At 53.1% G+C, this 230,686-nt stretch carries 166 protein-coding genes and 7 tRNA genes (2 of these 173 cut by a window edge); 90 read left to right on the top strand and 83 right to left on the bottom strand.

Annotation, left to right across the window (positions count from 1 at the left end):
- Positions 1 to 218 carry the 5' end (the start) of a hypothetical protein gene (locus Q31b_RS13665; protein WP_146600240.1) on the bottom strand. 841 nt of this gene lie to the left of the window's left edge, so the window shows 218 of its 1,059 coding nt (coding positions 1-218); it begins with the start codon at positions 216 to 218; the stop codon falls past the left edge of the window.
- Between the two features lie 607 nt (positions 219 to 825).
- Here Q31b_RS13665 and Q31b_RS13660 point away from each other — a divergent pair.
- A tRNA-Leu gene (locus tag Q31b_RS13660) sits at positions 826 to 910 on the top strand.
- A gap of 481 nt (positions 911 to 1,391) precedes the next feature.
- Here Q31b_RS13660 and Q31b_RS13655 read toward each other — a convergent pair.
- A tRNA-Arg gene (locus Q31b_RS13655) sits at positions 1,392 to 1,465 on the bottom strand.
- Positions 1,466 to 1,893: 428 nt separating this feature from the next.
- Positions 1,894 to 3,309, bottom strand: a complete 1,416-nt coding sequence (locus tag Q31b_RS13650; RefSeq protein WP_146600239.1) for a trypsin-like peptidase domain-containing protein — start codon at positions 3,307 to 3,309, stop codon at positions 1,894 to 1,896.
- A 557-nt stretch (positions 3,310 to 3,866) separates the two neighbouring features.
- Between Q31b_RS13650 and Q31b_RS13645 the strand changes: the two genes are divergently transcribed.
- On the top strand, positions 3,867 to 4,886 hold the full coding sequence (locus Q31b_RS13645; protein ID WP_146600238.1) for a hypothetical protein: 1,020 nt from the start codon (positions 3,867 to 3,869) through the stop codon (positions 4,884 to 4,886).
- A gap of 165 nt (positions 4,887 to 5,051) precedes the next feature.
- Here Q31b_RS13645 and Q31b_RS13640 read toward each other — a convergent pair whose 3' ends face one another.
- Positions 5,052 to 5,831 carry an SGNH/GDSL hydrolase family protein gene (locus Q31b_RS13640; RefSeq protein WP_146600237.1) on the bottom strand — a complete coding sequence of 260 codons (780 nt, stop codon included), beginning with the start codon at positions 5,829 to 5,831 and terminating at the stop codon, positions 5,052 to 5,054.
- A gap of 556 nt (positions 5,832 to 6,387) precedes the next feature.
- Between Q31b_RS13640 and Q31b_RS13635 the strand changes: the two genes are divergently transcribed.
- Complete coding sequence (locus Q31b_RS13635; protein ID WP_146600236.1) at positions 6,388 to 7,824, top strand: sigma-54-dependent transcriptional regulator; 1,437 nt, start codon at positions 6,388 to 6,390, stop codon at positions 7,822 to 7,824.
- 199 nt (positions 7,825 to 8,023) lie between these two features.
- On the opposite strand, the gene Q31b_RS13630 is transcribed toward Q31b_RS13635, so the two are convergent.
- Complete coding sequence (locus Q31b_RS13630) at positions 8,024 to 9,211, bottom strand: GTPase (protein ID WP_146600235.1); 1,188 nt, start codon at positions 9,209 to 9,211, stop codon at positions 8,024 to 8,026.
- A 102-nt stretch (positions 9,212 to 9,313) separates the two neighbouring features.
- Here Q31b_RS13630 and Q31b_RS13625 point away from each other — a divergent pair, with 102 nt between their 5' ends.
- The 3 genes from Q31b_RS13625 (at position 9,314) to Q31b_RS13615 (ending at position 12,239) form a co-directional block, all read left to right on the top strand.
- Positions 9,314 to 10,357: a putative zinc-binding metallopeptidase gene (locus tag Q31b_RS13625; RefSeq protein ID WP_146600234.1), complete on the top strand. Its 1,044-nt coding sequence runs from the start codon at positions 9,314 to 9,316 to the stop codon at positions 10,355 to 10,357.
- The gene (locus tag Q31b_RS13620; protein ID WP_146600233.1) at positions 10,344 to 11,381 is read left to right on the top strand and encodes a D-alanine--D-alanine ligase family protein; all 1,038 of its coding nucleotides are present in this window, start codon (positions 10,344 to 10,346) and stop codon (positions 11,379 to 11,381) included. Before Q31b_RS13625 ends, Q31b_RS13620 begins: the two co-directional genes overlap by 14 nt.
- Positions 11,382 to 11,462: 81 nt before the next feature.
- A complete protein-coding gene (locus tag Q31b_RS13615) occupies positions 11,463 to 12,239 on the top strand; it encodes a 3-keto-disaccharide hydrolase (RefSeq protein ID WP_231617557.1) in 777 nt (258 codons plus the stop codon).
- Positions 12,240 to 12,275: 36 nt separating this feature from the next.
- On the opposite strand, the gene Q31b_RS13610 is transcribed toward Q31b_RS13615, so the two are convergent.
- Complete coding sequence (locus Q31b_RS13610; protein WP_146600232.1) at positions 12,276 to 13,718, bottom strand: PAS domain-containing sensor histidine kinase; 1,443 nt, start codon at positions 13,716 to 13,718, stop codon at positions 12,276 to 12,278.
- 175 nt (positions 13,719 to 13,893) lie between these two features.
- On the opposite strand from Q31b_RS13610, the gene Q31b_RS13605 reads away from it, so the two are divergent.
- Together Q31b_RS13605 and Q31b_RS13600 are read left to right on the top strand one after the other, a co-directional pair.
- Complete coding sequence (locus Q31b_RS13605; protein WP_231617556.1) at positions 13,894 to 14,433, top strand: DinB family protein; 540 nt, start codon at positions 13,894 to 13,896, stop codon at positions 14,431 to 14,433.
- Between the two features lie 752 nt (positions 14,434 to 15,185).
- Positions 15,186 to 15,971 (top strand): class I SAM-dependent methyltransferase, encoded by a 786-nt coding sequence (locus tag Q31b_RS13600; RefSeq protein ID WP_146600231.1) that lies wholly within the window; start codon positions 15,186 to 15,188, stop codon positions 15,969 to 15,971.
- A 17-nt stretch (positions 15,972 to 15,988) separates the two neighbouring features.
- Here Q31b_RS13600 and Q31b_RS13595 read toward each other — a convergent pair whose 3' ends face one another.
- On the bottom strand, positions 15,989 to 16,552 hold the full coding sequence (locus tag Q31b_RS13595; protein ID WP_146600230.1) for a hypothetical protein: 564 nt from the start codon (positions 16,550 to 16,552) through the stop codon (positions 15,989 to 15,991).
- A 699-nt stretch (positions 16,553 to 17,251) separates the two neighbouring features.
- On the opposite strand from Q31b_RS13595, the gene Q31b_RS13590 reads away from it, so the two are divergent.
- Complete coding sequence (locus tag Q31b_RS13590; RefSeq protein WP_146600229.1) at positions 17,252 to 18,814, top strand: sigma-70 family RNA polymerase sigma factor; 1,563 nt, start codon at positions 17,252 to 17,254, stop codon at positions 18,812 to 18,814.
- A gap of 80 nt (positions 18,815 to 18,894) precedes the next feature.
- Here Q31b_RS13590 and Q31b_RS13585 read toward each other — a convergent pair whose 3' ends face one another.
- Together Q31b_RS13585 and Q31b_RS13580 are read right to left on the bottom strand one after the other, a co-directional pair.
- Entirely contained in the window at positions 18,895 to 19,626 is a 732-nt protein-coding gene (locus Q31b_RS13585) for a zinc ribbon domain-containing protein (protein ID WP_146600228.1), read from the bottom strand.
- A 147-nt stretch (positions 19,627 to 19,773) separates the two neighbouring features.
- Positions 19,774 to 20,724: a CBS domain-containing protein gene (locus tag Q31b_RS13580; RefSeq protein ID WP_197171505.1), complete on the bottom strand. Its 951-nt coding sequence runs from the start codon at positions 20,722 to 20,724 to the stop codon at positions 19,774 to 19,776.
- A 472-nt stretch (positions 20,725 to 21,196) separates the two neighbouring features.
- On the opposite strand from Q31b_RS13580, the gene Q31b_RS28235 reads away from it, so the two are divergent.
- Positions 21,197 to 21,334: a hypothetical protein gene (locus tag Q31b_RS28235; protein ID WP_197171503.1), complete on the top strand. Its 138-nt coding sequence runs from the start codon at positions 21,197 to 21,199 to the stop codon at positions 21,332 to 21,334.
- Here the strand turns inward: Q31b_RS28235 and Q31b_RS13575 are convergent.
- Positions 21,317 to 23,305 (bottom strand): TolC family protein, encoded by a 1,989-nt coding sequence (locus Q31b_RS13575; RefSeq protein ID WP_146600226.1) that lies wholly within the window; start codon positions 23,303 to 23,305, stop codon positions 21,317 to 21,319. The genes Q31b_RS28235 and Q31b_RS13575 overlap by 18 nt on opposite strands.
- Positions 23,306 to 23,846: 541 nt before the next feature.
- Here Q31b_RS13575 and hrpA point away from each other — a divergent pair.
- The gene (gene hrpA / locus Q31b_RS13570; protein ID WP_231617555.1) at positions 23,847 to 27,950 is read left to right on the top strand and encodes an ATP-dependent RNA helicase HrpA; all 4,104 of its coding nucleotides are present in this window, start codon (positions 23,847 to 23,849) and stop codon (positions 27,948 to 27,950) included.
- A 121-nt stretch (positions 27,951 to 28,071) separates the two neighbouring features.
- On the opposite strand, the gene Q31b_RS13565 is transcribed toward hrpA, so the two are convergent.
- Together Q31b_RS13565 and Q31b_RS28225 are read right to left on the bottom strand one after the other, a co-directional pair.
- Positions 28,072 to 28,824 carry a PEP-CTERM sorting domain-containing protein gene (locus tag Q31b_RS13565; protein ID WP_146600224.1) on the bottom strand — a complete coding sequence of 251 codons (753 nt, stop codon included), beginning with the start codon at positions 28,822 to 28,824 and terminating at the stop codon, positions 28,072 to 28,074.
- A 560-nt stretch (positions 28,825 to 29,384) separates the two neighbouring features.
- The gene (locus Q31b_RS28225; protein ID WP_197171499.1) at positions 29,385 to 33,341 is read right to left on the bottom strand and encodes a protein kinase domain-containing protein; all 3,957 of its coding nucleotides are present in this window, start codon (positions 33,339 to 33,341) and stop codon (positions 29,385 to 29,387) included.
- Positions 33,342 to 33,563: 222 nt separating this feature from the next.
- Between Q31b_RS28225 and Q31b_RS13555 the strand changes: the two genes are divergently transcribed.
- A complete protein-coding gene (locus tag Q31b_RS13555; protein ID WP_146600223.1) occupies positions 33,564 to 34,889 on the top strand; it encodes a tetratricopeptide repeat protein in 1,326 nt (441 codons plus the stop codon).
- A gap of 14 nt (positions 34,890 to 34,903) precedes the next feature.
- Here the strand turns inward: Q31b_RS13555 and lhgO are convergent, their stop codons facing one another.
- Both lhgO and Q31b_RS13545 read right to left on the bottom strand, forming a co-directional pair.
- Positions 34,904 to 36,136: an L-2-hydroxyglutarate oxidase gene (gene lhgO / locus Q31b_RS13550; RefSeq protein ID WP_146600222.1), complete on the bottom strand. Its 1,233-nt coding sequence runs from the start codon at positions 36,134 to 36,136 to the stop codon at positions 34,904 to 34,906.
- A 4-nt stretch (positions 36,137 to 36,140) separates the two neighbouring features.
- Positions 36,141 to 36,332: a hypothetical protein gene (locus Q31b_RS13545; RefSeq protein ID WP_146600221.1), complete on the bottom strand. Its 192-nt coding sequence runs from the start codon at positions 36,330 to 36,332 to the stop codon at positions 36,141 to 36,143.
- A gap of 1,076 nt (positions 36,333 to 37,408) precedes the next feature.
- Here Q31b_RS13545 and Q31b_RS13540 point away from each other — a divergent pair.
- Positions 37,409 to 37,735, top strand: a complete 327-nt coding sequence (locus tag Q31b_RS13540; RefSeq protein ID WP_146600220.1) for a hypothetical protein — start codon at positions 37,409 to 37,411, stop codon at positions 37,733 to 37,735.
- Between the two features lie 7 nt (positions 37,736 to 37,742).
- Positions 37,743 to 38,528, top strand: a complete 786-nt coding sequence (locus tag Q31b_RS13535) for a class I SAM-dependent methyltransferase (RefSeq protein WP_231617554.1) — start codon at positions 37,743 to 37,745, stop codon at positions 38,526 to 38,528.
- A gap of 103 nt (positions 38,529 to 38,631) precedes the next feature.
- Here the strand turns inward: Q31b_RS13535 and Q31b_RS13530 are convergent, their stop codons facing one another.
- Positions 38,632 to 42,219 carry a mechanosensitive ion channel domain-containing protein gene (locus Q31b_RS13530; RefSeq protein ID WP_231617553.1) on the bottom strand — a complete coding sequence of 1,196 codons (3,588 nt, stop codon included), beginning with the start codon at positions 42,217 to 42,219 and terminating at the stop codon, positions 38,632 to 38,634.
- 287 nt (positions 42,220 to 42,506) lie between these two features.
- On the opposite strand from Q31b_RS13530, the gene Q31b_RS13525 reads away from it, so the two are divergent.
- Positions 42,507 to 44,321 carry an ATP-binding cassette domain-containing protein gene (locus Q31b_RS13525; RefSeq protein WP_146600219.1) on the top strand — a complete coding sequence of 605 codons (1,815 nt, stop codon included), beginning with the start codon at positions 42,507 to 42,509 and terminating at the stop codon, positions 44,319 to 44,321.
- Positions 44,322 to 44,626: 305 nt separating this feature from the next.
- Here Q31b_RS13525 and Q31b_RS13520 read toward each other — a convergent pair whose 3' ends face one another.
- The 4 genes from Q31b_RS13520 to Q31b_RS13510 form a co-directional block, all read right to left on the bottom strand.
- The gene (locus Q31b_RS13520; RefSeq protein WP_146600218.1) at positions 44,627 to 45,478 is read right to left on the bottom strand and encodes a DUF4405 domain-containing protein; all 852 of its coding nucleotides are present in this window, start codon (positions 45,476 to 45,478) and stop codon (positions 44,627 to 44,629) included.
- A gap of 214 nt (positions 45,479 to 45,692) precedes the next feature.
- Positions 45,693 to 45,863 (bottom strand): hypothetical protein, encoded by a 171-nt coding sequence (locus Q31b_RS28220; RefSeq protein ID WP_197171496.1) that lies wholly within the window; start codon positions 45,861 to 45,863, stop codon positions 45,693 to 45,695.
- A 46-nt stretch (positions 45,864 to 45,909) separates the two neighbouring features.
- Positions 45,910 to 47,520: an ABC transporter permease gene (locus Q31b_RS13515; protein ID WP_231617552.1), complete on the bottom strand. Its 1,611-nt coding sequence runs from the start codon at positions 47,518 to 47,520 to the stop codon at positions 45,910 to 45,912.
- On the bottom strand, positions 47,517 to 48,812 hold the full coding sequence (locus tag Q31b_RS13510; protein WP_146600216.1) for a hypothetical protein: 1,296 nt from the start codon (positions 48,810 to 48,812) through the stop codon (positions 47,517 to 47,519). The genes Q31b_RS13515 and Q31b_RS13510 overlap by 4 nt, the downstream gene beginning before the upstream one ends.
- 264 nt (positions 48,813 to 49,076) lie before the next feature.
- On the opposite strand from Q31b_RS13510, the gene nrfH reads away from it, so the two are divergent.
- Entirely contained in the window at positions 49,077 to 49,619 is a 543-nt protein-coding gene (nrfH, locus tag Q31b_RS13505; RefSeq protein WP_197171494.1) for a cytochrome c nitrite reductase small subunit, read from the top strand.
- Between the two features lie 38 nt (positions 49,620 to 49,657).
- On the top strand, positions 49,658 to 51,217 hold the full coding sequence (locus Q31b_RS13500) for an ammonia-forming cytochrome c nitrite reductase subunit c552 (RefSeq protein WP_146600215.1): 1,560 nt from the start codon (positions 49,658 to 49,660) through the stop codon (positions 51,215 to 51,217).
- Between the two features lie 177 nt (positions 51,218 to 51,394).
- On the opposite strand, the gene Q31b_RS13495 is transcribed toward Q31b_RS13500, so the two are convergent.
- Positions 51,395 to 52,177 (bottom strand): CPBP family glutamic-type intramembrane protease, encoded by a 783-nt coding sequence (locus Q31b_RS13495; RefSeq protein WP_146600214.1) that lies wholly within the window; start codon positions 52,175 to 52,177, stop codon positions 51,395 to 51,397.
- A gap of 781 nt (positions 52,178 to 52,958) precedes the next feature.
- Between Q31b_RS13495 and Q31b_RS13490 the strand changes: the two genes are divergently transcribed.
- The 3 genes from Q31b_RS13490 (at position 52,959) to pyrE (ending at position 56,730) form a co-directional block, all read left to right on the top strand.
- A complete protein-coding gene (locus Q31b_RS13490; protein ID WP_146600213.1) occupies positions 52,959 to 54,590 on the top strand; it encodes a fumarate hydratase in 1,632 nt (543 codons plus the stop codon).
- Positions 54,591 to 54,728: 138 nt separating this feature from the next.
- On the top strand, positions 54,729 to 56,075 hold the full coding sequence (locus Q31b_RS13485) for a L,D-transpeptidase family protein (protein ID WP_231617551.1): 1,347 nt from the start codon (positions 54,729 to 54,731) through the stop codon (positions 56,073 to 56,075).
- Between the two features lie 97 nt (positions 56,076 to 56,172).
- Entirely contained in the window at positions 56,173 to 56,730 is a 558-nt protein-coding gene (gene pyrE / locus Q31b_RS13480) for an orotate phosphoribosyltransferase (RefSeq protein WP_146600212.1), read from the top strand.
- A 596-nt stretch (positions 56,731 to 57,326) separates the two neighbouring features.
- Here the strand turns inward: pyrE and Q31b_RS13475 are convergent.
- Positions 57,327 to 58,679 carry a Gfo/Idh/MocA family oxidoreductase gene (locus tag Q31b_RS13475; protein ID WP_231617550.1) on the bottom strand — a complete coding sequence of 451 codons (1,353 nt, stop codon included), beginning with the start codon at positions 58,677 to 58,679 and terminating at the stop codon, positions 57,327 to 57,329.
- A gap of 249 nt (positions 58,680 to 58,928) precedes the next feature.
- Between Q31b_RS13475 and Q31b_RS13470 the strand changes: the two genes are divergently transcribed.
- Complete coding sequence (locus Q31b_RS13470) at positions 58,929 to 59,798, top strand: RAD55 family ATPase (RefSeq protein WP_146600210.1); 870 nt, start codon at positions 58,929 to 58,931, stop codon at positions 59,796 to 59,798.
- 56 nt (positions 59,799 to 59,854) lie between these two features.
- Here Q31b_RS13470 and Q31b_RS13465 read toward each other — a convergent pair whose 3' ends face one another.
- On the bottom strand, positions 59,855 to 61,408 hold the full coding sequence (locus Q31b_RS13465; RefSeq protein WP_146600209.1) for a divalent metal cation transporter: 1,554 nt from the start codon (positions 61,406 to 61,408) through the stop codon (positions 59,855 to 59,857).
- Positions 61,409 to 61,922: 514 nt separating this feature from the next.
- Here Q31b_RS13465 and Q31b_RS13460 point away from each other — a divergent pair.
- Both Q31b_RS13460 and Q31b_RS13455 read left to right on the top strand, forming a co-directional pair.
- On the top strand, positions 61,923 to 63,641 hold the full coding sequence (locus Q31b_RS13460) for a BBP7 family outer membrane beta-barrel protein (protein ID WP_146600208.1): 1,719 nt from the start codon (positions 61,923 to 61,925) through the stop codon (positions 63,639 to 63,641).
- Between the two features lie 155 nt (positions 63,642 to 63,796).
- A complete protein-coding gene (locus Q31b_RS13455; protein ID WP_146600207.1) occupies positions 63,797 to 68,131 on the top strand; it encodes an SdrD B-like domain-containing protein in 4,335 nt (1,444 codons plus the stop codon).
- A gap of 407 nt (positions 68,132 to 68,538) precedes the next feature.
- On the opposite strand, the gene Q31b_RS13450 is transcribed toward Q31b_RS13455, so the two are convergent.
- Positions 68,539 to 69,210, bottom strand: a complete 672-nt coding sequence (locus tag Q31b_RS13450) for an ankyrin repeat domain-containing protein (RefSeq protein ID WP_197171491.1) — start codon at positions 69,208 to 69,210, stop codon at positions 68,539 to 68,541.
- Between the two features lie 219 nt (positions 69,211 to 69,429).
- Here Q31b_RS13450 and Q31b_RS13445 point away from each other — a divergent pair, with 219 nt between their 5' ends.
- Positions 69,430 to 69,861, top strand: coding sequence for a peptidylprolyl isomerase (locus Q31b_RS13445; RefSeq protein ID WP_146600205.1), 432 nt, complete (start codon positions 69,430 to 69,432; stop codon positions 69,859 to 69,861).
- Between the two features lie 493 nt (positions 69,862 to 70,354).
- On the opposite strand, the gene Q31b_RS13440 is transcribed toward Q31b_RS13445, so the two are convergent.
- The 3 genes from Q31b_RS13440 to Q31b_RS13430 form a co-directional block, all read right to left on the bottom strand.
- Positions 70,355 to 70,732: a diacylglycerol kinase gene (locus Q31b_RS13440; RefSeq protein ID WP_146600204.1), complete on the bottom strand. Its 378-nt coding sequence runs from the start codon at positions 70,730 to 70,732 to the stop codon at positions 70,355 to 70,357.
- Complete coding sequence (locus Q31b_RS13435; RefSeq protein ID WP_231617549.1) at positions 70,732 to 74,079, bottom strand: organic solvent tolerance protein OstA; 3,348 nt, start codon at positions 74,077 to 74,079, stop codon at positions 70,732 to 70,734. Before Q31b_RS13435 ends, Q31b_RS13440 begins: the two co-directional genes overlap by 1 nt.
- 347 nt (positions 74,080 to 74,426) lie before the next feature.
- A complete protein-coding gene (locus Q31b_RS13430) occupies positions 74,427 to 78,161 on the bottom strand; it encodes an efflux RND transporter permease subunit (RefSeq protein ID WP_146600203.1) in 3,735 nt (1,244 codons plus the stop codon).
- Positions 78,162 to 78,395: 234 nt separating this feature from the next.
- Between Q31b_RS13430 and Q31b_RS13425 the strand changes: the two genes are divergently transcribed.
- Positions 78,396 to 78,872: a GNAT family N-acetyltransferase gene (locus Q31b_RS13425; RefSeq protein ID WP_197171486.1), complete on the top strand. Its 477-nt coding sequence runs from the start codon at positions 78,396 to 78,398 to the stop codon at positions 78,870 to 78,872.
- A 318-nt stretch (positions 78,873 to 79,190) separates the two neighbouring features.
- Here the strand turns inward: Q31b_RS13425 and Q31b_RS13420 are convergent, their stop codons facing one another.
- The gene (locus tag Q31b_RS13420; protein ID WP_231617548.1) at positions 79,191 to 79,577 is read right to left on the bottom strand and encodes a hypothetical protein; all 387 of its coding nucleotides are present in this window, start codon (positions 79,575 to 79,577) and stop codon (positions 79,191 to 79,193) included.
- 289 nt (positions 79,578 to 79,866) lie between these two features.
- Here Q31b_RS13420 and arfB point away from each other — a divergent pair, with 289 nt between their 5' ends.
- The 3 genes from arfB to Q31b_RS13405 all read left to right on the top strand — a co-directional run bounded on the left by arfB (position 79,867) and on the right by Q31b_RS13405 (position 82,655).
- Positions 79,867 to 80,295, top strand: a complete 429-nt coding sequence (arfB, locus tag Q31b_RS13415; protein WP_146600201.1) for an alternative ribosome rescue aminoacyl-tRNA hydrolase ArfB — start codon at positions 79,867 to 79,869, stop codon at positions 80,293 to 80,295.
- A 122-nt stretch (positions 80,296 to 80,417) separates the two neighbouring features.
- The gene (locus Q31b_RS13410) at positions 80,418 to 81,152 is read left to right on the top strand and encodes a UvrB/UvrC motif-containing protein (RefSeq protein WP_146600200.1); all 735 of its coding nucleotides are present in this window, start codon (positions 80,418 to 80,420) and stop codon (positions 81,150 to 81,152) included.
- A gap of 111 nt (positions 81,153 to 81,263) precedes the next feature.
- Positions 81,264 to 82,655, top strand: coding sequence for a sensor histidine kinase (locus Q31b_RS13405; protein WP_146600199.1), 1,392 nt, complete (start codon positions 81,264 to 81,266; stop codon positions 82,653 to 82,655).
- On the opposite strand, the gene Q31b_RS13400 is transcribed toward Q31b_RS13405, so the two are convergent.
- Entirely contained in the window at positions 82,652 to 82,852 is a 201-nt protein-coding gene (locus Q31b_RS13400; protein WP_146600198.1) for a hypothetical protein, read from the bottom strand. The genes Q31b_RS13405 and Q31b_RS13400 overlap by 4 nt on opposite strands.
- 24 nt (positions 82,853 to 82,876) lie before the next feature.
- Between Q31b_RS13400 and Q31b_RS13395 the strand changes: the two genes are divergently transcribed.
- From Q31b_RS13395 to Q31b_RS13380, 4 genes are all read left to right on the top strand, one after another.
- On the top strand, positions 82,877 to 83,509 hold the full coding sequence (locus Q31b_RS13395; RefSeq protein WP_146600197.1) for a response regulator transcription factor: 633 nt from the start codon (positions 82,877 to 82,879) through the stop codon (positions 83,507 to 83,509).
- Between the two features lie 320 nt (positions 83,510 to 83,829).
- The gene (locus Q31b_RS13390) at positions 83,830 to 84,669 is read left to right on the top strand and encodes a phosphoadenylyl-sulfate reductase (protein ID WP_146600196.1); all 840 of its coding nucleotides are present in this window, start codon (positions 83,830 to 83,832) and stop codon (positions 84,667 to 84,669) included.
- A gap of 67 nt (positions 84,670 to 84,736) precedes the next feature.
- Entirely contained in the window at positions 84,737 to 85,162 is a 426-nt protein-coding gene (locus Q31b_RS13385; RefSeq protein ID WP_146600195.1) for an Rrf2 family transcriptional regulator, read from the top strand.
- A gap of 34 nt (positions 85,163 to 85,196) precedes the next feature.
- Positions 85,197 to 86,615 (top strand): EF-hand domain-containing protein, encoded by a 1,419-nt coding sequence (locus Q31b_RS13380; RefSeq protein WP_146600194.1) that lies wholly within the window; start codon positions 85,197 to 85,199, stop codon positions 86,613 to 86,615.
- A 19-nt stretch (positions 86,616 to 86,634) separates the two neighbouring features.
- Here Q31b_RS13380 and Q31b_RS13375 read toward each other — a convergent pair whose 3' ends face one another.
- From Q31b_RS13375 to Q31b_RS13365, 3 genes are all read right to left on the bottom strand, one after another.
- Complete coding sequence (locus Q31b_RS13375; RefSeq protein WP_146600193.1) at positions 86,635 to 87,645, bottom strand: helix-turn-helix transcriptional regulator; 1,011 nt, start codon at positions 87,643 to 87,645, stop codon at positions 86,635 to 86,637.
- 78 nt (positions 87,646 to 87,723) lie between these two features.
- Entirely contained in the window at positions 87,724 to 88,782 is a 1,059-nt protein-coding gene (locus tag Q31b_RS13370; protein ID WP_146600192.1) for a GGDEF domain-containing protein, read from the bottom strand.
- A 254-nt stretch (positions 88,783 to 89,036) separates the two neighbouring features.
- Positions 89,037 to 90,104 (bottom strand): GGDEF domain-containing protein, encoded by a 1,068-nt coding sequence (locus Q31b_RS13365; RefSeq protein ID WP_146600191.1) that lies wholly within the window; start codon positions 90,102 to 90,104, stop codon positions 89,037 to 89,039.
- A 452-nt stretch (positions 90,105 to 90,556) separates the two neighbouring features.
- Here Q31b_RS13365 and fliP point away from each other — a divergent pair, with 452 nt between their 5' ends.
- The 5 genes from fliP (at position 90,557) to Q31b_RS13340 (ending at position 94,799) form a co-directional block, all read left to right on the top strand.
- Positions 90,557 to 91,381: a flagellar type III secretion system pore protein FliP gene (fliP, locus tag Q31b_RS13360; RefSeq protein ID WP_390622328.1), complete on the top strand. Its 825-nt coding sequence runs from the start codon at positions 90,557 to 90,559 to the stop codon at positions 91,379 to 91,381.
- Positions 91,382 to 91,485: 104 nt separating this feature from the next.
- Complete coding sequence (locus Q31b_RS13355) at positions 91,486 to 91,752, top strand: flagellar biosynthetic protein FliQ (protein ID WP_146600190.1); 267 nt, start codon at positions 91,486 to 91,488, stop codon at positions 91,750 to 91,752.
- Positions 91,752 to 92,546, top strand: coding sequence for a flagellar biosynthetic protein FliR (locus tag Q31b_RS13350; protein WP_146600189.1), 795 nt, complete (start codon positions 91,752 to 91,754; stop codon positions 92,544 to 92,546). Before Q31b_RS13355 ends, Q31b_RS13350 begins: the two co-directional genes overlap by 1 nt.
- A gap of 7 nt (positions 92,547 to 92,553) precedes the next feature.
- Positions 92,554 to 93,630 carry a flagellar biosynthesis protein FlhB gene (gene flhB, locus Q31b_RS13345; protein ID WP_146600188.1) on the top strand — a complete coding sequence of 359 codons (1,077 nt, stop codon included), beginning with the start codon at positions 92,554 to 92,556 and terminating at the stop codon, positions 93,628 to 93,630.
- A gap of 254 nt (positions 93,631 to 93,884) precedes the next feature.
- Positions 93,885 to 94,799 (top strand): DNA integrity scanning protein DisA nucleotide-binding domain protein, encoded by a 915-nt coding sequence (locus tag Q31b_RS13340; RefSeq protein ID WP_146600187.1) that lies wholly within the window; start codon positions 93,885 to 93,887, stop codon positions 94,797 to 94,799.
- Positions 94,800 to 95,150: 351 nt separating this feature from the next.
- On the opposite strand, the gene Q31b_RS13335 is transcribed toward Q31b_RS13340, so the two are convergent.
- The 3 genes from Q31b_RS13335 to Q31b_RS13325 form a co-directional block, all read right to left on the bottom strand.
- Complete coding sequence (locus Q31b_RS13335) at positions 95,151 to 108,851, bottom strand: FG-GAP-like repeat-containing protein (protein ID WP_146600186.1); 13,701 nt, start codon at positions 108,849 to 108,851, stop codon at positions 95,151 to 95,153.
- 265 nt (positions 108,852 to 109,116) lie between these two features.
- Positions 109,117 to 110,301: a hypothetical protein gene (locus Q31b_RS13330; RefSeq protein ID WP_146600185.1), complete on the bottom strand. Its 1,185-nt coding sequence runs from the start codon at positions 110,299 to 110,301 to the stop codon at positions 109,117 to 109,119.
- A gap of 134 nt (positions 110,302 to 110,435) precedes the next feature.
- A complete protein-coding gene (locus tag Q31b_RS13325; protein WP_146600184.1) occupies positions 110,436 to 111,764 on the bottom strand; it encodes a rhomboid family intramembrane serine protease in 1,329 nt (442 codons plus the stop codon).
- A 256-nt stretch (positions 111,765 to 112,020) separates the two neighbouring features.
- Between Q31b_RS13325 and Q31b_RS13320 the strand changes: the two genes are divergently transcribed.
- Positions 112,021 to 112,314 carry a hypothetical protein gene (locus Q31b_RS13320; protein ID WP_146600183.1) on the top strand — a complete coding sequence of 98 codons (294 nt, stop codon included), beginning with the start codon at positions 112,021 to 112,023 and terminating at the stop codon, positions 112,312 to 112,314.
- 68 nt (positions 112,315 to 112,382) lie between these two features.
- Here the strand turns inward: Q31b_RS13320 and Q31b_RS13315 are convergent, their stop codons facing one another.
- The gene (locus Q31b_RS13315; protein ID WP_197171484.1) at positions 112,383 to 112,688 is read right to left on the bottom strand and encodes a hypothetical protein; all 306 of its coding nucleotides are present in this window, start codon (positions 112,686 to 112,688) and stop codon (positions 112,383 to 112,385) included.
- Here Q31b_RS13315 and Q31b_RS13310 point away from each other — a divergent pair.
- Positions 112,593 to 112,889, top strand: a complete 297-nt coding sequence (locus Q31b_RS13310) for a GxxExxY protein (RefSeq protein WP_231617547.1) — start codon at positions 112,593 to 112,595, stop codon at positions 112,887 to 112,889. The genes Q31b_RS13315 and Q31b_RS13310 overlap by 96 nt on opposite strands.
- Positions 112,890 to 112,932: 43 nt before the next feature.
- On the opposite strand, the gene Q31b_RS13305 is transcribed toward Q31b_RS13310, so the two are convergent.
- The 3 genes from Q31b_RS13305 to Q31b_RS13295 form a co-directional block, all read right to left on the bottom strand.
- Positions 112,933 to 113,169: a hypothetical protein gene (locus Q31b_RS13305; protein WP_197171482.1), complete on the bottom strand. Its 237-nt coding sequence runs from the start codon at positions 113,167 to 113,169 to the stop codon at positions 112,933 to 112,935.
- Between the two features lie 482 nt (positions 113,170 to 113,651).
- Positions 113,652 to 114,392, bottom strand: coding sequence for an ABC transporter ATP-binding protein (locus Q31b_RS13300; RefSeq protein ID WP_231617546.1), 741 nt, complete (start codon positions 114,390 to 114,392; stop codon positions 113,652 to 113,654).
- A 1-nt stretch (position 114,393) separates the two neighbouring features.
- Positions 114,394 to 116,007, bottom strand: coding sequence for an ABC transporter permease (locus Q31b_RS13295; RefSeq protein WP_146600181.1), 1,614 nt, complete (start codon positions 116,005 to 116,007; stop codon positions 114,394 to 114,396).
- 367 nt (positions 116,008 to 116,374) lie between these two features.
- Between Q31b_RS13295 and Q31b_RS13290 the strand changes: the two genes are divergently transcribed.
- Positions 116,375 to 119,404: a dockerin type I domain-containing protein gene (locus Q31b_RS13290; RefSeq protein ID WP_197171480.1), complete on the top strand. Its 3,030-nt coding sequence runs from the start codon at positions 116,375 to 116,377 to the stop codon at positions 119,402 to 119,404.
- Between the two features lie 44 nt (positions 119,405 to 119,448).
- Here Q31b_RS13290 and Q31b_RS13285 read toward each other — a convergent pair whose 3' ends face one another.
- The 10 genes from Q31b_RS13285 to Q31b_RS13240 form a co-directional block, all read right to left on the bottom strand.
- A complete protein-coding gene (locus tag Q31b_RS13285) occupies positions 119,449 to 119,682 on the bottom strand; it encodes an alpha-L-arabinofuranosidase C-terminal domain-containing protein (protein ID WP_261343859.1) in 234 nt (77 codons plus the stop codon).
- A gap of 329 nt (positions 119,683 to 120,011) precedes the next feature.
- The gene (rplK, locus tag Q31b_RS13280; RefSeq protein WP_146600178.1) at positions 120,012 to 120,437 is read right to left on the bottom strand and encodes a 50S ribosomal protein L11; all 426 of its coding nucleotides are present in this window, start codon (positions 120,435 to 120,437) and stop codon (positions 120,012 to 120,014) included.
- A gap of 95 nt (positions 120,438 to 120,532) precedes the next feature.
- Entirely contained in the window at positions 120,533 to 121,285 is a 753-nt protein-coding gene (gene nusG, locus Q31b_RS13275) for a transcription termination/antitermination protein NusG (protein WP_231617545.1), read from the bottom strand.
- A gap of 162 nt (positions 121,286 to 121,447) precedes the next feature.
- Positions 121,448 to 121,891, bottom strand: coding sequence for a preprotein translocase subunit SecE (gene secE, locus Q31b_RS13270; protein WP_146600177.1), 444 nt, complete (start codon positions 121,889 to 121,891; stop codon positions 121,448 to 121,450).
- 110 nt (positions 121,892 to 122,001) lie between these two features.
- A tRNA-Trp gene (locus Q31b_RS13265) sits at positions 122,002 to 122,074 on the bottom strand.
- A gap of 102 nt (positions 122,075 to 122,176) precedes the next feature.
- On the bottom strand, positions 122,177 to 123,373 hold the full coding sequence (tuf, locus tag Q31b_RS13260) for an elongation factor Tu (protein WP_146600176.1): 1,197 nt from the start codon (positions 123,371 to 123,373) through the stop codon (positions 122,177 to 122,179).
- Positions 123,374 to 123,805: 432 nt separating this feature from the next.
- Positions 123,806 to 123,877 (bottom strand) — tRNA-Thr (locus tag Q31b_RS13255).
- Between the two features lie 88 nt (positions 123,878 to 123,965).
- Positions 123,966 to 124,036, bottom strand: a tRNA-Gly gene (locus Q31b_RS13250).
- A gap of 77 nt (positions 124,037 to 124,113) precedes the next feature.
- Positions 124,114 to 124,196 (bottom strand) — tRNA-Tyr (locus Q31b_RS13245).
- A 121-nt stretch (positions 124,197 to 124,317) separates the two neighbouring features.
- A tRNA-Thr gene (locus tag Q31b_RS13240) sits at positions 124,318 to 124,390 on the bottom strand.
- A 282-nt stretch (positions 124,391 to 124,672) separates the two neighbouring features.
- Between Q31b_RS13240 and Q31b_RS13235 the strand changes: the two genes are divergently transcribed.
- Positions 124,673 to 125,038: a hypothetical protein gene (locus Q31b_RS13235; RefSeq protein WP_146600175.1), complete on the top strand. Its 366-nt coding sequence runs from the start codon at positions 124,673 to 124,675 to the stop codon at positions 125,036 to 125,038.
- A 408-nt stretch (positions 125,039 to 125,446) separates the two neighbouring features.
- Here the strand turns inward: Q31b_RS13235 and Q31b_RS13230 are convergent, their stop codons facing one another.
- The 3 genes from Q31b_RS13230 to Q31b_RS13220 all read right to left on the bottom strand — a co-directional run bounded on the left by Q31b_RS13230 (position 125,447) and on the right by Q31b_RS13220 (position 129,959).
- Positions 125,447 to 126,817, bottom strand: coding sequence for a hypothetical protein (locus Q31b_RS13230; RefSeq protein ID WP_146600174.1), 1,371 nt, complete (start codon positions 126,815 to 126,817; stop codon positions 125,447 to 125,449).
- A gap of 102 nt (positions 126,818 to 126,919) precedes the next feature.
- On the bottom strand, positions 126,920 to 128,623 hold the full coding sequence (locus Q31b_RS13225) for a pilus assembly protein N-terminal domain-containing protein (RefSeq protein WP_197171477.1): 1,704 nt from the start codon (positions 128,621 to 128,623) through the stop codon (positions 126,920 to 126,922).
- A gap of 502 nt (positions 128,624 to 129,125) precedes the next feature.
- Entirely contained in the window at positions 129,126 to 129,959 is an 834-nt protein-coding gene (locus Q31b_RS13220) for a TrmH family RNA methyltransferase (RefSeq protein ID WP_146600172.1), read from the bottom strand.
- 94 nt (positions 129,960 to 130,053) lie between these two features.
- Between Q31b_RS13220 and Q31b_RS13215 the strand changes: the two genes are divergently transcribed.
- Together Q31b_RS13215 and Q31b_RS13210 are read left to right on the top strand one after the other, a co-directional pair.
- Positions 130,054 to 131,202, top strand: coding sequence for an N-acetyltransferase (locus Q31b_RS13215; RefSeq protein ID WP_146600171.1), 1,149 nt, complete (start codon positions 130,054 to 130,056; stop codon positions 131,200 to 131,202).
- Between the two features lie 86 nt (positions 131,203 to 131,288).
- Entirely contained in the window at positions 131,289 to 132,716 is a 1,428-nt protein-coding gene (locus tag Q31b_RS13210; protein WP_146600170.1) for a beta-ketoacyl-[acyl-carrier-protein] synthase family protein, read from the top strand.
- Between the two features lie 87 nt (positions 132,717 to 132,803).
- Here the strand turns inward: Q31b_RS13210 and Q31b_RS13205 are convergent, their stop codons facing one another.
- Complete coding sequence (locus Q31b_RS13205) at positions 132,804 to 133,106, bottom strand: P-II family nitrogen regulator (protein ID WP_146600169.1); 303 nt, start codon at positions 133,104 to 133,106, stop codon at positions 132,804 to 132,806.
- A gap of 44 nt (positions 133,107 to 133,150) precedes the next feature.
- Positions 133,151 to 133,759, bottom strand: coding sequence for a nicotinate (nicotinamide) nucleotide adenylyltransferase (nadD, locus tag Q31b_RS13200; RefSeq protein WP_146600168.1), 609 nt, complete (start codon positions 133,757 to 133,759; stop codon positions 133,151 to 133,153).
- A 231-nt stretch (positions 133,760 to 133,990) separates the two neighbouring features.
- Here nadD and priA point away from each other — a divergent pair, with 231 nt between their 5' ends.
- Entirely contained in the window at positions 133,991 to 136,417 is a 2,427-nt protein-coding gene (priA, locus tag Q31b_RS13195) for a replication restart helicase PriA (protein ID WP_146600167.1), read from the top strand.
- 291 nt (positions 136,418 to 136,708) lie between these two features.
- Here the strand turns inward: priA and Q31b_RS13190 are convergent, their stop codons facing one another.
- The 4 genes from Q31b_RS13190 to msrA form a co-directional block, all read right to left on the bottom strand.
- On the bottom strand, positions 136,709 to 137,494 hold the full coding sequence (locus tag Q31b_RS13190) for a response regulator (RefSeq protein ID WP_146600166.1): 786 nt from the start codon (positions 137,492 to 137,494) through the stop codon (positions 136,709 to 136,711).
- Positions 137,495 to 137,998: 504 nt separating this feature from the next.
- Positions 137,999 to 141,100, bottom strand: coding sequence for an error-prone DNA polymerase (locus tag Q31b_RS13185; protein WP_146600165.1), 3,102 nt, complete (start codon positions 141,098 to 141,100; stop codon positions 137,999 to 138,001).
- Between the two features lie 15 nt (positions 141,101 to 141,115).
- Positions 141,116 to 141,859 (bottom strand): putative signal transducing protein, encoded by a 744-nt coding sequence (locus Q31b_RS13180; RefSeq protein WP_146600164.1) that lies wholly within the window; start codon positions 141,857 to 141,859, stop codon positions 141,116 to 141,118.
- A gap of 157 nt (positions 141,860 to 142,016) precedes the next feature.
- A complete protein-coding gene (gene msrA, locus Q31b_RS13175) occupies positions 142,017 to 142,706 on the bottom strand; it encodes a peptide-methionine (S)-S-oxide reductase MsrA (RefSeq protein ID WP_146600163.1) in 690 nt (229 codons plus the stop codon).
- Positions 142,707 to 142,809: 103 nt separating this feature from the next.
- Between msrA and Q31b_RS13170 the strand changes: the two genes are divergently transcribed.
- Positions 142,810 to 143,256: an acyl-CoA thioesterase gene (locus tag Q31b_RS13170; protein ID WP_146600162.1), complete on the top strand. Its 447-nt coding sequence runs from the start codon at positions 142,810 to 142,812 to the stop codon at positions 143,254 to 143,256.
- A 111-nt stretch (positions 143,257 to 143,367) separates the two neighbouring features.
- Here the strand turns inward: Q31b_RS13170 and Q31b_RS13165 are convergent, their stop codons facing one another.
- From Q31b_RS13165 to Q31b_RS13135, 6 genes are all read right to left on the bottom strand, one after another.
- Positions 143,368 to 145,293, bottom strand: a complete 1,926-nt coding sequence (locus Q31b_RS13165) for a hybrid sensor histidine kinase/response regulator (protein WP_231617544.1) — start codon at positions 145,291 to 145,293, stop codon at positions 143,368 to 143,370.
- Positions 145,294 to 145,646: 353 nt separating this feature from the next.
- Positions 145,647 to 146,813 (bottom strand): iron-containing alcohol dehydrogenase, encoded by a 1,167-nt coding sequence (locus Q31b_RS13160; protein ID WP_231617543.1) that lies wholly within the window; start codon positions 146,811 to 146,813, stop codon positions 145,647 to 145,649.
- A gap of 79 nt (positions 146,814 to 146,892) precedes the next feature.
- Positions 146,893 to 147,597 (bottom strand): class I SAM-dependent methyltransferase, encoded by a 705-nt coding sequence (locus Q31b_RS13155; protein WP_231617542.1) that lies wholly within the window; start codon positions 147,595 to 147,597, stop codon positions 146,893 to 146,895.
- A 215-nt stretch (positions 147,598 to 147,812) separates the two neighbouring features.
- Positions 147,813 to 149,135, bottom strand: coding sequence for a hypothetical protein (locus tag Q31b_RS13150; protein WP_146600159.1), 1,323 nt, complete (start codon positions 149,133 to 149,135; stop codon positions 147,813 to 147,815).
- A gap of 405 nt (positions 149,136 to 149,540) precedes the next feature.
- On the bottom strand, positions 149,541 to 150,284 hold the full coding sequence (locus Q31b_RS13140; protein WP_146600157.1) for an apolipoprotein acyltransferase: 744 nt from the start codon (positions 150,282 to 150,284) through the stop codon (positions 149,541 to 149,543).
- 64 nt (positions 150,285 to 150,348) lie between these two features.
- Complete coding sequence (locus Q31b_RS13135) at positions 150,349 to 151,386, bottom strand: acyl-CoA dehydrogenase family protein (protein WP_231617541.1); 1,038 nt, start codon at positions 151,384 to 151,386, stop codon at positions 150,349 to 150,351.
- 66 nt (positions 151,387 to 151,452) lie between these two features.
- Here Q31b_RS13135 and Q31b_RS13130 point away from each other — a divergent pair, with 66 nt between their 5' ends.
- The 23 genes from Q31b_RS13130 to Q31b_RS13020 all read left to right on the top strand — a co-directional run bounded on the left by Q31b_RS13130 (position 151,453) and on the right by Q31b_RS13020 (position 175,885).
- Positions 151,453 to 151,749 carry a hypothetical protein gene (locus Q31b_RS13130; RefSeq protein ID WP_146600155.1) on the top strand — a complete coding sequence of 99 codons (297 nt, stop codon included), beginning with the start codon at positions 151,453 to 151,455 and terminating at the stop codon, positions 151,747 to 151,749.
- Positions 151,750 to 151,887: 138 nt separating this feature from the next.
- Positions 151,888 to 152,163: a YecH family metal-binding protein gene (locus Q31b_RS13125; protein WP_146600154.1), complete on the top strand. Its 276-nt coding sequence runs from the start codon at positions 151,888 to 151,890 to the stop codon at positions 152,161 to 152,163.
- Between the two features lie 11 nt (positions 152,164 to 152,174).
- Positions 152,175 to 152,849 carry a MotA/TolQ/ExbB proton channel family protein gene (locus Q31b_RS13120; protein WP_231617587.1) on the top strand — a complete coding sequence of 225 codons (675 nt, stop codon included), beginning with the start codon at positions 152,175 to 152,177 and terminating at the stop codon, positions 152,847 to 152,849.
- Positions 152,846 to 153,751 carry a hypothetical protein gene (locus Q31b_RS13115; RefSeq protein WP_146600152.1) on the top strand — a complete coding sequence of 302 codons (906 nt, stop codon included), beginning with the start codon at positions 152,846 to 152,848 and terminating at the stop codon, positions 153,749 to 153,751. Before Q31b_RS13120 ends, Q31b_RS13115 begins: the two co-directional genes overlap by 4 nt.
- Positions 153,741 to 154,280: a hypothetical protein gene (locus tag Q31b_RS13110; protein ID WP_146600151.1), complete on the top strand. Its 540-nt coding sequence runs from the start codon at positions 153,741 to 153,743 to the stop codon at positions 154,278 to 154,280. The genes Q31b_RS13115 and Q31b_RS13110 overlap by 11 nt, the downstream gene beginning before the upstream one ends.
- 483 nt (positions 154,281 to 154,763) lie before the next feature.
- Positions 154,764 to 155,690: an exosortase/archaeosortase family protein gene (locus Q31b_RS13105; RefSeq protein WP_146600150.1), complete on the top strand. Its 927-nt coding sequence runs from the start codon at positions 154,764 to 154,766 to the stop codon at positions 155,688 to 155,690.
- 39 nt (positions 155,691 to 155,729) lie between these two features.
- Positions 155,730 to 157,991 (top strand): exopolysaccharide transport family protein, encoded by a 2,262-nt coding sequence (locus Q31b_RS13100; protein ID WP_146600149.1) that lies wholly within the window; start codon positions 155,730 to 155,732, stop codon positions 157,989 to 157,991.
- Between the two features lie 10 nt (positions 157,992 to 158,001).
- Positions 158,002 to 158,667: an exosortase C-terminal domain/associated protein EpsI gene (locus tag Q31b_RS13095; RefSeq protein ID WP_146600148.1), complete on the top strand. Its 666-nt coding sequence runs from the start codon at positions 158,002 to 158,004 to the stop codon at positions 158,665 to 158,667.
- 40 nt (positions 158,668 to 158,707) lie between these two features.
- Positions 158,708 to 160,639 carry a polysaccharide biosynthesis protein gene (locus Q31b_RS13090; RefSeq protein WP_146600147.1) on the top strand — a complete coding sequence of 644 codons (1,932 nt, stop codon included), beginning with the start codon at positions 158,708 to 158,710 and terminating at the stop codon, positions 160,637 to 160,639.
- Entirely contained in the window at positions 160,636 to 161,367 is a 732-nt protein-coding gene (locus tag Q31b_RS13085) for an FkbM family methyltransferase (RefSeq protein ID WP_146600146.1), read from the top strand. The genes Q31b_RS13090 and Q31b_RS13085 overlap by 4 nt, the downstream gene beginning before the upstream one ends.
- Complete coding sequence (locus Q31b_RS13080; RefSeq protein WP_146600145.1) at positions 161,364 to 162,953, top strand: lipopolysaccharide biosynthesis protein; 1,590 nt, start codon at positions 161,364 to 161,366, stop codon at positions 162,951 to 162,953. The genes Q31b_RS13085 and Q31b_RS13080 overlap by 4 nt, the downstream gene beginning before the upstream one ends.
- A 193-nt stretch (positions 162,954 to 163,146) precedes the next feature.
- Positions 163,147 to 164,100, top strand: coding sequence for a glycosyltransferase (locus tag Q31b_RS13075; protein ID WP_197171473.1), 954 nt, complete (start codon positions 163,147 to 163,149; stop codon positions 164,098 to 164,100).
- An 18-nt stretch (positions 164,101 to 164,118) separates the two neighbouring features.
- The gene (locus Q31b_RS13070) at positions 164,119 to 165,123 is read left to right on the top strand and encodes a glycosyltransferase family 2 protein (protein ID WP_146600143.1); all 1,005 of its coding nucleotides are present in this window, start codon (positions 164,119 to 164,121) and stop codon (positions 165,121 to 165,123) included.
- The gene (locus Q31b_RS13065) at positions 165,120 to 166,169 is read left to right on the top strand and encodes a glycosyltransferase family 2 protein (RefSeq protein ID WP_197171471.1); all 1,050 of its coding nucleotides are present in this window, start codon (positions 165,120 to 165,122) and stop codon (positions 166,167 to 166,169) included. Before Q31b_RS13070 ends, Q31b_RS13065 begins: the two co-directional genes overlap by 4 nt.
- On the top strand, positions 166,166 to 167,206 hold the full coding sequence (locus tag Q31b_RS13060) for a glycosyltransferase family 2 protein (protein WP_146600141.1): 1,041 nt from the start codon (positions 166,166 to 166,168) through the stop codon (positions 167,204 to 167,206). Before Q31b_RS13065 ends, Q31b_RS13060 begins: the two co-directional genes overlap by 4 nt.
- On the top strand, positions 167,203 to 167,730 hold the full coding sequence (locus tag Q31b_RS29495) for a serine O-acetyltransferase (RefSeq protein ID WP_146600140.1): 528 nt from the start codon (positions 167,203 to 167,205) through the stop codon (positions 167,728 to 167,730). Before Q31b_RS13060 ends, Q31b_RS29495 begins: the two co-directional genes overlap by 4 nt.
- A 4-nt stretch (positions 167,731 to 167,734) precedes the next feature.
- Positions 167,735 to 168,928, top strand: a complete 1,194-nt coding sequence (locus tag Q31b_RS13050) for a glycosyltransferase family 4 protein (protein ID WP_197171469.1) — start codon at positions 167,735 to 167,737, stop codon at positions 168,926 to 168,928.
- Positions 168,929 to 168,935: 7 nt separating this feature from the next.
- The gene (locus Q31b_RS13045; protein WP_146600138.1) at positions 168,936 to 170,171 is read left to right on the top strand and encodes a glycosyltransferase family 4 protein; all 1,236 of its coding nucleotides are present in this window, start codon (positions 168,936 to 168,938) and stop codon (positions 170,169 to 170,171) included.
- A complete protein-coding gene (locus Q31b_RS13040) occupies positions 170,132 to 171,523 on the top strand; it encodes an O-antigen ligase family protein (protein ID WP_197171466.1) in 1,392 nt (463 codons plus the stop codon). Before Q31b_RS13045 ends, Q31b_RS13040 begins: the two co-directional genes overlap by 40 nt.
- The gene (locus tag Q31b_RS13035; protein WP_146600136.1) at positions 171,439 to 172,725 is read left to right on the top strand and encodes a glycosyltransferase; all 1,287 of its coding nucleotides are present in this window, start codon (positions 171,439 to 171,441) and stop codon (positions 172,723 to 172,725) included. The genes Q31b_RS13040 and Q31b_RS13035 overlap by 85 nt, the downstream gene beginning before the upstream one ends.
- Positions 172,722 to 173,963: a glycosyltransferase family 4 protein gene (locus Q31b_RS13030; RefSeq protein WP_146600135.1), complete on the top strand. Its 1,242-nt coding sequence runs from the start codon at positions 172,722 to 172,724 to the stop codon at positions 173,961 to 173,963. The genes Q31b_RS13035 and Q31b_RS13030 overlap by 4 nt, the downstream gene beginning before the upstream one ends.
- The gene (locus Q31b_RS13025) at positions 173,960 to 174,643 is read left to right on the top strand and encodes a sugar transferase (protein ID WP_146600134.1); all 684 of its coding nucleotides are present in this window, start codon (positions 173,960 to 173,962) and stop codon (positions 174,641 to 174,643) included. Before Q31b_RS13030 ends, Q31b_RS13025 begins: the two co-directional genes overlap by 4 nt.
- A 45-nt stretch (positions 174,644 to 174,688) precedes the next feature.
- Positions 174,689 to 175,885 carry a DegT/DnrJ/EryC1/StrS family aminotransferase gene (locus Q31b_RS13020; RefSeq protein WP_146600133.1) on the top strand — a complete coding sequence of 399 codons (1,197 nt, stop codon included), beginning with the start codon at positions 174,689 to 174,691 and terminating at the stop codon, positions 175,883 to 175,885.
- A 76-nt stretch (positions 175,886 to 175,961) separates the two neighbouring features.
- On the opposite strand, the gene Q31b_RS13015 is transcribed toward Q31b_RS13020, so the two are convergent.
- On the bottom strand, positions 175,962 to 176,396 hold the full coding sequence (locus tag Q31b_RS13015) for a hypothetical protein (RefSeq protein WP_146600132.1): 435 nt from the start codon (positions 176,394 to 176,396) through the stop codon (positions 175,962 to 175,964).
- Positions 176,397 to 176,583: 187 nt separating this feature from the next.
- On the opposite strand from Q31b_RS13015, the gene Q31b_RS13010 reads away from it, so the two are divergent.
- The 3 genes from Q31b_RS13010 to Q31b_RS13000 are packed head-to-tail and all read left to right on the top strand — an operon-like array spanning position 176,584 to position 179,005.
- Positions 176,584 to 176,841, top strand: a complete 258-nt coding sequence (locus Q31b_RS13010) for a phosphopantetheine-binding protein (protein ID WP_146600131.1) — start codon at positions 176,584 to 176,586, stop codon at positions 176,839 to 176,841.
- 20 nt (positions 176,842 to 176,861) lie between these two features.
- Positions 176,862 to 178,265 carry a class I adenylate-forming enzyme family protein gene (locus Q31b_RS13005; protein WP_146600130.1) on the top strand — a complete coding sequence of 468 codons (1,404 nt, stop codon included), beginning with the start codon at positions 176,862 to 176,864 and terminating at the stop codon, positions 178,263 to 178,265.
- Positions 178,262 to 179,005, top strand: a complete 744-nt coding sequence (locus tag Q31b_RS13000; RefSeq protein WP_146600129.1) for an SDR family NAD(P)-dependent oxidoreductase — start codon at positions 178,262 to 178,264, stop codon at positions 179,003 to 179,005. Before Q31b_RS13005 ends, Q31b_RS13000 begins: the two co-directional genes overlap by 4 nt.
- A gap of 8 nt (positions 179,006 to 179,013) precedes the next feature.
- Here Q31b_RS13000 and Q31b_RS12995 read toward each other — a convergent pair whose 3' ends face one another.
- Positions 179,014 to 179,721: a hypothetical protein gene (locus tag Q31b_RS12995; RefSeq protein ID WP_146600128.1), complete on the bottom strand. Its 708-nt coding sequence runs from the start codon at positions 179,719 to 179,721 to the stop codon at positions 179,014 to 179,016.
- Between the two features lie 217 nt (positions 179,722 to 179,938).
- Between Q31b_RS12995 and Q31b_RS12990 the strand changes: the two genes are divergently transcribed.
- The 5 genes from Q31b_RS12990 (at position 179,939) to Q31b_RS12970 (ending at position 186,960) form a co-directional block, all read left to right on the top strand.
- Complete coding sequence (locus tag Q31b_RS12990) at positions 179,939 to 180,328, top strand: hypothetical protein (RefSeq protein ID WP_146600127.1); 390 nt, start codon at positions 179,939 to 179,941, stop codon at positions 180,326 to 180,328.
- A 260-nt stretch (positions 180,329 to 180,588) separates the two neighbouring features.
- Positions 180,589 to 184,887, top strand: a complete 4,299-nt coding sequence (locus tag Q31b_RS12985; RefSeq protein WP_146600126.1) for a tetratricopeptide repeat protein — start codon at positions 180,589 to 180,591, stop codon at positions 184,885 to 184,887.
- Complete coding sequence (locus Q31b_RS12980) at positions 184,888 to 185,142, top strand: hypothetical protein (protein WP_146600125.1); 255 nt, start codon at positions 184,888 to 184,890, stop codon at positions 185,140 to 185,142.
- A gap of 70 nt (positions 185,143 to 185,212) precedes the next feature.
- Positions 185,213 to 186,499 carry a polysaccharide biosynthesis/export family protein gene (locus Q31b_RS12975; RefSeq protein WP_146600124.1) on the top strand — a complete coding sequence of 429 codons (1,287 nt, stop codon included), beginning with the start codon at positions 185,213 to 185,215 and terminating at the stop codon, positions 186,497 to 186,499.
- Positions 186,500 to 186,555: 56 nt separating this feature from the next.
- On the top strand, positions 186,556 to 186,960 hold the full coding sequence (locus tag Q31b_RS12970; RefSeq protein ID WP_146600123.1) for a hypothetical protein: 405 nt from the start codon (positions 186,556 to 186,558) through the stop codon (positions 186,958 to 186,960).
- A gap of 117 nt (positions 186,961 to 187,077) precedes the next feature.
- Here Q31b_RS12970 and Q31b_RS12965 read toward each other — a convergent pair whose 3' ends face one another.
- Positions 187,078 to 187,416: an antibiotic biosynthesis monooxygenase family protein gene (locus Q31b_RS12965; RefSeq protein WP_146600122.1), complete on the bottom strand. Its 339-nt coding sequence runs from the start codon at positions 187,414 to 187,416 to the stop codon at positions 187,078 to 187,080.
- 505 nt (positions 187,417 to 187,921) lie between these two features.
- On the opposite strand from Q31b_RS12965, the gene Q31b_RS12960 reads away from it, so the two are divergent.
- The 6 genes from Q31b_RS12960 (at position 187,922) to Q31b_RS12935 (ending at position 202,767) form a co-directional block, all read left to right on the top strand.
- Positions 187,922 to 194,461 (top strand): choice-of-anchor D domain-containing protein, encoded by a 6,540-nt coding sequence (locus tag Q31b_RS12960; RefSeq protein WP_146600121.1) that lies wholly within the window; start codon positions 187,922 to 187,924, stop codon positions 194,459 to 194,461.
- A gap of 107 nt (positions 194,462 to 194,568) precedes the next feature.
- A complete protein-coding gene (locus tag Q31b_RS12955; protein WP_146600120.1) occupies positions 194,569 to 195,210 on the top strand; it encodes a hypothetical protein in 642 nt (213 codons plus the stop codon).
- A gap of 188 nt (positions 195,211 to 195,398) precedes the next feature.
- A complete protein-coding gene (locus tag Q31b_RS12950) occupies positions 195,399 to 200,189 on the top strand; it encodes a lamin tail domain-containing protein (protein WP_146600119.1) in 4,791 nt (1,596 codons plus the stop codon).
- A gap of 77 nt (positions 200,190 to 200,266) precedes the next feature.
- Positions 200,267 to 200,935 carry a hypothetical protein gene (locus Q31b_RS12945; protein WP_146600118.1) on the top strand — a complete coding sequence of 223 codons (669 nt, stop codon included), beginning with the start codon at positions 200,267 to 200,269 and terminating at the stop codon, positions 200,933 to 200,935.
- A gap of 296 nt (positions 200,936 to 201,231) precedes the next feature.
- On the top strand, positions 201,232 to 201,951 hold the full coding sequence (locus Q31b_RS12940; protein WP_146600117.1) for a PEP-CTERM sorting domain-containing protein: 720 nt from the start codon (positions 201,232 to 201,234) through the stop codon (positions 201,949 to 201,951).
- Between the two features lie 72 nt (positions 201,952 to 202,023).
- A complete protein-coding gene (locus tag Q31b_RS12935; protein WP_146600116.1) occupies positions 202,024 to 202,767 on the top strand; it encodes a SapC family protein in 744 nt (247 codons plus the stop codon).
- A gap of 25 nt (positions 202,768 to 202,792) precedes the next feature.
- Here Q31b_RS12935 and Q31b_RS12930 read toward each other — a convergent pair whose 3' ends face one another.
- Positions 202,793 to 202,993, bottom strand: coding sequence for a hypothetical protein (locus Q31b_RS12930; RefSeq protein ID WP_146600115.1), 201 nt, complete (start codon positions 202,991 to 202,993; stop codon positions 202,793 to 202,795).
- Positions 202,994 to 203,435: 442 nt separating this feature from the next.
- Here Q31b_RS12930 and Q31b_RS12925 point away from each other — a divergent pair, with 442 nt between their 5' ends.
- The 3 genes from Q31b_RS12925 (at position 203,436) to Q31b_RS12915 (ending at position 205,400) form a co-directional block, all read left to right on the top strand.
- Positions 203,436 to 204,488: a DUF1559 family PulG-like putative transporter gene (locus tag Q31b_RS12925; RefSeq protein ID WP_146600114.1), complete on the top strand. Its 1,053-nt coding sequence runs from the start codon at positions 203,436 to 203,438 to the stop codon at positions 204,486 to 204,488.
- 33 nt (positions 204,489 to 204,521) lie between these two features.
- On the top strand, positions 204,522 to 204,959 hold the full coding sequence (locus Q31b_RS12920; RefSeq protein WP_231617540.1) for a carboxypeptidase-like regulatory domain-containing protein: 438 nt from the start codon (positions 204,522 to 204,524) through the stop codon (positions 204,957 to 204,959).
- 153 nt (positions 204,960 to 205,112) lie between these two features.
- Positions 205,113 to 205,400, top strand: coding sequence for a hypothetical protein (locus tag Q31b_RS12915; protein ID WP_146600113.1), 288 nt, complete (start codon positions 205,113 to 205,115; stop codon positions 205,398 to 205,400).
- 77 nt (positions 205,401 to 205,477) lie between these two features.
- Here Q31b_RS12915 and Q31b_RS12910 read toward each other — a convergent pair whose 3' ends face one another.
- The gene (locus Q31b_RS12910) at positions 205,478 to 205,693 is read right to left on the bottom strand and encodes a hypothetical protein (RefSeq protein WP_146600112.1); all 216 of its coding nucleotides are present in this window, start codon (positions 205,691 to 205,693) and stop codon (positions 205,478 to 205,480) included.
- Positions 205,694 to 205,802: 109 nt separating this feature from the next.
- Positions 205,803 to 206,543: a lamin tail domain-containing protein gene (locus Q31b_RS12905; protein WP_146600111.1), complete on the bottom strand. Its 741-nt coding sequence runs from the start codon at positions 206,541 to 206,543 to the stop codon at positions 205,803 to 205,805.
- A gap of 981 nt (positions 206,544 to 207,524) precedes the next feature.
- On the opposite strand from Q31b_RS12905, the gene Q31b_RS12900 reads away from it, so the two are divergent.
- The gene (locus Q31b_RS12900) at positions 207,525 to 209,354 is read left to right on the top strand and encodes an endonuclease/exonuclease/phosphatase family protein (RefSeq protein WP_146600110.1); all 1,830 of its coding nucleotides are present in this window, start codon (positions 207,525 to 207,527) and stop codon (positions 209,352 to 209,354) included.
- Here the strand turns inward: Q31b_RS12900 and Q31b_RS12895 are convergent.
- From Q31b_RS12895 to Q31b_RS12880, 4 genes are all read right to left on the bottom strand, one after another.
- Complete coding sequence (locus Q31b_RS12895) at positions 209,351 to 210,742, bottom strand: endonuclease/exonuclease/phosphatase family protein (protein WP_146600109.1); 1,392 nt, start codon at positions 210,740 to 210,742, stop codon at positions 209,351 to 209,353. The genes Q31b_RS12900 and Q31b_RS12895 overlap by 4 nt on opposite strands.
- Positions 210,743 to 210,815: 73 nt before the next feature.
- Positions 210,816 to 211,610 (bottom strand): SDR family NAD(P)-dependent oxidoreductase, encoded by a 795-nt coding sequence (locus Q31b_RS12890; RefSeq protein WP_146600108.1) that lies wholly within the window; start codon positions 211,608 to 211,610, stop codon positions 210,816 to 210,818.
- A gap of 4 nt (positions 211,611 to 211,614) precedes the next feature.
- Positions 211,615 to 212,985 (bottom strand): GTPase HflX, encoded by a 1,371-nt coding sequence (gene hflX, locus Q31b_RS12885; RefSeq protein WP_146600107.1) that lies wholly within the window; start codon positions 212,983 to 212,985, stop codon positions 211,615 to 211,617.
- A gap of 150 nt (positions 212,986 to 213,135) precedes the next feature.
- A complete protein-coding gene (locus tag Q31b_RS12880) occupies positions 213,136 to 214,503 on the bottom strand; it encodes an excinuclease ABC subunit UvrC (RefSeq protein WP_146600106.1) in 1,368 nt (455 codons plus the stop codon).
- A 295-nt stretch (positions 214,504 to 214,798) separates the two neighbouring features.
- Here Q31b_RS12880 and Q31b_RS12875 point away from each other — a divergent pair, with 295 nt between their 5' ends.
- Positions 214,799 to 215,941 carry a 3-keto-disaccharide hydrolase gene (locus tag Q31b_RS12875; protein ID WP_146600105.1) on the top strand — a complete coding sequence of 381 codons (1,143 nt, stop codon included), beginning with the start codon at positions 214,799 to 214,801 and terminating at the stop codon, positions 215,939 to 215,941.
- Positions 215,942 to 215,983: 42 nt separating this feature from the next.
- Here the strand turns inward: Q31b_RS12875 and Q31b_RS12870 are convergent, their stop codons facing one another.
- The 3 genes from Q31b_RS12870 to Q31b_RS12860 all read right to left on the bottom strand — a co-directional run bounded on the left by Q31b_RS12870 (position 215,984) and on the right by Q31b_RS12860 (position 220,539).
- Entirely contained in the window at positions 215,984 to 218,737 is a 2,754-nt protein-coding gene (locus Q31b_RS12870; protein ID WP_197171462.1) for a serine/threonine-protein kinase, read from the bottom strand.
- 394 nt (positions 218,738 to 219,131) lie between these two features.
- The gene (locus Q31b_RS12865; protein ID WP_146600104.1) at positions 219,132 to 219,725 is read right to left on the bottom strand and encodes a hypothetical protein; all 594 of its coding nucleotides are present in this window, start codon (positions 219,723 to 219,725) and stop codon (positions 219,132 to 219,134) included.
- Between the two features lie 10 nt (positions 219,726 to 219,735).
- Positions 219,736 to 220,539 carry a hypothetical protein gene (locus tag Q31b_RS12860; RefSeq protein WP_146600103.1) on the bottom strand — a complete coding sequence of 268 codons (804 nt, stop codon included), beginning with the start codon at positions 220,537 to 220,539 and terminating at the stop codon, positions 219,736 to 219,738.
- 243 nt (positions 220,540 to 220,782) lie between these two features.
- Here Q31b_RS12860 and Q31b_RS12855 point away from each other — a divergent pair, with 243 nt between their 5' ends.
- From Q31b_RS12855 to Q31b_RS12845, 3 genes are all read left to right on the top strand, one after another.
- The gene (locus Q31b_RS12855; protein ID WP_146600102.1) at positions 220,783 to 221,397 is read left to right on the top strand and encodes a sigma-70 family RNA polymerase sigma factor; all 615 of its coding nucleotides are present in this window, start codon (positions 220,783 to 220,785) and stop codon (positions 221,395 to 221,397) included.
- Positions 221,397 to 223,895, top strand: a complete 2,499-nt coding sequence (locus tag Q31b_RS12850) for a serine/threonine protein kinase (RefSeq protein ID WP_146600101.1) — start codon at positions 221,397 to 221,399, stop codon at positions 223,893 to 223,895. The genes Q31b_RS12855 and Q31b_RS12850 overlap by 1 nt, the downstream gene beginning before the upstream one ends.
- Before the next feature lie 517 nt (positions 223,896 to 224,412).
- Positions 224,413 to 226,248, top strand: a complete 1,836-nt coding sequence (locus tag Q31b_RS12845; RefSeq protein WP_146600100.1) for a hypothetical protein — start codon at positions 224,413 to 224,415, stop codon at positions 226,246 to 226,248.
- Here the strand turns inward: Q31b_RS12845 and Q31b_RS12840 are convergent.
- From Q31b_RS12840 to Q31b_RS12810, 7 genes are all read right to left on the bottom strand, one after another.
- Positions 226,215 to 226,712, bottom strand: coding sequence for a hypothetical protein (locus Q31b_RS12840; protein ID WP_231617538.1), 498 nt, complete (start codon positions 226,710 to 226,712; stop codon positions 226,215 to 226,217). The two genes, Q31b_RS12845 and Q31b_RS12840, sit on opposite strands and share 34 nt — an antisense overlap.
- A 171-nt stretch (positions 226,713 to 226,883) precedes the next feature.
- A complete protein-coding gene (cutA, locus tag Q31b_RS12835) occupies positions 226,884 to 227,216 on the bottom strand; it encodes a divalent-cation tolerance protein CutA (protein ID WP_146600099.1) in 333 nt (110 codons plus the stop codon).
- An 81-nt stretch (positions 227,217 to 227,297) separates the two neighbouring features.
- Positions 227,298 to 228,113 carry a TatD family hydrolase gene (locus tag Q31b_RS12830; RefSeq protein ID WP_146600098.1) on the bottom strand — a complete coding sequence of 272 codons (816 nt, stop codon included), beginning with the start codon at positions 228,111 to 228,113 and terminating at the stop codon, positions 227,298 to 227,300.
- Between the two features lie 124 nt (positions 228,114 to 228,237).
- Positions 228,238 to 228,510 (bottom strand): hypothetical protein, encoded by a 273-nt coding sequence (locus tag Q31b_RS12825; protein WP_146600097.1) that lies wholly within the window; start codon positions 228,508 to 228,510, stop codon positions 228,238 to 228,240.
- An 88-nt stretch (positions 228,511 to 228,598) separates the two neighbouring features.
- The gene (locus Q31b_RS12820) at positions 228,599 to 229,276 is read right to left on the bottom strand and encodes an ABC transporter ATP-binding protein (RefSeq protein ID WP_146600096.1); all 678 of its coding nucleotides are present in this window, start codon (positions 229,274 to 229,276) and stop codon (positions 228,599 to 228,601) included.
- Positions 229,277 to 229,280: 4 nt separating this feature from the next.
- Complete coding sequence (locus Q31b_RS12815) at positions 229,281 to 229,874, bottom strand: thioredoxin family protein (protein WP_146600095.1); 594 nt, start codon at positions 229,872 to 229,874, stop codon at positions 229,281 to 229,283.
- Between the two features lie 139 nt (positions 229,875 to 230,013).
- Positions 230,014 to 230,686, bottom strand: the 3' portion of a protein-coding gene (locus Q31b_RS12810) for an enoyl-ACP reductase FabI (protein ID WP_146600094.1). Its footprint extends 140 nt past the window's final position; the window shows 673 of its 813 coding nt (coding positions 141-813); its start codon lies beyond the right edge, outside the window — the gene reads right to left on this strand; the stop codon is at positions 230,014 to 230,016.

Below are 230,686 nucleotides of genomic sequence, written 5' to 3'. Positions count from 1 at the left end.
TGTTTTTCGATGGGATCGAAGTTGAATTGGCCAGGCTTTGGTTCCATTTCGCTCCAGGTAACTCGGACGAGTCCACCTTGCATCTGTTTGTTTTGGACGGCGGCGGCCGTGATCCTGCTAGCGTAGGTGCCGGTCGGTTTTTCAACGTCCTTTCCGATTGCATTCGAAACGAGCAAGAGAGGCAACAACAGTTGTGAGAACGTGTACGGAGTTTTCATGGCGATTTAGTTCCCTGAGATGAGCAAAAGGTTACTACACCCATTCTATTTCAATTGACAATACGAAATCGCGAGCGTTGCGATCATTCGATATTTTCTTGCCAACTGCCATTGCTGCCCCAGGCTAGCCCGGATGATTCATTAGCCGTATTGGCGATAGCGGCCTGCTGATTTAATCGTTTAACGCTTAGCCGAAGGCGTCAGCTTTTCCATAAGCGGTCGCCTATGGCTTGGCGTTAAACAATAAGTCGAGTCAAACCAATTAAATCGACAGCCCGCTAACGCCAAAACGGCTAAGACGCAGACTGTTTTTCGAGCAATGAACGTAAACGCTTGAAGGCGTAGACGTTAGCAAAACAATTTGCAAGCCCCATGAATCATCCAGGCTAGCCACCGAAATCGACCAGCCGCCACCTATTTTTTTCGCCCATTGTCCTGAACCATCGGCGAACAAAGGGAAGTCCTAATCGGTCTTGGCTCGTTTTGTTTTCTTGGATCGAGTGGACATGGAAGCGGCCTTGATTCTGGGTTACAGGTGTACCATCGGGTGTACCCAGAAATACGAGACATTGCAGCGAGAAAGAAAAGGCCGTAAACTACGGCTCACGCCCAGGTGGTGGAATTGGCAGACACAAGGGACTTAAAATCCCTCGAGCGTTAAGCTTGTGCGGGTTCGAGTCCCGCCCTGGGCATCCTGATTGATTGCTGTTGACGGATGCGTGCCACAAACTTGCGTTTCGCGGTGTCTTTTCGCAATCACCTACGTCGCCTGATTGCTGCTGATTGCCAGAAGATGCTGCTTGGTGGGGTGTAATGGGGGGGCTTTCGGATAGGTCAAATCTTGCCCCTACTCGTGTCGACCTTTCAAGCGAGGTCTTCGTCGTCAAGGGCGTCGTGCTTGATCGCGAGTCGTGCTTGATCGCGAGTCGTGCTTGATCGCGAGTCGTGCTTGATCGCGATGGGGGCGGAGTTGCGAGTCACGATGAAACCTCTTTGATCGCCTACAGGTCCGTCCTTTGCGTTTCTCGTGTTGCCCATACCCGAATCGAGATCATGCGTTAGGCATCGTGCGTTAGGCATCGTTACGCGGTTTGTTCTGCCGCAGTCATCGCGATTCGTGGCGGCAAGATTTCGCCATTAGCCTTCTTCACCATTCGGTAGCACCACCGCAGGCACGCCCAGTAGGATTCGAACCTACGACCTACAGATTAGAAGTCTGTTGCTCTATCCAGCTGAGCTATGGGCGCGAGAGTGACTCACCATGCTTCCACCAGATGCAAACTCAGGCTTGGCGACATTCGCCGTTTACGTTAGCCCTGTTTTTCTCAAGGGAACCGTGGCTAGCGGGCTGTCGATTTAATCGTTTAACGCTTAGCCGAAGGCGTCAGTTTTTCCGTAAGCGGTCGCCTATGGCTTGTCGTTAAACAATAAGTCGAGTCAAACCGATTAAATCGACAGCCCGCTAGCGTCAAAACGGCAAACCCCAAAATCAAAGAGGGTGAAGCACTCGAAGACGCATTCTAGTCGGTTTTCTCGCTGTGTCACATGCCCAAAGCGCGGAAAAAGCCACTTCCGCACTCGTCCCGGCTGGGTCAGCGGACTCGACGGCGATTGCGGGTCGCAGCAAAATCGAGTTCGCCCCGGGACGTGTACGGCAAGGGCTTTATCGGCTCTTCTAGCGGCGGGCCGAATCCCGCTGAGATGCGATTTGCAGATGTCCGAACAACGTTTGCTCTTTGCGAACGATGTAAAACTTCGCTTTGGGTGCTTGCTGCATGTCAGGATGCTCCAAAATACCCGCCAAATCGGACATCGAATTGGTTTGCCAGCCGTGGATACCAATCAGAATGTCACCCGCGGCCAAACCTTGCTGGTCGGCTGGCGAGCCAGCACGAACCGAGGTGATATACAAGCCGCCTCGATTTGACGTTCTCATCCGGGCGTTCAAGCGGCGGATGGTCGATTCGGCCACCGGACGAGCCTGGATGCCGATGACCGACCATGCCAAACTTTCGACCGACTCGCTGCGGCGGTCGGTTGCCGATTCCAAACTAACCGCAACTTCCATCGACTGCCCGTCACGCTGAAGTCCAAAAGGGATAGATTCACCAGGCGTTTTGCCGAGCAGAGCGAGTGCGAAATCGAGCCGGTCGTCGACATCCTGCGAACCAACGCGGACCACACGGTCTCCTGGCTTCAGCCCGCCACTCGCTGCGGTGCTGCTGGCGGAGACATGGGCGAGCGTAACGCCGTCGCCATCGCGGGGGCCGCCGTTGGTTCGCAGACCTGTCGCTAATCGTCGTTCGTTCTGATCCTCAATCATCTCGGTAACTATCTCGATCACCTGATCGATCGGAATCGCAAAGGCAATCTGCTGAGCCCCTACCCGAACGGCCACATTGATCCCAATGATTTCACCATCAATGTTGAGCAGTGGACCACCCGAATTGCCGGGGTTGATTCCTGCACTGACTTGAATCAGGTCACGATATTCCTGGGTCTCGTTGACCGGCACGTCACGGTGCAGGGCACTGATGATCCCCTTCGTACTGGTGTGCACATAACCGTATGCATTGCCGATCGCGATCACACTTTCGCCCACCATCAAATCGCTACTGGTGCCGCGTGGGATCGTTGGCAAAGGGGAGTTCGATTTGACCTTAATTAATGCTAAATCGTCGCGAACCCGAGCGGTCACTAAATCAGCGGTGGTGGTTTCACCATTACTAAGCGTCACCAAAATGTCATCGACATCCTCGACAACGTGGTAGTTCGTGATCACATAACCGCGTGGATCGATAATGACCCCTGTCCCCATCCCGTTGACTTGCCGGAACGAATCGGGGCCGTTCGCCCCGGCCATTCCGGCCGCCGTCGCGCGGATCGTTTTTTGGCCGTGTATGTTCACGACGGCTGGTGATGCTCGGCGAATCGCCATCACGGTCGGCGTTAGCCGATGATCCGATTGCGTTCTTGAAGCCTGTGGCGATTGAGCGGCGAGCGACTGTGTGAAACTTGCTAGTGCTACGACTGCAACACCAGAAAAAATCAAACGGCCAAGCGCCGGGCAATGGAGGATAGTGGGTCGCATATATCCCTATACCCGAATCGGTCGGATCACGAAATTGGCGAACGCTACAATGGAAACGCCAAGCAATAGCCGCATGATCGGCATGACGTTTTGATTCGGTCCAATCGCGACGATTGCTTGACAAGTCAAAATCAGCGCCGCAAGGTTTACCAGGCTTAACGCTCGCTAGCCCACCAGCGACATCGAATCGTTCCCTTCACCCTTCAACTTCAGCAAAAAATCGGAGCAAATGCCAACTCTTTGCAAAAAATAAGCCCCGTGTGAAACTAGCTAGCTATCCTAAAGAAAACCTGTCACAATCAATTGCAGAATCGACTTTCGCTACATTGGAGCCGAAAGTCTTGACGACTTTCGCTACGACGATGACGGGGGTTCAGACAGAGTCGGGACGAATTTCTTCTTGAAGGACAATGATAGCAATGACCTGTATTCATTTGAGAAAACTCTATCAACGGTGTTCGAGCGAAGGAGTCAAAATTGGCGGTTCCGACTTGAGTCCGAATCGCCTGCCCCTGCAAGTGTCTCCAATCTGCTTCCTCTAAACACCCCATGATGCTGTGACAGAGTCAATCATCCGGCCTTTCCGCAACGTCGACCTGCCTCGCTTGGTCGACGTATGGATCCAGCACTGGTCCTGTATCGGTATCTCGCCTCCCGTTTCAATGGCTACGATTGAGCAGGCGATATTGGCGAGAATTTTCTTTCATCGCTCGAACCTGCTGGTCGCCGAGAGCGGTGGCGAGGTCCGAGCATGGTGCCATTTTGGAATCAACCCGGTCAGCGAAGCGTCGCCGAGTGTTGGCGAAAAGTCAGCCGAGCTCGTCGAGGAACAGCCACCCGCTGAGCCACCCGAACAACCGCCGGAGCTCGAGGGTCAGATTCGAGCGATCTGCTTTTCTGCCGATGGTGGACTCGACGTATGCGAACCGCTGCTGGAAGCATCCGAGCAAGCGATTCTGGCGCAGGGAGCCCGTCGTATCAAGGTGGGCGTGGTCCGCGATCGTGGCGAAGGGTACGCTGGATTGCCTCCGGTCGGGCATGGCATTGGTGTTCCCGCCGTTGATTCGCGAACTTCGTCGCTGTTATCTCGAAAAGGCTACAACCGCGGAAAATCAATCTTTCGCTTCGTTGTCTCGACCAGTTCCTACCGGCCGCCGGTCAGCCGCGAAGCGTTGCAGTTCCGCCGCACCACTCGTCTTGAGCACGTGTTGAGAATTCCTTGCGAGCCAGCTCTAGCATCCTCCTTGTCCCATTTTGATATTGAACGGTTTTCGCTGTTAGACCATCGCAGCGCCGAAATCTTGGCTCAAATGGACCTCTGGTCGAGCGATGTGGAAGCCCAGGTGATGAACTGCGACAACGCGATCTTAGATCTGTCGCAGCGAAAGGATCCCGAGCGTTTGGACAGCGCCGAGACGTTCATGATTGGAAACCTGATTCAGAGGCTTGGGGACCGCCGAATCTACACGGTCGAAACAGCGGTCGATGGCACCCAAAATGAACTCGTCAAGCAACTCGAAGCGTTACAATTCAAGAACGTCGAGCAAGGCTATTTGTGGACGAAACAAATTCGTTAGTGCTTTTATCGTTTAGAGAGCGTTCAGGTCTCGGCGATCGCCGCTCTCGATTCGCCGCTTTCATCGCCTCTTCAAACGGCTGCAATCCGTCACCCTGCTTCGAACCCTTCGCCACCCGCTACGGTAGGAGCCGCGATTTCGCCCCGTTTGTAAGTTTGTAAGAAACTAGACGCCGGATGGGACTTCCTCAACCACCTCACGCCAAGTCTTGGTCATTAGGCTGTGACCTGCTAATGTTGGGTGGACCCCGTCGGCGGCCCAGTACTTTGGTGGTGCTTCTTTGACCGCTTCGTCAAACATCTCTTGGAAGGGAACTCGCGTCAGAGAGAGTTCCTCGCCCACGCTACGAGCCACCTCAAGTCGCTCGGTGAACTCGGGGAACCAGTCATCGGTTACCGCACCACATCGTAAAACGAAGGGCTCGCAAAGAATGATCCGTACTTGCGGCAGCGCCTCTTGCGTCTGTTGCAACAAGGTGGTCAATCCAGATCGATAATCTTCCACCGTGCCGTCGTAGCGTCCGTTCAGCTTATGCCAAATATCGTTAACACCCACCAAAACGCTCAAAATACTCGGCTTTAGATCCAAACAATCGGTTTGCCATCGCGCTTGCAGATTGGGAACTCGGTGTCCGCTGATACCGCGATTGTAGATCGTCAACTGTTTTTCAGGATAATCCCGCAACAATTCGCTGGCGATCATAAACGGGTAGCCATCACCCAGGCTTTTGGCTTGGTTGGCTTGTTGTTGGCTGCGATCACGGTGGGAATCGGTAATCGAGTCCCCTTGGAATAGGATGACCCCATTTTTTGTGTACGGCTCGGATGCCGTCTCTTCGCTGGCACGCGTACGCGAAGAACGGTCGGCCAGACCACTGCCAAGCCCGAAGGCGGCGATTGCAGCAGCGGAAGAGCGAAACAGATCGCGGCGGTCAATGGGTGTCATGGTCGTTGTCCAAGCCTTGGCGGTTGATAGATGATGGAAGGGCAATAGGTTACCTCTGCCTGCAACCGCATTCTAACCTCCTCGGTATCGGCAGGCAACTTCGCAGAATTCAGGCGGAGCGAGACCGTTATTTAGATTGGATGGCAGGGAATTGAAGGCAGTAAAGAGCAGGATCCGAAAAGTTTAGCCGCTAATCGCCTCCCCCGAGCGCAGAGGTCGTGCCGCTTTTCAGTGCAACATGGCGAACAACATACAACCTCCCCCAACTGCGTCGGGGGAGGGGGGATACCGCGTAAACGCTGTTAAACAAACGCTTCAATGTGGAACGACCTGCACAGCATAAGGTGGCGTGAGCCACCGGAACGAGTTTGCTGGTCGTAAATCGCTCAAAACGACTAGATCGACGATTTTCGGGGGCTGAATTGACGGTTCGTGGCAGATTTCGGCAGGATTCTTTTGCTTGGCCGCATTCTGTGACCTAAATACCTATGACCTGAATAATCGTGTGTTTTTACCAAATACTGATTCGCAACCCGCCAAGCCCCCCAAAGCAACTATGACCAGTGCCGCATCGATCCTGCTTGTCGACGACGACTACCGCCTCGCGGAATCGATGGCCTTATGGCTACGAGAGCTGGACCACGAAGTCATCACCGCTGGCAATCTCGATTCGGCCAAAACGGCGTTACGAAAACACGCCTTCGACTTGGTGATCACCGATTTGCATCTCGGCGACGAAGATGGTTTTGATCTGATCACCTACACGCGGCAAAAACATCCCGAGACCTCGGTGGTCGTTGTGACTGGCTATGCCACACCGAACACGGCCGTCGAGGCGGTTCGCGCTGGCGCCTATGACCTGCTCACCAAGCCGCTTATTGATGACGAATTAGCGCTTGCGATCGACCGATCGATCCAACAACGAAAGATTCGGAACGAAAACGATTCCCTTCGCAAGCAGCTCGACCGTCGCAGCGGGATGGAGAACATTCTTAGCCACGACTATCGCATGTTGAAAATTTTTGACGTTGTCGACTCAATCGCCGATGCGCGCGCTTCGGTTTTGATCACGGGTGAAAATGGAACGGGAAAGAGTATGATCGCCCGCGCCATTCATTCCCGCAGCTCTCGCCGTGGTGGCCCGTTTATCGAAGTCGCTTGCGGAGCACTTCCCGACACCCTTTTAGAAAGCGAATTGTTCGGGCATGTCCAGGGCGCTTTTACGGGCGCGACCAATGACCGGGCGGGGAAGTTCCAGCTCGCCGACGGCGGTACGTTGTTCTTAGACGAAATCGCAACCGCGACGCCCGCGATGCAGGTAAAACTGCTTCGCGTCCTTCAAGAGTTTCAATTCGAACCACTCGGTGGGTCGGAGACCGCAAGTGTCGACACTCGAGTGATTCTGGCGACCAACGAAGATCTCGCTCGCGCGGTTTCCAGTGGGGAGTTTCGCCAAGACTTGTACTACCGTGTCAATGTTGTCAATATCGTGATTCCTCCATTGAGAGAACGGGTTGGTGACATCCCGTTACTCGTCGATCACTTTCTACGCGAAGCCTGCGAAGCAGCGGATCGGGATATTGAAGGGTTCGATCGTGAAGCGGTCGCGGCATTGCAAGCTTACGGATGGCCAGGCAACGTTCGTCAACTCGAAAATGTCGTCGAACGCGCCGTTTTACTGAGCCGCCATTCCACCTTGACGATAGACGATCTGCCACCTGAATTAACAGGCCGGACATCGGACGTTTCGTTTGCGAGTCACTCGGCGGCGGGAGCAGCCAATGCACCGTTGTTGACTTCCGCGAATCTGAGCGGCAAAAGCCTTCGCGAAGCGTTGGAGGCCCCCGAGCGGACGATCATTTTGCAATCGTTACGCGACCATCATTGGAACCGAGCTGCAACCGCCGACGCGCTCGATATCAACCGCACGACCCTCTATAAAAAGATGAAGCGTTTGGGTCTCGATGACCCCCGGCTCCAGTACGCTCAGTAAAGCGGATCCTGGCGGTCCAATGTCGCCTGCTCTAAGAGCGAAAAATGCCCAGCAGTAGGCCCCGTCAGTAGGCCCCGTCAGTAGGGCCCGTCAGTAGGTTCCGTCTGGGGTGCTCGAAACCTTGGTTTGTAACGGTAGCGGTGAGCATCTTTTTTGTTCCACCGTTGCCTCTCTCCCGATCCTAGAATTCGTGCAACGTTCACGCATCCGACAACAACAATGCCTTGATTGCTTGGATGGCAGAGTCGGTTCGGTTGGCTTTCGAGATGGCGGAGAGACATGCCGTTTGTCTGGCGTTGATCGGCGCAGGAGCCCCACGTGGCGGGAACGAGCGTCCCAGTGCTCCTGCAATCTTGTCCAGTAGTTCATCGATGCCTTGGCCTGTCGTCGCTGTCGTGCAGACCGTGTCATCGGTTGGCAACGAATCAACCAAATCACTTTTGTTGAGCACATCGATGCGAGGAACGCCCAATTCGCCAAAGTCGATTGCAGGGTTGTCCGGTGCGGCAATCGCTAGAACCAGGTCAGCCTTTAGAATCTCTTGTCTAGCTCGCTCGATTCCTTCGCGTTCGATCGCTTCTGCGGACGCATGAATCCCGGCGGTATCGCTTAGCCGCACGGCAATCCCATCGATCACGGTATCGGCATGTAGAATATCGCGGGTTGTCCCAGCGATCGGCGTTGTGATGCTGCGATCGTAACCCAAAATGGCATTGATCAGACTACTTTTGCCGACATTGGGAAGTCCCGCCAAGACGATTCGAAATGGTTGATCAAGCCGCGTTGTCACGGCTGCATACGACAAGATTTCTTTCGTCGCAGCATGAAGTTCCTGCAAAACGTCATCGCCCGACGGGGGAGCACCCGACGGGGAAGTAACAGACGTCCGGTCGAGTCGGTCGAGCCGATCGAGCCAACCGTCGGCCCAATCGGACAACTTGCCGCGAACTTGATCGAGCGCGATTGCTGCCGTTCGTGCGGTTTGGCAGCGAGACAAGATGATTTCGGCCTCGGCGCAGAGGCTTGTTGGCTGACTCGATTGATACTGCACTCCGCATTGGCAAAGATCGTCAAGGATTCGCTTGATCGCGGCGCTGCCACCGTGGCAATGAATCTCGATTTTGGAGCCGTCATTGGATTGATGTTTTAGCAACACGACGACCGCTTCACCCGGCCGGTTGTCATCCGCAGGGGTGCCTTCGGCAGTAGGTCCGATCCAATTGCCAAAGCGTATTACCTGTGGCACAAATGGGCGTTGGGAAGCAGGATCGAAACATCGCTGAATCGTTTCGATCGCCGAGGGGCCTTGGCAGCCAATCACGGCTACCGCCGAACGTCCCACGCCGGTCAACAGGGCACAAGTATTAAAGTTTTTTGAAGAACACATTTTTTAAGGGGTAGTAAAACAGTCAAATTAAATACACTAAGCTTTGTATCATTCATCCTTGCCAAATTTTTTTCATACGACAAACCCCTGGTAACTTCGAACATGGCAAAGCGAAAGTCGAAAGCAATCGCAAGGCCAACGGATATTTCCAAATTATCGGATGATCTGCTTCTCGAGATGCGGATGTGCGATCTTGATTTATCGGTCCATTCGGCAGCACTCGAAAAACGAGTGGAGCAGCTTTACGAGGAATTGGCGAGCCGAGGGCTCAAATTTCGTCCCCACTGTTGGTTGAGCGATGATTGGTATTCGCCTGACGATATACCGGGCATCGCGATCCCATTCTACTTGGCTCACTCACGTTTGAAGAGGCTTGAACGCAAACAGTTGATGGACGTCGAGGGGGGAACTCGTGAAGGGTTCATGAAAATTCTCCGCCACGAAGCCGGGCATGCGATTGACACCGCTTATCGAATCCGCCGCCGGCCTGACTTTCGCCGGCTGTTTGGTCGTCCCTCCGAGCCTTATCGCAAGTACTATCAACCGATTCCGTCGAGCCGCGACTATGTCCTGCACCTCGATATGTGGTACGCTCAGGCGCATCCGTTGGAGGATTTTGCCGAAACCTTTGCTGTTTGGCTTCGCCCTGGATCGCGATGGCGGGTTCGGTACAAGGCATGGCCAGCAATTGAAAAACTTGAGTATGTGGATGAATTGATGACGTCTCTTGAAGGCAAACGTCCGCTGGTATCAAGTCGGCGAACGATCGACCCGATACACCGAATCCGCAAAACGCTGCGCACCCATTACGAACAAAAACGCGAACATTACGGCGTGGAGTATCCCAGTATTTACGACTCGGATTTACGAAAATTGTTTTCCCTCGAACCCGAGCATCGCCGCAACCCGACCGCCGCCGCATTTTTGAGTCGAGTTCGTAATGAACTTCGGACGGCTGTCGCCCGTTGGACGGGCGAGTACACCTATTTGATCGACCAAGTGATCCAAGAGATGATCGAACGTTGTCGTGAATTGAACTTGCGTTTGAAATCATCGGTAGAAGAAACGCGGCGTGATGCGATGATTTTGGTTGCCGTTCGGACCACGAACTTTATGCAGGAGGGAAAGCATCGTGTCGCGATCTAAGCTTCGCGTCCTCGTCCTCGTTCGCGAAGGCCACGTCCCTCCATTAACGCTTGAGAATGTTGACGAGAAGGCTCTCGACAACTGGAAAGCGGAATTTGATGTCTGCGACACCCTTCGGCATCTCGGACACGAAGTTTTACCGCTTGGTGTCTATGATGACCTGGCCCCGATCCGAGCGGCACTTCATGAATTCGAGCCAGATATCACCTTTATGATGCTCGAAGAATTTCATGGTGTCGTGACATACGACTTTGCGGTCATCAGCTATTTGGAACTGATGCAGCAACCGTATACCGGTTGCAATCCACGCGGTTTACTGCTCAGTAAAGACAAAGCACTCTCAAAGAAAGTACTCACCTATCATCGCATTCCCACCCCCCGTTTCGCCGTTTTCCCGAGCAACAAAACAACGCATCGGCCAAAGAAACTTTCATTTCCGCTGTTCGTCAAATCGGTGGTCGAAGATGCCTCGTTCGGTATCGCCCAAGCATCGATTGTGCATGACGACGAAGCCTTAGCCGAGCGTGTCCACTACCTGCACGAATTGACGGGCGACGACGTGATTGCGGAACAGTACATCGAGGGGCGAGAACTGTACGTGGGCGTGATCGGAAACAAACGGCTGCAAACCTTCCCCGCTTGGGAGATGGACTTTGGAAGTTTGCCTGATGACATCGCCCGCATTGCCACTCGCCAAGTCAAATGGAACCACAAGTATCAAGACAAGTATGGCATCACGACTCGGTTGGCGACCGATCTAGGAGAAGGTGCCGAACAACAGATCTCGAAGTTATGCAAACGAGTCTATCGGTCGCTCAACATGAGCGGATACGCTCGAATGGATTTACGGATGACCGAGGCAGGCGAGATTTTCGTGATTGAAGCCAATGCGAATCCAAACATCGAGTATGGCGAAGACTTTGCAGAATCAGCCGAAACGATTGGAATTTCTTACGAGACACTACTACAACGAATCTTGAATCATGGTCTAAAATACAAAGCCGCCTGGATGCGACATCTTTAACGTCACGGCGTCTCTCCGAGACGCCAAGCTTCACGCGTCTCCGAGAGACGCGTCTACATGCTTCCCCTCAAGAGTATTAAAATGAAAAACAGAAATGGGTTCGGACTCGTCGTCTCCACGTTTGCTTGGCTGATGGTTGCCTACGGGTTTACCGCTTCTGGCGGCGAAATTGATCCTCAGCAGAAAGATTGGTACGGAAGATACAAGTCACAAGAGAATGTCCCCGAACCGGAAAAAATGTTGCTCAATGAAGACCCCGAACCCGATCTGACAGAAGGCTTCAAACCGCTTTTCAATGGACACGACCTGGACGGCTGGGAGCGACGAGGAGGAAAATGTCACTTTGAGGTCAACGATGGAACGATTGTTGGTACCGCTGCACCAGGCGCGGATAGCACTTATTTGTCGACCAAGCGAGATGATTTTCGAGATTTTATTTTCACTTGCGAAATCAAATGGGAGGTCGATGGAAACTCGGGCGTCATGTTTCGTGCCCAAACCCGTCAAGAGGGCGATCGGGTCATCGTTTTCGGCCCGCAGGCGGAGATGGAAGGCATAAGCGGTGACCGAGGTTGGTCAGGCGGAATCTACGGACAAAGCTGTGGTGGCTACTTTTATCCGCTCTGGTTGAAAGATCACCAAGCGGTTCGCGGAGCCATTAAAAAAGACGATTGGAACCGCATAACGATCGAAGCAAAAGGAAAGGTTATCAAAACTTGGGTGAATGGCATTCCAGCTGCGCATTGGATTGGCGACGGAACCTACGCCGAAGGTTTCTTCGGGCTACAGTCCCACAAGGGCCAAAAGGGGACGGTTCTTTTTCGAAAGATTCAGGTCAAAGAGATCAACGAATCCTAAAGTTGAGCATCCTATCGCTGAGCTCTGGGTCGATCACTAGGTCATGGGGAGTGCCATCACCAAGGTTGTTCCCGTTGACGGAAAGCTTTCAATTGAAATGGTGCCGCCATGAGCATCAAGGATACGCTGGCAAATCGCCAGCCCCAAACCGGTTCCGGCTTGCTTGGTCGTAAAAAACGGCTCGAACGCTTTTGAAAGCGTCGCTCCGGACATTCCTGCCCCATCGTCAGACATCTCGATACGGCGCATTGTCGGCGTGGAATCCTTTGAATCCGATGCTGTGGCATCGGTAATGGACACGCGAATGGTAACGCCGCTCGGCTTGGCAGCCATGGCGTTTTCGATCACGTTGCGAAAGACGTGTGTCATGCGATGGGCATCGCAGACGATATCCTGCTCATCTCGTTGCTCAAAGATCAGTCGGTGTTTTCCAGTCGCGAATTCGCATAGCAAGTTGTCGAATGACAGTTCGATCAAATTGGATAAATGACAAACATCTCGGCGAAGGATGATTGGGGCAGCGTACTGACGGACTTCTTCGTAATTTTGCTGCAAATCCCCGAGCGAGCGACGGATGCGGACGATCAGATCAAGTTGTTCTTCTTTGTTTTCAAGATCGAGTTCGAGCAGATCGAGACAGCCACGAGCTCGCTGTAACGCATTTCGGCTTTCATGAGCCAAGCCTGTGACCATTTGGCCGATCGCTGCTAAGCGTTCAGCTTGAACCAGTTTTGCTTGTGCGTCGTGCAGTTCCGTGATGTCGGCAACCAACCAAACCTCGTGGCAATCGTATTGATGACCAGCGATTCGTAGCTCACGTCGAATCGTGTTTTTGCAAGCGATCGACTGGACCCATTCCTTATGGAACCCCTCTTCCTTTGCCGCTTTGTATTCTGCCATTGCTTCGGCTTGGTTACCGCAGCAAAGGACATCGAACCATTCTTGAACGGACCGAATTTCGTGTGACTTGTAGCCAATCAATGCCTCGACTGCCGGATTGAAGTACAAGGATTCGTGGTCCAAATAGACGGCACCCACAGGTAAGTTCTCGACTAAAAACCTGATCCGATTTTCGCTTTTTGTTAATTGCTTGCGACGCTCGGTGACGTCGATCACATTGGCCAACACAAACCGTTTGCCATCAAGATGGATCGGATGCAAACTAATGTCAGCAGGAAAAACCGAACCGTCTTTGCGACATCCAAAAAGGTCGTGTCCGCTGCCCATCGTCCGTGTTTTGGGATGGCTTAGAAAATCTTGTACATGTTGGGCATGTTGAGTTCGATAGTCATTTGGCAGCAGGCATTCGATGGGGTGGCCGACAAGCTCGTCGCTTTCGTAGCCGAACATCCTTGACGCAGCAGGATTTACAAACTGGATATCTCCTTGTGAACCTGCGATGATCAACCCAGCGGGCGAAGCATCGACGATCAGTTGCAACAAATCCTTGTTTCGACAGAGTTCTTTGGGGAATGACATGATTCTCAAATAGTAACGGCAATGCGAGGAACTCAGAGAAAGTCATTGTAGCGAAAGTATCGGTAACTTTCGCGGACTTCTGCAGCAACGAAAGGCTCTGCCCTCAGCACTTGTTCCCAGGCCCCGGCCTTGTAACGAGTTGCTACACAACTTTTACCTGCTATCATTTTCCTCTATGAACACTTCCTCAAACCTTCCAACGCAATCCGACGCCACCGTGATGTTGCGGTCTGCGATTGGTCAAATTCAATTCGCCCGAAACTATACGCTGGAACTTCTCGACTCGATTCCTCGAGAAATGTGGTTTGCAATCCCCAACGGCTTGCCGACAAATGTTGCGTGGCAGTTGGGGCATTTGACCGTTAGCGAGTATGGGTTATTAATGTTTCGGTTACGAGGCCGCGAGCCTGAGGACCTGGAACTGATTCCCGGTCGCTTCCGCAAAGCCTATGGTCGCGAATCGGTCCCCAGCGCTGACTCAACCAAACAGCCAAGCGCCGACGAATTGCTTGAGCGGCTAGCGACCGTGCATGAGCGTTCGCTGGCCGGTCTTGAGGGTATCGATCCGGCAGTATTGCTGGAACCGATCGAGATGCCCTATGCGGCCTACCCAATTAAACTTGGTGGCATTTTGTTCTGCCCCATCCATGAGGGAATTCACGCGGGCCAACTTGGCGTTCTACGCCGCGCTCATGGCCTGCCACCTGTCCGCTGACCGTAGCGGCGTATCTCCGAGACGCCAAACCGCTCACCTTCCGTAGCGGCGTATCTCCGAGACGCCAAACCGCTCACCTTCCGTAGCGGCGTATCTCCGAGACGCCAAACCGTCCACCTTCCGTAGCGGCGTATCTCCGAGACGCCAAACCGTTCACCTTCCGTAGCGGCGTATCTCCGAGACGCCAAACCGCTCACCTACCGTAGTGGCGTATCTCCGAGACGCCGAACCGTTCACCTACCGTAGCGGCGTATCTCCGAGACGCCGAACCGTTCACCTTCCGTAGCGGCGTATCTCCGAGACGCCAAACCGTTCACCTTCCGTAGCGGCGTATCTCCGAGACGCCAAACCGCTCACCTTCCGTAGCGGCGTATCTCCGAGACGCCAAACCGCTCACCTACCGTAGTGGCGTATCTCCGAGACGCCAAACCGCTCACCTTCCGTAGCGGCGTATCTCCGAGACGCCGAACCGTTCACCTACCGTAGCGGCGTATCTCCGAGACGCCGAACCGTTCACCTTCCGTAGCGGCGTATCTCCGAGACGCCAAACCGTTCACAATATCAGCGAGCCGAAAAGAAGGCAAGATTTGCAAGCTGGACAGGGTGGTAGCCTGTCGAACGGAAACGATTTCGCGTCTCGGAGAGACGCGGCTACTATTAACCATTGCACTTCGCGTCTCGGAGAGACGCGGCTACTATTAACCGTTACACTTCGCGTCTCGGAGTGACGCGGCTACTATCAGGATTCTTTTGTGACTGAAATTTTAAACGAGTCAATTTACGATCACCCCAAGTACTATGACTTGGTTTTCGGCGCCGATTGTGCGGCGGAAGTCAAGTTCATTCAAGCTTGTGGTAAACAGTGGATGAACCGGCAGCCGAAAAAGTTGTTCGAGCCAGCTTGTGGGACCGGACGGCTTCTCAATGCTTTGGCGAAGAAAGGTTTCGAAGTCGCGGGACTCGACTTGAACCCCAAAGCGGTTGCATTTTGCAATGAGCGATTCAAGCGTCATGGACTTCAAGAGAGCGTCTTCGTTGCTGACATGGCTGATTTCACCACGAAAAAGACTTTCGATTTAGCGTTTAACACCATCAATAGTTTTCGGCATCTTGCGACGGAGCGATCGGCTCGGGCCCATTTACAATGCTTGGGCAAAACGATCCGAAAGGGCGGTCTTTACCTTTTGGGGATCCATTTGACGCCGACCGCTGTGACCCCAAGTGAAACGGAATCCTGGTCCGCTCGCCGTGGCCACCTGTCCATCAACACTCACATGTGGACCAATGACCGTAACACAAAGACGCGAATGGAGCGTTTTGGCATCCGTTTTGATGTGCATCGACCATCCGGAAGCATTCGGATTGAAGATGAATTGGTATTGAGGAGTTACACGCCGAAGCAGATGGACCGGCTGATCGCTTCATCGGGTTGCTGGGAAACGATTGCGACGTATGATTTTGGATATGACATCGACGAGCCCATTGATGTTGACTCGACGACCGAGGACGTCATCTACGTGCTGCGGCGGACGGGCTGAGAGAGTGAGTTGTCGATTCACCCAAGTGTCTCTTCGGCGTTTTTTGGTTTCGAACGACCAGAATTTCCGAGAAAAAAAGCACCGATGGCTGCTATCAAAGCGACGCTTCCTGCGACCGCTCCATTGCGTCCCCAGGCTCGTTTGCGGTTTTCGATGACCTTGTAATTGTAGGGCTGCGGAAGCTCTAAACTTTTCTCTTGCATCTGTTCAAATTCACGGATCAATTCGGCGGGTTTTGCCGTTTCGTAGGCGTCTCGCAATTCGGCAAGATGTATTTCGGTGGAAACGGACGCATCGATCATCGCCCAGCGAATGCCGCAGTATCCGGCAATCAAGAGGGCTGCGGTCGCAATCAGCCCCAAAGTGGCAATTCCGATCCGCGGCGCGGAACCGGTTTCTTGATAGCTGATTTTTGCCTCATTTTCCGGCCCCGAGGACTCCCGTTTGGGCAATTGTTTCAAAACCCCCAATTTGGGAACATCAACCGATTGCTGGCAAGCGGAGCATCGGATTTGGTCGCCTGCTTGTGACGGAGCGACGGAAAGCGGAGCTTCGCAGTGGGGGCAAATTAATTCGTACATAACGGCCAAATCATAAAGTTTTCGTTAAGAAGCGGGTGGACCAACGATGGCATGTGATTAAAATCTATTTGTGCAAAAGGCACCACTACCAACCCGACTGCCGCGTCATTTCATGAACTGCGGCACCAACAGCGAACTGTTTCGTTCGTGCAAAGGTGAACCGAAGGATCGGAAACCATCGCCTATCAAGTGGTATCGCCCTTCGCAGCCATGATGGCAGAACGAATTTAGCTTGACCTCGCTTCGCAACCCAAATCGTAAAATCGGTGTTTTGCCAAATCATGTGGAACATCGAAAGGTGATTTCGTTTAGCATTTTATTGGCGGTACACGATCGTCAATCAAAAAAAACTGGGCAAGCAAATGGGTTCGAACAAACCGGGGACTTCTTGATTACGGCATGACGGGTGTGTTGGTTCACAATCGCTATAGGCTGGTGAGCGTCAGGACGACATTAAGCACCATTAAGAGGCTCGCTCGAACAAAGAAGAGGCTCGCTCGAACAAAACGAACAGGCTCCGTAGGGCGTAATTGCCCACCAAAAGAAATAATCGGCTCATGTAGAAACTCTTTCCAATTAGACTGTAGTTAGCAAAAACAGTTCAATATGGTGTAGAGTTAAGCGAGCCAACAACGAGTTTTTCGCACACATAGATTTTCAATCCAAGACACTTATAACGCTTCCGCCAGGAGTACCATTTTGTTCGATACACTATTGGACGAATTCGACGACGTTACCGTCCAAAGCACCGAGGCCGTCACCGGAGGTTTCCGCAAATTGCCGGTTGAGGACAACGACGACAACGACGCCGCTGTCGCGATGGCTTCCGCTGCAGAGGGAGACGTTCAATTAGAAAGCCCTGATGAATTGCTCGCTGGTGACGAGTCCGAAACATGGTCTGACGATCCGGTTCGCATGTATTTGACCCAGATGGGTGAAATACCGCTCTTGACTCGCAAGCAAGAAATTGAACTCGCCAAGCGCATTGAAGAGACTCGCCGTCGATTTCGCACCAAGCTACTCGAAAACCACTACGTACTGATCGAAGCGTACAAAACGCTAAAGAAAGTTTACCGTGGCCAATTGCCGTTCGATCGTACGGTTCAAGTTTCCGTCACCGATTGTCTCGAGAAAGAGCAGATCGTTGGGCGTTTACCGCATAACCTGCGCACCCTGCAAACCCTGCTACGACGTAACCGACATGATTGGAAAGTCGCCCTCAGCAAGAGCAGCTCTCAACGTCGGCGGGCCGAAGCTTGGCGAGCACTTGCTCGGCGCAGACGCCGTGCGGTTCGGTTGATTGAAGAACTCGGCTTGCGGACCCAGCGAATCGAAACACGAATCGACCTGCTTGAGAAGTTCTCGTTCCGCTTGAGTGAAATCGATGATCTAATCAATGAGCAAAAACGGACCAAACATGGTCGCGAAGTTCGCGAGCGTCTGCTGCACGAACGTCGGCAAATCTTGACCGCTTGCCAGGAAACGCCGACCTCCCTGCGCAACCGTGTCGTAATGCTCAACAAGGTCTACGCCGAGTACCAACAAGCCAAGCGGGAACTAAGTGAAGGCAACCTCCGATTGGTTGTTTCGATCGCTAAAAAGTATCGTAACCGCGGCTTGTCCTTCTTGGATTTGATCCAAGAGGGTAATGCTGGGTTAATGCGTGCCGTCGACAAGTTCGAGTATCGTCGAGGCTTTAAATTCTGTACCTATGCAACATGGTGGATTCGCCAAGCAATCACGCGAGCGGTCGCCGACCAAAGCCGTACGATTCGAATCCCCGTCCACATGGTGGAAACGATGAGTCGGGTGCGCAATGTCGCGCGTCAATTGCTGCAAGAACTCGGTCGTGAACCTTCGATCGAAGAAACCGCACGACGGGCCGATGTGACCGTTGAAGAAGCTCGTCGTGTTTTGACGATGAGTCGTTTCCCGATTTCTCTCGACCGCCCCGTCGGCAATAGCGAGGACAGCCAATTCGGTGACCTGCTTCCCGATGGAACCGCTGAAAGTCCGCAAATCGGTGCGGCTCAAGAGATGTTGCGTGATCGAATTACGAATGTTTTACGCTCTTTGTCGTATCGCGAACGTGAAATCATCAAACTCCGGTATGGACTCGGTGACGGCTACAGCTATACGCTCGAAGAAGTCGGGCATATCTTCAAGGTGACCCGCGAGCGGATTCGGCAAATCGAAGCCAAAGCCGTTCGCAAGCTACAACAGCCGAGCCGTAGCCAAGACCTCGTTGGCTTTCTCGATTAGTTCCCCGATTCGTTCATTGATCGAACAGGATTACAGAGGCGATGTGATTTCAGCACATCGCCTTTTTTGTTGGCTCCACATCAGGGGCGGCGATTTTCGGGCAGGTACAAGAAGGCATTGCAATTGGGACAGCGGACGAGCTGGGACAATTGGACCGTGCTAATCAGCTGTGTGGTCAATGTTTGATTGCATCCACCACACGATCCGCCGTCGGTAGGCGCGAGAGCTTCTTCCCCCTTAGCTCGGACCATTCTTTGATAGTCTGCCTTGACAGCCGCCGGAATCTGCTTCTCGGACTCTTCCAATTCCGCTTCGACACGATGCAATTCAACGGTCAGCGTTTTCATTTTCGCGTCGACGTCGGCGACACGCTGTTGTTGGTCCGCTTGTTGTTCTTGCCATTCGGCTTGTGCTTTGGCCAGCTCTTGATCGATCGAATCGATCCTTTCGAGACCCTCAAAAATCTCGTCGCTGAGAACCAAATTAGCCTGTTCATCGGCGGCAATTTGATCCTTCAAGAGCGAGAACTCACGATTGCTGCCAGCGATATTGAGTTTCGCCTTCAACTCCTCGATATGCAATTCGCGAGTTTGCAATTGCAATTGTTTTTCATCCGAAGCAAGGATCGCTTTTTTTCGTCGCTCCTCGATTTCGGCTATCGCGGCGGCGGATCGGACGACCATCGCCTCGCCCGCTTTGATTTGTCGCGGCCCGCGATCGAGTTGACTGCGCAGGTCAGTCAATTGTCGATGAATTCGATGCAGCGTTCGTAGCAGTTCGGTACTAATTTCAATCGAGGTGCGGTTCAACATGGCGTAATACTTGGAGGATTCCGTATGGCTTTAACAGGAAAGTACTTGGGAAACCCTCTTATCATATCGCCCATCAAGCGAATTCGACACCGTGCGATGTTGGAGACATTGAAACGATCTATCTAAACGCACCGCTGCCGCTCCGGTCTATTTGATCGACTCGGGGACGCCCCCGCCGATACCGCTTAGATAGAGTGTATCGGGACCACGCTTGCGAGGTTTCGGCCTGAGGATTTCAGCGGCGGCCTCAAGTAGGTCACGGCGACTTACTTGTCCAACCAATTTGCCTTGATCGATCACAGGCAAACGGCGATAGGGCGAACGGAGGAATAACTGGGCGATGCTCAGCATATCGGTTTCCGGCCTTGTCGTCATCGCATCGCAGTCCATGTAGGGACCAACTTGCTTCGCTGCTGCAGCTGATTGAATGCGATCATTTCCCTTGGTTTTCTTGGCGACCGTCGCCAAATCCAAAGCCAAACGATGCTCGGCTCGCAGAACGTCTCGACGACTTACTTGCCCGGCCAACTTCTCACCTTTCAGCGCAGGCAAACGCCGATACGGCGTATCCTGAAACCGATGGGCAACTTCGTAAAGCGTATCTTCTTCATCAATGATGCGTTTCGTATCGGTGTTCATGTAAGAGCGGACATGAGTACCCGGTAAATGATCGTGTAGTGCCGAAACCAAAACTTGCATCGCAGTCTTTTCAGAAAAGATGCCCAAAAAACGACCCTGGTCGTCGACGACAGGGGCACCGGAAATGTGCCGCTTCAGAATGTGGTCGATCGCTTCAAAGACATCCACTTCCGGAGTGAGCGTCACCAGACTCTTGGTCATGAATTCGCGAACACGTACCAGATGTAAACCGGCTTCCTCGGCCACTTGAACCGCTTCGACCAATGCGTTCATGCAACACTTCTCGCTGAACACGCCGAGAAAATTACCGTCGGGATCGACAACGGGGGCGCCCGAAATATTGCCCTTGAGTAGCTTGGCAACACTCTCAATGACATCAGACTCCGGCGCAAGCGTAATCAACTTTTTACGCATAAAGTCGGCGGCGCTTTTCACAGCAAACATAGACAAGCCTTTCATTGGAGGTTGAAGCTGAAGGAACTTGCATCGGCACGACCAATGCATCCACGCTTCTACCCTAAGACCTCTCCATAGCTCCGTCAAACGACTTTCGGGGTTTCTGCTTGTGAAAGATTGCGCAAGGTGCCAGTCGCCGCGCCTCTCCGAGACGCATGATTTCACACAGTAGCCGCGTCTCTCCGAGACGCGGGATTTCATAACAGCAACCACGTCTCTCCGAGACGCGGGATTTCGTAACAGTAGCCGCGTCTCTCCGAGACGCGGGATTGAAGCTTGTCGCGCAACTCGCTCGAGGCAGTAGGAGGGAACGAGTCGTTGATTGATCCGAAAGAACTCGGTGACAACCCGGTGCCTCGGAGATGCACCGCTACTCGGTGAAGAACTCGGTGCCTCGGAGATGCACCGCTACTCGGTGAAGAACCCACTGCCTCGGAGATGCACCGCTACTCGGTGACAACTCACTGCCTCGGAGATGCACCGCTACTCGGTGACAACTCGGTGCCTCGGAGATGCACCGCTACTCGGTGACGAACTCGGTGCCTCGGAGATGCACCGCTACTCGGTGACAACTCGGTGCCTCGGAGATGCACCGCTACTCTGCCAAGGGTAGATCCGATTCGTAGATCATACCTTCGTCGGAAAACATGGACGCTTGAGGGGCTGATGGATTGAATGGCCCGCTCGTGAGCGGTCGGGGCATACAAACCTCTTCTGGTTGAAGCCGCGGCGTCAAACAGCGTCCGACGTCGTAGGCATCCCGCAGTGCACCAGCGGCCCATTGACCTTCGCTCAACTGGACTTGGTTGTAGGCCAGAAGTGATCCCTTTTGTCGATGGAAATCACGTATCGCAATATTGTAATTTGAGAGAGCTCGATAAAACTCTGATTCACTGGCGACAACCTGGCGTTGTGCTTGCAGCAGGAAGTTGATGTTATCGGTACCATCCTTGTAGCGACGACGCAGTACATCCACTTGTCGGAGATCGGCTTGATAGCGATCAAAATTGGTCTCGACCAACTGATAGGTCAGGGCGATCTGACGCCCCGCATCGGACAAGTCATGGCTGACCTTTAGTTCCGTTTCGGCCAACAATGCTCGTTCACGTTGTAAGTTCAAGCGAGCATGAGCGACCGCGACACTTGCCGCTCGCAGCCCGACCGGCATAGCGAATTCAAGTCCGGCTTGCCATTCTTGGTAATCACCGCTGGTAATACTGTCGTAGAGATTGTCGAGTTGGCCATTGTCACCATCTCCAAGCAAATCGTCTCCAAGGCCACGCCAGCGGTATTGTCCGAGGAAATCGAGTGTGGGACGGCGGTTCAAACGTGCGGCAGTGAGTTCCATTTCGCGACGTTGTAGATTGAAGCGTTGGCGGCGAACTTCGACGCGGCGATCGAGCGCTTGTCCGAGAGCACTTTGCCAATCAAAGACCACCCGGACATCGGTTGGTTCCGTCGTCGGTTTGATCAAACGTCCGTCGGTTGCCGCCAATCCGATCAAGTACCGAAGCCGTTGCTCGCGAGCGTAAAGACCCGTTACACCACCGAGTGCTTGTTCAACTTGAGCCCGGAATTGGTAGTACTGGGATTGTGCTTGAGCTTCTTCATCGCTGCGGCCCGCACCCGCTTCAAGCCGAACCTGTTGGTACTGGAAAGTCTGCAATGCCGCATCGCGTCCTTTGACATTGGCTTCCAAAATGCGATAGCCAACCACCAACTCCCAATACGCTAGTTCCACATCCGCAACCAAATTGATCACCGCTGATTCAAAATCAGCGAGTGCGACATCTTCGTTCACACGAGCGATCAAGACACCGTTGTACTGGCCGATCGATGAATTGGGACCTGCGATTCGATTGAAGGTGGTTCCCGATCCTTGCAACAGAGGTTGCCGCCATTCCGCCTCCAAATATCCGACGTAGTCACTTGGGAATTGACGAATGGGGTTATTGCTGTCGACATAGTTTATGACGTGGCGAAGTGCGAAGCTAGCACCTTGCGCCGTCTGTTTCGACAAACTGCTGTTGAAGGTCGCTTGAGTTTGTTGCGACACACGCGGGGTAAACGCCCCCACAATGCCACCGCCGAAGTTGGCATTTTGCGGTTGGTCAACGGTGTTCCAAAAGAGTTGCTGTGTCCATTGTGCATCGAATGCTGACAATGCCGCTTCGGTACCGCTAAACGGATTTGCGTGCGCCAAAGCGGGATCGTAAATGGTGCTGACCGTTTGTGGAGCGGTCACGATCGCGCCACCAATCGAACGTAGCACTGGGCTTTGCTGAACCGCCAAACGAATCGCTTCGTCAAGCGATAATTCGAGAGCAGGGATCTTCGATGGATCTTCGAGCGTCATCGGTTCCATCGTTTGCTGGGCAGCTAGCGAGGGTGCGGTCGAACACGTCTTGACCTCTGGATACTCGATCCGCAGCGCGTAATCATCGTGATAAGATGCGACGGTATCATGAGGCCCCGGTTTGATTCGGTCAAAAATCCCGCATCCCGACGTGGCTGCAACCAGAACCGACAACAGAAGTCGACGGGCTCGCAGAGTACTAGTGTTTCGAGTTAGAGCGGCTCGCATGGCAGTGCATCATTTAGGTCGACTCGCCGTCTTTCGTCCCCCCTACAGTAAGGGCGATCGCGCGAAAGATCATCGGCTGTACGATCGGTATCGACCGTAGGGCTCGTACAACTAGAATGATCGGGCACTGAAATGCAGCGGCAAATTGGGAGCAACCGCTATAGCCCGCAAAGTCTGACACGACTTTAACGCTTGTAGTGAAAGCAACGGACGGAACCGAACACTCTGCCATCGGCGGTAACATTAACCGCCCCGTTGTAGGTCTTGATTCCCGAAAACAAACTGGTGCATCCGATCAATCGATGAAAGGCTTTTCGCACCTGCATCGTTTGCGATCATCGCTCCGCTCTCCGAGCGGAAAGCGTTTACGGCAGCGGGACGGATGTTAGCCCCGAGCCAATCGGTGGTCGCTGTCAGCGCAGAGTGCTAAGCGGGATCGCGGCAAAGACGCGCTACGAGATTGAAGGGATTACTGTAAACTATCCATCAACCAAGCTTTCTCGTCCACTACGCCCCATCGCCGATCCCCCCCTTTTCGCGAATGACTTTCAAGCCAAGCAGCCCCGAATTCACCCCCTCTGACGAAGTTGCCCCGCCGAAAAACAGCAATGTTAGTGCAAAACCGTCCTCCGGGGGGGGCGAATCGAATTTATCCACCATCTCGATCGATCGGGCGATGCGAATCGATCGATACCGGCTTAAGCAATCGAAAAAACGACTTAGCGACCAGGAGTTCACAAAGCGATTGTCTGATTCCGTTGAGCTTTGCAACCGTCGCAAAGCCGCGCAGCCACACATCGAGTATCCCGCCGAACTGCCAATCACGGCATACCGCCGACAACTACTCGACCTAATCGCTGAGCATCAAGTGATTATCGTTTGTGGAGAAACGGGTAGTGGTAAGAGCACCCAATTACCCAAGATGTTACTTGAGGCTGGACTGGGCCGCGAAGCGATGATTGGACACACGCAGCCGCGCCGGTTGGCAGCTCGGAGTATCGCGGCCCGCTTAGCGGACGAACTCGGTTGCCCGATCGGAAAATCCGTTGGTTTCCAAATTCGATTCGGTGATGCTAGCGGTCCCGAAACCTTAGTCAAATTGATGACCGACGGGATTTTGTTGGCCGAAACCCAATCGGATCGATTTCTCGACGGTTACGATGCGATCATCATTGACGAAGCTCACGAGCGGTCACTCAATATCGACTTTTTGCTCGCCTACTTGCGGCGTCTACAAAGCAAACGCCCCGACCTAAAAATCATCATCACCTCAGCCACGATCGATGCCGATCGATTTGCCGAACATTTTGGAAGCGAATCAGGTCCGGCACCGATTGTCAATGTCGAAGGCCGAGGCTATCCCGTCGAACTTCGGTACTTACCTTGGGAAGAGGTTAGCGACGATCCGAACCGATCGTATGATTTGTCTCAGCATGTCATCGCTGCCATCGAATCGCTATCGCACTCGCGCGCGGGCGACACGTTGGTTTTCCTGCCGACCGAACGGGACATTCGGGAAGTGGCTCATCGTGTGGCAGGTCATTACAAACGATTGGGACTGAGTGGACGAGTTGATTTGCTACCACTTTACGCTCGTTTGCCGACCAAGGAACAGCAGCGAATCTTTAGTCCTGACGGTGGCAAGCGGCGAATCATCTTTGCCACGAACGTAGCCGAAAGTTCTCTAACGGTCCCTGGAATTCATAGCGTCATCGATTCGGGTACCGCCCGGATTAGCCGCTACAGTCCGAGAAGCAAGGTCCAGCGATTGCCGATCGAATCGATTAGCCGCGCGAGTGCGAACCAGCGTGCCGGTCGCTGTGGACGAATCGGACCGGGAATTTGCATCCGGCTCTACTCCGCCGAGGATTTTGATTCGCGTGATGCCTTTACGACGCCTGAAATTCGCCGTACGAATCTGGCATCCGTAATCTTACAAACGAAAACGCTTCGTCTCGGCCGCATCGAAGATTTTCCGCTACTCGATCCGCCACGGCCCGAATCGATTCGCGAAGGATTACGGACATTGACGGAACTCGGTGCGATCGATGAGCGGCATGAATTGACGTTCATCGGCAGGGCATTGGGCCGTTTGCCTGTCGACCCGCGAGTCGGGCGAATGATCTTGGCAGCTGAACAATTCGGTGTCTTGGCGGAGGTGTTGCCGATCGCTGCCGCATTGGAAATCCAAGATCCCCGCGATCGACCTCAAGACAAACAGCAAGCTGCCGACGAAGCTCACTCCAAGTTTCGACACCCGCAAAGCGACTTTTTGTCCTACCTAAAACTGTGGAAATACTACGAACATGCACGCTCGGATTATTCTCGCAACAAGCTAACGCGAGTGCTTCGCCAGCAATTTCTGTCTCCCAATCGGATGCGTGAATGGTCAGACGTCTATCGGCAATTGAAGGAAATGGTGGCCAACTCGTTAAGTGATCGGTCGCAAAAACGAAAGAAGATCGGAGCGATCCGCTATGCCGACGATCCCGACAAACTGATCGAAGACGACATCAGTGATTTGGTCCATCAGGCACTGCTAAGCGGACTGCTTTCCAGTGTCGCGATGTGGAAGGAAAAAAATGAGTACACCGGTGCGGGCTCCTTGAGTTTGTCCCTGTGGCCCGGTAGCGGCTTGGCCGACGCCAAACCGAAGTGGATCGTTGCTGCCGAATTGGTGGAAACCGCAAAACGGTACGCACGGACGGTCGCTCGTATTGATCCACGGTGGATCGAACAGATCGGCAACCATCTTCTCAAACGATCGCACAGCGACCCGCACTGGAGTGCCAAGACGAGTGGAGCCTATTGTTTCGAGCGAGTTTCATTGTTCGGGTTGCCGGTTGTTGCTCGCCGACGGGTCCCCTTGGCCCCCATCGATCGATCGACCGCACGCGATTTGATGATTGAGCACGGATTGGTGGAAGAACAAATGCGTACGACGGCGAAATCGGTTCGCCACAACCGCCAATTGCAACAATCGATCACTTCACTCGCTGCCAAAACACGTCGCCGCGATTTAGTGGTTGACCCCTATTTGGTCGAGCGGTTCTATCAAGCTCACATGCCCGAGGATGTGTTCGATCGTGCTACGTTGGAAAAGTATGATCGAACGATCGAAACGCCGACGTGGGCGAAGTCGCTCCGCGATGCTGCTGATGTCTCCGCTTGGCTTCAAACACCACCACCCTCCACGCTGGAATCATCGAATTCGATCTACATGCGGCCCGAAGATTTAATCGAAGCCGAGAGCAATCGAATTAGCAAAGAAGCATTCCCCGATGAATTGGAAATCGGCAGTTCCCGATTGCCGCTTCAATATCGTTTTGAACCGGGCAGTGAAAAGGATGGGGTTGAACTAAAAATTCATCAAGCGGCCCTGGAGCAAGTCAGTGACGAACGACTAGGCTGGTTGGTGCCTGGACTACTCGAAACAAAATTGATCGCCATGATCAAATCATTGCCCAAACGAATTCGCCGCAACTTGGTCCCTGCGGCGGACGTAGCGGCCAAGGTTCGTGTTGAACTGGAAGCCGAGTATGGCCAAAAACCGTTCATGAGCATGGTCTGCGCTGCCTTCTCTCGTCATGCGGAAATGCCGATCACGGCAGACGATTTCCAGCAGGACAAGCTTGGCGACTACTTGCAGTTTCTGGTCACCGTGGTCGACGACGATGGGAAAACGGTCGCGACAGGACGGCAAGTCGAGCCGCTGAAGGAAAAACTAGGGAAACCCACGTCGGCAGAAGAGCCAATCGGCGCCGAACCCATCGATGAGTCATGGGCTCGTGACCGAATGACGACGTTTGATATCGAGCAATTACCAAAGGAGGTCGTGCGAAACCGTGGCGGTGTCAAAGTGGCACAGTATCCTGCGATCATTGACCTTGGCGACGCCGCCGCGACCCGTTTGGTTTCGGACGCACAATCCGCGGAAGCAATCTCCCAGCGAGGCGCAACGCGGCTCTTTGCGATCACGGAAAGAAAAGAACTTCGCGCCCAAGTGCGTTGGCTTCCAACGCTTGAAGCGGCGAAGATTAAACTGGGGGTTCTGATTTCCGCTGCCTCGATCGAAACCCAATTGATCGATTTGCTAGCCCGAATTGCGTTCGTCGAAAACGAACCCGTCGTCCGCTCAAACGAAGTGTTCGCGAATCGGCGAAAAGAACGAGCGCGACGGATTGCCGAAGCGACGCAGGAGGTCGCGGGATGGCTGCCAGCGATGGCCGACGCCTACTTCGATGTTCGGCGAGAATTGGAATCGATCCGGGGTAGTCGATTCGGGGAAGTCATCGCCGATGTTCAGAACCAGATCGATTGGTTGGCTTTCGAGGGATTCTTGGCGCAAACCTCGTGGGGCTGGCTCAAACATTATCCGCGTTACTTTTCCGCCATCACCTATCGTCTCGATCGAGTCCGCTCGGGTGCAGCCAATCGTGACCGAGAAGGAATGGAAACGGTTTGGAATCTTCAGCAGCAATGGCTCGACTCGATCGCGGAAAACCAACGAAACGCGATCGACCAATCGGCCTCCGAGGTTCGCTGGATGCTCGAAGAGTTGCGAGTCAGTTTGTTTGCTCAACCGCTGGGAACGTCAATCAAAATATCGCCGCAGCGATGTGAAAAGAAAATCGGTGGCGTGTAGCCCTCGGGTGTCGTTAGCGACACCAAGTTGCTAACAATCATGCCGATCCTGAAAGGTTCGCATAAGTTAGCCCCATGACACCCGATTTTGGAAAGCATCCATTGCACCGATCCATTCGTTGCTAGGATCGGCTACCCCAAAATCCAACCTGGTTGATGCAATCGTCAACTTCGATCCGCCGCCGACGAAAACGTCCTGTCGCGCCCGCGATTCCACCCACGACAGCCAACATGGCACACGAACTCGGCTCGGGAACGGCGGCAATCGTAAAGCTAAGGTTGGCTCGAGTTGGAACCGGCATGTTGTCAACATCACGAAACGCGGTGTCGGGATTTTCGAGCGAAATCGCGTAATCTCCGGGTGCTAAACCCGACGTATCGAGATTTAGTGTGAACCATCGCTCGGGAGACGTAAAATCATTCAACGGCTGAGATGAAAAATCAGGAAATGCTTGGTTGATGGCAAAATACAAATCGGATTGCTTGAAGATGGTGGAGGTAACCAAGCTCCCCGCTCCAAAGTACCCCGGTGTCCCCGTAAAACCCGTTGCGCTGACCCTGCCGGTCGCGTTGTCTGCTGTCTCATCGCCCGGCACGACTTCAGTCCCTCCGACAATACCAGCTTGAATCATGAAGATAGCAGTCGTTCCCGACATTGGGAGACTTGATCCTGCACCAACGTCCTCACCAATAAAGAAGTCGATCGTTCGATTGGCCCCCGGCAAGCCCAGATTAACGTTCGTGCCCCCGGTACTGTCAACCGAAATCACATAGTCCGCCGATGCGGAAACCGAGAAAGTCAGGACGAGAAGCAAGGCACCGCAACCTCTTCGCAATAGCCAAGAGGGCTGTTTCCATTTAATTGGAGATCTCACAATAGAATGCCTTGAATCGTTGGGGTTCGAATGAAAAGAAAGTTGGAATCAAGTTTATTATCTCGATCCTTGTCGGCGGATTCCCAATCCGTAGGCGCGAATTCAACCGTATTTTCCTGCTGCGCACAACTCATCACCGATCCAATCTAATTAGGCATTCTTATTCGTCAACACCTCTTATGGGAGAATGCCGACGAATCTCAGCTCCGGAATCTTCTGTCTGATCGAGGTAGTTGACGACACTCGCAACATCGACACCTGTCCACATCTGGTAACGTCGTCAACGTACGGGCGGCCCCTCGTACCTATCGATTGCAGACGTATCGAGTGACGTCCTTATCAAGTGACGTCTTGTCATCACGGTAGATGCAATGGTGTAGGTGCAATGGAGAAAATTGGACATTGCAGAGGTTTCCGGCACGAATGCATTGTCACCGCTTGATTTTAGGCTTGGCAAAAGAGTGGCTGGGGCATCGCCCCGTAAGCTGCGACTCGAAGCGACCATCACGAAAGAGGCTTACCCACATTCTTCGTTCTGACGAAGCACTACCGACCCATACTCAATAATTCTGGAGCGCGTCCACAAACAACTGTTTTTTCTCAAGGATTTCAGGGCGTGGGTTTTGGATCTGGTTCAAAATATTTTTCAGTTCTTCGACGAGAACACGATTGGACGAGTTCATAGCGTGAGGACGATTGCCATTTTCGAGCAATTCACTTTTTAGGATCACGTACTCCAGTGACGTGATGTGCCTTTGCGGATCTTCCACATCAAGTGATTTTGACGCAATTTCATACCCCTTTTCACTGTGTCCAATCGCCCTCTGTTTATCGCCGCTCATATCGTAGATTCGCGCGGCGCGGCTATGCCATTGGCACAACAATCGAACGGAATCGGCTCGGATCGTCAGACTCGCCAATTGACCGTTTCGTTCCGCTTGGGCACGATCGCTGATTTCGTCCATCCACTTGATAGCCGCCTGTTTCGCCCGTTCCGCCCGCGGCGTACTGTCGTTCCTCAACATGTCGATCCACAATCCATTGAGCTTTTTGAGCGCTAAAGCGGTGTAATCGAGCGAATGCCGGCGTCGAATTTCGATCGCTTGATCGATCGCGACAGCTGCCTCATCGAAGAGTTGGTTTCTTTCCACCATCGGTAGCGAGGTCGCCTTGTTTGCGATTGCCCAAGCGACCTCCGCCAACGTTTCGAGCCGATCGTCGTTGTCGGCGTGCCAGAACGGATGCAGACCCGTCGCCTCGCGTGCATCAGCGAGTGCTTTTTGTTGAAGCGATTCTCGTTGTGCAGAGTCTTTTAATTGGGCCGCATGACGCTGCCGAACGCTGGCTCGGCAACGCAGAACGCTTCCACGAAATCCCTCATCGTCTTCGTTGATCGAGTCCAGGAGGCGATCGTAACGGCGGATGGCGTCTTGATAGAAAGAAGCGCTGCGGCCAATGTCCGATTCAGCGAACCCTTTTTGATCGTAGATTCTGGCCAGCAAGAAATCGCTGCGAGATGTGTTGCCCCGTAGCGTGGCTTGATGATGATACTGCTGCATCGTTTGAATGATCTCATCAATGCCGATATCATCTTGCTGTTCATATCGCGACTGCATAAAGGCTTCACAAGCCATGCAGAACAAATTGGCGCGGTTTACAGGATCGCTCGAAGCTTGACCTGCAATCGCAGCGGCAATTTCAACATCGCCGAGCCAAGCCAGGATATCTTGATAGATTTCTCGCCCATCCGGGTTGCCAGCCAGTTTCACAAAAACATCACAAAACTCGACAAAAATGGTCGCGTCAACGTCGTCGTTGATCGCAGGGATCGCGAGTTCCGAGGCGTGTAGCCGCGATCGTTGGTTTGCAATGACGGGCCGATAGCAGCGTACAAACAAGTCGCGGCGTTTCCGCTTCGATGCTTCGGTCTCCAAAAAAAGGTCATCGGTTGTCTGGGCAAGACAGCCGGTACACAACCAATCGATCCATTTGGTGCTTGCCGTTTTACTCTCCGCAGCGGAACCATGCGCTGCCAGATCAAAAACAGCTCGGCCGAGTTGCGGACTCAGTCCATCCAAGAGCCGCTCATCAACGCTTTTCTGAAGCCGAGTCAACGAGTCTTCCGCCGCTTCAAAATCTCCAGCAGCGAGATAGCAGAGCAATCGTTCGGCTGCCAAAGCCTGTTGCATTTCGTCCGAGTCGGTCGCAAGTTTTTCCACCACGTCTAGGACCTCACCAACACTTTGGTGAATACGCGAATAGCGTAGCGAGTCAATTTCGTCATCGTTCGTTTTCGAAGATTGAATCAGCCAATCGAGCAGGTGCCTCGCCGCACGCTCTCTCTCGTCCGCGGCGATCATGTTGTTCAAGCCAGTCGTCTCTGCGAGCGTTTTCCAAGCTTCAAAAGCAAGCCTCGGTTCACCACGCTGCCATAGCGCCCAACCAGCTTGCAACTGGTATTGCCCGTCCAACTTCATTAATTTCACAAAATGCTTCGAAGTCTCGCCTGATCGCTCAATCGCCCGCTCGAGATCGGACTTCGCAAGAAGCACATCCCAGTCGTTTTGGTCCCATCTTCGCGGCCAGCTAAAAGCAACCGCCAAGGCTGCGTCCGAGGTCGAGTCCAAATCCACGAAGCGACCGCTAGCATCGAACCGTTGACGCACTTCATCCACTTGCGATACGATCGCATCAAGATTTCCCGATGGTTTGCTCGCCAATTGTCGTTGCAACTGAGCGAGTGCAAGCCGTGCCAGTCGCCGTTCGTTGGCAACGGATTCCGACACGATCGGTCCCAAAAAACGAATCGTCTCGTCGACTTGATCGAGCCACCCTTGATCGAGCGGCTCCTCTTCGATGAAGGCATCAAATGGAACCTGCATCGATGCACAGATGTCATGCACCAAGGCGTCCAGTAGGTCGGGATCCAATCCTTTCAGCTCTTCTGGTTCGGCGTCTTGAAGCAATCGGTATTGCTCCACAATCCGCTCTTTGACTGGGGAATGAGACGCTATCGCTTGTTTTAACTTAAAATTCAAATCGGGTGGTTGTTCGGCAAGCGGCCCGGTTGATGGCCCGGTTGATGGCCCGGTTGATGGCCCGGTTGATGGCCCGGTTGATGGCTCGCGTGATGGCTCGCGTGATGGCTCGGTGGGCTGTGAAACGGTCATTTCGGTTGGTTCGCCGTTGGCCGACTCCGACTCAAGCTCCATCAACTCGTCCTCGTCGACAACGCCAGGGGCTGGTTCGGACTGCGATGCGATTTCGACGGGAGGTGTCTCAAGCGGAAGTCGGTTCGGCTCGCCTCCTTCTTCTTCCTTGACGACAACATCGGGTATCGTTTCGATCCCATTCCTTGGAATGGGTTGCCCCTGATCTTTGTCCATCAAAATCCAGGCAGCAAACCCCAAGCTGGTGATCAGAAACAGAACACTGGCAAAAATCCCCGTTAGCTTGACGATCCGAGAGGAGGTTTGTGGATGGTCAACGGCTGCCTTTAGCTCGGCGACAAACGATTGACAATCTTGGTAACGTTTGGTGGGGTCCAATCGGGTTGCTTTGGCGATCACCTTTCGTTCTTTGGGCGAGACCAATGCAAGGTTTAACTTCCCACTTGCCTTGGCCTGTAACAGCGATGACTGGGTCATTCGATCGAACGGCAACGAACCTGTGCGGAGTTCGTAGTAGGTGATCGCCAAAGAGTATTGATCGATCGTCTTGCTATAGGTTCGATCAAACAACATTTCCGGGGCACCGTAGGCAGGCGTACCGAATGCCATTTGCGTCTGTCGACTCTTTACGACTTGGCGGGCGAGTCCGAAATCGCAAACTTGAGCTTGCCCACCGACGACCAGAATATTTTGCGGCTTGATATCGCAGTGATAGATACGATATCGCTTATTCAATTCATCAATCGCGGACGCGGACGCATGCAAATATCGAAGCAATTCATGAACTTCGATACCGCCGGACTCCGCCCCATTGCTTTGCTGTTTTTCGACAAGGACTTCCTGCAAGCGATCGAAGAGCGTTTTTTCTCCCAACCCCATTGCGACAACCATCCGAGCGGGGACGGGATGACCGGGCCGGTCGGAGGCTTGCGAAGGAGGCGGAATCGGTGCCGAAGTACCAATCGCTTGTGGTGTGATAAAGCTATCGTCGCCTGATTCGGTGTCGCCCGCCCCTTCGCCGCCGATCGCTTTGGTCTCGACCATTGACGGATCACGATAGAAAACCGCTTCGGTTTCCGTCGCATCGAGCAGGTTGCCCTGAGTATCGAAAAACCAAACACCGAATAGCGGGCAGAGATTGGGATGTTTGACCTCACGAACGATCCGCAGAGCACCAAGTTCACGCTGACTGCCAAGTAGCTCCATGTCATGGATGATCTTCATGGCGACCTGGACGCCGCCTGAGGCTCTAGCCACCCATACCTCACCGGCCATTCCCGACCCGAGACGTCGAACAAGTGTAAATCCAGGGACGATTTCGTCGCCAGCGTTAGCGGATAACGACATCAGTACAATTGGTCTCAAAGGGTTTGGAAGGCGAAAGGCTACCGGGCTATTGTAGCGAATGGTTTGCGAATCCCCCCATCATGCTGCGATCCAATCACCAATTTCCTTGCGATATTTGCCCAGAACGATCATTTTTTGGTTCACGATACCTGCGTTCGATCGATAACGCTTACCGTAGCAAAGCTCCACTCCCAACGCACACGCTTTTTAAGAACACTTCCAATGAGCAACTGTCAAACAAACCTCCGTGAAAAGACGGTCGAGTACATCAACTCCAATGATTTCGCTGCTGCCCGGGCCAACTGCGACGAGTGGCTTCGGGAGGAGCCGATGAATGCACAGGCGTGGCATTTGCTCGGTGTTTGCCACGCACGCGAAGGCGAACTCCATGAAGCAATCGAATGCTTTGCCAAAGCGACCGAGTTCGATCTCGGAAACTCCCTCTATCCCTACAACCTCGCCGTTGCGCAAAAATCCGTCGGCAAATTGGATCAGGCCATTGCCAACTATGAGCTCGCCATCGATCGGCGATCCGACTTCTTCGCGGCAAGGATTAATCTTGGGGTGGCCCTTTTGGAAGCCGAGCGAAACAAAGAGGCGCTCGAGTGCTTTCAAGCAACCGTCGATCAGTTCCCCGATTCTCCAGATGCGAACTTCAATCTTGCCAACTCGTTGGCCGAAGCTGGACGCATCGACGAGGCCGCCCTGCATTATCGACGAACGATCGAACGGGACCCGAGTTCTTCAGCGGCCTACGAGAATCTGGGACGAGCATTCGTGGATGCGGAGCGTTTCGATGACGCGAAAGAGGTGTGGCAGCAGTGGTTGTTGGCTGATCCGAATAACGCGACCGCCAACCACATGCTCGCTTCGATCTCGGATGCACCGCCACCACCCCGCTGCCTCGACCAATGCATTCAAGAGACTTTTGACGAAAGCTTTGCGGCGACCTTCGATCGACAACTCGCTCGATTGGACTACCAAAGCCCTCAATGCATTGCCGATGCTTTCGGTAAATTCGAACTTCCCAAGAACCACGTCGATGTTCTTGACTGTGGCTGCGGGACGGGATTATGCGGTCCGCACCTCCGGCCATCCGCTACCAAAATGATCGGAGTGGATTTATCCAAAGCGATGCTTGACCAAGCGGCAAAACGAAATCTGTATGACGAGTTGCACGAGGACGAAATCACACGGTTCATGGCGTCTCATCCATCGACATTCGATTTCATCGTCGCTGCCGATACACTTTGTTACTTTGGTGTCCTCCACGATGTCCTTGGTGCCGCATTCGATTGCTTGAAGCCGTCCGGTAGGATCCTTTTTACTTTGGAATCGATGGAGGATTCACGCCACAAAACCGTCGGCCCGAACACTGGTTACGGATTGTGTCCTCACGGACGCTACGTGCACCAACGCGACTACATTGCCGAAGCGGCGACAATGGCTGGCCTTGAAATTTTGGAGATCCGCAAAATGGTTCAGCGAAACGAAGCCGGTCGCCCCGTGCAAGGTTGGCTCGTCACGGCTCAGAAAATTGCGACCTAACCCAGAGGAATCCCTTAGCCGGTTTGCCCAGACAAAAGGAAGAAACGATCGACAATCTGTTTTGCGATGGCCAAGGACGCCGTCGCTGCGGGTGAAGGTGCGTTGAGCACGTGAATGGCACCGGCGGTTTCTTCAATCAGAAAATCGTCAACCAAGGTTCCATCGGCCGCAACAGCTTGAGCACGCACTCCTGAACGTCTCTGCTTCAAATCATTGATTGTGATCGCTGGAACGAGCTTCTGAAGCGCTCTGACAAATGCCCGTTTTGATAGTGAGCGATGTATTTCCCCAAGTCCCATCCGCCAATTCGAAAGAGCCAGCTTTCGAAAGCCGGCGTAGCTCAGCGTTTCGACGAGGTCTTTCGCATTGATCGATCTCCAATCATAACCGTGCCGTGACAATGCCAAGACCGCATTGGGCCCACACTCAACCCCACCACCAATCATTCTTGTAAAGTGGACGCCCAGAAATGGGAACGCTGGATCGGGGACGGGGTAGATAAGATTGCGAACGAGTGATTCGCTTTGCGATTCGAGTTCGTAATACTCTCCTCGAAATGGCACGATTTTCACTTGCGGTGTTTTCCCCGCCAGCTTCAAAATTCGATCACTCTGCAATCCCGCACAATTGATAAATTGCCGGCACTCGACCGTCGCCCCTAATTCGCTTTTGATCGCAATGGATCCATCGGCACAATCGATTTGGTCAACCCGAAAACCGAGTCGCACAATCCCTCCTCGAGCGATGATGCGTTTTTGCATCGCTCGGCAAACCGTGGCGTAGTCGACAATCCCGGTTTCAGGGACGTGCAGCCCCGCGATGCCTGCGACGGCAGGCTCCAACTTGCGGAGCTGATCGGAATCGATTCGCTCATACTCAACGCCATTTTGCGTTGCTCGCCTAGCAATTTTGTCGAGGGAAGTGATTTCCTTTTCGCAGGTCGCGACGACGACCTTCCCACATCGATCGAGTGGGATATTCTCTTCCTCGCAGAACGCTGTTAAGAGTTTTTTTCCGCTACGGCATGTCAAAGCCTTATGGCTTCCCGGTTTGTAGTAGATGCCCGAATGCACGACACCTGAATTGTGTCCGCTCTGGTGAACCGCGACCCGGTCCTCCGCCTCGACAAGGCTTACCGAAAGTGACGGATCGCGAGATTGCAGCTCGGTCGCGGTCGCTAACCCAACGATGCCAGCACCGATAATGACGACGTCTGCGGATTTGCTCCCTGTGGATCTACCTACCACCGAATCAGCGGAGACTCTTCTTGATTGCCTGGGCAGAGGAAAATTCGCGTAGGCGATCTTCGAGTTTACTGAGCCGCCGGTCCATCCATTGGTCAAAACACTCGGTCGATTCCAACGAAAGCGTCATCGTCAATTCCTGCCAATGGGCATCATTGATCTTGATCGTTGCAGTTCGAGTTTGGCTTGAAGTCGTCATTGGAGGAAACTCCTTGGGTCGCGGTCCGTCGCATGGGGATAAGGTAAGCAAACCGCTGATTTGATGATAGGCGAAGCCCCAAAAGATGCCTGAGGTCATTCGACAATACTCAGACGCTTTGAGCAACGATTTAGTTCACAGCAAGCGGTATGCCTCAACTCATACATTCTTCGGGGTGTTTTTCGTAAAGTTTTTCATGGAAATGACTTACGACACGAGAAAAAAATTTCATCTGCATAAAGCATGTTGTCAAAAGGACAAACCGTGTCGCATTTTGCCAACAAGACAGTCATCTACGCCACATTATCGGCCAATTCGGCTCGATAGGAACATAATAATCCACTAAGGTTTGATAGGGAATGACAATCCGCCACTAAATACATTACTTTTTCTGAAATAGTTTATTTGCAGTGGTTGGGGCGAGTTGCTGCTGAAAAAGATTGTATTTCTTGCAAGGCACTGCCTGTTTTCGCGGCAAGACGCGCGCCGGTTCCCGAGCTCCTATCCACACCAGGTGAACCCGAGCGGGCATCGCCCCCACACGTCTCACAATGAGAACACGTAGCCCACGAGTGTTTTGTCATCGCTTGATTTTAGGCTTGGCAAAAGAGTGGCTGGGGCATCTTGCCCCGTAAGCTGCGGCTGGAGGCCGAAGCCACGAAAGAGGCTTACCCTCATGCTTCGTTGTGGCGACGCACGCCCCCCATGCTGAAAGAATTGCCGAGTCGGGTACTGATGATCGTACCCAATAATCTCATCATCCGCTTCGCAGCAGATAATTCTCGTGAGCACGGCTGCGACACCCATTTCGTTTTGTACCCATTGAAACCACTGTTCCCAGTGCGCGGGCGAGAACTTCTTTCATCTATTTTTCATCCGAGCCAAGACGATGAAGTTTCCAGACATGACGCCCTCGATGTTGTCGGCGAGCGTCGATGTGGATCCGTCCTGAAGACATGTTTTAAGTGGTGCCCTCCCTTTATCACTTAGGACTCTCTGGATCTCCATCGACGCTCTTGTGTCAGGCATTTGTCAGCAAGCGGTTTGCTCGTCCCTCCTTTCCGAAAAGAGACACCATGGCCAAGAAAGATACGTTCCGCGTCGTTTCACGCGGCAAAGATGGATCATTGTTAATTCGTGACTACGCTTCCTGTGACCCGATCATCAATGTGCATGCACAAGTCGGAACGGACGATTGCAGCACCGATTTGGATCTGCGTGGAATGCCAATTTTACGGGGATTGATCGGGCCGATGCCTGAGGGCAAGACGATCGTTCGATACGAAACGCCCGAGGTCTTCGAAGCGTTAACGAAGGAATGGATGGCTGCCAAAACGAAACGGCGAACGCGTCGTAGCAGTGCCGCGGTGGCTGCAGAAGCCGCTCAATCCGCAGCCTCGTAAGGGCATCATGGCAACGATCGAGAATTGGTACGATTACCCTCAGTATTTCGACATGGTTTTCCGTGACGAAACGGCAGCGGAGATCGAGTTTTTTGAAGCAGCATTCGACCGTTTTCTACCCAACAAACCGGTTCGACTACTCGAACCTGGATGCGGCAGCGGTCGGCTGGTTGTGGCGCTGGCGCGTCGTGGATATTCGGTTACCGGCGTCGACCTTAGCCAGCCGATGCTCGACTACCTTCGCAAACGGTTAGCTCGGCAAAAATTGACGGCGCAGGTGGTCCTCGGTGATATGAGGAAAATGAGTTTTCGCAGCAGGTTTGATGCTGCGTTTTGTACCTTCAACACCTTTCGCCATCTGACCACCGAAGCGGATGCGATCGCACACCTAAATAACGTTGCCGATCAATTGCACGCTGGCGGCATCTATATCCTCGGTCTGCACTGTATCCCGCTGGATGCGGAAGAGGAGAGCACGGAGCGATGGACCGCCGCACATGGTGGGACCAAGGTACATGTAACCTTGAGAGTGATCGAATTTAATCGCAAGAAGCGAATCGAAACGCTCAGAGCAAGTATCAAAGCAGAAACGCGAAGTGGGAAGGTTCACCGAGTGCGCAGTGAATTCCCACTTCGGTTGTACACGATTCGCCAATTCAAAAGTTTGATAAAAAAGGTAGCGAATCGACTAGAGTTGCTGCAAGCATTTGACTTCGATTACGACATTGACCACCCGCGGACGTTGGACGATGACCTGACCGACGCCGTGTTCGTTCTCAGAAAACGAGCCTGATCGCAGGTTGAACCGCGTGCTCGAGCGGGCCGCGGCCGCTCGATAGCTCACGGCCATCGGGGCCCGCGATTTGTGCGAATACGATTCATGCCGTTTCCCGGGCTCACGCCGCTTCTCGGGCTTGCTCGACTTCTTGGGCTCGCTCGACTTCTTGGGCTTCGACGATCTGCTCGCTGCGGAGAGCGACGTCTTGAGCCATCGGGAAACTTCGAACGTGCAGGTCGCATTGTGGGAATGCGATCTCGATCCCTTCGGCTTGGAATGCTTTGTTGATTTCGGTATGCAATTGATGGATCGTTTCCACGCGATGATCGAACGAAGCCAGGTAGGTTTTCAACACCATCTTGAGCGTGCTGTCACCAAACCCTTCAAAGGTTGCCACGGACGCGGGATCGTCGAGCGTTAACGGATGGCTATTTGCCGTTTGCAGCAAAATTTGACGAGCTCGCTCCGTGTCCGAACCGTAGGCGACCCCCACTTCGATGACAATCCGGTTGACCTTGTCGGAAAGCGTCCAATTTAACAAACGACCTGTGATAAATTCTTTGTTTGGAACGACATATTCTTTACGGTCCCAATTCGTGATCGACGTCGCTCGGATACGGATTCGCGATACCACCCCGGTTACTTCATCGACCGTGACGATGTCACCGACTCGAATGGGACGTTCAATCAAGATGATCAATCCGGCTACAAAGTTTGCAAAAATCTCTTGGAGCCCAAACGCCAACCCGAAGGTTAACGCCGTCGCCAACCATTGAATCTGCGACCACTGTAGGCCAATCGTTGAACAGGCAGCGATCGTGCCGACCAGTACGATTGCATAGCTGACCAACGTCGTGATCGCGTATCTTACGGATGCATCAAGGGGCAACTGCTGCAAGACAGACATTTCTAAAAGGCCAGGGCCATTTCGGAACAATACAAAGCAAACGATAACGATCAGAATTGCGAGTGCTAGATCCGAGATGGTGACGACATTAGAGACCATTTGTTCCCGGTCGAGTCTATCAGGCGATTTCTCATCCTCGCTTTCTTGTGAATCACGGTCTGGCGTCATTGACATGGGAGAGGCAGAAAGTGACGGAACGTGCGCTGCATATCCCGTTGCCGTGCCTCCCCAAACACAATAGTTGTCCAGCATACTGAGCGCCGGTAGCACTCCGACCCATATCAACCACAATCCGACCATCGACGCAGAGAACAAACCGGTCGTAATCAGACGCTGGGCTTGTTGACTTTGCGCCGAAATGTCTGCTTTGGGGTCCTCGGTTGTGATCCCCGAAACACTTTGCAGTGTGTGTTCGTCAGTCGATGGAGTCGTTGCGGCTGCCGCGGCGGCCCGTTGACGCAATTGTTCCATGCTGAGATAGCGGCGTCGGAGCAGCAGCATTCGGAAACAGAATGCCCGTAGCATGTAGACCGTTGCGATGAAGGCCCAGGTTGCAAAAAGTCGCCAAAAAAGGATCTGTGCCGTGTAATAAAACCCTGCGATCGCAAGTCCCGCTAACGCCATCGGCACGCAGATCCCCAGCAGCCCCCAAACGTATTTGAATCGGTCGACCCAACCGCGTGGATTGCTCGCCAAGTAGCTTCGCAACAATCCGCCGGGCATCAGCAAGCGGAAGAGAACGACCGATGCGGTGAGCATGCCTAAGACGAAAAAGATTCGTTCGAGCGAATCACGGCCATGAGACGATTCACAGCACGCCAATGTCGTCGTCACCATTGTCAGCGGGAATGCAAAAGTGGCGAAGGTGCGAAGTCCTCGCCGCAGCGTTCGCGTCGAATGCTCGGACCATCCAAAGTGCGATTCACCAAGCCCCATCGGTCGACAAGCTTGACGCAGAATTTCGGTGGCGAACCAAAGCAAGCTCACACACAGTAACCCGCTACCGATCGCCGACGCAAACTCGCTCTGCAGGGGATTTTCGAAAAGCCTCCAACCAAAGAATCCCAACAAAGCAGACCATTCAAGGGACACCAGGTTCGTCAAAAAGATCGTTTGGATCGTCGGTGTGATCGACTTGCAATTCGCTCGCTCGGTCGTCTCACCAAGCGAACGAATTCGGCTACGGATCGACCGACGCTTGAAGAACAATAACGCAATGGGAATGAGACAAATCAGATACAAGCCCATTCGTTTCTGGATATCGACGACCAACGCGGTTCCCACTTCCGACCACTTCTTGGGACTGATCAACCACGCGTCCGATGGATTGAACTGCAGCCCCGATAACAAGCTACGACCGCTACGAATCCACAACACTCGCTCATCGATGTAATTTTCATATTCAGCAGCCTGTTTAATGATTTGCTGATCGGTCAAGTCGAGTTCAATCATAGCATGAAAGTATTGGCTGCTATTTCGGATCAACGTATCGAGGTACTCGCCTTTGCGACTCAATAATTCTTGAGCCGCAGATTCGAGCAAGGCTTGATCGAGTGAACCAATCGATCCAGAATCTTCGACGATGGTTGCCAGTAATTTTTGCGGCTCGGCGACTTCACTGCGTAGGTCCTCGTATTCGAGTAGCTCATACTGAATGTCGTTTATCAGTGGCTGCCGCATCGCAACCGCTTCACGCCGCTCGGACACGTCAGGTAGACTCGTTCGTTGTTTTCGAAGCAGCGTACCGACAGAGCTAGTGAGCCCCACCAGATCGACCTTGTTGCGAGTCACTCGAAATTGGTTGACGAGTGCTTCGTGAACCTCAACCGCCGATTTCAAATCGCGCTGGGCCGCCGCTAAATCCTCGGTGACTCGTTTCGCTTTTTCGGCGAGTTCTTGGTTCTGTTCGGCATAGGCTTGCAACGCAGGGGCCGCTGCAATCGCTTCATACCTGGCTTTGCGTACCGATTCTTCGGCCGCCAACTCGCGAGCCTCATTGATTCGGGCTTGCAAGCTTGCGATTGTTTTTTCGGTGTAACCGATTTCAGCATTCGCCAAGTCGATTTTCGAACGAATCAGGTCGGCGGATTCTTCGGCATCGTATTTGGCAAGCTCAGCTTCGAGAGCGGGTAGTTCTTTGACGAGAGTCAGTCGGCGGGTCACCAATCTCGTTGCGAATGAGGCTGATCCCGCGTCAGCGTCTGCTGATGCGAGTATCTGTAACTGAGATTCGGTGTTCGTGACTCGTTCGCCAATCGCGACGATGCGAGCAGGAATGTCTTTCCGCCGTTGAGCCCGAAGTTGAAGTTCGGATTCAGCGGCTTGCCGAGCCTTCTTCTGAGAAGACAATTGCAATTCGGTTTGCGGAAGCAATTGCTCGAGTTCTGCTAAGGTCAGCTTTGGATCGACGGCAGGTTGTTTGTCCTTCAGTTCGCTGCGCCGCTTTTTGAGTTGCTCCAAGCGGGCTGCGACCGTTTGGGTTTCCGCAATCAACGTCGCCTCCTTCGCCTCATGCTCGGCAGCCGACTTCAAATTGTTGAGCGCAGCGGTGAAGTTGTCGAGCATCTGGCTACGAGTTGCCTCGTCGATATCCTTCGATTCCTTCGTTTTCGCAATCGCCCGTTCAACCTGCTCAATCGAGAGGCTTTGAGCGTCCGAGACAGCCTGCAAAGTGGGGCCTTCCCCCCACGCCGAAGAAGCTACAAAAAAACCAACAAACAGCGCAAACGCCAACGAAAGCCTATCCGAGCAAGAGCTGCCAAAACAATGTTCTTTGCACATCAACAATTTATTTAGCATGATCTACCGCAGAAGGTCCGTGAGAGCTGAAAAGGTCTGGCGGATCGTAGAAGAAGCCACTCTCGCAGGTCAACAGATCTAATTGTCCAAAAACCAACCCAAAGGAACAGAAGAATCCACTAAGGGGGCGCAAAGGCCGTCCGTTTCCACATAGATTGGAGTGCAGGCTTTAGCCGATTGCAGGGAGGCTGCTGTATGTTTGTTAAGTTGCGGAGATCGGCCAAAGCCGACACTCCAACCCAACCCCATCTGGACGAATTTCCCTTCGGCGATTCAACTTTGTCAGTATGAACCTTCTATCTCTTGATGATTTGACAATTGGCTTTCGCGGGCCATCTTTACTCGACTCGGTTTCTGCAAAAATTGATTCCGGGCAACGCATCGGCTTGCTTGGACGCAATGGAGCTGGCAAAACGACGTTGATGCGCATGCTGACGGGCGACGTCGTGCCCGACCATGGGTCGATTACAATCCGTCCGGGAACGGTCATTACTCGACTTTCTCAGAACGTCCCTCGCGGTTGGACGGGCACCGTACGAACGATTGTGCTCGGCGACGATTACGATCCGCACGATCATGACGAGGCTTGGAAACTAGAACACGCCGTCGATTCGACGTTGTCGCGAATGGAGCTAGATCCCGATATCGAGTTTGAGACGCTCTCGAGTGGAATGAAACGGCGAGTCTTGCTCGCCAAGGCAATTTCTCGCAGCCCCGACCTTCTGCTTCTGGATGAGCCCACCAACCATTTGGATATCGAATCGATTGTTTGGCTCGAGAATTTTCTCAGCCGCTGGGAAAAAACACTACTCTTCGTCACTCACGATCGCTCGTTTTTGCAGAATCTGGCCAAACGGATTTGGGAGATTGATCGAGGACGGTTGTTCGATTGGTCATGCGACTACAAAACGTTTCTCGAACGAAAAGAACAACTGCTTGCTGCTGAGGAGAAGCAGAACGCACTGTTCGATAAGAAACTCGCGGAAGAAGAGGCCTGGATTCGCCAAGGAATCAAGGCCCGACGAACACGAAACGAGGGCCGTGTTCGAGCGCTCGAAGCGATGCGTCTGGTTCGAGGCGAACGACGAAAAAACGAGGGAAAAGCAAAACTCAATCTGCAAGATGCCCAGCGAAGTGGCGCCTTAGTTGCCGAGCTAAAGCATGTCTCGTTCGCCTACGGCGAGCGTCCGATCATGAACGACTTCTCGACCACGATCATGCGCGGCGACAAATTGGGAATCATCGGCCCGAACGGTGTCGGAAAGTCGACGCTGCTGAAATTGTTGCTCGGTAAACTGGAACCGAACGAAGGCAAAGTCCGCCTGGGAACCAACTTGTCAATCGCCTATTTTGACCAACTCCGCGATACGCTTGATCCCGAAAAAACCGTCGAAGAAAATGTCGGCGATGGGAGCGACCGAATCCAAATCGGGGACAAGACCAAACACATCATCGGCTATCTACAAGACTTCTTGTTCACACCCGAACGCGTTCGAACCCAAGTCAAGTTTTTGTCGGGTGGGGAACGCAATCGTGTGCTGCTAGCAAAACTGATGACTCAGCCAGCCAACGTGATCGTGCTCGACGAACCGACGAACGATCTTGATGCGGAAACACTCGAAATGCTGGAAGACGAATTGGTCGAGTTCGCAGGAACGGTGTTGATGGTTAGCCACGATCGAACGTTCCTGAATAACGTCGTCAGTAGTACAATTGTGTTTGAAGAAGATGGAGTCAACGAATACGTTGGCGGTTACGACGATTGGCGTGCAACCATCGAACGACGCAAAGCAAGCGAATCGGAGCCCGAAGCGAAAAAGAACAAGCCAAAATTGGCATCGAAATCGAACAACGACAAGGCGGCGGATTCAGTGAAGCCGCCAGCGAAGAAACTGTCGTTTAAAGAAAAATTCGAGTTGGAAAAACTGCCAGCAAAGATCGAGACACTCGAGCAAGAGATCGAAAGCCTCCACCAAACGATGGCTGACCCCACATTTTATCAGCAAGCAGGACCCGAGATTGCAGTCGTGAATTCAAAGTTGTCACGCGCAGAGGACGAGTTAGCCAAGGCATTTGCCCGTTGGGAAGAGTTAGAGGGTTGATCCGCTCGATCACGGAACCGTGGCCAACGCCAAAACGGCTAACGAACAATCAGGGGCAACGTTTTGTCAGAACGCAGTAGGAGGGTTAGAATCTTTCGTGGCTGTGGATCCCGGCCGCAGCTTACGGGGACAAGATGTCCCCAGCCACTCTTTTGCAAGCCTAAAATCAAGCCGTGACAAAGCACGAGGCACCCCACCTGAGAATTGGCAGGGGAATGAAAACCAAACTCATTGCTCCCAGCAGTCCCCTTGCCATCGATTCCCCTGTTAAGACGCATCGAAGACGCATCGCTCAATGCCCTCCCTTACGGCGCTGACGGCTCGTTGAGTTCACGCCCTTGTCCCATGCCGCGTCCTTGCCCCGCACCCTGACCTTGCCCCATGCCTCGTCCTTGCCCCATGCCTCGTCCTTGCCCCGTACCCTGACCTTGCCCCATGCCTTGTCCCATACCGCGTCCTTGTCCCATACCGCGTCCTTGTCCCATGCCCTGACCTTGTCCCATGCCCTGACCTTGTCCGGTTGATGGCTCATTACCGATCGAGTCTGCGATCTCGGGATAATGCATTTGCAGGGTCGAAAAAATTTGTTTTGGGACCATGTTATTTTGCTCCGCCAAGTCAGCAATCGTTGAATCTCGGCTTGTCACAACGATCCCTTCATCGCTGAGTGCCGTCTCGACCTCGTCGACCGACAACCCAATACGGGTGGCAAATTGGGATACGGTAAATTCCTCCGCATGGGGTGCGGGTCCACTCTCTGATCGGCCTTCCCAATAATCCTTGATCCATTCATTCCAATTCGCGGTCGCAGTTAGGATGGGGGCATGCATAATTGTTCCTGCCGTAACCAAGACCGTGAGTAGCATCGCAGTAATCATTTCGAGCTTAAGATTCATCCCTGCGCTTCGTTTCTTGACGTAACTCCAAAGCACTTTCCAGTTGAAAACGAGGTGCAACCCAACACCCACAACGAAGAACAGGCAAACGTTGATGTGCAGCGAACCCCAGGTATGCTTGTCGAGCCCAAGCATTGTCCATCCCGTCCAATTCGCCGTTCGACCTCGAGGCGCCACATAGAGCACGACCCCAGAAACAGCGACAACCGTGAACAGCATCGACAAAAGAATCGACGTAAACCCTTTTGTTTTGAACTTCATGAGTGGATTCCATTTACTTGTCGATGCGGGGTAGAACAATAGGATTTAACCATGATGCATCGTATTAGTTCTGTGTCCTCGCAACCAGTGCGACAAAATGCCAGCAGGCGTATTGTCGCGCATGAAATCATTGGATGCATCACCACCGCAAACCGCGACGACCGTTGCAATTGGGTCAACTGCGGATGCGGGGTCTCCGGCTGATCGACTCAGTCTACGATTCCTTTAGCTTCTTGGCTTCAGCTTCCAACGCCGCGACCTCATCTTCTAGCTCCTTTAACTCTTGCGGATCGTCTGCCTGTTGGCGGGAACCAGCCAACCGGGGACGAAGGGTTGTTAATTTTTTGTTGATGACATCGAGACGTTTTTTTGACTTTTTGTCCATCTTTTGTACCTTTTTTAGGAAGTGCTGTTTCACAGCGACATTTCTATCAAAACTCGAATAACGCTACGATAAAATGTACGACCAATACATACAAGGTCGTCCATAAGACGGTTGAAGTAATCGCTCGGCTCACCTCGCTGGCGGAATCCTTTTTTGACATGCCTCGGTAATAAGCGATTGCCGCGGTCCCGAAGCCACAAAGCACGTTTTTCCCGAGCACCCATCCCCAACCGATAAACAAACGGCTTTGCGTACTTGTCAGGTTTCGAAAGAAATGCTGCTGCCAATAATACGGCCCGATCTCGGGATGATTCGACACGAACGTAAACAAACTCATCATGGTTGCCGCACGGTACGCCATCCACTCTAGCATCGGCGTGGCGACCACAAACGCAATCACGATCGGCAACAGCAAATAGGCTCGCGGCGGCACGCCCAATGTTTTCAGCGCATCGACCTGTCCGCCGTAACGCTTTACCCCCACGTCCGCTGACACGGCCGCACCACAACGTGCCGCTATCAAAATCGTAGCCAAAATTGGCACCAAAATCCGGTACAACGCGAAACCGATCGAGGCCAACAATTCGTCGATCAATAACGGCTGAGTGTAAGATCGAAATGGCAAAAAACGAAAGGTGAAATAGGTACTGGTAAACCCGATGATCAACCCGGCCAAGATCACATAGACCCACGCAGACGGTCCACCGACGAGCCGAAAATAGTGCAACACAAACCGTAGTCCCCAGCGTAAATTGGGAACCGCTGGCCACAACTGCGCTGGTAACCGCACCGCCGCTACGATTGCCGATCCGGTCACAACGAAAAAGCTATCGACGTACTGCTTCGTCGTCTCAATCACTCGAGTCACGATCGTATTCTTGGCATCGTCCGAGCGATCTCGACCGCCAACTTGCACCGGCTGCATCCGCTCGGGGATTTTTCCCCATTCCTGTTGGGGAACAGCGATCAAGCGTTGCTCGATGGAATCGAGCAGCAGCACTTCATCAGCGATGGGTAGTAGCGTGTCGTAGTCATGCGTCACGACGATACTTGTTCGGCGATGTGACGTTTGGGTTTGCCGAATCAGTTCCGCCACTTTACGTCCACTTGCCGCATCGAGCCCGCTAGTAGGCTCATCGTAGAGCAGCACATCGGGATCGGCAGCAAGCGTGCGCGCGATCGCAAGTCTTTGTTTTTGGCCACCACTCAAACCTGACACCGGTGCCCATTTAGGAACGCCCAGCTCATCCAGCCACTCGCCCGCCGATTGCAACTTCGGTTTCTTCCGATCCGTGCGATGATCGATTGCAAATTGAACATTTTCGATCGGTGTCAATTCGTCAAAGAGTGCGAACTGCTGAAACACGATCCCCACGCGGTGGTTGGCGAACGAATTCGTTTGCCTGGAATGGTGATCCGACCCGAATTCGATTCGACCGGTCCAGCGAATGGTGTCACCAGCGGACGGTAGCAATCCGGCCAACGTCCGAAGCAGCACCGACTTTCCGGCACCACTTCCACCGACGATGACCGTGATTTTCCCCGCCGCAATCTCGACGTTCGTTTGAGCAATCAGCGTCCGATCACTGACGTGAATCTCCAGGTCGACGATCTTCAGCGATGTCGTCGATCGCTGTGGGTTTGGTTCGTCACTCACGGCAGGTTCTTTGCCATATGGATAACCGGATAAACCATTGGTTCGGCTGCGATCCGAACTCGTCGCCCTGCATCGTCGACGGGTTGATCGGTTGGGCGAGCGACCAACCATCGGCGGTCTTTTCCAAATACTTGGTTTCGCAGAACCAGAGCGAACATGGGATCAATTCCCGTTTCGCGGGTCCCGAACAACTCATCCCCGATTTGGCGGATGACCGGTTCCATCTTCTGCCCCGCCCTATCGATTGCCTGCTGCGCTTCATCACTTTGCCAAACGTCTTGCCAAACTCGATGCAAGTGCTTGTTGTCGACCAGCGTATCTTTGAGTATTTCTTTTGCCAAAGCTTTCGCATCGGCGTCCGACGCGATTTGCTCGGCAACCCGTTTCAACTCGGAGCGAACCTGTTCGTTGGTAGCGATTTCAACAAGCGTGTCTTGGATCGATTCGACGATCTCGTCGATGTGAGATTCGAAGACGGGAACCGCTTCTTGTTCAACAAACCGACGCCATTCCTCTTGTACCATATTGCGGCTCGTTAACGGAGCCTTGTCGTAGACGGCTCGCCAACCGAAACGCCATAGCGAGGCTCGTTCCCACACATCGCGTCCGATCGCCTCGGCGGTTGGTTGGCCATTGCGTCGCACGATCGGTAGTATTTCGGACTTTGCCAGCGGGACAAGTTTTTTGCGAATCACTTCTTGCTGCCAACGTTCAGCCAGTCCATCAAATTCGCTACGGTGACGCTCGAGCGAAGCTTGTAGTTCCAACTCCATGATTGGCATCGATTGCTCGATGCTTTTTTGGACCAGCGGCACGAAGGCGTGTAAAAATTCTTTGCCGTGTTCATCAAACGCTGCCGCCAACCGTTCTTGGATGCGTCGTCGTTTTTCGGGCGGCAACATCATCCGCAGTACCTCCTCGATACTTCCACGACTGTAGTGGTACTCGAACTCGACCTGTGAAGGATCAAATTGTGGATCGTACCAAGTGATGAGGACGGATGTCGCGGAATGCTCCGACGGAAAAACTCGGTCCACGTAGCCGACTTGTTTCCAATCGCCACTGCCAAGCGGAATGAAAACCGGATCATGCTCCTGGAGACGGTTGCTGGTATCGATGACTCTTAAATGTTCCGACGACCCTGTCAAATAGGAAACCAGCGAGGGAGAAGAGTATTGGTTGGCGATCGAGTTGTGACGATCCTTCACGTTTCGACTCAGCGCGTACACGACCGATACAGACGCGGTCGCCCAGAAAAGAAGTCCCAGATATCGGCATGCTTTTTGTCTCATAGGCCTTGTCTTGTTGATTGTTTACGTACCATGGCGAAGCAACGATTCACTGCGCCTAGGGCAACGCCAATGTCGCTTCATTTTCAGACCAAGCTAAGTATAACATCGCGACACGATGTCGCAGCCACCCTGAAATCCACATTTAGGTGTAGATTCTGCTGGCAAGTTATTGTGATCGCCAAGGGAGTGTGCTAGTTTCGTTACAGCGGAGTACGGATTGTTTGACCTTTCGAATTCTTTGGCACGCGATGATTGGACAAGAGGATGGCGGATCCCATTGCAGAACACAAGCTTGATCCCAGCAACGATGGCTCCGAGTCGAGTTCGCCAGAGTCTAAGCGATCAACTGGGCGGCTTCGGCTCGGCTGGGGAATGCTCACGTTCGCAGTCCTACTTGGGCTTCTTGCCGGGATCGGGACGTTTACGTTTGGCTATGGAAAAGGTGCCAGCTATCTAAGTAACAATCCTGAGACATGTGTCAATTGCCATGTGATGCAGGGGCACATGGATTCGTGGCAAAACAGTAGTCATCATCATGTTGCTGTTTGCAACGATTGCCATCTGCCACACGACTTTGTTGGCAAGTGGGTGACGAAAGCGGACAATGGATTCTTCCATTCGTTAGCGTTTACTCTGCAAAATTACCGCGACCCGATTCAAATCAAACCGCGAAACAAAGAGGTTGCACAAGGTTCGTGCATCCATTGTCACAAAGAAGTTGTCCATTCGTTATTGCCCGCATCCTCGCAGCAAGACATGCAATCGTGTGTCCATTGTCATTCCGATGTGGGGCATGCATTTCGTTAACCTCCTCTTTACTCTTTCCTTTTGAAGAAGTTTGAAACATGGCATCATCCGACAAACGAAGCTTCGGAATCCTCGCGTTGTTAGCGGGCGTGGTTGCGTTGGCGACATTCGGCGTCGTCGCTTTGCTGGTCAATATTTTTGAACGCAAACAAGAGGCGAGGACGCCGTTCGTCCGATTGGTGGAAGTCAACGAGGTCAGCACGGACCCGGCGCCTTGGGGAATCAATTTCCCGCTGCAATACGAAAGCTATTTGCTTACCGCCGACACCGAGCGAACCGAACACGGCGGAAATAACGCGATGCCACCAAGCAAACTCGAGAGCGATCCTTGGCTCAAACGTCTTTACGCCGGCTATGCCTTTAGCATCGATTACCGCGAAGCAAGAGGTCATGCTTATATGCTTGGCGACCAAGCGGCTACCAAACGGGTCACCGACGTGCAACAAGCGGGAGCGTGCTTGCACTGTCACGCGTCGATCATACCGACCTATCGCCGAATCGGTTTAGAAGAACTGGGCAAAGAGGCGAGCGAGGACGTGCTTGCGAAATCATTCAACCAAGAAGCGGTGATGGCCGGTTTCCGCGCCGTTAGCCAAAAGAACTACGAAGAGGTCGCTGCTGAACTAAAGAAAACGCCCGATGGAGTCATTGAGGCAACCGAAGAAGGTGACCCGCATCTCGGAGACGCTCATCCCGTATCGTGCATCGATTGCCACGACCCTGAAACGATGGCGATCCGAGTCACACGACCTGGCTTTATCGAAGGAATCGCGAAATTGGCAAACAGTGAGGATCCGGTCCCACACCTACCAAGTATTCAAAAATGGAGAAATTCGGGCGCACCAGGTGACTACGATCCGAACGTTCACGCAACTCGCCAAGAGATGCGTTCGTTTGTCTGTGGCCAATGCCATGTCGAGTATTACTGTGCGAATAAAATGACGCTGACATTCCCTTGGAGCCATGGCTTGAAGATAGAGAATCTCGAACAGGAATGGGATGAAACCGAATTCCCGGACGGAGCGGGTAAGTTCTTCGATTATGTTCACAAAGAAACTGGCACGAAGGTCTTTAAGGCCCAACACCCTGAATTCGAATTGTGGAGCCAAGGTATTCACGCACGTGCCGGGGTGAGTTGTGCCGATTGCCACATGCCCTATGAAAAACAGGGTGCAACCAAGGTCAGCAGCCATTGGGTCCGTAGCCCAATGCTAAATGTCAACCGCGCTTGCCAAACGTGTCACAACGTACCTGAGCAAGAGCTAAAAGATCGCGTTGACATGATTCAAGATCGGACACGAGCCTTGATAGACCGGGCCGCCGTCGCAATGACCGATATGCTCGATGCCATCATTGCCGCACAAGAAGCCGGGGCCACGGAAGAACAGCTCGCACCGATCCGCGATCTACAACGCAAAGGAATGTGGCGTCTCGATTATATCAGTAGCGAGAATTCAAAAGGTTTCCATGCTGATCAAGAAGCAGCAAGAATCTTGGGAGAGTCAATCGATTACAGCCGACAAGCTCAAGCAGCAGCTTACAAATTGCTGCAGTCCAGTGAAGAAGCGGACCCCAGTGAAGTGGCAGCCAACGAGTGACAGCCATGCTCGGGTGAGTTCAAGGCCGAAGAAAGAACCGAGCATAAAGCTGAATCAACCGGCACTTCCAAAGAATGAGTGGTTGAAGAAAGTGCCGAACAAGGTTTTTCCTGACATGCTTTGCACCTCAAGCGAGCTGGCTGGCCGTTTGGTCGCAGACACCATCTGCCGCTCGTATTAGACGAAATACCACAATGACATTCTTTCGCTAAGACAGATTGCCGCGATCAAGATCGCGGCGTTGGTTGCTGCGTGAACGACGATCAACGCGAACAGATCTTTGCGGTAGTAGAACCACAGCATCGTTAAGACCGCCCATGGAAGCATCACCCACCATTCCCATGGCAAATGCGTCGCTAAAAAGACAAGGACAACGACGGCAAAACTCTTCCAAGTGAACTTCGCAATGGGGACCGATCGAAAGTCATCACCGCTTTCGTACTCCTCAACATATCGGGGCAGAAAACTTCGCATGAACAATTCTTCCATCCACGGCGTTGTGATCGCGTAGCCAAGCATTCGCAAAGTCAACACCAACGGAACCAACGCCTTGCCAGCCATCTCAGGATTGAACGCGCCATCGGTACCGGGACGAAGGTTCGGAAATAGCAAGTAAGGCACCATCCACATTGCCGCCAGAAGAACGCCAATCGCAATGTCGACAATCGTCATCGCACTCAAGGAAACCCGGAGTTCGGGATAACTGCCTTTCCACCTAAAGTAAACCAGGATCGAAAGCGGGACAAAGACGCGAGCACAAAGCATTGCCAAGCCGAGCGAATGACTCGACGCGTCGCTAATTCGAGCTGAGACTTCCGAGAGTATCAAGAACGAGAACATTGGCAACAGATAGGGCCAATAACCCGACCCCGTGTCGGTAGGATTCTCCTTGATAGGATTCGTGGCTGGATTGGGTGAAGACTGCAATTCATTTGCCTGATAAGAGTCGTAGTGGGTCATAAGTATAATCGAAAAAGAGCTTGCACGTCGTTCGGTAAGGGGCCCACTCGCTGCATCATGCGAGCTGTGTCACATCGACGGCCCGTTAGCCACGGTTCACACGACAAATCACGCAGCCGTGGCTATCGGCCTGCTGATTTAATCGGTTTGACTCGACTTATCGTTTAACGCCAAGCCGTAGGCGACCGCTTATAGAAAAGCTGACGCCTTCGGCTAAGCGTTAAACGATTAAATCAGCAGGCCGCTATCGGCAAAACGGCTAATGAATCATCCGGGATAGCGCTCTCAAGCTGCGTTTGGAAGAAGCCATTAAGTCTTTGACTCAGCTGAACTTAATAACGGCAGGACCGGTTTGCCGGGATGGCAAAGAAAAAGCCTTCGACTTGGGTTGATACGCATGTGGCCCGAACGCAGCGAGATCACCCGATGGCGAACCTGATTCTCGCCACGACTCGGCAAGGGTCACAAACATCCGTTGTCTTCGCCCCTTCTAGGATCGGTGCTTTTTGTTCTTTCGAGTACCGGGGTTCTAGTACCAGGGTACGTTGCTGCCAGGGTACGCTGCTTGGCAGCACCTCCCGCTACCATTTGCGACCTTTTCAGGATCATTGCGACGAAGACGAAGGGGGGCGCAACGACGGTTTTAGCAAAGCCGACAACTGGCAGGTCATCACGAACAACTTGTCGCACCTTAACGCCCCTTGCTGCAAACCTCTCGATTCTCGACAATTGCAAATCAACCGTTTTCTATCGCAAATCCTAAATCTCAATAGAATCAGTCATGTCCAATCCTGAATTCGTTTATCAAGAGCTCTTCGAGTTTTCCGCTGACAAAACCGAGTACCGGAAGTTGACGAGTGAGCATGTCAGCGTCAAGGAATTTGACGGCAAATCGATGCTTTGCTTGGAACCGGAAGCGTTGACGCTCTTGAGCCAGCAGGCGTTCCATGACATTAATTTCTTCCTTCGTCCCGCTCATCTAAAGCAAGTCGCTGCGATATTAGACGACAAAGAAGCGTCCGAAAATGACCGCATGGTCGCGCTCACGATGCTGAAAAACGCGGACGTTGCTAGTGCGGGGGTGTTACCGTTTTGCCAAGATACAGGCACGGCCATCGTCATGGGCAAGAAAGGGCATCAAGTTTGGTCACAGGGTGACGAGCAGGCTTTATCGCGAGGGGTTTTCGAGGCATACACCGAAAACAATCTTCGCTATTCGCAAAACGCTCCGCTGACAATGTGGGATGAAAAGAACACTGGCACCAATTTGCCCGCCCAGATTGATTTGGGAGCCTGCGACGGCGATGCCTACAAGTTTCTGTTCGTTGCGAAGGGTGGTGGATCGGCGAACAAGACGTTCTTGTATCAAGAGACGCGTGCGATTTTGAACCCCAAAACGCTGGTCGGCTATTTGACCGAAAAAATGGAAACACTCGGCACGGCAGCTTGCCCGCCTTACCACTTGGCCTTTGTCATCGGCGGAACGTCTGCCGAAACCAACTTAAAAACGGTCAAATTGGCATCGACAAAGTATCTCGACAATCTCCCCACGAGCGGAAATGCTCAGGGCCGCGCTTTCCGAGACGTTGAATTGGAAGCGGAACTGCTCGAAGCGGCACAGAAGTGCGGCATCGGTGCTCAATTCGGTGGTAAGTATTTCGCCATTGATGTTCGCGTTATCCGGCTCCCACGGCACGGTGCGTCGTTGCCCGTCGGGATCGGTGTCTCCTGTAGTGCCGATCGCCAAGCAAAAGGAAAAATCACAGCTGAAGGAGTCTTCTTGGAGCAATTGGAATTTGAACCACTGAAGTACATCCCCGAAGAACTTCGGCATCGCAAAGATGAGGGAGCCGTTCGCTTGGATCTCGATCGACCAATGTCCGAGATTTTGGCGGACTTGAAAAAATACCCGATTCAAACACGGTTGATGCTTTCAGGACCGATCATTGTCGCTCGGGACATCGCCCATGCGAAGCTGAAAGAGCGGCTCGATTCGGGTCAACCGTTGCCCGATTACTTGAAGCAACACCCCGTGTATTACGCTGGCCCCGCTAAAACCCCCACCGGAATGCCAAGCGGATCGTTCGGGCCGACGACTGCGGGACGGATGGACGCCTACGTCGATCTGTTTCAAAGCAATGGAGGCAGCATGGTCATGATTGCAAAAGGGAACCGAGGACGCCAAGTCACCGAAGCGTGCCACAAGCATGGCGGATTCTATCTGGGCAGTATCGGTGGCCCTGCTGCGATTCTAGCAAAAGAAAATATTCGCAAAGTCGAAGTGGTTGAATTTTCCGAACTTGGCATGGAAGCCGTATGGAAGATCGAAGTCGAAGATTTCCCTGCCTTTATCCTCGTCGATGACAAAGGCAACGACTTCTTCGAAAGCGTCGGTTCAGGGTGTGCTCATTAGGAAACTGCTATAGCTTTCGCTTGACAAAATGAGCTACGGTGCGAATTGAACCGTCGCAGCCGTTATGCGACGACCCCCATTTCGCTTCATTTTGCCCATTGTCGGCTTGCTTTTCGAGCCGGATCATGGAGGAAAGCTGTGCAAACCGTCAAAACCGCTGCCATCGTCGTTCTACTGATGACAGTCATGTACGCTGCCTACACCTCGTTGACGACCCCACCCGATTCGTTGCCACCTGAGATTTCAAAATTGGTGATTGATGAAGGAGGTTTCGATATCGAAAGCGGGCTACCCGATTCACTTGCAGCCCTCGATGTCGATCCTGGCACTCCCCAGCCATCAACGTTCGCTGACTCGGAAGAGATTCCAACATTTGGTGCATCTTTTGACGATAGCATTGAATCATCAACCGAGACGTACACGTTCGACGAAGGCGTTTCGGCGCAGCTTTCGGATGCCGAGCAGGGCTCCGACCTAACGGTACGCCAACCAGGCGAAGAGGAGAATCGACCGCGAGCCTCCGTTCAAGCAAGCTTGGCTTCTGCGACGAGCCGTAGTGGGTCGACACCAACGGGAACTTCGACTCCCATCGAATATCCGTCGACCGGCATGTCATTTGAGTTGCCGATGCCTGACGCTCCGGATGGTTCCAATGGGGACCCCATCGGTATCGATTCAACACCGATGGCGAATCTTCCCCCTGTCGATATTGAACAAGAACAATCGTCCGTTGAACGATCGAATCCGAGCGACTCCGCCTTGGCTGAGCAGGTTTCGGCTAAACCGAATCGCGGGCTGGCGAACGCCATTCAAACCGCCGACGCTCAATATGCTGCGGATCAACGCAAAGAAGCTCTGGCGACTCTCAGCCTGTTCTACAACACACCGAACCTGAGCCAAACGGAACGCTCCGAGATGCTGGGCCGACTTGACGCCTTGGCAGCGGAGGTTATCTATTCCAAGCAGCATTTGCTCGAACAACCCTATCGCGTCGGGCACCACGAAACCCTGATGCAAATTGCGGTTCGTTACGAAGTTCCTTGGCAATTACTCGCCAACATCAACGGTGTCGACGACCCGATCACCGTGCTGCCAGGTACCGAATTAAAAGTCGTTCGCGGCCCGTTTCGTGCGGAAGTCAATTTATCGACACAAGAGTTGACTCTGTTTCTGGGCGACCTGTATGCCGGCCGATTCCCGATTGCCGTCGGTAACGATCCGACACCGAAAGCGGGCACATTCACGATTCAGGACAAGCAAGCCGAACGAACGTTCTACGATGCGAACGGCAATTCCGTGCCTGCAGGGGATCCCAACAACCCCTACGGGACCCTGTGGCTCGATCTCGGCAGTCAATTGTGTATCCACGGCAGTCCCTATGCGACGAAGCCGACTCCGCACGGTTGTATCAGCGTTGCATCAGACTATGCCGACGACTTGTACGGTATTTTGACACAAGGCTCATCGGTGACGATTCGCCGATAGTAGTTTGAGGGTCTTGTCGGGCCGCTTGCAATGGGCAATAAATGACATTGCTTAACCACAACCGATTCTATCGGGATCCGACTCCACTGAGACCCTCATGAAATACGACCGCAGTGCATTAATTGATCTCCTCCGCCGCGAAGCTCTTAGCCGAGGCGACTTCACGTTGGCGAGCGGCAAGAAAGCGAGCTACTATCTCGATTGCCGAAAAATCACGTTGCATCCCCAGGGAGCCAATCTGATCGGTTCGGGAATGCTGCAGGTGATTCAAGATTCTGAAACAATGCCGGACGCGGTCGGCGGAATGGCAATCGGTGCGGACCCGATTACCGCTTCCATCGTGACAATCGCAGGCCAACAAAACTTGCCGTTAAAAGGTTTCATGGTCCGCAAAGAAGCCAAAGGGCACGGGACCGGGAAACAGGTTGAAGGCCCGGTCGAGCCTGGACAATCCGTCGTCATTGTCGAAGACGTCATCACAAGTGGTGGAAGTGCGATTCAAGCGGCCGAAGCTGCCGAAGCGTTTGGGTTAAAAGTGCTCTACGTCATCGGTATTATCGATCGGCTCGCAGGCGGTGCGGAAGCATTCGCGGCGAAAGGTCTTGAACTGAAAGTCTTGACGACGATTCGGGATTTCGGGATTGAACCGGAATAGTGCCGCTTGGCCAGACGATAGCTTTCCTGGTCGATTGGTTTGATACACTTATTTTGCCGCGATGACCCGCCAAAAATGCGGTTTGCAGCAAAGGTTTGTATAGCTTTCAAGCTTCGTTTGCCGATAAGTTAGATTAAGGTGCATCGATGCATCTCCCACCTGACTTCCCGACCTTAGTTAACCACCATGATCTGCGAATCTAGAACGGCTTCGTTTTCAAAATTAAGATGGCGAACCTCCGCCTCGATCCTATTTCTTTCGACACTCCTTACTTGCTCGACCGGTTGCCGATCCACAATCGGAGAATTGCCGGGTTGGGCAAAACCGGGGATTCATCTTGGAAAACTTCACGACAGCCCCGTTAAGCTGGTGCCGTCTTCCTACGCTTTCCTGCCGTGGTCGAAGTCAAAACCAGCTCAATTACCCTTTAGCAAATCGAACGATCAGCTTGCTGCCAACTCCATCGAAGCGGATTCGAATTCCGCAAGCAAGCAATCGTAGGGCGTGCCGCAGAGGATCTTGTAAAGATCCGCTACGATGCAAGGACCAGGATCTTTAACAAGATCCACTACGATACAAAGTCACCTTGTGGCCAACTATGCGAACGGGTTGTATTCGCCAGGCACAGGGATCGGGTACTTTCCATCCGCATCTGGGGTTGCGGAAGGGGGCACAGGCGAATCGATAGTGTATTCGTCAATTCCGGGTGCCAAGTCGCGTCCTTTTTCAAACAGTTCGTCCCACTTGAGCACCTTTCCACTGTAGCAAGCTTCGCGACCGAGAATGGCGCAGAATGTTGAATGAGCGCCGTACTCACCCTCGTTATAAATCTCACCACGCATGAGCGCCTCGATCAAATCGTGCTGCTCCTGTTGGTGGCCGCCAAGTTTCTTGCCCGAGAACGCCCAAGCGTTTTCGCCATCGATCATGCCAGCAGGATTTGCGGTCCCTTTTGAGCCATGAGCAAACTCGGAAACCTCCGTCCATGCACCTTTCAAATGACGTCCTTGACTGAACATCTTGGTGCCATCGGCGAACGTGTACTCGCAAAACGTGTGATCGAAAATCTGTGACTTGGTCGGATCGCCGCCAACACGTTGCTCGCGTCCGCCCATGCCGTTGCACTCAACCGGATACGCACCCTTGACCCAACATCCGACATCCAGATTGTGGATATGCTGTTCGACAATCTGATCGCCACAAACCCAATTGAAGTGATACCAATTGTTGCACTGGAACGCCATTTCCGATTGGTTTTCCTGGCGGTTGCGATACCAAATCCCCCCACCGTTCCAATAGACACGCTGGGCTATCACGTCGCCAATCGCACCATCATGGATTCGCTTGACGGTTTCGATGTATTGAGGCTCATGGCGTCGTTGCAGTCCAATGCCAACCATCAAATTCTTTCGCTTCGATTCTTCGACCGCTGCTAAAAAACGGCGGACCCCAGGTGCATCCGTTGCGACCGGTTTCTCCGAGAAAATGTGCTTGCCCTTTTCAACGGCATACTCAAACTGCTGAGGCTTGAAACCGGGTGGGGTCGCAATCACGACTAAGTCACAATCCACATCGATCGCCTTCTTGTATGCATCAAGACCTGAAAAGGTTTGCTCAGGCGAAACGGCCACCTTCTCACCATGCTTCCGGGCGAGTCCGCTGACCATGCGATCGGCATTGCCCTGAAAGGCATCGGCGACGGCCACCATTTTGACGTTGCCTTTCGTGTTCATAATATTGTTGGCTGCACCACTACCGCGTCCGCCACAGCCGACAACGACAAACTTGATTTGGTCGCTGCCGCCCGCGTGAGCCGTTTGGGCAATCGAAGGCTGCACAATGTTTGTCGCGATGCCGACACCCGCTGCAACGGCAGTGCTCTGCTTCAAAAAATTCCGTCGCGACGGTTTCGTCGTCGTGGGCTGGCTCTTCATGGGCTGACTCTTCATGGGCTGGCTCGTTGTAGGCTGGCTTGTTGTAGGCTCGTGTGTCGTGGCACGGCTTGAGGACGATGGGGAGAATGAACTATTCTGCATCGGTGGGTTCCTATTTGTCGATGGGTTAGGCGGGAAGGTTCAAATGGTTGTGCAGCCATTCGCTTAGTATAAGCACCGTCGCATAGCGTGTCTTGTCACCTTTATCCGTTCTCCTCATTATTTTCCTCCTCATTATTTTCAAAGGGTGTAAAAAACAATCGAATGAAAAAACGCTTAAAAACCGGAATTGATCGGCTCGATACGATGCTTGGTGGTGGTCTAATTCCAGGCACTCTGACAGTCGTCATGGGCGCTTCGGGGATAGGAAAGACGCAGCTTGGCATTGCTTTCGCCAACCAGGGTGGGCATCAGGAGCAACATCGTGGAATCTTTTTTGATATGACCGCACGCGGCGATTCCCAAAACCATGCCGAATATGCCCGTCGGCTTTTCGATTGGGAGCTACGGTCGGCATCGAGCGGCGACACCCGCCCAGACGAGCTGTTCGCAGCCCCCTCTGCGGATCAGATGATGCACATCTTTGAAGATGCTGGACGTAGGGTAACCGCCACAGACTTGGATGCTGATCAATGGCGAGAATGGAAAGTCGAGCAGTCGCGAAAACTCGATCAGGCGATCGCCTTTTTCTATCGCCACTTCGTCCATGGCGTGCGACGATGCGTCATCGATGGCATTGAACCTACCGAATGCGTTAGCGACTCCATTCAGTTTGAGTTGTTCGACTACATCTATCACCAAATTCTTCACAAGGACCATGACTGGGTCGCCCGTGATCTGTTTCGCATCCACTTTCGTGAAAACCGCGAAAAGGTGGAAGCTCATGTGTATGATCATCGCGATATTGGATGCCTGCTCTTGGCAACCAGCCACGAAGTGATGCTCGACGACTTGCTAACTCGAAAAATCGAAAGTGGCGACCTCTTGTCAGGCGCTAACACGATTATCTTGATGGGCAAAACACGTGACGGCAATCGCATGGGGCGAGCATTGCAGGTGGCCAAACACCGTGGCAGCGTCTGCGACGAATCGATCGTCCCCTTCGAGATCGACGAGCACGGAATCAAGTTGTAACAAAAGTCGCCAAGACTTTTGTTTTTCAGCACGGACGAAACGGACAGGGACCTCAATCAATCGCCAAAGAAGAACAGAATCACGTTCGAGTAGATCTTGATTCCCGAACCAATCGTTGCCACAGCCAAAGCGACGATCAAGATCATATTGAACAAGAAGCGAGGCACCCCTGAACCAACCGCATCGCCAATGTAGCTGCGTTTATTGTTCATGATCAGGAACGTCAAGTAAGCGATTGGCAACATCGTGAAACAGACGGCGGATGCCGCAACGGGGAACCAGATTGGCAGCGAGGAAATGACGCCTAGAAGTCCGATTGCTGGAACGAGGGCAAACATGCGGAATCGCGTCTTGGTTTGCTCGAGTCCTAGCATTTCGCAGAACGTAAAACCGCAAACCACCATATGCGTACTAATCGCGCCACACGTCATTCCAATCAGTCCAAGATCAAAAATAACGCGGCCCGCGTTTTCGCCCAAGACGCCACCAAGTGCACGGGCGGCGCCAAGTGGTTTGATGGTCGTGTTGACCACATCGGCACCGTCGTAAACACCGCCCACTTTCATTGCGATAATCACGAGCGATGTGACCAATACGAACGGCAGGAACATCGTCATGCCGAGATCCCAACGGGCCAACTTCTTGTGATCCTTCCCCCAGCCCTTCTTTAAGAGAGAATACGGATACAAGAACGTCATATTGATACCAACCGCAGCGCCCAACATACCAAGCACTTGAGTGATGGTGCTATTGTTGAGCGAACCGTCAACATTCCACAGGTTCGGGATGCCATACCAACCGATAAAGCCTTTAAAGATGTCGCCAATATCTTGGGCCACCACATCGATTTTGGCCACAACGACGATGCCAAACATGATCACGACCAGGGCAATGCAGCCTCGCAAAAACCATTCGTAGACACGCACCCCTTTGGAATCGCCGCCGTAGTTAAACGTGGTGATGATATTGATAAACAAGATCAATAAACCAATCCCAAAGCTGAGCATCAATCCTGCATTGGTGAATCCCAATCCCAATGCCGTGGTTTCGCTCTTGACAGCCGATAACGAAGATTTTGCTTCAGCGATGAGCACTGGATCACTCGCCCTCTGCGCTTCTTCTAAAACCGCCGTTGCTGCGGCGACCTGTGGTTCGATACTGACGATTCCATTCAAATCACCCAAGTCACGAGCGGCACTGGCGGCTAACCCATACTGGGGGAAATGCCAGATAATGGAGGACATGATTGTTCCAAGCGCCCAAAGAATCACCAACCATTTTCCGATTTCACGTCCAAATGATTTGTACGGCCGCTCGCCCGTGGTCAATACGACATTGCTGAGGGCGCCGAGCATCATCACGCCCAAAAACATGGCAACCGGTTGCACCCACAACAGTTTGTAACCAAAGGATGCACCGGCGATTACCGAAGCTGCTGCACTTCCCGCCCCTAAGGTCATTGCACTTTGCAAGAGTCCAGGGCCGGTTCGTTTGATGTAACCAAGAGCGGACTGGGAGAACGACAGCGAATTAAGCCTCCTCAGCTCCTCGACTTCGGCACGGGTTCGATCATCAATAGAAATATCGGAGGCGGGAGTCGTTTCGGACATCTTGTTTCATTCCAGGATCGGGATCTAACCGAGTCGTTCGGTCTAGTTAGGAAGAATTTTACCAGAAGACTCATCGCCAGGAAACAGGCCCGTAAAGGTGATTGGTGTCTCCCACGCAGGCACTGGCGTGCCAACTTCCAATCTTGGGTAGAGTCGATTTTGGGTGGGGTGGGCATATCGATCGAAGATGCCCTCGGTGACCGCTATCCGCTTGGAGAGTAGAGCGGCATGGTGAGTGGGTAAGGAAATGAAATCCGACCGACACCCGACTGGCAACCTGTGCCGGTTGCGAAGACTTTTTTGATTTTTTCGATTTTTCGGCTTTTCGGTTTAGCTTCTTCCCTTTTCTGGTCGATATCTGTGGTGAGCGAGATAGTCGGCGGCCGAGTGGCCGAGCGTTTATCTCGATTCGTTTACCCGGGGGGGTGACACCACTTTCAGCGATGCTTGACATGAACCCTGTATTTTTCAGGGTTTCGGTCCTTCGCCTTCCAGAATCCTTTTGGTGAAGCCAGTGACTACAATCCTCCGCACCTCCAGTTTCACGCTTGTTTTGGCGGCATTGTTTGCCGTACCGGCAAGCGCTCAATCGTCCCAAGACTCGAATCAAGGCTTTGTTCGCAAGACCGAACGAAACGCCCGAGCAAGCTGGCAACCCGTTCGCGTTGCGAAAAACGTCGATGCCGCTGCGAATCCAGCTCCGATTCGCCGCGAGGCAAACAGCAACAGTGACGCGGCCAAGGCAAACGGTGCCGTCGGCAAAACCTATGCCGTTCGCCAAGTCGGACATGCCATCCCACACCCTCCAACCGGTCGGACCGTCTCGGTCATCGAAGGACCGATTGTCGATGGCCCCATCTACGAAGGAGAGGTCATTCAAGCACCGCTCGACGGTCAAGTCGCACTCGCTCCGATCTACGGTGAAACCGCTTGCGACGCGTTACCGATGGGCGGATGTGGTTGCGAATCGGCATCCTGTAACGGTGGCTGTGATGGCGGATGCAGTTCGCCCTCGTGCTGCAATTATTCCGCGGGATCCTGCAACAGTTGCTGTGGCGAATTGTGTGGTCCCGAAACGTGGCGCCCTTGCGTTACCCTTTGCCTACCAACCGATGGTTGGGTGTCGTTCGAATATCTGGCATGGTGGCAAGACGGGATGGAGCTACCACCTTTGGTGACGACCAGCACCAACCCCAATATCGATCAGGCCGACGCAGGCGTTTTGGGTCGAGACACGACGCGAATCTTGTTCGGTGGTGACGACGCATTAACAGACAACTTTAACGGTGGACGGCTTCGCTTCGGATTCTGGCTCGACAAGTGCCATACCTGGGGCATCGGAGCAGAATACTTCCAAATCGGCAGCGAAAGCGAATCCTTCTTCGGCAACAGTAACGGCGATCCGATCTTGGCAAGACCCTTCGTAAACATCAATCCCGCGACGGGCAGCACTCGTGAAGATTCCGAATTGGTCGCATTCGCCGGCTCCGGGAACACTCGCGTCTCGGGTTCGGTTTCAGCGCGGGCCGAAAGCGAACTCGTCGGCGGTGGTTTTCACTTCCGTCGATTGCAAGGCGGCAGCGAAGGTTGCAATCGTTGGTTGTTCGATTCGTGCGAACAACCCTATTGCTCACGAACGGAAATGCGAATTGGCTACCGCTACATGCAACTTACCGAAAGTGTCGGCGTCACCGAAAACCTGACGGGCATCAGCCCACAAGCGAACTTTGATATCAACGATTACTTCCGGACTCAAAACAAGTTCAACGGGCTTGATATCGGTTGGAACTATCGTCAGACGCGAAACAACTGGACCATCGACGGGCAACTGCGGTTGGGCGTCGGTGTGACTCACCAACGTGTCGACATCAACGGCAACACCGTGATCTCGGGTGATGCCACGAACCCCGGACAGCATACGTTTGTCGGAGGTTTGCTAGCTCAACCATCCAATATTGGATCCTACGATCGCAGCGAGTTTTCGGTGATTCCTGAGTTCAACGTCAACTTGGGCTACCAGCTGAACGACCATTGGCGAGCGATGATCGGCTACACGTTCATCTATTGGTCGAACGTGGTTCGACCGGGCGAGCATATCTCGCGAGACTTGAATCCAGGCCAATTACCGCCTGCACAAGACCCGCTTGAAGGGCTCGCTCGACCAGAATTCGCGTTTGATTCCGTCGATTACTGGGTCCAAGGAATCAGTACCGGCTTAGAATACCGCTGGTAACAGTCAAGCCGACTATAGCAATCAGCCGATAAGCCATGAGTGTAGCCGAGGCTTCCAGGCTGAGGGCGCGGCAAATTCCAGGCTAGAGGCCTAGTCTACGTACAAGCTTAATGCTTACCCCAACAAACAGTCACCGCTAGAAATACAGGACACTGATGATGGTCTGGCAAAAACTGATCAATCGTCTTGCATCGAAAAACAGATCAAACGGTTCAGCGAACAACGATATTCGAAAACGCTCCAAACGTCGTTTGCTTGTCGAGACGCTAACCAAACGAGAGTTGATGGCTGCCGATTTGGGTGCGATCAGCGGCATCGCGTTCACTGATAGCAATGGGGACGGGGTATTCGAAGCAGGCGACGTGCGGCTTGAAGGTGTTCAAGTTCAGTTGTTCCGCGATAATGGTGCTGGGAATGTGGGATCGCTCGTGACGACCGGTGCCGATGCGGACCAATTGGTGGCGACCGACTTGACCGATACCTCCGCAGCACCTGCGCCCGGCGAACCAGTGAAATCGCCTGGCGAATATCGTTTCGAGCAATTGTCACCCGGCGATTACTGGGTTGTTCAGGATGCGGTGTCGGGTCAAGAAGCTCCCGCACCGATACTCGTGACGATTAGCGAGACCGACGATGACGGGGTACGGACTCAGTTGATCGACGACTACTCAACCACCGCCGTTTCCGTCTTGGCGAACGCTTCGAATCCAACCAATGTCGACTCGGCCGCTGCATCCGAAGCGATCGGCGGTAGCCGCGATATTCAAGCGACGCGAACCAACGCATCCGGTAACATTCTCATCGAAGTCGATACGGCTCAAGACGCTCTGACGATCTCATCGGGGGGCGGTGGTGAAGGTACCGCACTGATCCAATACGACGGTCCTGACAATAGTATCACGCTCGACCCAACGGGATTGGGCGGCGTTTCCTTGTCCGCCGAAACCGCGATCGACCCACTCGACCCAGCGGGCGCACAACGACAATTCCCCGGCGCTGGAATCATTGTACAAACGCGCGCCGCCGATGCGGGGGAAACGCTCTTGCTAACCGTCTATACCGACGCAGCCAACTTTTCGACGACAACCGTCACCGTGCCCGTCGATGCAGTCAATTTCCTGGAAACCTTTGTTCAGTTTGACGCATTTACCGTCGCGGGGGGCACGGGAGCTGATTTCCGAAACGTCGGTGCGATCGAAGCGTCGAGCCAACTGACGGGTGACAATGACATCCGCGTCTCCATCGTCGAAGCGATTCGTCCCGAACCCATTGTCACAAATCTTGCCAACATCCAACCGCTGACACTCGGTGGAGACGTGTTTCTCGACAATGGTGCGGGTGCTTTTCAAAATGACGGTTTCCGCGATGGTTCCGAACCGCTAATCAGTAGTCCGATCACGGTGCAATTGTTCCGCGCGGATCAAAACCCTGCGACCGATACTCCGATCGACACAACGACCACGACTGCCGGAACCTACCAATTCGACGAAGTCGATCCTGGCGATTACGTTGTCGTGATTCCTGAGTCGAATTTTGCTGCCGCAGGACCTTTGTTCGGTCTGGCCCCCAGTACCAACGTCGCCGTCGACCCGAACAATGATGTCGACAACGATAGCAACGGATCCTATACCGCCGGTGTCGGACTCGTTACCGGAACGATCACGCTGGTAAGCAACGCTGAGCCAATCGATGATGCGGATACCGATCCGAACACCAACACGACGATCGATTTTGGCGTGTTTCCGCAAGTCGATTTATCGATCACCAAAACGATCAATCAAGCCGCGTCCGATCTACGACCTGGTGGTCAAGTCGTCTTTGACATCGTGGTCCAAAACGATTCACCAACAAGTACCGACATTGTTGCAGCTACCAATGCGATCTTTACCGATACTTTACCGACCGGCTTGTCGAACCCTGTCTTCAGCGGTTTGCCTGCGGGCGCAGGCACCCCGACCGTCAATGGACTGACCGCCAGTGTCAACCTGGGGACGATCGATCCAGATCAGGCCGGTGTGACGTTCCAAATCACCGCTGATATTTCAGCAGCATTGACGGACTCTGTCACCAACACTGCAACCGTCGAAACGGTTGACCAAGTTGATGTGGACACAACCAACAATAGTGATCCAGAGGATGTCGTCCTCGAGTCGGCTGACTTGCGTTTGATCAAAACAGGTCCAGCCACCACTCCCAATGCAGGGACACCGATTGCCTATACGATCAGCGTCTTCAATGACGCCACGGGTGCTACCGATGCCGCCGATGTGGTGGTTGTCGACACGTTGCCGGTAGGGGTCGATTTCGTAAGTGGAAGTATTGCAGGCGGTACGGGAACTCAGACGGTAACGTTCGATTCCATTACCCGCGAAGTCACCGCCCGAATCGACAATTTGGCTGCTGGCGTCGACGCCGCGGTCATCACCTTGAATGTCACGATCGATGCCGACGCACCAAGCCCGATTACCAATGCTGCGACCGTGTCGTCATCCACCTTCGATCCAGACTTGGACAACAATACGGACGATTTTGAGAACACGGTGGATCGCGTCGTTGATGTGGCGATCAGCAAGGCGGTGGAAACCGGCGATGTGGTGGTGGCCGGTGGTACGTTTACCTATGAGTTCACCGTTACCAACACCGGGCCAGGCGAGGCAAGAGACGTCACCGTGACCGATGCCTTGGCTGCGGCGCTGACGCTCGTTAGTTTTGATGCGGGCACCTCGGATGTCACCCGTGTGGCAGGCGACGACCAAAACTTGACCTTCGACGTCGGGACGCTGGGCGTCGGCGAATCGAAGTCATTCTCGATCGATGTGTCACTCCTGTCTTCCGCAACCGGGACGCTCGATAATACCGCGGTCGTGACCACCACCGATACCGATTCGGACGACACCAACAACAGCGATTCGACCAGCGATCCAATCACTCGGGACGTCGACCTCCTTATCGAAAAATCGGTCGTCATCGCTGGCGTTACCGATGGCCGCACCGACGCGGTTCCTGGTCAAGACGAATTGCTATACACGATTACCGTTCGCCATGACGCATCGAGCGTCAGCGATGCACTCGACGTGGTCATCACCGACACGCTGCCCACAGGACTGCTCGGCGACACGATCACGATCATCGACAATGCGACCGGCGATAGTAGCTCCTTCAACACCGCGAATCAAATCGCAACGGTCACGCTCGGGACCGTCGCAATCGGCCAAGTTCGTACGTTTACGATTTTGACAAACACGATCGACGAAGCGGCGACCGGAACGCTGACGAATACCGCCAGTTTGGATGATCCGGCGGACGGCGTCATCACGGCAACAGCGGAAACGACGCTAACACCCGACTTTGACGTCGTTGTCGAAAAAGAGGTCAGCAATGCCGCTCCCGAACCCGGAGCAACTGTCGTCTATACCGTCACGGTCAACAACGAAGGCCCAAGCACGGCCTCGGGAGTGATTTTGACCGATACGATTCCCGCTGGCTTGACCTTTGTCAGCGGAACGCTCAACAATCAAAATGGGACCAGCGACGGTAGTGTTGTCACGTTCCCCGCGATCACACTCGATAGCGGATCCTCGGCAACGGCGACGTTGACCTTCACCGTCGGTGCCACCGCCGCAGGCCAAATTACGAATACCGCCAGCGTCCCCGACCTCTCGGCTGCTGGCGAAAACACAATCGACAACAACTCCGATACCGCCGACATTACGGTCACGCCAGTGGTCGATTTGACCGTCAGCAAAACCGTCAGTTCAAGTAATGCAAAAGCAGGCGATACACTAACCTACACCGTCACCGTTTCGAACGCTGGACCATCGACCGCGGCAGCCGTCACGGCCGTGGATACCTTGCCAGCCGGTGTCACCTTTGTGAGTGGGACAGGGCCTAACGACGAAACACTATCCGCAGCAAACGGAGTCGTTACCGTCAACGGCGGCTCTCTCGCCAGTGGTGATGACTACACGTTCACGATTCTGGCAACCGTCAACGCTGGCGTGACCGCAACTCAAGTCAACTCGGTCGCGGTCAGTACGACGACGAACGAATCGGACACAGACAACAACTCGGCAAGTGCCTCGACGACGGTCGATCCGCAAACGTCAACCATCGACGGCTTCGTCTTCATTGATGCAAACAATAACAGCCAATTCGATGCTGGCGAAACACCTGTTTCGGGGGTCACGGTCGAGCTGACGGGAACCGATGCGTTCGGCAATACGGTTAGCGTTCAAGATACGACCGGCGCAGACGGCTTGTACGAGTTCGACAATCTGTTCGCTGGGACTTACCAAGTGCAACGAATCGATCGTCCTGACAACCTGCGTGACGGCGGCGAGCAAGCGGGAACGGGTGCCAACGCGACCATCGATGCCGTCGACAATGCGTTCACCGCTTTAGGCTTAGAGTCAGCCGATGCTGCCGAAGATTTTAACTTCGGCTTGCTGACAGGATTCATATCGAAACGAGACTTTTTGGCATCTTCATGATCGCGATTCAGCGAAGCACGCAGAACACGTCAAGTTTGGACGACCGTTAACGGGAGCCGGTGAGAAACGTTCGACCAAGCAATGACGTAGCGTGTTTTCGAGAGTCGCGACCTGAGCCAGAAAGTAAGAACGCTCGGCCACCGGGGGGAGGCCGAGCGTTTTTTCGTTTTTTGAATGGAGAGCATTTTGCTTTCAGACGTGGCTGGGGCTTCCAGCCCCAGTACGGTTTTCACTGCGGCTCGAAGCCACGAAACGCACAGCCCACGGCATTTCGTAACTTGCCCTCACGGTTGTAGGAGTGGAAAATGTCCATCCCTATCGGGAAACGCTTCGCGGGGGAAACGCATTGAGTTTTGTTCTTTTTGATGGGCGAACTTTACGGTGCCAACAAAAGAGATCAATATCGCTCAGCTTTTGGTTAGCAATTCCACCACATCGGCGTGGCCGTTTGCTCTGGCAAAATCGGCACTGTCTTCGCCATCGATGTCTTTCGCGGTCTTGTCAGCTCCCTTTTCTAACAAGTATTTGACGATTCGCGTTTGACCTTCCGAGGATGCAAACATCAAAGGACTCCAATGCTCGACGTTGTCGACCACATTGATCTCGGAACGATGATCCACGAGCAACTTGACCACCTCCAAGCTCGAACCACTCGACGCATAAATCAGTGCGGTCCGTCCGAATGAGTCTCGCGACTTGACGCTCGCTTTCGCATCCAAGAGCGATTGAACGGCTGCGGTATGACCATTGAAACTCGCCAGCATCAATGCGGTCCGCTCGTCTGCATCCGCCCGATCGGCTTGATCAGGATAGGCTTTGAGGAACTCATTGAGCGGTTCGGTTTCCCCTTCAAATGCGGCCTGATGAAATTCTTCGAACGTGGGAGTGTCCTGCGAAATTGCCTCGCCTTGCGGCGTTGCCGTGTCAATGGACTCTTCGGTTATCAACGCGGCATCGGCGTCCGCGGCTTGATTCGTCGCTGGTTCCATCGAAGAGGTCGCCGGTTGCGGCGACTCTTCATGACTGCATCCAGACATCGCCCAAAGCGAAAGGGCAACGATTAAGCTTCGGGAATTCAAAAGGCATTTCATCGATTCAAAATCACTAAATATTTGGTCAAACGGCTACGAACGGACGCATCCATCATACTCACTCGATCGCAGCTTGTCTTTACAACGTCTCTACACCGGTTTCTAGCCAGCAAGGCCCCCCGGGTAGCACAAAAATAGCGAGAACGTTAGGCTGATGTTTCGTCAAACAACCCAACATTCTTTAAAACTCGCTATACAAAAAGAACCATGAAAGTAGCTACCTTCGAGACGGACAAAGGCACCATTCGCATTGAATTGTTCGATGACAAGACGCCAAAAACCGTCGAAAACTTTGAAACATTGTGTGCCAAAAACTATTACGACGGGCTAACGTTTCACCGAGTGATTCCCGACTTCATGATCCAAGGTGGCTGTCCTGAAGGCACTGGCACCGGCGGGCCGGGTTATAAATTCGAAGACGAGTTTCATCCTGAGCTCAAGCATGATTCGGCGGGCATTTTGTCGATGGCAAACGCCGGGCCGAACACCAACGGATCACAGTTCTTTATCACCCATCTGCCAACGCCACACCTCGATGGTCGTCATAGCGTTTTCGGCAAAGTCATCGAAGGGCAAGACGTTGTCGATGCGATCGAAAAAGGTGACAAAATGACGACCGTGCGAGTCACCGAAGCCTAACGCGACGGAGCCACCAATCGCATTGGGGCTTGTTAAAGATCCTGCCGCGACGACATCCGCGATCGCTGCGTTTGATAATTGCAGGACAGGATTTCATCCTGTCTGCTTTGTCTAGGCAGGTTAGAAACCTGCCGTGGCCTAGTGCGAGAAACCGTAAGTTCCATCCGGTCGCATGCGCCCGGAAAGCGGGTACTGATGGGGCTGCTTTCGGGGCACCCGCGGCTAGCGGGCTGTCGAGTCAATCGTTTAACGCTTAGCCGAAGGCGTCAGCTTTTCCATAAGCGGTCGCCTATGGCTTGGCGTTAAACAACAAGTCGAGTCAAACCGATTCAATCGTTTAACGCTTAGCCGAAGGCGTCAGCTTTTCCATAAGCGGTCGCCTATGGCTTGGCGTTAAACAACAAGTCGAGTTAAATCGACAGCCCGCTAGCGCCGTCGGCTCACACAATGGACGGAACTTACGGTTTCTAGCACGAGCCAGAAAAGCCCAAACTTAAGACCCAAGCAGCACCCATTCAAGCAGCGGCGGGCCAAGTACGATCACGCCGGCGAATACTGCGCCGATGGCCGCGACCAGTACTGCGGCGGCAGCGGTGTCGAGCGCGTCGCCGATCTGCGAGTCATGTTCGGGGTGCAAACGTTTGACCAATCGCTCAATCGCCGTATTCATCAGCTCGGCAGAGAAGACGAGGGTGATCACGCAAACCAACGCAGCCCATCGCCAAGCTTCTAGCCGCATCGTCGCCGCGAGAATGAGAACCATGGCGGCGATCGACAAGTGGATCCCAAAGCTGCGCTGATCATGTATCGATATCCACAGCCCGCGAAACGCAACCGCGTACTTTCGCTGCCAGCTTTTCCTGCGGTCCATTACTCCAATCCTTCGACGCCAGGCGGCGGGATCAATTGGCCACCAATTTGACCGAGTCGTGGTGATGGCCAAAACCGTGGTTCGATCGTGAACCCAAAGCCGACGTTGTCACGACCGCTGTCCACATTGATGCCCATTCGAATCAGCAACGATTCGCCGATCCGCGTCAGGGCAAACGATTGACCAATGTTGCCAGCATCGCCGAAGTCGTACATGGTTCCCGAAGACCAAATCCACTTCTCGTTCAAACGCATGTCAACGGTGCTCCGGAAAACGGTGCTGCTGACCGGCCCTTCGAGTGACAAGAGGCCAAGGTAAATATCGCCGACTCCGGGTCGACTGGAACGAACCCCCAAGCTCATTGATCGTAGGCCTGAATCGAAGAGATCAAAATAGCCATCACTCAGCAAGCTAACGCGATCGCCGATGTGGTAGGCCATATCGTAGGTCGCCGGGCCGACCGTTTCGCCAAAGTTATCGCGATCGGCTTCGGGGAATAGCAACACGTCGGTGTCGAATTGAAAAACATCGACGATTCGTTCCCGACCTGGCAAACCACGCTTGGTCTGAAACCGTTGATTCAGCCCCAATCGAACCTGCTGCAAATCGTCAGCGATCACATCACTGCCGCTGGTCACATACTTCTGTGTTCCCTGTCGCAGTGCGTACGTTCGTGGATCAAAACGCTCGGGCAATGTGCCACCATAGTCGCTGACGATAAAGCGGCGGCGAAATTGCTGCTGCGCATGATCGTCGAGAGGATCGTAGAGCGGCAGTTCTTCAAAGTTGGCGTTGCTGTCCGCATAAAAGTAGTCAACCGTCCAATCGAGTTTGTGCGCCAAGCCGCGAAGGTTTAACAGACTACTTTCGATCGTTGGATCGACGCGAGACATCGGTAGGGAAGCACGAACGCCTCCTTGTCCGAGCAACCGTGTTAGCGGATCGCCGTCGACCGCTTCGCCATAGTGGGCGGCTTCACCCGAGAGGTAGGGGACGATCTTCACCGGTCCTGTTTGGATTGGCAGCGCAACTTCTTGGCGTGTGCGAGCAATGATGCCTGCGCGATTGTACTCGCCCGGTAGCGTCGTTTGCGCTGCCGCTTCGGCAGGATCTTCGGGGGGATCGGCGACGTTTAGTTTCGTATAGCTCAGATGATTGTGAGCGGACCAAGTCAGTAGATTGGCGAACGGGGAACCGCCAATCAGATAATGATCGAAAGCGGGAAGCTGCTCTGTTTCCTCGTAAAAATCGTTTACTTGAGCCTTGGCCGAAAGCTCGAACAAGTTGTTGTCAACGTAGCGACGAAGCCGAAGGTCCGTGTCACGATTTTTGTCTTGGTCCCATTCGTTTTCGAAATACTGATCCAAGAAATTGCGGTCACTAAGCCAACCAAACTCGGCGATAAATTCGTATCCGCCTGCGGTTTGCTGTCGGTGACGAAACAGCACCTGGCCCCGCGTCGTCACTTCGGGCTGTAAATTTTTACGATTGGGTCCGAGTGTATCGGTTCCCTTATCATCGATAACCCAAGCATCGAGTAGCCCACTCGTGTTCCCTGGGGCACCGAACATACCAGGGACCTGGTAGCTCAGCAGTGTTCCGATTGCCGGACCACGCTTGCTAAGGTAGTCCGTCGACAATTCCCACTTCACGCCACTGGGGGGATCATCGATTCCAAGGATTTGCAGCAAGTTAAAATCGAGCAACAATTGCGTCCCAAAAATACTGTCGTTTCCGAACGCAACATCGCTGACATAGAGGGTTGGATCACGAAGCGACGTCGAAAAGGTTGGCCAGTACAGAATGGGAACGCCGCCAAAGTAGACAAAGTTATCGCGGCTACTGACGAATGGATCTTTACGTATCGAGGTGACACCCGTGATTGGATCGGTAACCGTGCCATTGCGGTCGGTCAATTGCAGTCGTTCACTCTGTAGCCAGTAGCGTGGAACGCCCATTCGACTTGTCGTCATGGCAGCATCGAAAGCGACAAAATTGCCTCGTCCGATTTGCTGCATCATATCGGCCTTCAGCCGCACGATGCCTTGATAGTTGGGAACCGTGGCAATGGTTTCAGCATCCAGCACCACACCGGTTTCACGAGCGACATTGTAGTACATCGACTCGGCATAGATGACGCGTTCACCTTGCCGGAAAACGATATTGCCTTCAAGGTAAATCTCGCCATCGGCTTGATCAAACGAAGTCGTCCCGTTGAACATATTGGTCACCAACGGCAGCCATGCCACGATCCGGTCCGCGGACAGTGAGATGGTGCCAAGCTGCATCACGTCGCCGCCTGGCATCTGTGCCGAGACATCACGGACCAACATCGTGACGCCGCCACGGGCAACCACCACCGTTTCCCCGGTTTCGGGACGGTTGGAGGTCTCGATCTGCGGCGGCATCAATGAGTCTCGCTTGAGCACTTCGACGCTACGACTCCCCCCACCCACGAAAAACTGAAATCCGCCGGTAGTCGCTCCATCGGATAACGTGATCGGTGGCGCCGAAAACTCGCCAAGTGAGTCGGGGGGTGAAGCGGAGGAGACGACCGGTGACGGCAAGTCACCAATCATACCCTCATCCAGCATCCGTTTCTCAGAAGGCGGAATGATCTCGGGGGTCAGCGGTCGATTCTGCGTCGGAGGATCGAGAACTTGCTGCTTAGGCGTTTGAATCGGCTGGTAGGTCGAAGCGTCCAAATCCATCTCGTCGAAGGGAGTCCCTTCAAAGGGACGGGCTTCGAAAGGAGGGGCTTCGAAAGGAGGGGCCTCGAAGGGAGGGGCTTCGAGCGGGGGCGCACTGAATTGAACGGGACGAACCGCACCGTAACCACTGGTGGGAGTGAATACCGAAGTGGCTCCCAAACGCTTGGGTTTCAGATATTTTAAGAGCAGCGGAGGATGGTCGGGTTTTCCACGATAAAGTGGTGCTTGAATCTCGGGGTCGGCCAAGGTCACAAAGTTCAAGCGACGAGGCTGCGATACCGAGCCATCTGCCAGCCGGACGCCGTCGACAATTACTTCCGTCGAGACTCGACCAATATCGCCACTTACGAGCAACAAAATCGAAGCCGCATTCAATCGCTCGCCTCGGTGTTCGAGGATACAGTCCCCTTCTAATAGCGACGCATCGGCCGAACCGATTTGCCAGCGGTAGATAACATCGCCGCTAACGCGGACGGGATCAGGGCTAACCACATCAGGGCTAACCACGGACGGTTGCTGTTGTCCGTCAGCGACCGAGCCGAGGACGAAAAGCAGCAAGAACGTCGTGAAAACGCGGCGAAATCGGGGCGCAACGGTAGCGGCGAGGCGTGGCCAGTTGGGCGTTTTCCTCGTCATTCGTTTAGCGGCGGTGGCTTCGTTGCCAACCAATTCGATCGATTCCCTTCGTGTCAGAGTTGGTCGAAGTATACGAATCCAACTCAAACGATCACAACCGAGAAATCGCGCTCAAACAGCGAGATAGGACGCGAAAAACAAAAAATTCTTGCGTGAAACGTCCGATACGTTGCGTGAAACAGTAGACCTAGCAACCGATGGCCTGGAAGTTATTGGTTGCTGTCACTTCCCCCTCCAGGCGAAGAGGTCGTGCCGCTTTTCAGTGCAACATGGCTAACAACATACAACCTCCCTCAAGCGAAGCTTGGGGGAGGGTCGGAAATCGAGCCTTCCGCGTTCAATATCCCCTACTTCCGCGGCACTCCATGCGGGGCATCGATGCGTCCGGGAGGACGATGGACTTTCAAGACGGGAGCCTCCTCTGACGCATGGGGCGGGTCTTGCTCCTCTTCTTGCCGAACATTTTGCCCATTTCCCAGCTCGCTAGGACTTGAAGGCTCTTCAATCACCTCGCCATCTAAATCGGTTTTTTTCATCGTCCCGACGGGCGTCCGCGGTTTGAAAACTTTCCCAAGCGGGCCAGCCAGGAGAGCAGGCAGTAGCACCAAGTCTCCGATTAGGGCGGCCAACAACATCACCAACATCAAGGTCCCAAATCGCTGAGTCGGCGTGAAGGTTGATAACGCGAACACGAACAAACCCAGACCGCCCACGATCGTTGTTTGCGTCATCGCGGGTCCCACGCGGCGGTAGGTTTCGATCACCGCTTCGACACGGCTAAGACCCGCATCCAAATTCTGGCGGAACCACGACAAGAAGTGGATCGTATCATCAACCGCAACGCCCATCGCAACCGAGGCAGTCATCATGGTCCCGATGTCAATGGCGATATCGAAATGACACATGATTCCAAACACCATCAGAACCGGAAACATGTTGGGAATCATCGCGACCGCACCCGCCAACATCCCGAAACCGAGATTCCGAGGTGAAAGCCACGAGAACGGGAAACGACCTGGATTGAGCAGCATCGCCATCACACCTGCAATCAACACGAACGCCAATGCAATCGACTCAAGCAAACTGAACAACAACGTCCGTTGAGCTTTGTAGACGACGGGAATGACGCCCGTGTAGATGACTTGCATTGATCCGGAGTTTTCAACATCGGGGATGTTTCCATCCGCCAAAATTGGAGCAACCGGCTTTTCAAAAATCGCCCGTGCATCGATCCAGCGCTTGGCCGACTTCGTCATCGATGCGTCCAGCGACTCGTCGCCAACCCACACGACTGCATCGACAGCCGCAATGGCTTTGTTCCATCGCTCGCTCCCCATCTCGATTGGCGAGTCGGCAGCCGATGGGTCGATCCAAGAGGGCCGCTTGATCCGCTCGCCCTGCAGTAGCTCTTCAAGCGTCGAGAGATAGATATTCTCTATCAGAATCGTTTCATGATCCTCCGATAGTAGTTTTGCTTCATCGAGCGATTTAGGGCGTGAGCGGCCGACGATCAAGACGCGATCTTTTCCTGATATCGGAATCGGTTGGGCGTTCTCATCAAGGGTCAACGATTGCAAAATCGCTTCGCGGGTATCATAGGCTCTTAACACCGGTTCGACGGCGACCCGTAGTGTCGTAATAAAATGTCCGTAGTCGACATCGGACAATGCTCCAACGCGAAGACTGACTCGCCATAGCTCACTCCCAGCAAATGGACCTTCCTTTTCAATGCGAACGTAATCGCTGCCCAGAAGCGCTTCACGTGACGACAACAGGTCGCGATTAAACTTCGATCGCACCAAATCGTAGGAATTACTCGGCGCTGGCAACGGAGGCAAAAACGTATCGCTACTAACCGTTTGGCCAACCACATCGGTTCCCGTTTCACCGAGCGTCCGACGCACCACTTTGCTGATTCGATTCACCACCTCAGCACGCTCGAGCATATTGAGCGATTCGATCGGTAGGGGTTTCGCCGCTAACTTCGGATCCTCCTCCGTTTGTGGCATGCTCGGTATTCGCACGATCATTTCCATCGGTACCAATTTCCCGAAATGATCTTCTAGCCAGGCGTAATCACGAATGATTCGGGATTGTGGATCGAACAGCTTCAAAAGTTGAACCGACGTCTTGATATGCCGGAGCCCAATGGTTCCCAAAAACAGTGCCGCAAAGCAACAAGACGCCACCAACACATGGTGCGACGTGACCCAACGTCCAAACGATGCCCAAGCCTCAGCGAACTGGCTCTGCACGGCCAATTCCTGGGCTGGCTTTTGCTGCGCGTCGACATCCGCACTCGGCCCGTCACCAAATGTGGGTGGAAACGTTTGCAGTGCAGCGGGCAAGTAGGAGAACAAAATACCGAGAGTCGTCATCACACCGATCGCGGCATACAAACCAAAGTTACTAATCGGAGCCAAGTTGCTGGTGAATAGCGAAACGAGTCCGATCGCGGTGGTTACCGACGCAAGCGTACAGGGCAAAAGAGCGTGCCGAATCGCCCGTCCGGCGGCACCGCGGGCGCCGTGACTGCGGACTTCATCATGGTAATAGTTGACGACATGGATGGCACCGCTAAGGCCCAAGACGTAAACGAGTGACGGCATGCTCATCAAAATCGCATCGACTTTTCCGCCTGTCCACCAAACCGTCGCCATACTTAGCATCGCCGAACTTCCGCCGACCACAAACACCATGATCGTAATTCGAATGCTATAAAAACACAGGTACGACAGCACGACGCCCAGCAGAAGACTGTAGCCGAGCAATCGGATAAGCGTGACGGTCCCCTCTTCATCGATCGCCAAATTGTCGACCGGCGGACCACCAAGGTGAAGCGCCGGAACCCCTGCGATCGTTTCGGCTGGTTGGCGATTAAACGGTGGGGGAGCAAGCGAAGGTGGGGGAGCCGGAGCGACACCGGATTCACGAGCCAATTGCAGCAGTCGACCTCGCGGCCCTCCCGCAACGCCTCGCCCGAGCACGTAAGGTAAATTCTTCTGAGCCACGTCGGTTAGGGTCACCAACACGCAGGTTAACCGGGGCGGTGGTGTAACCCCCACTGAATCAAAGACCTCGTACCAAACGTCAGCCTTCTCGTCGGTGGTCGCGAATTTTAATTTTTCGAGCGACCCGTCGTACTGATCTTCTAAAATACGATCGAGCGTGTTTTGGACGAGCGGTTTAAAGGTTTCAGGCAGAGAACCGCGTCGATCCTCGGGAACTTCCTCATAAAACGCCTCAGGTGTCCAAGAGAATTCGTGCGGAACCGCTGGTGCAAACAGGGTTCCCGTCAGCCGTTTCATTGCCTCACGACGTGCCAGCAGCGGTCGGCGTGATTCCTCGGTCAAATCGATCGGCCAAAGCGCGGCCCCTTCCGCCGATAATTCACTCGCAATTGAATCGCCGGTTTGCACCGTATGAAACAAGGGGGCACAAATCAATGTCGGATCATTGTGAAACGGATTGATTTCATCCTCCGCACGCCCCTGGCCGAAAGCTGTGACGAAGGTTCCATCGAGCGTGTAGGCCCCCAGCGAGCGTTTGATCGAACGGATCAGGGAAGCGGGTCCCGTCAGCGACTCCTCCCAGCGATAGAACCGTCCGTCGGGAGTGATGTAATACCATAGCCCATCCGAGGACCGGACCCATTTCTCTTGTTTGCCACCCCAATTATCAAACTGGTTTCCTGTCGATAAAAGTTCGAGCTTTTCGCCGAGTTCTTTTGCAGCGAGATAAGCTTCGGCATCGGCTCGCGATAATTTACCGGTGGGATCGTAGCTATCCGATTCGTGCCGCAGTTTTTGCTCGAGTAACTGCAATCGCTGGTCGCCGCTCGTGCATCCCTCCCAAGTCGCCAGCACGAAACTTTCGCCAACGAAATGATCGGCAAACCAATTCAGCTCGGCGGTCTCCGGAAAATCGCTCGGCAACCAATCTTTTACGTTATTCTGTTTTTCGCCCAAACTGAGGCGAGCCGCACGAAAGATCGAAGGGATCAAAAAAAAGAACGCCATCAAGATCAACAGCGCATAGGCGACCCTTAGCGGGCTGCGTCGCTCTAAGAATGGGGCGTTCATGAATCGGTGTCTTTCAAATACAGAATGACTTCAGTTTGCGATTGCAAATATCGTCATAAGGCTAACAATCGATCAATGTTTGGTCTACTCAGATTAGCCGTGTCCACTAAATTCATCCATCTCGGTCGTCCTAATTTGCTAATTACGGTATCTATACCGTTGCCATCTCTACCGTTGTCGCAGGCTTCCAATCTCCGTTTTGTCCCACCGTTCTCCAACCCAAGCAAAACACCAATGAACATCCGTTTCATTACCGCTTTTGAAACGCTACCGCTCCGGCAGCGAGTCTTGCGACCGGGTCGCCTCGCTGCGGAAGCACATTTCTCCGGGGATGAAGCCGAAACCTCGTTTCATATCGGGGCATTCGCAACAGCCGAGCCCGCCGAGGAAAAGCTCCCGAGCGACTCATTGGTTTGTATCGCTTCGGTCATGCTGCAACCGGAGCAGCGATTTGGGTTGTTTGACGCACAACGCCCGTATCAGCTTCGCGGAATGGCAACCGATGAAGCATTCCGCGGGCAACGATTTGGGGAGGCCGTGCTAAGGGCGTGCATCGCGGAATGCCGCAGACGCCACGCCGATTGGATGTGGTGCAATGCCCGAGTCGGGGCGATCGGCTTTTATAGAAAACAAGGTTTAACCGTTCATCCGGTTGAGTTTGAAATCCCCGACGCCGGCCCTCACCAAGTGATGTACATGCGAATCTCGTAGGCTAGAACGACCCGTGTCGCTCTGCTCTTCGAGCGGAAGGCTTCCACCGACTGGCTTTACCCTATTCCTCCCCCCATCCCCCCACAGACTGAAGACGTTTTCGGATGGGAGAGCCAAGCGGCAAAGTCCATACCCCGCCTGCGTCCCTTGGCGCGACATGACCCAAACCCAGCCTACCGGACACAACGTTTCGCGTGCCAATTCTGGGCTTTTCGCGTGGCAATTCGGGCTTTTCGCGTGGCAATTCGGGCTTTTCATAAGGTAATCTGGGATTTCCATGTGGTATTTCGGGGATTTTTGTGTGCCAATTCTGGGCTTTTAGCGTGGTAACCTTGGGGAATGGCACTCAATCGTCGCGGTTGCCCCAATCGACGACATGGTGCGAGTGGTCAATCCAGCGGCGACAAAAAGACGTTTTAGAGAGACCATCAAGCAGTGCCACGCTTCAACCGTTTCAGGGGTACCGATTTGAATCGCGTCTGCGCGGTCAAAGCCTTGTTCGCTAACTTGGATGGATGGATCAAAATGGAGCAGGGCTTCGAGCATTAGGTGAGTTTTACAGTCCCTTTCGCTTAGTCCGCAATCGTCGTAAATCCAAAGATGATTTTGCAGGGCGGCATCGAGAGCGTTGACGGCAGCCGTTGAGGGGGAATCCGAGTCGAGAACGGTTTCAATGGGTCCGCATTGCACGTAATACTTTGGCATGGGAGGTTCGTCCGTGATTAGGGTTGTGAAATTCAATCGCACCGTTACTGCCGGGCGACACGGCTAGAATCGCAGACCGGCGGACAAGTCTGGTCACTGCCCCCAAAATTTTTCACGGGAACCTCCATTTTCCTGCCGATTTTTTTGGGGAGAAATCTTTGCTGTCAATGTCACTCTGCTCCCCGATCGGCGTGAGAATGGGTGCATCGCGAACTTCCCGGGTCGACACATCGTCATTACCCTGCAAGTATCTACATCTAGATCCAGCCTAAAAAAAACCAACAAAACCATGAGCGATTTAATCGTCAATTCACGACTGACTCTCCCCGCCGCGGAATTGACATTCTCGGCGGCCCGTAGCAGCGGTCCCGGCGGTCAGAATGTCAACAAAGTCAATTCAAAAGTCATTTTGCATTGGTCGATGGCTGAAGCCGAAGGATTGAATGCGGGATGGCGGCGGCGATTGAAGGCGAGATATGGCAACCGCATCAATCGCGATGGCGAATTTGTTTTACATAGCGAAAAGTATCGAGACCAAAGTCGCAATTTGACCGATGTAAAAAAGCGATTGTGCGACATGTTAAAGGAATGCGAATTCCCGCCCAAACCGCGAAAAGCGACCAAACCGTCTTATGGAAGCAAACTGCGTCGACTGAATCACAAACGAGAAAATTCACAGAAGAAACAAAATCGTCGTGATCCTGGGATGAACGATTGAATCGTTCGAAACGTATTCTCAACTCCGTAACGGTTCAACTTCGATTCGAGCCTGCTATACTAATGCCTCCAAATGAACTTTGATTCTTGAAAACTCCTCGGCCTAATCTATTGAAACAATCGATGAAAAGATCGATGCATCTCGACGACATTCTGTCCGAGTGGACGTTCGACCCCTCGAATTTGAACGTGCGTCTCGTGAAGGGCAAAGACGGACGCGATGTCATCCAAATGCGGGTCGACCTGGGTGTCCTGCAGCTCGAAACGACCGGGCGTCCTGACGGGACCGCATTCAAGGAATGCGAAACCTACTTGGACCATCTACTCGTCGTTGCACTCGAGCAACCGGAGACGGTATTGACCGAAGCGGACTGCGCCGAAGTGGATCGTGAATTCATGCAGTTCTATCACCGACGTATTTGCTGGTTACGACTGCAGTACTACCACCGAGCGGTGATGGACGCGGACCATACACTGCGGTTGATGGACGTGAGTAACAAGATGAGCCCCGATGAGGACTGGACGAGTTCGCACGAACAGTATCGTCCGTTCGTCTTGTTCCATCGCACGCAAGCGGAAGCCCTCGGGGAACTTGAAGACAATACCGCCGAGGAAGCGATTCAAGCGATCAACAATGGGCTTGAGACGATGCGATCATTCTTCATCGAGCACGAAGCGGAAGAGCATTTCGATGAAGACGAATTGGTGGTCCGGTTAACGGAGATGCGAGAATCGCTGAGAAGTGAGTATGCGGTCGGCAAAACGCTCAAAGAGCAACTCCATGCTGCGGTGGAGGAAGAGCAGTATGAGTTAGCTGCCCGACTACGTGATGAATTGACACGCCGCGAAGCGAACTAGGTTCACGCAGTTTAGACCCGCGAAGCGAACGAGATTCGCGCACCCATTAACCCGCGAAGCGAACGAGTGCCAATACCGCGAACAATCGACCCGTCAACTCCTCTTCCGATCATGTCACCTGCTCGGCTCGGGTCGTCGACGTGGCTATTGCATCTTCGCTGGATGGCGGTAGCGGGACAGATCATCACGATCTTCATTGCCAACCTATTGGTGGATTTGGGCGATGTCTTTGTCCCCCTGATTCTACTGGTCGGCTTCACCGCCATCACCAACGTCATCTATCTGGTTTGGTTGCGTTACCAACATGCCGGACCGCTACAACGGCAATTGGAACAGAGCGAAGTCTCAGGCCGATTCCATGCTGCTGATTGGGAGGGCGAACCGAGCCTTTTACAGTCGGTTGCATTAGCCATCATGTTGCTCGACCTGCTGACGCTAACAATCATGCTTTACTTTAGCGGGGGAGCCGACAATCCATTCACCTTCTTTTACTTTGTGAACTTAGCGGTCGGCGGGGTCATGATTCGGCCAAAATCGGTTTGGTTGATGCCCGTTTTCGCTGTCGCGGGCTACATGATTTTGTTGCGGTCCTCGATCCCCGTGGAAATCCTTACCATCGAAAAACCCAACGTCAACTTTGACTTTCGCGCCAGTTCACTGCTATTTGCGTTTTCAGCCTGTGCGGCAGTCGTGACTTATTATGTCACTCAGACTGCTGGAGAACTTCAGCGACGGGAAGAAGAACTGCGCCGCGCTCAAGCGGACCGAGCAACCAGTTATCGACTCGAAGGATTGACAACGCTGGCGGCCGGAGCGGCTCACGAATTGGCAACGCCACTGTCGACCATCGACGTCATCGTCCGCGAAATGTCGCGGCACCTCGAAGGAGTCGAAAAACCACAATCGGTCAATACCGACTTGCAATTGATCGATGGTCAACTCGAAATGTGCAAGCAAATCTTGGCGAGAATGCGGAGCGCCGCTGGCGACTCCATGGCGCAACAATGGGACCAAACCAACGTCGGCGAGCTAATCGATACGACGCTCGAAGGTATCCGTGACCCCCACCGGGTCGATATTGACGATGAGGACCTTGGGCCCATCGAAGATCAAACGCTGTGGGTGCCGCGTGAAGCCATCGCCCAAGCCTTTCGCAATCTGATCCACAATGGGCTCGATGCGAGTCCCGCCGATGGGCGAGTCCAATTGGATGCAAAGATCATCACAGTCAAACGATCAGGGCAGGAGGAGGCCTTTCTCGAATTGACGGTCCAGGATTCGGGGCAAGGGATGAGCGAGGAGGTGCTTGAGCGTGCGGGCGACCCTTTCTTTACGACCAAAGAACCGGGGCGAGGAATCGGGCTGGGACTCTTTTTGACACGAAACGTGATCTCCCAACTCGGCGGTGAATTGGTTTTCGAGTCGACCGTCGGCCATGGCACCAAAGCGATCGTCCGTTTACCGATGGCTCAGCCCGATCATCGCAAGCCAAACGCTGGCTAGCAACCTGGGGCAGTCGTCTTCGCGTTGACGGTACCGGCGATTCCCACCGTTCCCTGATCCAAACCAGTGCTGTCGGCCAAACGGCGAATACTCTGTAACCTTATTTTTTGGTTGTGCCAGATCACGAGGGCTGTAAAAATATGCCGTAACGCGGTAAATTGACGCGTGACAAAATGGTAGTTTGATAAGTCCCTCATCAATTGTGAACGACAATCGTGCAAATGAATGATCCCAACGGCGACGTAGCGCCCATCCATAACGCTGAAACCGTTGGCGCGGAAAGCATTCTATTGGTCGATGACACCCTGGTGCTCCGAGAGCGGTTATCGCTGGCAATGCAACAACGAGGGTTCCGTGTCGAAACGGCAGGCGATTACGATGAAGCGGTCGAAGTTTTCAGCAGCCGCCCGACCGACTTGGCGGTTCTCGATTTGCGGATGCCAGGCAAGAGTGGTCTCGAATTGTTGCGAAAACTGCTGCAAATGAAGCCTGACACCCGTATCATCCTGCTCTCGGGTTTCGGCAGTATCCCAACATCCATCGATGCAATTCGTGCTGGCGCGGTTAATTTCCTCAGCAAACCTGCCGATGCCGACGATATTTTATCGGCCTTCATGCGCGGCGATAAACCAATTGTCCCCGAAGGTATCGTCGCCTTTCCCGCCCCCTCTCTTGCCCGCAACGAATGGGAACACATCCACCGCGTGCTTTCGGAATGCGACGGAAATATCAGCGAAGCTGCCCGCCGACTCGGTATCCATCGTCGATCGCTACAGCGGAAATTACGCAAACGGGCACCGGAAGACCCATGTGTCCCCGACGCCTGTGACGAAAACGAAACGTCCGATTCCTAAAGCGTTTCGGCAAAACCTAGCGATTTATCCAGATTGAAAATTAGGGTTGGTCGTAGTGGACGAGACCTTGACGCACCACGAGCCGCCTTTCGCCCCTCGCTCTGAACGAATTCACGCTCGCGTAGCCTTATCTTTCTCCCCCCCGTAAAGATTCTCCCACCCGTAAAGACGACGACGCGCTTTCGATATCGAGAGAATCGGTAAATTCACTCTATCCCAAGCATGATCGGGCCGATAAGCAAACAATAGTTGACTAATTAGATCAACTATGTATGATTCGTTAACGCACGAGTCCATTGAGCAAGGGAAGTCGCCAAAACATGAATTTGTATTCGATTAGCCAGGATCCCGCGGGTGGGAATCCCTCGGCCGGAACGCCGTCTAGCGAAAACGTTCCCACGCAGGCACAGGACTCGGCGCAAACGCCCGCTCAGGGTGCTTTGGCAGCTGATCCGCCACTTGAACCGACCGAATCGCTGTTGGCAGAATTGAAGCGTGACAGCGACCGACTGGAAAGCGCCAGCCCGCAAGAGATTCTACGTTGGACCGTCGACCGTTTTGCACCTCACTTCACGATGGCAACCGCGTTTGGCCCCGAGGGAATGACGATTATCCACATGTTGGCTGAAATCGCTCCAGAAACTCCCATTTTCAATCTCGAAACCGGCTATCAATTCAAAGAAACGCTGGAACTCCGCGAGACCATTAAAGTCCGCTATGGCATCGAGGTCGAATACAAGTACCCCGAGACGACGGTCGAGGAGTATGAGGCAGCCAATGGCGGGCCCGTCTACAAGACCGATCCCAATCGATGCTGTTTTGACCGCAAATTGAGCGTTTTGCATAAGGCTGCCCGCGGTTGGCATGCGTGGGCCAGTGCGATTCGCCGCGATCAGAGCGAGGATCGAGCGAAAGCACCGATCGTGGGCTGGGACAAAAAGTTTCAACTCGTGAAGGTGAGTCCATTGGCGAATTGGACCAAGAAAGAGGTATGGGATTTGATTCTCAAGGAGAGCATCCCCTACAACCCTCTGCACGATCAAGGTTTCCCAAGTGTCGGTTGTTTTCCATGCACGCGAGCGATCGCAGCGGGCGAAGACGAGCGTGCGGGGCGTTGGTCGGGCTTCCAAAAAACCGAGTGCGGCCTTCATTCGTCTTAGGGCTATTGAGCAAACGAGTGCAATTCAACAAAAAAAGCGTTTTTCAACCGGTAAAGGGAGGACAGCGATGGTCATATCGGCTCGGGTGCATTACGCATGTCTGGCAATGCTGGAGTTGACGATACGATCGGGAAACTCGGCTCCGGTTACCGTCCGCGAAATCACCGATCAGCACAATATCCCGGGACCTTTTCTGGTTCAGATCCTACGACCGCTCAAAAAAATGGGCTGGGTCGAGAGTGTTCGAGGCAGCCAAGGCGGATATCGGCTGTCGGTTGACCCAACTCAGATTACAATATTGGATATCGCCGAAGCGATGAGCTGCCTGGATAAGAACAGTTTCTTGACCGAATCGTCCACGGATTCAGCGGCAACGCTGCAAGAAATCTGGGATCAGGCGAATGAATCATCTCGACTGGTGTTGAGCGGGCTGCGACTTAGCGACGTCGCCGAGCGATGTCAACACGGGGCGGCGATGATGTTTTATATTTAGCGAAACTTTCTTTTCAAGTCGCTGTTTAAACATTATGAACAAAAAACAATTTTTAACGCTGACTTTCGTTCTAACCGCATCATTGGTGTTGTCGCCGCTCGCAATGGCACAGCGAGGAGGTGGAGGCGGACGCGGAGGCGGAGGTGATATGGGCGGCGGACGCGGCGGTGATACAGGCGGCGGACGCGGCGGTGCTACAGGCGGCGGACGCGGCGGCGATACAGGCGGCGGACGCGGCGGTGATACAGGCGGCGGCCGCGGTGGTGATACAGGTGGCGGCCGCGGTGGTGATACAGGTGGCGGCCGCGGTGGTGGACGAGGCGGTTTTGATCCCAGCGATATGCTGCAACGGCTCGACACCAACAATAACGGCGTACTCGATCCCGACGAACAAAAGGACGGTCCTGGCAAATTTATCGTCGAACGAATGGCCAGATCCGACAGCAGCATTAGGCCAGGATCCTCCATTCCTCTGCGCAAAATCTCGGATTCATTCCAACAAATGCGTGGTGGTGGTGGTGGTGGCGATGATAATAATAAGGGTGGCTCGCAGAAAAGTGACCCGGATGCCGCATTGACCGCCATGCTTCTTGTCCCCGGCTTTGGCGTCGACACGCTCCCAACTCCACCTTTGGGTTTTGGGCCCAACGCGGCCATGATGTCAGTGGAGGTCCAAGCGGAAGATAAGGCGGAAGCTGAAAAAGTCCTGCGTGAATACGACCGTGACAGAGATGGGCAATTGTCGGCGGAGGAACTTCGACGGGGTCGGTTTGCAGGTGAGCCGCTCGATTTTGATTCCAACCAAGATGGCAAACTTTCGGTGGTCGAATTGTCCGTTCGTTATGCCCGCCGCCGTGAAGTAAAACAAACCGAAGATGCTGCTCGTAAACGTAGCGGCGAAGATCAGAGAAGGAATGACCGAAACGCGTATAGCGAAGTCGATTACTTCAATGGACGCCAATCCTATCGCATCCTCGATGGCTCCGGTTCCGCCAATGGCGTTCCTGGTTTCTTTTCCGACAAGGATGCCAACGAGGATGGGCAAGTCACGATGGCCGAATTCGCTGACGAGTGGACCGAGGAATTGGTCAATGAGTTTTTCAAATCCGACCTGAACCGAGACGGCATCATCACGGCGGAAGAAGTGCGTCTAGCGGTGGAACAGGGCGTCCGAGTCAATGCCCCCCAAAGCAATGCGTCTTCAAACGCATCGGCTTCGCGTGCCTCTTCTTCTTCAAAAGGCAGCTCGTCGGCAGCGTCAAAAATGGACGACAAGCTGATCCAGTACGCTGAGCGAATCATTCAGCGAAACGACGGCAATCAAGATGGTGTGTTAACGGCATCGGAGTGGGAATCGATGCTGATGAATCCGGCTCCCGCGGACGCGGATAAAGATGGACGCATCACCGCGGAAGAATACGCTCTTTGGATGCACCAACGGTCGAACCAGTAACCAAGACTTTCGACGACGGCTAGCGGTACTTTGCGGCCATGCTTTGTACCGCTTCGGCAACGGCGGCGCGAAACGCTTCGGGTTCGATGACTTCCGCTTCGGTCCCCAACGCCAACACCTTCGGCAAAACTTCGCGTGGATGGGAAGCGGGGACGGTTAAGATCGAGGTACCATCGGACTGCGATTCAAGCTTTTGTTCGGGATGCCATGGATCTTCGCCGACCCAAGCAGCGGCCCGGTCGCCAAGTTGAATTCGAACCATCGTCGGTGACTCTCCCGAGAAAATCCCAATACTGCGACCAAGCCGATCAGATAAATCAATGTCGGGGTCTGGTTTGAAGTACTCGTCAAGCGCAATCGCATGGCGAAACCGATCGAGCTTCCAATTGCGAAGTCGCTCGGCAGGATTCTCGACCTCCGGTGCAGCTGCGACCACATAGATGCTGCTTTGGTAAACGGCTAACCCATACGGTTCGATTCGCCGTGTCGATACCGGCTTGCCCACCGGGGCATACTGAATTTCGACGATGCGGTGCTCAAGAATCGCACGGTTGATCGTTTTCAGCATTCCTTCATGCTGCTCGTATGTTTTACTCGGAGTCCCGAATACATGCAGCGTCTTTCGGTACCGGTCGTAATGTTCGTACATCCCCGCTGGCAAAGCATCTTTCACCTTATTCCAGAAAGTCTCGATACCACGCCAGTACTGAGTCCCAAGTAGCGGAAAAAGCAGTTCGCGACCGATCGACAGCGAAATCAACTCCGTCGCCGAAATCCCGATTTCATGGACGCTCTTATTGTTTCGAGCCAGTTTGTAGACCTTGCCTCGCTCTAAAGTCTCGGTGCGGATTCCATAGCCTGACGCCTCGAGCGCTTCCAAATCTCTCCGCACGGTGCGTCCATGAAGCGTGGTCAACCCCAGATCGCTAATCAATTCGGTCCTCAATTCGTCGATCGTACTGCCGAATCGAGAAAACTCCAGAAGTTGAAGTAGCTTGTGTTGTCGAATTAATTGCTCGTTGCGTGCCAACTTGAATCTCCGTCCGTGTGAATCGATCGTTGTCCAAATTGTCATCAAGCGGCGACGACGTGGGAAGTCCCCCAACAACTACTTGATTTTCCGTTCGACCATCGCCCGGTTTCTTCCCGAGTTCTTGGCACTATACAACAGCCGGTCGGCACGTTCGAACCAAGTGGAACCCGTATCCGATTCTCGCAACATCGACCCACCCACCGAAATCGTTAATTTCCCTGAGTAGGCTCCCGTTTCACGTTTTTCCATTTCATTGCTGGCAAAAAATTCGCAAATCGTTTCAGCCTGTTCGACACCACCGTTGGGCTGCTCGGTGCTCAAGAAGACGGCAAACTCGTCACCACCATAGCGGGCAACGGATGCATCAACCGCGAGTCGCTCCAAATGAGTGGAAACGAACTTTAAGACTTGATCGCCGGTCGAGTGACCAAACGTATCATTGACATACTTGAACTTATCGAGATCAATGAGTAACAAAATGGAATGGCGATTGGATTGTTGCCGGTGATTGATAGCATCGTTTACCATCGTCTCAAAGAACAGGCGGTTGCCGACGCCCGTCAGCGGATCTTTCATTATTTGCTTTTGGGATTCCAAATAACGATCCCGCAAATAGCGGATCTGGCTTCGGGATTCATCAAGACCAATCGCCATTTTGTCAATCTGCGATTGAATGGCACGGTTACTGGCTAAGATGGAATCGATGCACATTTTCAACGTTTCCGGTGCAAGTTGCTGCGTCTCAACGCGGTCACTCATTTTTCCGGTCGCATCTTGAAAATCGTCATGCGTGGATCGCTGTTCCGAGAGAATCGATTCAACATCCTCGATCGTTAGTGACAATTGTTCTCCCAAGTCACCGGTGATCGCCGCACGATCGTTCCACGCGAGAAACTGCTCGTGCAGTTGATTTAGCAACTCATAATCCGCTGACTTTGCATCGTGGATGGCGTAAGAGAGTTGTTCGTTGATGGGCGGGCAATTGCCTTCCGCGTAGCGATACCATACTTCATAGACATTCGGCGTCGGTGGCGTTTGAAACTTTCCAATGTACCCGAGGGCTTGCCTCGCGTATTCAGCAGCATTGGCAACGTCGATCGTTTTCTTGTCACGGATCTTTGGCGCGCAACTCACTTGATGTTCCCTTGTCTCGACAGGTGAATCCAGTTGCCCCACAAGGATGTCATCGGAATTTGGACACCGATCATTGATACAATTGGCGAAAAAACAATTGAGTTCGCTTCAGCTGACGGAACGATAAACTCGCAACACGGCTCTCGACGTGAAACGGATGGCCGGGGATCTCGCCCCTACAACTGGTCTTGAGAGCCAGGAACCTCCGTAAACCGCATCATCACGCAGGAGCCTGATAACAAGCGGCAAGCAACCTATTTTATCTTCCTCTCCACCATCACTCGGTTTCGCCCTGCGTTTTTCGAGCTATACAGCAAGCGATCCGCACGCTCGAACCAGCTCGAACTGCTGTCTTCGCTTCGCAGCAACGCCCCGCCAATCGACGTGGTCAATTTCCCCAACATCTCACCGGTTTGGTTAACGGACAACCTGTTCTTGGCAAAGAATTGGCAAATCGCATCACCATGTTGGACACCGTCGTTCAGATTATCGGTCGTAATAAAGACCGCAAACTCATCACCTCCATAGCGGGCAACGGAGCCGCCTACGACGAGACGCTGCAAATGCAAACTAACGTATTTTAATACCTGATCTCCCGTCGAATGACCAAAGCTATCGTTGACCAATTTGAAATTATCGAGATCAATTAGCAACAAAAAAACATGGCGTTTTGCACGGTCGGGGCTCTCGATCGCATTGTTCAGACAGTTGTCAAAGAACAGGCGGTTGCCAACACCGGTCAACGGATCTGTCATCAGCTTTTTCTGTGACTCAATGAAGTTCTCCCGCAACTGGCCAACCTGATTGCGCGATTCGTCGAGTCGGCTGGCCATCTTGCTTAACTGCCTTTGCATCTGCTTATTGCTATCAAGGATTGAAGCAAGACATGCTTGCAGAATATCTGGAGAAACATCCTTGTCCTGGTGGTCGATCGCATCGCTTGCTGAACCAATGGCGGTCTTGAATTCATCCTGGGCGGTAAGCTGATCGGAGATGATCGATTCGACATTTCCGATCGCAAACGATAGCTGCTCGCCAAGTTGGTAGCTCAGTTCACCGGTATCATTGGTTGAGAAGTACTGATTGTAAAGCTTTAACAGCAGTTCGTAATCAGCGGTCTGGGCGTCATTGACAGCATAAGAAAGTTGATCACGAAGGGCCTGCAGCTGGCCTTCGGCATAGCGATACCAAACCTCGTACACATTCGGCGTTGGTGGCGTTCGGAACTTGGCAACATACCCAAGCGCCTCTTTGGCATAGCCAAACGCTTTGGTGACGTCCTCGCCTTGCCTTTTTCGTTTTTCTTTGATGCAAATGCTCATTCGATTTTTGCCCCTTCATATTGAGCTTATTGCTTTAGTCTGTCTTCTTTATCGGACTTAGGAAGCATCAAGCTCGATCGGTCTTGCACGAAGAGCAGGGTATATCCGTTATTTCTAGGCAAACCGGCCCCTGGTAGAGGTACGGGAACAAAGCGTGCGAGGGGTCGGGAATGGCTAATCACCGGTAGCCGATGCCCAATGACAACCACTCAAGCTCGGAAAAGTTGACGTAGTCGTCACCGGCCCCGGCATCCGCAGCTTTCCTGCATTCTCAAGAAAAAGAATTTTCGATCGTTCGGTCGGTGAGGGATGCGAGCTCGAATCCTCCAAAATCTCTCTTTCATTTTTCGGTCGATTTTCACTAAAGTTGCACCAACACTCTGACCGACAGGCCACACCGATGGAGCGACGACGGTTTGAAACGTTTTGCGACCATTTTGATTTTCCTAATAATGCTTGCGGTCGTTGCTGCGCCCAAAGCGGTCGCACAACAAGCGTCTCCGCAAACAGCGTCGCAAACAGCGGCCCCGTCGATCGTCCAGCCTGAACCACTTAAAATTCCGGCTCAAACGCTTGATGTCCTTGGTGGTGGCCCCGAGCAATGGACGAGCCCCGAGGGATTGACGAGTAGCTTGAAGGTGCTGCTGCTTTTGACCGTCCTCAGCATGGCTCCGGCGGTGTTGTTGATGACCACTTGCTATGTCCGCATCATCATTGTGCTCGGTTTGCTGCGACAGGCGATTGGTCTTCAATCGATGCCGCCGAGTCAAGTGATGACGAGCATCGCGTTGTTCATGACCTTGTTCGTGATGACCCCCGTATGGACTCGCGTCTATGATGACGCGATCGAACCTTACACCAATCCCGACGTTACGATGTCGATGGAAGAAGCCTACGAAGCGGGCTCGATACCAATTCGCGATTTCATGTCACGGCAAATTGATGTTGCTGGGAACCATGATGACGTTCATCTGTTTTATGGTTATATGGATCCCGACGCCACAGCACCAAGTTCGTTTGAAGACGTTCCGCTGCGAGTGCTGTTGCCCGCATTTATCTTGAGTGAGCTCAAGACGGCGTTCTTGATGGGATTTCAGATCTATCTGCCATTCCTAATCGTCGATTTGGTAGTCGCCAGCGTCACGATTTCGATGGGGATGCTGATGTTGCCACCAGCGATTATCTCGTTGCCATTCAAGTTGCTATTGTTTGTGTTAGTCGACGGGTGGCGATTGGTGGTCGAGATGCTAATGAACAGTTTTGGAACATTGGGATGAGTCATACCTCAAGCAAGATTGTTCCCAAACTCCTACTTTGTAACGAGTAAGGATACCTGCGGCCATGGCCGCGGGATCACCCTATACGAATGAGAATAAGCACGATGATCGATACAGCGACGGCGGTTGACCTTTGCCGAACGACGATGGTTTCAGCCGTTATCACGGCCGCTCCGATGCTGCTCGTTGGCATGGCGGCGGGTTTGACGATTGGTCTCTTGCAAGCTTTGACCCAAATCCAAGATCAAACCGTGGCATTTGTTCCCAAAATATTGGCGATGGCTGCTGTCCTCATTGCCTGTACCCCTTGGTTGATCGAGCACATGGTCGAGTTCACTCGCATGATATTTGTTAACGCAGGGTCGCCTTGATGGGATCGGAGGAATTCCAATCGTTCGTCCAGTACGCCATCGACCATCTCGTCCTCGGTGTCCTTGTCCTGACTCGGCTCAGCACGTTGCTGATGTCGATGCCCGCGGTTGGTGTCGGTGTGCCCCGGCGGGTACGAGCTTTCTTAGCCGTCACGATGACGGTGTTGTTGCTTCCCCCCGTCGCCGCCAATCTTGACCCCGGTTCGCTGCCAGCCCTTGACAACCTAGTTGACCTTGCAATCGCGATCGCGCGCGAGGGAATCATTGGTTTGCTGATCGGTGCAACGATCCAACTGATCGTGACAGGGCTTCAGTTAGCGGGCGAAGCGATGAGTAGTACCGGGGGGATGCAGCTTGCCAACTCGGTCGATCCGACAACCAAGAGCAATATGCCGACACTCGCTACGTTCATTGGAATTTTTGTCACCGCGGTCATGTTCTGTGTCGGAGGTCATCGAATGATTCTACAAGTTCTGGTCGATAGTTTCGATGCGTTGCCGGCGGGGAATGTCACCTTTAGCGATTCGATGATGAGCTTGATCGTCGAACAATTAAGCGCTGGCGTGGTCGCCGGAATCCGTGTCTCGGCTCCCGTCGTAGCTACACTTCTATTGAGCAATCTACTGACCGGACTCATCAGCCGTACGCTGCCACAGATCAACGTCTTGGCGATTGGACTTAGTCTGAATGCATTGGCGTTATTGGTAGTCACCACATTGACGATAGGATCAGTAAGCTTGATTTTCCAAGATGAGCTAGCCAAAACCATCGACCGTCTCAACAACCTTTGGTGATTGAATCATGGCCGATAGTGGTGCCGACAAGAAGCATTCCGCAACCGATAAACGACGTCGCCAGGCGCGTGAAGAGGGGCAAGTCGTTCGCAGCCAAGACTTGACGTCGGCCGCGCTTCTCTTGGCTGCCTTGGGATCACTTTGGATGCTCGGCGGACCGGCAACCGAGATGCTAGCAGGATCCATTGCCGATGCCCTTTCAACGCCCCGCATCGCCTCGCCGAATACCAACGATGCCTCGAATTGGCTGCTGACGACCGCAACTCGGTTGGGGATCGCAACGGTGCCAATCATGCTAACGATGATGGTCGCCGCGATTTTGATCAATGTCACTCAGAGCGGACTGGTTTTGTCGCCCCAAAAACTCGCTCCCAAACTCAGTCACTTGAGTTTGCTAGCGGGTGCCAAACGGATTCTTTCGGTCCAGGGTGTTGCCAAGCTGGGGTTCGGGATCTTTAAAGTTGGCATCATCGGCGTTGTTGCTTATTTCGCAGTACGAAAGTACCAAGAACCGATACTGGGTTTGGCATCGATGTCGATCCCACAAATCGCTTCCACGATGTTTCATTGTTTGCTTGGCGTTTGCGTTTGGGTCGGCGGTGCATTGTTCGTCTTGGCTATTTTGGAGTATGCATTCCAAAAGTGGAAATTCGAGCAAGACCTGATGATGACGGACCAGGAGGTACGCGACGAGATGAAAGAGAGCGAAGGGGACCCGCAAGTCGCCCAACGGCGCCGTCAAGTCCAACGCCAAATGATGCAGCAACGAATCGCCAGCGAAGTGCCGAAGGCCGACGCAGTGGTGACGAATCCGACCGAGTTAGCGATCGCGATCAAGTACGATCCGAAAACGATGCAAGCTCCGATCGTATTGGCCAAGGGAGCCGGTTCGGTGGCCCAGCGGATCCGCCGTTTGGCACTTGAAAATGGTGTACCGGTGGTTGAGCGTAAACCGTTGGCCCAATTGCTCTACAAAACGGTCGACATTGGCGAATCGATCCCGGCGGATCAGTACCAAGCCGTCGCCGAAGTCTTGCGATACGTATACCAATTGCAAGGCAAGCAGGTGCCGAAAGCAGGATAAAACAACGGGGCAGGCTTCCATGCGTCTCTTCTCAAGCACGAGCAACGAAAAGCCTGTCTCACGGAAACGTCACGTCTCGGAGAGACGCGGCTACATAATACCGTTCAATTTGCCAGATTTCCTGGCCAATCTGCTTGCCGCTTTCCGCTACGTGGTCAATACTTGATAGGCATGCTTGATCTTTCTTTCACGTTCCTCTTTTTGTCCTGAGATTGCAGGTGGCGACACAACGTCTAACGAAACACAATGCGGCAATGATCCGCACCGCAGCTGCTTTGATGCGCGACCGTAATGCTGATGCGATGTTGATGTTGTTAGATGGCTCGACGGATTGGAAAAAGATCGCGGAGTTGGTCCAACCCATCGACAAACCAATCATCGTGGCTGTCGACTCCCCCGAGGACCTAGAAGGTGCTGCGGAGGCGGGTCTCAAGCCGTTAGCGCTGAACAAGGAAAAAGCGCCGTTGCTCGAGCGACTTCAACATGCCTTGCTCGAATCCGCAGCAGATGAATTCATTCGTACCAATGGTGAGGTGATCGCTCTTTACAGCGGTTTTCAACAAGGCCGACTCGATTCGATCAGCCATTTGCAAATCGACGAACGCATGCGGCAATTAACCGTCCGCGACCTGCAATCGATCGAAAGTCGCGTCCCTCTAAAAACAATCAAAGCGGTCATCGATTTGGCGGCACAAATTGGCCGCGAAGGCCGTGAAGGCAAACCCGTCGGCACGCTTTTCGTCGTCGGTGATACCCGTCATGTGCTCGATCATGCCAACGACAGCGGAGTCGATCCGTTTCGAGGTTACAACCGCAGACAACGGAATTTGCTCGACAAAAAGGTTCAAGAAGACGCCAAGGAAATCGCTCAATTAGATGGTGCGTTTATTATCAATAGCGATGGTGTGATCGAAAAAAGCCGCCAAATGCTAGAGGTTTCCCACGACGCATTGACGATGAGCAAAGGACTCGGTGCCCGGCACTGGGCCGCGGCGGCGATCAGCCAAAAAACCAAAGCGATCTCGGTCGTCGTTAGCCAATCCACCGGAACCGTCCGGCTCTACCAAAACGGGCTACTGGTGATGCGAATCGAACCGATGGACAAGAATGTGAAATGGCAGGAGTTCAACTTCGAACCACCCACCAGCAGCAACCCGCCCGAAGCGTAGGCGGGACTTCAATCCTGGTATTGCAAACCCTGTCATGCACGCAAATGGGACGGTGTTAGCCAACCCAGATAGCACAATCACAACCCGCAGCAAGCCCCCTCGAATTCGTATTGGATTTGGCTTGATACGCCAGTGCAAAGTCACTCGTTCCGCTATCTGCAAAGCCAAAACCCACGTCCGCCAGTCTGCTGACATGGAACTGAGCGACGCCCAGACCATCGCCCACATATCCTGAGAGACGCAACGAAAGAAGAACCCAAATGGTAGGATAAACGCAATCAAGTCAATCGGTTAGTGGGTGGCACCATCTGTGATCTGTTACAATCGAAACAGTTACAGTGTGGCGTGGACCTAAACCGCGCTTTGAATAATCTTGACTAAATTGAACATGAAATCCAGCAGCACCTCCTCGCTCTTGGAAAGGTTACTTGGATTGAGATGCAAGGTGTGTTTGACCAACTCGCCGAGACGTTCCGTATACTTGGCTTTGAGTGCTGCCCGTTCTGCTGAGGTCAAGATTTTGTAGAAGGTGGTTCCATTGTTGACCAGCTTTTGACTAGTCGCATTCAGTACAGGACGGATTTCGCGAATGTCAACGACGCCCGGCCCGACCAGAACATTAAAGAACAGATTTGCACCTGCATTAAAAAAGACGTCTCGCGTGAATCTGGCGTTCTTAATGTCGCCGCTGTTGATCCCTTTGGTCACATCCTCGGTAAAACTGGCGACTGTCGGCGGGATCGCGTAGGCGATTCGGCCTGCATATTTTGCAACCAGCGGATTTGAGATTGCTTTGGCCACGACGGTCGAACTCGTAAAGGCCTTCGAAAGCGACGCACCAAATGCACCGCCAAACGCTCCAAACGCAGCTCCAATAAATGTTTCTGTTACGAGTGCGAAACCGCGTTTGCCACCCGCATAGGCGCCGACGAAGGAGAACACGCCCCCAATCAAGCCACCCGTCACGGTCGAGGCAACCTGAACTTCCGCGAGTGAAAACGGAGTCTCGCCAGTCGGATCCACATAGGTGACGGGGTTGTTATTTGCATAGAGGTATCGATGTAGCGATTGAGGATCTGCCAGATCCCCTTGAGCGGGGTCTCTTGATATGAATCGCTGGAGAACCGGATCGTAGTAACGCGCCCGCAGGTAGACCAGTCCTTCTTCGCCTCCTAAATGCTCCGCAGCAAAACCAAGTTCACTCGGCCAATTCCCTTCCGACTCGATAACCATTCCAAATGCATCGTATTGGTGTCTCGCCGCGATCACCCCCGATTCGTCAGCGATGGCTATCACGTCGGTTGATCCGTCGAGCAACATGTAGTGATGATGCTCTGCGGCATCGGATTGAATCAGCGGGCGATCACCGTAGACATAGTAAAATGCCTCGGCACCCTCGTCTCGATATTCGCCGACAACTTGAGTGACGCCGGACAAGTCAAACGGATCATTCGCATAAATTGTTTCCTCATCGCCGACGGACCGCGAAAGTCGATAGCCACTCGCGTCGTACTGGTACGTCACGTCCACGTCGCTACCAACAACCCGAATCAATTGTCCTTCAGCATCATAGCGGTATTCAATCGTCTGTTCGCCCACCGTTTTCGATTGCAGTCGGCCATCTTCGTCATAGGTAAAAGAAACCATGCCGCTAGAGACGACTTGATCCAACAAGTTGTAAACGAGCGTCGTTTCCGTCTCACCAACAATTCGGGTGATCGCGTTACCCACAGCGTCATAGGAGTGTGATTGTTGATAAAGGATCAAGCCATCGCCATCGTAATGCGTTTCGTCGACGAGCCATCCACGATCATTGTAGCTGTACTCTACCAAACGACCACTGTCATAACGGGCTTCGCTTCTCCGTCCTGCTGCGTCATACGCATATTGCACACTCGCCAGCACTTCTTCGCCACGGACGTACTGGGCAAGTGTCATTCGGCTAAATGAATCGTAGGCGAATTCCGCTTCGATTCCGTTTGGATAGTCGATTCGGGTGACGTTGTCGCGAGAATCGTAGTGGTAGGAGACAACCGCGTCGTCCGTTGTGGTCACCGATTTGATTCGCCCAAGTTCATCGTAGGTGTACTGCGTCGTCTTCGCTAAGCCATCAGCGAACGACTGGGTAACGCTCTGCCTCAAGCCACGAGCATCATAAGTGTAAATCAGCTCGGTGTCATTGGGAAATTCAATTTTCGTTGGTCGCCCCGTCGTGTCATACTGGTATCGAGTCGTACCTTGGTCATTAATGCTTTCGGCAAGCGATCCATCATCGTTATAGACAAACGATTCGCTTAGTCCGTCGGCGAAGCGACGTTCGACGACTCGCCCATTACGGTCCATCGTTATGTCGGTCTTGGAACCATCGCTATCGATTTGCGAAGTCACAAGTCCAGCTGCATTGTAGATGGTCCTTACGGTCGATCCATCGGGGTAGACCTTCGAGACCAATCGCCCTGCTTCATCGTATTGAAACTGAGTGGTTCGCCCCAAGGCATCGGTCTGCTCAGAAATCAAGTTGTCGTCATTGTAGACGAAGTGCGCACTTGATCCGTCCGGGTTCATGACGGTGACGAGGTTGCCTACTAGGTCGTAAGCGAATCGTTGAACCTGCCCCAGCGGATCCATCACGGCGATAAGTTCACCCTTGGTGTCGTATTCGCGTTGGATCCGTGATCCGTCTGCAAAAACTGTCTCGACAGCAAGTCCACGATCATCGTAAATGGTCTCGGTCGTATAGTCGCCACGATCGGTCACATGAGTCAACCGTCCCGCCAGATCGTACTGATAGCGAGTGATGCCGCCGAGCGGGTCGGTTTGTGAAATTAACCGACCTGTCGGATCGTAGTCGTAAGTCGTGGTCGCACCGGAAGGATCTTCTCGCGTGATTAAGCGACCGACGGGATCATAGCCGTTTTTGATCGTGCCGCCGTCGGGCAAGTCGACGCGAATTTGGCGTCCCAGTGCATCGTAGACAAAGAGAACCGCGGCCCCCGTTTCATTCACCAATCGAACGAGTTCCCCCTTCTCGTTGTACTCTCGCGTTTGAGCATGGTTCAACGAGTCCTCAAACATGGTTTCCTGTTGGTTGCTGTCATAACTGATCGAGAAGGCCTCAACGCCCTCCGCATCAATCACGCTCGCCAATTCTCCGGTACCATCAAACACTAATTTAATTGAAGCGCCCGTTTCTGAGCTCGCTTCGTTATACAGGCCCCGCGAATCGGTCTTAAATTCGTATCGAGTTCCTCCCGCAGTTTCAAAAGTGATCGGAGTTCCAGTCGCATCATAGGTCTGTGTTTGCGATCGCCCCAAGGGGTCGGACACCGACGTTTGGTTTCCCATCGCATCATAGGTGAATGTTGTTCGATTACCGTCTGCATCCGTTTCTGACTCGATGAGCCCTTTCGAATTGACGGATCGCTGCACGACCATATTGCCCTGCAAATCGATTCGTTTAACGAGATTACCTTGTTCGTCATACTCAAATCGCAATCCGCGTCCGGTCGGATCGACCCATGACGTCAAGCGGTCCCCACTGGCATAACTAAATCGAGTGATGCCTCCATCGGCTTCAGTGCGCATTAACAAGTTGCCGGTGGAGTCGAATGTTTGCCGCGTGATTTCACCATTCGCGTTGACGACCTCGATGAGATTGTTATTGGAATCAAAACTGCGCTGCGTCACGCCGCCAAGAGGATCCGTTGAGTGGACAAGGTTTCCACGATTGTCGTATTGGTGAACGGTCACGGCACCATCAACATCTTCAATCACTTCTTGCCTCAGCGATGCATCCACATCGAACTGGACTTCACGCCCCGAGGCGTCCGTTCGTTTCGTTAGCCGTCCATTGGAATCGTATTCGTTGCGAACAATTGGCCTTTCAAGGGGGTCAATGATCTCGGTAATTCGATGTTGTCCATCGTAAGACACTTTGGTGTCGTAGCCATCGGGGTCAACAACTCGTACAAGATCGCCGGACGAATACAGATACTGTGTGACTCCCCCTTCATTGTCGCCAATCGAAACAATACGCCCTCGACTATCTCGCCTCAAGTGAACCATCGACTGATCCGAATCGTTCAAGATTGCCGCGTCCGTAAAGCGAATCGTATTGCCATTTCGATCATCGGCCGAAAGAAGCTTGCCTGTCCCACCATCAATTCGATAGGTAATTTTTTCGCGTGTCGTCAATACATACGCACCGCCAAAACTTGGACTGGCAGGGTTGTACGGAATGCCGCCCGGGGCGTACAGTTCGCCCTGTTCGTTGACCTGCAGGTAGCTACTGGTTCCCGTCGAGAGCGTTGAAGTCACACCAGGGTCAGGGGTAAAGCGGGGACGAGCGAGGACCAAGTTGTTCCCGCCAAATCCAGGTAGCACGCGGATATCTGGGTCGAAGGTGAAACCCTGGCGGCCTTCGCCGGGAACATTCAAGTAGACCTTCACACCAGGACGCAAGGCCGAGTAGATGCCAATGTCTTCGAGGCCGCTATTTGGTAAGCCCACCCGTAAGTCCGTGTTGCGATACTCTAATCGCCAACCATAACCAAAGTCGCCTTCACGGTCGGCTTGTAGCGTGTCGTAGATCCGTGTGATCTCGATCGGGATTCCGGCGACCGGGATCACCATGTCCGTAAAGCTCAAACGGAAATTCCCGAGCTTCAGCTCGCCGGCCAACCCAACGTGGTGCTCGACGACGTTGACGATGCCCGCATTGGTGGCGACTTCGAGACGAATCACGTATTCGTCGTTGACTAACAAACTGGTGTCCCAGACGCCGAGTTCGCCATTGGTGACAGCAGTCGTGCTCTCGTAGAACTCGGTGTAACTGGTCTCATCCACGCGGCGGTACGACAGCTTGTAACCGAATAGATCCTCGTGGGCGGCGGTGCCGACGATGCTGACCATGCCGGTGACCGACTCGGTGTCCGTTGGACTTGTGATCACCGCGGTGGGGATGTCTTCCGTACCCGCTCCGCTCCAGCCTTCCGGGAAATCGTAATCAAACGTGATCGTCTTGGTGGTCACGTTGCCGTTGGTATCAATCGCGGTTGCCGTGGCGTTGATCGTTTGGAACGTCCAATCCTCGAAGGTAAACGTGGCGGTGCCGGCGGCGTCGAGCGGGATGTCCTGACCGTTGGCTTGTAGCGTCAACGACGCGATCGCTACGTTATCGATCGCTTTGACAAACACCTTGAAGGGACCCTGCCATGGTAGGACGTTGCGAGATCCCTCGCCAAGGTTCTCGATCAGGCTGAGCTTGGGCGGAATAACATCCTCGATCACCTCGAGCGTAAAACTCTGCATGACTTCGCCGCCACGCGGATCGCTAACCTTCACGGTGAAGTCGTGCGAACCAATGAGTGAAATGTCCGTCTGCCAGCGGATGCGTCCAAAGGAGTCGATCTCGGCTCCGGCAGGAACGCTCGTTAACTCATACGAGAGTTGATCGAGATCCGCGTCACTGACCAAGACGTCGTACTTGAAGACTTCACCGGCGGACACGTTCAACGGTGCGATGCTGTTGATGACTGGTGCCGAGTTCTGCGCCAACACGTCAAACTCGAACGACTCGATGGCACTGGCTCCACCCGCATCGGTGGCGATCAGCGTGACGACGTGCTTGCCAGCTTGATCGGTCGCCGGAGTCCAACTGACCACGCCCGTGGCCGCATCGACCGTCATGCCGGTCGGTCCGCGTCCCAGGCTGTAGGTGATCGTGGTGCTCTCCGGATCGGTGGCCGATAGGGTATAGATGAATTCCGTTCCGACCGAACCAAAACGTGGTGCATCGCTGGTGATCTGCGGCGGCAAATTGGCAGTGCCCGCCGCGACGTTGATCGCGAACGCCTGTGTTGCGGCGCCGCCCACACCATCACTGACTTGAATCACCACATCTTGCTGACCGACTTGATCGACCGCAGGCGTCCATGAGATCTCGCCGGTGGTTTCGACAATCGTCATCCCGGTCGGTGCCGTCAGTAGAGTGAACGTCAACGGATCGCCTTCGCGATCGATCGCAACGACCGTGTACAACAGCGAGGATCCCACATTGGCCTCCGTCGGCGGCACGCTAACGATCCGCGGCGGACCACCAAAGCGGCTGACGTTGAGTGTGAATTCCTGAGTCGCCGTGGCGCCCAGCGGATCACTGACCTGGATAAGCACGACGTGTTCACCAAGTTGATCGCCAGCAGGTGTCCAGCGGACATGTCCCATCGATGGATGGACACTCATGCCGATGGGAGCGTCGAGCAATGTGAATGCAAGGATATCTCGATCGGGATCGGATACCATCACGTCGTACTCGTAGGGTTGTCCGAGTGACACCGAAAGCAGCGGAGCAGAATCGATCGACGGAGGGGCATTCTTGAGGCGACCGGTGACTTCGATCTCGAACGTGATTGTTTCGGTGTCGCCATCAGCGGTCGTGGCCGCCAACTCGACCGATTGAGTACCGAGCTGGCTCGACGAAGGCGTCCACTCGATCGTGCCGTCTGGCTCCACGGTTAAACCGGCGGGGCCATTCGAAAGCGACCAGCTGACAGGTCGACCGAGCTGATCGATTGCGCCGATACGGCTGAAGTAGTCGGTGACGACCGCCGCGGTCGTTCGCGGCAGATTGACATCCAGCGGCAATACGGTCGGTGTTTCGGTGGTAACCTCGACGGACCAAGTGGCCGTCGTGGATGCACCCGCTTCATCCGCGACTTCGACCGTAAATGCATGTGAGCCGACGTCGCTAGCCGCGGGTGTCCAGGCAATTCGGCCTGTCGTGGCATCGATGGTCGCACCAGCCGGGGCATTCGTGAGCGTGTAAGTCAGTGTTGTCGATTCAGCGTCCTGGGCGATGATGTCGTAGCTGTAGGAGATGGTGGAGTAGGCTGTCGTGGAAAAGGTAGGAATCACAGGCAAGAGGCCTGTGCCACGGGTGATCACCGGCGGAGTGTTCGGTGCGGTGACGTTGAGATTGAAATCGTGCAAGGATATGGAGCCGGATACGTTAGTGGCTCGCAGGATGACCAAATGCTCGCCGACTTGATCAATCGACGGACGCCAGGCAACGAGTCCGGTTTGAGGATCAATGGTCATGCCAGCGGGTGCTAGCGATAGATCGTAGGTGATCGCATCGGCGGCGATGCCCATGGCGACCGACGCATAGCGAAACGTTTGCCTGGCTTCGATCGTTGTGCTCGGCGTGGTGACAAAGTGCACACCGCCGGTGACCGAGGTGTTGGTTGGCTCAACGATAAAATCATTGCCCGCTGAAATCTCGTCGTCGGCCAGCGTGACCGTCAGTCCATCACGGCCCGCCGTGTCCGCCCAGCCAGCAGGCAGCTCCGTGTGGATCTTGTAGGTGCCCGAATCGAGCCCCGTCAGCGCATAATCACCGTTGCGATCTGTGACCGCCATCGGTTCGTTTTCACCTCGCGAACCATCATTGTCGAGGTCCGCAAACACTTTCCAGTAGGCCACCGCCTCCGCATCTTCGGTCAACAATTGCCCACGGATGTGGCTTAGCGACAGTTGCTCGATGGCCAAGTCAAAAGCGGTCTCGTCGTTGGCCGTGACACTGACCGGCATCGCGCCGGGCGGCACGTCGTAACCGGCCATCGGTGAAACGCGAACGGGATAACTACCCGGCAAGAGACCCTCGAAGCGATAATCACCATTAGCATCCGTGGTGGCCGTTGGTTCGCTTGGGTCCGGATAAGCATTGCCGTTGGTATCGATGTAGAGTTGCCAGCCTTCGAGCGGCGGTTCGGCGGGGATACCTTCCTCGCTGCCATCGTCTTGATCGCCATCTCGATTCAGATCATCGAAAAGGTGGCCGGTGATGGAACCACGCAGCTCCGGCAGAACATTGACCGTAAACGACTGCTCGTCGTACCCACCACGGCCGTCTTCGACAGCGATTGAGAAATCGTGTTGGCCAGGGGTTACCAACCCTGACGTTGGCTGTGGCAGCAACCCATTGGAGGTTCGGTAGCCGAAATTGTTGTTGCCGGAGTAGTCTTTCACCGACAGCGCATAAGTATCCTCGAATCGGAAATCGAGTACCAATTCAGGATGGTTCTCATACTGTCGCCCCATCCCTTCTTGTATCTCGGCTGCTGACCGGGCGACGTTCCAGACGCGGAAGTTATCGAGCGTCGCCATCGTCTTGTACTGGCCACCGTATCCAACTTCCAGAATCCCATCCTCTGAATAGGCGATCGAATCTGGAATGGATGTCGTGCCGACAACGCGTCCGTCGGCATAGATGGTGGCCGTTTTCGTAGCATCATCGATAGTCAGCGCCATGTGAACCCAACGATCTTCGCGAGCCTCGAATTCCGGCCGGAAAGTGATTGTCTGTCCATCGAAATTCATCACGAGCTCCAACTGCGTGTTGAAGCGAGTTCGCAGGTAGAATGCATTGCCGTAAGCACCCGGCAGCCTAAACAGAACGGAAGCACTGTTGCTGGCGGTCAATGTGTGAATATTGAACCAACCTTCGACCGTAACGCTACTTGGCTGTAAGGAAGCATCCGCCGGGACACGCACGTCGCCCCCTTCGTCATAGGGAGCGTAGATAAACGCTTGCCCTCGCCCATCCCAGTCCAATTCACCGGTGGTGGGATCGAGCGTGGCACCGTCTGGCGCGTTCAGTAGTCGATAGCGAAGAGCATCCTGATCTCCGTCAACGGCGGTCGCAGCGTAGCTGAATTTTTCGTTTGCCCCAATCGAGGTTACCGGCTCCGTCGCGATCAGCGGTGCAGCATTCTCACGGGCGGGCACGACGTCGATCTTGAACGACTGCGTGGCCACACCTCCCCGACCATCATCCGCTGCGATCGTAACGTCATGGACACCAACTTGATCTGGAGATGCCGCCCACAATAAAGCGCCCGAGTCACGGTTGATGATGAGTCCGCCTGGACCATCAACGATAGAGTAGGTGAGCGGATCGTCGTCAGGATCCACCGCATCACTGTCGTAGCGGTAAACTTCGTTGGGATCGAAGCGGTTGTAGATCACGCTGGCGGTCGCATCGCCCGAGTTCGCAACGATCAAATCCGTACGTCCATCTTCGTCTGCATCCGCAAGCGTCACACGCATTGGATGATCTCCGACGCGGATGTTTTGCGGCCTGGCATACTGGTTGTTCCCTCGACCAAAAAAGATTGCCAGCACGTCGTCTTCGGAAAGCGTTACGGCCAAATCGGGATTGCCGTCGTCATTCAGGTCAACCGCTGTCACGTCGCTTGGCGTGGATGCGAGATCGACATAGATGGGTGAACCGGTCGGATTACTAGCCAAATCGCTTAAGATCATCAGACGGTTCGTATCGGGCAAGGTAACGACAGCCTCGATCGTACCATCGCCGTCCGCGTCTGCGAGCGTTAGTCGCCCAGGTTTGTCTCCAATCGCAATTGCCGTCGGCTGACCAAGCGTGCTAGTGCCATCGCCCTGAAAAACCCACAGGGCGTTCAACGAGTCATCGAGGGCCACGATATCGATATGGCCATCGCCGTTGACATCGGCTGCCGCAACGTCAATCGGTCCATTGCCAACCGGTATGTCAGTCGAGGCATAGCCGCTCGCCAAATTGCCCGCGAAAACACTTAGACTACGACTGGCGCGATTGGCGGTGATCAACTCCATTTGCCCATCGGCATCAATGTCCGCTGCTGTGACCGCCTTGGGAGATCGGCCAGTCAATAAATCAGATTGACGCGTCAGACGCCCCAGGTTGTCTCCGACGAAGATCTGCAGACGGTCCATCTGGTCTTGAATTGTCAGAACTTCTTCATTGCCGTCGCCGTCAAGGTCGACGGCGACAAGATCGACCAAGTCATCACGTCGTCCTGCATAGATCGACGTCGTATCCGGGTGGTAGTTGCCAACACCGTCTGAGCCGTGTACGAAATCGAGATGCCCATCATGATCCACATCGATGAACACACCTTCCTCTGTCGACCCCACCATGCCAATGCGTTGGGGAGGTTCGAACGTCGCATCGCCGCGACCCAGCCGGACCGATAGCGGACCGCGACCTTGAGCGGTTGACGAGTGATCGGAATCCGTCACTAAATCCAAATGGCCATCTTCATTGAAATCCACTAGCCAACTATCACGAGATCTCTGCGCTCTTCCTGAATCCTCCAGATGTTGGAACAGTTCGAAAACGCCGGTACCATCATTTAAAAAGATCAGTGGACCAGCGACCGAGGCGATGACGAGATCAACGTCATCATCGCCGTCCAGATCACCCGCCATATAATCGCCTGCCGTGTCGATCGAGCCGACGAGCGGGGTAATTGTGTCCTCCTGGTAGGCTGCAAACTGATTGTGAAGCGTGAAAGCGCCGGCGCCATCGCCAGCCATCACCACCAGCATGATCTCCTGGCCAGATTCACGCGATGCAAACGCCAGATCGGGTAGGCCGTCGCCCGTAAAATCGCTGGTGACAAAGGCATGCTCCCAGAATGAGACGTTCACGCCTTGAGAACCATCCGGAAGCTGCTCTCGATGCGTATGCGTAAAGACGCCGGGATCTTGCGGATCATTCAAGTAGACATCAATGTACCGGGCAATTGAATCCTTCGTCACAAAATCCGGAAATCCATCCGAATTGAAATCCGCGATTTGGAAATCGTTGTAGCCATAAAAACCGCCACCCGGTTGATCGTCACTGACAGTAAACGTCCCATCTCCATTGGAAAGCGCAACATAATAGCGACTCCCATTCGCGCGTGCCCGCGTGGCGACGACGTCAGGCAAGCCGTCTAGGTTAAAGTCCGCAACCGCACCGACCCCGGTTGGCCGAGAGACACCAAGCGACGGGAATGGCTCCGCAAAGGTCCCGTCGCCATTGCCCAGATAGATGCGGTCGTTCGATACGTCCAAAAGATCGACGGCACCATCACCATCGAAATCGGCAGCGAGTGTCTCTTTCCAAATCGCACCTGATATCGCAGGAACGGTCCGTGTACCGCCAAACTCTCCGGGGCGGGTTCCCAGCCGGATCCCGACTCCGTCAAAGTCACCGCTTTCTGTGAAGTACGAATAATCCATGACGCCGTCGCGGTTGTAATCACCGAACATTGCCCCGCGGGCAATATCTCCGACCTCGAGCGGTTCGACGTCACCCGAGAAGTCTAGCATGGCATATTCCGTAATCTGAAAGAGCCCTGTGCCGTCGTTAATGGCAACTTTCGTCGAAGTCCAATCGCCGTTCGCATTCCCAAAAATCAAGTCGAGATCGCCATCGAAATCAACATCTACAGGATTGTCACTGCCCGCATAGTTGCTGAGCCAAGCATCTGTTTCAGGCCCTGGCTGATAAGTAAAATCGATCCCACTACCATCCCCAAGTAAGACATCGAGACTGGCCGTTGAGCGATGAAATGCCAGATCGACATTCCCATCACCGTTGAAGTCTCCGCCACGGATCCAATAGTACGGGGTAAAATTGCCTTCGGGATCGAAATCGGCAGCCAGTGTGAAGTTGCCAGCCCCATCGTTGTGGTAAACCTGGATGTTGCTACCCACAGCAATCACCAGATCTTGGTGGCTGTCGCCGTTTACATCGAGAACGTCGTAAGGCCGCGTTTGCGTTGAATAGCAACAATTCGGAGCTTCGCCCGCTGAGCCAATAACGACCGGTTCTGCGAAAGTCCCATCGCCGACACCCTTCATCCACACCGCCTCATAGTTGGCACCAAAGCCCAGCACTGCGGTCCGCCCGACGAGATCTAAAACGCCATCTTCGTTTACATCCGCCGCGAAAAAGTCACTGACTGGATTAGTAAATGTCTGCTCCAATGCCTCTCCAAACGTTCCATCGCCATTTCCTGTAATGACGATCAGCCGCGGATCCTGCCGCCGCTCGACCGCTACCACGTCCAAGTTGCCGTCGCCGGTAAAGTCGCGAAGCAAAAGATTCCGAGGATCATAAATGTTGCTACCGATGTCATGGGCGTAGATCTCAATCGGCGCACCAAAGCCGCCATCGCCATCGCCAAGCACCGCCGTAATCCGCAATTGATATTGGAGCCCCAGCACGGAGGAGTTAAACGCAAACAGCGTGACCATATCGAGAATGCCATCACCGTTGAGGTCGCCCTGATCCATGCCGAAGACGCCATTGCTATCGCTTGCCGAAAGGTATTCGGGTATGCCAACATCAACCTTGTATCCCACATCAAACAACTGACCATCGGCAGCTGGAAATCCTGTCGAATAACTCGTCGCATCATCAAATCGGTCGTTGTTCTCGCCCGCGTAGACACCAACAGTTTGCTCGCCGGAATTGATTGTTACGATTCGTGGACCTTGGAAACCGCTGATCGTCGCCACACCCGCCGGCGAATCACCTACCCCCACCGTTGTGATCTCAAATCCGCTCGATGCAATTGCGTCGGTGATCGGATCGCTGACGAAGTTCGGCGGTCGGTTTGCGAGCGATTCGACCACCTCTATCTCGAAACGCTGCTCGACGAACAACCCATACGGATCGGTCGCACGCAATACGACATGATGCCGTCCGAGATCACTCGAAAGCGTCTCCCACGACAATCGGCCGGTCTCCGAATCGATCGTAGCCTCCGGTGGCCCCGTCACCACGCTGTACACGAGCGACTGGTCGTCCTCGTCAGCCGCAACGGCATCGTAATGATACGTATGGCCCGCTTCGATCTTGGTAAGCGGCGTTGTCGTGAACCCACTCGGGGCGACATTCAAGTCACCCAAAGTCGTCAAACGATAGCCGAATCGTGTATCACCCGGGTTGGTGAAACGGATCTCACGAGGCCGTGTCGACTCACCCGGACCGAGCGGGCCATCAAGTGATGCGGTCATGTCAAAGTAAGGCCGACCATCGGCCAGCAATCCGTCAGGATGCATGACGAAGGTATCGATCTCGCTGAATTGATCCAACACCACGATCATCTGCCCGGTTACCGCTTGATTGCCGCGGTTGGTGACGACAAGCTCACTGATAATCTGGGATCGATCCGAAATATACGAGGTCCGCCCATAATGAGCCTCCATGCTAGCGGAAACGTCTTCCAAGTTTTCGACAACCAGCGGACCTCCATCCAGCAATCCGCCCGATTGCAAGCCCGATGTCGATTCCCCTGCATACTCCATCGGTGGCATCGACATGCCGGTCACAGGCTTCATATCGTGGATCACGACCGACGAAGTCTCATCGCGGTCGTTATTGAGTAGGCGTGCCGTCACGATGACTTCCGTCCCGGCGTCAAGATGAGCCAAATTGATCACCGCTTCATGAACGGACGTTGGCGAGGTTCCTCCGTCGTCCAATGAAGTCGCCAGCCCCACTGCGTCAGCGGTACGCTCGGACCAATTCAGCGATGCCGTTCGTCCATAGGCAAAGGGCTGGGTGAGGGAGTTGCCAGCGGTGTCCGTAACCGTCACTTCAAAAGCATCCTGCATCGATTCGGTCGATGCGGTATCGAACACCGGTGTTTCGAAGCGAACGCTTACGCCAGCGTCGTCGCTTGGCAACGTCAGTTGACTTGACACCTCCGTCCGTAGACTCGTGCCTTCGTTGAGCCGGACATGGCAACCAACCGCATCGTAACTGCCGCCAGTCGTTTCCCCGTCGACCGAGGAGGCAAAGGAGTAAATCGAGCCGAACTCCGAACCCGAAAGTGCATTGATCACCACCAACGCATCGTGAGCGGTCGCCTTGCCATCGCAATTCACATCATAAAAGGGAGGACGTGTCTGTTCGGAAAACTCCGTAATCAAAGCGCCAGTCCCAGGATCGCTGTAACGTCGATCGGTCAATTCGTTAATGATCGCGAGCGCATCACTCGCCCTCAGACCCTGCTCTGCATCGACGTCGGTCGCGCGTAACACGTTGTGCCAAATCGCAGCGTCCAAAACCCGACGAGCTTCGAGCACCTCGTAACGACAAACACGAGGCTTGCGACGTCCACGAGAACGAGAATCTTTCGGCCGCCGCTTTCCAGCAAGAGGCGAACGGGAAAGAAGACGGGACAGGCCAGACTGGCCCTCGTTGAAATGACTCATGATTCAGCTCGTTGATGTAACATTATCTTGCAACCACTTTCGCTATGGCCTCGATTCGAAGAACGCCTTGCGAGCGTACAACATCGTCTCCATCGCTACAGGGTCAATGCCAGTCCCCCCATCATATACGTATCAGCCAGTGAAAACACCCACTTTTTTTGTGAAGGCTGCTAGGAAAGCAACGCGTGTGTACAAACGTTGACCACTCCGTAAACGTCGCCCCAGTTGCTCGCCGGGTCTGTTTTTGCTCGCCGGGTCTGTGTTGCTAGCACGACTCGACCGAACCTACTTCCCATTTCGAGATCGACCTTAGACGCGCGGCTTCGCTCTCGGTTGCGACGAAGACACGAACCTGGTCAGCAGAGAACTGCATCAGATCAACCGATCGATCCGCCCGCCATTCCCGCTCTGCGGTCCAGTCGAAGGTTTTTCCTCGAGCTTGGAATCGATATTGGTCAGCTCGATCGATCGTAGGTCGTGTCGCGTGATCGCCATAGAGGACCGGACGAATCCCAATGCGTCTAGCCGCTTCGAGATCGATTGCGATGCCGTACGGTTCTCCGTCCCACCGTCCGACATGCGACCGGTATATTCGTTTTCGCAAACACTCGGCAAGCGAACGTTGAGAAAAACAGACGACCGGATAAGCCTTTGCACTGGTGACCGCATTTGCGATGAGGCGGCGTTTTTGAACGATCCGAACCAAAACATCAAAAGCCGTACGCTGAGTCACACCCGCATCGCCAAGCAACATTTCGTCTTGATACTGCTTCACCGTTTGCCCTGGCCACGCTCCTGTGCATCCTCGCGTGCAATGGATCAACCATCGATTGGCATCGTGAATCCAAGAGGGCGAAGAATAATCGATCGAGTCAAGCTCAGCACGTCGAGCTACCATGTCATCGAAATCATTCCGTGAGCCCGTTAAGAACCATCCGATTGCACCGGAGTCAATCAATTCAGCAGCAGCGTTTTTCGGTTGGTTGATCACCGCAACGCGTGTTGAAGCCGATCGCTCGGTCTTGATTCGCTGCTCGAGCGCGGCGGCGATTTTGCCTTTGGGACGAACGTAGACGGCGTCGACTCGGTCAGCAATCCCCAACAAGAGTTGATCGCGAGACAATCGCTTGTTGGTATAGATGGAGCAGTCATAATCCGCCAGTGAAGGACATTTCTCGTCAACAAAAAGCCGCGTGATAGGAATGCGAAACAACTCCGCAGCACGCATCGCCAATGGTTCGATGGCCGAATTTGCTGCGACCAAGAGGTGAGCCGATCGGTGGCGAAGATCCATCATTCGGTGCGATAAAAATCGACACACCTGACGATGTAGCTGTGCGTCATGCCCCAAACGACTCGACGTGATTGCGACGAAGCAATCGGGTTGTGAAAAAAGGGCCTGCGAAGAAAACGCCTTCGGATCCAGTTCGATGCCGGTACAGACTTTCAACCGTGAAAGTCGCTTCTTAAAAAGCGGATGGACACGACAAAGTCTTTCCACAATACGTTTGCCTCCAGCCAAGGACACGGCAAGTTCGATGAATGTATCATTGCGGAATTGGAGGACAAGTCAAGACGATGCATCTACTTCCTTGCGGATGCGAGCAATTGGTCTCGCTTTTTGATCAGCGCCGCCGTTTGGTTTTCGGAATCTTTGATCTGTAGTAAGGTCTGTATGGCGAGTTCCGGTTTCTTCATAACGGTTAATTGGATTTGCGAGATTCGAATTCGGGATGGATCCGCTAATTCTCTGTTGTGGTTGGCAATGATCGTCAGTGGATGAATCGCTTCGAGCCAACGTTTTCGCTTGCCTAGCAAGGAAGCATACGCGAACAACGTACGGTCGGATATCGCGGAAGAGAGTTTCAGTTGTTCGATTCGGGCGAACGCTTGCTCGGCCGTTGCCATCGTTTCCGTTTGGATCGATTGACGCAGCGTAAACGCCAAGCGATTGAAATCGGGATGTGCCGACACGTTGGGAGCGGGTTGCTGCGCCGCGACCCCAGCCCTCTTTCTTGAAAAAAGATTGGGCATTCGCGATTGCGTTTTGGCTTTGACAGCTGGGACCACAGGGATGGCCGCCGCCGTTTTTGACGCCACTACCGTAGGTGTCTGTACCGCTGCAGTGCTTGAGGTACGAAGGGCTGCCGACATGGGGTCATCGGTGCTCTCGGTTTGACGGAGTATTCGTCGGCGTTGCTTCTCACTACAAAGCAACTCGTACTCTTGCAAGAACGGATTCCGTGATATCACATCCCATCCTTCACAGTCCACCAAGCCTTGACGAAGCATAAGCACGCCAATCGGCAGCCCTATCGCAGCACCAATCATGTGTAGCATTTCGGAAGACATCGAGAATCCGCCAAGAAACAGAAAAGCGACCTGCATAAAGACAAAGGTCGCACCGAGTGCGATGATGCGGATTTCGGCTGTACCGAAGGTGAAGAAGATCATATAGAAGCAATCGACTTCATTCTCGGGTGCCCACAACATCGCGATCACCATCAACCCAAAGATCACTCCCGACGCTCCCAACGCAGCTCCTTCGCCGCTCAGCAAAAACATTGGAACTTGTACAGCAGCCCCATCCATGGCAGCGATTAGAAAGTACAATCCCGTGAACATGGCTGTGCCGATCTTGCCCTCGACCACGATCCCGAACGCCCACAGAAAAAACATGTTGCCAAGCAAGTGCATGAAACCGCCATGCATGAATGCATTACTGATCCATTGAAACGGATTGATTTGGTTGAATTGAAGGATCAAGAACTCGACCGACTCGATCTCCATATTTCCAAACAGGACCTGCGCCGTCGTGGCAAAGAAAATCGCGACATTGGCAAAGATGATCGTCCCGGTAGCGATCGGCCAATGATAAAGCGGTGCATCGGTGCCGTAAGGAAGGAACAACATGGAACAACTCAAGCGAAACAGTGCGGCGGCAGAACACGTCTCAGTCTATCCCACCAAAGTGCTCGAATCAATTCTCCGAATCGACCTGGCATAAGACAACAGACCATCGAGCCGGATTAATGAGAATAAGTGCCGATTAGTGTTCCAAGCTTGTATTTTGACCCTTCAATCCATCCAACGCTGTCCTGCAAAGGACCAGCCAAGTCACTAAGCGATGTACGGCAATCACGATCCCACCCTCAAATAAGAGTTTGTCATGCAGCGTTTTCAAACCGTAATCGACTTCATTCGCCCGGTCATATTTCTGACGACTGCGATGGTCGTCCAAATGTTTTTTTCCGTAAATGTGAACGCGGTTTCGTCGGAGACGCCGAACGTGATCATTCTCTTCATTGACGACATGGGCTATGACGACATCCATCCGTTCGGCGATACCCACGACGCGACACCGAACCTAGATCGCATGGTCTTCGAGGACACCAGCAACCCCTCGAAGCCGTCGTCGCTAACGTCACAACCACCTAAACTCCGTGCCTTCGTGCCTCTGTGAGAGCCCCGCCGTCCGGCAATGAATCTCTCACAGAGGCACGGAGTCACAGAGGGAACGCTTCGCGAAGATCAAGACTGACCCCAACGAAGTCCTCCGCGGCAATTATCGACGGCGCTACGGAAGCACTCAATGCCAAGCTCAAATTCATCGTACGCCTTCCCAATATCGCCCTTCAGAAACAGCGTCAGCGTAGCGAGCAATTTTTCACTGTCGGAATCAACTCGTTCTTGCACGTCTGATTTGTTTTCGATCCACTGATCGTCCAGGTCCTTGAACGCTTGACTGAACGTCTTAATGCGGTCACGCAAGTTGTCGTTGAGCTTAAGGCAAAGTCTGCTATCCATCCGATCGACAAAGCGCAAACGCTCTCCCATTTTAGATTGACGGGTCTGCAAGTTGGGCTGCTGATCAATTTCCATGAAGTGAAGTGGGTCGACGGTCTCAAGTCGCTTTCCGGCGGTGCCGACAAGATCGCCAGCCTGATCCCCATGGTCTTCGAGGACGCTAGCAACTCCTCGAAGCCGTCGTCGCTAACGTCACGACCGCCTAAACTCCGTGCCTTCGTGCCTCTGTGAGAGCCCCGCCGTCCGGCAATGAATCTCTCACAGAGGCACGGAGTCACAGAGGGCGCTTCGCGAAGATCAAGACTAGTATTGAAAAAGCTAGCAAATCTAAAGAGAAAAATTCCGCAAACTGTTGCAGATACTTTTCGATCCAGATTTTCCGGTGGTCGAAGTTTTTGCCGGACACTTGGTCATTTCCCATCAGGAAACAGCGTCGGCAGGTCCGATTGTACAGATGGGCGATAACGACCTCTTGCGGATCAAACACCTCGCTACGTGCCAACCGAACCATCACACACCTCCCGAGAGAAAAGCGTCAGCAGAATCACCAGAAATCGTATACCTCGGTTAGGGAATGCTTCGCGCGGGTCAGACTTGATCTTCGGTTTTCGTTCAGTGAAAACCGAAGACCAGACTGACCCCGACGAAGTCCTCAGCATCGCAACCAATCCACTGGGCAACACGCCCGCGTTAAGGCGATCCATGATGGCGGCAATCCATCGACAATGGAGGTTGTGATAAATCCCAGATCGGACGCGAGTCCAGTCGTGCAATGGCATGACAAAGTTCCTTTCCCGAAGTCCCTGTATCATCGCTAATTGTAGTGAGGCCAGCGTTGGCTGTCGACAAAGCTCAGCGAGCGTGTCGTTTCGCGGCGATTGTCACTCTGCTCTCCGAGCGGAAAGCGTTCTCGGACCGGGAGAGCGAAAGTCTTGGCGACTTTCGCTTGCTACAGTGCGTCAGGATCTTTAACAAGATCCACTACCTAGGATTCTAGGCCGCTCGTACGACTTTGCCGTTTGTCTCGAGGAGTCCGTCTTGCATGCGGTAGCAGACATCGGCGTTATCGGCGATCGAATCGTCGTGCGTAATCATCACGATGGTCAGATTCTCATCGCGACTAAGCCCGACGAGTAACTCGAGGATCGATTCGCCTGTTTCGGTATCGAGGTTACCGGTCGGTTCGTCGGCGAGTAGTAGCGAGGGGTCAGTCATCAAAGCTCTCGCGATCGCTGCCCGCTGCATTTCTCCGCCGCTCATCTCGGCCGGTCGATGAGTCGCACGGTGTAACAAGCCAACTCGATCGAGCATCGCTTCGGCGCGTCGCTTGGCATCTTTGCGATTGCGAAAGTAGTTCCACAAACTTTGCCCGATCATCATCGGTGCCAGGACATTCTCGATGGCCGATAACTCGGGCAACAAATGATAGAACTGGAAAATGATGCCGATATCTTGGTTTCGATACGCATCTCGCTTCGCGCGTGGTGCATTGTCGATCCGCTTGCCACAAAAATGGATCTCGCCCGAATCGGGCTGATCGAGTGTGGCCAACAGGTGCATCAAAGTACTTTTGCCGCTGCCCGATCGTCCAACCAACGCATTCACTTTGCCTGCAGTGATATCGACATCAACGCCGCGCAACACCGGAACTTCAATCTTGTCCTTGTGGTAGCTCTTGTAGACGTTGCATGCCCGAAGAACAAATTCAGAGTTCATTTTCTTAGTCGCTTTCATGCTATTCAAACCTCAATGCACGGACCGGATGCATGCGTGCAGCACGCAGTGCTGGTAAGACACTCGCCATCGCCGCAATCGTGACCGCACCGGCCATCACCCATACCAAGGTAAATGGATGGATGATGGTGGGAATTTCGGTAAAGTAATAAACCGTTGGATCAAAGACTTCTTGACCGGTGATCATTTCGATCACTCGAGCGATCTTGTTGATGTTTTGCACGAACAACAGCCCGCCGATCAGGCCCGCACCGCTGCCGACGATGCCAAGCAGTAAACCATAGCTGAGGAAGATACTCATCACACCTCGGCCCGAGGCCCCAAGTGCTTTGAGTGTTCCGATGTCGCGTGTTTTTTCAACGACGATCATAAAGAAGGTGGCAAGAATCCCAAAACCTGCGACGGCAATGATCAGAAACAACAAGATGTTCAAAATCGTCGTTTCGAGTTGGACCGCTGACAGCAGTGGTCCCTGCATATCTTTCCAGGTTTGAATGTTGTAGGCATAGATCTCCGCTGGAAATCGTCGGCGAAGCTCATCGCGAACTTCGTTCAAGTCCGCTCCTTCGATCAGTTTCAGTTGGATCGTCGTGACGCTGCGGATGCCCGTTTGGGGATCGATCATGCCGCGGAAATCTTGCAATTGATCAAGTCGGACAAAAGCAAACGTGCTGTCGTATTCACTCATGCCCGATTCGTACAGATCGACGACGGTGAATTTTTGATTGATGACCTTGGCGTTATCCGACGCATTGGGAAACATCATCCGCACGTCGTCGCCTGGTTTGGCGTAGTAGTAATCACGCACCACATTTTCGGCGTCCCGTTGCTTCGTCGTGCAAGTGGAGATGCCGAGAATGATCCCAGGGTATTGATCGACGGCCGGATCGAATTCTTTGGGCGCGTCGCCGTCGGTGCCTTCCATCATCTCGGGTGAAAAGAAAGGCGAGATCGTCGGCCCGCTGCTGGCGGTATTCGTCGCATCGGGTGTCGCTTTGGGTGTCTCCGCTGGCTCGCCATTTTGAATTCGCTTCTGCCGATCGAATTCGGCTAGTCGTTTGGCATTGAGCGTTTCGACTCGTGCCCGTTCAACTTCGAGCGCTCTCTCGTAATTTGCACGAGCCCGTCGATAGCTCCACCCCGATGCGGGAAAACCATCGCGATCGGGCGCAAAGCCGTCTTCTCGCAAATCGAAGCTGACACGTTCCTTGTTTTCGGGGTGCATTAAGAACTGTCCGAATTGGCTAACGTTGTCGTAGGTTTCGGAGTCAATGCCGACCAAGTTGACGTGACGAGCGATTTGCTGGCCATTGAATTCAATCCCCAACATACTCGGCACATGGACGCTGACCGAAGAGCCCGCAATCTTGTCACCACAAACCGCTTCGATTTCGCGGAGGTGATGCTCTGGATCGGGCATTCCGCCACTGAGGTGGCATTCGATCAAAATGTCGGAGGCCAAGCCGTGCAACCGATCATGCATTTCGGCTGAAAAACCAGCCATCACACTGTTGACGACAATCAAAGTCGCAACACCGAGCGTGACGCTAATAATCGATGCCAAAGCGATATAGCGAGTCCGCAAATAGCGGAAACAGAGCAACCAACGATACATAGCCGTTCCTTCGGCAGACAATAGAAACCATTCGTTCTGAACCAGACACGGGCGGAGTGTAGAGCAGTTGGGCCAGCAACGTAAACGCCAATCTAAACATCGATCGCGAATTATTCGGTCGGGGATCATTCGCGTCCCATTGCTTCCAGCCTGGATATTGCTGCCGTCCCTGACTGGAAACCGAGTCCCTGTTTGTTGCGGCGAAGCTAAAATGGGGTGAATTTCAATCTTTGCCCCGCGATAACAACACGATTCCTCGCCAATCAGCCATTCACTTGGTTGATCATTCCAACCTTAAGGCGTATCCTAAGTGCGTATATGGAACACTGGATTCTTTTTTCTACTCTGAAATTACGGTATGTGTCCGATGCCCTTCAAAACAATTGTTTCCGATACGTCGCACGACAAATTAAAAACAAAAGCGAAGGCATCTCGGCGGGCGAAGCGACGAAGGCGGTTTGGGCGGTTTGAAACCTTGGAGCCGCGATTACCTCTTTCCGCCAGCTCGATCGATGGGCGAGCGTTTGTCGATGTCGGTCCATCCGACAATGTTGCCTTGGACCAACCTCGCGTCACCGTGCAATTTTTGACCGAAGAACCTGCTCCGAATACCGAACCGGCGGGGAATACCATCGTCGGTCCCAATACCCTCAATTCTTGGCTCTTGGACACCGGAGCCAACACGACGTTGGTTTTTCAGTCCGCAGTCGACGATATGACCGGTAGCGAGCCAACGTATGAAACCGTGGGAAAATTCGAAGAACTCGGCGTGGGTGGGTCAAGTCTTTTTGATATTTCGGAATCCTATGTTTTCGATTTCGCAGGTGCCAGCGGTCAACGCAATCGAATTCTCGACACGCATGTTATTTCGAATCCGGACAAGGATGTCAGTATCTTTGGTCCTTATGGAATCGTCGGAATGCCAGCGATGACGGAACGGGTCACCACGGTGGACTTTACGCCTTGGACGACCGTCGTCGGAACCAATCTATTTCTGGGAACCGATTTTCACGAAGCGGTTCCCGAGCCGGCTGGTGAGCGGTACACGGTCCGTGTGGACAATCGGGTCGAGTTTTTTCCCGATGACGCGGTGGTCGAAGGTGATGCGGTTCCCGCCTGGGCCGATCTACCGTTCTTGACTGCTGAAATCAAGTCCAATGATTTGACCACCCAAGGTAATTTCCTGTTCGACACCGGAGCTCAGGTTAGCATCCTTAGCAATCAATTGGCATTCGATGTCGGACTTGATACCAATGGCGACGGTGTGCTCGATCAGAATGACGCGGGCTATGCTCGCTCCGAGACGATCAGTGGAATCAGTGGTTCGACAAGCGTGCCGGTCTTCTTGATCGATGAGGTCCACGTCCCGACCACACAAGGTCCCGATTTGGTTTGGACCGATTTGCAGTGGTTGATTTTGGATATCCATCCTGACATCGAAGGGATCTTTGGTTTCGATAACATGACCAGTGGTTGGGTCGAAGGACTTTTCCAGGATGGCCAATCAGGCTACATCATGCAATCGCATTTTGACTTTCGTGGTTGGGAAGCGACGGGTCAAGGCGAACTCCATTTCGACCTGAATCCCGAGTACGCAACGCTTGTCGACCCCAACGGCCCTGGCGCCTCGGTCGTCGAAAGTGGCGGTGTGACCATCGTTAGCGAAACGGGTGTCGATGACACCTATCAGATTCGTCTGACCGAGCCGCCGCTAGCCGATGTGACGGTTTCCTTCACAGGGCACGCCGGTCAAGTCGATGCCGTCGATGCAAACAATCTGGCGAACCACTTTGTCGTATTCACGACTCAAAATTGGAACATCCCACAAACGGTTCGGGTCCGAGCCATTGATGATTCTGATGCAGAGAGTTACCGGCGATCCTTTATTCGCCAAAGCAGCACCAGCACCGATCCGAACTACGATGGTGTCGGCATGCCGCGAATCTCGGTTGGCGTCATTGACGACGATTACGCAGGCGTGATGTTGATCCCCTCCGATGGTGACACCACCGTTTACGAAGCGGGTTCGACGGACTATTACGATGTTGTCTTAACGACGGCTCCGACGGAGAGCGTTTCGATTCAGATCGAACAGACGGGTGGCCAAATCACAGCCGTCAGCGAAACAACCGGCTCAGATACGCTGATATTTGGGCCTGGAAATTGGTCGCAGCCACAACGAGTTCGTGTCACTGCGGTGGACGATTTGATCGCCCAGGGTGATCACTTTGCTTATCTCAGTCATAAGATAAACACAACCGATTTGTCCTATGCAGAAGCGTTCTTATTGCAAGAGAAAGTAACGATCGTCGACAACGATTCGCTCGAGTCGAGTGTGATGGGTCGCTGGGTAGCCTACGGCGGCACGACGGCGGATTACGGTGAGGACGCGATCGATACGAGCAAAACGGCGTTGCGGACTCCAGGAACGCTGGCGTCAATGGCCAACTATACAAATTACATGAAGGGTTTGAACCGTGTGATGATCGACATTGCCAACCTCCCAACAGGCACCCTCAACAATGTAAGCGATTTTGAGTTTCGCGTGGGCAATACGGAGGATCCCAGCGACTGGGACCTGCTCAGCGGAGACGCGTTACCAACGATCTTACCAGCAGTGGATCTCGGTGACGACGTTTCACGGGTGACATTGTCTTGGGCTGACGATGTTGCGATCAAGAATCGTTGGTTGCAAGTGACGGTGAACCCCACGGACGATACCGGATTGGCCGTCGCCGATGTGTTCTATTTTGGCAACCAAGGTGCGGACGTCGACGGCTCCGTTTCGATAAACGGAACGGTGACGGTCAATGTCTTCGACAGCCTCGACATCCGCTTCAACCAAAGTCCGAGAACCAACAGTGTCGGCATAAACCATGCCTGGAGTGTGTATGACATCGATCGCAGTGGATCGGTCAACGTGTTTGACATGCTCGATGCAAGATTTAATCAGATGCCATCGGGTGGTCTACGGCTGATTACCCTCCCGCTCGCCCCACCTTCGCAGGAGACTCCGTCACTAGCGATGATCCAACAAAACCAATTGAATCCACTCGATGTCAACGATGATGGCATTGTCAGCGCCTTGGACGCTTTGATTGGAATCAATTATCTGAATCAGCCGCAAGCATCGACCGGCGTGCAGAGTGTTGCAGCAGGCGAATCCGTGACTCAACGTTTTCACGATGTAAACGGTGACGGCCAAATCACGGCTCTCGACAGCCTAATCGTGATCAATCATTTAGGACGCACCTCGACTGCGGAACCTGAGCCAAACGGCGCATGGATGCAAGTCATGATCTTGGAGACCGACGACCCGTTCGATTGGACCAGCGAGCAAGACGAACTCAACGAATCCGCCTTAGACTTGATCCTTCAGCAATGGGGAAACTCCTAAGGGCGGCGTCGCTTTAATGGAAACAATTTGTGCGAGCCTACGTTCTACTTCTGCGCCAACTCAAGAACCACGACCGATTTCGCTGGCAGCTTTAACTTCAGCATCCCTTCTTCAACCGTCGCTCCATCGAAATCGGCTGGCTCGACCGCTTCGGGCTGGTCAAACGTGTTGTGGGAATCGACGGCGTCGGCGGTCAAGATACGGCCCGATACCGTGCCCAGATCGGCACCACTCATAGCACACTCAATACGAAAGTCCTTGTCGGCATCGGTATTGATGATTGATCGATCGATCTCACCGTTTGCAATCTCATCGTTTGCAACAGAGAAACTTCTAAAAACGGGGAGCTGATTTCAGGAACAACCGAGATGGCTGCCTTTCCCTCAGGCGCAGCAGCGGGCGGAGGTGGTCAAGTTGTTCGGCTAAACGCAAACACGGCACAAACCCTAAACAGGGCTAAACCCCTCGTGCATTGTCACCCCTAAGAATTAGGGGAAGAATCTTTCGTGGCTGTGGCTTCTAGCCGCAGATTACTGGGGCAAGATGCCCCAGCTGCTCTTCTGCCAAGCCCAAATCAAGCGCTGACAAAACGCAAACCTTCGAAGCCTTAACCTTCGACGATGATGCCCATGCTTCGCGCGGTTCCCTCGATCATGCGGGTCGCATGGTCGAGACTTCGGGCGTTCAGGTCTTCCATCTTCTTTTGAGCGATTTCTTCGCACTGTGAACGCGAGACGGTAGCGACTTTGTCACGGTTGGGGACACCGCTGCCTTTTGCGATTCCGGCGGCTTGCTTAAGCAGCGACGCAGCGGGTGGACTTTTGGTCACGAATTCGAAACTACGGTCGTTGTAGATCGTAACGATGACCGGGATGGGAGTACCGTTGTACTCTTTCGTACGATCGTTGAAGCCTTGGACGAATTGTCCGAGGTTCACACCGTATTTACCGAGCGATGTTCCGACCGGTGGTGCCGGGGTTGCTTGACCGCCAGGAACTTGGAACTTCGCGACTCCAGTGACTGTTTTTGCCATGATATTTTTATTGAGCTTCTAAATGTTTTTAAGGATATGTAGGGCTTGCTAATTTCAACGTTCGCCTACGGCTAGCCGCTAAACGATTGGTCGACTTATAAAGGCTCGACTTGCCAGTGATCCAATTCCATTGGGACGCTACGACCGAAGATATTGATGATCACCGTGATTCGACCGTTAGCTTCGTCGACCGCATCGACATCGCCTTCCTGATTTTCGAAGTTTCCTTCTTTGACCCGTACTCGGTCGCCGACTTTGAACGGAATCGCGGTTTTGATCGGAGTGTCGTCTTCATCGTCAAGTTCGGGGCGATTCACGAACCGTTCGATATCTGACGGTTCCATCGGCATCGGCTTACCGGCTGAGCCAGTAAAGTCGCTAATTCCGCCAGTTTCGCGAACGAGAAACCAGGTATCGTCATTGATGATCATGTTGACCATAATGTAGCCGGGCAACAATTTACGCTTGGTAACGCGTCGTTTTCCGTCGCGTGTAAAGGTTGCAACGTCTTCGGTCGGAACGACAATCTCGCCAAAAAACTCAGCCATCCCTTCCATCTTCACACGTTTTCTCAGAGCATCAGCGATGGAATCTTCGCGGTTGAAAGCCACCTTCAAAATGTACCAATCCATGACACCTTCGAATTGATCTTCGCTATCAACCTTCGGCTTAGCAATCTTGGGTGCTGGCGCCGGAGGCGGAGGTGTTGGCGTCGACGATTCATCATCCGCGTCGAGCGATTCCGCATCGAGCGGCGTATCGGCTAGCGAATCAGAAACGACTGCAGACTCATCATGCAACGTTTCTTCTTGATCATTTTCGTTTGGACTCGAATCAGCTTCGTTCACAATTTTGCCGCAGGATAGTAAGCCGGAAGGGGCGGGTATTTTTAATTCGATCAGGATGCCGTTAGGCTTTATCCGAAAAGGGGGGTCAGACCCTTTGGAGGACACATTTTCAATTGTTTTCGGCTTGTCAGGAGAGGGCCAGCCCCCCTTTTCGGACAAAGCCTAGCCAGTGACGCCAATAAAATCAAATATAAATTGCCAAATGACGTCAAAGGAAAACAGCGAGACAGCCAGGAAAAAGATCGTGAACATCACCACGATCGAGGCCCGGATCAATTCATCTTTACTCGGCCACGTCACCTTATTCATCTCGGCTTCGACCGCGATTAGAAAGTCAGCGAACTGGGGCCAATTCACAAGCCGATAACCGACCCAAGCTCCAATTGCTAACATACCCAATGAGGTCGCAGCGGGAACGTAGGAACTGATTTCGGCGTAACTGCGCAGCGTCGCATAGAGGCTCCAGCAGCCCAAAGCAACAATAATCCAGATACCCAAGCAGGTAATCTGGCGAACAATTCGTCCTTGATTTGGTTTGTAAACCGAGGCGTGGAACAATTCGCTGGTCAATGGGGCACTGTTGGTCCCCGCAATGTCTCGTGACACCGTTCGCTCCTAAAAGTAATCCTTGGCGTTACCGTGACCACAAATCCGTCGCAGTCAAAAAATCGCACCTATAATAATAAATATCGATAAGACGTGCTATCGACTCGAAGCAGGGGCGGAGGGACTTGAACTCTCAACCGCTGGTTTTGGAAACCAGTGCTCTGCCAATTGAGCTACACCCCTAAATCACTCATGCCACCGATGTTAGCACGAGCATTGTAAATTGCCAACGGCCAACAAAGGTTTTAACCTTTGTTGGCCATCGGATAAATCTTCAAACACGATCTAGCTAAGGATCTTGGTGACAACACCACTACCGACGGTACGTCCACCTTCGCGAATCGCGAAACGAACACCATCATCCATTGCGATTGGCTTGTGCAATTCGACTTCCACTTTGACATTATCGCCAGGCATGCACATTTCAGCTTCGATCAAGTTCGCCGTACCGGTCACGTCGGTCGTACGGAAGTAGAACTGAGGGCGATAACCGCTGAAGAACGGGGTATGACGGCCACCTTCTTCTTTGCTCAAGCAGTAGACCTCGGCTTCGAACTTTGTGTGCGGAGTGATCGAACCTGGCTTTGCCAAGCATTGACCACGCTGGATATCTTCACGCTTGACACCACGCAGCAAGCAACCGACGTTGTCTCCCGCTCGGCCTTCGCCCATTTCCTTGCGGAACATTTCGACGCCGGTACAAGTTGTCTTCACGGGAGTTTCGGCAAGACCAACGATCGACACTTCTTCGCCGACCTTGACCACACCACGCTCGATACGACCGGTTGCAACCGTTCCACGACCTTCGATCGAGAAAACGTCTTCGATCGCCATCAAGAACGGCTTGTCGTCTTCACGCACAGGCTCAGGAATCGCTGAATCGAGTGCGTCCATCAATTCGCTGATGCATTTGCTCGCTTCAGGATCGGATGGGTTATTGTAAGCTGGCAATGCCGAACCACGAACGACAGGCACATCGTCGCCTGGGAAACCGTACTTGCTGAGCAAGTCACGAGCTTCGAGCTCAACGAGTTCTAGCAGTTCTTCGTCATCGACCAAGTCACACTTATTCAAGAAGATCACGATGTAAGGAACACCGACCTGGCGAGCAAGAAGAACGTGCTCTTTGGTTTGCGGCATTGGGCCGTCCGCAGCGGAAACCACCAAAATCGCACCGTCCATCTGGGCAGCACCGGTGATCATGTTCTTTACAAAGTCAGCGTGACCGGGGCAGTCAATATGGGCATAGTGACGGTTCTCGGTTTCATACTCGACGTGAGCAACCGCAATCGTAACCGTCTTCGTTGAGTCACGAACGGTACCGCCCTTGGCGATATCCGCATAACCCTTTGCTTTTGCTAGACCCTTGGCAGCTTGCACCGCGAGGATCGCACCAGTTGTGGTCGTTTTGCCGTGGTCAATGTGGCCGATAGTGCCGACGTTGACGTGGGGTTTTGTCCGTTGGAAAGTTTCCTTAGCCATTTTTCTAATTCACCTACACTCGACCAACGCGTAAACTGGTTCCGGGGGGCAACCCTTCCTCAGCCCAAGAGATACAACGACCGCGTTCACACCCACGGTTGCTCGCCAATCTCTCAGCCGCATGGCCACTCGTTCAACAAAGAAATCGAAACGAAATGGAAAATCTTCGGTGCTCCACCGCAGAGCACGTGTCATTACTGCAAAAATATTTACGCAGCTTCGCCATAGTTGTTGCGAAAAGAGCCGTCGAACGCAATTGCCGAAAGCAAAAAAAAGGAACTTCCTAGCTACTTTTTTACTGCGGGGGCTCATTCGGTGCTTCAAACGCGCCCTAATGGCACGAAATCTAGCACTGGATCGTCAACCAGCAATCGATTCCTCTAGGATTCACATCCGTCAGAAATCATCTTTTCGGCAATCGTCTCACGCGAAAGCTGCTGATGGGATTTGAACCCATGACCTCATCCTTACCAAGGAGGCGCTCTACCACTGAGCTACAGCAGCAGAACAGAAGTCAGGCGTCAGAGGCCAGGCATCAGGGAAACGTCGATCTCCTGATACTTGGCTTCTGACGCCTGACGCCTGTCCCAAAAGCGGGTGAAGGGAATCGAACCCTCGTATTCAGCTTGGAAGGCTGCTGCTCTACCATTGAGCTACACCCGCGACGCGAAAGTTTGAAGCGAGAAGTGCAAAGCTTCAAGCCTCACACCGCTAACCTCTTCCTTCACACCTCTTAAAAGTGGGGGCTACAGGATTCGAACCTGTGTACGCATAAGCGAACGGATTTACAGTCCGTCTCCTTTAACCACTCGGACAAACCCCCGAGACGCTACGATTTAGCCTTTTGTTTAACGCCTGATCGACTCGGACGTCAACCCTGCTACTTTTTTGTTCGGTATCCGAACCAGAGTGACTGATTTTTTACCGATTATTCATCCAACCAAAGCCAGCGGAGGGATTCGAACCCACGACCGGCTGATTACAAATCAGCTGCTCTGCCAACTGAGCTACGCTGGCACTTTGGAAGGGCAGAGTTTAGCAATCGGTGCAATTGAAACAAGACGAAAAAGGGGATTCAACACCGCTGAATCACATTTTTTACCATTTTTCTTGCTCAAATCTCCTTTGCTGGCAAATAGAAAACGCCTACTTGCATTGAAAATTCCCGCCGATTGGGGGAAACAGCTCCAATTCCGCATGAATTTCTTTGGCCGATGGATCGAATCCGACGTAAAATTGAGATGGCTTCCGATGTTCGGACGCCCTTTTCAATGAACCCATTTGCGAAGGTAAACCACAATGATGCTCTCGACCCATTTCGGAAATTTGGAAGCTTCACCATCCGTCAGAAGTGATGTAGAGGATTTACTGCTAGCTGCTGTCGATCGATTTCGTTCACGCGTGCGAACCGTGAAGGTTAGCGTCAGGGATGTGAATGGTCCGCGAGGTGGAATTGATAAGAAGTGTCGCTGTGTAGTGCATCTAAAGAAAATGGCACCGATTGTGATCGAAGATGCTGACCAGAATTATCGCAACCTGTTCAATCGAGTTGCCGAGCGTGTCTCCTACACGCTCAGCCAAAAAGTGGATCGCGTGCAAAAGAAAAGCCGCTCGAAGAAGTCGAAAGGGAAATCGAGTGAACTGGCAAACCGTTCGCCAGCCTAGCGTTTGACCACAACGAAGAAGGAGGGCAAGAATCTTTCGTGGTGGTGGCTTCCAGCCGCAGCTTACGAGGACAAGATGCCCAGCCTGTTGCCAAGCCTAAATTCAAGCGGTGACAAAGCACTCGCGTTTTTTTTGCGGCAAGCCTACCGCCTGATGCTGCCGGCTTGCCGCTCGATTCGGCTTGATCGCGTGGGCCCGGCTTGATCGCGTGGGCCCGGCTTGATCGCGTGGGGCCGGCTTGATCGGGCGGGGCCGGCTTGAGCCGTGCCCACGGATGAGCTTACACGTGGCCCGCTGGGCATGCGGCTAAACACAAAACGCGTACCCTGCGGGGCACTCGGCCAAACGACGAAAAAAGGACAAGCTTTGACAGCTTGTCCTTTTCGCTTGCTCGATTCGCTGCGGACTCTAGTACTTAATCTGAGCACCGAAGTTGAAGCCGAAGACAAAGAAGTCGTCGTCGTTATCAATGCTCTGGAATGAACCACGTGAGATAACTTGCCGAGCTTGGTCTTCAGCGTTGGCAACTCCGGTCACATACCAACCTTCCACGCCTGCTCGCATCGAAAGCATTTGACCGAGATCGTATCGGTATCCGGCACCGAGTTCAAAGACTCCGGCGATATCGCTATCATCCGAATCGGAGAAGGGCTGGAACGTTGGCGTCGCCCCACCAGCAACCCCCTTGAACCCGCCGACATTCGATTCGGCAAAGTTCAAGTACCCGCCTGCTCGGCCTCGGAAGTCCATATAGCCGTGGCAGGAAACGGGGAACAACATGTCCAAGCCAATTTGCAAGCCGTACATCGAGTTATCGGTTTCGCTATTAAAGCTACCAGCCGCCCCAGGTTGGCTGAAGGAGTAGCGGTAGGATTCATCGTAGTTGATGTAGCGGCCACCGAACAGAACTTTCGCAACTTCCCAACCCACAAGCGTCTTATTCGCTTCGAGGCTCCAGAACTCAGCACTGTATTCGACTCGCTCTTCGTCGACCGCGGTAAAGTCATCGAAGAAGGGCCCAAGCAAGGAATCGGTGGACATCGCCCCACCCGTCCCGGCAAAATTCAATGCAGGGTTCAAAGGGCCGCTCATTCCCAGATCCCAATCAAAAGGACCGACGTAGGTAATTTCCATCCCGTGAACACAGTCAGGGACCGAGCCGAAGGTTAGCCGAGTGCCCCATTCGAAGTCGAAGTCGTCACTTCGGAAACTTTGCCCGATCAAGGGACGTGCGTCGCCTTGGTGTTGCATATAAAGAGCCTCGACCATGACAAACATGTAGGGATCGCAGGGAGTCCCACATCCGGCGAAGCCGCCGCCGCCATATGAATCGCCAAACCCGCCGTAGGAGCTACCGCACATGCCGGTGCTGCAAGCACCGCCATAGCCGCCATCGAAGCCACTGCTTCCGCAAGAACCGCCACAGTTTGTCCCACATGATAGACAACTGGCTTGCATAACCGAGCCGAGCGGATCGCTTTGCGGAATGCTGCCGACTGTCGCCACACGGCTAGCACTTGCCGCCGTCGGAACGCCATCAGCGGTCATCACCTTGTATTCGCGGTCGCCGTGAACGATTGACTTCGAGCCATTCGCTTTAGCGGTCTGATACGATGCGGTCTGGACCGGTGCACCGAATGCGTTTTGGTTTCCGCTTTCGCCCCAAGCAGGGCTGGACCAAAAACCACTTGTGAGTAGGGCACCGGCCATCAACCCACACGTCGCAAACGTGCGAGCGGTTTTGCGACCGAAGCGTTGTTGAATTGAACAGATCTTCATGATCGAACCTCGTAGACTCGAAGTGCCATCGATTGGCACCGCTGGGTGTGACCGGTTGGCAGTAGTTTAGACAAACAAAAAAACAGTAAACTTGACGAAACGTTAACGCACGCCCAGTTCATCGCGAACGGGAACTAGACAGGCTTTGCGTACCATGCGAACAATTTGCTTGGCCGATGATTCGCTATCACAATTCCCTGAGATGACCAATTCGCTGTCGACCATGCGGACGTCGACACGGGCATTCGGAAACGTTTTGGCGATCGTTCGATTGAGCACAACGACTTTGTCTCCGACGGAGTCATTTGTCGCTGCCGCGGTGTCTCGAACGTGGATATCAAATTGTCGAACTTTGGTTGGCACGTTCGTGTCCGTATCGGCCCAGACCACCAACCGCGTCACTCCGCTCCCCGCTCCGATCAATTTGACCTGGCTAGAACCTGAAGTGAACGCTCGGCAGATGCTTGGGTTCTGAACACTCACTCGGCGCAGTTCCCCATCGACGGTCAAGGAACGAACTTGAGCCAGATTGATGTAGAGCGGTATTGGCTCGCTCGATCCAGCGACAGGCATGTTTTGTTTCCCCGTGTCCAAGATGACACGTGGATTCGATGGAACTGGGGACGCGTCCAAGCGAGGTGCGACGACCGCCGTGACCACAGGCCGAATGATCGAAGCGGTTGGATCAAGTGGTCCACGCTCGGCACCGACGGGTGGCGCCTTGACGTCGACCGGCGGACGGTAGCGTTTTTTGCGAAGACTCGCTACACGCGAATCCTCGCTGACAACATTGGTTTCATCAATGTGCGGAACCACATCGATTGCGATCGGTTTGATCGGTTCGCTCATTTCGGTTCGCCCACCCAAATCGATTCGCTCGCTCGTTTCAAGCGGTTGCAAACCCATTGGGGCAGAATCGGCAATCGGCTCTCGACGGACCTCGTCCTCTTCTTCCAACATCAGCTTGAGCATTGCCATTTCTTCTTCGCTATATTCACCGCCGTGATCGATCACGACAGGATCTGGCATCGGAACCGCATCCATCGATTCCTCTGCGACAACCATTTGCTCCACTTCGTTGATCGTTGGCAAGACATCTTCGTCGTCGCTCATCGAGAACAGGATTGGCTGCGAATCGGTGTCCGGTTCGTGTTCGACGCGTTGTGCTGTTTCAACCGGATTGGGCTGTACCTGCGCCGACGTGTAAGCTTGAACTTTCACTGGTGGGCGAAAACTCAATTCGGACGGGTCGGTCGGCGACGAGGCCTCGGTTTCCGTCAATTCCACATCGACCAATTCGTGGTTTACGTGATGCTGCGACGCCAACATTGGATTGGTTCGCACAGGAGCCGACGGTGGCGTTTCGATCGTCATCGCCGGGCGACCATTGCTCGGCAACGCGGGGCTGCCGATCGGATACAGACCAATGGCAGCTCCAATTGGTTTGAGCCGTACCGCCGACCTGTCTTCGCCCGCAGTAAAATCGCCCGAGGCCAGCTTGATCAGCGGATCGGCTTGGACGTTTAAGTCACCGCAGTACGGATTCATTTGAACAGCGGTGCCTGAAACCTGGGCGATGGGAGGCGAATCGATGGCCTCGATCGGCAGTGGCGGCAACATCCGTACTTTGAGTGCCGTGGCCGGTTTGGTTGCGTGCATTTCATCTGCGTCGTGGCGAGCGCCGATTGGCTCGGAAGCCGAAGCCGATGCCCCGACCGCGACGAGCCACAAACTCAACATCGCTCGTCGGTAACTTCGGCTCTTTGTCCGTCGTCGTTTGTCCATTGTGTAATTAGCGCCACGCATGCCGCTTCCTTGCGTACGAACGATCAAATCGATGGGCCCCCCTCGGCACATCGCACTCGGCCGCCCAATGCAAAACCCTGCATCCGGCGTCCAGTTGCTTTATGTATCGGATAAGCTTTGCTTCGACATTAACGATTCTGACGTTTCATCCGCATCTATCGGTAAACGGAGTCCCGCCGGTCGCAGCGATCGTCCCGATTTTCATTGCTTGGTTGTCGCCTTTCGCTCATTGGCCGCATGGGCGTTGGCGTACTTGTCGGTACGGAAGAACAAGAACAACGCATCCGAATTGGCCATTCGTCGATACATTGGAGCCCCCCCAGAGCTCGCCCGAATGGCGTGTACTGAAGGAATTCTGAAACGTGAAACCTCCTTCCGTCGAGCTTGTCTCGGCGGAGGAAACAAGTGGCGCTACAAACCGCACGCCCGAAAGAAATCCGTACGAGACTCACGGTTCGAGGGACGAGTCACACGGCTGCGACCATGGTTCTGCGGACCGTGGCTATTTAGCACGGCTGATCGAAAGGCGTTGCCTTTGGGCTTCGTAGAGGATCACAGCTGCGGAAACCGAAACGTTGAGGCTGTCGACCGCACCTAGCATTGGTATTCGAACGGCGGAAGTTGCCTTCTTGTCGACAATCGAAAAGTGCTTGCCGAGCCCGTCCGCTTCACTGCCGAGCACAATTGCCAGAGGACCGGTTAGGTCCGTGCTCCATAGTTCCGTCGACGATTCCACTCGCGCGGCGACGACTTGTATTCCTCGTTCGGAGCAGAACGCAATCGTATCCGCTTCCGAGGCCGAAACATTTGGGATACTAAAAACGGTGCCCAAACTGCTTCGAATGGCGTTTGGGTTGTAAACGTCCGATCCGCCACCGCAGAGAATCACCGCATCGACGCCCGCCGCATCGGCAGACCGAAATACGGCACCAATATTGCCCGGTTTTTCCAGACAGTCGAGGACGAGAACAAGCGGAGTGTTGGACAGTTGCAAATCACCGAGCGTTTTCCTGGGCTCGAGGAATTCGCCGACGACTCCACGCGAATTGTCACCGTAGGAAATTTTTTCCATGACCGCATGGCAAACTCGAGTCAATTTTTGTTCGGCGGCAGCCCGCTCTATCAGCGTTGCATCCGATTTCGGATCTTCGACCGATTCGGGTACGACCAACCGCACCAATTCCAGCCCAGCCTCGATCGCTTGCCCCGTTTCACGCCATCCATCCACTAGCAGACGCTTCTCTTTGCGTCGTGTACGATTGCTTCTCAGCCGGACTAAATGACGAACGGTCGGGTTGGCGTGACTTCGAATGACGATGTCAGGACAGGGGTTCATGTAGATTCGTGCGGTTGGAGATGCCGAAAAATGACGGATGCCGCATCAACTCAGACAAAAGAAATAGATCGAAACGGATACGCAAGAGAATAACATGACGACGAACCAAGTAAATGTTGACGGGGCACTAAATTGCTTCAAAGTGGAGTCGCGCCGCGATCAAAAAGAGTTTCTGTACTTAGAACGGGATGTCAACAAGGGGAATGCGAATTGGATACCACCTTTGTGGTCGGAACGCCGCAAAATCGTCGGGTTCAAACCGCACCCGTTTTACGAGGATGCTGACCGACAAGCGTTTATCGCACGCCGAGATGGCCGTGCCGTCGGACGAATTTTGGCGGTCGTCAACCATGCTCACAATCGTCGCTACGAAGAAAGCTGCGGATTTGTTGGTTTTTTCGAGTGTTTTGACGACGCGGAAGCTAGCGCAGCACTGTTCCAAGCCGCATTTGATTGGTTGCGGGCACAGAACATGACGACCGTTCGTGGGCCTGTCCACCCAAGTTTGAATTATGAGGTGGGTTTGTTGGTCGACGGTTTTGATTCGCCACCAACCTTCATGATCCCCTACAATCCGGCCTACTACGAAAGGCTATTTCTCGCTTCAGGCTTCGAAAAATCGCAAGATCTGTACACCTACGAGGCTCACATCGATATTCTGAGCACTCTCGATCCGAAGATTCAGTTTATCATCGATGAATCGGCCAAGCGGTTCAATGTGAAATGCCGAATGCTTGACCGTAAACGATTCAAAGAGGATGTTCGCTCGTTTCTCGACATCTACAATCGCTCACTCGAAAATACTTGGGGCTATGTGCCGATGAGCGAAGCGGAGATTCGCGAACAAAGTGCGGGGCTCAAACACTTGATCATCCCCGAATTGACGAGTATCGCAGAGATCGACGGCGAACCGGTCGGCGCCGGTTTTGGGCTGCTCGATTACAACGACATTATCGGCAGGATCCATGGCCGATTGCTGCCCTTTGGTTGGTTAAAATTGCTGACACAGCGACGAAAAATCAAGCGTTTGCGGTTGATTAGCACCAACGTGTTGCCAAAGTACCAAAAGTGGGGTATTGGATTGGTGACGCTTTCGAGAGTCCTACCCGATGCGATCGATTTTGGCATCGAAATTGGCGAGTTTTCCTGGATTTTAGAGAGCAACCAACTGTCCAAAGGCTCCGTCGAGCGAGGGGGTGCGACACGAACAAAAACGCATCGATTGTACGATCGCCCACTGTAAGACCCTGGTAAGCAACTGCCAGGCGAATCATACTCTACGCTAAACACTGTCTTTTCGCTAAACACCGTTACCCTATTGGCCCGATTATGCCGGAAGTAAAAATAGTCATCACCGGAGCGGGCGTGGTATCGCCGATCGGACTCGGGCACGCGGACTTTTTCGAGTCTCTGCTCCATGACCGGTCGGGCGTTCGTTTGTTGTCAGAGCGAGACGACGATGGGCCAAAACCACCGCCTGACTTCGACCGAACCAACGGTAGCGGTGGTGAATTCGATGGCGTATGGGTCGGGGCTCCGGTGATTGGGTTTGAACCCAAAGAGTTTGTCACGCCGCGGAAAGCGATCAAGGTAATGTGCCGCGAAATCCAGTTGACGTTCGCGGCAGCCATGATGGCGGTCGAGAACGCTGACTTGGCTGACGATCTACCCGCCCGTGACGATGGCCGGATTCACCCCAGCGAGATTGGTACCGTTTTCGGCAGCGAGATGTTCTACGGGCCACCAACGGAATTGGCCGATGCGTTCCAGCTATGCCTTAACGACGATGGCCAAATGGACGAGTCGCAATTCGGCGAAGCGGCAATGAAAAAAATCATGCCGCTCTGGATGCTGAAGTACCTGCCCAACATGCCAGCCTGCCATATCGGGATCGCTATCAATGCGCACGGCCCAAACAACTCGATCCTACTGGGCGATACCTCTGGCTCCGCTGCGTTAATCGAGGCGATGTCATGCATCGAACGAGGAGCAGCGAAATGGATGCTCACCGGCGGAACCGGCACCCGCATCAATGGGACGCGGATGAATTACCGCAGCGACTTTCCTGTCGCATCGATCGCAAACCCGGTTTCCCAATCGTCACGCCCTTACGATGTCGATTCCCGTGGCGTCGTTGGCGGTGAAGCCGCCGTCGCCTTTCTCGTCGAGTCGAAAGAAACCGCGATTGCTCGCGGTGCGAAACCGCTAGCCGAAGTCGTCTGCTCGGTAAGCCGGTTCGTTGCCTCCGGCGGCATGTCACTGATAAAACGCTCGAGCGAAAATCGGCCGTTGACCGCCGAGGAACAACAGTCGACAACCACACCAGCAACCCCTGCTATTCGTGGGTCGGCTGCCGCGATTAGCCTCGCCATCAAGGACTGCCTATCCAAATCGAAAATGGATGTGAAGCAAATCGGTCTGGTCGTTGGTCACGCGATGGGAGACCCGATCATCGACGAACAAGAAAGAATTGCTGTCACAGAAACACTGCCCGGCGTCCCTATCGTCGTTCCGATCGAAAAGGTCGGGCATACCGGAGCAGCCTCTGGTTCGATTGAGTTGCTCGTTGGGGTTCTTGCCCTGTCACGCGGCGTGATCCCGCCATCGCTGCGGTTGGCGAATGTCAGTGAATCGCCAAACAGGCCTGCTTTTCAGCGTCAAGCGTCGCGGTCACTCGAAAAAGACTACGCAATCTGTATCAGCCATGCGCCGGAGGGTGGCGCGGTGGCAACCCTCTTAAAGCGGATGGATCATTAGTCGTTTCGGCGATCAACACCGCAGCGAGGTAACAAGCACTAAAAAATCCGCACCCCCTCTTTACCGGGCAGGGTACGGCAAAAATTGCTAAAGATACTCCGCGACGGGCAAAACCAATATTTTTCCGTCGCCGATGCGGCCTGTTCGCGTCACCGAGACGATTTTCTCAAGTATTTCTTCGCAGCGAGAATCGTCAACCCAAAGCGTGATTTCGACTTTGGGAACAAACGCTTGAGAATACTCGGTATCTCGATACTCGTCCAAATAGCTCTTTTGGCGTCCATACCCTTTCACCTCGACGACGCTGAGCGCCTCGAGCGGAGCACGCCGCAAACTGACGAGCACCTGCTCGGCTAGGTAGGGACGAATCGTCGTGATAATTTGTTTCATTCAAGTTGCTCCCACGCCTTTTCTATCGCAAATGCGACCCGCCATCAATCACGGTAAAGGCCGTTCGCCTCGATCAAGGCCTCCACGCTCCTTGGTACCCGGTACCGAATGCTTCGCCCCGTCGCGATTCGGTCTCGGAGTTCGCTGCTTGAGATTTCGATCACAGGCATGTGAAGGACCCTTCGCTCGATTTCGGCAAATCGCTCCGGGGTTACCAGGCCGTCGAGTACAGACAAGTCGATAGGCGGGTCGCCACCACGATGGACGACAGAAATCACTACTTTTTGAAGCAACCGCCTTGGCTCGTGCCATTTTCGAATCGATGCTAGCGAGTCGCTGCCGATAATCAAAACGAACTCCGTATCAGGCTGTTCCGCCTGCAATTGCTCAACCGTATCGATTGTGTAGCTGACGTCCCCCCGGCTGAGTTCGCGACAATCAACGCTGTGCTTGTCGCTGCCCGAAATCGCTAGCCGGAGCATTTCGGCTCGCAACGCATCCGACGCGACCGGTCCATTTGGCTTTAGTGGCGATGTGGCGGCCGGTATCCAGTAAAGCTGGTCCAAATCGAGCGTTTCGATCGCCGATTCGGCAATCCACAAATGCCCGAGGTGAACGGGATCAAATGATCCTCCCAAAAGCCCGATTCGCATATTTTTTGTCCCTGTTTCTGTTTTTCGGTGCACGACGGCCCCCAACCTAGCCCCCAGGCTCCTGTCTCGTAACGAGCATCGTAGCAATTTTTTGTCTGCCAATGACCAGACGTGTCACCCAGGTCGTCGAGAATGGAAATCTCACTTACCCTTTTCTCGCATTTCGACTTACCCGCTATGCTACACTCTGACCCAACTTCTTTTCCGCTGCCAATTCTTGGATCCGCAGTGATGCCATCATTTGAATCCGAACAGAATCATCGCGATGACGGCGATACCAATCGTTCGCCGATTGATGATTTTGAACTCGACAATCTTGATCGGGGCCGAGGGCAAGCGTCGGAGGGTGGCAAACCGGGGTCCTCCCAGCAAGCCGAACTATTTGAAACCGATCCGCCCCCTTGGGAATTAACGGTCGAAGCGGACATTGCGACGGCGAAAATCGTATTGAGCGAAGCCCCCTACGGCCCCTACGATTACCGAATTCCTGAGCAAGACCGCGAGCACATCAAGCCGGGGATGCGAGTGCGCGTCCCCTTGGGACGTCGCCGCCAACCGATGATTGGATGGTGTATTTCGACTCAATTTGGTGCGGTCAAACAGAGTGGCAAACTGCGAGACATCGTCGAAATTCTCGATGATGAACCTCTTTGCGATCCGCCACTCGTCCGTTTAGTGGCCTGGATCAGCCACTACTACCAAACGCCCATGGGACAAGTCTTTGACACGCTGATTCCCTCAAGTGTTCGCGCCAACGCAGGAACTCGCGAGCGTAGTTACCTGACACCCAACGAATCGAATTGTGACGAAGATCAGATCGAAAAACTGCCAAAGAAACAACAATCCGCTCTGCGTTTCCTGATCGCGGCGGCGCGTCCAATGACCGCATCGGAACTGATGGTCCATGCCGAATGCACTCGGGGGCCGATTAGTGCCCTCGAATCAAAGGGCTTCCTAAAGACAATGGTCCGCCGTGAGATGACAACGAGCACGCCGATGCGCTGGCAGAAAAACGATGGCGAAGACACGTCGGCACATACCCTCAGCAGCGAACAACGCGTTGCCCTCGATCGCATCAACGCAGCAATCCATTCTGGAAAAGGAAAGACCCTGCTATTGCATGGCGTGACCGGCAGCGGCAAAACCGAAGTTTACATCCGAGCGATCGAACATGTGGTTAAGTTCGGTCGTGGTGCGATCGTGATGGTACCCGAAATCAGCCTCACTCCTCAAACACGCGGGCGGTTCGAACGCCGGTTTGATGGTGTGGCGGTATTGCACAGCCAAATGACGCCTGCGGAACGGCACTTCCAATGGCAGCGGATCCGTCGTGGCGAGGTTCAAGTGGTCGTCGGTCCACGAAGCGCCGTCTTCGCTCCCCTCCCTCGACTTGGGTTGATCGTAATCGATGAAGAACACGATGCCTCATTCAAACAGGACACTCAACCCCGTTATCACGCTCGCAAAGTGGCTCATGCACGCGCGATGTCACTGGGCGTCCCCTTGATTCTTGGTAGTGCCACACCGTCGATGGAATCGTGGCATGCAACAGCCAGCGGGCATGCCGAATTGATCACGATGAAAGAACGGATTTACAACCGCCCCATGCCCAACGTCGAATTGGTCGACCTGCGGATCCGCGACCAGCGGTCGCGAGGTGCTATCAGCCGACAATTGCATCAAGCGACAGTCGATACGTTAAAAGAAAACGGTCAAGTGATCCTGCTACTCAATCGACGTGGTTTCGCCACGACGATTCAATGCCCCTCGTGCGGACACGTCGTCGCGTGCCCCGACTGCGACATGCCGCTAACCCATCACCGCGATGGTGGCAAAGCGGTTTGCCATTATTGTGACTATACGATCGCGACACCGCCCTGGTGCCCAGCATGCCGGTATGACGGCATTCGCTACGGTGGATTGGGTACGCAAAAATTGGAAGTCGAAGTCAAAGCTCGATTTCCCGATGCCCGAGTCGCCCGGATGGATAGCGACACAATGCGCCGACCGGGGAGTCATCAACGAGTCTTGTCCGCCTTCCGCAGCGGCGAGCTAAATATCTTGCTCGGCACGCAAATGATCGCCAAAGGACTCGACTTTCCCAACGTCTTGTTGGTCGGAGTGATCAATGCGGATAGCGCCCTGCATTTCCCTGATTTCCGTGCTGCCGAGCGTACATTTCAGCTAGTTACCCAGGTCGCTGGTCGAACCGGCCGTGGATCGCGAGGCGGACGGGTGGTGGTGCAGACCTTCACGCCTGAACACCCTGCGATTCAAGCCGCATCGAGGCATGATTACCTGCAATTTGCGACCGATGAAATGGTCAATCGCCGCAAGTTCAATTACCCACCGCTCGGGTCCGTTGCCCGGATCATCATCCGCGGAGTGGTCGAAGAGGTGACCGAAGCGGTCGCCGACTCGTTGGTCAGTCGACTCGAAGCGGCACGGTTAGCACTGGAAACCGAAGTGCGAATTCTCGGCCCTGCACCGCCACCAATTTCCAAATTGCGCGGGAAGTATCGATTTCATATCCTGCTGCAAGCGACCCAAGCTTCCATCCTTGGCGAAACGATCCGCCGCGCGACGGATTCCTTTACCATCCCCGAAAAAGATGACGTCCAGTTCGTCGTCGACATCGACCCAATGGACATGCTGTAGTGGATCTTGTTAAAGATCCATTACTGAATGCAGGATCTTTAACAAGATCCATTACTGACCGCAGGATCTTTGGCAAGATCCATTACTGAATGCAGGATCTTTGGCAAGATCCACTACTGACCGCAGGATCTTTAACAAGATCCACTACTGAATGCAGGATCTTTAGCAAGATCCATTACTGACCGCAGGATCTTTAACAAGATCCATTACTGAATGCAGGATCTTTGGCAAGATCCATTACTGACCGCAGGATCTTTAACAAGATCCACTACTAACTACGAACAAACCGGGCTAGCAGCACGAACGTTTCACTTCTTCGGCCAAATCTTGGGCAAATTGATCAGGCTTGATCGGCTTGGAAAACCAGTGATCGACCCCTTGATCGCCGACTGAAATCTGGACGGTCGTCTGCTCAGCGCCACTGACGGCGAACAACTTGATTCCTTGGTAATCGGGGTTGCTGCGGATCGCTGAAACGGTTTTGGGCCCGTCCATTCGAGGCATGTTCATATCGAGCAGCACGATGTCGGGTTTTTCATGACTCTGTAGATACTCCAGTGCGGCAACTCCATCTTCCACGGCCTCGACGTTGTATCCGCAAAGCTCCAAGAATCCAACCATCAATTGACGTTCATTTTCGTTGTCTTCGACGACCAAAGCCCGACAGGTACCATCCGCCTTCAGTTGCTTTCGAGTCGTGACGGGTTCGGAAGCGAGACGATCGAGTTCTGCGAGTGATTCGACAGCCTGTGTCAGCGTCTGCTCGGCGTCCGAGATGCGACCAAGATCCAGTTGTCGCTGGAGTAGATGCAGAGCCAAATTGGCGGTATTGAGACGGTTGCGAAGTTCGTGACGAGCATGACGGGCGGCTTGGTCAGCGGCCTCGGTTTCCTGCGCTGCCAACGCGTCGGTCTTAAATGTCTCCGTATCGGGTAATTCGCCGCGGAGGACACGAACGTCGCGGGGGGCGTCAACGCCCACACGGACAGTCTTGCCGTCTACGCGAAGGATTTCAATCGAAATCCCCAAGTTGGGAAAACGTAAACTTTGATTCTTTTTCCTCGATAAAACGAGCATGGGATGGTCTCCATTCCGAAACGCTCAAATTGAATAACCTCTCTCGAAGTGGCCATGATTGGAACAGCAAAATGCCCGAGTCGACCCTTCAGAGATGCCTGCTAATCCGCAGACACAAACCAGTGCCGCGATAGGATTAACGAGGCAAGCGTTCTACGTCTTGTAGAACACGTCCGAGAGACGCACAAAACTAAATCCCTTTACGTTACTTGCCCTCTATGGAGGCAATCTTACCGAAACGCACCATGTGTGCATACACTAGTCTTTTTGAAAAAACCTTCCATCTCAAATGCTAGCAAAATAGAGTCGCCTTGGCCTTCCTGTAGTCCTGTCTCTCCGAGCCGCAGAATTCGCCGTCTCGGAGGATGCCGATTTTGTTTCCGCGTGATCTTTGTTAACGAATGTGCCGAAGGCATTTTAGCTATTTGCTCGGGATTGCGGGAACGCATCGGTGGGCATGAGGGGGCAAATCAACCATTCGTCCCCTGCCGGTGGCGTGATCCGTTATCGAAAATCTCGCGAGCGTTGGTCGATCGAAACGGACTGGTTTTCCAACTTGTCGACTCGACCAACGACAACATGAATGACGCCTTCCCGGTTCTCTAATTTCCCGTCGATCATCCAGACATTGCTCTCATGCGTCGCCGCGTAAAACCGCTTCCAAACCGCGGGAAAGAAGACCAAGTTCATTGATCCCGTTTCGTCTTCGATCGTGACGAACGTAATCCCTTTAGCGGTTCCCGGCCGTTGTCGCAGCAGCACGACACCGGCGACTCGGACATGCCGCCCATCTCTCAGTCCAGGCAAGTCGCTTGCTCGGACGCATCGATTTGCTTCCAGCTGTGGACGAAGGAACGAAATCGGGTGAGCCTTCAAACTCATTCCGATGGTTCGGTAGTCGGCTTCGACTTCCTCCTGCATCGACATCGATGCCAACCCATCAGGAATCGGTTCCTCCTCATCCATCAGCGAGCCAAACAATGGTTGCTCGGTAGGCTTGGTTTCTTGAGCGAGCGATTGCCACACGGCTGCTCGGCGGTCGCCCGCGATGGTTTGAAAAGCATCCGCATCGGCCAACTTGGATACCACGGCTGAACTAACCTTGGTTCGCCGCACCAATTCAGCAACATTGGCGAACGCTCCACCGCGATTTCGTTCGGCAACAATTCGCTCGGCCGCTTCTTTTGCCAACCCCGCCGCTCGATCAAGTCCCAACCGAATTGCCGGTTGGTTTTCATTATCCGGGTTTGCCTCGAGCGTTGATTGCCAATCACTCCGATTAACGCACAAGGGAAAAACCACAACGCCGTGCTTCTTTGCATCGGCGACCAATTGTGCGGGTGCATAGAATCCCATCGGTTGGCTGTTGAGCAATGCTACGCAAAAGGCAGCCGGAAAATGCCGCTTCAAATAGCACGACGCATACACCAGCAGAGCGAAACTAGCGGCGTGCGATTCGGGGAAACCGTATTCACCGAAGCCACGGATTTGATGAAAGACGTGCTCGGCAAATTTCTCATCGAGTCCCGTTCGACGCATTCCTTCAAGCAGCTTGATGCGAAACTTTTCGATCACTCCTGGTCTTCGCCAAGCTGCCATCGCACGACGAAGTTGATCCGCTTCGCCAGGAGTAAAACCGGCTGCGACAACCGCCAACCGCATCGCTTGCTCTTGAAAGATCGGCACACCCAAAGTCTTTTCGAGGACACCGCGTATCGCCTCGTTCGGATAGACGACCGACGCCGGATCCTGCCTCGCTTTCAAGAACGGATGAACCATATTGCCTTGAATCGGGCCAGGCCGAACGATCGCGACTTCGACGACCAGGTCGTAATAGCATCGGGGGCGAAGTCGTGGCAGCATACTCATTTGCGCCCGGCTTTCAATCTGGAACACTCCAATCGTATCGGCAGCACAAATCATGTCATAGGTTTCACAATCGTCCGCTGGTATGGTCGACAAACTGAGATCTCGTCCATGATGCCGAGCAACCAATTCGAAACAACGTCGAATCGCTGACAACATGCCAAGCGCTAAAACGTCGACTTTCAAGATACCAAGTTCATCCAAGTCGTCCTTGTTCCACTGGATAACCGTGCGTCCATCCATCGCCGCATTCTCGATCGGGCAAAGTTCGCACAATTCCCCCTGCGTCATGACCATGCCGCCGGTATGTTGAGACAAGTGTCGTGGGAAACCGATCAGGCTTTGCACGAGATAGACAAACCGCTTGCCAATTTCAGATTCGGTATTCAAGCCTGCCGCTCGGCAGCGGTCGCTAAAACGGGCATCCCGATCGAGTCCGCCGCCTGCTTTCGACAACGCGTCGAGTTGGTCGGGCGAGATGCCGAGGACTTTACCAACCTCGCGAATCGCGCTGCGGGTACGGTAGGTTGTAACGACGGCGGTCAACCCCGCTCGATGCCGACCATACTTTTCGTACAAATATTGGAGCACCTCTTCGCGTCGCTGGTGTTCAAAATCGACGTCGATATCGGGAGCCTCGTTTCGTTCGCGGCTAATGAAACGCTCGAACAACAAATCCGTTTGGCTGGGATCGACACTGGTGATACCCAGACAGTAGCAGACCGCTGAGTTGGCTGCCGAGCCGCGACCTTGACACAAGATCCCCCTTCCACGAGCAAACCGGACCAGATCCCAAACGGTCAAGAAATAGGCTTCGTACCCCAGTTCTTCAATCAGCTTCATCTCGTGTCGCACCAAGTCGATGATCCGCTCGGGCACCCCCGTTGGCCAACGTTGATTGGCCCCTTCCCACGTCAATCGCTTTAAATGCTCGATCGGTGTTTTGCCCTCGGGAGCCAATTCGACGGGGTATTCGTATCGCAACTCATCGAGCGAAAAATTGCATCGGCTTGCGATTTCGGCCGTGCGTGCAATCGCATCAGGTGCATCGCGAAAGAGGTCCGCGATTTCCGCCAGCGTTCGGAGTCCGAATTGGCTGTTGGTAAACCGCCTTTGAGAAACCTCTTCGATCGTCATCCCGCTGCGAATGGCGGTGACGCAGTCATGCAGTAACATCCGCTCGGCACAGTGGTAATGCACACCTCCGGCGGCGACGAGAGGGACGCCGGTTTGCATCGATACCTCACGAAGCCGATTTGCTTTTTCGCGGTCGTCGACTCCGCGGTGCATTTCGAGTAGCACGTACGCTCGGTCAGCAAAGACTTCACCAAATTGGCGTTGCAAAAAATGCACGGTGCAGTCCGACGTCGGGAGGACCGCTGCGATACTTCCTTCGCTGTGTTCTGCGATATCGGCAAAGGATAACCTATAACGCCCCTTTTCGGCCCGCATACGCCCTCGAGAAATCAGCCGACATAGTCGGCCATAAGCGGCGCGATCGGTCGGCCACAAGACAAGGGGCGGTCCATCAATCGGATCGATCTCGGTTCCAACGAGATACTCGATGCCAACCTCTTTCGCTGGCGTGTGCCCCCGAACGATACCGGCAAAAGAGGCTTCATCGGTAATCGACAGGCCCGCGTACCCAAGCTCCGATGCCCGCTCAACAAGCTCATCGGGATGGGACGCACCTTGCAGAAATGAAAAGTTACTCTTGCAGTGCAGCTCAACGTACTTCATTCAATGGATGCTCCATCACCAACCGGTCAGCCAATAAAATGTCCAAAAGGAGAGATTGATTCCATTGATTAGGGTCGCAAGGAGCAGTTGACGTCGACAACTGCGGATTCGATAGGCAATCGGGGATAAACCGAACGTCAGATAGAGCGAATAACCATTGAGAAGCGGGGGAAAAAATAGCAGGCCAATGATCGACGAGTAAAAAACTCGCCGCACGTCCGCCTTGGTTGTTTCCACTTGCTCCGCATTCGTGCCGATCAACCGACCTGATGCTGCTGACGACTCGCTTGGCGTTTTAATCACAACCGGCGGCGAGTAAGGATTACTCGATCTCGGCAGGACGACTCGATCGTTCGGAACGGTGATCGTCTCCGACTCCCAACCCTTTTCCCGCTCATTCCTATCGAAATCCGAAACGGTGCGGCCTGGCAAATCCGCACCATCTCGCTTTTTGTTGCAGCTCCAACAAACTTCAAAGGTCGGCTCGTTTTGCTCGTCGCAACGTGAACACACCCATGCGGTGGCCGTGTCGCGAAGCCACTCGTCCGCTTGCAGAATTTCAGCGGCTCGCAAGTAGTCCTTTTCGGCGACCTCGACGCGAACCAATCGATTGGTTCCCGCACCGCCAAACCCGAGTGCTGTGACAGGATCGGTTCCGGTAACGATCGACGGAATCCCCTCGGTCGCTAAGCGATTGCAAAGGGTTTGTGCCAAAAACATGTCGGCACACTCACGGACGGCGATAGTCGAATGCTGCAACTCATGGTCTCCAAAAGCAAAACGTCGAAGTCATATTGTAGACGATCCCAAGAGGCCCGAGCCACTCTTTTGCTAAGCCTAAAATCAAGCGGTGACAAAGTACGAAGCCTCTTAACGTGGGCTCCGCTGCCTGTGGCAAAACCGAAACGGAAGCGGATTATTGGCTTTTCTTGAGTAGATCGCTAAAAATTAGATTGGTCTTGCGAACTTTGGTTCGGACCACTCTCTGGCAATAGCTTTGGTAGGGGTTTCGGCGATAATAGTCCTGATGATATTCTTCGGCGGGATAGAACTTTTCCGCCGGCTCGAGCGTGGTGACGATCCGATTACGAAATTCACTCGATTCGTTCAGCTTCTTGATCGTCGCTTCCGCGATCTTCTTTTGTTCGTCATTGTGATAGAAAATCGCACTGCGATACTGGGTGCCTACATCAGCACCTTGTCGGTTAAGCGATGTTGGATCATGCGTCTTGAAGAAAATCTTCAAGATCTCTTCGTACGTTCGGACCGAGGGGTCGTAATAGACTTCGACCGCTTCGGCGTGTCCGGTTCGCCCTGTCAATACTTGCGTGTAATTCGGGTTGGCTAACGGGCCACCGGTGTAGCCAGAAACCACATCATTGACCCCTTCGATACGTTCATAGACCGCTTCGGTACACCAGAAGCAACCTGCTGCCAACGTTGCAACGGTTTGATCCGGCTTGGTGTTTGTGTCTGCCTTCGGCTGAGGTTCGTCTGCAAACGCCGCTTTCGGCAGCAAATACAAGCAAATGATCACGACAGCGGCCAAAAATCGCAGTCTGCCTGGGTTCCCATTTAGGTTCTTGATTGTCTTGGTCAAATGCATGGTTATTTGTTCCTGATTTGGACTTTGTTCTTGTTACGCTTCTATGATAGTCAAGTGACTAGCTTTTGGTCACATTGTTACTCACCTCAGGACTCGCCTCACGATGCTCCCCTATTACGACCTCCCTCACCTTGTGGAGGATGACGAAATCGATTCTCAGCAACACGTCCATAACCTAAGGTATTTGCAATGGACACTATGGGCCGCCGGTAAACATTCAGCGGCCATGGGCTGGGATTCCAAGCAGGCAGCAGCCGACGGTCTCGGTTGGGTCGTTCGCAAGCATGAGATCACTTATCGCAGGGCTGCTTTCGCCGGGGACCACTTGGTGATTCGCACCTGGGTCAGCGACATGGACCGTTACGCGTCCATTCGCAAGACTCTGATTTGTCGTCCAGCGGATCAAGCGGTTTTGGCACGAGTCGATACCCGTTGGGTTTACGTCAACTTGAGAGCTCACAAGGTCGTGGAAATCCCCGACTCGGTACGAAGTTTGATGATCCAATCGAAGACGCCGCCGATGCCATGGACGGACGGAACGAAAACCTAGGGGGGGTGGCCTGTTGTCTCTGCCAGGAATCCTGTCGAAATCAGTCGTGAATCTTGGCGAAATCAGTCGCCCGGGTTATCCCACTCCGCCTTCACTTCGCGACGGGTCAACTTATTCGTTGCTGGCATTCGAGTCGGGAGCGGGGCCAGCGTTCGGGCCGGGAGTCGGGCCAGCGTTCGGGTCGGGAGCCGGACTGGCATTCGGGCCGGGAGCGGGGGCAGCGTTCGGGCCGGGAGCCGGGCTAGCATTCGGGTCGGGAGTGGGGCCGGCATTCGGGCTGGCATTCGGTGCATCGGCTGACAACGTTTTTTTCTTGTCCTCGGCATCCTCAAGAATCGTTTTGACAACGTCGACAAGTTGATCCAAGCGGAACGGTTTGAACAGCACCCCTTTGGCGTGCAGCCCATTTTGCCGAGCTTTGACGATTGAGTGCCCTGGGTCGTAGCCAAACCCGGTCATTAAAACCATCGGCACATGATCCATCAACATGCCAAGCTTCAGCATCAGTTGGTAGCCGCTATAATCGGGCAGTTTGATGTCGCTAATGATGACATCGTAAGTGGAGGTTTCGTCACTGCCGCGAACCATCAAAACGGCTTCGTCACCTTTATGGGCCGTTTCAACAATACATCCATACCGCTCAAGCAGTTCGTGGGCATCCTCGCGGACCTGCTCATCCGCATCGACGACCAAGATCCGCTTGCCACGCAAAGCCGTATGACAGGGAGATTGATGACCTACCGGAACCGCTTCGAGCGGCGTCATTCGTTGTCCAATTTGCTGGATCGTTTGCTTGATGTCGCGGGCATTGCGGAGCACTCGGCGAAGCCGGTCGGTCACCTCACCACTGTGCCCGATGTATTGTTCCATCACATTGACGGCATCGTTCAAAATCTCGTCGACCGGAAGTGCTACCGCACTATGAATCGCGTCACAACTTTGCTGGGCCGTATTTGCTTTCTGAGCTACCAACAATTCAAGTGTATTGAGGGCAAACGCGATATCTCGCGAAAAAATCTCCAAGAACTGCAGATCCGCGTCCCCAAACGCGTTGACATCCGGGCTTTCGATATTGATCGTACCGAGCACTTGGTCGTGCAACATCAAAGGAACGGTCAGTGAGCTTCGCGAGTTGGCAACGCCGGGGATAAATAACGGATCGTTGATCACATCATGACAAATGTAACTCACGCCGCTGGCGGCGACGTAGCCGGTTACCCCATTGCCCTGCGGATGAGCAAAGAGTTGGCGGTCGGCGGCGTCTTGGTCAATTCCGACGCTTAGAAGTGGCATCAGGGTGCCGGTCGCTTGCTCGAGAAGCCGAATCTCGATGACCTCGAAATTAAGCAGGTCACTCAGATAGTGACGAATGTTTTCTTTAAGGAGATCGATCCGCTCATCGACCTCCATCATAAAGATCTCCGATGGACGCAAATCCGCTAATTCACGCCCTGCGTTGTGAATCGCAGCCAATTTCTGCTGCTGGAGTATCTCTTCGGTAATATCATTGACCGTGACCACCAATTGGCGACTGTGGTCGGGGTGCATCATCGGGGCGGCATGAACCTGGAAATAGCGACTGTCTTCGGTATGCAGCGTACTGTTGCTCTCGTCCCCGGTCGCCAGTGCGGTATGAAACGGGCAAAAATCGGGGCCCATGATCTCAGGGTTGGACAGCACCTCGTAAAAACTCATGCCAACCGGCGATTCGGTTAGCCCTGCCCATTTCAACAACCGGCGATTGGCCCACAACACGCGTAACTCGGTATCAAGAAGAGCGACCCCTTCGGGCATATCGCGGAGCATAATCCCGCTTTGAGAAATGCCCCGCAGTTCACTCACTTCGGGCAATTTATCGCGAGCAATCCAAACGCCATCGATCGCAGGGTCTTCCAATTGATCGACGACTGCGATGGAGCCATCGACGACGACAACATCCTCTTCCGGGAAATCGCCCGGCAACGTCATTGGATCGCCGATACAAATCAGCTTTCGATGCGTTGTTACGTTCTGTGTCGATTCCGCCGATCGATTCATCGATCCTCTCCCGCCAACAGGTGACTTGAGTGTTTCGTCAAGGATGTAATCTTCCGCCAAAAAATCCATCAACCGAAAAACTAAACTCGTCCAAACTCGTTACTATGCCAACACTCTAACATAAAGAATCGACTAAGTAATACGTTGACCGGCCACCGATTTTTAATTTTCGCATCTTTTGCCCGAGCATGGAGTCCGGTCGTGAAGCTTGTTTGTCACCCTTCGCGCTTCAATCGTTTGTCCCCATGCATCGCTGCCAAAGGATCAAGGAAGAAGCCTGCGACTCAGCGCACCACTACAAGCCCTCATGGGAAAAGTTCACGACCTAGCCTCTCCTCCACACACATTCGCTCCTACAGGCTTGACTGATAGAGCCCTAGCACATTGTCGTGGCGGAGCGGAACCGGGTTAAACGTGCCCGTCCATTGAGTGAGAGCATCGCCGGTGAGCCTATCAAACGTCTCGGTTGGAATGGATAAATCGCTCAGTTTGGTGGCCATTCCTGCTTCGATCAGCCAATCCGTAACGCGGCAAGCCAATCGATCAGCCGCATTTTCAGGGGACGCGGTGATACCAGAGGCTTGCAAAAGTTCGGCATAGAGGGAGCCCACCACCGGTGCATTCATTCGTATCACAGCTGGCAACATCATCCCTACCGCTTGGCCGTGAATGATGTTAAATCGCGCTGTCAACGGATTGGCGACCGCGTGGGCAGCACCCAACATGGACCTCTCGATCGCCATCCCTGCAAAGTGGGCACCCAACTGCATTTGAGTTCGAGCGGCAAGATTTTGGGGTTCCAAAAGCACCTTAGAAAAACCACTCGAGAGCAATTCAAACGCTCGCTTGGAATACGTCACCGACATCGGATTTCGCCTTCGCGTGACATAGGTTTCGATCGCGTGGGAGATGGCGTCGATTCCGGTTAAGGAGGTCACGCCGGTCGGTTGGGTCAAGGTTAGATTTGGATCAAGGATTGCGATCTTGCAAGCCGCACGAGGGTCACCGCATGGCATTTTTTCATGAGTCTTTGCATCACTGATCAAAGCGAAGGATTGAGCTTCACTGCCGGTCCCTGATGTCGTTGGTATCGCGATCATGGGCAACAATTCGGTCGTCGCTTTTCCCACACCTCGGTAATCGTGAATCGTGCCGCCACAGCAGTACACAAAATTGATTCCTTTACAACAATCCATGCTACTGCCACCCCCAAGCCCGACAAGCAAATCCGGCTTTACTTCCGCAGCGCGCCGAACACCTGCGTCGACCATGTCGGAAGTTGGATTGTCCGAAAAATCGTGAAACGATTCAACGCGAATGCCCTGCTGCTGCAATGACTCTTTTGCCACATCAAAATGGCCTGCTTCAATCAAGCCCGGATCGCTGACAATCATCACCGACCGCGCACCAAGTTCAGCTGCCAATTCGCCGACCCGACGAATCGATCCTTCGCCAAAGACGACTCGCATCCGCCCGGTTATGTCAAAAGGTTGCATTGTATGGCTTAAAGGGTTGGTCATTCAATCGTTGGTAATGGAGATGTACGGTAGACAAATTTTGAAATGAAATTGTAGCAAAAGGGCGAGAGTCCGCCGGTGGTTATTCCTGCTTGGGGAACGCAGCGGGTTGGCCGTACCAGTTGGGGAACAATCCGCTGCGCACGGCCAACAAAACCGCTTTGCCATGCAGATGTTCGGGACCGTGCGTGTAATCCCATTCCAAACGTTCTTCGTACCGTAAAATTCTTAGCCGCCGATCAGGATCAGCCGCCCAGGACGCTAATTGGTTCGGTGAAAAGTAATTGATGACTTCCGCCGCCGTCTCGCTTACCGGTGCGTCACTCAACCTGCCTGGCAGCTGATCGCTACCAGGATCTTCCGTCGTGTGGACCTGGACATACAGGACGCCTCGATCGGTTAACGCTTCGGTCATCCGCTTCCACAACGCTTGAGAGTCGGCCAAAGGGATGTGATCCAAGACCGTCGTGGCGACAATCGCGTCATATGTATTCGGCGGAAGATCGATCTTTCGTACGTCGCTAGCGAGCGTCTCAACACGCTTGAGAACTCCTGCCCGCTCCGCACGCTGGGCAATACGCTCTAATCCTCGAGCACTCAAGTCGACCGCTAGCACTTGATAGCCCGCGATAGCCAGTGCAATCGAATCGCGACCAGCGCCTGCGCCTAAGTCGAGTGCTTTCCCGCCCCCTTTCACTTGATTCAGGTAGGCCGCCAAGCTACCAGAAGGCTTTTCGCCGTAAGCGATATCATCCCGGTCATACGGCTCAAAAAATGGGTCACTCAAGGAACAGGCTCCAAAAAACAGTCATTTCAAATAGGGAAGCCATTAGAACCGCAAAGCAGAGAAAAGCACAACGCGGGTAGCGGCGCTGGCGGGAGCGTCCACTGCAAACGGGACCGACCAACGGGAAGACCCAGCATCCACATGCTAACCAAATTGCAAACATTCTTCTGCGTCGCTTGCCGCGTCCGCACCGCTATCGTGGCTTGCCCCCCAGCCTACGTCTTCGAATTCAAAACATCCAACACCATCTCACAAAGCCGTGACGGTAACGCAGCAGGATCCGCAAAGGTGGCGTCAAATTCGGTTTGGAAAAGGGCAGCCTTCGTTTCCGACTTAAGCCGCTCCATCAAACCGTCCCATTTCGATCGCTCCTCGGGTGTCATTGCCTGATAGCAAACCACGTAAGTTCTCAGTTCGGCGCCGCCTAGCTTTATTCCACCAAAGGCATTCTTCTGATTGTCGTCGTTCGGCTCGACCCAAACGGCGTAAACGAGCATCGGCAAGGGTGGCTGGACGATTGAATCTTCCCACTTAACGGTCTTGTTTTGGTCGTCCCATTTTCCATTGGTTTCGATCGGTTCCGATCCACAATGCAGTAGCACCCGGACCCAATCATCCGGTGCGTATGCATTCAAATAGTCGTCGACCATTATTGATTCTGACAGAACGTCAAACGGGTTCGGCTCTTTTTGATCCGCTTCCGCTGAATCCATGGCCACGTTTTTTTTCCACTCTGCCAATTTCTGTCGGTAGATTTCTGTCGTGCGAAGATAAGCATCAAGCGATGCTTTCGCAGCCGATCTGTCCTTCAGAAAATGGAGTGATTCAGGTATCGGTGCTGACGGTTCGACTCCGAGTTTTGTAGCAAATAATCGCAAAGCGGCATCAGCCATTTTCGAAGCGTCCCCCACCACCATCAAGCGGGCAAGCGACGGCAGATCTTCGAGCGTGATGTACTCTCGTTCAATCAAGTAGTTTGCGACGTAGGCCATCAAGTCATCGCCATTCTCGGTTGTTTCCAATCGAGAGGTTGCTTGAAAGGTCCATAAATACAGGCCGAGATTCTGCAGGTCGTTGCGGACTTCGAATCGCAGCAGCTCATCAACCCTTTGATTCATTTGCGGGTCATCGATTTCGGATGCCATCCAATCGGCAATCAAATCAACAAATCGATCGATACCCGCTTGTCGCTGCTTCAACGGAGTTACAAGGTCAACGTCCGCGCCGAAGCGTTCACGATAGACAAACAATTCACCAAAGGGCGATTCGTAACGTTGATACTCGCCACTTCCGCCGATATCTTGCGGCATTTCGCCAACAAAGCTGCCTCGATAGACAACCTTATTACCGTCCTTTTGATGTTCATGGTCGGCGTAAACCGTATCGAGACGTTTGACGATCTCTTCCGATGGCGAAGTGTTTTGTGGAGGTTCGCTGCTATCCTCAACCCACACCGTTAAGGATCGGTCGATCGAATCGCCTTGGGGAGTCAATTCGACCTCGTAAACCGTTTGAACGCAGCCTGATAACAGTAGCATGGCGAAAGCAGCGAAACCGACCTCTCTCGATCGGCGCCACGAAAAAAGACTCGCCCCGAGGCTACTTTCTCGAGACAACCTCACGCGGCAGGTCGCCCGACTTTTAAGTGCTTGTTTCACAATCGTTTATTCTTGTGTTGTACCTCTCACGGCGCAGTCGGGGTAGGCCGAGCGACGCCCTTTAGGCGTTCGCGAGGGAGGAGGCCCGCGGAGCGCTTGCACGAAGCACATCGTGGAGGCCCCCTCCCGAACGGCGGCTTAACGCCGCGTTCGACCTCCCCCAAGCTTCGCTCGGTGGAGGTGGTTAAGTTGTTGACTCAGCTGGAATGAAACGCCGGACGACCTCTCGGCAGGCAGAAGCCTGGGAACCCGTTTTGCTCGTGGTGAATTTCATCGCTTTCGCCCTCAATGCCTGGGCATGTACAGTTCGGCTCGCTCGTCCGAAAAGATGCGGTACTTGATCCCGTGCCTCCACAATTGAAAGTAGGGCTCAAACGTATCACCCAGCCTTATTTTGTCTTCGAATAGAGGCCACATCAAGTAGTCGCGAAGCATCCAATCACAGGCGATATAGTAATAAGCCCCCTGGAGTGTACGGATCGACGAGTCGTCGTGATCGAATCGAGAGGTCAAGTTCGGGCCGGTATCGCGAAGCTGCATCAGCAGTTCCGCTTTTTCGGAATCGTTGCGGGGGTGCTTCGGTGCGATCCCCTCTAGCACCCGAATCGACGGAATCGGCGCCAGCCTATCACGGAGTTCGGTTGCACCTGCTTGCAATGCCAACTGATGCAAATTGCCCAGCCATTGTTCGCCAAGTTGTTCGACTCGCTGCGGTTGGATCGGCTCAGGATTTCGGACAATAAAATAGGCATCTCGTCCCCCCTCGGGCCGCTCCGGGTCTCCCGCGAATCGAAACAGCAATTCCAATCGATCAAGCAGTCGATTTGCCGTATGGGTTTGTTCGCCCGATGGCATCTTTTCGAACAGCGAATGAAGCCCACTGCCGTCGGGCCGAAAATTCTGAAAGAAACCAATCAATCCATCCTCGGCCTTCAATTCCTCCTGGGGGGGACAGGAGACTGGTGGACAGGAGACCGCGGCTGGAAAGTGGGCCGAGAAGCGATCGACGAGCGTTTTGGAAAGAGTCATTACCATTCGGGGTGTCCGCTGAAAACGTTGTGGCAACCATCGAGATGCCCAGTAACCTTCACGGCTAAGCGATGCCTGCTAATTCACAGAGGTGCGCGTCAGCGATTGGCCGAGGACAACTCCAAACGAGGAAGAACAATGCTTCACGGCACCATCGATTGACCGGGTGACCCGACAAATAGCCTGCGCCCTTGGCTGCCATCAAGGCGGCTTGAGTTGAGTTGAGCACCAATCGATTTGCGCGACCTCGGATATCGGCAACGTCACAATTCGCATCACCACCAACGGCCCTCAATAGCTCCGCTTCAAGACTTCGAAGTGACGATTGCAATTCAGTGGCTGCCGCCTTGAGGTCCTTTCGCTGCTCGGCTTCACGGACAAGATAATCGACGGCGGCTCGCGTGAGCCCGACGGCCAACGTTGACGTTTGTAGCCCTCCAGTGCTTCCGCCTGTACCTGACTTCATCACATTCTCGACGGGGCCAGCAAGCAGCATCGATTCGTCGATCATCACCCGGTCGAATTCCAAACGATCCGTGCAACTAGCCGTCAATGCCATCAATTCGGCACCGGAATGGGGATTCACGCCTGTCGCCGACCGGGGGATGGCAGCCAGGATCTGTTGTCCATCATCCATCGTCGCCCCAACAACATAAACATCCGCGTGCGGAGCTCCGGTAACCCAAGGTGCCATTCCATCCAAACAAAATCCATCTTTGGTTTTTTCAGCCCGCAAAACTGGCTTGACGAGGTGTTGACGACTCGTTGTAAGATGACTAACCCCCACGGTTGCAAATGCTTCACCAGAGATGAGTTTCTTGAGCCAACGGTCGGCCGGTTGCTGATTCTCACTTCCCGCGATGCGGCGAACGGCGCCCATCAATTGGGTGATGATGAAGGTGGTCGTCAAATCGACTTCGGATAGCCGCAAATATCCGTTCGTCTGGTCGACTTCATTCCATCCCAAGCCGCCCCACTGCGAGGGCATGAACCAACGAATCACGCCAGCGTTCGCACAGGCAGCGAGCGATTCCGCAGGCCAATCGCCGACATTTTTCCAGCGTTGGGCAGCGGCCGAAAGCTGTCCACACAGTTCATCCATAGCGTGATCGTCGAGGGAAAAAACAGGTCGCACCGCTGTCATGGCACTCCTATCAAAGTTGGATGAATGAGGAAAAGTGAAAGAAGACGCTTCGTCGCTTGGAAATATAGTCGCTTGGAAATATACCGCAAACCGATGGCCAGTGCCAACGATGCGGAAACCTTTCTCCAATTATCGCCTCGATTGTCCATCGACTCTCCGAGCGGAAAGCGTCTTCGATCTGGGATCAATAGTTGGACCGAGCCAATCGGTGGACGCTTTCAGCCCCGAGAGCTGAGCGTCATTGCCGCAAAGCCGCTAAAAGCGAAATTGATTGATAACCGTTTGAGTACCGCAGTCGCAGTAGCCGATGACATCAAGTGACGGTATTCTGTGTAAAACCGAGCGAATTCGGTTCTACACTCAGTCATCCCCCCCGTGTGATGGAATTTCGCGGCATTGTGGCAAAGTAGGGTGGCGACGTCACGTTACGAAAAAAACTTAAACCTCCAGGAACAAAAGATGAGTGATTCGGCACGACCTTTGGAAGTGGTTGCGAATGAATCGGTTCACGGCCACGATATCATGCAGATGATGGTCGAGTCGGGAAAACGCTACACCAAGGAGAGTTTGCGAGCAGAGATTGTTGAGAAATTTGGCGAACAAACGCGCTATCACACGTGTTCGAAACAGGACATGACCGCTGATGAATTGATCGCCTTCCTGGACACAAAGGGCAAGTTCAATGAAACCTCCGAAGGTTTCACGACAGCCCCTGAGAACATTTGCGAGCACTGATTGTGACAAGCATGCTGCTCGAATTCGCCACGACTTGGTTTACGCCGTTGATCTTGATTTTCGGCGTCTTGCATCTGTTCGTGTTTGCCGTTTTACGGTTCACTGCCGGACGTGACCTTCGCTCTTTGGCCGATTTGTTGGCTCGTTTTACAGACGGGCTGTCTCGCCGTAGTCGGCTCGATTGGCGAGGCCATCTGACAGACCAAGTGGATGCTTTCGTCGAAGATGTGCGTGAAGCCGTCCAAGATCCAAGCGACCGCAAAACGCTTACCAACCGAATCAGTCTGCTCGACGAGAAACGCGACTACCTCGATTCCTATCGCTTTGAGACCGCCTGGAACGTCGCTCGTTCAGGGATCGAAGTCTATCCCTTACTAGGAGTCCTCGGCACCATCTTTGCTTTGTGGTTGGCGATGCGAGAGCCAGCGGGTGATGCGTCGGCAGCCGTCGGGACAATCGTCGAGCGATTTGGATTGGCAATCGACAGTACGTTCGCTGGCTTGGCCACAGCGATCGTGCTCATGATTGTCAACAGCTTCTGTGAAACGCTATTCACGAGGCTGCTGGAAAACCGCCGCGATGTTCGCCAATTGGTTACGGAGGTGAAACGCGACCTGATTGCTTCCGACGTGCGAACAAGTGATCCGACACTCTCTCATTCGAAAGTGGCGAAGGAGTCGATGTGAAGCGTCCATTCGATTTCCTTCGTTCGACCTCGATTCGATTCCAGTTAACGTCGCTGATGGATCTGCTTTTGATCATCGTTTTCGCCCAGTACATGGACTTTAAGCGGATCGACAATCTGACCCAAATTCGCTCTCAAGAAAAGATCGCTGAGACTCGTGAAGAGATCGAGAACGAATACTTAAAGATCGCTTCCGAGCTTGCCCAGACACGCCAACGTTTAATCAATGAGAATGAACAACTTCGCACATCACAAATGCAAGCGGTCGTTATAGCGGAAGAAGCGAATCGGCGTCATGCATTGCTAGAGACGTGGTTGAGAGAGCGTTTCCAGATCGATCCGAATGTGATGCAAACGGAATTATCGCCGCCTGAATCGTCCGACACGCTGCGGGAAGCGGTCGCGACCGCAGCGTCGCTGCAAAGCATCGACAGCACCGAATTGCTGAGGTTTTACGCAGGCTATGACGAGCTTCTCAAACGGGCGGAAATATGGACGCTGCACATATCGGACCGGGGAGACATCGAACTTGATGCCGGCAATCGCCCCGAACAATCACAGAGTTTTCGCTTGGAGGCACGCTCACAAAACGAGCGTGCCGAAGAGTTCATTCGCCAACTCCGAGCCGCCTACTTGCAACTGCCTCAGCCCAAGGGCTTGGTCGTCATTTTGGTGTCCTACAGTCCTCGAGCGATCGCAGGAAACTTTCAGCCCGTGCTCGATGGAATGCCCAAGGCAATCGAGTGGCTCGCAGACGACTCGAGTGAACGAACTCGTTTTGAATATGCTGTGATCGGTGCGATCACCGACCCGAATCGTGACTTGATGGTTACACCATTGCATGATCCAACCGAGAACGACTCAACCAAACCATTAGCCGGGGAGCCCGAAGATGCCAAATAAAAAGCGGAGTCTAATCCCTCGAAGCGTGAAAGTTGTCCCGCTTGCCGCAGCCTCGGCAGTCGTCTTTGTTGCGCTCAGCATGATGGGACTACTCAACTTTAATCCGCCTGGAATGAACGATCCGTCGACGAATGATCCGACGAACGATCAAAACACAGAAGCGACGAACACAGAAGAGGCACCGGTGGGCATCGGAAACCTTGACACCGAAGCGCTGGTGGGGGTCGAGGCCATCCAGCTTGAAGAGCCGAACTTCGAACCGATCCCCGTCGTCGACATTGTCGTGGATGGAGACGAGTATTTGGTCGCGACGAGCAAACACGGCGACCAGTGGATGCGAGAGACATCGACGATCGAACAATTGGTCGAAGCTGCGAAGAACGCGTCCGGCGACGGAGCTGGAATTAAGGTTCGCATTGCTCGTACTTTCTCAGCTACCGCCCAAGCCGAACAAGCGATCGTCTCTGCATTGTCTGCCGCAGATATCCCGGCCGACGCGATCGATCAGCGCCGAACCTTGGTCGAATAGCCCTCATCGATCGTGTGCTTTCTTTTCTGGCGATATCAAAGGGTTGACCCTTTCATCGTGGTGAACGACGGAATGTGGCAACGATAGCTCGGAAGCGATCGTTCTGTTCTCGATCGCGCTACGCGATGCGACGTCATTGCATACGGTTATGAAGAAAACACAAGTCGCTTAATAGCTCGCTATGCATCATAGTCCGTCATTAACGGCTACAAGGTGCCCTCTGTGTGTTTTTGTTAGCGGTAGGTTCCCGCAAGGTTAATACCGTGTGAAAGCGGTTTTCATCCAATTTTGCGCTTCTACAATTGCCTTCGTCGAGTAACCAAAACGACGCCATCTGAACCTCGGGACGATGCCAATCTGGAAAAGTGAGGCTGTCACCGAGGATAGCGAAGCTACGTAAATAGACGATACGACAGCGATCCTTTGAACGCTTCGACTCACTTAGCAAATCGATTTTTGACTCTGCTCTTTCGTAAGTTTTTCATGCAAGAGACAACCCAATTGGGCTCTGTTCCATCAGCCATCCGCTCGCTGTGGAAGCCTGCGCTATGGTTTCTACCGATCGCCATCACCATCTTGTGGACCTATTCTTCGGAGTTGCTCCGGTTGGCGACACAGTGGTGGCAAGATCCTGATTATATCCATGGCTTTCTCGTCATCCCCTTTGCCGTTTACCTGTCATACCGCAGACGCAACATGGTGGATTGGAAGCGGGTCCAAGGAAGCGTTTGGGGGTTGGCATTGATTGGACTTGCGATTGCAATGCAGTGCGTCTCTGCGTATATGACCGATCCGTTGCTAACGCCACTTTCTATTCCTGTTTGCTTGGCCGGGATCTTACTGTTTCTCGGTGGTAAAGAGGTCATTGGGTGGCTTTGGCCGTCGCTAGTCGTGCTTCTGCTGATGATTCCTTTACCGGATTTTATGTCGAGTTGGGGGAACCTTGCGTTACAACGTGTTGCCACGGTAGCGAGCACGTTTCTGCTTCAAGTTTTTGGGGTTCCTGCTGCCTCGTTCGGCAACGTGATCGTTTTAACGAACACCGAGCTTGGCGTCGAGGAAGCGTGTTCGGGTTTGCGGTCTACGGTCCTGTTTATGGCGGTCAGTGTTTGTGCTGCGATGGTGGTCAAGGGGGTCCCCGAGCGGATCGTGGTGATTTTAGCAGCGATACCTGCGGCAATCTTGTCCAACGTCATTCGGATCGTCGCCACGGGACTGCTGTATCAATATTCCGATGCCGAGTTTGCTGAGGCGGTCTTCCACGACTTTTTTGGGTTCCTGATGCTACCGCTTGCTACCGCGATGGTTTGGGCAGTGGTGCGACTAACCCAAGCGATTTTGATTCCACAGCCTACGGATGTACCGCTCCAGTTCGGCGATGCCGATTTCACCGCCCACACTGTGGCCTAGGTTTCCAGCCTGTGATGCCAGAACGGACAGGACTTTTTCATGATTTCTTCTCCTGAAGATCGCGGCGTTATCCCTTCCCCACCTACGATCGTCAGTGGTCATCGTGGAACGGTGATCGCTGCACAAAGTGGTTCGGAGTTCCAGCCATTGGATTTACTGCATGCCATCCGCCGACGCGGTTGGATGGGGTTTCTGATCGGGTTACCGTTATCGGTTGCCTTGGCGGTGGGCGTCTTCATGACGCAGAAACCCGTCTTTCGGGCGTCCGCATTGTTACAACTATCTGCTACAGAAAACAATTTGGTGTTCGATCGACGCGATATCGACGACTTCGAGATCTTCCAAGGCACTCAGAAAGAACTTGTTCGAAGTCGGATGGTTCTGACCGCTGCACTACGAGACCCGCGTTTGAGCACTTCGAGCGTCATTCGTGATCAAGACAGGCCTGTTGATTGGATGTTGCGAAACCTTTCGGTCTCAATTCCTCCGCAAACGGAGATCATGAACGTTTCCATTGTCGCACCTCAAAATGCGGACCCCGTTAACCTCGTCAATGCAACGGTGGAGGCCTACATGGTGGAGGTGGTCAACCGAGAACGCGATAGTCGGCAGCGACGTCTCGACGGGATTGAAAGGGTGCTCGAGGAGAAACAGGCCGAAATTCGGCGGAAACGAAACGAACTAAAGTCGTTGGCTGAGCAGTTGGGTACCGGCGATTCCGAAACGCTCTCGATTCGTCAACAATTCTTGGTTCAAGAACTCGGCTCGTTCCGACGTCAATTGATTGAATTGCAATCTCGCCACTGGAGTCTCGATAGTGAAGAAAAGTCATTGCAAATGGCCATCGAGAACGCGAAAGCAAACGTCGCAGCTGCCGAAGCAACCTCAGCGGGCGTCGCGACCGATGAGACATCCGAAACCTATGTGGTCAGTAGCGACGAAATTGAGTCCGCTCTACTGAACGACTCGGTCTACTTGTCACTCCTTCGTGACAAGTTAACGACTTTGCGTTTGGACGCGGAAGCAGAATCTGCTTTCAAAACGAAACACGATTCCCCTTATGAACGGGTTAATGAACGAATTGAAGAAGAACTGGTCGCTCGTCGCCAAATGATCAAAGAGGAACTCGGAGCTCTCGAACCACTGCGTAGACGCGAGCAGTCGCGACTCGATCTGGTCGCTAAAAACCGACGACTTCTCGAAGTCAAAGCGGAGCTTGAAGTCCTCGCCGATTTAGAAGAGCGAATCGCGGTTCAAGAGCAGACACTACGCGAGGAGTTCGAGAAAGTCGGTAATAAGTCGATCGACGTCGAAATGATGCGCAGTGAGATCCAACAACTCGACGCAGTCATGGCCAATGTGGCACAGCAACGCGAAGAGCTAAAGGTTGAATTGCGTTCGCGGCCACGAGTTGAGGTGCTTCGAAATGCCGAAGACTTGGAGCCAGCCGAATTTACAAAACGCGTCGGCTTGGCTGGGGTTTCTGGCATAGCTGCCCTGGCACTGCCGCTTGTCTCGCTCGTCTTGTTGGATCTGTCGAAACAGCGGGTCAATAGTTCTGCCTTGCTGACATCACGGACTGGATTAGACATCATCGGCACGTTGCCGGTGATTCCACCAACCGTCATTCGCAATCTACGTAATCCGAGAAACAAACGCTCGCTCTATTGGCAAGCGACGCTCACCGAATCGATAAAGCGAATTGCTAATCGCTTGGTCAATCGCTATCAAAATGAAAGTGGACAGCATTTGGCGTTGGTCACCAGCGCAAATCGAGGCGAAGGCAAAACCACATTGGCTAGCCAATTGGCTCGCAACATCGCCTCGATGGGTCGGACCGTTATTTTGGTGGATCTCGATTTGCGTCACCCTGTCGCTCATCGACTCTATTCGGTCGACCTTTCGCCCGGTGTCTGTGAAGTGCTTCGTGGCGAACAGGATTTGAAGGCGTCTATCCAACCGACATCCATCGACGGCCTATCGGTCTTGCCCGCTGGGGAGTGTTGCCGCAATTCGCTGCAAGCACTCGGACGCAATAAAGCGGTGCCAATGTTCTTTCGTGAATTAGCATCCATGGCTGATGTTGTGATTATCGATGGTTGCCCCGTCTTAACCTCGGCCGACGTCAGTTACGTCGCACCGCATGTCGATACCATTGTCTTTTCCGTCCATCGAGACATCAGCCGTGTACGCGATATCAAACATGCCGTCGACCTGATCCGTGCATCGGGAACTCCGGTCGCAGGCGCAGTGGTGATCGAACGAGCCACCGTTTCTCACGACGTGTCAAATCTCCACTAGGAAAGAAGCAATGACTAAGCGGGCTATTCTAACGATCGCACTTCTAATCCTTGGAAATGTCGCAATCGGACACATCCGTAGCGGCTACTCAAAGGGGCAAGTCGTTCCACCCGAGAAAGAACTGGGGCAAACGTCTCTGCAACTCGGCAATTGGGTTGGCAAGGAGCTACCGGCCGATGATCGAATACGTGACGTTTTGCGTGCCCAGGATGGTATTGACCGTGTCTACTTAAATGAATCGGGCGAAAACGTACTCGTGCATGCGGTTTGGACGGATGACTACATCCGTTTGCATTTTCCTCAGCAATGTTATCGGGAAGCGGGCTGGGAACTTCGTGATTCCGAGGATGTTTTGATCCAGTGCGCTAGCGGAGCGGAGTTCAACGCGAAGGTGCTTCGCTTTAGCCAAGCGGGGCGCAATATTCAAGTGCTGTATTGGTTCCAACTCGGCGAGAACATTTTCCTGGACCGCGTCCAACATCGATTGTTGCGGCGAAAGGTTTGTTGGGGACAAACGCATTGGCCACCTCTGATGAAGTTCATGCTTGAAACTTCTGATACGGGCCTCGGTCGCTCCGAAGCCTTCCTCAGCGACTTGGCGGGGCGGTTGCACGATGTGATTTTGGTGTCTGAGTCAACCCCCCATCCGACTGCAAACCCAACGGCCGCAAATTGATATTAGATCTGAACCTTTTCGATGGAAGCGATTTAGCGAGATGATCCAAAACCTAGTAACACAAAAAGAAGATGCAAATTTCAATTCGGAATTTGAGTCTCGTTGGGCCACCAATGGGATTGCACTTAGAACGCTGCTTGCCTATCGCGTGGTACTCCTCTCCGCAATCCATCTCCTCTTGTTTTGTCTCGCCTACGCAATGGCGTTTGCAATTCGTTTTGACCTTGTAATACCCGAACACTACAGGATTGCGTTTTGGGTGACGATGCCGGCGGTCGTTTCGACGAAACTCGCCGTGTTTTTTCTGTCAGGACAACTTCATGGATGGTGGAGGATCGTCACGTTTCGCGACATGATCGCGATTAGTTTGACCTGTTTAGCGTCGCTTTCATTGTTTGCTGCGGCAGCTTTTTTTAGCAACAGCCTAAGCATTCCAGGATCCGTCGTGATCTTGGACGCGGTACTGACGATGGTCATTGTGGGCGGGCTTCGGTCGAGTTGCCGTGTCTTCTTAGAGATGGTTCGCCCTCAATTGGTCTCGGACCAATACACACCCGCAATCATGATTGGAACGGACCCGGAGACCGTATTTTTGGCAGGCCAAATTCAGTCGTATGGGCGATTGCCGATGCGGATTTGCGGCTTGGTCAGTGCCACGAGCACACCCCATCCACGATTGATGGGCGGGTTTGCGGTGCTAGGAACTCTAGATCAAATTGACAAGATCGTTCGCAGTCAAGCGATTCATACGGTCCTGGTTCATACTGATTTGTTGTCTGGCAAAACGATGCGAAAATTGATGGATGTTTGCCGAGATCTAAATGTCAAATTGCAGATTGTCCCGCGTTTTGAGCAACGGATGCACGGCAATGGGATGATCCCAACACGTGACATCAATATCGACGATCTACTGGGCCGACAACCGGCCGAGTTGGATCTAGAGAACATCCGTGAATTGATCGAAGGACAAAGGGTTTTGGTAACGGGTGCAGGCGGTAGCATTGGATCAGAGATATGTCGACAATTGATTCGCTTTTCGCCTGAATTGCTGGTTTTGCTCGGAAGGGGTGAAAATCGAATCTATCAGATCGAGCAGGAACTATTGTCGCGTCGTGGCACGACCAAATTGGAAACCGTCATTGCCGACATACGTGATCGTTCGCGAATCGATGATGTGTTCGCTGAGTTCTCGCCGCAAGTCGTCTTTCACGCGGCCGCTCACAAGCATGTACCGTTGATGGAACGCAATGTTCGCGAAGCGGTGGTTAACAATATCACCGGTACGCAGAACGTCGCCGACGCCGCCGACAAGTATGAAACGTCGCGATTTGTAATGATTAGCAGTGACAAAGCCGTTCGACCGACCAGTGTAATGGGTGCGACGAAACGGGTCGCCGAGTTGTACATTCAATCGATCGCGACCCGTTCGGCGGCGCGATTCATGACCGTTCGGTTTGGCAATGTGCTCGGCTCGGCCGGAAGTGTCGTGCCGCTATTCAAACGGCAAATTCGCGATGGCGGGCCCTTGACGATTACCGATGAAAAGATGACGCGGTTCTTTATGACGATCCCCGAAGCATCAAAATTGGTTCTGCAAGCGGCTTCGATGGGCCACGGTGGTGATTTGTTTGTGCTGGATATGGGGACACCGATTCGGATTGTCGATCTCGCTCGCGATATGATTCGTTTGTCGGGTCTTCCAGAAGGCGCGATCGAGATCGTCTATTCTGGGATCCGCCCCGGTGAAAAGCTGTACGAAGAGTTGGCAGACAATGAAGGTGAGATTTCGCAAACGGACCATCCCAAGATCATGTCGATTCAACCACTCGAATATTCCAACGGTGCTCTTCAGGAACTGATCCGTCAATTGACATCTCAGCGCACTTCGGTGGCCGAGATTCGCCGTCTACTAATGTCCCTTGATCGCCAGCAAGAATTCGAACCTGAGCTAACTACGGAAGTACTTGTATGATCCAATGCCTCAAAAAACGTTTCAATCCTAGACCGGTAGCACCACCGACCGAAAGTGAATGCCACATCCGCCGCGATTGGCTACTCGATACCAAACGATTACTTGGTGGTTGCTGCAATGGAATCGTTATCGACGGTGGTGCCTTTAAAGGCGACGTTGCGGACCGAATGAGCCGCGTTTTTTCGAATCAGCAAATTCATGCGTTCGAACCGAATGGCGAACTTTTTGAGAGCATGAAATCGCGGTTTGCGGACAATCAACGTATCGTCTGTCATCACGCAGCGTTGTCCAGCCAGGAAGGTACGGCTACGTTTCATGTCACGGCTCGTCCCGATTGCGCCAGCCTTTACCAACCAGGACAGCCCGCAAAGCAGTGGCATCCTGAGGCAATGGGCTTTGATCGTAACGAAGAGGTCGAAACCGTACGGATGGATACGTTGTTTTCTGGCCAATCGATCGATCTGATGAAATTGGATTTGCAAGGATATGAATTGGAAGCCCTGCGGGGGGCGGGCAGCGTCTTGAAGCAGACAAAGGTCATTGTTGCGGAGGTCTCGTTCGTTGAATTTTACAGCGGTCAGCCGTTGTTCTGCCAAGTCAGTGAGTATCTAAGGCAACACCACTTTCGACTCTTCTACCTGTCCGATGTGTGGCTTCGCCCTGAAGGACAAATCACGCAAGCCGATGCGATGTTTGTCAACGAAAAGCATTTTCCTTCTATCGCATGACACAAACCACCAACCGAGTTCCTGTCAGTAAGAAGTTGGTATCTATCAACGCACTCAGTGCGTTGATAGCGCACGCCTGCAATTTTGCGATCCTGTTGTGGGGCAACCAATACTTGCTTAGCCACGTTTCGCCAGCAGAAATGGACTTACTGCCGGTGGTCATGGGCGTCGTCGCTTTTTCGCCACTGATGACAACCGCGTTGACTGCGGGGCTCGGACGGTATGTGGTGGAGGCATACTCTCAATCGGACGACGAAAAGATAACACGTCTTGTTTCGAGTATTGTTCCGGTCTACCTGCTCGTCGCAATGGTGTTGGTCGCCATCATGACGGTCTTTTGTACTTTAGCCCCCAAACTATTGAATGTTGCCTCAGATCATATCGCCGACGTTCGATTCATGCTGGTGATTGTCTTCTTAGGAATGACACTACGTTTACTCGCGACTCCGTTTTCGGTTGGACTATACGTTTGCCAGAAACAGGTTTTGCAGAATGTGATTTTGATGGGGGGGGCTTTGATCAGTGCCGCCAGCATGTTGTGGTTGATGTTGGGGATTGGACCTCAAGTGAAATGGTTCATCGTCGCCCAATTTGCAGGAACGGTGTTCAACGTCATGGCAACCCTGATTGTCTCTTGCCGATTGCTTCCTTCGCTGCGTTTCCGAGTGGATTGGATTGACTTTGGATCGTTGAAGGGAATGTTTGCGTTCAATAGTTGGACGCTGGTTCGGCAAACATCGGCGAGCGTACGAGCTGGCAGCATTCCCTTTCTGCTCAATGCCTTCGCAGCTCCGGGGCAAGCAACAGCTTTCTACATTGGCAGTTTGCCAGATCGCCAGATCAAAGAAGTTTCGTCAAAAATATTTAGTCCGTTGGAAACGCCAATGATTGCCATGTTTGCGACTGGGAACCAAACCGGATTGGCCAACGCCTACTTGCGAGGTAATCGCTTGATGCTGTGGATCTCGATGCTGGCTGCGACCCCATTGATGGTGTTCGCCTCGGAGACCATTGACCTCTATACCCATGGAACGATTCCTGACGCGGCTTTGGTCTTATTCATCACGATGTTGATTCTGCCAATCCAAATGGCCAATGGAATGTTGGGGCCATTGGTTCATGCTCATGCTCGACCCGATGCGTTGGCCAAAACGATGGCGGTCACGGATTTCATCACTCTATTGGTTTCAGGAGTCTTGCTGCTCAGCACTGGACTGGGTGCGAAGGCGGTGGTGATAGCGATCGCGGTTGGCATCGTCATTTTTCATCCGCTGCTCTGGTGGAAACTTGGACGAACGTTGGCGGAAGTCACCTTTACGAAGTGGGCTTGGGAATCGTTGATTCCAGGAATGGTTCCCGCATTGGCGTGTGGCAGTGTCCTTATATGTTTGAAGTGGACAATGAGCCCGTCGAGTTGGTTTGAGCTTGGAACCATGACCTTCATGGGAATGATCGTTTACTTTGTTGCAATAGAACGATCGCTACGTCCTGCCGATCGTACGGATCTAAAAAACGTTTTCACTAGGCTGTTGCCATCGTTACAGCACGACAAGAAACTCGATACGGTTGTGACCAAACCGCAGTAGGCCAAAAGGAGCAAGACCATCGGTAGAAAATCGATCTCCTTCGGGTCCTCACGGTTCCACCGATTCCCAAAAAAGACATACCGGAAACTGGTTTCTGTCGGATTCAAAGGAGCATCGGGCGATATGGTTTTGGACAAAATGGCATCAAATGATATTGGAGCAGACCGCGAGTCGACGCTGCTATCGATTTCGGATGGAAGACTTAAACGAAGAGATCGTCAATCAATTGCTCGATCTGATTGGGGTATCCGTATTGATGCAAACCATGAATAGAGATTCAACCGTCGCCATGTCCAACCAACAAACCCTTTCATTCACCGCGATCGTAGTGACATTCAACGAAGAACGTCGCTTGAAGGACTGCTTAGACAGCCTTGGGTTCTGCGATCAACGGGTCGCCGTTGATATTGGATCCGAGGATCATTCCGTGGCGATCGCTCAGAAATGCGGTGCGGAGTGTCGGACGCATGCGAAAGTTCCCTTTGGCGAAAAAGTCTTGCCTGCGGTTGTACCAACCGCCGATCATGATTGGATCCTTCGACTCGATCCTGACGAAGTCATTCCCGACGAATTGGCAGAACAAATTCGCGAAACGGTTGCCAATGCGGATTCAAACGTCGCCTCGATTCAATTGCCACATCATTACTATTTTCGTGGCAAACGCCTTCACACCACGCGTTGGGGCAAAGTTCAATACATGACTAGAATCTTTCATCGGGACCGAGTCGAATGGCGTGTGCATGTGCATAGCGGCGTCGTGGCACCAAAGCCTGGCTATAGCCAAATTCGGATCGCTGCGACGCAAACCAATCCGGTCCGCCATTATTGGATCGATAGTTACCGCAGTCTGTTTGAAAAACACCTTCGCTACATTCGTCATGAAGGCGAGGCTCGCTATGCTCGACAAGAGCGATTTTCTTGGACCCAAATGCTGCGAGATGTCTACCAAGCTCTCCGAGAGAACTTGATTGGCACCCGAGCGATTTTCGATGGGCCGACACCAATCTTCTTAAGTTTTTTCTATGCCTGGTACGTCAAGATGAGCCATCTGTCACTACGAAAGTATGAACGGCAAGTCAACAAAGGAAAGATCGGAGCGGCGAATCGTAGCGGCGTTGATGTCGATCATAGCTCACCGCAAGCCTGAAATCTTCAAGGAAACGACATGTTGACACCTGAGCTTCCTGAACCGTTGACTCCGCTATTGGGATGGATCGCATCGGCTGAGCCTAAGCCAGTTTTGCATCCACAATCGTGGGGCAACCACTTGCCACGAATCAGTATTGTGACCCCTAGTTTCAATCAAGCCGAATTTATTGAATCGACGATTCGATCGGTTTTGCTGCAAGGCTACCCAAACTTGAACTACATCGTGATCGACGGTGGTTCGTCGGATCACACCGTCGAGATCCTCCAGCACTATCATGATCATCTTTCCTACTGGGTGAGCGAACCCGATCGCGGCCAAAGCCATGCGATCAACAAGGGAATGGCGATCGCCGATGGCGACGTCTGCGGTTGGCTATGCAGTGACGATCTCTTTGCCACCGGGGCTTTGATCAAAATCGGCGACTATCTCGCTCGGCATCCTGAATGCGAATGGCTGGCCGGCGACGGCGAATTCATTCATTCTGAAACCAACGAAGTCGAGCGGTTTGAAGCGGGGATACGTTCGTCGGAGGCTCTTCTAGAGTATTGGCGATACGGTGCGCCCGGGTACTTTTTACCTCAACCATCAACGTTTTGGAGTCGAGTTCTCTGGGACCATGTCGAAGGACTGCGTGAAGACAATCATTTGGCGATGGATTACGAACTGTGGCTTCGATTTGAAGAGCTTACGAAGCTGCACCGACTGAAAGACGTGCTTTCGATGAGTCAATTGCATAACGACTGCAAGACGCAAAGTCGGCGGTCCGAACAGTGTCAAGAAATGATGCGGTGTGCCTACGAAGCATCGCTGCGTCGCGGTCAACCGCGATATCGACTCAGTTTGAAACTGTTGAGCCATTGGCTGCTCCGCTGGCGACTTGCTCGCTCGCGGCGACATCTGGCGTCTGCTGAATTCGGCGAAGCAGCGGCAGAATTGGTCAAGGCGATCAAAGCACCATTACAGGTTTGGCACGAACCGAGCCGGATGGCTGCTCTGGAATGGAATGCTGGTTCCCAATGACAAATACCCCTTCGATTAGCGTCGTGATTCCTGCCTACAATGCAGCCGCAACGGTTGGCGATGCGATTCGGTCGGTGTTAGACCAATCGCTGCAGCCGAATGAGATCATTGTGATTGATGATGGCAGTTCGGACGATACCGCGAGGCAAGTTCAGGCATTCTCGACGATGGTTCGCTTGGTTCACCAGCCGAATGCAGGGCCGGCGGCGGCACGAAACCGCGGCATTGCCGAAGCGAACTCGGATTGGGTCGCTTTTCTTGATGCCGATGATTGTTGGTACCCGGAAAAGTTAGCTCGCCAAGCGATGTTAATCTTGAGATCGCCCGACGTCGATATCGTGTTTTGCGACTGGTATGAGAAAGATCGCTGTGGGACCGTAACCGATCGCGGATCGACCAGTCCGGCCAGCCGGATGAACCCGAAGGATTGCCGTCCGGTCGAGATTGGAGAGGGTGGCTCTGTGCTGACCGGTGACGTCTTTTCCGCTTTGCTTTCAACATATTTCCTTCATACCAACACCCTTCTCATACGATCAAGCTTGCTGCAACAAAACGGTTTTGATACCGCCTTTCGGTGGGGCGAAGATTGGTTGTTAGCTCTCGATTTGGCATACCATGGAGCAACGTTTGGTTATGTGGATGAAGTGTTGACGGAATACCGCAATCGGGAGAATAGCATTTGCACGAATGCAAATTTTCGAACCGTGGCGGATCGATATGCGTCGAGCACAGCGCCGTTAATGCGTTATGGACCCTTGACTCTTAAGCAACGGATTCGTTTGTATCCGAGGATTCGGATGGCAGGTCGAAATTTGGGGATCCGTTTTCACGACGAAAAAAGAGATTCAGCGAGTGCTCGTTCTATTTGGAGAGAGACTGCAATGTGGCAACCGATCGTGCCACACCTTCCGACGCTGGTGCAGTCAATACTTCCACCAGGGACTCTGGATGTTGCTCGCTCCACAAAAGCTTTTCTAATCCGAACGTTCTTCGATAATAAAGTCACTACAACAAAGTCCTTCGAACTTCAGTCAAAACTAAAATGATTCCTGCAAACGATTCCCCGTCGTTGTCGGTTAGTGTTCTGGTTACAAGCTATCGGCGACCGAAATACTTGGCAGCATGCTTGCGATCGATTGATGCACAAACGGTTCCTCCAACCCAAGTCGTCGTGGTCATGCGAGACGAGGACTTAGAAACCCAACAAACGGTTCGTCAATTGCAAGCTCAATTCCAACGCCTGCCGATTGAGGCTGTGATCGTCACCCAACCGGGCGTGATCGCGGCAAACAATGCGGCTTTTCCGCTACTTGAAGGCGATGTCGTCGCCTTTCTAGACGACGATAGTACCGCGCCGGAGAGATGGATTGAAAACCTACTCGACAACTATCGTGATCCCTCGGTCGGAGCGGTTGGCGGGCGGATCATCAACCATCTCAACAACCAAGTGCTCTACAGCGATATGGAATTCGATCCCCATTGTCAACGCATCGACCGATTCGGTCGCCCACACGGCGGACAAATGTATCCTTTCGATGGCAAATGGAATGTCGAATCGCTAACAGGATCGAACATGAGTTTCCGGCGAAGTCTGCTGGCAAAATGCGACGAGACACTGTTCGGTGATGGCTTTCGATACGAACTCGATTTGTGCCTGCTCGTCATTCGCTCAGGGTATCGAGTCTTGCTTGATGCGGAGTCGGTGAACGAACATTGGTGTGCTCCGAGAAAGCAAGGTCCGCAGCGAAAAGATACCAAGGTGGTCGAAGCCCATTCGCGATACAACGAGGATTATGTGTTGGCGAAACACGGACGTAGCGTCTGGTGGGTGCTGTCGAGGCGTCTCGTTGTCCGTTTTCCCAGAGACGTTATCGCTCGACTACGCGGCCAAGAAAACTATCCGATCCGTTATCTGCGTTCTGCCCTGCTAGGCTGGGGACGAGGAATGACAATCGGCAGATCGATTCGACGTCACCAGCTTGATCAATTGCTGTGGGGCGATCCGGTACACAACCGAACTGCGGACTTGAAACGTTCGTCAACAACCCGGTTGATGCTGACCGAAAGTTTGAGTGACCATTGATCACCGCGGACGCACGAGCAATCGGAGTGGAAAGCTATCTCGGCATGGCGAAGGCTTATTGGGTCAACCCGGGATTTCGTGCCGTGCTCTTATTTCGTGTCGCAAGCGGACTTGCAAAGCGAGGGATACCGTTTCTACCAGGTTGGATTCGCAGCCATACGGTATCGAGCACTGGAGCCGATCTCTCGCCGCAAGCCATCATCGATTCCGGTTTGGTGTTGCCACACCCTGTTGGCGTCGTGATTGGAAGTGGTGCAATGCTCGGCAAGAACGTTTTCTTGTTCTCGGGTGTGGTCATCGGGCAACGCGAAACGGGTGCATGGCCGACACTCGAGGATGGCGTAAATGTCTATGCGGGTGCAAAAGTGCTGGGGAAGGTTCGTGTTGGCAAGGACGCAAAAGTCGGAGCCAACGCCGTCGTGATCAATGACGTCGATCCACACACGACCGTGGTTGGAATTCCCGCAGAAAAAGTCAACGCGGAATCGGAGAAATCACATTCAAAAAAACGACTGCACCAATAACAAAATGAAAATCGCTGTCATTGCAAACGACTTCAAGCCTCGCCAAGGGGGAATTGCGGAACTGAGTTGGCAGCTCAGTCGCGGTCTCTCGCATCACGGACACTCCATTCACGTCCTAACGGAAAGGACGCGTGGTAGTGTCGAACAAGACCGGCTTTTGGACAAGGTCGATCGGGTGATCGATCCACTGCCATCGCTGCGAACCCCAATCGCGCAGTCCGTTGCGATTGCGAATTGCAACCGCAAGAATCGTATTGCTCTGACCAAGGCTTTGACCGAGATGAGTCCCGATGCGATCTTTTGCACAAACTTCAAACCCTACTTTCATCCCGTCTTCCAAGCTTTGAAAATCCCGTATTTCCTGTACGTTCATGGGGATGACGTTGCCGGCATGTTCGCGAGACGAAACGGTCGTTCCGCAGATGTCTTTCGCGAGTGCGCGACAGCAAGCCAACTGGTATTTTTCAATAGCAAGTACAGTCGCGATTTTGTCAAGGACAAGGTGCCAGCGATTGCCGATCGCGTCGCAGTAACCGGTTGCGGGGTCTCGACAGAATCGCTTGAGCATCTACGGACCAAGACAGCGACACGGAAGATTCTCGGCTGGTCCAAAGAACCGGTGATCCTTTCGGTCTGTCGTCAGCACCGTCGCAAAGGGATGGATCTGGTTATCCGAGCGTTACCTGAAATCAGTCGATCGCACCCGGGATGTCGGTATGTGGTCGCGGGGGATGGCCCTCACAAACAAGACTTTATCGATCTCGCTGCAGAGCTCGGGCAATCAGCGAACATTGACTTCCTTGGCGAGGTTGATGAACAAACGAAAACAAACTTGTACCAAGCAGCCGACTTGTTTGTGATGCCGTCACGACCTGGGGAACTCGGCGAAGTCGAGGGTTTTGGAATTAGCTTTTTGGAGGCGAATGCGAATGGATTGGCCGTTGTCGGATCCGACGTCGGTGGAATTCCCGATGCGGTCCAGCATGGCGTCAACGGTGAATTGGTTCCCCCCAACGATGTCTCCGCCGTGGCCGATGCAATCGTCCGATTGTTGTTATCTCCCCGGAAGTGCAATGAAATGGCTGTGGCGGGACGGCAACGAATCATCGAACGATACAACTGGACTTGGATCAGTGGTTTCGTGGACGAGCAAATTCGACAATCGTTACACCCAAGCGATTTAGGGGCGATCGTCTGAGGAGACAATGTCAATCAACATTCAAGAACAACCGATGGAGAAGCACAATAATAGGGATCGCCCGTTAATAGGCGTGTTCGATCTATTTACCGGAAAGGGTGGAATTCAGAGCGTCATGTCGACGCTGTTGCCACGCCTGACGGATCACTACCGGATCGTGGCGATCAATCCGTATCACAATCAGGCCTACGCCGATCGATTCCGCAACACCTCCATCAAGGTCGAGCCCCTGGTGAACCGTCCTCCCATTACTCCGTTTATCGGCGGGGCAAACCAAATCGATCGAGTCTTTCGCATCGCACGGCGAACCCCTTGGATGCTTCGTACCTTATCCGCCCTTCACCAGTGGAATCGCATTCATCGACCTGACGTTATCTATTTTAATTTCCTCCCCGTTGCGAATCTATTCTCGCGTGCCTTGCCCCGCTCGGGACCACGACTTGTTTTTCATTCGCATGGCCACAAATCTGAACGCGAGATTTCATCCTCTGCCGTACGTCGATTGAACGCTCGGTTCGATGCGGTGATAGCGGTATCGGAGATCACGCGGCAGTTCCTCGTCCGTGCCGATGTCGATCCCAATCGTATCGAAGTCGTGTACAACTCGGTCGATGCCGACGCGATACGAAAAGCAGCGATGCAATCGAATGGTCATCCTTTGCCGAACCGTCAGCAAGGCGAACGGGTGATCGTCCAAGTTGGAGCGTTGACGCCAAAGAAGGCCCCCGATTTGACTATCGACGCCTTTGCAAAAATTGCGACAAGACACCGTTGTCAACTTTGGTTTTGTGGTGACGTGTTGGCGGGAGGCGACCGGGCGTTCGGCGAGTCGTTAAAACGACGAGTGAAGGAACTTGGTTTGACCGACCGAATCCACTTTCTTGGCTGGCGAAACGACGCTTCCTACGTCCAACATACGGCCGATATCGCCATTCTGCCGTCGCGCAGCGACTGCGAAAGTTTTGGCTTGGTATTGGCCGAAGCCATGAGTTTACAGAAACCGTGTATCGGATCGGATCGTGGCGGCATCCCCGAGGTGATTTCACATCAAGAAACCGGGATTGTTTGCCCGCTCAATGTGGGTGCCTTTGCGTCTGCGATGGATTGCTTGTTGGCCGGACCTCGGTTGCGGACCCAAATGGGTAAGGCTGGTTTGAAGCGAGTTCGTGAACACTTTGCGACGGCTCAACAACAGCAAAAAATTTGCAACCTATTGCAGCGAGTGATCGATCGAAAGCCATGATTGTCGCTGGATTCGGATTGATCGCATGTCTGGGGATGGCATGCATCGCGGCTTGGAAACCAAGGCTATTGGTCTACCTGTTGTGGCCGGTAATCATGGTTTATCCGCATCGCCTGACTTACGGCATGCTGCCGCTGAACGCTGGGTTTGACGATCTGTTGATCCTCTGCACCGCCGTCGCTTGGTTTATTTTTGGCAAACCGAATCGAATTGGTTTCGCTGGGACTCTCCTGCTTGTGTTTTTAGTGATTTACGGTTGTGGCGAGTTGACGGGACTGTTATCGAGCGGTGGTGAGATGCTTGATTCGACGGTTCGCAATATGTTGAAGATGACCGTGAAAGTCGTCTTTGGATTGACGGTGGTATCGGCAATCAGTCAACCTGAACATGCCAAATGGATGTTTTTCTTCTATGCTGCCGCCTTAACGACAGCGGCGGTATTGGCGATGGCCGATTGGGCGAAATTACCATTTGCAGATTGGTTCTACGTCGTGAAATCCGAAGAACAACAACTGTTGCGTTACCGCGCGACCGGCCCGTTTTTGGGTCCAGGGTCCGCCGGAACCAACTTGGCCTTGGCGACCATCATGGTGGGTTACCTTGTCGTGCATCGGTTCAAAATCAGTACTCGCGTGGTGGCATTTTCGGCGTGTGTCGTATTGTTCGGAACGATGATCGCTGCAGGCAGCCGTAGCGCATTTGTCGGTCTTGTGGTCGTTGCGATGGGCATCTTGATCTTCTCTCGCCATCGTATCGCGGTGGCAGCTTGCATGTCATTGGCGGTGGCTACGTTCGCGACGTTGCCAAGTTATCGCAGTGCGGTCGAAGACATGGTCAGCCGTACCGAGGCACAAGCGAGTGCCGAGGAAGGTGCGCTGCACGGGACAGGTCGTTTGGACAACATTGGCAACTCGATTCGCTGGTCGGGTGGTATTGCAACATTATTTTTCGGTGTCGGGGAAACTCAATTCGCTGCCCGAGGTGCCTACGCCCACAACGGTTTCATTTCATTTTTACTCTGTTTCGGCCTCTGCGGATTCACGTGGCTTGTGATCTGGTGCTTTCGACTTTGGAAAGACAGTCGGCTGTTGTTACGGATCGATACTTCTTCTTTTGCTACCGCGATTGCTACGGCTACTCCTTGGTGGCTCGTCTGCTCGATCGTTAGCAACATGACTTTCGATTGTACGCTCAACGTGTTTTGGCAATATCAACTCATCTGGCTTGGGGCAATCGTGCAACAACTCGCCAAAATCGCGGAGGCGACGTGGCAAGATCAGCCCTCAACAAGCTTTCCAATACAAACGTACTCCAACTCGCAGCAAGTCTCGTGCGCGTTCTCGTCGCTTTAGAATCCCATTTTGTGTCGTGTGGTAGCGAGGTTTATTCGGAAAACCTCGGCTACGGTTCTTTTTGGAACCGCTATCTGAAAGGCTTCGATGAAGTCATTGTCTTAGCGAGGTGTCAGGAGCGGGACGAGCCGCCGGAATCGTTCATTCTGTCAACAGGACCAGGGATCCGGTTCATGCGTTTGCCTGACTTTCACGGTGCAGGTGGTCGGATCAAGCATGGTAAAAGGCTTCATCAGGTAACAGCGGATGCGGTTCAATTGACCGATGCGTACTTGTTGCGGGTGCCGGGAATGGTCGGAACCTTGGTTGGCAACCAGTTACGAAGAAAGAGACGCCGGTTCGGGGTTGAAGTCGTTGGTGATCCCTGGGACAGCCTTGCGCCGGGGTGCGTTCAATCCCGTTTTCGTCCGATCATCAGGCGAAAGGCAAGGTACGACTTGAAGCGACTTTGTGGGGATGCCACCACCGCAGCATACGTGACGGCGGAAACGTTGCAACGCCGCTATCCACCATCGTCAAACGCATTCGTGACACACTATTCGTCGGTGGAGTTGCCCAATTCCGCCGTGGTCGACGACATGTCAGCACGCAAAAAGAAACTTGCCTCGATCGCTTCGCGGTGCAAAGCTGGCAGCGAAAAGCCTGTCATCCTCGGATTCATAGGAACATTCTCGGCTCTCTACAAAGCACCGCACATTCATATTCAAGCTTTGCAGCGGTTGCGACAACGTGGTGTCAATGCTGTGCTGGCTATGGTCGGTGAAGGTCAGCATCAAGCTGAACTCGAGGCGGTGGCTAAGCGACTTGGCGTGGCTGGCGAAGTTGAGTTTTTGGGCAGACTTCCGGCGGGTGAAGCAATTTTTGATTTTCTCGATCACATTGATATTTTCTTGAATGCGTCTATTCAGGAAGGTTTACCGCGAGCGATGATAGAGGCGATGGCTCGTGGTTGCCCGGTCGTAGCGAGCAACGTTGGCGGTATTCCCGAGTTGATTTCAGCTCGCTTTCTTGTACCCCCGGGCGACGCGAACGCTCTCGCCGATTGCATTGAGTCTGCATTAACCCAATCACATGAACTCGACGCCGTTGCGCAAAGAAACGTTTTACTGGCGAGTGATTTCCGTCAAAGCGTTCTCGAATCTCGAAGGACAACCCACTACCTGGAACTTAGACGCCGTACGTTAAGGAGTTGGAACAAATGAAACCTCAGCTTTCCAGGAAGATCTGTATTGTCGTATCGGTTCCGGCAACCGCCAAAGTCTTGATGCTTGATCAGCTACGCTGGTTGGTAGGCCAGGGTCATGACGTCACGATTGTCTCTTCACCTGGACAGGACCTGGAAGAGATTCGTAAACGGATCCCGGTCCACATCTTCGAAGTTGGGATGCATCGCGGCATTAGTCCGCAACGGGATCTCGTGTCCATTTCGCGTTTGCTCGCTTACTTCATTCGCAATCGCTTCGATGTAATTCATTGCCATACCCCCAAGGGCGCCCTGGTGGGTATCATTGCGGCAACGCTCTCGTTACATCGCAATCGAATCTACACGCTTCATGGCCTTCGCTACGAAACATGCACTGGACGCAAGCGTCGTTGTCTAGAATGGATTGAGAAATTGGTCTGCAATCTAAGCACAAAGGTGATTTGTGTCAGCTCCGGCGTCCTAAAAATCGCCATCGATGATCGACTTTGCTCCGAAGCAAAGTTATGCATCATCGGTAATGGAAGCTTCAATGGAATTGACGTAAAGAAATACCGATTGGCAAACGAGCAAACCGATTCGCAAGCCGTTCGTCGGGAACTCGGTATTCCGATTGCGGCCACGGTGGTCGGGTTTGTCGGTAGATTCACCAAAGACAAAGGTATCACCGATCTGCTTTCCGCTTTAGAAATAGCTCGCAGCCAAGTTGCCGAACTGCACTGTGTTTTGCTGGGGGATTGGGATCAGAGCGATCCGGTCGATCCCGTGACTCGTTCGCGGATCGATGCCGAGCCCTGGATTCATACTCAGGGAAATGTCGACCGTCCGGAACAATGGTATCCGGTCTTCGATTTCTTGGCGTTGCCGAGCTACCGCGAAGGTTTTCCGACGGTCGTCCTGGAGGCTGCCGCGGCGGGGATTCCTACAATCGGTTATCGAGCAACTGGAACAAGCGATGCAATCGAAGACCAATCGACTGGCATTCTTGTCACGGTTGCAGATTGGGGAGCAATGGCGGATGCGATGGTATTACTTTCACACAACCGGAAGTTGCGAAACAAGCTTGGACAAAACGCGCAGCAGAGGATGGAACGGGACTTTCGTCCAGAGACGATCTGGGACGAATTGCAGGGGATCTATTCTGAGTCTTCGAAGCAATCGCGATGGAAGCAGCGAAACCAGTCCCTATCCGCTTCCGCCTACATTGGACGAAACCTTGATTCCGAGCGAACGGTATGATGAAGCGAACGATTGACTTAATCGGAAGCTCGATACTGATCGTGCTGTTGGCACCCGTACTGCTAACCATCGGCGTTGCCGTCATTGTCTTCCTTGGTAGACCCGTCTTGTTTCGGCAAGTTCGTCCGGGGCTGCGAGGCAAGCCGTTTACCTTGCTGAAGTTTCGGACCATGAAAGATGCCGTTGATCGTAACGGAGTCCCGCTACCGGACGAAGAACGGATGACCGGTCTGGGAAGATTCCTTCGCTCGACCAGTTTGGATGAACTTCCCGAACTGTTCAACGTGCTTCAGGGCGAGATGAGCTTCGTGGGGCCCCGTCCACTACTGATGGATTACCTGAAGTACTATACGGCCGAAGAGCAGCGGCGTCATGATGTTCGTCCTGGAATCACCGGTTGGGCCCAAGTCAACGGACGAAACCGCATTGATTGGGACCGGCGGTTTCGTTTGGACGTGTGGTATGTGGACAATCAATCGTATTGGCTTGACCTCAAGATTCTAGCGATGACGTTCTGGAAGGTATTCTTGCGAGAAGACATTGCGGCGGAGGGACATGTGACCATGCCGGCATTTGATGGCAGACCGGCTGCAAAAATGGAATCACCATCCGAGACGAAAAAACCGTCCACTCAAACCGATCTGCACGCCGTCGCTAATACGCCGCATCTGAATAAATAGCGTCCCCATTCTCAAACGTTTTTAACACTATCCAGAGGCCCTCTGATGTCTGAACGTGTCTACCTCTCGGCGCCTCACATGAGTGAACGCGAGCGAGAACTGCTGATCGACGCCTTTGATTCCAATTGGGTTGCCCCGATCGGACCCCATGTCGATGCTTTTGAAACCGAGTTTGCAAGTGTTGTCGGCGCGAAGCATGCTGTTGCAACGAGTAGCGGAACAGCCGCTCTTCATGTTGCACTGAGGATTCTTGGAGTTCAGCACGGTGACGACGTATTGGTTTCGACCTTCACGTTCGTGGCTTCGGCAAACTCGATTTGTTACCAGCTTGCAAACCCGGTCTTCATCGATAGTGAACGAGAAACCTGGAACATGGATCCACAACTCCTGGAAAAGGAACTGAAACGATCACATCGAGTAGGCAAGCTGCCGAAGGCGATAATGGTAGTCGATATGAATGGGCAATGTGCCAACTACCAATCGATATTACAGTTGGCACGAATGTATGATGTTCCAGTGATCGAAGATGCGGCTGAAGCCCTCGGTGCGACCTATCAGTGTCGACCCGCAGGTTCCTTTGGCGACATTTCCTGTTTCTCATTCAATGGGAATAAGATTATTACCACAAGCGGCGGTGGAATGTTGACATGCAATTCCGAAGCTTGGGCTCAGCGTGCAAAATACTTGATCACTCAAGCTCGCCAACCGGCCCCGCATTACGAGCACACCGAAGTTGGCTATAATTATCGCATGAGCAACTTGTTGGCGGCTGTAGGGCGAGGGCAATTGTCCGTTCTACCCAATCGAGTCGGTCGACGGAGGGCAATCTTTAAACGATACCAGGATGAACTTGCCGATCTTCCTGGAATTTCGTTCATGCCCGAGCCCGAAAACTGCGAATCCACTCGTTGGTTAACCTCGATTCTGGTCAACCCAGACATTTTCGGCGCCGATCGCGAGGCGATACGTTTAAAGCTCGAATCGCTCAACATCGAGTCGCGACCGCTGTGGAAGCCAATGCACTTGCAGCCGGCTTTTGCAAAGTATCGCTCTGTTACGAATGGAGTCTCTGAAATATTGTTTCGGGACGGCCTTTCATTGCCAAGCGGTTCGGCGATGAGCGAGAAGGATCAAGCATCCGTGATCGCTTGCATTCGTTCTCTCCGTGCTAGCACGATCTCCCGAGTGCACAAACCAAAGGTTCCAGCGTCGCCGCGTGAAGCTGATTTGGCGATCGGCTGATTGGCAGCTTAATCGTCGCCCCGGGGCGGCAAGAACCGTGAAACACCGACTTCTGAAACAACAGAGTCTTGCCGGCCTATCGATGCTGTCGAACCAACACCTGGGCTAACGGCACTGTTTCTTGGCTGCCCCCTTGCTGTGCCCGCGTAAGGAGGCGGACCCAATTTGCGATCAGCAATCCGATCGAGATGCCTAGTAGGTTTTGGCCCATGTCGATCCATTCAAACGACCGCTCTTTCAGGACGAGGTGTGGCAGTTCCATTACAATCGCATAGAAAAATAGTCCACCGAATAAGCGGAGACGCTGGCGTGGCGGTACTGCAATCGAGCAGAGGGTGCCTAGGATTGTCATCGACAAAAAATGTACAACGACGGCCAAGTAGAGAAGCCACGACGCATTCGCGGAAATGCTTGAGGCAAGCGATTTTGTCGATGGCAAGAGGAGCAGCGAGGTCAAGCCCACGAAATAGAGGCATGCGAACAATCTTAAGAACCATCTCGCGATCTTCATGTTTGAAAGTCAAAATTTTCTGCGGTTGCAACGAATCATTTTCTGTTCACTGGCTCTTATATCAGATCCAAAAGGATCTCAAACAGACTAAATCGTAATCTGTGCGGAACCATAACAAGATGTTTACATTGAGACGCTACATTTTCGCCATGTTTGCTTCTCAATCACAAAAATAAAAGGATTAGCAATGAAGCCCCGTGACATCATCCTTCGCACCATTCATCAGGTTGCGAAGGACAGTAATAAAGAACTGGAACCGAATTTGGACGACAATAGCGTGCTATTGCAGATCGGACTTGACTCGCTTGATTTCGCAATCGTCATTGCAAAGTTGGAGCAGGTTTTCGACTTGGATCCGTTTGCGTTAATGGAGGAAGCCGTTTACCCACGAACGTTAGGCGACCTGGTTCGCGTTTATGAACAAGAGCGAATGAAAGCCTGTTAGGCATTACCCACGTCACAGCAATGTCCCTACAAGAAAATCTGAAACGCCTCGAGCCGACTCGGGTGCTTTGGCGACAACCGATCGCCGGTTCGACATCGTCGGGCGACCTGACCGAATGGCTCCGATCGTCGCATAATTTTTTTCGCGAATTCGATAACCATCGAGTCGCGTTGATTGCGGATCATGACGTAGATCTAGCGAAGTTAATGGTCGCTTTGGATGGACGGTGTGAGCAAATTTTAATTCTGCCGTCGACATCCGATAGCAGCCTGATTGCTTCAATGGTTGCGAAAGCCAGATCCGACGTTGTCATTGCCGCTGGAAATCCATTGCCGTTGCAAACGATTGGTGTCCGCGTCGTTTCTGCGGATGAGGCGATACAAACATCAATCGCAAATGGATCACAATACGATTTGCCGCTCCGACCGTCCCGGTGGTTGCTACCAACATCGGGAACAACCGGTACTCCCAAATTGATTCCCCACTCATTTCGCTCACTGACTCGGTCGACGAAAATGGACGTCCGCGTCGGAGCAAAGTATGCATGGGGATCGCTATACAATTTACGCAGCTTTGCCGGGCTACAAGTCTTTCTGCAAAGTTGGATGGCCGGATCAAGCTACTTGTTTTGTGACCACCACGAAACTTGGCAGCAACGGATCGTGCAGATTGGACAACTTGGATGCAACGCCCTGTCAGCGACGCCAACGATGTGGCGTATGTTGCTCATGTCAACCGACATTCGCAAATTGCCACTTCAGCAAATCACGCTTGGAGGTGAAATCGCAGATCAATCGATTCTTGATTCGTTACGGGATCTATTTCCAAAGGCAAAGATGGTTCATGTCTATGCGTCCACCGAGACAGGCGTTGGATTTGTCGTTCGTGATGGGCGAGCAGGTTTTCCAGCTAGCTTCATTGATCCGTCGCCCGGTAGAGTGCCAATCCAAGTTGACGACGACGGTCATTTGTTGGTTGGTACTGGCCAGGAGGCGGATCGCTGGATCGATTCGGGAGACTTGGTCGAACGGGTCGGCGATCGATATCTGTTCCGAGGTCGTGCCAACGGGGTGATCAACGTGGGGGGACGCAAGGTTCATCCCAGCCACGTTGAAAACATACTTCAATGCTATCCAGGCGTGGAAATAGCACGCGCGTACGCTCACAAGAATCCCTTCACGGGCTCGCTCGTTGCAGCAGAGGTTGTCGTTCAAGATGGGATTCAAGTTGATCTTCAAGCAAAACTGATAGCCCATTGCCGTGAAAGATTGGAACCCTATCAAGTTCCTGTGAAAATCGATGTTGTTCATTCAATACCGTTGTCGAGCTCAGGCAAACTGCGGCGAGATGCCAGGCAATCAAAATTTCCGGGACCGCTGAGGATCGCTAACAAACAAGTCACTTCACAGAGGCCCGTATCATGAATATACCCAACGAACAACGACGTGTATTGGTCAGTGGCGGGACGCGCGGGCTAGGGTTGGCGATTACTCGTCAATTGGCGAGCGATGGCTATCAGGTGATCGCAACGGGGCGACGTCTAAGTCAACCGCTCGCTGAACTGATGGAAAGATCGGTTCCCGGCCAAGTCCATTTTGTAGAGATCGACCTTGCGAACAGAATTCAAATTCGCGAAACCGTCCGCAGCCTCACTCGCGATGGCAAACATCTTTATGGACTGGTTAACAATGCGGCACTCGGACACGCTGGCGTTTTGGGAACCATGCATGAATCGGAAATATCGGGGTTGATCAATGTCAACTTGTTGGGAACGATTTTATTGACCAAACACGCAAGTCGTTCGATGCTACTGAATCGCTGCGGACGGATCATCAACATTGCCTCCATTATCGGTCATACGGGATTCAGTGGACTCTCCGTCTATGCGGCGACGAAATCAGGACTACTGGGGTTCACCAAATCACTGGCCCGCGAACTTGGTAAAGCTGGCATAACGGTCAATAGTGTATCACCTGGATACATGCAAACGGACATGACATCGACGATCGATGACGATAACTTGGCGACCATCAAACGTCGTAGTCCGTTGGGGCGTTTGGCATCGGTCGAAGAGGTAGCCGCCTCAGTGGCATTCTTACTAGGCGATTCGGCCAACTCGATCACCGGCACCGATTTAGTGGTCGACGCCGGAAGCACCGCATAGCAAGTCCCTTAGCCGGCGTCCGCATCAAATTCACCAAGACGAAAGAACGGACGTTTGACAGGTTGCGGATTGCGGCTGCTCATCAGGTAGCCGCTGTCTAAATGACGATCGACATAGGTCAGTGCGTCGATTTGCGCATCGTCTCCAATGGTCGTTCCTTGCAATACAAACGCATTGGCTCCGACCAAAACACGTCTCCCCATTCGGCAATTTCCGCCGATCTTGGCACCAGGGTTCAGGACCGTGTGTTGATCCACGCTTGTCTCATGACCAACCACGGCTTGGTAGTTGATGATCACATGATCTTCGATTCCGACGTCGAACGAGACGACGCATTGGGCCGCCAAGTAGATACCATTGCCGAGTCGTGCGGAAGGCGAAACCGAAGCCGTTGGGTGAATCACGTTTGCGGGTGAGAGTCCCACTTGGAGCGCAGCGTGAAGACACTTGTAGCGGATCTTTGGGTTGCTCATCGAGAGGATAAAGACAGCGGGGGGAGTCCCCTTCCCATGCCCCTTCCCATGTTCGGGTGTGTGAAGAGGCACATGCTCGGGCATTTTATCAATCGAGATTCTTTGAATCCCATCAGGTTGCTCGTCAGGAGGAACGACTAGAAAAACATTCGCGAACTCTTCATGAAGAAACGACCTAGCCGTTTCCGCGATTTCAATCGCAGTACTTTTGCCTCCATAAATATAGAGAGACCTACCCATCATCTTCGCTCCTCGGCTGATGCGATTTGTTTACAAGAGAGCATCATTGCCCTGGTGTTGTTGAAAAACATAGCTTTCGCATTTTGCAGCAGCAATGGTCATCGTTGCCATTGTTAAAAATAAATACTCATTTCCATTCCAACTTTCGTCGATGTTCTATAATGAGTGTCTGTTTCTCACTTTAGCAATCCGCGTAAACGCTTCGATAGGCTCGTTATTGATGAACACAATCAAACCGGTTCTTGTCATCCGTTTTGTTGCATTCCTGGGCGTTATCACGATCGTTTCGTTGTGCGATTGTCATTCCGCATCCGCTCAGGGAATCGTGGTTGGCGGTCGTGGCCAGTTTGCTCCGTCGCCGACATTGAGCCCCTATTTAGACCTGCTACGGTTCAACGGCGGCGTTCTGCCGAATTATCAGCAGTTCGTTCGGCCACAAATTCGTTTGAGAGAAACGTTGGTTCAGCAATCCACGACGATTCAACAGCAGCAGCGAACGATTCGTTCGATGCAAAGTCGTGTCGCTACGCCCAACCGCCAAAACGCGACGACGGGTGTTCACGCTGGATTCCTGCAATACTCGACATTCTATCCATCATTGCAGCGTTGAGTTTTTGCGGTACACGTACGGCTGTCGATTTGGCTAGCCGCTCAGACACCGACGAACCAAATGATTTCTTAAAGAAATCATACTCTTATCTTCAAGCGTCTTTGTTACGCTTTCTCTCGTCGCGGCTGCGAGTGTCAAAGCAGCGTCCCATCGCGGCTCGTTCCCTCGACTAGATTCTCCGCTTGAGGGTATCCATCCACCGGTTTGCCTGTGCGCCATTTCTGCAGAAATTGTACCGCAGCGATCGTCGAGTTACAAAAATGAAACGCGTTATCAATTCCAAATTGCTGCTGATCCTTACAGCGTTGGCCATAGGAACGGTTGCAGCAATCGCTGGCCTTCATCACTTGCAATCGGGCCGCAGTGGTGCGTTGTTCTTGCAGGAGGCACGTAAATCCGTCGAGAATGACCAAGTTGAACGTGCTCTGCGTAGCTACCGATCGCATCTTCGTTTGCAACCCGATTCCACGGAAGGACGCCGCGAGTTAGCTTCTTTGCTATTGGCAATTGGCGACTTCAATGGGGCACTCGAAGAGCTCGAAACCCTATTAAGGGTGGACGAGTCGAACCAAGCGGCGCGTCGCGATGCGGCAAGTGCGGCGGTTTCATTGGGACGTTATACTGACGCTAACGAGCACCTTCGTCGACTAGCTAATCGTGAAGCGGATGGGGAACTTCTACTTTGGGAAGCTCGCTGCAAACAAGCCGCCAACCAGTATCGAGAAGCCGAGACCGCCTATCGTCAATCCATCGAAAGGGAACCAGACCGATTGGAAACCTACTTTCGGCTCGCTCTGCTTTTGACAGACGAACTCGATCAGCCCGACTCAGCCGATGCCGTCATGGATGAGTTGATTACAAACAACCCAACGTCTTCGGATGCGCATTTGCAGGTAGCACAATACTTACAGAGTGTTTCGGAAAAGTATCGCAAAGAAGGTCACTCATCGGTCGCGATCGAAAAATCCAACGATGCTTTGCGGATGGCATCCAAAGCAGTCTCGCTTGATCAAACCAGTCTGCCCGCGCTGTTGTTATTGGCGAGTTGTGAGTTCCAGCAGAAAGACACGGACCTTGCCCGAAAGCATGTTGAGACCGCTCAAAAGGTCGATCCGACTTCGCCACAAACGTATCTGATGCTCTCAGACATTGAAACGGCTGTGGATAGACGGCGAAAGGCAATCGATTGGCTTGAGCAAGGTATAGCAAGTGTTGCCTCCAATTCGGGCAAGCAAGCGTTGTTGGTTAGGCTTGCCAATCTACAGCTCGATGAGAAACAACTGGACAAAGTTCCCAGTTCCATTGAACAACTACGGTTTCTGAAGGCCGATCCTGCCACCATTGCTTACCTAGAAGGACGCATTGCCGTCATCAACGAGGCTTGGGATGACGCCATGCTGCGTCTCGAGTCGGCTCGGCTGGCGTTCGTCAATAGCCCAGACCGATTGAAAAAGATCGATTTCTTACTCGGTAAGTCTTTTCAGGCAACCCATCAATTTGAACAGGCGGTAACGGCGCAGCGTCGTGCCATCGGCATGGATCCTCAATGGGTCCAACCACGTTTAGCGTTAGTCGAATTGTATGACTTGCAAGGTCAACCGGACGATGCTTACAAGGAATTACAAGAATTGATGCGTCTACCATCGGCACCAGCCGAAGGGTGGACATTATTGGCTCGTCGCTGTGTTGAGCAGAACTACCGTTTACCAAACAAGGAACGAGACTGGGTGACAGCGGTTCAATTTGTCGAGCGGGCTGAGACAGCGAACCCGACGAGTGTTGAGATCGCTCTTCTACGTGCCGAGATCTATCGCGCACAGGGGCAGATCGAGAAAGCCGAGAGCTTCCTCAGTGAAACAGTATCGAGCATGTCCAATCGAGAAAGCGATGATAGCGGGAATTTCGATACAGCGATGCGAACACTTTCAATTGCAGCTTGCAAGATCGCTATCGAAAAACAGGATTGGCAGCAGGCAGAAGAAATACTCCATCGGGCTGAACAGGATTGTCCAGACGATTTACTGATTATGACGTTTCGGGCTACTTTGCTGGCGTCTCGATACCGTGACCAAGCGACGAAGCCACTTACCGAACTGCTCGCCGATGCCTCCGTCTTGTCAGCCCAGCAGCAGCAAGAATTAAAACTGCACGTAACGAGGCTAGCACTCAATATCAATTTGATGCCGCTAAGCAAACAGTTGTTTCACGAACTAGTCGAGTCGGGGTTGAAGAATGAGGATGTCTGGACCGTAGGGCTGCAAATTGCCAACGCCACGAATGACTCACAATTGCTGTCCGAGACACTTGGGCAACTGAAATCGGCTCAAGGTGAAACGGGCCTCTGGCATCTGGCGGAATCCAAGCAGCAGATTGATCTTCAAACGAAGTCGAATCAGCCAAACTATGACAAGGCACTTCAACATTTAGCGGATGCAGAAAAGCAGATGCCGAGGTCGCCGGCACCGTTGTTGATGAAAGCGGATATCGCGCTTCGCCAAGACGACCCCAAAGCTGCGATCGAATCGCTCACGAAAGCAATCGAACGAGGGGATCGATCGGCGACGACACTTCGCAACTCCATCGTCCTGTTACATCGGACGGGTGACTACGATCGTGCCGATGAATTGATTCATTTGATCGACGATGCAAATCTTTCGCGAATGGACGGGCTCGGTCGAACCGCGTCGATGGTTTCCGCCAACCGAAACGATTACGTCCGGGCGTTAATGATAGCCCGTCAGACCGCAAACGTTTCATCCGATTATCGTGACATTCTGTGGCTTGGTCAATTGGCGGCTCGTTGCAGCAACCGTGAGGAGTTCGGGTTGCAGCGTTCCGCACTGCGAGGTGAAGCGGAAGCTGCGTTTCGGCAGGCGGTCGAGTTGTCTCCCGCTGAGCCCCAGCCCTGTCTAAGTCTCGTTGCGTTACTTGTCGAAGAGGAACGTAAAGAGGATGCTGTGCGACTTGTTGACGAGCTTCAACAATCGCCGCTATCGAAATCGAATCCGCTGGCGATGGCTCGAATGCACGAGCTGATCGGGAACTCGGATCGAGCAAAGAATGTTCTGGAGAACGCAGTGGCTGAACCGCCCAACGATGAAACCATGCTACGGGCGGCAGCTGAATTCTTCCTGAGACAAAATCAGCACGATGACGCTGAAGCAATGCTGCAAAGGCTGATGGAACTCAGCTCGGTCAGCAACGACACCTTGCAATGGTCTCGCCGACAGTTGGCACTGATGAAATCGGGTAGCGGCGGGGAAAAGAGTACGGACGATGCGATCAAATTGGTGAATTTGAATTTGGCCGCCAATCCTGAAAGCGTACCCGACTTGCGAACCCGAGCCATGATTTTAAGCTCGCAACTTAAATCGTCAGGTCGATCGCAGGCGATTTCGAGTTGGCGTTCGCTTGTAGCAAAGCGCGAAGGGGTTTTCCCAGAGGATCATTTTCAGCTTGCACGATTGCTAGTCGACACAGGCAATTGGCTCGAGGCATCCAAAGAGATTCGCAGTGCCATTGCGCTGAGTACCGACCCGTTAAACCGTGCTCGCTACATCGGTCAATACATCGCTTGGCAAGCCGAACGCAACGAATTGCCCGATGCGAAATTGTGGCTAGATCGGTTGGAGGAGATGGAAGGTGCTGAGCAGATCGCGGCCCGCCTACGTGTCGAGTGGCTTGCGAGAAATGGCGATCATGAAATGGCGGTTCGCTTGATGAGAGACCAATCCGAAAGCGTCGACGCCAAGAACGTGGTCCCATTGACCCGTTGGATGGAATCGGTCGCGTCATTGGTATCCGACAATGAAAACGAAGCGTATTTGTCCGTCGTCGAACAAACGCTTCGCGAAGCATCGCAGCAGGACCGAGAACGTCGCTTTGATCTGGCTCGAGTTCTGATGGAACGCGGTGAGGATCCCGATTCAATCATCGACTTGTTAGAAGAAACGACGATACAAGAGGACGAGTTAAACCTAGCGGTTCCAATCCTTGATCAACTCGTTCGCTCGAGCCAGCTTGAGAAAAGGCAATTGGAAAGGGTAGAGAAAAAGGTAGGCGACTGGATCGCTTCGTACGGCAATTCCTCGCAACTCGAAATGGTAAAAGCGTCCACCCGAACAGCGCAGGGCGACCACCAGAAGGCCCGTGATACCTATCGGGCTATTTTGAGCCGAGAGCCAAACAATTTGGTAGCCCTTAACAACTTGGCCGTCTCGCTCAGCGAAGACGATGCGAGTTTGCTGGAAGCCGTCGAATTTTCAAACCGAAGTTTGGCCATTGCAGGGCGAAACCCGGCCGTCCTTGATACTCGCGCCGTGATTGAATTGTCACGAGGCAACGCCACGAAAGCCCTTGAACTAATGAAGGAGGCCACTCGCGTTTTAGGGACAAACGATCCTGTCTACCTATTGCACCGAGCCATTGCTTATCTACGAGTCGGCGAAAAGGCCAAGGCAATCGAAGACTACCAACTTGCACTGTCGAATCATTTGCAGGTGCAAAACCTGGGGCGTCGAGATCAGCAATGGCAGATAGAACTCGAAGCGGCGTTGTGAATGGAAGCTAGACGGCTGCGGGTGGCACCCTTTTTTTTGCTGCTTTGTTTAAAAGCCGACCAAATCAAAGCCGGTAGCGATCTTGAAGATGAAGGTTTCATGAAGATCGGCCACACATTCTTAACAAAAACCCATGTTTCGCTCGGCTTAGGAAGACTTTGCGGCCTCGACAAGATGGATTCTATATGCGGGATCGAATATTCCGATTCTTCCAGTAGGTCCGATTTTGCCTGCCTCAAGGTTGCTCAAGAATAACGGACGGTTTCATGATCCGACTGTGACTGCAAGTCCTGAGACTCGCGGCGCCTGGGGGAGACAGAAGTTAATGATCCAACGGATTCAATTGTTTACCATCGCCATGCTCGTAACCTGCCTAGGTGGTTGCGGCGCACTTCGTTCGAAGTCGCGTCTTGGTGTCAAAGAAACGGTCCCAACCATTCGCCCCGATTCGGCACCTCGCGAACTGTGCAAGGCGACCTTGCCAATGTATCAGATCGAGCCACCGGACATTTTGGATATCGAGGTCGTTCGTCTCGTACCGCGATCGGATTATCGATTGAACACGACGGATGTATTGCGGATTCGGGTTCGACGCGATAGCATCGATCGCTTGGCCCCGGGTGATATGCTGGCGCTGCGAGTGCCTGGCGCTCCGGCTGTCGCCTCACTCGACGGCAACTTCATTATCCAATCGGATGGATCGATTAGCCTTGGAAATCCCTACGGCTCGGTTCGACTATCGGGGCTTCGCCTTGACGAGGCTCAGAAAGCCATTGAAAGCCAACTTGAGAAGCAACTGGTTGCATCGAATGCGATCGTGGCGATTGCGGAAGCAGGCGTCCCAGTCGACGGTGAGTTTGCTCTTGAAATTGACGGCACGGTCGACTTCGGCCCGCCCTATGGTAGCGTCAACCTCGACGGTCTCACGCTTGAGGATGCAAAGAAGATTCTGATGGAGTGTTTCCAAAAGCATTTCGACGAACCAAACATTACAATCAACTTGCTCCAAGCCAGTTCGTTACAACAAGTGGTCGGCGAGCACCTTGTTGGACCGGACGGACACATTTCGCTTGGGATCTACGGCACCGTTCCGGTCGTCGGATTGACGTTGGAAGAAGCTAGTTTTGCAATCGAACAAAAGTTGTCGATGGTTCTCGATGAGCCGCGTGTAGCGACCAGTGTCCTGGCCTACAACAGCAAGCTGTTTTATGTGATCACACAAGGTCCTGGCATCGGTGATGCTGTATTCCGTTTTCCGGTTACCGGTGGGGAAACGGTCCTCGATGCATTGTCTTTGATCCAAGGTATTCCGCCGGGCTCTAGCCATCGCATGTGGATTGCTCGGCCATCTCCAAAATCGAACGAATATCAGGTGCTTCCGATTGATTGGAACGAATTAACCTCATTGGCAGCGACGACCACGAATTACCAAATGATGCCAGGCGATCGGCTGTACATTCAACAAGACTCACTGGTCGCGTTCGATAACAATCTGGCCAAGTTGATAGCCCCACTTGAACGCATTCTCGGATTCAGCATTTTGGGTGCAGAAACGGCCACACGTCTATCGGGCAACGTACTAGAAGGTGGCGGCAATCCGCGACGTTTCTAAAACGCTCGTCGATTTGCTTCAGGGAACATTACCATTTGCGTGTCATCGGAGCCAAGATGAAATCATTTGAGTTGCCAGGCTATCGCTTGGTGGGACGTTCGGTTCGCAAGTTGCTGGTGGTGGGAACGATTCTTTTGCTACCCGCACTGTTGTTGGGGTGCCGCTCGATTCACGCCCCCTCGACGCTGTGGCGCAAGAGCACAGTCGCTCCGGACAAGCACGATGCTTGTCAGCCACGGTCCTTTCTCGGGTACCATGCGACTCAATGGCAACCCGCCGAGTCCTTTGGGGCGGTTTGCCGAGCACCGACCACTTTCAATGAATACGGCGTTGACTCGTCGGGTTTCGTCATTTCCAGCGATTGGGATCCCGTGCCGCCCGCCAACGATTCGGCCGATGAAACGACGCCATCCGATCACGACACCTCTTTGAGAGATTGGCTTGGCAGTATGGAACGCTAACGCTTTCGCACGACTCCATCGAAACCTAAGCCCGGATGATTACGAAACAAGTGAGGACGATTGTCTTGAGTCCGGTGAATCATCGGGATGAGCCAAATTTCTCAAGAATGAGCGCATTCACCCCGCGTGATCTGGTTCGTGGCGTTTCTCGACCGGTAATCCCGATAAGTTCACGGCTTCATAATAGCTTGTTTCAGGCATGAGCTCATAGAACCGGTGCAGAGTCGACTTGACCGAGTTCAACCGCCCCGACTCTCTAAACATGATGGTTGAGTTCTCTTTGCGCTGCCAATGGACGACCAACAGATACTGGTTTTGTTCGTCGTGATTTTTCAGCAGGGAATGCCTGAGATAGCCATCCGCTTTGGAAAGCACGTCCGCAGCATCCAAAAACGCTTCCTCAAAGCGAGCTTCCGCATTCGGGTGAACGTGCAAATGGGTGAGTTCAATAATCATTGGTTTGGCATATAGACTCGGCAGTCAAATCTCTTTGTCGCAATAAGTTGAGCATCGCGCGTCGGTTGCGTTAGTACCGTTATAGACGCAGCCCACAGTAATTCAATGCCTAACCAACAACTTCTTCGCAGATGCCGATACTGCGACTAGGTGTATGGCCCCATTTAAGCGGCTGTGTTCACCCATCTGCGTTGATCGCCTGTCACTTCCAGGTGTTCGATTCTCATCGCTCCCATCTGGACGTTCCAATCTGGCGACACCTTTTTGAAGTTTTAGTTAAGACATCGTTGCTTTTGGCGAAGGAATTGTTGCTGTCTTTCGCGGTGTTTTGGGACAAAGAATAAGAAAGTGTTAAGTTCATGAATATCTCTAGAACTTGGCTGGACATCGTCGCAGAATCCGTATGATTGCGACCAACTAACACGTGATCGAAAAAGTCAACGATCCGAATTCGTCGCCCGTTCAAATTCGAACAATCACTCTCCATTTTCCTTTCGGAGCCAGCATGAAACTACTAGATTCAATCTTCACGTCTCAGAAGAAAAAGAACAAGAAACGCCGTCGCAGCATTGCGGTGCGGAACAATCGCAAGGTGATGTTGGAGAACTTGGAAGGCCGACGACTGATGGCCGTACTGGGGTCGGTCGACTTCGAAACTCAGGGTGATGGGTATAGTACCAACCAGGCCGAATTCTCAGACGGCGGCGGCGACTTCTTTACGCAAATCCCTACAAATTCCATTGGGAGTTACTACAACGTCACCGGGCAAACAGGCACTGGGTATTTCACTGCCATGGACATCGATGCGGACGGTAGCCTTCCTGCAACGTTGAACATGGACCAGGTCAACATTTCAGGCCAGACTAACTTGAGTTTTTCGGTTGATTTGGCCGAGGATGCCGACGGAGCAAATCAAGACTGGGACAATTCCGATTTCGTTCACTTCGATTACTCCATTGACGGCGGCAACTATGAGCCCTTGATCTGGTTCGAGAACGATGGTTCAACATACAACTCTGAAGCTTTGCTTGACACAGATTTCGACGGCACGGGAGATTCAACCGCGCTGACAGACACCTTTGCAAACTTCACCGCTCCCATTCCCGGGCTGGGTAATACCCTTGACATTCGAGTCACCTTTCAGCTCGACTCCGGTGACGAAGATATTGCGATGGACCAGATGGTCGTATCTGGGGACGCGACAGGCGGTGGAGCGATTCTTGGTATAGCAGCGACGGATACCGTTAAGCCCGAAGGCGACTCGGGCACTGCCCCGGCCACGCAGTTTACGTTTGATATCACTCGCAGCGGCGATACCTCGGGGGCATCGGACGTCACTTGGACCGTGAACAACATCGACACCGACGCGGCGGACTTCACGGGGGCTTTGACAGGCACTGAGTCGTTCTTGGCTGGGGAGGCCACGAAGACCGTCACGGTGAATGTGGTTGGTGATACGCTGGCCGAATCAAACGAAGACTTCACCGTCGATCTAACGGGTCCTGTGAATGCGATCATTGGAACGGCATCGGCATCGGGTACGATTCAAGATGACGATACACCCGTGATTCCCGCGGTGATTAACGAATTTGTCTTCAGTCACACCAGCACGGACACCGACGAGTACATCGAAATCCTGAGCACTCCATCGGCGGATATGTCAGCTTATACGGTGCTCGTACTCGACGGCTCAGGAACGGAGGGCGTTATCAAGCACGCCCTCTCGCTCGGAACTGCCGACTCGAACGGCTTGCAGTACGCCGGTGGTGGGATTCAGGCACAGGACACGTTTACCAACGGTGCCGATCAATCGATCTTGTTGGTCCAAGGGTTCACCGGCAATGTCGGTGACGACCTTGACACCGACGACGACGGTACATTGGATACCACCCCCTGGTCTGCTCTGCTGGACGATGTCGCATTGAGTAACGGCGATGCCGGCAACTCAGCGTATTCGACGACGGTGCTTTCGGCTGCAACGCTGAGCGATGGAAGCACGTTCCATCCCGGTGGTGCGTCGCGAATTCCAAACGGCATCGATACCAATTCGTCAGCGGATTGGCTGAGAAATGACTTTGCAGGCGATGGGCTTGATAGCTTTGGGGACACGTTTACAACCGTTGCAGGCAATGCGATCAACACCCCCTTGGCACCCAACGCGGCCGTTGCTGGCACGCCGGGAATGGCGATTACCCAAACGGACGGATCCACCGACGTGACGGAATCGGGTTCATCGGATTCCTTTTTGATCGGCTTCAATACCAATCCAACTTCACCCGTTACGGTCACGGTAACGCCTGACAGCCAGATCGACCTTGGTAATGGTGCGGGTGTTGCCGTCATCTTAAACTTCACCGACAAGGCCCCGCAAACGGTCACGGTCAACGCGGTCGACGACGTAGCGGTTGAAGCGGCGATTCACACCGGTTTGATCACGATCTCAACGGCCAGCAGCGATGGCGACTACAACAATTTGTCCGGATCGGTGACAGCCAATATTGCGGACAATGACACTGCCGCACCTGCGACATTCTTGAACGAGTTTGTCTTGAATCATCGAGGAGGGGACTCGTACGACTTTGTCGAAGTCCGTTCGACTCCTTCGGCCAACCTTAGTTCGCTGACGATCGTCGCGGTCGACGGATCTACCGGCGAGATTGTCGACACGGGGGCTTTGACAACTGCTAATGCCAGCGGCTTTGCGACGTCCGTCTTCGTTGACACTTTGTATGATGGCATGAGCATCATCTTGGCAGAAGGTTTTAGCGGCTCCGTTGCGGCGGACTTGGATTTCGATGATGACGGCGTCTTCGATTTTGATCAGGTTCCGGTTCCCGCGGGAGCCACCTACACGGTCGCTCCTTGGGCCAGCGTCCGCGATTCGGTGTCGACAGCGGAAAACGTTAGCGACACTTTCGGTCTGGTTCAGTTGTCTTCCACGACACTTAACGATGGAGACACATTCGGTGTCAGTGGTGCTTCGCGTATTCCCGATGCCATCACTGCAACGACCTCGGCATCGGAGTGGATTCGAAACGACTTCGAAGGCTTCGGACTTCCTGGCTACCCGTTCCAAGGTTCGCTACCAGCCAACCCAGGCACGGCGATCAACACACCGGACGCAGCCAACACGGTCACTTGCGGAATTTTGGTAACGGCCACCGGAGCTGGCACGTCAGTAGCCGAAGGAGGTGCTAGTGATTCGATCTTGATTTCGCTCGCTGGTGCAACACCAACCGGAGTTGTCACCGTCACGGTCACACCGGATGCGCAGCTTGATCTCGGCAACGGTGCTGGTGTTGCCACCAACGTCGTCTTCAACGCCTCGGCGACTCCGATTTCGGTCAACATCGACGCCGTGGATGATGCGGCTAACGAAGGGCCTCACACCGGACTGATTTCCTTCGAAGTTACCGCGTCAACCGATGCCAATTACCCAATCGGAACAACGGCTGGTGATTTGAGCGTCGCGATCACTGACAACGAAGTTGGCGGCGGAACGCCAAGCATCGTGATTAGCGAAATCATGTACAACCCAAACACCATTGAAAACGTTGGTGAAGGCGAATGGATCGAAATCGTCAATACGGGGACGACCTCCGTCAACATTGGCGGGTGGGTGTTTGATGACGAAGACTCCTATAACTGGGGCGAGATCCCTCTTGGCACGACGCTAAGTGCTGGGCAAGTCGCCGTCGTTCACAGTGACGCATTTACAAGCTCTGTCTTCCGAAGCGAATGGGGTGTTCCCGCATCCGCTCAGGTCATCGCCGTGCCGTGGGGTAGTCTTGCGAACGGCCCTGCGATTGGCAATGAAGTCTTGCAACTTCTAGATGGTGTCGGCGGCAACGAGATTGACGTAGTCGACTTTGCCGACAGTGGCGATTGGCCATCCGATCCAGGTGGTCCAAGTATTTACTTGACCGACCTTTCTGCTGACAACAATGTCGGCACAAGTTGGGCGCAGTCGGATGTGCAGGCGTCGCCAGCTCAAGACCCCGTTTCGATCAACCCGACTGGTCCGAATTACGACGTCACCGACGAAGGTTCACCTGGGTTCGTTCCGCCGATTGTTGCCGGTGCGGCTTCGGTTAGCATCGCTGCAGGTGCCGATGGTAACGAAACGGGTCCTGTCAACGGTCGGTTCACCGTGACTCAGTCGGGCGTCAGTGCAACCGACACGATCATCAGCTATACCGTTAGTGGTGACGCGGCAGCCCCCGGTGACTTCACCGCTTTGTCGGGCAGTGTGACGATTCCGATGAACAGCACTTCAGCAGACATTGATGTGTTCGTGATCGACGATGCGATCTTTGAAGGTACGGAAGACTTGATCGTCACACTTGATAGCGTCACGTCGGGTACGGCGACGATTAGCGGTGCGTCGGCCACGATCAGCATTTTCGATAACGAGGTCGCAGTCGGCTACAACGTCGGCGACATCGTGGTCAACGAAATCATGAAAGACCCAAATGCAGTTGGTGATGCCGATGGTGAATACTTCGAGGTCTATAACACCACCGCTTCGACGATCGACATCAATGGCTGGACCCTTTCCGATGACGGAAGCGATTCCGTCGTGATTGCGAACGGCGGATCGTTAAACGTTCCCGCGGGCGGATATTTGGTGCTCGGTCGAAACGCTGACTTCGCGACCAATGGCGGAGTCAATGTCGACTACCAATACGACGGATTGAGCTTCGAGCTTGCCAATGGTGACGATGAAGTGATCCTGACGGATGCGGCCGGAAACGAAATCGATCGCGTGGTGTACACCGACGCGGACTTCCCCGATGTCACCGGAGCTTCGCTCGAGCTGTTGCCATCGGTACTCGCTACGGTAGATCCCGAAGTCGGTAACGACGATTTTCTGAATTGGCAAGCTTCTTCGGCAACCATTGGTGCGGGGCCTGATTTCGGTACCCCTGGAGCGGTTAACAGTGCTCCTTCGCCTGAAATCAATCTCACCGGTGCAACAATAAACATTGCTGACGGCGATGCGACTCCATCGACCGCCGACGGTACCGACTTTGGTGCCATCGTAATTGGCTCGCCGATCACTAAGACCTTCACGATTGAAAACGAAGGTAGTGCATCTTTGGACGTGACCGCGATCAGCATCACGGGCGTCGACGCCGCCGACTTCGCAATCACCGGTAGCCTCGGCTTACCGGTCACAATCGCCTCCGGGGGTTCGGTTAGCTTCGATGTCTCCTTCAATCCAACTACGGCGGGAACGAAGGCGGCGACGATTAAAATTGCCAACACCGACTCGAACGAGAATCCCTACGATTTCGCGATTACCGGCATTGCGACAGCTGCACTCGTCCCAGAGATCACTGTCGAGAGTAACTTCATCGAGATCGTTGATGGCGATACGACCCCAGACGTGGCTGATAGTACTCAGTTCGGTGTCTCCGACGTCGCCGTCGGTACCGAGACCGAGCGATACTTTATTTCCAACGATGGAACCGCCGACTTGACGGTCTCGGCTATCAGTATCACCGGAGTTAACGCAGGCGACTTCGCCGTCGATCCCGCCTTTAGCGGACCGGTCGTAATCGCACCAGGCGACAACTTCTCGTTCGAAGTTGACTTTGATCCGAGTGCCACTGGCGTTCGCAACGCGATGGTGAACATCACCAGCGACGATGCTGACGAGGGTGCTTATGACTTCGCAATCAGTGGCACGGGTGTCAACGCCACGACCGCGGACATCGTGATCAACGAAGTCGACTCCGATACCGTCGGTACGGATGCTGATGAGTTTATCGAGTTATATGGTCCTGCGGGCACGTCGCTCGATGGTTTGGTCTTGGTGCTCTACAACGGCAGCAACGATGGTGCCTACGACGCGATCGACCTCGATGGTCAAGTGATCCCTGCGGATGGCTACTTCGTGATCGGCAGTGCTTCGGTGCCGAATGTTGATATGGTCGAGTTTACCACCAACGGCGTCCAGAATGGTCCCGACGCAGTCGCCCTGTATACCGGTGATGCCACCGCGTTCAACACCGTCTTCGCAACCGCGACACCGGCATCGACCACGAATCTGCGTGATGCCGTCGTCTATGGTACCAACGACGCCGACGACGCCGCATTGCTTACCGCCCTTGGTGAAACCGTCCAGTACGATGAGTCGGCAAACGGTACCAGTGACGCGGATTCGGTCTCACGAGTCCCCAACGGCCTGATCGCCAGCGGCTTCGCCATTCAAGCACCGACCCCCGGTGCCACGAATGACGCAACGGTTTCCGCGTCCATCGCAGGTCGCCACATTTTCTACGACAAGTCGTTCTTCGACGGCAACGGAGCCAACAACGATGGCCCAAATGACGATGCTGCGATCGACACCGGAAAATCGGCTCTCCTACAGGGGCAAACCGCAACGCGTGACAACTATACCGCATATAACCGCGGCATTAACGGCATCATGGTGGATATCGACAATCCGGCTGGCACCTTGACCGTGAACGACTTTGAGTTCCGAGTCGGAAATAGCAACACCCCATCAACGTGGGCCCTAGCAACGGCGCCGACCAGTGTGACTCACATTGTGGGTGGCGGTGAGGGTGGTTCCGATCGGGTTGTCATTAAGTGGGCCGACAACGCGATTGAAAAAGAATGGCTTCAAGTCACGGTGCTCAACAATGCCAACACTGGACTCGCTGCGGCGGACATCCACTATTGGGGTAACGCGGTCGGTGATTCTTTGAATGACACCGGCAGTGCATTCGTCAATGCGTTGGACGCGGATACGATTCGCGCCAATCCAAGGAATTTCTTAAACGCAGCTCTGGTCGATGATGCTTATGACATCAATAAGGACCGTTTCGTGAATTCCTTGGACTCCGATATCGCTCGCGCAAATTCGACGAACTTCATCAGCGCCTTAAAAATGATTAGTGCTCCTTCGGCAATGGCAAATGGGTCCTTCTTGGGCCTCGTCGATCTCATTGCCAATCAAGCTCAGGATACAGACGAGCCAGAAGCGGCTGCAGACGCATTGTTCGCACAGTATTCGTCGTCGGACCTTTTGTTTTAAATCTTCTCGGAAGTCTTAGTTCGGAGAAGTTAGAAGAAGTGTTTTTACGCCCACTGGCGCGTCGCCGGTGGGCGTCAACTTAGAACGCGTATTTGGAGAATGTTGAAATGAGATTTGTGTACAGTTTCGCGATTGCCCTCGCGGTGTTGGTCGTTCCAGCACACGCCGCGGTATTGAATGTCGGTGATGTAAACATCACGGAAGGAACTACCAGCGTCGATATGATCGTATACGGAAGTGGTGGTGATCAAGTTACGTCGTTCGCAACGTTTATTGCGGTTGGTGACGATCCGGCTGCAGCGTTTGCCGGAAACGTCAATGCGTTCATCACCAATGTGGACAACAGCCAAGGCATCTTCGGTCAGAGCCCTGCTTTTGACCCATTCTTGGGTGATGGTGGAGGTTTAGCGGCTGGGCCTACGGCAGGCTTGGTAGGTGCAGATTGGACACTATTTGCTACCAATGCCAACTCCGTCACACTGAACGGCAGCGAGCTGTTTCGTTTCACCGTTGATACTTCTGGTTTAATGGCTGGCGACTCGCTCAATGTTACGCTTGACACAGAGAGCTTGACCGGACAAAACCCGATTTTTGGCCTGTTCGGAGGTGGATCCAGTTTGGCGACCGGAGATTTTACGGGAACGATCAGCGTGGCCCCCGTCCCATCGCCAACCAGCTTGGCTGGTTTGGCGTCGCTCGGATTGGTTGGTTGTGGTGCAGCCATTCGCCGTCGTCGCAGAAACGCCTAAGCGTCACTGACTTTGACCCAATGTTGATTATCAAAACGGCTCGCTGCGGGGCACGCCCCCAGCGAGCGTTTTCCAGTTTTCAAAATACCGTTCGTACTAGTCGTCCGCCACATCTCACGTTCACTACATAACGACCGAGGTGCGGCGAACGGTTAGCCCCCAACGTAGAACTTTCCCTAGAGCCCTTCATGTTTGCCATTCTTGAGAGATTCTTCAACACCGACCGATCGACAGGTCGCCGTAATCGGAAAACATCTTCGCGTGATTTCCGACGTGCCGCGCTGTTTGAATCACTCGAAGACCGCCGACTACTCGCCGCGATGCGAGTCGCCAGCTACAACGTTTTGCACGGTCCTGACAATGCCAGCGAGGACGCTTACTTTCGTACCATTTTGGAGGCGATTGGCAACGAAACCAAAGCCAGCATCACACAGCCCGTCGACTTGTTGGTTCTGCAGGAAACCAATAACACGTCGATCAACCGGATTGAGAGTATTCTTGATTCGCTCTATACCGACAACTACTCTTTCGTCCTGTCCCCCAGCTATTCGGGACTGAGTTACGGCTTTGTTTACAACACGGCCACCTTGCAATTACTGGGCACACAAAACGTCTCGGGTTCGTTCACTCGGCCACCGCTTCGTGGACACTTCCAACCGCTCGATGCGACCGCCAACGATGCTGACTTCTATATCTATTCAACCCACTTGAAAGCCGACTCCGGCGGCGGTGACTCAAGCACGCGAGCGTTAGAAGCAAGTCAATTACGAGCCAACGCCGATGCGCTTGGAGAAGGCGAGAACGTCTTGATCGTCGGCGACTTCAATATGAAAAACAGTTTCGAAGGAGCCTACACCAACTTGACCGCCAGCGGTGCGGGGCAGGTGCTTGACCCGATCAATTCGCCCGGCAATTGGACTAACAATAACGCTTTCAAGAGTATTCATACTCAAGATCCTCGCAGCGGTTTCGGGGGCATGGACGATCGCTTTGACTTGCAATTTGCCAGTGGCGAGTTATTCGTTTCGGGTGGGCTCGACTACATCCCCGGCACCTACCGTGCCTTTGGTAATAACGGTACCCATAGTCTCAATGGTGGACTGACCGGGACCGGTGCCGCAGCGAACGTCTTGGATGCACTGCGAAACGCCAGCGATCACATCCCCGTGGTCGTCGATTACGAATTCCAAACCGTTCCGGTCGGTGTTACGATCAGTGAGTCCAATGGCAGCACCATCGTTGCAGAAAACAGCTACTTTGACTCCTACTCGGTTGCGCTGAACACAACCCCCGCCGACGACGTCACTGTGACCGTCACGCCAACCGCCGAGATCGATCTAGGGCAAGGACCCGGGGTGGCAACACAAATGGTGTTCACACCACAAACCGCTTTCCTTCCACAAACGGTGATGGTCAAAGCAGTCGATGATCTTGTCAGTACCGGTAACCTGGCTCGCGGTATCACTCATTCGTTCAACAGTTCGGATGCCAACTACAACACGCTTTCAAACAAGAATGTTGATGTCATCATTGTGGACAACGAATCACCAACGATTCTGATAAACGAAGTGGATGCCGCAACGACCAACAACCGCGAGTTCATTGAACTTTTTGATGGAGGAATCGGCAACACGCCTTTGACGGGCAAAACTCTCGTGCTCATCGATGGCGCGACCGACTCGGTGTACTCGACACTTGATTTAGATGGTTACACGACGGATGCCAACGGCTTCTTCGTTATGGGGGATGCCGGAGTGCCAAACATCCATCTGACGTTCGCAAGCGGCTTATTGTCTGACGGTGCGGATGCAGTAGCACTCTACGACGCAAATGTCTCGCAGTTTCCAATCGGTGCTTCCGTGACAACGGCCAACCTAGTCGATGCCGTTGTCTATGACACGGACGATGCCGATGATGCAGGTTTGTTATCGCTGCTGTTACCCGGTTCACCTCAGATCAACGAGAACCAAAACGGAGCCCAGAACACCCAGTCGATCTCGCGGATACCGGACGGCGGTTTAGCTAGGAAAACCCAATCCTTTGTCGCGACCACGCCGACGCCGAATGCCTACAATCTGCCGAGGCCAATCGGTCTTTCAATCTTGAATAGCGATGCGTTAGAAGTTGCCGAAACTGGAGCGACGGACTCCTATTCAATCGCACTCACATCGGTCCCAACCGACGATGTCCTCGTCACAATGGATCCGAGTGATGACTTGGATTTAGGGAGCGGTCCGGGAGCGCCGATTCAATTGACCTTCGCGGGTGGCAGTGCAATGTCGCCGCAGATCATCACGGTCGCGGCCTTCGACGATTTGTTTGCCGAAGGTATCCATGCAGGCTTGGTCGAACATACCATCAGCACTTCCGATCCTAGCTACGCATCGCTATCCATTGATGACATCAGCGTCACCGTTTTGGACGACGAACCGCTGCCGCCGCCATCGATCGTGATCAGTGAGATCATGTACAACCCGGCCGGCAGCGAGGGTGCGTTTTCGACTGAGTGGGTCGAACTTGTCAATGCGGGAACCGCCACGCAAGACATCAGCGGATGGAGATTGTCGGATGAAGACGGCGACTGGGGGGTGATCCCATCATCGACGCTATTGCAGCCCGGCCAGACCGCCATTCTCTTCGATGGCGTCGACACACCGATCACCACGCCGGCCGGTTTTCGAAGTACCTGGAACATCCCCGCTTCGGCCCTCGTGATCCCGGTCGAATGGAGTGATTTGGACAACGATCCGTCGCCAATCAACGAGTTGTTGCAGCTCAAGAATCAATTCGGATTCTTAGAAGACGAAGTCAACTTTGATGACGAGGGATCTTGGCCGAGTGATGATCCCGACGGAGCGAGTCTCTTCTTAACCGACATCCGAGCAGACAACAATGTTGGGACAAATTGGGCGCGGTCGGTGTTTGGTAGCGACGATGCTGTCCAAGCCAACGGTTTTCCGTTTTCAAGCTCAGACGTTGGATCACCAGGAAACGCCCCCGCAGTGGTTGTCGCCAACTTGATCGTGACCGAATCGGGCGGCAGCACCGATGTGAGCGAAGGTGGCATGGGTGACAATTTTACGATCGCCTTTGACACCGAACCTAGCGACGACGTGGTCGTGACGCTTACACCGGATAGTCAACTTGACCTAGGCAGTGGTCCCGGTGTCTCCGTCCAACAAACATTTAGCAGTATCAACGCACTGACCGGAATCAGCATCGCGGTGAACGCCAACGATGACGGTGTCGCAGAATCAACTCATGGAGGCATCGTTACGGTTTCAACGACCAGCAATGACATTGGCTTTAACAACTTGGTCGTCGATGACATTATCGTCAACATAACGGATAACGACATTGCGGGGATTTCGATCGTTCAATCTGGAGGGAGTACCGATGTCACCGAAGGTGGGACGGTTGATCATTTCACTGTTGGGTTGGATACAATCCCTAGTTCGGTCGTGACTGTCACCATCACTCCCAATAGTCAATTGGATCTCGGAAATGGCGTCGGTGTGGCAGTTGAACGCGTATTCGACGGTCTAAATGCATTGACTCCAACCGAAGTCACCGTACTTGCATATGATGATTCTTTGAGTGAGGGTTTTCATAGCGGACAGATCGCATTCTCAATAACCACTGCGGATCCTTTTTATCAAGACGTGCAACTCGCTAACGTTTACGCCAATATCCTTGACAATGATTCCGAAGCGATTCTGTCCATACCTGATGTGGTGATCACGGAGGGCACCACGTCGGTCGATGTCGTAGTTTATGCAGATGGTGGCCAACAAGTTACGTCATTCGTTACCTTCGTACAGGCCGGGGACGGCGGCCCAGTGTTTGGTGGTACTGACTCTTGGATGGTGACGGGAATTGACAGTTCAAGTGGAGTCTTTGGCTTATCATCAGCCTTTGATCCATATATCTTTTTTGGCGATCCGCTAACCACGCCATCATCTACCGCCGTGGATCCTAGTTGGTCACTTTTCGAGACCGCGACGAACTATGTAACGCTCGATGGAAGCGAGCTTTTTCGCTTTACGGTTGACACATCCGGCTTGAATGCCGGGCAATCCATTTCGGCATCACTCGATACGGAAATGATCACAGGCCAGCCGCCAACGTTTGGTCTTTTTGGAGGCGGGTCAACCTCCGCAACGGGCGACTTTGATGTAAACATAAGTGTCGTAGCTCCTTCTTCCGCAATCGTCAGTCGCCACATTTTCTACGACAAGTCGTTCTTCGACGGCAACGGAGCCAACAACGATGGCCCAAATGACGATGCTGCGATCGACACCGGAAAATCGGCTCTCCTACAGGGGCAAACCGCAACGCGTGACAACTATACCGCATATAACCGCGGCATTAACGGCATCATGGTGGATATCGACAATCCGGCTGGCACCTTGACCGTGAACGACTTTGAGTTCCGAGTCGGAAATAGCAACACCCCATCAACGTGGGCCCTAGCAACGGCGCCCACCAGTGTGACTCACATTGTGGGTGGCGGTGAGGGTGGTTCCGATCGAGTTGTCATTAAGTGGGCCGACAACGCGATTGAAAAAGAATGGCTTCAAGTCACGGTGCTCAACAATGCCAACACTGGACTCGCTGCGGCGGACACCCACTATTGGGGTAACGCGGTCGGTGATTCTTTGAATGACACCGGCAGTGCATTCGTCAATGCGTTGGACGCGGATACGATTCGCGCCAATCCAAGGAACTTCCTAAACGCTGCTCTGGTCGATGATGTTTATGACATCAACAAGGACCGTTTTGTGAATTCCCTCGACTCCGATATCGCTCGTGCAAATCCAACAAACTTTATCAGTGCGTTGAAGATGATTTCTCCCCAAGCTGTCGATCATCTTGTAAATGAATCTTTAGCAGATGTTTTGTTTGGTCTCGATGAAGAAAGGGATAAGTTCGGTCGAATCGAGAATCTTTCGCTTGAAGCTATGACCTATGTCAGATAAACCAGTCACAAGCAGCACTGTGTTTGTGCATCGCCTAAATCATGTTTAATTGATTAACAAAAACCTTGGAGAATCGTATGAAGTTTCTTATCCTAACTTGCTCGATGATTGTAGCGTTGTTTGTCATCAAAGACGCCAATGCCGAAGCTGTACTTACCCTTTCCGACATTCAGATTACGGAAGGGACGACGAGTGCTGATGTCATCGTGTTCGCCGATGGTGGCGATCAGGTCACGTCTTTTGCAACATTCATTGCGGTTGGCAATGATCCCATGGAAGCGTTTGCTGGAAATGTCCCGGCTTTCATCACCAACGTGAATAACACGTTGGGCGTTTTCGGTCAGAGTCCTGCTTTCGATCCATTCTTGGGTGATGGTGCAGGTTTGGGGGCTGGACCTACGGCAGGCTTGGTAGGTGCCGATTGGACACTCTTTGCCACCAACGAGAACTTCGTCACACTGGACGGAAGCGAGCTGTTCCGGTTCACCGTTGACACTTCTGGTTTGACGGCGGGCCAATCGATTGATCTCACGCTCAACACCGATAGTTTAACGGGTCAAAACCCAATCTTTGGATACTTTGGTGGGGGAAGCCAACTCGCGGCGGGCGACTTCACCGGAACCATCACAGTGGTTTCGAGTGCTGTCCCGGAACCATCGGTTTGTTGCCTGTTTCCCATGCTGGTATTGTCTTCGCTGGTTTTACGACGCAGAAAGACTGGCCGAGTCAACGCGGCGTGTACCTAGGCCCAAGAATGCTTTCATGGAAATTCGCTCGAAGTGTTGACTGTCCTAACGCACGTTATTGCCAAGAAACAAGTGTATTCGTTTACAACGTTTCGAAAGCTTCAGTCCTTAGACAGTTAGACCTCGATACACGACTGGAGAGTTCGAGCGGTTATCCTCCGCACCGGACGCCCCCCCCGGCTCGTGTCCTGGCTGCGATGCCAGGACGCCGGTTCGCCCGGAGCGTCGTTGCATTGTTCGAGCCATGGTGAAATCGTCCCTTTCAATCTTTTTATAACTTCCTGTAATAAACTATAATGCGTCTCCTTGTATTGCTCGCTCTGTATCCAACGTTCGCCGCGATTTACCCCCAATCCGCGACGGCTGCGCCGATTGTCGTCGGTACCGTCATCGATAGCTTCGATGATCCGACTCCCCAAATCAACAGTCTCGATTATTTGACGGCCTCGCCGACCCGAACGACCTATTCGGCGCGTACCGATCCGAGTATTCTTGGCTTGGAACGCGAGATGTTTTTTGAGGTTACTCAGAACCCAGGATTGCAAGCGAGTGTGAACGTCCTGCCTATCTTGGGTGGTGTTCTCAACGTCAATAATGGTGCCGGCGTGAAAAGCACCAGCCGTGTGCTGTGGGATGGCATCGGAACGTCATCTCTCAATACAGACTTGACCAATGGTGGTGTCGACAACTTGTTGGCGGCTAGCTTGATCAGTGTCGATCAAACCGCCGAGTTGACCTTTCGCCTAGTCGATACATCTAGCCGAACAGCAACACTGACACGATCGAATTTGTCGTCTGGAACCGAGCTGTTCGAATTCGCCGATTTCACACAGACAAGCGGCTTCGACTTCCGTTCCATCCGCTCGGTGGAACTCGCAGTTACCGGTCCCGAAGGCGTCGACTTGAATCTGGACTTTTACGGAACCGCACATGTCGTCCCCGAACCAACTGCCCTCAGTGGTTTGCTGAGCCTCTTTGTGTGGGGCGTCGCCGCTAAACGACGGAAAAGGCGTTGAATCGATTCAAGGAACACCAATTCAAATTCGCGTTCTTTCAACTAGTTCCTCCAATCAATACGAAGATTAGATATGACGAAGCAACAGATGATCTATGACCAAGTCGTACCGGTATCGAAGGAGCGGCACGGATCGCTAGGCGTGGATACCAGTTTTGGATACGAGTTCGCTCGGGGCGTACGCACCGTGCCAATCGTTGCCGCTGAAATCCCGCAGGCCGCACGTGAGTACGCTGTCGTGTTCGCTCCGACAGGCAATGGAAATGATGTCGCCCCGATGGCGATTCTCAGCGTTCGAGAAGGTGAAGACTTGCATCTGTCCAACGATGGTGAATGGACCGCCAGATACATTCCAGCGTTCTTACGACGTTACCCATTCGTATTCGCGAATGCGGGTACTGCGAACAATTTCACGCTCTGTATTGATGAGAGTTGGGGTGGCTGCAATCGGGATGGATCCGGAGAGAATCTGTTTGACGAGAACGGCGAGCGCACCGAGTTTCTGAATCAATTGGTTCAGTTCAATCAAGACTTTCAACGCAGTTCGCAAATGACAGAACTCTTTTGCAGTCAATTGCGAGAACTCGACCTTTTGGATGCGAAGCAGGCGAAATTAACCTCACCCGAAGGCACAGAAACTCGTCTGACCGGTTTCTTTATTGTGGATCGCGAGAAACTGAAGACACTTCCGGGTGACAAACTCGAAAAGTTGTCTCGCAACGGCATGCTCGAACTACTGTACGCACACCTTCTTTCTCTCCACAACTTAGGCGTTAGCACAAAATCGACTCAGAATCTAGTCACTGCAAACAGCTAGGTTTGAACGAAGTGAATCGATCAACTCAACGGAAGTCCGCCTTTTCGGGCACAGCCCGTTTGTGAGTGTTTTCGACAGCCGTCTTGGCGACCGTTCCGGTGATATCGCTGCGGGCTTGTAACCTCTTTATCGACTCAGATTTCGAGCCTTCTTGGTACACGACCGGAAGCGGCTTGGCGGTTCCGTACTCATTGATTCCGGACACAAGAATTGCGAATATCACCATACTGCAATCGTCGAAAATAAACGTTTAAAGAAGCTTGTTAAGGTTTCGTGAAATCAGCTTGCTCGTTTTCGCTAGCGTGCCATCATCAACCAAGTTTCTGAATGATCTTCGGCCTCAAGTTCAGTCGCTGATGGGTCAGGGATGCCACGTTACAACTTTGTAATGTCACCCCGACTTTCATCGTCATTGTTTAAGCATAGGCATGAATGAAGTAGGCAGAACGGAAGGCTCGAAGAGCAAAACTTGAAGACTTCTTTCAAACGATGAAGTTTGAATGTAGTTGCCTGGTTAAGCCTTGTTTGTGCAGCGTTCTCGCCTATAAATCACCAAAAGTAACCATCAGACATGATTTGCAAATCAACACCTCAACGCACCGTATTGAAACAGGACGTTCGCAAAAGTGTCGATAAAAACTCAATTGATATTTAGTGGAGATAAAAAAATGAAGCGCAAAGCGTTTACGTTGGTCGAATTGCTGGTGGTCATCGCGATCATCGGCGTGTTAGTCGGCCTATTATTGCCAGCCGTTCAATCAGCTCGTGAAGCCGCCCGGCGGATGCAATGCCAAAACAACATGAAGCAGATTGCCTTGGCAACCCACAATTTTGAAAGCACCTACAAGCATCTTCCGCCAGGCTTGACGACATTTGTCCACAAGAACACAAAAACAGGTGCACCCATCAATTGGTATGGAAACAGCGTTTTCGCCTACATCTTGCCGTTCATCGAAGCGCAAAGTATTCATGAAATGTGGGATTGGTCCGAAACCTTTGAAGCGGCGGTCCAAAACACTCGTGATCCTGCCGATATTCGCTCGAAATCGACGGATGCAGCTTCGGCGCAAATGGTAAGCACGTTTTTGTGCCCGTCGGACATTACCGAGAACGGTAGGCCAATCGAACTCGATTATTCGGTGATGGGATACTCAACCGGTTTTTTCGGCCAGACCAGCTACATCGCAAACGGAGGCACGCATTCCACCTACTTTCGAGACGCTGACATGCAGTCCGATGGCGTCTTTTCCATGACCGGTGAAGACTCTCAGCCGGAAACGTTCCAGCGATTTCTCCGCGATGGTGAACCGCCTTCAAAATTTGCTTCCATCATCGATGGTACGAGCCAAACGCTACTGTTTGGTGAACGGTTCCACTACGACCCAATTTTCGATAACCAACTGTACGACAGCCCTACTAAGTTCAGCCGCTACCCAATCCATAAATGGTCGGCATGGGGATGGACCGGCGGTGGTAACGGAACGACTCATTTGTTTGGAAGCACGCGTGTTCCCATTAACTACATGACATCCGAAAGTGATGGTCAAAATTATTCGTCGGTGAATTTCCGTATGTCGGCTTATGGAAGCGGGCACTCGGGCGGTGCCAACTTTGCGTTTTCCGATGGCAGTGTCCGATTCCTTACCGAGAGTGTCAACATGGTTTTGTTCCGCGCCCTGAGTACCAAGCACGGGAACGAAGTCATCCAATACGAAGAGTAACTCGATTCTTGTTTTCACTGATAGGTTACAACAATGTTTCACTTAAAATCGATATCCGGGTTGCTTGTCATCGCCTGCTGTTCGATAGCCGTTTTCGGTTGTAGCAGCGAGCCCGCCAAAGGTGTCGTCACAGGGGTGGTGACGAAAAACGGAAAGCCGCTTGACGGCGTTCTCGTATCGTTCATGCCAGACTCGCTGAAAGGGACGGATGCCAAGATGTCGCGGGCCACGACGGACGACCAAGGACACTATCGGCTCGTCTATACGGGCAGCGGAAGGGAAGAGGGAGCCGCGGCTGGCTGGCATCGAGTGACGATCGAGGATCTTGCATCGGAGAATTACCGCGGCAGTGGTCCGCCGCCCGCACCGCGAGTCTCACCGATATACATGGACCCTTCGGCTACCCCCTTTTCGATCGAAGTCAAACCGGGCGAACAAGAAATCGACTTGGATGTCAAATCAAATCGGTAGTCTTGGGATTCTTGTTTGGCAACTCATTGAATTCTTCGTTGAACTTCATCATTCCTTCGATTGGGCTGATTAAGCTTGGTGCCATGAAAGAAGAAGAGAAACGCGTCCATGTGGATGCCAGTTCTGTTCTCGAACCAGCAAGATGAATGAACGATGGATGAAGAACTTGAGTTAGACATCGCGTCAGCAATGAGAGAAAAGTCGACGGAAGTCGAGGCTTTCATGCGAATTCACGGCATGCCCTTTGAAAAAGCGTGTGCGATTGTGGGGCTTCGTCCCTCCGAGTACGAAGGCGCTCACACTCCACTTCATTGGTTGCCCTTGCCTGAAGACATCGAAAAGTTGGTTGAGCCCTTTCGTGCCGAAAAAGTCCGGCTCGGGGAATGGTTGCCCAATGTCGACGATCCCTTAGCCATTTTTCAATCGATCAATAATGAATAAAATGGTTGGAGTCCATGCTTTAGCCGATTGGCGAGACTCTTGAATCGCCAAAAGCTTGGAATCCAACCAACCCATCTCTATCGTGGTTGGAGCGGTTCTCGCCCGAGTCCGCGATTGAGATTGTCGAAATATTCGTCCGGTACGATTTGGGTTACATTTACTTTCGAATGACGAAGTCGCTCGACTTCGCTGATCAGTTCGGTTAGTAAGTCCGCTACTTCTCGTCCCGCATCTTCACCGATATTGATCCGCAAGCATTTCTGAGCATTTTGACTTAGATGGTTGATTTTCATGATGTCCCATCACAAGAGGGTTGAGTTAAGGGGGGGTGAGTCGATAAAGAAATCGCGTGGGGCAGAAGCACTGCCACACGCGTTCAAATCATCCCTTACTTACGTCTACCTATCGCATTGCTTTGCGGCCACGACGTCGAAGCCGGTTTAGGCCAATCAGACCGAGCGAAGCCAATCCCATCAGAGAGCTCGGAGCTGGGACGGGCGAAGTGACATGGGTTCCTGGGGTCGTATTAGCCAAGAGGAGTGCGATCTTAGCCGCGTCGTCTGCGCCCTCAAGTGAGTCCACTCCGCCGAATGTCCATTCGGATTCGGTAAAGATGCCGCTGCTAGTCGTTACACTCGCGTTCCGAATGGCATAACCGTCGGTGTATTCCCATGTTTCGCCACTGCCGTCGACACCATCGTATCCATAGATGTCGACGATGGTTGCACCGGTTCCGTCGACCGGGTCGGTGCCGTCAGCCAATCCTTCGAACAGAACGATTCGATCATCGCCGTTAATGAACGCCCCGGTATCAAAGAAGTCGGGGTCGAAGCCGTAGGTCGTAAAGAACGTTCCGTCCCCAAGTTCATCGCTGTACTCATAACTGATCACGTACGAATCGCTTGCGGCAAGCGTTCCGGTTAGAGCCAACGAGCCCGCTCCCAATTCGGTATTGGAATTATTTTGGTTGCCAATACTGTACAGCGACAAATCGATCGCTGTGGTTCCCGTGTTGGTCAATTCGACGAACTTGGGGAGCCCTCCCGATAAGGTGCCATCCACCACTTCGGAAATGATTAGGTTTGCACCGAACGTTGGCAGTGTGCACAACGCGGCAAACGCGAGACTTAAACAAACACGCATTTTTCAGGATCTCTTTCTTTAGTCGAGACAACAGACAATCGCTACGACCGAGTAGCGAAACTTTCGTCGGGATCGTACCACATCGATACCATCAAAGCGGCTCGAAACCTACAACGCTAAAGAAAACTTCATGGAGTTCAAGTAAAATTCATATTGGCCAAATTTAATGGCATTCCCCTATCATTTCCGTATAAGACGTGGCCAAAGTCTATCTCTCTTCGGTTGATGAATACCCCGGGAAGAACAATCGTTCAATGACAAGAAGAGCCCGCCATGACGATCCGGTTCGATTCCCGTGTCCATTTGATTTTGATGGATCATGGTGACTTGAAGCTTCTAGATCGCAGAGCCGGGAAGCCAAGTTTCAGCTTATTGTGCGATCAAGAATGATCTAAATTTCAACGGCCAATGCAACCCAATTGGCAAGTTGGATCGCGATTAGTTTTCACGGTACTCGAACTCGCTCACATCTATCTAGGAAAGCTGTCGCAAACTGCCCACTCGAGACCGTTCGTCTCCGTTGGGAATTCTGCAAACCTTGGCATAGATGCTCGCCCGTTCATTGTCCCGCAATATGTCGATTCGCCAGATCTTGAATGCCGACGATCGGACTTCGCTCCGGCCCACAAAGAAAACTTCTGAATTCGTACTGACTGCGAGCATGCTTAAAAAACCCAATTGATTGAGTAGGGGTCACAGAGACTGGTCAAACACTCGAAACCATGACGTCTCCATCTATACCACATAAAATATTCACGAAGTTCCAAAGAGGCGATCGTCGCAACTATGGGTGTCTAACATGATTCCAACTTCGCAATACACAGCAGTCCGTTTGAAAGCTTTTCCGTCGAAGTGACGTAGCGGTGACATCGAAATGAAACCGGGCGTAGGAATTTAACAATATATTAATCCATACTGCGCGCTTGCAAAAAGGAACAAGCGATAATCATGCCTTTGCAAGCCTAATGTCTGGAGAAATTTATGTTGTTGGTCTACACAAGTCGGCTCCTCGAAATCAGTTTCAGGAAGCCGTTCGCATTCTTCCCGTTTGCGTTTGTCGCTCTCGGTCTGATCACCCCCTGCTACGCGCAATCGGTGGCAAATGCCGTACGATCGCCTGGGTTCAAATTGGAACAGCAGGTTCAGAGGGGTTTGAATGCAAATCTCTTTATGCAAACCTCCGCGGAATATCGCGCCGCTTGTATTCAGGCTTATCAATGTGCCTCTCAACGTTTGCGTCAACAACTCAAGTCGAAAAACACCCAAACTGACAAGCTGGCGGTGGTGATGGATCTGGACGAGACCGTCATCGATAACGCTGGTTTTCAGACGCATCTCTTTCAATCAGGACTTGCGTATGACCAACGACTGTTCGATCAGTGGGAACAACAAGGGGGCAACGAAGTCGAACTAATTCCAGCTGCAAAGGAGTTCATTCTCGCTGCCCGCTCGCTCGGCGTGACGGTGTTCTTTATCAGTAATCGCAACGACTGCTTTCGCGAACAGACGAAACGAACACTCGACCGGTTGGGAATTCCAATCAAGGACGACCGAGAATTGAAACTGAGTACCACAACGAGCGACAAAACCGAACGTCGAGCTGAGGTAATTCAAGATGGCTTTGAAGTTCTCTTGAACATCGGTGACAACCTGAGAGATTTCGACGAATTGTTCAAGACGCCGCTGCTGAACAACGATTCAACAATTGCGGAGACAACGGCGGCAATTGAACATCGAAAGCTCGCCGTGGACCAAGCTCGATCTCAATGGGGAAGGAATTGGATTGTGTTGCCCAATCCGGCCTACGGTGAATGGATGAAGCCACTCAACCGTGGACTTCGCGACCTACAGCAATTGAAGCACGCCAAGCCAAAACTGGGGGTCGCTTTTTGGAACGTCGAAAACTTGTTTGATACCGAGGATGATCCAAACGTCGAAGGGGATGAGGAGTTCACCTCGACAGGACCGAAGAAATGGACACAGGACCGATATCAGATCAAACTAAAAAATCTTGCTACGATCATCGCTCGAATGGACGACCATCAAGGCCCTGACATACTAGGCCTATCCGAGGTTGAGAATTCTGTCGTTTTGGAGCATCTCATTGAAACTTTAACGTCGATCGGCCGGAACTACAAAATCGTGCATCAGGATTCGCCGAGCGGTCGCGGCATTGATTGTGCAATCATTTATGATTCAGACGTTGTTGACTTGAAAGATTCAAAGTTTCATTTCGTCGACGCTGGAACGACACGAGACATTGTCGAAGCAACGTTCACCCGAAACGGACAAGATTTGACTGTTTTTGTCAACCATTGGCCCGCGCGTAGTCACGAAGCTTCGTTCCGAATCGCCGCCGGCATCACGCTGCGAAAACGCATCGACGAGTTGTTGAATGTAGATGCTTTGGCTGACATCATCGCGATGGGCGATTTCAATGATCATCCCGAAGACGAATCGATTCGCACTGCTTTAGGAGCGACCACAGATCTAAACGAGATCCGTGGCGGGACCCTCTTCAATACGATGTTTGCCTTGGAATCAATCAATCCCCCTGGAACCTACGTTTACAACAATCAATGGGAAACACTCGACCAAATCTTTGTTTCGCCGGGAATGCTCATTCCCAACGGAGTCTCTTGGGTTTTGGGATCGACTCGGCCTGTCGTTTTAACACCCAACCAACTGTACGATCCACTCGGCGACGCCATCCCCAGGCCGAGTCGCTCGTTCTCAGGCAATTCGTTTCATGAAACCGGTTATTCGGATCATTTACCCGTAGTCAGTTCCGTGTATTGGGCCAAAGATTAGCCTTCTTCTAAATCAACCACCATCATCGCATGGTCGCTAGCCGTCACCATGTTTGCTGCGTTTTGATCAACTGACGAAAACTCGTCTGAATGAATGAGGAAACCGCCAACGGTTTGCAATCGCGAGGTGTCTACCGTGACGTAGTCAAGTCGTCCCGGCCAAAACGATTCACGTGGCGAAATGGCTCGCCAGGTCACCGCCGAACCATCGACGGGCGAACGGAGCATGATGTCCTGCAAGCCACCCTGGTTGAGAATGTCCAGTGGTTTTCGCGAGCCAACCAAGTTGTAGTCGCCAAGCAGCACGACTCCTGCGTCCTTTGCCTGCTCGCCAAATTCACCGGTTCGTATTCTGGCTATTTGAGCAAGCACATGCTCAGCCTCATAAACTCGAAGCCGATCCTCTTTACTGCCACTCGATCCACAGCAATCGAAGTGGATTGATATCACCACAATTCGCTCGCCGTTCGGAAATTGAATGAGTGCTGCGGCACCGCGATAGAGCGACAGGGGAATCGGTGTAAGCTCAAATTTGGTTGCAATCCCGCATCCGTTTTGCCAGTGATAACTCGTATCTTGACTAGCGTTGGGGATGACGCCCGGAGCTCCTTGGCGGAATCCGGACTCGTCCCATTCCTCGTTGAAACAATAGACATCCGCGTTTGCAAACACGAACAGTCGACGAATCGATGCCGACCGTTCTGGGTCACAAGTGCCTTGATGCAACGTGTTCATACTGGCAATTCGAATGCATCCCGGTGAGCGTTCGGCGATGAATGGCTCTCGAGTCGTCGCCATCGCTCTCTGGGGCACCGAAATAGAAAGGATACCATCAAGAGAATCGGAACCATCAAAGCCTATCGTTAATTCATCGTTTGGTTCGACGCCTAACCTACCAAGATCGATGCGCATTTCAAAGTCATTCGATGCAAAGGTTGGCAGACAGACAAAATCCAAATCGGCCCACGCTAATGTGGATTCAGAATCCGATCCCGAAAGGGTGGCTGAACGATTGCGGAAATCGATCGTCAATTTCCGAGCTGTTGGCATTTTGACAATCATTCGCAGCGTTCCCTCTTCGGGTCTACCAGATTGCAACCCAACGGGTTCATGAGTTTTCAGCCGAACAAACATCACGCAGCCATTCATCCGTACTGACACAGCAGCCAAATCGATGATCCCTTCCGTATCTCCGGCCGGATCGTTTGCGAGCACGTCTGACGGTTGCCATTCGCTCACTTCACCGTCGAGATAAACGACTTCATTCGTTTGGGCCATCACTATCGCCGGCAGCATCGTTCCGAGTAAACAAGCGATGGAAAATAGAAAAAGGTAACGCATTGAATGAGGTGCCTTGTAGGTTAGCGTCAGGTAACGGTCGAAGGCCATTGATACGGTCTGAACACTCGGTTTCTATTAAGGACGGCTGAATGGACCATGAAGTTTTTCATCCGCGCGTTTGTCACTTCGACAAGATGCGATTCATGAGAGGGGGTGACAAGCGGTCGGCGTAAACGAGTGCTTTGCCTCCGAGGCTGCAAATGACTTCGCTGCGGCGATGTTCGATCGCTGATAACGTTGCTCTGGCTACACGGTCGGGTGTCCAACTTCCAACACTCTTTGATGTCTGGCCCTCTTCGGTATCAATAAGCGAATCAAAAAACTCGCTCTCGGTCGTACTAGGACTCACCAGGGTTACCTGGATCCCATCGGCGGCCAATTCCGCCCTAAGGGAATCACTTAGCCCATGCATCGCAAACTTGCTTGCACAATACTCGCTCTTATCGGGCACGGCGCAGTGACCAAGGACACTACTGATATTGCAGATCACCGAATGATTTCCACGACGCAGCAATGGCACCGTCAAACGAATCAGTTCCGCAGGTGCAAAGAAGTTAACCTCCATGATTCGACGAAGCCGATCGGGAGAGGAATCGGCGAACGGCCCAATCGCTCCGATGCCGGCGTTATTGACGAGCAAATCGACTCGGCCATCATGGATCTCGCTCGCCGCCGATACAATTTTCTCACGAACGGCTGAGTCGGTTATATCACCGACGAGAGGCACGAACTGCGACGTGTTATTCGGATCGCCTGTTTCTTGATGTTGTTTTTCGAGCGTAAGCAATCGATCTTTACGACGCGCCACGCCCACCACATTGCATCCTCGATCGAGCAGTCGCTGGCACAAACATCTCCCAATCCCACTGCTTGCGCCGGTAACAATCGCAACCGCATCCTTTGCTTTCCAACGCATATTCTTAGGCTACTTCGCTGGTTGGATCGAACTCGCTCTCGGTTTCGACGTCGGCTTCCGAATGATCTGCTGAACGCTGGAGAGCATGGTAGGAACCGGGCAACGGACGGATCTCCACTGCGTCGCGATGAACCGGCCCCATCGCACCCGCAGGTATTCGCAGATGGAACGTTGTCGTTTCATCGCCATACTCACGCGACAAAACCTCGCCCTTTGCCTCGAGATAGGACAGCAATTTCCCATCGCCAGGATGCACGTCCACTTCAATGTCGTAAAATTCGCGACCTAGAGCTTCGCCTACCGCCTCTTGTAATTGGACCAATCCCTTTTTACTTATTGCACTTACCGGGATCGCATTTGGATAGCGGTCTAGCACGCGAGTGAGCACGGCGGCACTTTGAATCGCATCGATTTTATTGAGCACCAAAAGCGTGTTCTTCTCTTCAATCCCCAACTCTTTCAAGACGTTGTAGACCGCAGTGATCTGATCAAACACCACCGGACTACTGGCGTCGGCTACGTGCAAGAGCAGGTCCGCTTGGCGAGTTTCTTCAAGGGTCGATTTAAAACTGGCAACCAACGAGTGGGGCAAGTCACGAATGAAACCAACGGTATCGCTCAGCAGGACAACGCCCCACCCGGGCAATTGCCAGCGACGAGTTCGCGTATCGAGCGTTGCAAATAACTTGTCTTTTGCGAAGACGTTGGCTTCGGTCAACGCGTTCATCAGCGTACTTTTCCCGGCGTTCGTATAACCGACCAAGGAAACCGTCGGGGCTTCTTTGCGTGCTGAAACCTGTTGTTCGCGACGTCGCTCGATCTTGCCAAGTTCCTGCTTCAAATCAAAGATTCTTTTTTGAGCCAAGCGGCGGTCAACTTCCAATTGCTTTTCACCTGGACCACGCATCCCAACGCCCATCGCTTGGCGTGACAAGTGAGTCCACATACGTTTTAACCGTGGCATCGAATACTCAAGCTGGGCAAGTTCAATCGCTAAACGCGATTCATAGGTCCGTGCCCCCGCAGCAAAGATGTCCAAAATCACTTCGGTGCGGTCAAGCACCTTCGCTTTGGTAGCCCGTTCGAGGTTGCGAATCTGTGCAGGCGACAAGACGTTGTCAAAGATCACCATATCCGCATCGTGCCGTTCGACCATCAAGCGAAGCTCTTCGACTTTTCCTTTGCCCAAAAAAGTAGAAGATTCAGGGTGAGAGCGTCTTTGAATCAATTCATCGACCACTTCGGTCCCGGCGGTGACCGCCAATCCATGCAGTTCCTCAAGCGGATCCGTCTCGACCGTTTGGTCAGGCAGAATCAGTCGAGCCAAGATGCTTCGCTCCGGCGAATCATCTCGAAGTTGGTGTTGTTCTCGCACGATTAAATAAAGTGCCTCCAAGTGGCATGGTAAGTTAGTCAGTAAACGGACGGTTCTATTGTAGTCAAATTATCGCCTTGGGGTAAGGAAAGGAGCGATCTCCTAGGCAGTAAGTTGAGCCGACGCTTAGGGCGATGGAATACACCATTCCTAGCGATCGAACGTCGATTTGGATCGCAGAAGATGATGATAATGCTGGGCAAAGCGATGTGACTCATCGCGGACGTATTGCAATAAGCGAAGTGCATACGCTGTTTTACTAAGCCGAATCGGTTCCGACTCACCCGGCCGAAAGATTTCTTCATCGCGTTTTGCCAGTGAAATAACGGTAGGTGGCGTGATTTCTTGATCCCGGAATGCCGCCATTGCCGCATTCAACTGCCCTTTCCCACCATCGATCAATAAAATATCAGGAAACGAATCGCCCTCGTCTGACAACCGCCGAAACCGCCGCGAAACGACCTCGTACAGACTACGGAAATCGTCAATCCCATCGACATCTTGAATCCGAAACCGCCGATAGCCAGGCTTGAATGGTAGTCCGTCGATAAACTGAACCAAACTGGCAACCGTCTCGCCGCCACCGAGATGCGCGATATCCATCCCCTCAATCACCCGCGGCAACTTTGACAACCCTAAGACTTTGCGGAGACCCGCGACCCCTTTCTGTGGATCGACATAAAAAACCTCCGGTTGAACGTGCGTGTCGAGTTCCCCACGATCTTCTAATTTCTCAAGCATCTTGATCTCGTCGCGCAATACCGCCGCCCGTTCGAAATCAAGCGATTTACTGGCGGCCATCATTTCATCCTGCATCTCCTTGAGCAGCCGTTTCTTACCTCCCTCCAAGAACGTTTGCAATCGCCGAATGTCACGGCGATAGTCTTCTTTACTAATACGGAAATTGCAGGGCGCCGTACACTGGTTGATGCTAGCCAATAAGCAGGGACGAAACCATTTCCAACGTTCATCCGATTCACTGATATCAAGCGTACAAGTGCGAAATTTAAAGATCCGCTGCAATACCTGGATCGCTCCTCGTAGCGAACCAGCACTCGGAAACGGACCGTATAACTTGACCCCTTTGTCGCGTGGTTCACGTGTGACCTCGACACGAGGAAATTCCTCGCGAGTCGTAATCATCAGATAGGGGAAGGTTTTATCGTCTTTCAGATCCTTATTGTGCTTCGGTTGGATGTCTTTGATTAACCGCGATTCCATCAGCAAAGCATCGACTTCGGTATCGCACTCGACAAATTCGATGTCCGCAATTTCGCCGATCCAAGACGATGTCCGCGGATCCTCGGCGGCAGTTTTTAGAAAGTAGCTGCCCGCACGACTGCGAAGATTCTTCGCTTTCCCCACATAGATTACCCGCTGAGCATCATCTTTCATCAGATAGACACCTGGTACTTGTGGAAACGTTTTTACCTTCACCGCGGCATGGGCAAACCCCAATTGCGTGGCTCCGCCTTGGGCGTTCGTGCCTTCGTCGTCAGGTTGGTCCAAATCGGTCATCGTTAGCTTGTTAGCCTTTTTGGCTCAGCAAAATCCGAGAGCCATCTTATTTAGATAAAAGTCATTTCACTGGGTAGTCGCTAGTTGTCACCGAAAATTGTAGCGAGAGGATCAAGGCAATCCCATTCGAGAAACAAATACAGACATTTGAATCAATCGCCAAGGGCCTTCGGAGCAATTATACTATTTTGCGTCAGGCATCACCTTGTTCGTTGTCCGCTCGCCTTGTTTGAATTAAGCTATTGGATAACCTCGACGCCTTTCCACCTTCCCACCCTTCTTTTGACGATGCCCCATGAGATCGACACGTACCCTTCTAGCTGCCGCTGCTTTGTTATTGATTCCCAATCCAGGAAGCCCTCGCTTGTTCGCCCAAGAAAACGCGACCAAAGCGGTTCCGGCGGCCGAAGCGGGATCAACCACAAACGATGCTCCAAGTATAGACAAAGCTGCTGAGGACACGGCTAAAGTTGAGGATGAGGCAGGAGCCGATGAGGCAGGATCCGATGAGGCAGCACAGTATGGACCAAGCTTCCCTCTGATGGGTGAATTCGCTGGCAAGATTCATCCCAAGGGCGAAAAGGCACAACAAATTGGGCTGCAAATACGAGTATTTGGAGACAACAGCCTTGAGGCGATCCAGTACACCGGTGGGCTGCCGGGACAACCGGCACAACAAGGCAAACCCGTTCAATTGGTCGGACTCCGAAGTGACGGGTTTGTCACTCTATCGGGAGGCCCGTTTGTGATCATCGCCGAAAAGGATGGTTGCATCGTTCTTGATCGAAAGGGAGCTCGAATCGGCAATCTGGCTCGAGTGAATCGGCAAAGCCCGACGCTGGGTGCCGCACCGCCCAAAGATGCAATCGTGCTTTTCGATGGAACTTCAACGGACCAGTTTACCGCTGCGAAGATGACGGAGGATGGACTCTTGAAGCAAGGGGCAACCATCAAGCCGATGCTTCAGGATTTCAATCTACACCTCGAATTTCGCTTGCCCTATATGCCTAAGGAGAATGGTCAGAGGCGTGGTAATAGCGGCATTTACCTCCAAAGTCGGTATGAATGCCAGATACTCGATTCCTTTGCCACACCCTCTGTCTTTGACGGTTTGGGTGCAATTTACCGGTTCCGAAAACCGGACATCAACATGTGCCTGCCACCCTTGGTTTGGCAGACCTATGACATCCAGTTTACCGCTCCGCGTTGGGCGGCCGACGGTTCGAAACTACGAGGCGCCCGAATTACCAGCTGGGTCAATGGGGTGAAAGTGCAAGACGACGTTGAATTGCCCCAGCAAACCGGACATGGCAAAGAGGAATCACCGACGTTGCTTCCAACCCTTCTCCAAGACCACAACAACGAGGTGCTATTTCGCAATGTCTGGGCCGTCGACCGTGGAATTGCCAGTGAGCCTTTCCCAGCCGAGGGGCTGTAAGATCGCTCAACGTTCCGAGCAGCATCCACCGATTGACTTTGCTCAACTTTCACCTTCCGTACGAAAACACTCTCCACTCGGAGAGCGGAGCGACAATCGACGGCTTAGAAAACCCGTCGCGACGGAACTCATCACGAGCAAACAGAACCCGCCGAAGCCTGCCAGACCTAAGAATCCCAAACGGTTTCGCAGCTGCACTCGCTTCCACAACTCGCGAATTTCGTCGCGAGCCTCTTTATCAAAAACGAGCTCCGCTGCATGCTCGTGCAGCACCATGTCGCCTTTGGTAACTTCGCCCTCGTAGGTTCGCTGAACCAACCAGTGGTCAATCCAATCGTCATCAAGCAAATCCGATTTGATACCTCGGCCTCGTGGAACAAAACTCTTGATCGTGTTGAGCACAGCCGCTCGCTTCATCAACTGCAGCCCTGCCGCACTCTCTTCACGCGTTTCCGACGGCAATGAGGTGACAACCACCGTGTAATCCTCCTCGGCGGTTGGATTTTCGTCATCGGCAAGACGATCGATCCAATCGGGTCGGTCACTCGGGTAGACCGTTTGGTCGAGGGGAACGACAGACAACTCGGTCGACTTGGCCTGCGTTTCAGCGACCTCTACTTCTACGGCTTCTACTTTTGCGACCTCTACTTCTACGGCTTCTACTTTTGTGGCTTCTACTTTTGTGGATTCTACGTCTGCGGATTCCACGTCTGCGACCTCTACTTCTGCGGCTTCAGTGGACACTTCAGTGGCGTGAACGGTCATCGATGCCGTGGACAGGACAAACATCGCTGCGGCGGCGGTGGCCAATGAAGTTTTCCGCAGGATTGTTTTCGGACGTGGATTCAACCATGGCGAGGACATTTGCACGGCGATTGCGATGCCACCGGCGATTAGCATCCCAGCGGGTTGAGGAATCGGCAAGATTTGATGAACGGCCCATTCGCTCACCACGGCCACCGCAACGCTCCACAAACTAAGTCGTCGACGACGTAGCGGGTCCACCGGTTTCCACCAGCGAAGGGCAGCAAACAACAGGGCAAAGTGAGTCATCAAAGCCGAGGCGCGTGGGATTTTGTTGCCTAGATAAAGAGCTTGCGGAAGTGTGGTCGAGTCGATCTCTCGGGTTAAACCGTAGTCAAGTGGAAGCATTAAGAACTGTGTGACAGCGTAGGCGAACGCTCCGACAAACACACCGACTCCTGCCAGCACCAATCGCCGCGGCAAACTTTCACCTTCGTCTCGTTCCCAATACTTGCCCAGCCAGAGCATTGCCAATGAAGACACCAACACGATCATCGCCATGGCGGCATAAGGAGCAACCGCAGCCGCATCAGTCGGCCCGCTGCCAAGCCCGATCACCCCCGCAACCACAGCTAGGACAAACGTCGTCAAGCAAGCGGTCATCCAAGAAGTACTCAGTTCGGCGACTCGATGAATCCTCGGTTTGGCACACAACTCCTTTCGGCATTGACTTCGCCACTCGGACTTGCTGAGCGGACGCGTCGTCGCAGGAATTCGGCCAGACGACTGGGCGCAGGCCGCATTTGATTGCAACGACGATGCTCCTGCATAACGGGGCTGCTGATTCACCTGCGGTACCATTTGACGAACCACATAGTAGGGCACGTACACGATCGCGGCCAACATCAATAGCGGCCACAGACCGGCTGTCATCGTGACCAACACGATACCCAAGACCAAAAAGAACTTGGCACCAGGCGATTGATCGAGCGAACGCCACCATCGCTGCAAATCCGAAGTACTCTCGTGAGCCCTGCTCGGTGGGTGATTCGCAAGCGGAGAAGGATAGGAACGCGGGTTTGAGTTCGCCGATGATAACGAAGCCATGATCGGTTCTTCGTACGGTGAATTTGCCGAGTCGGCAGGCGGCTCATCTACTCGCGAGCCTGGCAAACCCGGACTGCCAGACAATACCGGGTTATCTGGTCGGCTCATGCCGAGAGCATCGGTTAAATCCACCGTGCTGCGAAAACGTTTTTGAGGGTCTTTCTCCAGACACTTGGCAATCACCGACCGATAGGGCTCGCCGACCAACGTCAAATTGGGTTCTGCCGTCATGTGCTTGATGATGATTTCATGACTGCTTTCCCCATCAAACGGGACCATGCCAGTCAGCACTTCGTAGAGCATGATGCCGAGAGCATAGATATCGATTTCACGGCCGTATTCACCACGCCCGATCTCGGGTGCCATGTAGTGAAACGTACCAACGCTTTCGGTATGCCCGGCACGATGCGAGGACGAGATAAACTTGCTTAGCCCATAATCGCCAACCTTGACGATCCCCAGATCATCGAAAACGTTCCCAGGCTTCAAGTCGCGGTGAACCAAACCAGCGGCATGCAAGTGATGAACCCCAGCAGCAATCGCAGCAAACCAACGTCTCGCTTCACTTTCAGTCAAGCCGGTCGGCGATTCATCGAGCACTTGCCGCAAATTTTTGCCCGCGACGTACTCCATCACAACCCAGGACTCCTCATTTGCATCACGACAGATGTCAAACAGAGAAACCAGGTTGGGATGTTTTAGGTTCAGGCAATGAGACACGCCACGCAGCTCAACGTCCAGATTTCGCTGGATCCGTTTTAATGCGACCTCTTTGCCCGCTTCGCTGATCGCGAAATAGACTTCACCAAACCCGCCAATCCCGATCCCACGACGAATCGTGTATCGAGGCAATGGAGTCGATCCGGGGGAATACGTGAAGGTCATAGCATTGGAAGCAGGTGTCGAGGGAGCCGTCTTTTGTAGTTTACTAAGAATTGCAGTCATTGTTTCTTGTTAACCCCTTGAAAAATCATTTTCGTCGTGCCCTGTTCTTCGTCTTCGCCTGACACCAGTGTTTGAATTACCGATACTAACTATCGTATCAGGCTCGAAGCATTCAATTTCGGGGCGCAATCGTCGACGTTTCTCGGTAAATGACATCAACCATCGCTGCCAAACGTCTGAAAGGCTGCATTGTCGTACTCGCACTCAGTCTCCGGTGGTACTCGCTCCGGTGGTATCGCTCCGGTGGTACTCGCTCCGGTGGTACTCGTACTCGAAGGGTCTTAGGCATCCGGGTCTTGGGCATCCGAGCAGGAGTACGAGTACCATTTTTCCTACAGGACGAGCACGATTTTTCTACGAAACTTGGTGTCGATTAGCGAGAGTTGTCCAAAAGTCAAGCATTTTCGAGTGTCATGCCGACCTCCGCCAACTCCGTCCGCTCGCCAATCAACAATTTTACGAATTCTTTGTCCCCCACCGCCTTGGCGAACCAACCTTCGCTGCGATGAACCAACAGCACTTTTCCGGTCAGCATGGTTCCTCGGGCGTGACAATCCGCCGCTGGGCCAATCAAAATCGTTTGATCGGCCAAAATGACTCCATCCACATGATCCGCAAAACGATGGGGTGGTTCGAGCATCAATACCGCTGTCGGGCTTAACGGATTCGGCTGAACGAGCCTTAGTTTCGCAGACCCGGCGACGGGTATCACTTTGCCGAACTCAATCAGTGCCGGTTTCTCTTCATTATTGGTTTGGTTCGGCGTCCAAACATAGTGGTCTTCCTGGCGAGAAATCATCCCCGCGTTTCGCGGCCAATCCGCTTGGATCATGATATCACTGTGGTTTGCCGAAGCGATGCCACCGAGTGACCAACGATCGCCTGTGAGCAGCAAGAAACCGCCACAGCCATCGACCCAAAGCCTCCACCGACCTGTATCGGAGAGAGGCTTTTTTGGCTGCGATCGTGGGTTAGGAAATGGGGTCACAACGAACGTCCTAATCAAGTTGGATGGAAACCAACGAATCGGCGGTTTTGTCTTGATCGAAATAGCTGGCGATTTCGTCGAGCAGGTTCTCGTCGGTCGGTTCATCCAGATCGATTTCGCCAAAGTACTCGGCATCCACACTCATCGTTTCTTCGGCCACTTCCATTCGTGTCGCAATCTCGTCAAGCAATTGGCGAGTCCGCGACAGATGGCTGTCGTCGAGTGACATTTCGTTGCTCGTCTGAGCCACGCGAAGGGCTCCCAAGCGAGCTTGCAGGTTTTCGACTTCCACCTCCAATTGTTGGCGTGCATTGATCATTGCATCCATTCGCTCGTGAGCCGCTTCGAGGGTCGCTTTGCGGGCTGTGAGCATCTGATTGAGTTTGTCGGCGGTCGCTTTGCGAGTCTTGAACCGCTTGAAACGGTTGCCCAGATCGGTTTTGACCTGAGTCGACGTGTAGGTCCGACCTGCGTAAGTATAGACAGTGCTATCATTTCGCAAGTCATCGGAAAGCCGCTCGATATCGGACTGGGTTTTTGCCAACCGTTGTTCCGAATCATTGAACTGTTTTTCCAGACGAGCGACCTGCACTTTTTCAAGTGCAATACGCTGGGCGTTCGACTCGATCTCGGGCTTCAGGTCGGCAATCATTTGACGTGCCCGCTTCAGTTCCCACTCCAGTGGCATTGAATCGGAAGCAGACGATTTTAGCCAGCCCATGCCGCAGCGAGCGTAGCTATAGAGCGGCGTAAAAACGGCCATCGACGATAGCAGTGCGGCGGCACCACCGGCAAGTACTAGTTTTTTCAACATTTGAAATCCCCTATACGGAAGGTTTGGATACGTATTTTCGTTACGTTTTTGGCACGGACTTGATGCCTCACAACCACTTATTCGCAACGAAACGGGGGTTCTTGGCAGAATCGGAACATTTTTATTTATGTTCGCTTGCTTAAGGATGCTTGTCAGTGGTCAAAATGACTATCGGAATCACGATTTGGCGGTTATTCTAGGGAATAACAGGACAGCCTATTTTATCAATGGAACTTTTTCAGCATGAGTAGTTTGAACGATCTCGTCGAAAAGAGTGTCGATGGACACCTCGCCGACACGGATCGTTTATTCACTGCCATGTATGAAGACCTCCGCCGGTTGGCGGGAAAGTTCCTGCAACACGAGCCGATTCGCGATCGGCTCAGTTCCTCTTCGCTGGTCCATCAAGCGTACATGCGGATGATCGACCAAACGCGAATCGATTGGCAAGGCAAGACACATTTTTTCGCCATCGGCGCGACAGTGATGCGTCGTATCTTGGTCGATCATGCCCGCAAGGTTCGTTCCCAGAAACGTGGCGGCGGATGGGACCGGCGAATGCTAACCGATGATGTGACGTTCGAGCTGAGTAAGGATGAAGATGTCGTCGCCTTGGACGATCTACTCAATACGCTAGCGAATTTAAGTTCGCGTCAAGCTCGTATCGTTGAACTACGTTTTTTTGGCGGCATGACGATGCGAGAAATCTCGGCCGAAATGAACCTTGGGCTACGGACAATTGAAAAGGATTGGGCGATGGCTCGTGCCTGGATGCGGCGTGAACTTCGGCGTGAATCGGAGGAATCCTCAACACCGAAAGCTAGCCGCCCCGATGCGCCACAGGGCGAGTCGGATTGATGGATGCGAAGCGGTATGATCGCATTCGGGATCTCTTTCTTGCCGCCGACGAGTTGCCACCCGAAGACCAACGAGCTTTCGTCGAAGCCGAAGCCAACGGCGATGCCGAGCTGGTTCAAGAGGTGATGTCTCTATTGGGAGAGCACGATCCTGATTCCGCACGAGCCGAAGGTGAAAACGCGATGCCGGTCACTTCGCCGATCGACATCCCCACTTCTGCGCCGATGGCCCGATCAACGCAGTCACCTCCTGCAAAACAGTCACCTCCTGCAAAACAGGGGTCTGACGACGACACCAAGCGAGGGGATGACGACCAACGGAGCGAGGTTCCTCAAAAGGCGGATCCTCGTCCTGCTCGCAAAACGGTTTCGCCATCGGAAATCACACAGCATGGTGGTGCCCTGCGGACCCATGCGTCTCCTCGCGATCTCGAAACCGATCGATCGCATCACCGAAGTTCCCCCAGTGATATTCTGTTTGCAAAAAAGTCTCGTCGGACTCAGCGGGTCAATTCGGGATGGTTATTCCTAGCTGCCGTTTTACCGACGGCGATCGTGGGTGTATGGACTTACCGAAGCGTCGAGCAAAGTGTTCGCATCGCTCTGCATAACGAATTGACGGGCGTTGCCGATAGCGTTTCGTTAGCAGCCGGTCGGTTCATGGACGACAAAGCTCAGCTCGTCCAATCATGGTCTCGTCAAACGCAAATTCGCAATTCAATTCTTGAACTGGTCGAATTTGCTGAAACGAAACCATCGATCGATGAACTGCAAGCCGCCCCCCAATCCGATCGAATCAAAGTTGAACTGCAGACTTTGTCAGCGAATAAGTCGGTTCATTTCATCGTTTGGAACCCGGCCTTTACCACGATCGCTACTTGGCATGAAGATCGATCGAACGTTGGGCGACCTGTTTTACCGCAAGACGCTTCGGACGTTGCCAAAGCGCTGCGGGGTGAAATTGTCATGTTCGGCCCCAAGCGAATGGATAACATGACCGATAGCTATTTACCAAAGATCGATCGTCCCGTCATGGCCTGCATCGTACCGATTTTCGATGATCAACGCGAAGTCGTCGCCGCCATGTTGGTCTCCGGCATCGGTTTCTACGACCAATTCAATCAATTGATCCTCGATGCATCGAATCGAAACGGACTCGATGCCTATGCCGTCAACGCGGATGGCATGATGGTCAGTGAAAGCCGCAACGCAACATCGTTAGCCAGTCGCGGATTACTGGACTTTGCGGCGGAGGAGATTGCGGATCGACTGCGTGTTACCGACCCGGGCTTTAAGCTCGACCAAGACAACGTAGCCCGAGTCCATCGCCGCGCGATGCCGCTTACCGAATCGGTTGCCTCGGCAACGTTAGCGGAATCCAACGTTCGTCTCGATCCTTATAACAACTATGCTGGCGAATCAGTGGTCGGAGGATGGCGATGGAATTCCGATTGGAAGTTCGCGGTGATCGTGGAAAAGGGAGTCAGGGAAGCATTCGCTCCGGCGCGGATCGTTTGGTCCAGCTTTCTGCTGCTTGGAAGCCTGCTTAGCGTCACCGCCTTTCTAGCGGCCAATCGTCTTGCCCGCAGATCGATGATCGACCAAGTCGCCGTCCATCCGCTCAGCCGCTATGAGATCGTTTCCGAGTTGGGAAGTGGCGGAATGGGAATCGTTTACCGCGCAAGACATCGGCAACTTGGTCGTGATACGGCCTTGAAGATTTTGCGTGGCGATCGACAAAACAAAGAAGATCGATTGCGTTTTGACCGCGAAGCAAAATTGGCTGCGTCACTGAGTAATCCACACAGCGTGATGATTTACGACTATGGACGCAGTGAAGAGGGCGAAGCCTACTGCGTCATGGAATACTTAAATGGCCTCTCGCTCGGCGAAGTGGTCGCCCGCAGTCGTTGGCAACCCGTTGGACGCGTTCTGTACGTGATTCGGCAAATCTGCGAAGCATTGATTGAAGCCCACAGTTTGGATTTGGTTCACCGCGACATCAAACCACAAAACATCATGTTGTCGTTCGATGCCTCGGTCGGTGATTGGGCCGTCGTCTTCGATTATGGTTTGGCCAAACCACTCAGCCCCGATAGCAGTACGTATCAAACGAGCGAAGTCGTCTGGGCGGGAACGCCGATGTATATGGCTCCCGAACGTTTTCGGTCACCCACCAATATGGATCCTCGATCCGACGTCTATTCAATTGGCTGCGTTGCCTACTATCTATTGGCAGGCCGACCGCCGTTTGCTGAATGTGATCCCGAATCTTTGTTCGCACTGATTCTCAGTGAAACGCCGATCGGCATCGGCATCCATCGTGGCGAAGAAGTCCCCGAGTCAATCCGAAAATTGGTTGCTCGCTGCATGGCGAAAAACGTAGACGATCGTTACCAAAGTGTTGCCGAGTTAGCCCGAGCGATCGATTTGATTCGTGACGATTTCCCCTGGAAGATCGATGATGCCGCCGCATGGTGGAAACAATATGGCGATTGAACGACAAACGAGTGATGATGTTATCGATCTCGTTGTCACGCAATGTGGAACGGATCAGGCTTCGCCAGCGAAACTTGTTTGACATCCGAGCCCCCGAACGAAAATCCACCGCACGCACAAAGTTTTCCGAGGCGTCCCAAAATCCGAGGTACTGTCCCTTAGTCCACTCCTCCACTCCTCCACTCGCTGTTCGGATCTATCTGTGTTTCTCTGCTCGTGCCTCTAGGCATTCCCGTGTTTTGAACTGCTCTTTTCAACACCCTTTGTAATCGAAGCGAGACAACACGTGGCACAGCAAGGAAAACACGTACAACCAGCGTGACCGGAGGATGTTTTTTCGCGTCATCTCTTTCAGCAACCTCTTTCCTTCAAAATACTGAACTAGACTTGGAATGGTTCCCCCTACCGATTGGGTGCCGTTAGAACCACTCTAGGAATATCGACTCTAGGAACATCGTCTCTAGGAACATCGTCTCTAGAAACATCGAAAGAATCGATCATGTTGAAGGTAAACGCAATGAACCGATCCTCAAGTTACGCCGATGACCCACGACGCTCACGCGGCAGTTTTTCTGTTCTGCTAGGTTTCATTCTGCTTATTTGTGGCTTTGTGTTTGTTGCAACAGGAGTCGTTTCAACGGCGCACAGGGCGTTGGTCATGAAGGCCGTGCCGACCCAAATTAGCTACCAACAACTCGCCCGAGACGGATTGGGCGACAACGCTTTCGTTTCACTTCAAAATGTCGATTTCGATCGAAATGAATCGCCCAGCCAAATGGAATCGATTCAAGCAGGTTTAAGCAAGTTGGCGGAAAAGGCCAACGAGAATGCTGGTAGTGTTGATGCACAATCGGTCGATCTCAAGGCGCGAATCGAAGCGATCAAGCAACAAATGCTCGATCCCGCCACCCGAGCCGAGTTTGCTCGGCTTGTTGCCGATTCCTTTACAAGCATTCGCCTCTATCCCCAAGGTCATATTTCAAACTCGACTCAGCTAGGTGTTTCTCTGGCTCGTTCAGGCAAAGCGATCGAATTGGCATCCGAACAAATCGATCATACGGGCGAGATTCGCGGTTACATCTCGCTCGACAAAAGTGAACGGACTCGCCGCACAATCGAGCGCATTAGCGATCAAGTGAACCGATCCGATAACGATGCCTTTGACTCGTCCGCATGGTTAGAGATCGCACAAGAAATCGGTAACGCCGACGCATCCGAAACACCGATCTACTTAATCGATCCAATGGATGTTCCGCCGAACCGAACCGAGAGCTTCGCAAAGATGGCAGCCGCAGGTTTGGCAATTGTATTGGGATGGTTGTTGTGCGGTAGCGGAACCGCTTCTTGGTTTATGTGGATTTTTTCCCCCATCCCCGCGATCGTTGGCATGGTAGGATTCCCCCTTCGCCGCGGTCGAGGCGGACGTGTGACGAGAACCATCTACCTGCTGATCGGTATCTTTTTGTCTGCCGTCGGTGCTTACTTCATGGTGCGATCGGGCCGCTTCGGTTTTACGGGTGGCAGTTCACTCGAACAAGGCTTGGGATTCATGATTGCCACAACTGGCCTAGCGGCCATCCTTGCCACGATTCTCCATCGCCGCGCCCAATTGCCTCTTCAAGATTTCTTGCCGCCGCCCCCAGTCCCGAGCCAACAATCGAACGATCCGATCCTCCGCTACCAGAGTACGAATGGGCAAACGGCGAGTGGCCCGCAGCAAGAAAAACGCGAAACGCTGAAGTATGCGAAAATGAAACGGGCCGATGAAGTGCAGTATTACACGGACCCTCGTTTTATCGCGGCAACCGACGATGCGTGCCGCAGTGCTACCATCGACGTCGTCGAACGCCTGGCGACGATTGGCTTTTCGAATCCGACCTTCATCCGCTCTGCCGATGATTACAACAGCGGCACCATCGCACTACAGTTCGGTGGCGAACACAAGGTACTTGCCGAGATCAGCGACAATGGTAAACGCCCGATGGTACGCTTTATCAGCGCCTTGTTCGATGGTCTCGCTGTTATCACGGTTTCAAAAAACATCTGCGCAGCGTCCCCACTACAGGTCGGCGAAAATGGTGCTTACCAATCCATCAATGGCGAACCGATCGAAGACTTGTTGACGGCTCATTTGGAACAAACGATTCGTTTGGCCGAACGGCGTGATTCGCAATTGGTCACATTCGACCACGAAGAAAAGCTAGAGATTTGTCTCTATGCTCGCCGAGTATTCACCGACCTGCAAAGAGAATTTGGAAACGGCAAGTTGGAGGTTCCCTCCGCCTCCTACGAGCGTTTCCATTTCCCACCTCAACCCGTTCAAGAGTTGTCTGCAACGTTCTCGATCGATTGATCAAGTTGACGCCGTAACGCTTCCATTTGGTCGTGACTAAGACTTTGGCCCACGAGTGACGCGAGATGCAACAACGCGATCACGATGAAACTGACTGGGATCAAGACAAGAGCCCAAGGCGTTTGTTCCATAAACCATTGGCAATACCCCAGCACACCTCCGCCGAAGATCAAGCATGCCATAAAGAAATAGATGAACATAAAGAAAGTCCATATTTCTGGTCGGGGCGAAAAGCGTCCGTAGAGCTGCGATCCCTGCTCGGTGTCACTCAGGGTGACGGACAAATGTGGCGACCAAAAACGTTTCTCTTTCGGATCAACGGAGAACTCCGCACAATGGCCTGCAGCCTTGGCAAACCGTAAAGAGTCCGACGAACGGATCCGCTCGCGAATCGTTCGAATCACCGCTTCGGCTCCGATCGGCAACTCCAACGTAAACACAGGCTGCATCTTCAGTGTTTTCAAATTATGCCCTTAGGTAGTGGACCTTGTTAAAGATCCGAGTGCGAGAGGATCTTTAACAAGATCCACTATGGGAAATTGTGCGAGAAGATCTTTAACAAGATCCACTATGGGAAATTGTGCGAGAGGATCTTTAACAAGATCCACTACGGGAAATTGAATAATTCCTGTCACTTAGCTCGTTTGTTCAATCACCCAATCACGGTAGCCTTCGGTAGCTTCGACAATCGGGATCATCACGATCTGTGGTTCATCGTACGGGTGCTCCTTTTGCAATCGATCGCGCAGTTTAGGCCATGTAGCAAGCGAAGTCTTGATCGATAAACGAAATTCTTCACCCTGTTCGACTTTGCCTGCCCAGCGATAGTGGCTTATCAAGGGTCCATCAATTTGGACACATGCAGCCAGCGACTGACTGATAAGATCCTTCGCCAATCGTTCGGCGTCGGCACTGTTCCCTACCGTTGAAAGGACCAAAACGATTGACGGGTTTGTCGATTCTTTCATTTTTTTGGGCCACTGTGCAAAAGCCCGACGGACGGTGACAGAGCGGCATGCGTGGCAGATTGATGATCGATGTTGAGAAGGTTAGCGTGATTGAAAATGATTGTTAAAATTTGGGCTTTGCGAGAAAAACTCGATTGGGTTGTCGTAGACAATTTTTCGAATGAGCGTTTCACTATGGCCGCGGCGGCGCATTTCGAAAATCAAATCGGGAACCGCTGTCGGTTTGCTCGGCCCCCAATCGCCCGCGGAATTGGCCATCAATCGCTCGGGCCCGTACATTTCGATCATGTCGACAGCCCGCTCGGGCGTACATTTCGAAACAGGGTACAAAGTCATCCCCGCCCAAAAACCACGATCGAGCACTTCGCCGATCGTGTGTTCTTCGACATGATCGACGAGCACTCGGTCGCGGTTGATCCGAGAATCGTCGGACAACATGTCCAAAATCATCCGCGTCCCTTGGTACTTGTCCGCCAAATGGGGCGTATGAATCAGAATCGATTGTTCATACTTGATGGCTAGTTCGAGATGTTCGAGAAAGGTGATCGATTCGTTTTTCGTGTTCTTGTTCAAACCGATTTCCCCGATCCCCAGAACGTTGGGATGATCTAAGAATTCAGGGATCATCGCAATCACTTCTCGCGAGAGCGCTACGTTCTCCGCTTCCTTGGCGTTGATGCAGAGCCAACAAAAAAGTTGGATTCCATAGTTTGCGGCCCGCTTCGGTTCGACCTCCGTCAATTGCCGAAAGTAGTCACGAAATCCATCGACGCTGCCACGATCATAGCCCGCCCAAAAGGCGGGCTCACTGACAGCGACGCAGCCCATCCGCGAAAGCGTCTCATAGTCGTCGGTAATCCGCGACACCATGTGGATGTGGGGGTCAATGTAATCCATTTTTTTGTCACTTGTCTTTGGATGGTCGCACTGTGCTCCGAGCGGATAGCGTGCGACGGGGGGAGGATTGAAAGTTAGGGTGTGCTAATCGGTGGGCGCGATCCGCTCGGAGAGCCGTGCGACATCAGTCATCGATTGCCATGTCGGACCGCCAATTGGGACGGTAACGACGCGAGAACAATAATTGAATGTTCTCGGCTCGATCGGACCGCTCGCTTAACAATAGGCGAATTGCATGGTCGACCCTTTCTCGCTGCTCAAGGGCAGCCTCATCGAGCGGGGCGTTGGCTTCCACCGCGCGGTCGACCCGATCGAGCGTTGCAGAGATCTCGAGCAGTTTGGCTCGCACACTTAAAAAGGATTCGTCGAATACGACGCTACCAGATCGCTGATTCATCGGGATGACTCAACTGATAAAGGAGGGATTCTTAAAACGCTTAGGGAGTCAAAACGTCATCCCTTTGAGTATAGCAAGAATGACGGACCTAAACCAACCTTCCGTCTTCTAATTCGCGACGTTTCTTCATCGCTGCCGCCAACGCATCGCTATGAGTCACCGTGATCAGAATCACCCCAAAGTCGGAGGGCAGCGTTAAGAGTAGCTCCGTCACCGAATCGGCCGTACGTCGATCGAGATTGCCAGTCGGTTCATCGGCTAAGATCAAAGCGGGTTGCATTAACAAGGCACGTGCGATCGCGACTCGCTCTCGTTCACCACCCGATAACTCACTTGGAAGATGCCCACGCCGATCCGCCAAAGAGACCGCATCGAGCAAGCTTTCACAGCGTTCCCTTTGCTCCGCACTCGGCTGACCGATCGCGAGTGCGGCGACGAGCACGTTCTCGGTGACGGTTAGTTGCGGCAACAGATGATGGTCTTGAAAAATAAACCCGATCTTTTGATTGCGGAATGCCGCCAAATCTTTGTCGTTTAGCTGGAATGGATCTTGACCGTCGATGGTGATGGTGCCGTCATCGGGATGATCGAGTGTGCCGAGGATTTGCAACAGCGTGCTTTTCCCGCTGCCACTCGGCCCGACGATCGCCAGTGAATCGCCGGCCGACAGCTCCAAGCCGATATCGTGGAGTACCTGTAGCGGCCCCGTTGCCGTTGGATAAGACTTCGATAAATGCTCGACGAGAAGCGAATGAGGCGATTCCATGATCCTACGCACTACCTTGCGGATTAAAATAGCTTGGCTCGTTGCCCGGCTTCCATTTGATGTTGCATCCGATCGAAGGCGTTTGGGCTTCGGGAACCGTTTCGCCTGCTAACACAGTATCGATCGCAGCTCTTAAATCCTTACCCGTGACTGGAATACCCGAATCAGGTCGGCTGCTGTCGAGCTGGCCTCGGTAAACCAGTTTGTGATCGCCATCGAATAGATAGAAGTCGGGTGTACAGGCAGCATGGTACGCTGCGGCAACGGTTTGATCCTCATCGAAAAGATAGGCAAAGGGATATCCCCGCATCGCTTTTTCTTTCCGCATCGCCTCGGGTGAGTCATCAGGATACTTTTCCGCATCGTTACTGTTGATTGCAACAACGGAAACCCCTTTTGCCATGTAGTCATTGCTAAGTCGCGTTAACTCTTCGGCAACATGTTTGACGAACGGACAATGATTGCACATGAAGATGACGAGTAACGCTTTTGAATCCGTGAAATCCGAAAGCGATACGGTTGAACCTTCACATTCGGGTAACTGAAAACTTGGCGCTGTCGTGCCCAAGGGTAACATCGTGCTTGCTGTTCGTACCATCGAAAAACCTGTTTGTTGGTGAGCATCCGCCGATGCATTCATCGTCGGAGGCCAGTAGCTGAAATGCCTCAAGCGTTTTGTCGACGCTAAAGAGCCGAAAGTCTTGGCGACTTCCAGTACCGTAAAATTGACAAATCGCTTAGCGAAGCCGGTTGAGCAGTCGTCCGGGGCTTCCCATTGCGTGATAGCCGCCATCGACGTGGAGGATTTCTCCGGAGATCCCGTTGCTCATATCGCTCAACAAAAACGCTCCGGTGCGGCCAACCTCTTCATGCGAAACGTTCTTACCAAGCGGCGCGACCTCCTTGTAGAGTTCCAACATGCCATCCACTCCTGCCGCTCGTCCCGCCAGTGTTCGGATCGGACCTGCGGACAACGCATTGACTCGGACATCTTGGGGGCCCAACTCATATGCCAAGTAACGGACGGATGCTTCAAGAGCTGCCTTACAAACTCCCATCACGTTATAGCCTGGCACACACTTTTCGCCACCGAAAAAGGTCATCGTGGCAACAGCCGCCCCAGGATTCAAAATCGGTCTGGCGGCATTCACGCAAGCCAAGAACGTGTAGACGCTGACATCCATTGCCAATTTGAAACCCGCTCGGCTCGTTTCGACCGTATCGCGAGCCAAATCGTCTCGATCAGCGAAGGCAATCGAATGCAGCAGAAAGTCGATTTTTCCAAATTCTTTCGCCGTATACTCAAATACGCTGCGGATATCTTCATCCTTCTGCGCATCCATCGGTATCAGGAATTTTGCGTTTTCGTATTGATCGGTCAATTGTGCCACTCGTCGGCGACTTCGTTGC

The organism is Novipirellula aureliae, assembly GCF_007860185.1.
Lineage (GTDB): Bacteria > Planctomycetota > Planctomycetia > Pirellulales > Pirellulaceae > Novipirellula_A > Novipirellula_A aureliae.
Note: the sequence above shows the minus strand (reverse complement) of the source record. Positions and strands in the feature narration are given on the sequence as shown.

Bases quoted from the DNA above. Each gene is read 5' to 3' on its own strand.
- Q31b_RS13225 (WP_197171477.1), bottom strand. From the start codon at position 128,623: ATGCGTGGCGCTAATTACACAATGGACAAACGACGACGGACAAAGAGC.
- Q31b_RS13580 (WP_197171505.1), bottom strand. From the start codon at position 20,724: ATGAAAGGCTTGTCTATGTTTGCTGTGAAAAGCGCCGCCGACTTTATG.
- Q31b_RS13160 (WP_231617543.1), bottom strand. From the start codon at position 146,813: ATGACCAACCCTTTAAGCCATACAATGCAACCTTTTGACATAACCGGG.
- Q31b_RS13405 (WP_146600199.1), top strand. From the start codon at position 81,264: ATGTCACCTGCTCGGCTCGGGTCGTCGACGTGGCTATTGCATCTTCGC.
- Q31b_RS12925 (WP_146600114.1), top strand. From the start codon at position 203,436: ATGAAGCGCAAAGCGTTTACGTTGGTCGAATTGCTGGTGGTCATCGCG.
- Q31b_RS13440 (WP_146600204.1), bottom strand. From the start codon at position 70,732: ATGGACCGCAGGAAAAGCTGGCAGCGAAAGTACGCGGTTGCGTTTCGC.
- Q31b_RS13625 (WP_146600234.1), top strand. From the start codon at position 9,314: ATGGCAAAGCGAAAGTCGAAAGCAATCGCAAGGCCAACGGATATTTCC.
- Q31b_RS12990 (WP_146600127.1), top strand. From the start codon at position 179,939: ATGAACACAATCAAACCGGTTCTTGTCATCCGTTTTGTTGCATTCCTG.
- Q31b_RS13585 (WP_146600228.1), bottom strand. From the start codon at position 19,626: ATGTTGAACCGCACCTCGATTGAAATTAGTACCGAACTGCTACGAACG.
- Q31b_RS13510 (WP_146600216.1), bottom strand. From the start codon at position 48,812: ATGAGACAAAAAGCATGCCGATATCTGGGACTTCTTTTCTGGGCGACC.
- cutA (WP_146600099.1), bottom strand. From the start codon at position 227,216: ATGAAAGAATCGACAAACCCGTCAATCGTTTTGGTCCTTTCAACGGTA.
- pyrE (WP_146600212.1), top strand. From the start codon at position 56,173: ATGAAATACGACCGCAGTGCATTAATTGATCTCCTCCGCCGCGAAGCT.
- Q31b_RS12825 (WP_146600097.1), bottom strand. From the start codon at position 228,510: ATGAATCAGCGATCTGGTAGCGTCGTATTCGACGAATCCTTTTTAAGT.
- Q31b_RS13535 (WP_231617554.1), top strand. From the start codon at position 37,743: ATGGCAACGATCGAGAATTGGTACGATTACCCTCAGTATTTCGACATG.
- Q31b_RS13540 (WP_146600220.1), top strand. From the start codon at position 37,409: ATGGCCAAGAAAGATACGTTCCGCGTCGTTTCACGCGGCAAAGATGGA.
- Q31b_RS13030 (WP_146600135.1), top strand. From the start codon at position 172,722: ATGAAACCTCAGCTTTCCAGGAAGATCTGTATTGTCGTATCGGTTCCG.
- Q31b_RS12965 (WP_146600122.1), bottom strand. From the start codon at position 187,416: ATGATTATTGAACTCACCCATTTGCACGTTCACCCGAATGCGGAAGCT.
- Q31b_RS13135 (WP_231617541.1), bottom strand. From the start codon at position 151,386: ATGGATGAACTGTGTGGACAGCTTTCGGCCGCTGCCCAACGCTGGAAA.
- Q31b_RS12930 (WP_146600115.1), bottom strand. From the start codon at position 202,993: ATGGTGATATTCGCAATTCTTGTGTCCGGAATCAATGAGTACGGAACC.
- msrA (WP_146600163.1), bottom strand. From the start codon at position 142,706: ATGCATTTGACCAAGACAATCAAGAACCTAAATGGGAACCCAGGCAGA.
- Q31b_RS13110 (WP_146600151.1), top strand. From the start codon at position 153,741: ATGCCAAATAAAAAGCGGAGTCTAATCCCTCGAAGCGTGAAAGTTGTC.
- Q31b_RS12905 (WP_146600111.1), bottom strand. From the start codon at position 206,543: ATGCGTGTTTGTTTAAGTCTCGCGTTTGCCGCGTTGTGCACACTGCCA.
- Q31b_RS13350 (WP_146600189.1), top strand. From the start codon at position 91,752: ATGGGATCGGAGGAATTCCAATCGTTCGTCCAGTACGCCATCGACCAT.
- Q31b_RS13185 (WP_146600165.1), bottom strand. From the start codon at position 141,100: ATGAAGTACGTTGAGCTGCACTGCAAGAGTAACTTTTCATTTCTGCAA.
- Q31b_RS13095 (WP_146600148.1), top strand. From the start codon at position 158,002: ATGACTAAGCGGGCTATTCTAACGATCGCACTTCTAATCCTTGGAAAT.
- Q31b_RS13205 (WP_146600169.1), bottom strand. From the start codon at position 133,106: ATGAAACAAATTATCACGACGATTCGTCCCTACCTAGCCGAGCAGGTG.
- Q31b_RS12985 (WP_146600126.1), top strand. From the start codon at position 180,589: ATGAAACGCGTTATCAATTCCAAATTGCTGCTGATCCTTACAGCGTTG.
- Q31b_RS12945 (WP_146600118.1), top strand. From the start codon at position 200,267: ATGAAGTTTCTTATCCTAACTTGCTCGATGATTGTAGCGTTGTTTGTC.
- Q31b_RS13090 (WP_146600147.1), top strand. From the start codon at position 158,708: ATGATCCAAAACCTAGTAACACAAAAAGAAGATGCAAATTTCAATTCG.
- Q31b_RS12950 (WP_146600119.1), top strand. From the start codon at position 195,399: ATGTTTGCCATTCTTGAGAGATTCTTCAACACCGACCGATCGACAGGT.
- Q31b_RS12870 (WP_197171462.1), bottom strand. From the start codon at position 218,737: ATGACTGCAATTCTTAGTAAACTACAAAAGACGGCTCCCTCGACACCT.
- Q31b_RS13410 (WP_146600200.1), top strand. From the start codon at position 80,418: ATGAAAAGATCGATGCATCTCGACGACATTCTGTCCGAGTGGACGTTC.
- Q31b_RS13315 (WP_197171484.1), bottom strand. From the start codon at position 112,688: ATGGGAGAGCGTTTGCGCTTTGTCGATCGGATGGATAGCAGACTTTGC.
- Q31b_RS12820 (WP_146600096.1), bottom strand. From the start codon at position 229,276: ATGGAATCGCCTCATTCGCTTCTCGTCGAGCATTTATCGAAGTCTTAT.
- Q31b_RS13140 (WP_146600157.1), bottom strand. From the start codon at position 150,284: ATGACTCTTTCCAAAACGCTCGTCGATCGCTTCTCGGCCCACTTTCCA.
- Q31b_RS13220 (WP_146600172.1), bottom strand. From the start codon at position 129,959: ATGAACCCCTGTCCTGACATCGTCATTCGAAGTCACGCCAACCCGACC.
- Q31b_RS13025 (WP_146600134.1), top strand. From the start codon at position 173,960: ATGATGAAGCGAACGATTGACTTAATCGGAAGCTCGATACTGATCGTG.
- Q31b_RS13355 (WP_146600190.1), top strand. From the start codon at position 91,486: ATGATCGATACAGCGACGGCGGTTGACCTTTGCCGAACGACGATGGTT.
- Q31b_RS13490 (WP_146600213.1), top strand. From the start codon at position 52,959: ATGTCCAATCCTGAATTCGTTTATCAAGAGCTCTTCGAGTTTTCCGCT.
- priA (WP_146600167.1), top strand. From the start codon at position 133,991: ATGCCATCATTTGAATCCGAACAGAATCATCGCGATGACGGCGATACC.
- Q31b_RS12975 (WP_146600124.1), top strand. From the start codon at position 185,213: ATGATCCAACGGATTCAATTGTTTACCATCGCCATGCTCGTAACCTGC.
- Q31b_RS13445 (WP_146600205.1), top strand. From the start codon at position 69,430: ATGAAAGTAGCTACCTTCGAGACGGACAAAGGCACCATTCGCATTGAA.
- Q31b_RS13100 (WP_146600149.1), top strand. From the start codon at position 155,730: ATGATTTCTTCTCCTGAAGATCGCGGCGTTATCCCTTCCCCACCTACG.
- Q31b_RS13635 (WP_146600236.1), top strand. From the start codon at position 6,388: ATGACCAGTGCCGCATCGATCCTGCTTGTCGACGACGACTACCGCCTC.
- Q31b_RS13070 (WP_146600143.1), top strand. From the start codon at position 164,119: ATGTTGACACCTGAGCTTCCTGAACCGTTGACTCCGCTATTGGGATGG.
- Q31b_RS12880 (WP_146600106.1), bottom strand. From the start codon at position 214,503: ATGACCGATTTGGACCAACCTGACGACGAAGGCACGAACGCCCAAGGC.
- Q31b_RS13305 (WP_197171482.1), bottom strand. From the start codon at position 113,169: ATGGTTCGGTTGGCACGTAGCGAGGTGTTTGATCCGCAAGAGGTCGTT.
- Q31b_RS12860 (WP_146600103.1), bottom strand. From the start codon at position 220,539: ATGTTGAAAAAACTAGTACTTGCCGGTGGTGCCGCCGCACTGCTATCG.
- Q31b_RS13130 (WP_146600155.1), top strand. From the start codon at position 151,453: ATGAGGAAAAGTGAAAGAAGACGCTTCGTCGCTTGGAAATATAGTCGC.
- Q31b_RS13230 (WP_146600174.1), bottom strand. From the start codon at position 126,817: ATGAAGATCTGTTCAATTCAACAACGCTTCGGTCGCAAAACCGCTCGC.
- Q31b_RS13210 (WP_146600170.1), top strand. From the start codon at position 131,289: ATGCCGGAAGTAAAAATAGTCATCACCGGAGCGGGCGTGGTATCGCCG.
- Q31b_RS13475 (WP_231617550.1), bottom strand. From the start codon at position 58,679: ATGAAGAGTCAGCCCATGAAGAGCCAGCCCACGACGACGAAACCGTCG.
- nrfH (WP_197171494.1), top strand. From the start codon at position 49,077: ATGGCGGATCCCATTGCAGAACACAAGCTTGATCCCAGCAACGATGGC.
- Q31b_RS13395 (WP_146600197.1), top strand. From the start codon at position 82,877: ATGAATGATCCCAACGGCGACGTAGCGCCCATCCATAACGCTGAAACC.
- Q31b_RS12980 (WP_146600125.1), top strand. From the start codon at position 184,888: ATGGAAGCTAGACGGCTGCGGGTGGCACCCTTTTTTTTGCTGCTTTGT.
- arfB (WP_146600201.1), top strand. From the start codon at position 79,867: ATGAGCGATTTAATCGTCAATTCACGACTGACTCTCCCCGCCGCGGAA.
- Q31b_RS13105 (WP_146600150.1), top strand. From the start codon at position 154,764: ATGCAAGAGACAACCCAATTGGGCTCTGTTCCATCAGCCATCCGCTCG.
- Q31b_RS13045 (WP_146600138.1), top strand. From the start codon at position 168,936: ATGTCAATCAACATTCAAGAACAACCGATGGAGAAGCACAATAATAGG.
- Q31b_RS13470 (WP_146600210.1), top strand. From the start codon at position 58,929: ATGAAAAAACGCTTAAAAACCGGAATTGATCGGCTCGATACGATGCTT.
- Q31b_RS13615 (WP_231617557.1), top strand. From the start codon at position 11,463: ATGAAAAACAGAAATGGGTTCGGACTCGTCGTCTCCACGTTTGCTTGG.
- Q31b_RS13170 (WP_146600162.1), top strand. From the start codon at position 142,810: ATGCTCCCCTATTACGACCTCCCTCACCTTGTGGAGGATGACGAAATC.
- Q31b_RS13380 (WP_146600194.1), top strand. From the start codon at position 85,197: ATGAACAAAAAACAATTTTTAACGCTGACTTTCGTTCTAACCGCATCA.
- Q31b_RS12850 (WP_146600101.1), top strand. From the start codon at position 221,397: ATGGATGCGAAGCGGTATGATCGCATTCGGGATCTCTTTCTTGCCGCC.
- Q31b_RS12875 (WP_146600105.1), top strand. From the start codon at position 214,799: ATGAGATCGACACGTACCCTTCTAGCTGCCGCTGCTTTGTTATTGATT.
- Q31b_RS12920 (WP_231617540.1), top strand. From the start codon at position 204,522: ATGTTTCACTTAAAATCGATATCCGGGTTGCTTGTCATCGCCTGCTGT.
- Q31b_RS13610 (WP_146600232.1), bottom strand. From the start codon at position 13,718: ATGTCATTCCCCAAAGAACTCTGTCGAAACAAGGATTTGTTGCAACTG.
- Q31b_RS13555 (WP_146600223.1), top strand. From the start codon at position 33,564: ATGAGCAACTGTCAAACAAACCTCCGTGAAAAGACGGTCGAGTACATC.
- Q31b_RS13640 (WP_146600237.1), bottom strand. From the start codon at position 5,831: ATGACACCCATTGACCGCCGCGATCTGTTTCGCTCTTCCGCTGCTGCA.
- Q31b_RS13455 (WP_146600207.1), top strand. From the start codon at position 63,797: ATGATGGTCTGGCAAAAACTGATCAATCGTCTTGCATCGAAAAACAGA.
- Q31b_RS12900 (WP_146600110.1), top strand. From the start codon at position 207,525: ATGTTGTTGGTCTACACAAGTCGGCTCCTCGAAATCAGTTTCAGGAAG.
- Q31b_RS13295 (WP_146600181.1), bottom strand. From the start codon at position 116,007: ATGTATCGTTGGTTGCTCTGTTTCCGCTATTTGCGGACTCGCTATATC.
- Q31b_RS13290 (WP_197171480.1), top strand. From the start codon at position 116,375: ATGCCCTTCAAAACAATTGTTTCCGATACGTCGCACGACAAATTAAAA.
- Q31b_RS13605 (WP_231617556.1), top strand. From the start codon at position 13,894: ATGAACACTTCCTCAAACCTTCCAACGCAATCCGACGCCACCGTGATG.
- Q31b_RS13010 (WP_146600131.1), top strand. From the start codon at position 176,584: ATGAAGCCCCGTGACATCATCCTTCGCACCATTCATCAGGTTGCGAAG.
- hrpA (WP_231617555.1), top strand. From the start codon at position 23,847: ATGACTTTCAAGCCAAGCAGCCCCGAATTCACCCCCTCTGACGAAGTT.
- Q31b_RS12890 (WP_146600108.1), bottom strand. From the start codon at position 211,610: ATGCGTTGGAAAGCAAAGGATGCGGTTGCGATTGTTACCGGCGCAAGC.
- Q31b_RS12995 (WP_146600128.1), bottom strand. From the start codon at position 179,721: ATGATGGGTAGGTCTCTCTATATTTATGGAGGCAAAAGTACTGCGATT.
- Q31b_RS13530 (WP_231617553.1), bottom strand. From the start codon at position 42,219: ATGCTAAATAAATTGTTGATGTGCAAAGAACATTGTTTTGGCAGCTCT.
- Q31b_RS13575 (WP_146600226.1), bottom strand. From the start codon at position 23,305: ATGCGAGCCGCTCTAACTCGAAACACTAGTACTCTGCGAGCCCGTCGA.
- Q31b_RS13435 (WP_231617549.1), bottom strand. From the start codon at position 74,079: ATGACGAGGAAAACGCCCAACTGGCCACGCCTCGCCGCTACCGTTGCG.
- Q31b_RS13050 (WP_197171469.1), top strand. From the start codon at position 167,735: ATGAAAATCGCTGTCATTGCAAACGACTTCAAGCCTCGCCAAGGGGGA.
- Q31b_RS28225 (WP_197171499.1), bottom strand. From the start codon at position 33,341: ATGTCGTTATCCGCTAACGCTGGCGACGAAATCGTCCCTGGATTTACA.
- Q31b_RS13300 (WP_231617546.1), bottom strand. From the start codon at position 114,392: ATGAAAGCGACTAAGAAAATGAACTCTGAATTTGTTCTTCGGGCATGC.
- Q31b_RS13525 (WP_146600219.1), top strand. From the start codon at position 42,507: ATGAACCTTCTATCTCTTGATGATTTGACAATTGGCTTTCGCGGGCCA.
- Q31b_RS28235 (WP_197171503.1), top strand. From the start codon at position 21,197: ATGCACCGCTACTCGGTGACAACTCGGTGCCTCGGAGATGCACCGCTA.
- Q31b_RS12960 (WP_146600121.1), top strand. From the start codon at position 187,922: ATGAAACTACTAGATTCAATCTTCACGTCTCAGAAGAAAAAGAACAAG.
- Q31b_RS13400 (WP_146600198.1), bottom strand. From the start codon at position 82,852: ATGAGGGACTTATCAAACTACCATTTTGTCACGCGTCAATTTACCGCG.
- Q31b_RS12935 (WP_146600116.1), top strand. From the start codon at position 202,024: ATGACGAAGCAACAGATGATCTATGACCAAGTCGTACCGGTATCGAAG.
- Q31b_RS13520 (WP_146600218.1), bottom strand. From the start codon at position 45,478: ATGAAGTTCAAAACAAAAGGGTTTACGTCGATTCTTTTGTCGATGCTG.
- Q31b_RS13595 (WP_146600230.1), bottom strand. From the start codon at position 16,552: ATGTACGAATTAATTTGCCCCCACTGCGAAGCTCCGCTTTCCGTCGCT.
- tuf (WP_146600176.1), bottom strand. From the start codon at position 123,373: ATGGCTAAGGAAACTTTCCAACGGACAAAACCCCACGTCAACGTCGGC.
- Q31b_RS12955 (WP_146600120.1), top strand. From the start codon at position 194,569: ATGAGATTTGTGTACAGTTTCGCGATTGCCCTCGCGGTGTTGGTCGTT.
- Q31b_RS13340 (WP_146600187.1), top strand. From the start codon at position 93,885: ATGATCCGCACCGCAGCTGCTTTGATGCGCGACCGTAATGCTGATGCG.
- fliP (WP_390622328.1), top strand. From the start codon at position 90,557: ATGCTTGCGGTCGTTGCTGCGCCCAAAGCGGTCGCACAACAAGCGTCT.
- Q31b_RS13000 (WP_146600129.1), top strand. From the start codon at position 178,262: ATGAATATACCCAACGAACAACGACGTGTATTGGTCAGTGGCGGGACG.
- Q31b_RS13500 (WP_146600215.1), top strand. From the start codon at position 49,658: ATGGCATCATCCGACAAACGAAGCTTCGGAATCCTCGCGTTGTTAGCG.
- Q31b_RS12915 (WP_146600113.1), top strand. From the start codon at position 205,113: ATGGATGAAGAACTTGAGTTAGACATCGCGTCAGCAATGAGAGAAAAG.
- Q31b_RS13545 (WP_146600221.1), bottom strand. From the start codon at position 36,332: ATGACGACTTCAAGCCAAACTCGAACTGCAACGATCAAGATCAATGAT.
- Q31b_RS13495 (WP_146600214.1), bottom strand. From the start codon at position 52,177: ATGACCCACTACGACTCTTATCAGGCAAATGAATTGCAGTCTTCACCC.
- Q31b_RS13120 (WP_231617587.1), top strand. From the start codon at position 152,175: ATGCTGCTCGAATTCGCCACGACTTGGTTTACGCCGTTGATCTTGATT.
- Q31b_RS13125 (WP_146600154.1), top strand. From the start codon at position 151,888: ATGAGTGATTCGGCACGACCTTTGGAAGTGGTTGCGAATGAATCGGTT.
- Q31b_RS13430 (WP_146600203.1), bottom strand. From the start codon at position 78,161: ATGAACGCCCCATTCTTAGAGCGACGCAGCCCGCTAAGGGTCGCCTAT.
- rplK (WP_146600178.1), bottom strand. From the start codon at position 120,437: ATGGCAAAAACAGTCACTGGAGTCGCGAAGTTCCAAGTTCCTGGCGGT.
- Q31b_RS12830 (WP_146600098.1), bottom strand. From the start codon at position 228,113: ATGGATTACATTGACCCCCACATCCACATGGTGTCGCGGATTACCGAC.
- Q31b_RS12940 (WP_146600117.1), top strand. From the start codon at position 201,232: ATGCGTCTCCTTGTATTGCTCGCTCTGTATCCAACGTTCGCCGCGATT.
- Q31b_RS13150 (WP_146600159.1), bottom strand. From the start codon at position 149,135: ATGCTACTGTTATCAGGCTGCGTTCAAACGGTTTACGAGGTCGAATTG.
- Q31b_RS13385 (WP_146600195.1), top strand. From the start codon at position 84,737: ATGGTCATATCGGCTCGGGTGCATTACGCATGTCTGGCAATGCTGGAG.
- Q31b_RS13190 (WP_146600166.1), bottom strand. From the start codon at position 137,494: ATGCTCGTTTTATCGAGGAAAAAGAATCAAAGTTTACGTTTTCCCAAC.
- Q31b_RS13420 (WP_231617548.1), bottom strand. From the start codon at position 79,577: ATGCCAAAGTATTACGTGCAATGCGGACCCATTGAAACCGTTCTCGAC.
- Q31b_RS28220 (WP_197171496.1), bottom strand. From the start codon at position 45,863: ATGGACAAAAAGTCAAAAAAACGTCTCGATGTCATCAACAAAAAATTA.
- Q31b_RS13390 (WP_146600196.1), top strand. From the start codon at position 83,830: ATGAATTTGTATTCGATTAGCCAGGATCCCGCGGGTGGGAATCCCTCG.
- nadD (WP_146600168.1), bottom strand. From the start codon at position 133,759: ATGCGAATCGGGCTTTTGGGAGGATCATTTGATCCCGTTCACCTCGGG.
- Q31b_RS13325 (WP_146600184.1), bottom strand. From the start codon at position 111,764: ATGTTGTTCCTTCCTTACGGCACCGATGCACCGCTTTATCATTGGCCG.
- Q31b_RS13215 (WP_146600171.1), top strand. From the start codon at position 130,054: ATGACGACGAACCAAGTAAATGTTGACGGGGCACTAAATTGCTTCAAA.
- Q31b_RS13085 (WP_146600146.1), top strand. From the start codon at position 160,636: ATGATCCAATGCCTCAAAAAACGTTTCAATCCTAGACCGGTAGCACCA.
- Q31b_RS13630 (WP_146600235.1), bottom strand. From the start codon at position 9,211: ATGTGTTCTTCAAAAAACTTTAATACTTGTGCCCTGTTGACCGGCGTG.
- Q31b_RS13075 (WP_197171473.1), top strand. From the start codon at position 163,147: ATGGAAGACTTAAACGAAGAGATCGTCAATCAATTGCTCGATCTGATT.
- Q31b_RS12895 (WP_146600109.1), bottom strand. From the start codon at position 210,742: ATGGCCTTCGACCGTTACCTGACGCTAACCTACAAGGCACCTCATTCA.
- Q31b_RS12815 (WP_146600095.1), bottom strand. From the start codon at position 229,874: ATGGTACGAACAGCAAGCACGATGTTACCCTTGGGCACGACAGCGCCA.
- Q31b_RS13425 (WP_197171486.1), top strand. From the start codon at position 78,396: ATGAACATCCGTTTCATTACCGCTTTTGAAACGCTACCGCTCCGGCAG.
- Q31b_RS13020 (WP_146600133.1), top strand. From the start codon at position 174,689: ATGTCTGAACGTGTCTACCTCTCGGCGCCTCACATGAGTGAACGCGAG.
- Q31b_RS13165 (WP_231617544.1), bottom strand. From the start codon at position 145,293: ATGAATCGATCGGCGGAATCGACACAGAACGTAACAACGCATCGAAAG.
- flhB (WP_146600188.1), top strand. From the start codon at position 92,554: ATGGCCGATAGTGGTGCCGACAAGAAGCATTCCGCAACCGATAAACGA.
- Q31b_RS12910 (WP_146600112.1), bottom strand. From the start codon at position 205,693: ATGAAAATCAACCATCTAAGTCAAAATGCTCAGAAATGCTTGCGGATC.
- Q31b_RS13060 (WP_146600141.1), top strand. From the start codon at position 166,166: ATGATTCCTGCAAACGATTCCCCGTCGTTGTCGGTTAGTGTTCTGGTT.
- Q31b_RS13005 (WP_146600130.1), top strand. From the start codon at position 176,862: ATGTCCCTACAAGAAAATCTGAAACGCCTCGAGCCGACTCGGGTGCTT.
- Q31b_RS13235 (WP_146600175.1), top strand. From the start codon at position 124,673: ATGATGCTCTCGACCCATTTCGGAAATTTGGAAGCTTCACCATCCGTC.
- Q31b_RS13365 (WP_146600191.1), bottom strand. From the start codon at position 90,104: ATGAGCATTTGCATCAAAGAAAAACGAAAAAGGCAAGGCGAGGACGTC.
- Q31b_RS13065 (WP_197171471.1), top strand. From the start codon at position 165,120: ATGACAAATACCCCTTCGATTAGCGTCGTGATTCCTGCCTACAATGCA.
- Q31b_RS13080 (WP_146600145.1), top strand. From the start codon at position 161,364: ATGACACAAACCACCAACCGAGTTCCTGTCAGTAAGAAGTTGGTATCT.
- Q31b_RS12970 (WP_146600123.1), top strand. From the start codon at position 186,556: ATGAAATCATTTGAGTTGCCAGGCTATCGCTTGGTGGGACGTTCGGTT.
- Q31b_RS13650 (WP_146600239.1), bottom strand. From the start codon at position 3,309: ATGCGACCCACTATCCTCCATTGCCCGGCGCTTGGCCGTTTGATTTTT.
- Q31b_RS13320 (WP_146600183.1), top strand. From the start codon at position 112,021: ATGCAGCGTTTTCAAACCGTAATCGACTTCATTCGCCCGGTCATATTT.
- Q31b_RS13465 (WP_146600209.1), bottom strand. From the start codon at position 61,408: ATGTCCGAAACGACTCCCGCCTCCGATATTTCTATTGATGATCGAACC.
- Q31b_RS12845 (WP_146600100.1), top strand. From the start codon at position 224,413: ATGAACCGATCCTCAAGTTACGCCGATGACCCACGACGCTCACGCGGC.
- Q31b_RS13335 (WP_146600186.1), bottom strand. From the start codon at position 108,851: ATGAGTCATTTCAACGAGGGCCAGTCTGGCCTGTCCCGTCTTCTTTCC.
- Q31b_RS13015 (WP_146600132.1), bottom strand. From the start codon at position 176,396: ATGAAGATCGCGAGATGGTTCTTAAGATTGTTCGCATGCCTCTATTTC.
- Q31b_RS12855 (WP_146600102.1), top strand. From the start codon at position 220,783: ATGAGTAGTTTGAACGATCTCGTCGAAAAGAGTGTCGATGGACACCTC.